Annotated in this window: 208 protein-coding genes, 1 tRNA gene and 2 pseudogenes (2 of these 211 running past the window's edge); 104 read left to right on the top strand and 107 right to left on the bottom strand. The window is 61.3% G+C overall.

Going from position 1 to position 230,686, the window contains the following annotated elements:
• Positions 1 to 170 carry the final stretch of an inorganic phosphate transporter gene (locus J3P86_RS06265; RefSeq protein WP_305496282.1) on the top strand. The gene continues 1,306 nt to the left of window position 1, outside the view, so only the last 170 of its 1,476 coding nucleotides appear in the window; the start codon falls outside the window, past its left edge; it ends in the stop codon at positions 168 to 170.
• A gap of 248 nt (positions 171 to 418) precedes the next feature.
• Here the strand turns inward: J3P86_RS06265 and ccoM are convergent, their stop codons facing one another.
• The 3 genes from ccoM to J3P86_RS06250 form a co-directional block, all read right to left on the bottom strand.
• Positions 419 to 535, bottom strand: a complete 117-nt coding sequence (gene ccoM / locus J3P86_RS06260) for a cytochrome c oxidase subunit CcoM (RefSeq protein WP_030139315.1) — start codon at positions 533 to 535, stop codon at positions 419 to 421.
• 144 nt (positions 536 to 679) lie between these two features.
• Positions 680 to 841 carry a hypothetical protein gene (locus J3P86_RS06255; RefSeq protein ID WP_434569548.1) on the bottom strand — a complete coding sequence of 54 codons (162 nt, stop codon included), beginning with the start codon at positions 839 to 841 and terminating at the stop codon, positions 680 to 682.
• Between the two features lie 88 nt (positions 842 to 929).
• Positions 930 to 1,271, bottom strand: coding sequence for an aspartate-semialdehyde dehydrogenase (locus tag J3P86_RS06250; RefSeq protein WP_434569549.1), 342 nt, complete (start codon positions 1,269 to 1,271; stop codon positions 930 to 932).
• A 248-nt stretch (positions 1,272 to 1,519) separates the two neighbouring features.
• Here J3P86_RS06250 and rapA point away from each other — a divergent pair, with 248 nt between their 5' ends.
• Entirely contained in the window at positions 1,520 to 4,366 is a 2,847-nt protein-coding gene (gene rapA, locus J3P86_RS06245; RefSeq protein WP_434625613.1) for an RNA polymerase-associated protein RapA, read from the top strand.
• A gap of 75 nt (positions 4,367 to 4,441) precedes the next feature.
• Here the strand turns inward: rapA and J3P86_RS06240 are convergent, their stop codons facing one another.
• The 4 genes from J3P86_RS06240 to J3P86_RS06225 all read right to left on the bottom strand — a co-directional run bounded on the left by J3P86_RS06240 (position 4,442) and on the right by J3P86_RS06225 (position 8,353).
• The gene (locus J3P86_RS06240; protein ID WP_434699669.1) at positions 4,442 to 5,284 is read right to left on the bottom strand and encodes a cache domain-containing protein; all 843 of its coding nucleotides are present in this window, start codon (positions 5,282 to 5,284) and stop codon (positions 4,442 to 4,444) included.
• A 132-nt stretch (positions 5,285 to 5,416) separates the two neighbouring features.
• Entirely contained in the window at positions 5,417 to 6,298 is an 882-nt protein-coding gene (locus tag J3P86_RS06235) for an ATPase (RefSeq protein WP_434603004.1), read from the bottom strand.
• Positions 6,299 to 6,405: 107 nt separating this feature from the next.
• A complete protein-coding gene (locus J3P86_RS06230; protein ID WP_434569553.1) occupies positions 6,406 to 7,398 on the bottom strand; it encodes an NAD-dependent epimerase/dehydratase family protein in 993 nt (330 codons plus the stop codon).
• Positions 7,399 to 7,453: 55 nt separating this feature from the next.
• A complete protein-coding gene (locus J3P86_RS06225) occupies positions 7,454 to 8,353 on the bottom strand; it encodes a LysR family transcriptional regulator ArgP (protein ID WP_434658289.1) in 900 nt (299 codons plus the stop codon).
• 92 nt (positions 8,354 to 8,445) lie between these two features.
• On the opposite strand from J3P86_RS06225, the gene J3P86_RS06220 reads away from it, so the two are divergent.
• From J3P86_RS06220 to J3P86_RS06205, 4 genes are all read left to right on the top strand, one after another.
• Positions 8,446 to 9,048, top strand: a complete 603-nt coding sequence (locus tag J3P86_RS06220) for a LysE/ArgO family amino acid transporter (RefSeq protein WP_434625618.1) — start codon at positions 8,446 to 8,448, stop codon at positions 9,046 to 9,048.
• A gap of 174 nt (positions 9,049 to 9,222) precedes the next feature.
• Positions 9,223 to 9,819, top strand: coding sequence for a superoxide dismutase (locus J3P86_RS06215; RefSeq protein ID WP_127929573.1), 597 nt, complete (start codon positions 9,223 to 9,225; stop codon positions 9,817 to 9,819).
• Positions 9,820 to 10,216: 397 nt separating this feature from the next.
• Entirely contained in the window at positions 10,217 to 12,268 is a 2,052-nt protein-coding gene (locus J3P86_RS06210) for a putative bifunctional diguanylate cyclase/phosphodiesterase (protein ID WP_434569555.1), read from the top strand.
• A 145-nt stretch (positions 12,269 to 12,413) separates the two neighbouring features.
• On the top strand, positions 12,414 to 13,757 hold the full coding sequence (locus J3P86_RS06205; protein WP_305496291.1) for an imelysin family protein: 1,344 nt from the start codon (positions 12,414 to 12,416) through the stop codon (positions 13,755 to 13,757).
• A 266-nt stretch (positions 13,758 to 14,023) separates the two neighbouring features.
• Here J3P86_RS06205 and J3P86_RS06200 read toward each other — a convergent pair whose 3' ends face one another.
• The 3 genes from J3P86_RS06200 to J3P86_RS06190 form a co-directional block, all read right to left on the bottom strand.
• Positions 14,024 to 15,259 (bottom strand): RNA polymerase sigma factor, encoded by a 1,236-nt coding sequence (locus J3P86_RS06200; protein WP_434699667.1) that lies wholly within the window; start codon positions 15,257 to 15,259, stop codon positions 14,024 to 14,026.
• Between the two features lie 85 nt (positions 15,260 to 15,344).
• Positions 15,345 to 15,689: a YciI family protein gene (locus tag J3P86_RS06195; protein WP_305496293.1), complete on the bottom strand. Its 345-nt coding sequence runs from the start codon at positions 15,687 to 15,689 to the stop codon at positions 15,345 to 15,347.
• Between the two features lie 56 nt (positions 15,690 to 15,745).
• Positions 15,746 to 16,171, bottom strand: a complete 426-nt coding sequence (locus J3P86_RS06190) for a YybH family protein (RefSeq protein ID WP_434569559.1) — start codon at positions 16,169 to 16,171, stop codon at positions 15,746 to 15,748.
• 140 nt (positions 16,172 to 16,311) lie between these two features.
• On the opposite strand from J3P86_RS06190, the gene J3P86_RS06185 reads away from it, so the two are divergent.
• On the top strand, positions 16,312 to 16,800 hold the full coding sequence (locus J3P86_RS06185; RefSeq protein WP_434699666.1) for a GNAT family N-acetyltransferase: 489 nt from the start codon (positions 16,312 to 16,314) through the stop codon (positions 16,798 to 16,800).
• 14 nt (positions 16,801 to 16,814) lie between these two features.
• Here the strand turns inward: J3P86_RS06185 and J3P86_RS06180 are convergent, their stop codons facing one another.
• On the bottom strand, positions 16,815 to 17,303 hold the full coding sequence (locus J3P86_RS06180; protein WP_434625627.1) for a GyrI-like domain-containing protein: 489 nt from the start codon (positions 17,301 to 17,303) through the stop codon (positions 16,815 to 16,817).
• 79 nt (positions 17,304 to 17,382) lie between these two features.
• Positions 17,383 to 18,045: a LysE family translocator gene (locus J3P86_RS06175; RefSeq protein WP_305496303.1), complete on the bottom strand. Its 663-nt coding sequence runs from the start codon at positions 18,043 to 18,045 to the stop codon at positions 17,383 to 17,385.
• A gap of 208 nt (positions 18,046 to 18,253) precedes the next feature.
• Between J3P86_RS06175 and alaC the strand changes: the two genes are divergently transcribed.
• Positions 18,254 to 19,471, top strand: a complete 1,218-nt coding sequence (gene alaC, locus J3P86_RS06170; protein ID WP_434569563.1) for an alanine transaminase — start codon at positions 18,254 to 18,256, stop codon at positions 19,469 to 19,471.
• Positions 19,472 to 19,589: 118 nt separating this feature from the next.
• Here alaC and J3P86_RS06165 read toward each other — a convergent pair whose 3' ends face one another.
• Both J3P86_RS06165 and J3P86_RS06160 read right to left on the bottom strand, forming a co-directional pair.
• On the bottom strand, positions 19,590 to 20,942 hold the full coding sequence (locus tag J3P86_RS06165) for a GntP family permease (RefSeq protein ID WP_305496305.1): 1,353 nt from the start codon (positions 20,940 to 20,942) through the stop codon (positions 19,590 to 19,592).
• Positions 20,943 to 21,034: 92 nt separating this feature from the next.
• The gene (locus tag J3P86_RS06160) at positions 21,035 to 21,568 is read right to left on the bottom strand and encodes a gluconokinase (RefSeq protein ID WP_434625629.1); all 534 of its coding nucleotides are present in this window, start codon (positions 21,566 to 21,568) and stop codon (positions 21,035 to 21,037) included.
• Between the two features lie 216 nt (positions 21,569 to 21,784).
• Between J3P86_RS06160 and J3P86_RS06155 the strand changes: the two genes are divergently transcribed.
• The 3 genes from J3P86_RS06155 (at position 21,785) to J3P86_RS06145 (ending at position 24,244) form a co-directional block, all read left to right on the top strand.
• Positions 21,785 to 22,816, top strand: a complete 1,032-nt coding sequence (locus tag J3P86_RS06155; RefSeq protein WP_434625631.1) for a LacI family DNA-binding transcriptional regulator — start codon at positions 21,785 to 21,787, stop codon at positions 22,814 to 22,816.
• 172 nt (positions 22,817 to 22,988) lie between these two features.
• Positions 22,989 to 23,522 (top strand): hypothetical protein, encoded by a 534-nt coding sequence (locus tag J3P86_RS06150; protein WP_434699664.1) that lies wholly within the window; start codon positions 22,989 to 22,991, stop codon positions 23,520 to 23,522.
• Between the two features lie 302 nt (positions 23,523 to 23,824).
• On the top strand, positions 23,825 to 24,244 hold the full coding sequence (locus J3P86_RS06145) for a GNAT family N-acetyltransferase (RefSeq protein WP_434625635.1): 420 nt from the start codon (positions 23,825 to 23,827) through the stop codon (positions 24,242 to 24,244).
• A gap of 124 nt (positions 24,245 to 24,368) precedes the next feature.
• Here J3P86_RS06145 and def read toward each other — a convergent pair whose 3' ends face one another.
• The 3 genes from def to J3P86_RS06130 form a co-directional block, all read right to left on the bottom strand.
• On the bottom strand, positions 24,369 to 24,908 hold the full coding sequence (def, locus tag J3P86_RS06140; protein WP_434699663.1) for a peptide deformylase: 540 nt from the start codon (positions 24,906 to 24,908) through the stop codon (positions 24,369 to 24,371).
• On the bottom strand, positions 24,905 to 25,855 hold the full coding sequence (locus J3P86_RS06135; protein ID WP_434699661.1) for a YihY/virulence factor BrkB family protein: 951 nt from the start codon (positions 25,853 to 25,855) through the stop codon (positions 24,905 to 24,907). Before J3P86_RS06135 ends, def begins: the two co-directional genes overlap by 4 nt.
• 171 nt (positions 25,856 to 26,026) lie before the next feature.
• Positions 26,027 to 26,218 carry a CsbD family protein gene (locus J3P86_RS06130; protein WP_434699659.1) on the bottom strand — a complete coding sequence of 64 codons (192 nt, stop codon included), beginning with the start codon at positions 26,216 to 26,218 and terminating at the stop codon, positions 26,027 to 26,029.
• A gap of 195 nt (positions 26,219 to 26,413) precedes the next feature.
• On the opposite strand from J3P86_RS06130, the gene J3P86_RS06125 reads away from it, so the two are divergent.
• Positions 26,414 to 26,791, top strand: coding sequence for a hypothetical protein (locus J3P86_RS06125; protein WP_305496313.1), 378 nt, complete (start codon positions 26,414 to 26,416; stop codon positions 26,789 to 26,791).
• A gap of 211 nt (positions 26,792 to 27,002) precedes the next feature.
• On the opposite strand, the gene fadD1 is transcribed toward J3P86_RS06125, so the two are convergent.
• The gene (gene fadD1, locus J3P86_RS06120; RefSeq protein ID WP_434602995.1) at positions 27,003 to 28,694 is read right to left on the bottom strand and encodes a long-chain-fatty-acid--CoA ligase FadD1; all 1,692 of its coding nucleotides are present in this window, start codon (positions 28,692 to 28,694) and stop codon (positions 27,003 to 27,005) included.
• 367 nt (positions 28,695 to 29,061) lie between these two features.
• Positions 29,062 to 30,750, bottom strand: a complete 1,689-nt coding sequence (fadD2, locus tag J3P86_RS06115; RefSeq protein WP_434695648.1) for a long-chain-fatty-acid--CoA ligase FadD2 — start codon at positions 30,748 to 30,750, stop codon at positions 29,062 to 29,064.
• Positions 30,751 to 30,975: 225 nt separating this feature from the next.
• On the opposite strand from fadD2, the gene J3P86_RS06110 reads away from it, so the two are divergent.
• A complete protein-coding gene (locus J3P86_RS06110) occupies positions 30,976 to 31,920 on the top strand; it encodes a lysophospholipase (RefSeq protein ID WP_434653466.1) in 945 nt (314 codons plus the stop codon).
• 40 nt (positions 31,921 to 31,960) lie between these two features.
• Positions 31,961 to 32,431 (top strand): MaoC family dehydratase, encoded by a 471-nt coding sequence (locus J3P86_RS06105; RefSeq protein WP_003227420.1) that lies wholly within the window; start codon positions 31,961 to 31,963, stop codon positions 32,429 to 32,431.
• 169 nt (positions 32,432 to 32,600) lie between these two features.
• On the opposite strand, the gene J3P86_RS06100 is transcribed toward J3P86_RS06105, so the two are convergent.
• From J3P86_RS06100 to J3P86_RS06085, 4 genes are all read right to left on the bottom strand, one after another.
• The gene (locus J3P86_RS06100; RefSeq protein WP_434602993.1) at positions 32,601 to 33,464 is read right to left on the bottom strand and encodes an efflux RND transporter periplasmic adaptor subunit; all 864 of its coding nucleotides are present in this window, start codon (positions 33,462 to 33,464) and stop codon (positions 32,601 to 32,603) included.
• Between the two features lie 10 nt (positions 33,465 to 33,474).
• Positions 33,475 to 33,681 carry a DUF1656 domain-containing protein gene (locus tag J3P86_RS06095; protein ID WP_249873604.1) on the bottom strand — a complete coding sequence of 69 codons (207 nt, stop codon included), beginning with the start codon at positions 33,679 to 33,681 and terminating at the stop codon, positions 33,475 to 33,477.
• Positions 33,668 to 35,668 (bottom strand): FUSC family protein, encoded by a 2,001-nt coding sequence (locus tag J3P86_RS06090; protein ID WP_434699658.1) that lies wholly within the window; start codon positions 35,666 to 35,668, stop codon positions 33,668 to 33,670. The genes J3P86_RS06095 and J3P86_RS06090 overlap by 14 nt, the downstream gene beginning before the upstream one ends.
• A 191-nt stretch (positions 35,669 to 35,859) precedes the next feature.
• Positions 35,860 to 36,324 carry a PA2169 family four-helix-bundle protein gene (locus tag J3P86_RS06085; RefSeq protein WP_186709209.1) on the bottom strand — a complete coding sequence of 155 codons (465 nt, stop codon included), beginning with the start codon at positions 36,322 to 36,324 and terminating at the stop codon, positions 35,860 to 35,862.
• Between the two features lie 206 nt (positions 36,325 to 36,530).
• Here J3P86_RS06085 and J3P86_RS06080 point away from each other — a divergent pair, with 206 nt between their 5' ends.
• Positions 36,531 to 36,767 (top strand): DUF3820 family protein, encoded by a 237-nt coding sequence (locus tag J3P86_RS06080; RefSeq protein ID WP_305496320.1) that lies wholly within the window; start codon positions 36,531 to 36,533, stop codon positions 36,765 to 36,767.
• A gap of 16 nt (positions 36,768 to 36,783) precedes the next feature.
• Complete coding sequence (locus J3P86_RS06075) at positions 36,784 to 37,971, top strand: aminotransferase class V-fold PLP-dependent enzyme (RefSeq protein WP_434699657.1); 1,188 nt, start codon at positions 36,784 to 36,786, stop codon at positions 37,969 to 37,971.
• A gap of 78 nt (positions 37,972 to 38,049) precedes the next feature.
• On the opposite strand, the gene J3P86_RS06070 is transcribed toward J3P86_RS06075, so the two are convergent.
• Genes J3P86_RS06070 through zwf form a run of 3 tightly spaced genes read right to left on the bottom strand, consistent with a single transcriptional unit; the run spans position 38,050 to position 40,905 of the window.
• Positions 38,050 to 38,715 (bottom strand): bifunctional 4-hydroxy-2-oxoglutarate aldolase/2-dehydro-3-deoxy-phosphogluconate aldolase, encoded by a 666-nt coding sequence (locus J3P86_RS06070; protein WP_283556083.1) that lies wholly within the window; start codon positions 38,713 to 38,715, stop codon positions 38,050 to 38,052.
• A gap of 17 nt (positions 38,716 to 38,732) precedes the next feature.
• Positions 38,733 to 39,446 carry a 6-phosphogluconolactonase gene (pgl, locus tag J3P86_RS06065; protein ID WP_434699656.1) on the bottom strand — a complete coding sequence of 238 codons (714 nt, stop codon included), beginning with the start codon at positions 39,444 to 39,446 and terminating at the stop codon, positions 38,733 to 38,735.
• A complete protein-coding gene (gene zwf / locus J3P86_RS06060; RefSeq protein ID WP_305496323.1) occupies positions 39,433 to 40,905 on the bottom strand; it encodes a glucose-6-phosphate dehydrogenase in 1,473 nt (490 codons plus the stop codon). The genes pgl and zwf overlap by 14 nt, the downstream gene beginning before the upstream one ends.
• Positions 40,906 to 41,101: 196 nt before the next feature.
• On the opposite strand from zwf, the gene J3P86_RS06055 reads away from it, so the two are divergent.
• Complete coding sequence (locus tag J3P86_RS06055) at positions 41,102 to 41,962, top strand: MurR/RpiR family transcriptional regulator (protein WP_434700606.1); 861 nt, start codon at positions 41,102 to 41,104, stop codon at positions 41,960 to 41,962.
• A gap of 140 nt (positions 41,963 to 42,102) precedes the next feature.
• Here J3P86_RS06055 and J3P86_RS06050 read toward each other — a convergent pair whose 3' ends face one another.
• The 11 genes from J3P86_RS06050 to edd all read right to left on the bottom strand — a co-directional run bounded on the left by J3P86_RS06050 (position 42,103) and on the right by edd (position 55,755).
• Entirely contained in the window at positions 42,103 to 42,957 is an 855-nt protein-coding gene (locus J3P86_RS06050) for a D-hexose-6-phosphate mutarotase (protein ID WP_434699654.1), read from the bottom strand.
• 276 nt (positions 42,958 to 43,233) lie between these two features.
• The gene (locus tag J3P86_RS06045) at positions 43,234 to 44,580 is read right to left on the bottom strand and encodes a carbohydrate porin (protein ID WP_434625649.1); all 1,347 of its coding nucleotides are present in this window, start codon (positions 44,578 to 44,580) and stop codon (positions 43,234 to 43,236) included.
• Positions 44,581 to 44,711: 131 nt separating this feature from the next.
• Positions 44,712 to 45,872, bottom strand: coding sequence for an ABC transporter ATP-binding protein (locus J3P86_RS06040; protein WP_434569579.1), 1,161 nt, complete (start codon positions 45,870 to 45,872; stop codon positions 44,712 to 44,714).
• A 2-nt stretch (positions 45,873 to 45,874) separates the two neighbouring features.
• Positions 45,875 to 46,720: a carbohydrate ABC transporter permease gene (locus J3P86_RS06035; RefSeq protein ID WP_434625651.1), complete on the bottom strand. Its 846-nt coding sequence runs from the start codon at positions 46,718 to 46,720 to the stop codon at positions 45,875 to 45,877.
• Complete coding sequence (locus J3P86_RS06030) at positions 46,713 to 47,621, bottom strand: carbohydrate ABC transporter permease (protein ID WP_030139360.1); 909 nt, start codon at positions 47,619 to 47,621, stop codon at positions 46,713 to 46,715. The genes J3P86_RS06035 and J3P86_RS06030 overlap by 8 nt, the downstream gene beginning before the upstream one ends.
• 144 nt (positions 47,622 to 47,765) lie before the next feature.
• Entirely contained in the window at positions 47,766 to 49,067 is a 1,302-nt protein-coding gene (locus tag J3P86_RS06025) for an ABC transporter substrate-binding protein (protein WP_434569580.1), read from the bottom strand.
• 116 nt (positions 49,068 to 49,183) lie between these two features.
• The gene (locus J3P86_RS06020) at positions 49,184 to 50,443 is read right to left on the bottom strand and encodes an AGE family epimerase/isomerase (RefSeq protein ID WP_434625654.1); all 1,260 of its coding nucleotides are present in this window, start codon (positions 50,441 to 50,443) and stop codon (positions 49,184 to 49,186) included.
• Between the two features lie 226 nt (positions 50,444 to 50,669).
• A complete protein-coding gene (locus J3P86_RS06015) occupies positions 50,670 to 52,139 on the bottom strand; it encodes an ATP-binding protein (RefSeq protein WP_434625656.1) in 1,470 nt (489 codons plus the stop codon).
• Positions 52,129 to 52,860 carry a response regulator gene (locus J3P86_RS06010; RefSeq protein WP_042730801.1) on the bottom strand — a complete coding sequence of 244 codons (732 nt, stop codon included), beginning with the start codon at positions 52,858 to 52,860 and terminating at the stop codon, positions 52,129 to 52,131. Before J3P86_RS06010 ends, J3P86_RS06015 begins: the two co-directional genes overlap by 11 nt.
• Before the next feature lie 112 nt (positions 52,861 to 52,972).
• Positions 52,973 to 53,932 (bottom strand): glucokinase, encoded by a 960-nt coding sequence (locus tag J3P86_RS06005; protein WP_434625658.1) that lies wholly within the window; start codon positions 53,930 to 53,932, stop codon positions 52,973 to 52,975.
• The gene (gene edd, locus J3P86_RS06000; RefSeq protein ID WP_434699653.1) at positions 53,929 to 55,755 is read right to left on the bottom strand and encodes a phosphogluconate dehydratase; all 1,827 of its coding nucleotides are present in this window, start codon (positions 55,753 to 55,755) and stop codon (positions 53,929 to 53,931) included. Before edd ends, J3P86_RS06005 begins: the two co-directional genes overlap by 4 nt.
• A 230-nt stretch (positions 55,756 to 55,985) precedes the next feature.
• Between edd and gap the strand changes: the two genes are divergently transcribed.
• From gap to J3P86_RS05970, 6 genes are all read left to right on the top strand, one after another.
• Positions 55,986 to 56,987, top strand: coding sequence for a type I glyceraldehyde-3-phosphate dehydrogenase (gap, locus tag J3P86_RS05995; protein ID WP_305496333.1), 1,002 nt, complete (start codon positions 55,986 to 55,988; stop codon positions 56,985 to 56,987).
• 178 nt (positions 56,988 to 57,165) lie between these two features.
• A complete protein-coding gene (locus tag J3P86_RS05990) occupies positions 57,166 to 58,593 on the top strand; it encodes a di-heme oxidoredictase family protein (protein ID WP_434699652.1) in 1,428 nt (475 codons plus the stop codon).
• A gap of 28 nt (positions 58,594 to 58,621) precedes the next feature.
• On the top strand, positions 58,622 to 59,686 hold the full coding sequence (locus J3P86_RS05985; protein ID WP_305496335.1) for an imelysin family protein: 1,065 nt from the start codon (positions 58,622 to 58,624) through the stop codon (positions 59,684 to 59,686).
• A 2-nt stretch (positions 59,687 to 59,688) separates the two neighbouring features.
• Entirely contained in the window at positions 59,689 to 60,786 is a 1,098-nt protein-coding gene (locus J3P86_RS05980) for a DUF1513 domain-containing protein (RefSeq protein ID WP_305496336.1), read from the top strand.
• 131 nt (positions 60,787 to 60,917) lie between these two features.
• The gene (locus J3P86_RS05975) at positions 60,918 to 62,066 is read left to right on the top strand and encodes an efflux RND transporter periplasmic adaptor subunit (RefSeq protein WP_434625663.1); all 1,149 of its coding nucleotides are present in this window, start codon (positions 60,918 to 60,920) and stop codon (positions 62,064 to 62,066) included.
• 13 nt (positions 62,067 to 62,079) lie between these two features.
• Positions 62,080 to 65,106 carry a multidrug efflux RND transporter permease subunit gene (locus J3P86_RS05970; RefSeq protein ID WP_434699651.1) on the top strand — a complete coding sequence of 1,009 codons (3,027 nt, stop codon included), beginning with the start codon at positions 62,080 to 62,082 and terminating at the stop codon, positions 65,104 to 65,106.
• Between the two features lie 40 nt (positions 65,107 to 65,146).
• Here the strand turns inward: J3P86_RS05970 and J3P86_RS05965 are convergent, their stop codons facing one another.
• From J3P86_RS05965 to colR, 5 genes are all read right to left on the bottom strand, one after another.
• The gene (locus tag J3P86_RS05965) at positions 65,147 to 65,374 is read right to left on the bottom strand and encodes a hypothetical protein (protein ID WP_305496339.1); all 228 of its coding nucleotides are present in this window, start codon (positions 65,372 to 65,374) and stop codon (positions 65,147 to 65,149) included.
• Positions 65,371 to 66,084 (bottom strand): lipopolysaccharide kinase InaA family protein, encoded by a 714-nt coding sequence (locus J3P86_RS05960; protein ID WP_434625667.1) that lies wholly within the window; start codon positions 66,082 to 66,084, stop codon positions 65,371 to 65,373. The genes J3P86_RS05965 and J3P86_RS05960 overlap by 4 nt, the downstream gene beginning before the upstream one ends.
• Before the next feature lie 5 nt (positions 66,085 to 66,089).
• On the bottom strand, positions 66,090 to 66,758 hold the full coding sequence (locus J3P86_RS05955) for a class I SAM-dependent methyltransferase (protein ID WP_434695662.1): 669 nt from the start codon (positions 66,756 to 66,758) through the stop codon (positions 66,090 to 66,092).
• 123 nt (positions 66,759 to 66,881) lie between these two features.
• Positions 66,882 to 68,159 carry a sensor histidine kinase gene (locus J3P86_RS05950; protein WP_305496342.1) on the bottom strand — a complete coding sequence of 426 codons (1,278 nt, stop codon included), beginning with the start codon at positions 68,157 to 68,159 and terminating at the stop codon, positions 66,882 to 66,884.
• On the bottom strand, positions 68,149 to 68,832 hold the full coding sequence (gene colR, locus J3P86_RS05945; RefSeq protein ID WP_030142512.1) for a two-component system response regulator ColR: 684 nt from the start codon (positions 68,830 to 68,832) through the stop codon (positions 68,149 to 68,151). Before colR ends, J3P86_RS05950 begins: the two co-directional genes overlap by 11 nt.
• 319 nt (positions 68,833 to 69,151) lie before the next feature.
• Between colR and J3P86_RS05940 the strand changes: the two genes are divergently transcribed.
• Positions 69,152 to 69,895 carry a phosphatase PAP2 family protein gene (locus tag J3P86_RS05940; protein ID WP_434625672.1) on the top strand — a complete coding sequence of 248 codons (744 nt, stop codon included), beginning with the start codon at positions 69,152 to 69,154 and terminating at the stop codon, positions 69,893 to 69,895.
• A 184-nt stretch (positions 69,896 to 70,079) separates the two neighbouring features.
• Here J3P86_RS05940 and groL read toward each other — a convergent pair whose 3' ends face one another.
• The 4 genes from groL to J3P86_RS05920 form a co-directional block, all read right to left on the bottom strand.
• Complete coding sequence (gene groL, locus J3P86_RS05935; RefSeq protein ID WP_181288598.1) at positions 70,080 to 71,723, bottom strand: chaperonin GroEL; 1,644 nt, start codon at positions 71,721 to 71,723, stop codon at positions 70,080 to 70,082.
• 53 nt (positions 71,724 to 71,776) lie between these two features.
• Entirely contained in the window at positions 71,777 to 72,070 is a 294-nt protein-coding gene (locus tag J3P86_RS05930) for a co-chaperone GroES (protein ID WP_003204913.1), read from the bottom strand.
• Positions 72,071 to 72,331: 261 nt separating this feature from the next.
• Entirely contained in the window at positions 72,332 to 72,808 is a 477-nt protein-coding gene (locus J3P86_RS05925; RefSeq protein WP_434602980.1) for an FxsA family protein, read from the bottom strand.
• Between the two features lie 66 nt (positions 72,809 to 72,874).
• On the bottom strand, positions 72,875 to 73,606 hold the full coding sequence (locus J3P86_RS05920) for a HugZ family protein (RefSeq protein ID WP_434699650.1): 732 nt from the start codon (positions 73,604 to 73,606) through the stop codon (positions 72,875 to 72,877).
• Positions 73,607 to 73,764: 158 nt separating this feature from the next.
• Between J3P86_RS05920 and J3P86_RS05915 the strand changes: the two genes are divergently transcribed.
• The gene (locus J3P86_RS05915; RefSeq protein ID WP_434695665.1) at positions 73,765 to 74,523 is read left to right on the top strand and encodes an SDR family oxidoreductase; all 759 of its coding nucleotides are present in this window, start codon (positions 73,765 to 73,767) and stop codon (positions 74,521 to 74,523) included.
• Positions 74,524 to 74,683: 160 nt separating this feature from the next.
• Here the strand turns inward: J3P86_RS05915 and apbC are convergent, their stop codons facing one another.
• A complete protein-coding gene (gene apbC / locus J3P86_RS05910; protein WP_434625678.1) occupies positions 74,684 to 75,778 on the bottom strand; it encodes an iron-sulfur cluster carrier protein ApbC in 1,095 nt (364 codons plus the stop codon).
• Between the two features lie 338 nt (positions 75,779 to 76,116).
• Here apbC and metG point away from each other — a divergent pair, with 338 nt between their 5' ends.
• From metG to J3P86_RS05870, 8 genes are all read left to right on the top strand, one after another.
• Positions 76,117 to 78,162 (top strand): methionine--tRNA ligase, encoded by a 2,046-nt coding sequence (metG, locus tag J3P86_RS05905; RefSeq protein ID WP_434569593.1) that lies wholly within the window; start codon positions 76,117 to 76,119, stop codon positions 78,160 to 78,162.
• Between the two features lie 129 nt (positions 78,163 to 78,291).
• Positions 78,292 to 78,864, top strand: a complete 573-nt coding sequence (locus tag J3P86_RS05900) for an Rnf-Nqr domain containing protein (RefSeq protein WP_434699649.1) — start codon at positions 78,292 to 78,294, stop codon at positions 78,862 to 78,864.
• Positions 78,861 to 79,865, top strand: coding sequence for an electron transport complex subunit RsxB (gene rsxB / locus J3P86_RS05895; protein WP_434699648.1), 1,005 nt, complete (start codon positions 78,861 to 78,863; stop codon positions 79,863 to 79,865). The genes J3P86_RS05900 and rsxB overlap by 4 nt, the downstream gene beginning before the upstream one ends.
• A complete protein-coding gene (locus tag J3P86_RS05890; protein ID WP_434653503.1) occupies positions 79,852 to 80,838 on the top strand; it encodes an RnfABCDGE type electron transport complex subunit D in 987 nt (328 codons plus the stop codon). The genes rsxB and J3P86_RS05890 overlap by 14 nt, the downstream gene beginning before the upstream one ends.
• The gene (locus tag J3P86_RS05885; RefSeq protein ID WP_434699647.1) at positions 80,835 to 81,446 is read left to right on the top strand and encodes an RnfABCDGE type electron transport complex subunit G; all 612 of its coding nucleotides are present in this window, start codon (positions 80,835 to 80,837) and stop codon (positions 81,444 to 81,446) included. The genes J3P86_RS05890 and J3P86_RS05885 overlap by 4 nt, the downstream gene beginning before the upstream one ends.
• On the top strand, positions 81,439 to 81,966 hold the full coding sequence (locus tag J3P86_RS05880; RefSeq protein ID WP_434699646.1) for an Rnf-Nqr domain containing protein: 528 nt from the start codon (positions 81,439 to 81,441) through the stop codon (positions 81,964 to 81,966). The genes J3P86_RS05885 and J3P86_RS05880 overlap by 8 nt, the downstream gene beginning before the upstream one ends.
• Entirely contained in the window at positions 81,963 to 82,601 is a 639-nt protein-coding gene (gene nth / locus J3P86_RS05875; protein WP_305496354.1) for an endonuclease III, read from the top strand. Before J3P86_RS05880 ends, nth begins: the two co-directional genes overlap by 4 nt.
• A 107-nt stretch (positions 82,602 to 82,708) precedes the next feature.
• Positions 82,709 to 82,891, top strand: coding sequence for a PA3496 family putative envelope integrity protein (locus J3P86_RS05870; protein ID WP_135846865.1), 183 nt, complete (start codon positions 82,709 to 82,711; stop codon positions 82,889 to 82,891).
• Between the two features lie 54 nt (positions 82,892 to 82,945).
• Here the strand turns inward: J3P86_RS05870 and J3P86_RS05865 are convergent, their stop codons facing one another.
• The 3 genes from J3P86_RS05865 to J3P86_RS05855 all read right to left on the bottom strand — a co-directional run bounded on the left by J3P86_RS05865 (position 82,946) and on the right by J3P86_RS05855 (position 86,443).
• Complete coding sequence (locus J3P86_RS05865) at positions 82,946 to 83,572, bottom strand: response regulator transcription factor (protein ID WP_305496355.1); 627 nt, start codon at positions 83,570 to 83,572, stop codon at positions 82,946 to 82,948.
• Between the two features lie 508 nt (positions 83,573 to 84,080).
• Positions 84,081 to 85,298 carry an argininosuccinate synthase gene (locus tag J3P86_RS05860; RefSeq protein ID WP_003204943.1) on the bottom strand — a complete coding sequence of 406 codons (1,218 nt, stop codon included), beginning with the start codon at positions 85,296 to 85,298 and terminating at the stop codon, positions 84,081 to 84,083.
• A 128-nt stretch (positions 85,299 to 85,426) separates the two neighbouring features.
• On the bottom strand, positions 85,427 to 86,443 hold the full coding sequence (locus J3P86_RS05855) for a flagellar protein MotY (protein WP_434699644.1): 1,017 nt from the start codon (positions 86,441 to 86,443) through the stop codon (positions 85,427 to 85,429).
• A 193-nt stretch (positions 86,444 to 86,636) separates the two neighbouring features.
• Between J3P86_RS05855 and pyrC the strand changes: the two genes are divergently transcribed.
• Entirely contained in the window at positions 86,637 to 87,683 is a 1,047-nt protein-coding gene (pyrC, locus tag J3P86_RS05850; protein ID WP_434699643.1) for a dihydroorotase, read from the top strand.
• Entirely contained in the window at positions 87,680 to 88,357 is a 678-nt protein-coding gene (rnt, locus tag J3P86_RS05845) for a ribonuclease T (RefSeq protein WP_039591753.1), read from the top strand. Before pyrC ends, rnt begins: the two co-directional genes overlap by 4 nt.
• 213 nt (positions 88,358 to 88,570) lie before the next feature.
• On the opposite strand, the gene J3P86_RS05840 is transcribed toward rnt, so the two are convergent.
• Positions 88,571 to 89,173 carry a peroxiredoxin gene (locus J3P86_RS05840; RefSeq protein ID WP_434569603.1) on the bottom strand — a complete coding sequence of 201 codons (603 nt, stop codon included), beginning with the start codon at positions 89,171 to 89,173 and terminating at the stop codon, positions 88,571 to 88,573.
• A 304-nt stretch (positions 89,174 to 89,477) separates the two neighbouring features.
• Here J3P86_RS05840 and J3P86_RS05835 point away from each other — a divergent pair, with 304 nt between their 5' ends.
• Both J3P86_RS05835 and bfr read left to right on the top strand, forming a co-directional pair.
• Positions 89,478 to 89,696 carry a bacterioferritin-associated ferredoxin gene (locus J3P86_RS05835; protein ID WP_003178704.1) on the top strand — a complete coding sequence of 73 codons (219 nt, stop codon included), beginning with the start codon at positions 89,478 to 89,480 and terminating at the stop codon, positions 89,694 to 89,696.
• A gap of 199 nt (positions 89,697 to 89,895) precedes the next feature.
• Positions 89,896 to 90,369: a bacterioferritin gene (gene bfr / locus J3P86_RS05830; protein ID WP_434699642.1), complete on the top strand. Its 474-nt coding sequence runs from the start codon at positions 89,896 to 89,898 to the stop codon at positions 90,367 to 90,369.
• 195 nt (positions 90,370 to 90,564) lie between these two features.
• Here the strand turns inward: bfr and grxD are convergent, their stop codons facing one another.
• From grxD to J3P86_RS05815, 3 genes are all read right to left on the bottom strand, one after another.
• A complete protein-coding gene (gene grxD / locus J3P86_RS05825; RefSeq protein WP_018614171.1) occupies positions 90,565 to 90,906 on the bottom strand; it encodes a Grx4 family monothiol glutaredoxin in 342 nt (113 codons plus the stop codon).
• Between the two features lie 99 nt (positions 90,907 to 91,005).
• Positions 91,006 to 93,114, bottom strand: coding sequence for a molybdopterin oxidoreductase family protein (locus J3P86_RS05820; protein ID WP_434699641.1), 2,109 nt, complete (start codon positions 93,112 to 93,114; stop codon positions 91,006 to 91,008).
• Positions 93,115 to 93,237: 123 nt separating this feature from the next.
• Positions 93,238 to 93,525 carry a hypothetical protein gene (locus J3P86_RS05815; RefSeq protein WP_305496360.1) on the bottom strand — a complete coding sequence of 96 codons (288 nt, stop codon included), beginning with the start codon at positions 93,523 to 93,525 and terminating at the stop codon, positions 93,238 to 93,240.
• 403 nt (positions 93,526 to 93,928) lie between these two features.
• Here J3P86_RS05815 and argF point away from each other — a divergent pair, with 403 nt between their 5' ends.
• Both argF and J3P86_RS05805 read left to right on the top strand, forming a co-directional pair.
• Positions 93,929 to 94,849, top strand: coding sequence for an ornithine carbamoyltransferase (gene argF / locus J3P86_RS05810; protein WP_305496361.1), 921 nt, complete (start codon positions 93,929 to 93,931; stop codon positions 94,847 to 94,849).
• Positions 94,846 to 95,955 carry an ABC transporter ATP-binding protein gene (locus J3P86_RS05805; RefSeq protein ID WP_434699640.1) on the top strand — a complete coding sequence of 370 codons (1,110 nt, stop codon included), beginning with the start codon at positions 94,846 to 94,848 and terminating at the stop codon, positions 95,953 to 95,955. Before argF ends, J3P86_RS05805 begins: the two co-directional genes overlap by 4 nt.
• A 132-nt stretch (positions 95,956 to 96,087) precedes the next feature.
• Here J3P86_RS05805 and J3P86_RS05800 read toward each other — a convergent pair whose 3' ends face one another.
• Complete coding sequence (locus J3P86_RS05800) at positions 96,088 to 96,870, bottom strand: PhzF family phenazine biosynthesis protein (protein WP_434699639.1); 783 nt, start codon at positions 96,868 to 96,870, stop codon at positions 96,088 to 96,090.
• A 184-nt stretch (positions 96,871 to 97,054) separates the two neighbouring features.
• Positions 97,055 to 97,525, bottom strand: a complete 471-nt coding sequence (gene ybaK / locus J3P86_RS05795) for a Cys-tRNA(Pro) deacylase (RefSeq protein ID WP_305496364.1) — start codon at positions 97,523 to 97,525, stop codon at positions 97,055 to 97,057.
• Positions 97,526 to 97,848: 323 nt separating this feature from the next.
• On the opposite strand from ybaK, the gene J3P86_RS05790 reads away from it, so the two are divergent.
• The 11 genes from J3P86_RS05790 (at position 97,849) to J3P86_RS05740 (ending at position 110,479) form a co-directional block, all read left to right on the top strand.
• On the top strand, positions 97,849 to 98,700 hold the full coding sequence (locus tag J3P86_RS05790) for an MIP/aquaporin family protein (RefSeq protein WP_434602968.1): 852 nt from the start codon (positions 97,849 to 97,851) through the stop codon (positions 98,698 to 98,700).
• A 76-nt stretch (positions 98,701 to 98,776) separates the two neighbouring features.
• Entirely contained in the window at positions 98,777 to 100,282 is a 1,506-nt protein-coding gene (glpK, locus tag J3P86_RS05785) for a glycerol kinase GlpK (RefSeq protein ID WP_305496365.1), read from the top strand.
• Between the two features lie 95 nt (positions 100,283 to 100,377).
• Entirely contained in the window at positions 100,378 to 101,133 is a 756-nt protein-coding gene (locus J3P86_RS05780) for a DeoR/GlpR family transcriptional regulator (RefSeq protein ID WP_434569608.1), read from the top strand.
• A 319-nt stretch (positions 101,134 to 101,452) separates the two neighbouring features.
• Positions 101,453 to 102,991 carry a glycerol-3-phosphate dehydrogenase gene (gene glpD, locus J3P86_RS05775; RefSeq protein ID WP_434699637.1) on the top strand — a complete coding sequence of 513 codons (1,539 nt, stop codon included), beginning with the start codon at positions 101,453 to 101,455 and terminating at the stop codon, positions 102,989 to 102,991.
• 440 nt (positions 102,992 to 103,431) lie between these two features.
• Positions 103,432 to 104,346: a glutamate/aspartate ABC transporter substrate-binding protein gene (locus J3P86_RS05770; RefSeq protein ID WP_434625708.1), complete on the top strand. Its 915-nt coding sequence runs from the start codon at positions 103,432 to 103,434 to the stop codon at positions 104,344 to 104,346.
• A gap of 187 nt (positions 104,347 to 104,533) precedes the next feature.
• Positions 104,534 to 105,280: an amino acid ABC transporter permease gene (locus J3P86_RS05765; RefSeq protein ID WP_434569610.1), complete on the top strand. Its 747-nt coding sequence runs from the start codon at positions 104,534 to 104,536 to the stop codon at positions 105,278 to 105,280.
• Positions 105,280 to 105,951 (top strand): amino acid ABC transporter permease, encoded by a 672-nt coding sequence (locus J3P86_RS05760; RefSeq protein ID WP_014339892.1) that lies wholly within the window; start codon positions 105,280 to 105,282, stop codon positions 105,949 to 105,951. The genes J3P86_RS05765 and J3P86_RS05760 overlap by 1 nt, the downstream gene beginning before the upstream one ends.
• Positions 105,948 to 106,682 carry an amino acid ABC transporter ATP-binding protein gene (locus tag J3P86_RS05755; RefSeq protein WP_014339893.1) on the top strand — a complete coding sequence of 245 codons (735 nt, stop codon included), beginning with the start codon at positions 105,948 to 105,950 and terminating at the stop codon, positions 106,680 to 106,682. Before J3P86_RS05760 ends, J3P86_RS05755 begins: the two co-directional genes overlap by 4 nt.
• Before the next feature lie 215 nt (positions 106,683 to 106,897).
• A complete protein-coding gene (locus J3P86_RS05750; RefSeq protein ID WP_434699636.1) occupies positions 106,898 to 108,799 on the top strand; it encodes a sensor histidine kinase in 1,902 nt (633 codons plus the stop codon).
• A gap of 44 nt (positions 108,800 to 108,843) precedes the next feature.
• The gene (locus J3P86_RS05745) at positions 108,844 to 110,124 is read left to right on the top strand and encodes a sigma-54-dependent transcriptional regulator (protein ID WP_305501337.1); all 1,281 of its coding nucleotides are present in this window, start codon (positions 108,844 to 108,846) and stop codon (positions 110,122 to 110,124) included.
• A 25-nt stretch (positions 110,125 to 110,149) separates the two neighbouring features.
• Positions 110,150 to 110,479: a GlpM family protein gene (locus J3P86_RS05740; RefSeq protein WP_434700605.1), complete on the top strand. Its 330-nt coding sequence runs from the start codon at positions 110,150 to 110,152 to the stop codon at positions 110,477 to 110,479.
• 9 nt (positions 110,480 to 110,488) lie between these two features.
• Here J3P86_RS05740 and J3P86_RS05735 read toward each other — a convergent pair whose 3' ends face one another.
• Positions 110,489 to 111,103 (bottom strand): NAD(P)-dependent oxidoreductase, encoded by a 615-nt coding sequence (locus J3P86_RS05735; protein ID WP_434699635.1) that lies wholly within the window; start codon positions 111,101 to 111,103, stop codon positions 110,489 to 110,491.
• A gap of 199 nt (positions 111,104 to 111,302) precedes the next feature.
• Positions 111,303 to 112,181, bottom strand: a complete 879-nt coding sequence (locus J3P86_RS05730) for an MBL fold metallo-hydrolase (protein WP_434699634.1) — start codon at positions 112,179 to 112,181, stop codon at positions 111,303 to 111,305.
• A gap of 112 nt (positions 112,182 to 112,293) precedes the next feature.
• On the opposite strand from J3P86_RS05730, the gene J3P86_RS05725 reads away from it, so the two are divergent.
• From J3P86_RS05725 to J3P86_RS05690, 8 genes are all read left to right on the top strand, one after another.
• Entirely contained in the window at positions 112,294 to 113,199 is a 906-nt protein-coding gene (locus J3P86_RS05725; RefSeq protein WP_434699633.1) for a LysR family transcriptional regulator, read from the top strand.
• Between the two features lie 195 nt (positions 113,200 to 113,394).
• Positions 113,395 to 114,903 carry a sigma-54-dependent transcriptional regulator gene (locus J3P86_RS05720; RefSeq protein WP_434625719.1) on the top strand — a complete coding sequence of 503 codons (1,509 nt, stop codon included), beginning with the start codon at positions 113,395 to 113,397 and terminating at the stop codon, positions 114,901 to 114,903.
• Positions 114,904 to 115,334: 431 nt separating this feature from the next.
• Positions 115,335 to 115,718, top strand: a complete 384-nt coding sequence (gene gcvH / locus J3P86_RS05715; RefSeq protein WP_434699631.1) for a glycine cleavage system protein GcvH — start codon at positions 115,335 to 115,337, stop codon at positions 115,716 to 115,718.
• A gap of 11 nt (positions 115,719 to 115,729) precedes the next feature.
• Positions 115,730 to 118,579, top strand: a complete 2,850-nt coding sequence (gene gcvP / locus J3P86_RS05710; protein WP_434625721.1) for an aminomethyl-transferring glycine dehydrogenase — start codon at positions 115,730 to 115,732, stop codon at positions 118,577 to 118,579.
• A 190-nt stretch (positions 118,580 to 118,769) separates the two neighbouring features.
• The gene (locus J3P86_RS05705; protein ID WP_434653519.1) at positions 118,770 to 120,146 is read left to right on the top strand and encodes an L-serine ammonia-lyase; all 1,377 of its coding nucleotides are present in this window, start codon (positions 118,770 to 118,772) and stop codon (positions 120,144 to 120,146) included.
• Between the two features lie 31 nt (positions 120,147 to 120,177).
• Entirely contained in the window at positions 120,178 to 121,302 is a 1,125-nt protein-coding gene (gene gcvT / locus J3P86_RS05700) for a glycine cleavage system aminomethyltransferase GcvT (RefSeq protein ID WP_434699630.1), read from the top strand.
• 393 nt (positions 121,303 to 121,695) lie between these two features.
• Entirely contained in the window at positions 121,696 to 121,908 is a 213-nt protein-coding gene (locus tag J3P86_RS05695; protein ID WP_003227496.1) for a cold-shock protein, read from the top strand.
• Positions 121,909 to 122,002: 94 nt separating this feature from the next.
• Entirely contained in the window at positions 122,003 to 122,491 is a 489-nt protein-coding gene (locus J3P86_RS05690) for an RDD family protein (RefSeq protein ID WP_434699629.1), read from the top strand.
• A 174-nt stretch (positions 122,492 to 122,665) separates the two neighbouring features.
• Here J3P86_RS05690 and nadA read toward each other — a convergent pair whose 3' ends face one another.
• A complete protein-coding gene (gene nadA, locus J3P86_RS05685) occupies positions 122,666 to 123,724 on the bottom strand; it encodes a quinolinate synthase NadA (RefSeq protein WP_305496382.1) in 1,059 nt (352 codons plus the stop codon).
• 316 nt (positions 123,725 to 124,040) lie between these two features.
• On the opposite strand from nadA, the gene J3P86_RS05680 reads away from it, so the two are divergent.
• From J3P86_RS05680 to J3P86_RS05655, 6 genes are all read left to right on the top strand, one after another.
• A complete protein-coding gene (locus tag J3P86_RS05680) occupies positions 124,041 to 125,783 on the top strand; it encodes a copper resistance system multicopper oxidase (protein ID WP_434699628.1) in 1,743 nt (580 codons plus the stop codon).
• Positions 125,784 to 125,793: 10 nt separating this feature from the next.
• Positions 125,794 to 126,696: a copper resistance protein B gene (locus J3P86_RS05675; RefSeq protein ID WP_434699627.1), complete on the top strand. Its 903-nt coding sequence runs from the start codon at positions 125,794 to 125,796 to the stop codon at positions 126,694 to 126,696.
• A gap of 53 nt (positions 126,697 to 126,749) precedes the next feature.
• Positions 126,750 to 127,136, top strand: coding sequence for a copper homeostasis periplasmic binding protein CopC (gene copC, locus J3P86_RS05670; protein ID WP_434699626.1), 387 nt, complete (start codon positions 126,750 to 126,752; stop codon positions 127,134 to 127,136).
• A gap of 55 nt (positions 127,137 to 127,191) precedes the next feature.
• A complete protein-coding gene (copD, locus tag J3P86_RS05665) occupies positions 127,192 to 128,052 on the top strand; it encodes a copper homeostasis membrane protein CopD (RefSeq protein WP_434700604.1) in 861 nt (286 codons plus the stop codon).
• 141 nt (positions 128,053 to 128,193) lie between these two features.
• A complete protein-coding gene (locus tag J3P86_RS05660) occupies positions 128,194 to 129,381 on the top strand; it encodes a cyanate transporter (protein ID WP_434699624.1) in 1,188 nt (395 codons plus the stop codon).
• A 97-nt stretch (positions 129,382 to 129,478) separates the two neighbouring features.
• Positions 129,479 to 130,930 carry a hypothetical protein gene (locus J3P86_RS05655; protein WP_434699622.1) on the top strand — a complete coding sequence of 484 codons (1,452 nt, stop codon included), beginning with the start codon at positions 129,479 to 129,481 and terminating at the stop codon, positions 130,928 to 130,930.
• 170 nt (positions 130,931 to 131,100) lie between these two features.
• On the opposite strand, the gene J3P86_RS05650 is transcribed toward J3P86_RS05655, so the two are convergent.
• The 18 genes from J3P86_RS05650 to J3P86_RS05565 all read right to left on the bottom strand — a co-directional run bounded on the left by J3P86_RS05650 (position 131,101) and on the right by J3P86_RS05565 (position 144,808).
• Positions 131,101 to 131,176, bottom strand: a tRNA-Lys gene (locus J3P86_RS05650).
• A 63-nt stretch (positions 131,177 to 131,239) separates the two neighbouring features.
• On the bottom strand, positions 131,240 to 131,932 hold the full coding sequence (queC, locus tag J3P86_RS05645) for a 7-cyano-7-deazaguanine synthase QueC (protein WP_434699620.1): 693 nt from the start codon (positions 131,930 to 131,932) through the stop codon (positions 131,240 to 131,242).
• A gap of 1 nt (position 131,933) precedes the next feature.
• Positions 131,934 to 132,581 (bottom strand): 7-carboxy-7-deazaguanine synthase QueE, encoded by a 648-nt coding sequence (gene queE, locus J3P86_RS05640; RefSeq protein ID WP_434602956.1) that lies wholly within the window; start codon positions 132,579 to 132,581, stop codon positions 131,934 to 131,936.
• Positions 132,582 to 132,747: 166 nt separating this feature from the next.
• On the bottom strand, positions 132,748 to 133,581 hold the full coding sequence (gene ybgF, locus J3P86_RS05635; protein WP_434569627.1) for a tol-pal system protein YbgF: 834 nt from the start codon (positions 133,579 to 133,581) through the stop codon (positions 132,748 to 132,750).
• Positions 133,582 to 133,587: 6 nt separating this feature from the next.
• Positions 133,588 to 134,085 carry a peptidoglycan-associated lipoprotein Pal gene (gene pal, locus J3P86_RS05630; protein ID WP_003178634.1) on the bottom strand — a complete coding sequence of 166 codons (498 nt, stop codon included), beginning with the start codon at positions 134,083 to 134,085 and terminating at the stop codon, positions 133,588 to 133,590.
• A 52-nt stretch (positions 134,086 to 134,137) separates the two neighbouring features.
• Entirely contained in the window at positions 134,138 to 135,439 is a 1,302-nt protein-coding gene (tolB, locus tag J3P86_RS05625) for a Tol-Pal system beta propeller repeat protein TolB (RefSeq protein WP_370870988.1), read from the bottom strand.
• Positions 135,436 to 136,515 carry a cell envelope integrity protein TolA gene (gene tolA, locus J3P86_RS05620; RefSeq protein ID WP_186611664.1) on the bottom strand — a complete coding sequence of 360 codons (1,080 nt, stop codon included), beginning with the start codon at positions 136,513 to 136,515 and terminating at the stop codon, positions 135,436 to 135,438. Before tolA ends, tolB begins: the two co-directional genes overlap by 4 nt.
• Complete coding sequence (gene tolR / locus J3P86_RS05615) at positions 136,515 to 136,967, bottom strand: protein TolR (protein ID WP_162254906.1); 453 nt, start codon at positions 136,965 to 136,967, stop codon at positions 136,515 to 136,517. The genes tolA and tolR overlap by 1 nt, the downstream gene beginning before the upstream one ends.
• A 23-nt stretch (positions 136,968 to 136,990) precedes the next feature.
• Positions 136,991 to 137,686 carry a protein TolQ gene (tolQ, locus tag J3P86_RS05610; protein WP_305496399.1) on the bottom strand — a complete coding sequence of 232 codons (696 nt, stop codon included), beginning with the start codon at positions 137,684 to 137,686 and terminating at the stop codon, positions 136,991 to 136,993.
• Positions 137,676 to 138,143: a tol-pal system-associated acyl-CoA thioesterase gene (gene ybgC, locus J3P86_RS05605; RefSeq protein WP_030140799.1), complete on the bottom strand. Its 468-nt coding sequence runs from the start codon at positions 138,141 to 138,143 to the stop codon at positions 137,676 to 137,678. Before ybgC ends, tolQ begins: the two co-directional genes overlap by 11 nt.
• A 128-nt stretch (positions 138,144 to 138,271) precedes the next feature.
• Positions 138,272 to 139,333 (bottom strand): Holliday junction branch migration DNA helicase RuvB, encoded by a 1,062-nt coding sequence (ruvB, locus tag J3P86_RS05600; RefSeq protein WP_003178599.1) that lies wholly within the window; start codon positions 139,331 to 139,333, stop codon positions 138,272 to 138,274.
• Positions 139,334 to 139,942 (bottom strand): Holliday junction branch migration protein RuvA, encoded by a 609-nt coding sequence (gene ruvA / locus J3P86_RS05595; RefSeq protein ID WP_434699618.1) that lies wholly within the window; start codon positions 139,940 to 139,942, stop codon positions 139,334 to 139,336. It lies immediately after the preceding gene.
• 115 nt (positions 139,943 to 140,057) lie between these two features.
• The gene (gene ruvC / locus J3P86_RS05590) at positions 140,058 to 140,582 is read right to left on the bottom strand and encodes a crossover junction endodeoxyribonuclease RuvC (protein ID WP_305496403.1); all 525 of its coding nucleotides are present in this window, start codon (positions 140,580 to 140,582) and stop codon (positions 140,058 to 140,060) included.
• A gap of 152 nt (positions 140,583 to 140,734) precedes the next feature.
• Positions 140,735 to 141,481 (bottom strand): YebC/PmpR family DNA-binding transcriptional regulator, encoded by a 747-nt coding sequence (locus J3P86_RS05585; protein ID WP_305496404.1) that lies wholly within the window; start codon positions 141,479 to 141,481, stop codon positions 140,735 to 140,737.
• 117 nt (positions 141,482 to 141,598) lie between these two features.
• Positions 141,599 to 143,374: an aspartate--tRNA ligase gene (gene aspS / locus J3P86_RS05580; protein ID WP_434699616.1), complete on the bottom strand. Its 1,776-nt coding sequence runs from the start codon at positions 143,372 to 143,374 to the stop codon at positions 141,599 to 141,601.
• 74 nt (positions 143,375 to 143,448) lie between these two features.
• Entirely contained in the window at positions 143,449 to 143,670 is a 222-nt protein-coding gene (locus tag J3P86_RS05575) for an FmdB family zinc ribbon protein (RefSeq protein WP_003178589.1), read from the bottom strand.
• Positions 143,671 to 143,788: 118 nt separating this feature from the next.
• Entirely contained in the window at positions 143,789 to 144,130 is a 342-nt protein-coding gene (locus J3P86_RS05570) for a ribbon-helix-helix domain-containing protein (RefSeq protein WP_434602954.1), read from the bottom strand.
• 204 nt (positions 144,131 to 144,334) lie between these two features.
• Positions 144,335 to 144,808 (bottom strand): Dps family protein, encoded by a 474-nt coding sequence (locus J3P86_RS05565; RefSeq protein WP_305496408.1) that lies wholly within the window; start codon positions 144,806 to 144,808, stop codon positions 144,335 to 144,337.
• Positions 144,809 to 145,205: 397 nt separating this feature from the next.
• Between J3P86_RS05565 and J3P86_RS05560 the strand changes: the two genes are divergently transcribed.
• A complete protein-coding gene (locus tag J3P86_RS05560) occupies positions 145,206 to 145,811 on the top strand; it encodes a cold-shock protein (RefSeq protein WP_186611670.1) in 606 nt (201 codons plus the stop codon).
• A gap of 70 nt (positions 145,812 to 145,881) precedes the next feature.
• Here J3P86_RS05560 and J3P86_RS05555 read toward each other — a convergent pair whose 3' ends face one another.
• Both J3P86_RS05555 and J3P86_RS05550 read right to left on the bottom strand, forming a co-directional pair.
• Complete coding sequence (locus tag J3P86_RS05555) at positions 145,882 to 146,088, bottom strand: SlyX family protein (RefSeq protein ID WP_217861372.1); 207 nt, start codon at positions 146,086 to 146,088, stop codon at positions 145,882 to 145,884.
• Between the two features lie 3 nt (positions 146,089 to 146,091).
• Positions 146,092 to 146,517 (bottom strand): HIT family protein, encoded by a 426-nt coding sequence (locus J3P86_RS05550; RefSeq protein ID WP_434569631.1) that lies wholly within the window; start codon positions 146,515 to 146,517, stop codon positions 146,092 to 146,094.
• Positions 146,518 to 147,335: 818 nt separating this feature from the next.
• Between J3P86_RS05550 and J3P86_RS05545 the strand changes: the two genes are divergently transcribed.
• Positions 147,336 to 148,664, top strand: coding sequence for an OprD family porin (locus tag J3P86_RS05545; RefSeq protein ID WP_434625745.1), 1,329 nt, complete (start codon positions 147,336 to 147,338; stop codon positions 148,662 to 148,664).
• A gap of 93 nt (positions 148,665 to 148,757) precedes the next feature.
• Here J3P86_RS05545 and J3P86_RS05540 read toward each other — a convergent pair whose 3' ends face one another.
• Together J3P86_RS05540 and J3P86_RS05535 are read right to left on the bottom strand one after the other, a co-directional pair.
• A complete protein-coding gene (locus J3P86_RS05540) occupies positions 148,758 to 149,600 on the bottom strand; it encodes a mechanosensitive ion channel family protein (protein ID WP_434569633.1) in 843 nt (280 codons plus the stop codon).
• A gap of 143 nt (positions 149,601 to 149,743) precedes the next feature.
• Positions 149,744 to 150,229 carry a YajQ family cyclic di-GMP-binding protein gene (locus J3P86_RS05535; RefSeq protein ID WP_003205057.1) on the bottom strand — a complete coding sequence of 162 codons (486 nt, stop codon included), beginning with the start codon at positions 150,227 to 150,229 and terminating at the stop codon, positions 149,744 to 149,746.
• A gap of 143 nt (positions 150,230 to 150,372) precedes the next feature.
• Here J3P86_RS05535 and J3P86_RS05530 point away from each other — a divergent pair, with 143 nt between their 5' ends.
• From J3P86_RS05530 to J3P86_RS05520, 3 genes are read left to right on the top strand one after another with little or no spacing between them, the layout of a single operon-like run.
• Positions 150,373 to 151,290 (top strand): putative 2-dehydropantoate 2-reductase, encoded by a 918-nt coding sequence (locus J3P86_RS05530; protein ID WP_434625747.1) that lies wholly within the window; start codon positions 150,373 to 150,375, stop codon positions 151,288 to 151,290.
• 46 nt (positions 151,291 to 151,336) lie between these two features.
• A complete protein-coding gene (locus J3P86_RS05525) occupies positions 151,337 to 153,373 on the top strand; it encodes a sensor histidine kinase (RefSeq protein ID WP_434625749.1) in 2,037 nt (678 codons plus the stop codon).
• A gap of 2 nt (positions 153,374 to 153,375) precedes the next feature.
• The gene (locus J3P86_RS05520) at positions 153,376 to 153,957 is read left to right on the top strand and encodes a cob(I)yrinic acid a,c-diamide adenosyltransferase (RefSeq protein WP_434625751.1); all 582 of its coding nucleotides are present in this window, start codon (positions 153,376 to 153,378) and stop codon (positions 153,955 to 153,957) included.
• A 123-nt stretch (positions 153,958 to 154,080) separates the two neighbouring features.
• Here the strand turns inward: J3P86_RS05520 and J3P86_RS05515 are convergent, their stop codons facing one another.
• From J3P86_RS05515 to secA, 4 genes are all read right to left on the bottom strand, one after another.
• Positions 154,081 to 155,025 carry a Nudix family hydrolase gene (locus J3P86_RS05515; protein WP_434625753.1) on the bottom strand — a complete coding sequence of 315 codons (945 nt, stop codon included), beginning with the start codon at positions 155,023 to 155,025 and terminating at the stop codon, positions 154,081 to 154,083.
• Entirely contained in the window at positions 155,022 to 155,654 is a 633-nt protein-coding gene (locus tag J3P86_RS05510) for a glutathione S-transferase family protein (protein ID WP_434625755.1), read from the bottom strand. The genes J3P86_RS05515 and J3P86_RS05510 overlap by 4 nt, the downstream gene beginning before the upstream one ends.
• 133 nt (positions 155,655 to 155,787) lie before the next feature.
• Positions 155,788 to 157,005, bottom strand: coding sequence for a bifunctional glutamate N-acetyltransferase/amino-acid acetyltransferase ArgJ (gene argJ, locus J3P86_RS05505; RefSeq protein ID WP_434699614.1), 1,218 nt, complete (start codon positions 157,003 to 157,005; stop codon positions 155,788 to 155,790).
• Positions 157,006 to 157,124: 119 nt separating this feature from the next.
• Positions 157,125 to 159,866 carry a preprotein translocase subunit SecA gene (gene secA / locus J3P86_RS05500; protein WP_434625759.1) on the bottom strand — a complete coding sequence of 914 codons (2,742 nt, stop codon included), beginning with the start codon at positions 159,864 to 159,866 and terminating at the stop codon, positions 157,125 to 157,127.
• Between the two features lie 307 nt (positions 159,867 to 160,173).
• Between secA and J3P86_RS05495 the strand changes: the two genes are divergently transcribed.
• Positions 160,174 to 160,629 (top strand): DUF721 domain-containing protein, encoded by a 456-nt coding sequence (locus J3P86_RS05495; protein ID WP_053124648.1) that lies wholly within the window; start codon positions 160,174 to 160,176, stop codon positions 160,627 to 160,629.
• 138 nt (positions 160,630 to 160,767) lie between these two features.
• On the opposite strand, the gene J3P86_RS05490 is transcribed toward J3P86_RS05495, so the two are convergent.
• Positions 160,768 to 162,255 (bottom strand): helicase HerA-like domain-containing protein, encoded by a 1,488-nt coding sequence (locus J3P86_RS05490; protein ID WP_434625761.1) that lies wholly within the window; start codon positions 162,253 to 162,255, stop codon positions 160,768 to 160,770.
• A gap of 283 nt (positions 162,256 to 162,538) precedes the next feature.
• On the opposite strand from J3P86_RS05490, the gene J3P86_RS05485 reads away from it, so the two are divergent.
• The 3 genes and pseudogenes from J3P86_RS05485 to J3P86_RS05475 all read left to right on the top strand — a co-directional run bounded on the left by J3P86_RS05485 (position 162,539) and on the right by J3P86_RS05475 (position 165,443).
• A complete protein-coding gene (locus J3P86_RS05485; RefSeq protein ID WP_434699613.1) occupies positions 162,539 to 163,660 on the top strand; it encodes a glycosyltransferase family 4 protein in 1,122 nt (373 codons plus the stop codon).
• Positions 163,661 to 163,670: 10 nt separating this feature from the next.
• Positions 163,671 to 164,451, top strand: a pseudogene (locus J3P86_RS05480) (DUF2334 domain-containing protein).
• The gene (locus J3P86_RS05475; RefSeq protein WP_434625767.1) at positions 164,448 to 165,443 is read left to right on the top strand and encodes a lysylphosphatidylglycerol synthase transmembrane domain-containing protein; all 996 of its coding nucleotides are present in this window, start codon (positions 164,448 to 164,450) and stop codon (positions 165,441 to 165,443) included. Before J3P86_RS05480 ends, J3P86_RS05475 begins: the two are co-directional and overlap by 4 nt.
• 4 nt (positions 165,444 to 165,447) lie before the next feature.
• On the opposite strand, the gene J3P86_RS05470 is transcribed toward J3P86_RS05475, so the two are convergent.
• Entirely contained in the window at positions 165,448 to 165,627 is a 180-nt protein-coding gene (locus J3P86_RS05470; RefSeq protein WP_434625769.1) for a hypothetical protein, read from the bottom strand.
• Between the two features lie 70 nt (positions 165,628 to 165,697).
• The gene (purU, locus tag J3P86_RS05465; RefSeq protein WP_434625771.1) at positions 165,698 to 166,546 is read right to left on the bottom strand and encodes a formyltetrahydrofolate deformylase; all 849 of its coding nucleotides are present in this window, start codon (positions 166,544 to 166,546) and stop codon (positions 165,698 to 165,700) included.
• Between the two features lie 297 nt (positions 166,547 to 166,843).
• Between purU and mvaT the strand changes: the two genes are divergently transcribed.
• Positions 166,844 to 167,221 (top strand): histone-like nucleoid-structuring protein MvaT, encoded by a 378-nt coding sequence (mvaT, locus tag J3P86_RS05460; RefSeq protein WP_305496444.1) that lies wholly within the window; start codon positions 166,844 to 166,846, stop codon positions 167,219 to 167,221.
• A 110-nt stretch (positions 167,222 to 167,331) separates the two neighbouring features.
• Here the strand turns inward: mvaT and sbcB are convergent, their stop codons facing one another.
• Positions 167,332 to 168,759, bottom strand: coding sequence for an exodeoxyribonuclease I (sbcB, locus tag J3P86_RS05455; RefSeq protein ID WP_434699611.1), 1,428 nt, complete (start codon positions 168,757 to 168,759; stop codon positions 167,332 to 167,334).
• A 232-nt stretch (positions 168,760 to 168,991) separates the two neighbouring features.
• On the opposite strand from sbcB, the gene J3P86_RS05450 reads away from it, so the two are divergent.
• The 7 genes from J3P86_RS05450 to J3P86_RS05420 all read left to right on the top strand — a co-directional run bounded on the left by J3P86_RS05450 (position 168,992) and on the right by J3P86_RS05420 (position 177,220).
• On the top strand, positions 168,992 to 169,717 hold the full coding sequence (locus tag J3P86_RS05450; protein ID WP_434569646.1) for an RDD family protein: 726 nt from the start codon (positions 168,992 to 168,994) through the stop codon (positions 169,715 to 169,717).
• The gene (locus J3P86_RS05445) at positions 169,714 to 170,688 is read left to right on the top strand and encodes a stage II sporulation protein M (protein WP_434625775.1); all 975 of its coding nucleotides are present in this window, start codon (positions 169,714 to 169,716) and stop codon (positions 170,686 to 170,688) included. The genes J3P86_RS05450 and J3P86_RS05445 overlap by 4 nt, the downstream gene beginning before the upstream one ends.
• On the top strand, positions 170,675 to 172,231 hold the full coding sequence (locus tag J3P86_RS05440) for a DUF4129 domain-containing protein (protein ID WP_434625777.1): 1,557 nt from the start codon (positions 170,675 to 170,677) through the stop codon (positions 172,229 to 172,231). The genes J3P86_RS05445 and J3P86_RS05440 overlap by 14 nt, the downstream gene beginning before the upstream one ends.
• Positions 172,228 to 173,391: a DUF4350 domain-containing protein gene (locus J3P86_RS05435; protein ID WP_434625779.1), complete on the top strand. Its 1,164-nt coding sequence runs from the start codon at positions 172,228 to 172,230 to the stop codon at positions 173,389 to 173,391. Before J3P86_RS05440 ends, J3P86_RS05435 begins: the two co-directional genes overlap by 4 nt.
• Positions 173,392 to 173,546: 155 nt before the next feature.
• Positions 173,547 to 174,734: a Fic family protein gene (locus J3P86_RS05430; RefSeq protein WP_434625781.1), complete on the top strand. Its 1,188-nt coding sequence runs from the start codon at positions 173,547 to 173,549 to the stop codon at positions 174,732 to 174,734.
• Between the two features lie 121 nt (positions 174,735 to 174,855).
• A complete protein-coding gene (locus J3P86_RS05425; RefSeq protein WP_434699609.1) occupies positions 174,856 to 175,863 on the top strand; it encodes an AAA family ATPase in 1,008 nt (335 codons plus the stop codon).
• A 25-nt stretch (positions 175,864 to 175,888) separates the two neighbouring features.
• Complete coding sequence (locus J3P86_RS05420) at positions 175,889 to 177,220, top strand: DUF58 domain-containing protein (RefSeq protein WP_434625783.1); 1,332 nt, start codon at positions 175,889 to 175,891, stop codon at positions 177,218 to 177,220.
• Positions 177,221 to 177,242: 22 nt separating this feature from the next.
• On the opposite strand, the gene J3P86_RS05415 is transcribed toward J3P86_RS05420, so the two are convergent.
• Together J3P86_RS05415 and J3P86_RS05410 are read right to left on the bottom strand one after the other, a co-directional pair.
• Positions 177,243 to 177,602, bottom strand: a complete 360-nt coding sequence (locus J3P86_RS05415; protein WP_434625785.1) for a PilZ domain-containing protein — start codon at positions 177,600 to 177,602, stop codon at positions 177,243 to 177,245.
• A 266-nt stretch (positions 177,603 to 177,868) separates the two neighbouring features.
• Positions 177,869 to 178,243: a tetratricopeptide repeat protein gene (locus tag J3P86_RS05410; RefSeq protein ID WP_305496455.1), complete on the bottom strand. Its 375-nt coding sequence runs from the start codon at positions 178,241 to 178,243 to the stop codon at positions 177,869 to 177,871.
• Between the two features lie 247 nt (positions 178,244 to 178,490).
• Between J3P86_RS05410 and pyk the strand changes: the two genes are divergently transcribed.
• Complete coding sequence (pyk, locus tag J3P86_RS05405; protein ID WP_434625788.1) at positions 178,491 to 179,942, top strand: pyruvate kinase; 1,452 nt, start codon at positions 178,491 to 178,493, stop codon at positions 179,940 to 179,942.
• Positions 179,943 to 180,108: 166 nt separating this feature from the next.
• Here pyk and J3P86_RS05400 read toward each other — a convergent pair whose 3' ends face one another.
• Positions 180,109 to 181,056 (bottom strand): iron-sulfur-binding ferredoxin reductase, encoded by a 948-nt coding sequence (locus J3P86_RS05400; protein WP_434625790.1) that lies wholly within the window; start codon positions 181,054 to 181,056, stop codon positions 180,109 to 180,111.
• Positions 181,049 to 182,155 (bottom strand): diguanylate cyclase domain-containing protein, encoded by a 1,107-nt coding sequence (locus tag J3P86_RS05395; RefSeq protein WP_434569654.1) that lies wholly within the window; start codon positions 182,153 to 182,155, stop codon positions 181,049 to 181,051. The genes J3P86_RS05400 and J3P86_RS05395 overlap by 8 nt, the downstream gene beginning before the upstream one ends.
• Positions 182,156 to 182,637: 482 nt before the next feature.
• Between J3P86_RS05395 and J3P86_RS05390 the strand changes: the two genes are divergently transcribed.
• The 8 genes from J3P86_RS05390 to J3P86_RS05355 all read left to right on the top strand — a co-directional run bounded on the left by J3P86_RS05390 (position 182,638) and on the right by J3P86_RS05355 (position 197,684).
• A complete protein-coding gene (locus J3P86_RS05390; protein ID WP_024014122.1) occupies positions 182,638 to 184,161 on the top strand; it encodes a fumarate hydratase in 1,524 nt (507 codons plus the stop codon).
• Positions 184,162 to 184,399: 238 nt separating this feature from the next.
• Positions 184,400 to 188,806 (top strand): SpvB/TcaC N-terminal domain-containing protein, encoded by a 4,407-nt coding sequence (locus J3P86_RS05385; RefSeq protein ID WP_434699607.1) that lies wholly within the window; start codon positions 184,400 to 184,402, stop codon positions 188,804 to 188,806.
• Positions 188,803 to 191,649: an RHS repeat-associated core domain-containing protein gene (locus J3P86_RS05380; RefSeq protein WP_434699605.1), complete on the top strand. Its 2,847-nt coding sequence runs from the start codon at positions 188,803 to 188,805 to the stop codon at positions 191,647 to 191,649. The genes J3P86_RS05385 and J3P86_RS05380 overlap by 4 nt, the downstream gene beginning before the upstream one ends.
• Before the next feature lie 176 nt (positions 191,650 to 191,825).
• The gene (locus J3P86_RS05375; protein ID WP_434699603.1) at positions 191,826 to 193,592 is read left to right on the top strand and encodes a sensor histidine kinase; all 1,767 of its coding nucleotides are present in this window, start codon (positions 191,826 to 191,828) and stop codon (positions 193,590 to 193,592) included.
• Positions 193,585 to 194,919, top strand: coding sequence for a sigma-54-dependent transcriptional regulator (locus tag J3P86_RS05370; protein ID WP_434699601.1), 1,335 nt, complete (start codon positions 193,585 to 193,587; stop codon positions 194,917 to 194,919). The genes J3P86_RS05375 and J3P86_RS05370 overlap by 8 nt, the downstream gene beginning before the upstream one ends.
• Before the next feature lie 289 nt (positions 194,920 to 195,208).
• Positions 195,209 to 196,528: an MFS transporter gene (locus tag J3P86_RS05365; RefSeq protein WP_305496467.1), complete on the top strand. Its 1,320-nt coding sequence runs from the start codon at positions 195,209 to 195,211 to the stop codon at positions 196,526 to 196,528.
• 136 nt (positions 196,529 to 196,664) lie between these two features.
• Positions 196,665 to 196,883: a hypothetical protein gene (locus tag J3P86_RS05360; RefSeq protein WP_434699600.1), complete on the top strand. Its 219-nt coding sequence runs from the start codon at positions 196,665 to 196,667 to the stop codon at positions 196,881 to 196,883.
• A 180-nt stretch (positions 196,884 to 197,063) separates the two neighbouring features.
• Positions 197,064 to 197,684, top strand: a complete 621-nt coding sequence (locus J3P86_RS05355) for a flavin reductase family protein (protein WP_434625799.1) — start codon at positions 197,064 to 197,066, stop codon at positions 197,682 to 197,684.
• A gap of 145 nt (positions 197,685 to 197,829) precedes the next feature.
• Here J3P86_RS05355 and J3P86_RS05350 read toward each other — a convergent pair whose 3' ends face one another.
• Both J3P86_RS05350 and J3P86_RS05345 read right to left on the bottom strand, forming a co-directional pair.
• Positions 197,830 to 198,063, bottom strand: coding sequence for a hypothetical protein (locus J3P86_RS05350; protein ID WP_434569659.1), 234 nt, complete (start codon positions 198,061 to 198,063; stop codon positions 197,830 to 197,832).
• Positions 198,064 to 198,103: 40 nt separating this feature from the next.
• Positions 198,104 to 198,457 carry a putative quinol monooxygenase gene (locus J3P86_RS05345; protein WP_434625801.1) on the bottom strand — a complete coding sequence of 118 codons (354 nt, stop codon included), beginning with the start codon at positions 198,455 to 198,457 and terminating at the stop codon, positions 198,104 to 198,106.
• A 327-nt stretch (positions 198,458 to 198,784) separates the two neighbouring features.
• On the opposite strand from J3P86_RS05345, the gene J3P86_RS05340 reads away from it, so the two are divergent.
• Positions 198,785 to 199,714, top strand: a complete 930-nt coding sequence (locus J3P86_RS05340; RefSeq protein ID WP_305496476.1) for an AraC family transcriptional regulator — start codon at positions 198,785 to 198,787, stop codon at positions 199,712 to 199,714.
• 141 nt (positions 199,715 to 199,855) lie between these two features.
• Here J3P86_RS05340 and J3P86_RS05335 read toward each other — a convergent pair whose 3' ends face one another.
• On the bottom strand, positions 199,856 to 201,487 hold the full coding sequence (locus tag J3P86_RS05335; protein WP_434700603.1) for a 5-guanidino-2-oxopentanoate decarboxylase: 1,632 nt from the start codon (positions 201,485 to 201,487) through the stop codon (positions 199,856 to 199,858).
• Positions 201,488 to 201,597: 110 nt separating this feature from the next.
• On the opposite strand from J3P86_RS05335, the gene J3P86_RS05330 reads away from it, so the two are divergent.
• Positions 201,598 to 202,479 (top strand): LysR substrate-binding domain-containing protein, encoded by an 882-nt coding sequence (locus J3P86_RS05330; RefSeq protein ID WP_434699599.1) that lies wholly within the window; start codon positions 201,598 to 201,600, stop codon positions 202,477 to 202,479.
• 169 nt (positions 202,480 to 202,648) lie between these two features.
• On the opposite strand, the gene J3P86_RS05325 is transcribed toward J3P86_RS05330, so the two are convergent.
• The gene (locus J3P86_RS05325) at positions 202,649 to 203,668 is read right to left on the bottom strand and encodes an alpha/beta fold hydrolase (RefSeq protein WP_434653554.1); all 1,020 of its coding nucleotides are present in this window, start codon (positions 203,666 to 203,668) and stop codon (positions 202,649 to 202,651) included.
• A gap of 135 nt (positions 203,669 to 203,803) precedes the next feature.
• Positions 203,804 to 204,406: pseudogene (locus J3P86_RS05320) on the bottom strand (5-methyltetrahydropteroyltriglutamate--homocysteine S-methyltransferase); the annotation flags it as partial.
• A gap of 175 nt (positions 204,407 to 204,581) precedes the next feature.
• Here J3P86_RS05320 and metR point away from each other — a divergent pair.
• Positions 204,582 to 205,499, top strand: a complete 918-nt coding sequence (metR, locus tag J3P86_RS05315; RefSeq protein WP_053124730.1) for a transcriptional regulator MetR — start codon at positions 204,582 to 204,584, stop codon at positions 205,497 to 205,499.
• 66 nt (positions 205,500 to 205,565) lie between these two features.
• On the opposite strand, the gene J3P86_RS05310 is transcribed toward metR, so the two are convergent.
• The 4 genes from J3P86_RS05310 to J3P86_RS05295 form a co-directional block, all read right to left on the bottom strand.
• Entirely contained in the window at positions 205,566 to 206,063 is a 498-nt protein-coding gene (locus J3P86_RS05310; protein ID WP_434699598.1) for a GNAT family N-acetyltransferase, read from the bottom strand.
• On the bottom strand, positions 206,060 to 206,698 hold the full coding sequence (locus tag J3P86_RS05305) for a LysE family translocator (protein WP_434602926.1): 639 nt from the start codon (positions 206,696 to 206,698) through the stop codon (positions 206,060 to 206,062). Before J3P86_RS05305 ends, J3P86_RS05310 begins: the two co-directional genes overlap by 4 nt.
• A 23-nt stretch (positions 206,699 to 206,721) precedes the next feature.
• Positions 206,722 to 207,138 carry an NUDIX hydrolase gene (locus tag J3P86_RS05300; protein ID WP_434699596.1) on the bottom strand — a complete coding sequence of 139 codons (417 nt, stop codon included), beginning with the start codon at positions 207,136 to 207,138 and terminating at the stop codon, positions 206,722 to 206,724.
• A gap of 213 nt (positions 207,139 to 207,351) precedes the next feature.
• Complete coding sequence (locus J3P86_RS05295) at positions 207,352 to 208,719, bottom strand: HD domain-containing phosphohydrolase (protein ID WP_434625810.1); 1,368 nt, start codon at positions 208,717 to 208,719, stop codon at positions 207,352 to 207,354.
• Positions 208,720 to 208,945: 226 nt separating this feature from the next.
• Here J3P86_RS05295 and J3P86_RS05290 point away from each other — a divergent pair, with 226 nt between their 5' ends.
• The 6 genes from J3P86_RS05290 (at position 208,946) to J3P86_RS05265 (ending at position 219,140) form a co-directional block, all read left to right on the top strand.
• A complete protein-coding gene (locus J3P86_RS05290; protein WP_434699594.1) occupies positions 208,946 to 211,237 on the top strand; it encodes a GGDEF/EAL domain-containing response regulator in 2,292 nt (763 codons plus the stop codon).
• Entirely contained in the window at positions 211,234 to 213,108 is a 1,875-nt protein-coding gene (locus J3P86_RS05285; protein ID WP_434695735.1) for an EAL domain-containing protein, read from the top strand. Before J3P86_RS05290 ends, J3P86_RS05285 begins: the two co-directional genes overlap by 4 nt.
• Before the next feature lie 41 nt (positions 213,109 to 213,149).
• On the top strand, positions 213,150 to 214,109 hold the full coding sequence (locus J3P86_RS05280; protein WP_434699592.1) for a cytochrome-c peroxidase: 960 nt from the start codon (positions 213,150 to 213,152) through the stop codon (positions 214,107 to 214,109).
• Positions 214,106 to 215,911, top strand: a complete 1,806-nt coding sequence (locus J3P86_RS05275; protein ID WP_434699591.1) for a DAHL domain-containing protein — start codon at positions 214,106 to 214,108, stop codon at positions 215,909 to 215,911. Before J3P86_RS05280 ends, J3P86_RS05275 begins: the two co-directional genes overlap by 4 nt.
• On the top strand, positions 215,908 to 217,314 hold the full coding sequence (locus J3P86_RS05270; RefSeq protein WP_434699589.1) for an ATP-binding protein: 1,407 nt from the start codon (positions 215,908 to 215,910) through the stop codon (positions 217,312 to 217,314). The genes J3P86_RS05275 and J3P86_RS05270 overlap by 4 nt, the downstream gene beginning before the upstream one ends.
• Positions 217,315 to 217,520: 206 nt before the next feature.
• Entirely contained in the window at positions 217,521 to 219,140 is a 1,620-nt protein-coding gene (locus J3P86_RS05265) for an FMN-binding glutamate synthase family protein (RefSeq protein ID WP_434699587.1), read from the top strand.
• A 92-nt stretch (positions 219,141 to 219,232) separates the two neighbouring features.
• On the opposite strand, the gene J3P86_RS05260 is transcribed toward J3P86_RS05265, so the two are convergent.
• The 5 genes from J3P86_RS05260 to J3P86_RS05240 form a co-directional block, all read right to left on the bottom strand.
• Positions 219,233 to 220,714 (bottom strand): glucosyltransferase domain-containing protein, encoded by a 1,482-nt coding sequence (locus J3P86_RS05260; RefSeq protein ID WP_434699586.1) that lies wholly within the window; start codon positions 220,712 to 220,714, stop codon positions 219,233 to 219,235.
• Between the two features lie 38 nt (positions 220,715 to 220,752).
• Positions 220,753 to 221,703, bottom strand: a complete 951-nt coding sequence (locus J3P86_RS05255; protein WP_434699584.1) for a glycosyltransferase family 2 protein — start codon at positions 221,701 to 221,703, stop codon at positions 220,753 to 220,755.
• Entirely contained in the window at positions 221,700 to 222,074 is a 375-nt protein-coding gene (locus J3P86_RS05250; RefSeq protein ID WP_434625828.1) for a GtrA family protein, read from the bottom strand. Before J3P86_RS05250 ends, J3P86_RS05255 begins: the two co-directional genes overlap by 4 nt.
• A gap of 193 nt (positions 222,075 to 222,267) precedes the next feature.
• Positions 222,268 to 223,689 (bottom strand): amino acid permease, encoded by a 1,422-nt coding sequence (locus J3P86_RS05245; protein ID WP_434653565.1) that lies wholly within the window; start codon positions 223,687 to 223,689, stop codon positions 222,268 to 222,270.
• A gap of 539 nt (positions 223,690 to 224,228) precedes the next feature.
• Positions 224,229 to 224,687 (bottom strand): REP-associated tyrosine transposase, encoded by a 459-nt coding sequence (locus J3P86_RS05240; RefSeq protein WP_434699583.1) that lies wholly within the window; start codon positions 224,685 to 224,687, stop codon positions 224,229 to 224,231.
• A gap of 369 nt (positions 224,688 to 225,056) precedes the next feature.
• Between J3P86_RS05240 and J3P86_RS05235 the strand changes: the two genes are divergently transcribed.
• From J3P86_RS05235 to purT, 5 genes are all read left to right on the top strand, one after another.
• Complete coding sequence (locus tag J3P86_RS05235) at positions 225,057 to 228,164, top strand: transglycosylase domain-containing protein (RefSeq protein WP_434699582.1); 3,108 nt, start codon at positions 225,057 to 225,059, stop codon at positions 228,162 to 228,164.
• Positions 228,165 to 228,314: 150 nt separating this feature from the next.
• Complete coding sequence (locus J3P86_RS05230; protein ID WP_434625836.1) at positions 228,315 to 228,884, top strand: PadR family transcriptional regulator; 570 nt, start codon at positions 228,315 to 228,317, stop codon at positions 228,882 to 228,884.
• A 4-nt stretch (positions 228,885 to 228,888) separates the two neighbouring features.
• Positions 228,889 to 229,674: a siderophore-interacting protein gene (locus J3P86_RS05225; RefSeq protein ID WP_434699580.1), complete on the top strand. Its 786-nt coding sequence runs from the start codon at positions 228,889 to 228,891 to the stop codon at positions 229,672 to 229,674.
• 229 nt (positions 229,675 to 229,903) lie between these two features.
• On the top strand, positions 229,904 to 230,371 hold the full coding sequence (locus J3P86_RS05220; RefSeq protein ID WP_434625841.1) for a preQ0 transporter: 468 nt from the start codon (positions 229,904 to 229,906) through the stop codon (positions 230,369 to 230,371).
• Between the two features lie 90 nt (positions 230,372 to 230,461).
• Positions 230,462 to 230,686, top strand: the beginning of a protein-coding gene (purT, locus tag J3P86_RS05215) for a formate-dependent phosphoribosylglycinamide formyltransferase (protein ID WP_230151134.1). Its footprint extends 957 nt past the window's final position; 225 of the gene's 1,182 nt are visible here — the first part of the coding sequence; it begins with the start codon at positions 230,462 to 230,464; its stop codon lies beyond the right edge, outside the window.

The raw sequence follows: 230,686 nt of genomic DNA, 5'->3' as shown, positions 1-230,686 counted from the left end.
CCACCCACGTGCTGTCTTCCGGCGTGGCGGGCACGATGGTGGCCAACAAGAGCGGCCTGCAGGGCGGCACGGTCCAGACCATCCTGCTGGCCTGGGTGCTGACCCTGCCAGCGACGGTGGGCCTGTCGGCGGCACTGTTCTGGCTGGCGTCGAAGGCCATCGGCAGCTGAGTTTCAGCGGCTCGTGAAAAAGGTGCGTTCCTTGCGGTTCGCACCTTTTTTTATGCCCGATACCTTTCCGCTGTGGGAGCGAGCTTGCTCGCGATAGCGGCGGATCAGCCACCGCTACAGTGCCTGACGCACCGCCATCGCGAGCAAGCTCGCTCCCACAAGGTTTTGTATGGACCTGAAAGTTCGCGCAAAAAAAGGGCGACCGAAGTCGCCCAAATGCCTTGCGTGCTCGTTGTAGCCGGAAAGACCTACGGCTTTTTGCGCTTGTGTGCGTCTTTCCAGATGAATAATCCAAACCCTGCGAAAAACACGAACATGAGGCCGACCGTCAACACACCGGCAAACACCACATTATCGATAAACATGACTGGCCTCCTGGTCTTGCCCCTGTTGCGATGGGATCAAGTTAACCGATCAGGCCTGGAGGAAAATTGACCGGGGTCAATAACGCTCGCGACGGAGCGCAAAGGAAGGGTGATAACTGATCCATATCAATGGATCGAGGGGGTTCAGCGCTTTTTCGGTTTGTTTTTCGATTTTTTCTTCGGCTTGCCCAAGGGCATGGCCTGCTCGAAGGCCTGGCGGACTTCATTGAGACGTTTTTCGTTGAGGTCGTGAACGCGCTTTGCGCGCTCTGCACCGAGATCAATCAGTTTGTCTTCTTGGCTCATGCTGTGTCGACATCGTACGGTGAGTGGCGGATGCGCCCATGATGCGGGTTACCGGTTGCGTTGACCAGCCAGCGACGTCGACGAGACCTCAGATCTGGATATCCACCCATAGGCCCTGGCGCTCTTCGCCCTCGACGAGCGGAACGACCGGCACGGTGTTGTCGGCGTTCAGTTCCGTGCCCGGAACAGCCAGATGCTCCTCGGGATCCTCGTCGGCTTCGCGGCGGCGCCGGTTGCGCTCCTGCTGGCGACGCTGCTCTTCGCGCAGCAACAGAGCGGCCTCCTCCGGGTCACCCTTTTGCAGGTCGATGGTGCTTTCGTTGGAGCTTTGTTGTACCGGGACCACGGGAGGAATATCCGGTCGCGGGCGGATCGGATCCTGCTGAGCGGTGATGGGTACGGCGCTCAAGGGGAGCATGGGTGGCAACATAAAGGTCTCCTGTCTTCAGGTTGTCGGCGGCGGCGAGGACAGCTTGAACCGCTGGTCTGAAACTTGTGAGCTGGTTGGCATTACGCGGGGCGAGGACACAAGCTTGTTTGATCGCAGAACACGCTTAAGTTCCGTTGGGCCGGTTGATGGGCAAGCCGTCACGAGCGCTGGTTACGTGCGTAAATCCTTTGGTCTGACGCGTCATTCCGTTAAGATAGCCGGCTTTTTCACGGCGGGAGTCAGGCAGCATGGCGCAGCAGTATCAACCGGGGCAACGCTGGATCAGTGACAGCGAAGCCGAGCTGGGTTTGGGCACCGTTCTGGCACAGGACGGCCGCTTGTTGACCGTGCTCTACCCGGCCACTGGCGACACTCGCCAGTACGCGCTACGGAATGCGCCCCTCACCCGCGTGCGGTTTTCGCCGGGCGACGTGATCACTCACTTCGAAGGCTGGAAAATGACCGTGCGCGAAGTCGATGACGTCGACGGGCTGTTGGTCTACCACGGCCTCAACGGGCAGAACGAAGTCGTCACGCTGCCGGAAACCCAACTGTCGAACTTCATCCAGTTCCGCCTGGCCAGCGATCGCCTGTTCGCCGGGCAGATCGATCCGCTGGCCTGGTTCTCCCTGCGCTACCACACGCTGGAACACACCAGCCGCCAACTGCAGTCACCGCTCTGGGGCCTGGGTGGCGTGCGTGCCCAACCGATCGCTCACCAGTTGCATATTGCCCGTGAAGTCGCCGACCGCATTGCGCCACGGGTATTGCTGGCGGACGAAGTGGGCCTGGGCAAGACCATCGAAGCCGGCTTGATCATCCATCGGCAACTGCTTTCCGGCCGCGCCAGTCGCATCCTGATCCTGGTCCCGGAAAACCTGCAGCACCAGTGGCTGGTGGAGATGCGTCGGCGCTTCAACCTGCAGGTCGCGCTGTTCGACGAAGAACGCTTTATCGAAAGTGATGCCAGCAACCCGTTCGAGGACACCCAACTGGCGCTGGTCGCGCTGGAATGGCTGGTAGAGGACGAAAAGGCCCAGGACGCGCTGTTCGCCGCCGGCTGGGACCTGATGGTGGTCGACGAAGCGCACCACCTGGTGTGGCACGAAGACCAGGTCAGCCCGCAATACGCGCTCGTCGAACAATTGGCCGAGACCATCCCTGGCGTGCTGCTGCTGACCGCCACCCCGGAACAACTGGGCCAGGACAGCCACTTCGCTCGCCTGCGCCTGCTGGACCCGAACCGCTTCCACGATCTGCAAGCCTTCCGTGCCGAAAGCGAGAACTATCGCCCGGTGGCCGAAGCCGTCCAGGAGCTGCTGGACAAGGGACGCTTGTCGCCCGAGGCCCACCAGACCATCCATGGTTTCCTGGGCAATGAAGGCGAAGCGCTGCTGACCGCCGTCAACGATGGCGATATCGAAGCCAGCGCCCGCCTGGTTCGCGAACTGCTGGACCGCCACGGCACCGGCCGCGTGCTGTTCCGTAACACCCGCGCTGCCGTCCAGGGTTTCCCCGAGCGCAAGCTGCACGCCTATCCGCTGCCGTGCCCTGACGAATACCTGGAACTGCCGCTGGGCGAACACGCCGAGCTGTATCCGGAAGTCAGCTTCCAGGCTCAGCCTGAAGCCGGCGAAGAAGAACGCTGGTGGAAATTCGACCCGCGCGTCGAATGGCTGATCGATCAGTTGAAGATGCTCAAGCGCACCAAGGTCCTGGTGATCTGCGCCCACGCCGAAACCGCGATGGACCTGGAAGACGCCCTGCGCGTGCGTTCCGGCATTCCGGCCACGGTGTTCCATGAAGGCATGAACATCCTTGAGCGCGACCGCGCGGCGGCCTACTTTGCCGACGAAGAGTTCGGTGCCCAGGTGCTGATCTGCTCGGAAATCGGCAGTGAGGGTCGCAACTTCCAATTCGCCCATCACCTGGTGCTGTTCGACCTGCCGGCGCACCCGGACCTGCTGGAACAGCGGATCGGCCGTCTGGACCGGATCGGCCAGAAACACACTATCGAGTTGCATGTGCCGTACCTGGAAACCAGCCCGCAGGCGCGGCTGTTCCAGTGGTATCACGAGGCGCTGAATGCTTTCCTCAACACCTGCCCGACCGGCAACGCCTTGCAACATCAGTTCGGCCCGCGCCTGCTGCCGTTGCTGGAAGAAGCCGACGACGGCGAGTGGCAAGCATTGATCGACGAGGCGCGCGCCGAACGCGAACGCCTGGAGGCCGAGCTGCACACCGGTCGCGACCGTCTGCTGGAGCTCAATTCCGGCGGTGCGGGCGAAGGCGACGCTTTGGTGGAGGCCATCCTTGAACAGGATGACCAGTTCGCCCTGCCGATCTACATGGAAACCCTGTTCGACGCCTTCGGTATCGACAGCGAGGACCACTCCGATAACGCACTGATCCTCAAGCCGAGCGAAAAAATGCTCGACGCCAGTTTCCCCCTGGGCGACGACGAAGGCGTGACCATCACCTATGACCGCAACCAGGCGCTGTCTCGTGAAGACATGCAATTCATCACCTGGGAGCACCCGATGGTGCAAGGCGGCATGGACCTGGTGCTGTCTGGCTCCATGGGCAACACCGCCGTGGCGCTGATCAAGAACAAGGCGCTCAAGCCTGGCACCGTGTTGCTGGAACTGCTCTATGTCAGCGAAGTGGTCGCCCCGCGCTCGCTGCAATTGGGCCGTTACCTGCCACCGGCCGCCCTGCGCTGCCTGCTGGATGCCAACGGCAACGACCTGGCGGGCCGGGTGTCGTTCGAAACCCTTAACGACCAGCTCGAAAGCGTTCCCCGCGCCAGCGCCAACAAGTTCATCCAGGCCCAGCGCGACCAGCTCTCGCCACGGATCAACGCCGGCGAAGAGAAGATCGCCCCGCGTCACGCCGAACGCGTGGCCGAGGCGCAACGCCGTCTGGCGGCCGACACCGAAGAGGAACTGGCCCGTTTGACCGCTTTGCAAGCGGTGAACCCTACCGTGCGCGACAGCGAACTGGAGGCTCTGCGCCAGCAGCGTGAGCAAGGGTTGGCGATGCTGGAGAAGGCTGCGTTGCGGCTGGAGGCGATTCGGGTGTTGGTGGCGGGGTGATTCCTACTGCTTTGATCGTGTGTATATCCGTTGCTGCGGTAACGGATATACATCCAAAATCCAGAAACCCATAAATCAAGGACTGTAATACCCCACAGCCACCAACAAATGCCCAGCCTTCTTCAAATAGGCATGCTTGTTCTCGACCTTCCCCGTGACCGGATTCTTCCAGCGATACTCATATTCCCCCGCATCCTGCTTGCCCATCATTGCCAGGATCGGCTCACCCACCGGTTTGCCAGCCGGATCCTTGACCTTCGCAAAATCGGTATTGATCAAACGCAGATTGGTGCCATGACCGACATAACGGCGGGTATCGAGATCAACGACAAAGACGTACAGGTCATCCTGAAGGTAACCGCCCTTGAGGGAATTGATCGCCGTCAGCGTGGCTTTCTCACTCTTCAGCAGGTCCGCCGAAGCCTTGTCCAGTAGCGCCCTGGCCTGTTCGGCAGAAGCCCTTGGCAAGTAATAGCCAACCGCGAGGATATGCTCGCCGACCCGCTGGAAATACACACGCTTGCGCTCGACCTTGCCGTCCGCCCAGTTCTGCCAGCGATACTCGGCCTGCTGGATGCCGCTGGCTTCCGGGGTCTTCAACGCATCCTTGAACGCCTTGCGCAGATCCGGCCCCAATACCTCGGACACGTCTCGCCCGATCAGCGCTGACGATGGGCCGCCGCTGGCAAGCATTACTCCCTGGGTGTCGACCACGAACACGTAGCGGTCCTTGTCGACGAATTCGCCTTGGCGGCTGAAGGCGGCGAACGCATAGTCGCCGTAATCGTGATAGTAGGCCAACGCCCTTTCCAACAGCGCCCGAGCCGCCTGGCCTTCATCCGGCGTAGCGGCCTGTGCGTGGTTCAGCCCCAGCGCCAGCATTGCGGCCAGCCAGGCCAGCCTTCGAATAAACCCCATGGGCACGCCCCTCGTTCTTGTTGGTGTTCCAAGAGCGTAGACGGGGTGGGGTGATGTTGGAGTATTCAGGAGATGGTTGCAGGCGAACTGCAATACCTGTGGGAGCGAGCAGACTCGCTCCCACAGGGCCCGTTACTGGGCCCGATTGCTCAGTTGCTGTTGCAGGTACTGGATCTGCGATTGCAGGGTATTGATGTTGCGCGTGACCTGGCCGCGGAAGGCATCGAACTCGGCGTTATTGCCGCCCGAGCGGTTCTCCTGCTGACTCTTGAGCACAATCATGTCCTGCTCCAGGCGCTCGATGGCCGAGTTCGAGTTGGCTCTTTTCAAGGCCGTGATGTCGGCACCGATGCTCTTGAGCTGGGCATCCAGCGCGCCGCCCTCGCCTTGGTTCTTCAAGGTTGCAACCTCGGCCGCCAACGCCTTGACCTGGGCCTGGAGCTGGGTATTGGCCGCTTGCAACTGGGTGTAGGCGTTCTGCTGTTCGGAATCCTGGGCGATCATCTGGGCCAATTGCTTGTCCAGGTCGGCGGACGGTCCGAACGCGCCTTGCAGCTGCTTGTACTGCTCCATCAACTTGCCGTCGAATTGCCGGCCCTGCTCCTGCAGCTTGCTGTCCAACTGCTTGATCTGCAATTTCAAGGCTTCACTGTCGCTCATCACGTTGGACTGCCCGGCAACCACTTTGCCGGAGATGTCCTGCAGGCGGCCCGCGGCATCCTCACTGATCCGTGCGAAGCTCTCCTGGGTGGCCACCAGCTGCTGCTCCATCAGGGAAATCTGCTGGAAACTCCACCACGCGAGAAACGCCAAGGCGCACAGCAAGGCACCGACCAATGCCCACAACGGCCCGGTGCTTGGTGCCTTGACCCTGGCCGCCGCAACAGGTGCCGGACGCGCTTGCACGTGGGGCTGGCGGTTGGTCAGGAAGTCATCGTCATCGGGAATGTCCGCCCGCATCCGCAGGCTCGGTACATCGTCGAAGTCGTCGTTGGCATCGTTACGCGTGGGCATGGGTTCAACCTTTGGGAAATCGGTAGTGACTCGATGCGGCGAGTATAACCCCCTCGCCCACCGCAGCCATTGACCCCGAACCGGGCACTCGGTTCATGACGGGGCGATCAGCGGGCATATTGGACGCGCCACCAGGCGCAAAATTCATCGAGCGCGGCCCACAGGCTGACTTGCGGATCGTAATCGAGATAATGCCGGGCCCGACCGATGTCCAGGGTGAAATTCCTGTTCATCACCTGCATGCCAAGGCGCGACAACGTCGGCTCCGGGCGACCCGGCCATAATGCGCAGAACCCTTCGTTCATGGCCGCAACGCTGTAAGCCAGCCCGTAGGAGCGGTAACGCCTGACCTGTGGGACTTCCATCTGCCGCATCACATAATTGACTACGTCCCACAACGGAACGGGCGCCCCGTTACTGATGTTGTAAGCCTTGCCCAGGGCCGAACCGGTGGCCAGCAGGCTGCTGAGCAGTGCTTCGTTGAGGTTCTGCATGCTGGTGAAATCGACCTTGTTCAAGCCGTTGCCGATAATCGCCAGTCGTCCCTTGCGCTGCATCTTGAGCAAGCGCGGAAAAATGCTCATGTCACCGGCACCAGTGACGAAGCGCGGCCGCAGCGCCAACACCTCCAGGCCGAACTCCTGGGCGCCGAAGACCTTCTGTTCGGCCAGGTACTTGGTGGCGGCGTAGGGATGCTTGAAACGTTTGGGCACCTGCTCTTCGGTCAGTCCCAAGTGGTCACGGCCATCAAAATAGATCGACGGTGAGGAGAGGTGCACCAATCGCCGGACCTTTTGCTTGAGGCACGCCTCGACGATGTTTTCGGTGAGCTGGACGTTGCCCTGGTGAAAGTCCTGATAGCGCCCCCACAGCCCCACCGAGCCGGCACAATGCACCACGGCATCGATATCGCGACACAGGTCGAGGGCCAGCATCGGCTCGCTGAGGTCGCCCTGGATGAACTCGGCGCCACGCCGCACCAGATGCTCGACGCTTTCGGCCCGGCGGCCATTGACCCGTACATCCAGGCCCTGCTCAAGGGCGAAACGCGCGAAGCGTCCGCCGATGAAGCCGCTTGCGCCGGTGACCAGAATCTTCATGTAGTGCTCCGATTGCTAGGGTTTTGCATACTTCGTCTTATCCTGACGCTGTCAGTCAGGCCAACGGCACCAGCCACTGCCGGGACGCCTGAATCAGTTGCTCGGTCAACAGACCGAGCAAGTGTCCGCCATTGCGCCAATGATGCCAGTACAGCGGCACATCAATCGGCTTGTCAGGCAACAACTCCACCAGCACGCCCCGCGCCAGTTGCTCGCGCACTTGCAGTTCCGGCACCAGTCCCCAGCCAAGCCCCGCTTCAGCGAGACGGATGAAACCTTCGGACGACGGGCACAAATGGTGCTCGAAACCGCCCTCGATACCGAGGGAAGCCAGGTAACGGTGTTGCAGGAAATCATCCGGGCCGAATACCAGGGCCGGCGTGCGAGCCAACTGATCGGCGCGCACCCCGCCGGGGAAGTGCCGGGCGATGAACGCAGGGCTGGCAAGCGCCCGGTAGCGCATCGCCCCCAGCAATACGCTGCGGGCACCGGCCACCGGCCGTTCGCTGGCGCAGACGCAGGCCGCCACTTCCCCGGCGCGCATGCGCTTGAGGCCGACGTTCTGGTCTTCCACCACCAGGTCCAACAAGAGCTGCCGCTCGGCACAGAACGCCCCCACCGCACCGGCCCACCAGGTAGCCAGGCTGTCGGCGTTCAGGGCAATTCGCAGGCGCTCCGGTAACCCGGCCTCATCCAGCGCCGGCACCAGGCTTTGCAGGTCGCGTTCAAGCAAACGAACCTGTTGCACATGGTTGAGCAGGCGTCGGCCGATTTCAGTGGGCACCGGCGGTGTGACACGCACCAGCACGGGCTGGCCGACACGCGCTTCCAGAAGCTTGATCCGCTGGGAGATGGCCGACTGCGACAGTCCCAACACCTGGGCGGCACGCTCGAATCCGGCCTGCTCGACAATGGCCGCCAGGGCAGACAGCAGTTTGTAATCGAACATCAGAATTCCTAATGAGCAATCAGCAAGATTGGTTTTTCTTATACCGCGCCGGACCGGAGAATGGCCAGCATTGCAAATCCAGCTGGAGAATTGATGTCATGTGGCAAAGTTATGTGAACGGGCTGCTGGTCGCCCTCGGATTGATCATGGCCATTGGCACGCAGAACGCCTTCGTGCTCGCCCAGAGCTTGCGCCGCGAGCACCATTTGCCGGTGGCTGCCCTGTGCATCATCTGCGATGCGTTGCTGGTCGCCGCCGGCGTGTTCGGCCTGGCGACGCTATTGGCGCAAAGCCCGTTGCTGCTTTCAATCGCACGCTGGGGCGGCGCCGCGTTTCTGCTCTGGTACGGTACCCAGGCGCTGCGCCGCGCCTGCTCGAAACAGAGCCTGCAGCGCGATGAAAAACAGGCCGCGCGCTCACTGGGAACAGTCCTGCTGAGCGCACTCGCGGTCACGCTGCTCAACCCCCACGTCTATCTCGACACCGTGTTGCTGATCGGCTCCCTCGGCGCCCAGCAGAGCATGCCCGGCGCCTACGTCATGGGGGCGGCCAGTGCCTCGCTGCTGTGGTTTTCGACCCTGGCCATCGGCGCCGCATGGCTGGCTCCCTGGCTGGCCCGACCCAGTACCTGGCGGATCCTGGACCTGCTGGTGGCGCTGATGATGTTCACCGTGGCGCTGCAACTGATCGTCTCGGGCTGATATTCCAAACCGCTCTGGAACCTCTATTCCACACAGTTGTTGCGTGGTTATGCCGCACCCCCGGTGCTATGATCCGACTCCTGCGCCGCAAAGAGTACAAACTCCCCGGCGCTAGTCTGGCCGCCCGTGATCGGCCTTGCGCTCACCGCAACTGACCTGATTAGGAGAATCACCATGGCTTTCGAATTGCCGCCGCTGCCCTATCCTCACGATGCACTGCAGCCGCACATCTCCAAAGAAACTCTGGAGTACCACCACGACAAGCACCACAACACCTATGTCGTGAACCTGAACAACCTGGTGCCTGGCACCGAGTTCGAAGGCAAGACCCTGGAAGAAATCGTCAAGACTTCCTCGGGCGGTATCTTCAACAACGCCGCTCAGGTCTGGAACCACACTTTCTACTGGAACTGCCTGGCGCCAAATGCTGGCGGTCAACCAACCGGCGCCCTGGCTGAAGCCATCAATGCAGCCTTCGGTTCGTTCGACAAGTTCAAGGAAGAATTCAGCAAGACTTCCATCGGCACCTTCGGTTCCGGCTGGGGCTGGCTGGTTAAAAAGGCCGACGGCTCCCTGGCCCTGGCCAGCACCATCGGCGCCGGCAACCCGCTGACCAGCGGCGACACTCCGCTGTTGACCTGCGACGTTTGGGAACACGCCTACTACATCGACTACCGCAACGTTCGTCCGAAGTACGTCGAAGCGTTCTGGAACCTGGTCAACTGGAAGTTCGTGGCTGAGCAGTTCGAAGGCAAGACCTTTACTGCGTAAGTTGTGATGCCAATGAAAACGGCGCTTTTCCGGAGACGGGAGAGCGCTTTTTTTTCGGTTTGACTTTTGTGGGAGCGAGCTTGCTCGCGATAGCGGTGGTTCAGACACTGAGATGTTGACGGTACCTTCCTCATCGCGAGCAAGCTCGCTCCCACAATAGCTTCGCAACGTGCAAATGACCTCGCGTCTGAAATCCGATAAATAATCCCGCCAGGCCTCAAGTTGCGGCCCTCCTCAACCGAAACAATGGTCGTAGAGCAAAGACTCTGCAAACACCGTATAACGGCCAGGTTTCAGGCGAAAAGCCTTGTGTTGGATTGTCCCTTTGACTGACATCACAGGATTGCCAATACTCATGGCAACTTGACGCTACCCGCACGGAACAAGGAATCCCTCTTTGAAGCTGGAACTCAAGAACAGCTTGTCTGTGAAGTTGCTCCGGGTCGTGCTCCTTTCGGCATTGATCGTTGGCGTGGTCTTGAGCTGCGCCCAGATCGTTTTCGATGCCTACAAAACCAATCGGGCCGTCGCCGACGACGCCCAGCGCATCCTCGATATGTTCCGCGACCCTTCCACCCAGGCGGTCTACAGCCTCGACCGGGAAATGGGCATGCAGGTCATCGAAGGCCTGTTCCAGGATGAGGCCGTGCGCATGGCCTCCATCGGCCACCCCCACGAAACGATGCTCGCCGAGAAGACCCGGCCCCTCCAGCATTCCGAAAGCCGCTGGCTGACCGACCTGATCCTGGGCCAGGAGCGCACCTTCACCACGCAACTGGTGGGACGCGGGCCCTACAGTGAATACTACGGCGACCTGAGCATCACCCTCGACACCGCCACCTATGGCCAGGGCTTCATTGTCAGCTCGGTGATCATTTTCATTTCCGGAATGCTCCGGGCCCTGGCCATGGGCCTGGTGCTGTACCTGGTCTATCACTGGCTGCTGACCAAACCGTTGTCGCGGATCATCCAGCACCTGACCGAAATCAACCCCGATCGCCCCAGCGCGCACAAGATTCCGCAGCTACGGGGCCACGAGCAAAACGAACTCGGCCTGTGGATCAACACCGCGAACCAGTTGCTCGAATCCATCGAGCGCAACACGCACTTGCGCCACGAAGCGGAAAACAGCCTGCTGCGCATGGCCCAGTACGACTTCCTCACCGGCCTGCCCAATCGCCAGCAGCTGCAACAACAACTGGACAAGATCCTGGTGGACGCCGGGCGCCTGCAACGTCGCGTGGCCGTGTTGTGTGTGGGACTGGACGACTTCAAGGGCATCAACGAGCAGTTCAGCTATCAGACTGGCGACCAGTTGCTGCTGGCCTTGGCCGATCGGCTGCGCGCCCACAGTGGGCGCCTCGGCGCCCTGGCGCGGCTGGGCGGCGACCAGTTCGCCCTGGTGCAAGCCGATATCGAGCAGCCTTACGAGGCCGCCGAACTGGCCCAGAGCATCCTCGACGATCTGGAAGCGCCATTCATCCTCGACGACCAGGGGATCCGCCTGCGAGCCACCATCGGTATCACGCTGTTCCCCGAAGACGGCGACAGCACCGAGAAGCTCCTGCAAAAAGCCGAGCAGACCATGACCCTGGCCAAGACGCGCTCGCGCAATCGTTACCAGTTCTATATCGCCAGCGTCGACAGTGAAATGCGCCGTCGGCGTGAACTGGAAAAAGACCTGCGCGAGGCGTTGGCTCGCGACCAGTTCACCCTGGTCTACCAGCCGCAGGTCAGCTACCGCGACCTTCGGGTGGTCGGCACCGAAGCGCTGATCCGCTGGCATCACCCCGAGCACGGCCTCGTGCCGCCTGACCTGTTCATTCCCTTGGCGGAACAGAACGGCACCATTATCGCCATCGGCGAATGGGTGCTGGACCAGGCCTGCAAACAGTTGCGCGAATGGCACGATCAGGGTTTTGTCGACCTGCGCATGGCCGTCAACCTGTCGACGGTGCAACTGCACCACGCCGAACTGCCCCGGGTGGTGAGCAATTTCCTGCAGATGTACCGCTTGCCCCCGCGCAGCCTGGAGCTGGAGGTCACTGAAACCGGCCTGATGGAAGACATCACCACGGCCGCCCAGCATCTGTTGAGCCTGCGCCGTTCCGGCGCGCTGATTGCCATCGACGACTTCGGCACCGGCTATTCGTCCTTGAGTTATCTCAAGAGCCTGCCGCTGGACAAGATCAAGATCGACAAGAGTTTCGTCCAGGACCTGCTCGATGACGAAGACGATGCGACCATCGTTCGCGCCATCATCCAGCTCGGCAAGAGCCTGGGCATGCAGGTGATCGCCGAAGGCGTCGAAACGATCGAGCAGGAAGCCTACATCATTGCCGAGGGCTGCCATGAAGGTCAGGGCTACTACTACAGCAAACCGTTGCCGGCACGGGAGCTGGGTAACTATCTGAAGCAAGCCGAGCGCATCAACGCCTCGATCATCTGACTGTTTCCCCCCTTCTCCGCGGGCTGCCTGCGCTAGAAATATTACCGCCGCAGCTCTTTACATATAATGCAAATCTTTCGCATTATGTCGCAGTTTTGCGCGCCCTCGCGCCTGTCCCATTCATCACCGAAGCAGGATGTTCGCCATGATTCGTATGCCTCTGGCTACCGCCAGTCTGTTGGCCATCGCTATTTCCCTCGCCGGTTGCGGCGAAGGCAAAGACAAGGCGGCCGCGCCGCAAGCGCCAACGCCGGCCGCCAGCACTGCGGCTCCGGCTGCCCCCGCTGCCGCTGGCAAGATCGACGAAGCCGCTGGCAAGGCCGTTGTCGCGCACTACGCCGACATCGTCTACGCCGTCTACAGCGATGCCGAATCCACCGCGAAAACCCTGCAGACCGCCGTCGACGCCTTCCTCGCCAAGCCGAACGCAGATACCCTGAAAGCCGCCAAGGCTGCCTGGGTTGCCGCGCGCGTGCCTTACCTGCAGAGCGAAGTGTTCCGCTTCGGCAACACCATCATCGACGACTGGGAAGGCCAAGTGAACGCATGGCCCCTGGACGAAGGCCTGATCGACTACGTCGACAAATCCTACGAGCACGCCCTGGGTAACCCGGGCGCTACCGCCAACATCATCGCCAACACCGAAGTGCAGGTCGGCGAAGACAAGGTCGACGTCAAAGACATCACCCCGGAAAAACTCGCCAGCCTGAACGAGCTGGGTGGTTCCGAGGCCAACGTTGCCACCGGCTACCACGCCATCGAATTCCTGCTGTGGGGCCAGGACCTCAACGGCACCGGCCCGGGTGCCGGCAATCGTCCGGCTTCGGACTACCTGGAAGGCGCCGGCGCCACTGGCGGCCACAACGACCGTCGGCGTGCCTACCTCAAGTCCGTGACCCAGCTGCTGGTGAACGACTTGCAGGAAATGGTCGGCAACTGGAAACCGAACGTCGCCGACAACTACCGCGCCACGCTGGAAGCCGAACCGGCTGAAACCGGTCTGCGCAAGATGCTGTTCGGCATGGGCAGCCTGTCCCTGGGTGAACTGGCGGGCGAGCGCATGAAGGTCTCCCTGGAAGCCAACTCGCCAGAAGACGAACAGGATTGCTTCAGCGACAACACCCACTACTCGCATTTCTACGATGCCAAGGGTGTGCGTAACGTCTACCTCGGCGAATACACCCGCGTCGACGGCACCAAGATGACCGGCGCGAGCCTGTCCTCCCTGGTGGCCAAGGCCGACCCGGCCGCCGACACCACGCTCAAGGCCGAGCTGGCCGACACCGAAGCCAAGATCCAGGTCATGGTCGATCACGCCAACAAGGGTGAGCACTATGACCAGCTGATCGCCGCCGGTAACACCGCGGGCAACCAGATCGTGCGTGACGCCATCGCCGCCCTGGTCAAGCAGACCGGCTCGATCGAACAGGCTGCGGGCAAGCTGGGTATCAGCGACCTGAACCCGGACAACGCTGATCACGAGTTCTGATCAACGCCAGACTAGCCATCGATGCACCTGTGGGAGCGAGCTTGCTCGCGATAGGGTCTACCAGCCGACAGCAATAGTGGCTGATACACCGCTATCGCGAGCAAGCTCGCTCCCACATTGGTTTGTGGTGTTTCGATAATGTGAGGTCATTCCTGTGGGAGCGAGCCTGCTCGCGAAGACGGTGGATAAAGCAACAGCGGATGTCGATTATGCTGACGCTTTCGCGAGCAGGCTCGCTCCCACAGGGGGCGTCGTCTGGTTGATTATCAGTCCAATCCCGCAAGCCTGGCTTCAATGAACCGCCGCTCCGGCAGTTGCTGCGTCAATTCAAGCGCCCGTCGATAGGCGGCCCTCGCCTCCTCCACTCGCCCCAACTGCCGGCAGAACTCAGCCCGCGCCGAATGGGCCAGGTGATAGTCAAGCAGCTCGCCCCTGCCGAGTATCCCGTCAACCAGGCGTAGCCCCTCCTGCGGCCCATCGCGCTTGGCCAGGGCGGCCGCGCGGTTGAGTTCGATCACTGGCGACGGCACGGCCCGCAACAGCACATCGTAGAGGCCGACGATCTGCGGCCAATCGGTCTCCCGGGCGGTCGGCGCTTCGGCGTGCACCGCAGCAATCGCGGCTTGCAGGCAATACGGTCCGAACCGCCGGGTGTTGAGCGCGGCCTCGACCATCGCGCAACCTTCGGCAATCATTGCCGGGTCCCATAGCGACCGGTCCTGCTCATCGAGCAAGACCAGATCGCCGGCCATCGACATTCGCGCAGGCCGCCGCGACTCGTGCAGCAGCATCAGCGCCAGCAAGCCCATCACTTCAGCTTCGGGCAGCAACTCCAGCAGCAGGCGTGCGAGGCGTATGGCTTCACGGGTCAGGTCATCGCGGGTCAACTCGGCCCCCATCGAGGCTGAATAGCCCTCGTTGAACACCAGGTAGATCACCCGCAGCACGCTGTCGAGTCGTTCAGGCAGCTCCGTGCGGGACGGCACCTGATAGGGAATCTTCGCATCGCGAATCTTCGCCTTGGCCCGCACGATGCGCTGGGCGATGGCTGCCGGCGCGGCAAGAAACGCACGAGCAATTTCCTCGGTGGTCAGGTCGCAGACTTCCCGCAGCGTCAACGGTACCTGGGCATCAGCGGCCAGAGCCGGGTGGCAACAGGTGAAAATCAGCCGCAGGCGGTCATCTTCCACGTCCTCATCACTCCACTCGGCCTGTTCAAGCGCTTCGAGTTGCGCGATCAGCATCGGCTGGGACGCCGCGAAGCGCGCCCGCCGACGCAGGCTGTCAATCGCCTTGAAACGCCCGGCCGACACCAGCCAGGCCCGGGGATTGTCCGGCACGCCGTCGCGCTGCCAGCGCTCGACCGCGACGAAGAACGCCTCGTGCAAGGCTTCCTCGGCGAGATCGAAATCACCCAGCAGGCGAATCAGCGTCGCCAGGATTCGCCGCGAATCCTGGCGATAAACCTGCTCGACCCGCGCCTTGACCGCTTCGGCCGACATCAGCCGGGAAGGCCTTGGGTGGTCGGACTGATGGACAACAAAGCAGGTTCACGGCTCATGGAAATCATCCCGTTGTGATTGTCGTTCAGGGATTCAGCTGGCGTACCGGCCGGACTTCGACGCAGCCGACCCGGGCCGCCGGGATGTGCCCGGCGACCTGGATGGCTTCGTTCAAGTCCTTGGCGTCGATCAGGTAGAAGCCCGCCAGTTGCTCCTTGGTTTCGGCGAACGGGCCGTCGGTAATCGACAGTTTGCCGCCGCGCATACGCACCGTGGTGGCGGTCTGCACCGACTCCAGGGCTTCAGCGGCGAGCATGCGGCCGCTGCCCTGGACCGATTCGGCGTAAGCCATGCATTCGGCGTCCTGCGGGCTCTCGGGCGAGTCGTGCAGGACCTGTTCATTGCTGTACACCAGGCATAGATACTTCATGGAAAGCTCCGCAATCGGACGGGTCGACAAGGAAGACAGAACGAAACCGTAGCCGATCAGGGCTGCAAGTCGAATATCGCCGTACCCGCCATCGGGTCGAATGGCGCCGACCAATGTTCATGGACGATCTTCCACGCGCCGGCCGTACGCTTGTAGCAAGCTGTCACACGCATCCAGCATGCCTGTTCCTCGCCTTTGTCGTTGGTGCCGCCGCAATAGGCCAGCCAATGGGCGAAGGCGATGTTCTCGGCCGGCGTGATCTGGACCTGATGGAAATCGAACTTGTGCGGGCCAGGGCACATTTCCATGCAGGCTTCCCAGTGCGCGCGGTAGGCGGTCTTGCCCTTGAATTGCAGGGCCTGGATGGCATCGAACGAGACGATATCGTCGTCATAGAGCGCCATGACTTTTTCCACATCCTTGGCCATGACGGCCTGGCGATAGGTGTCGATCAACGCTTGGATTTCGGTTTCGGTATTCATGGTGGTTCTCCGCAGTTTTTTGTTAGAGACAGCCTTAGTCGTCTGGAGAAACAGTGAATCGACAGCCAAACAAAAATAATCCAAAGAAAAAATTTCGCTAGAATCCAGGCCTCATTCTGCCGGCAACAATGGACGTTTTCGTGACTGCTCAGCTCGTATCCTATGAAGACCTGACCGCGCTGCAACGGCAACAGGTCGAAGCCATCGAAATCCACCCCGAACAGATCAGGTTTTCCGGCGATATCCATGGTGCGCTGCATACGCTGCTGTCCAGGCCCGCCCCTGGGGTAAAGGGTTTTGCGCTGCTGGCCGACGAAGTGCCCGTCGCGTTCCTGCTGCTCAAGCGGCCACCCGTACTGCCCGCCTGGGCCAACGAACACAGCGCCACCCTGCACGCCTTGCAGGTAGACCGCCGGGCTCAAGGCAAAGGCTACGGCAAGGCCTGCCTGCAAGCGCTACCCACCGTCGCCCGAGCGGCATGGCCAGAGATAAAGGGGCTTGAGCTTTCGGTGGATGCAGACAACGACGCGGCCATCAGCCTGTACACCCGCCTGGGCTGGGTCGACAGCGGCGAGGCCTACAAGGGCCGTATCGGTTATGAGCGGCGGATGGGGTTGGTCTTTGAATAACAGGCTCGCGACGATCAACTCGGCTTGAGGGGTATCCAGATCTCCAGGCTGCCTTCCCCCGTCCGCGGGTTGAAGTCTTCGCTGTAGCGCTCGAACTCAGGCTCATCAGCTGCCTGGTGGCCGGACTGCGGCAACCATTCCTTCCAGATGTAGTGGAAGGTGTCCGGCAGGTTCTTCAATGGCCCTTTGTGCTCGAATACGGCGTAGGGCCCGGGCTGGATTTCGATCCAGCGGTATTGTTCCGGAAGGTCGTCAAGCCGGCTGATTTCCACGCCGGCAATGTATTCAAAGCCGCCTGTGCCGTCCGGGTTGCAACACACGCCGTAAGTCACTTCGTCTTTCTGCCCCGGCACTTTGCCAAGCCAGGGCAGAAACTTTTCCCAGAGCAGCGGGATGTCCTGGGCGGTGTCCTGGGTAAAACGCGCGCCGAAACCGGCGATGAGCTGAAAGCGTCCTTGCTCGAAGCGCGGCTCGGATGCATTAACGCGTTTTTGCGATTCCATTGCTTCGACACTCCGGAAAACTTGAAGTCGGGTTTGGCAGTATAGAACCCAAACGGTGATTGCCGGGCCGTTTCGCTTGTCAGAGTCCAGGCGGGACAGCCGAGGCGGTTGTTCCGACAAACTCGTTGTAGCCAGAAACGATCACGTAGACGGCGAAATAGCAGAAAATCGCCGCCGATGCCCAATAGGAATAACGCAGCAACTTATCCCCCAACAATTTTCCGCCCTGGGTTGCCGCCAGGCACAGGCCGGCGCTCCAGAGCAGCCCGGCGCAGAGGAATCCGCTCAGAAACAGCGCCGAACTGACTACCGTGCCACCCCCTGAGCGGGCAATGAGCGTACCCCCCACCGCCGCGAACCAGAGGATGGCGCTGGGGGATGACATCGCCAGGAAAATCCCGCGAAAAAACTCCTGCCGAGACGAGTTGCCCCGGACCTCGCCGGCCTCGGCCAGCACCGCACTGTGAAAGATCGCCGAATGAACCATCTTCGCGGCGAAATACAGCAACAGCACCGAACCGCCGATCCACAGCACCCACCGCACCGTTTCGTATTGCAGCAGGACAGTCATTCCGGCCAGCGCCAGGACCGCATAGACCAGGTCGCCTACGCAGGTGCCCAGGCCCAGGGCAAAGCCCTGGAAATAGCCGCGCTGCATCGCCAGGGTGATCATCGCGATATTGGCCACGCCGATGTCCAGGCACAAGGAAAGGCTCAGCAGGAAGCCGCTGGAAAATTCCATTATTCATTCCATTACAATTGGGTAAGACAGGTTCGACAAGCCGCTACGGCCACCGCTGGTGGCGCAGCCAGGGCGACAGTGTCGTCGAAAATAGTTCGGCGCGGCTACTGGACAATCCGCCATTGGCCCGATTATCTTGCGCCGCAGGCCAACGCATTGGCCGACGTCGCTCGGACGGTTCCGGGCGCTCACGTATCTCGAGGCAACAATGGCCGAACAAGGTTCGCCGCGCCGCTTTGCGCGCATCGATCGACTCCCCCCGTACGTATTTAATATCACTGCCGAGCTGAAGATGGCTGCGCGTCGGCGCGGCGAAGACATCATCGACTTGAGCATGGGTAACCCCGACGGCGCCACGCCCCCGCATATTGTCGAGAAGCTGGTCACCGTCGCCCAGCGCGAAGATACCCACGGCTACTCCACTTCCAAAGGCATCCCACGCCTGCGCCGAGCCATTTCGCGCTGGTACAAGGACCGCTACGAAGTGGACATCGACCCGGAAAGCGAAGCCATCGTCACCATCGGCTCCAAGGAAGGCCTCGCACACCTGATGCTGGCCACCCTGGACCAGGGCGACACGGTGCTGGTGCCCAACCCCAGCTATCCGATCCACATCTACGGCGCGGTGATCGCCGGCGCCCAGGTGCGTTCGGTGCCGCTGGTGCCCGGCGTGGATTTCTTCGATGAACTGGAGCGGGCCATTCGCGGTTCGATCCCCAAGCCGAAGATGATGATCCTCGGTTTCCCGTCCAACCCGACCGCGCAATGCGTGGAGCTCGACTTCTTCGAGCGGGTCATCGCCCTCGCCAAGCAATACGACGTACTGGTCATCCACGACCTGGCCTACGCCGACATCGTCTATGACGGCTGGAAAGCCCCGTCGATCATGCAGGTGCCAGGCGCGAAAGACATCGCGGTGGAGTTCTTCACCCTGTCCAAGAGCTACAACATGGCCGGCTGGCGCATCGGTTTCATGGTGGGTAACCCGGAACTGGTCAGCGCCCTGGCGCGGATCAAGAGTTACCACGACTACGGCACCTTCACCCCGCTGCAAGTGGCCGCCATCGCCGCCCTCGAAGGCGATCAGCAATGCGTGCGCGACATCGCCGAGCAGTACCGCCAGCGCCGCAACGTACTGGTCAAGGGCCTGCATGAACTGGGCTGGATGGTGGAGAATCCCAAGGCATCGATGTATGTCTGGGCGAAGATACCCGAGGCCTATGCGCACCTGGGCTCACTGGAGTTTGCCAAGAAGCTCCTGGCCGAAGCCAAGGTCTGCGTCTCGCCGGGGGTGGGGTTCGGGGAATACGGGGACGATCATGTGCGCTTTGCGCTGATCGAGAACCAGGACCGGATTCGCCAGGCGGTACGCGGGATCCGCGGGATGTTCCGGGCGGATGGGTTGATCAAAAAACCTGAGGCCTGACCCAAAACCAATGTGGGAGCGAGCCTGCTCGCGAAGACGATGTAACAGTCAACACAGATGTTGAATGTCATATCGCTTCGCGAGCAGGCTCGCTCCCACAGTAGGTATTGCCTCAGATTCAGATCACCAGCGACAACAGCAGGATAAAGATCAGTCCCACCACCGACAGGATGGTTTCCATCGCGGTCCAGGTCTTGAAGGTTTCCGCCACGGTCATGTTGAAGTACTGCTTGACCAGCCAGAAGCCCGCATCGTTGACGTGAGACAGGATCAGCGAGCCGGCGCCAGTCGCCAGTACCAGCAGCTCACGGTTCACCCCTGGCATCATCCCCACCACCGGCACCACGATCCCGGCACCGGTAATGGTCGCCACGGTCGCCGAACCGGTCGCAATCCGGATCACCGCCGCCACCAGCCAGGCCAGCAGGATCGGCGAAATCTGTGCGCTCACGGCCATGTGGCCAATCACGTCACCCACGCCGCTGGTCACCAGCATCTGCTTGAAGCCACCGCCGGCACCGATGATCAGGATGATCGCCGCCGTCGGCGCCAGGCTCGCGTCCAGCCACTTCAGCATCTGGCTGGAACCGATGCCCTGCTTGTAGCCGAAGGTGTACAGCGAGAGCAGCAACGCCAGCAGCAAGGCCGAGATCGGGTGGCCGATCATGTCCATCCAGACACGGAACAGGTTGCCGTCCGGCAGCGCCACATCCGCGAAGGTCTTGAGCAGCATCAGGAATACCGGCGACAGCACGGTGATCAGGGTGATGCTGAAGCTTGGCAGTTCGGCGGCGTTCGTCTCGCGGGCCAGTTGGTCCACCAGCTCCTGATTCGGATGACCGGGAATGTGCTTGGCGATGAACGTACCGAAGATCGGTCCGGCAATGATGGCGGTCGGCAGCGCTACGATCAGGCCGTAGAGAATGGTCTTGCCGATGTCAGCGCCAAAGATGCCGATCGCCAGCAGCGGACCCGGGTGCGGTGGCACCAGGCCGTGGACGGCGGAAAGACCGGCGAGCAGCGGGATACCGATCTTGATGATCGACACGCCGGTGCGGCGCGCGACGATGAACACCAGCGGGATCAGCAGCACGAAGCCGATTTCGAAGAACAGCGGGATGCCCACCAGGAACGCGGCGAACATCATGGCCCACTGCACCTTCTCCTTGCCGAAGGCACGGATCAGGGTCTGGGCGATCTGATCGGCACCGCCCGACTCGGCCATCATTTTGCCGAGCATCGTGCCCAGCGCCAGGATGATGCCGACAAAACCGAGCACGCCACCAAAGCCGTCCTGGAACGCCTTGATGATGGTGCCGGTCGGCATGCCCGACGTCAGGCCGAGAAACGCGGCGGCGATGGTCAGTGCAATGAACGGGTGGAATTTGAACTTGGTGATGAGGACGATGAGTCCGATCACCGTAACCACTGCATCTAGCAGCAGGAACGTCTCGTGGGACATGCCGAACATGGGAGGTGTCTCCTGATTTGTTGTTGTTATTGAAGCAGTTATTTTCAAGCCGTCGGGACAGCGCTATCTTTCTGACGCAAATTGTTCACGCTTCAGCTCGCGAGCTTCAGGCCGTGGGCCAGCCACCAGACGTAAGCCTGGCGGGCCAGTTCATCAACGCTGTGGCTGGACGCATCCAGAGCCAGGGTCAGGGGCTCGCCGACAGGAGATTCAAGGGTGGCAAACTGGCTGTCGATCAGGGTCGACGGCATGAAATGGCCCGGGCGATGGGACACGCGATCAGCGGCCACTTCCGGGGTCAGTTCAAGAAATACGAAGCCCAGGCCCGGCAAGGCGCTGCGCAGGCGCTCGCGATAACTGTGCTTGAGGGCCGAGCAGGTCAGCACCGGGCGCGCACCCACGGCGTCGACACGGCGCAACTCGTCGCACAGGCTGTCGAGCCAGCCGGCACGGTCGTCGTCGTTCAGGGGGATACCGGCGCTCATCTTCTGGATGTTGGCCGCGGGGTGGAAAGTGTCGCCTTCAATGGCGGTGGCGCCGCTCAGTTGGCACAGGGCCTGGCTGACGCAGGTTTTGCCGCAACCGGCAACGCCCATGATGACCAGGGCGGTGATTGGATTATTCATGTAACACCTCAGCGCGCAGACAGCGCTACCTTTGCCAGTTATGACACCGCAGCAAAAGCAGAAGTTGCCGACGCCTTCTTGTCATTTTTGTGGTTGCAGCATGTACGTCCACGACGCCAGCGGACAGGGGATCAGGCAAACCCTGCTCACGCATTTGCAGCCGCGCCGAGACAGCGCTACCTTAGTGCCTTGATTTTTGTTTGGCAAGCCGCCCTGATGACCGCCCCTAAAAACGATAAGAATACTCGCACCACCGGTCGCCCCACGCTCAACGAAGTCGCACGCCTGGCCGGGGTCAGCCCGATCACCGCCTCCCGTGCGCTACGCGGCGTCAGCACCGTGGCCGTCGAACTGGTGGACAAGGTCCGCCAGGCCGCCCTGGAACTCAACTACGTCGTCAACCCCGCCGCCCGCGCCCTGGCTTCGGCCCAGAGCCATTCGGTGGTGGTGCTGGTGCCATCGTTGTCGAACCTGTTGTTCATCGACACTCTCGAAGCCATTCATCGCGTGCTGCGGCCCAAGGGCTTCGAAGTGGTGATCGGCAATTACCATTATTCCCGGGATGAAGAAGAGGACCTGCTGCGCAACTACATGGCCTATCAGCCGCGAGGACTGTTGCTCACCGGGTTCGACCGCACCGAAAGCGCTCGACGGATGATCGAGGCCAGCAACATTCCCTGCGTGTACATGATGGAACTGGACCCGGGCGCCGGCCTCAACTGTGTGGGCTTCTCCCAGCTCAAGGCCGGCGAAACCGCTGCCGAACACCTGGTTTCCCGAGGCCGCAAGCGCCTGGCCTACATCGGCGCGCAACTGGACCAGCGCACGCTGTTGCGCGGCGAAGGTTTCCGGCGCGCATTGCAGGAGGCCGGGCTCTACGACCCGGACCTGGAAATACTCACGCCGCGTCCGTCATCGGTGGGCCTGGGCGGCGAGTTGTTCCTGCAGTTGCTCGCCAGCCATCCGGACGTCGATGCGATCTTCTTCGGTAACGACGACCTGGCCCACGGCGCCCTGCTCGAAGCGTTGCGCAGCGGTATCAGGATCCCCGAGCAGGTTTCGATCCTCGGTTTCAACGACCTGCCCGCCTCGGCCCACATGGTGCCGCGCTTGAGCAGCATCAGCACCCCACGGGAAGCCATCGGCCGCCGTGCCGCTGAACAGATGCTCACCTTGATGGCTGGCAACCGCATCGCCCAGCCGGCGGTGGACCTGGGGTTCGAACTCAAGGTCCGCGAAAGCACCTGAGCGGCCCGGCAGGATGCGGCCGAGCCATGCCGACGAACCATGCCGACGAACGGCAAGGATTGGCCGCACTACCCCATATCTCTCGCCTGCAGCCTCTTGATTCCAGGGATCTGGCACGACGGCATGGGAATTGCTCCCTCCCTCGCTCAGCCACTTTCTACAGGTACGTATCATGTTGGTCAGTGCAAATCAGCAAGCAATGATCCTGCCGCTCAAGCGCCCCGGCGAAGACCCGACAGCCGAAGCCGCCAGCGGCCTGCAAAGCGCCGCGCTGCAGGCGTTGCGAGATAACGTCCAGACCCAGGCCGGCCAGGCCAGCGCCCAAGTCCAGGACTCCGCCACTCGACACGCCACGCAACAGGTGAGCGCCGCCACCGCCGTCAGCGACAAGGTCGACGAAGCCTTCGCCAAGACCCGTGTGCAATTGCAGACGGTTGGCTCGCCAGCCTTCGCAGAGACCAGCTCTGCCATGGCGCAGTTCAAGGACTACATGAGCAAGACGCCTGAACAACGCTTGCGGGACAGCATCCTCAAGGAAATGGGCATCACCGAAGAAGAGTACGCCGCAATGCCGCCGGAGAAACAATTGGCGGTCGGCGAGGAAATTGCCCAGCGCATGCAGGACAAGTCGGCCATGGCGCAAATGGAAAAAGATCAGCAGAGCGAGAAAAACCCTGCCAAGAGCACTGTCATCGCCACCCTCTGAGTCTGGCAGCGCCTCGGTATCACCTCAGCGGGTTTGGGCGGAGCGTTGCAACCTCCGCCTCAAACCTGCGACCAGCCGGGCCGACAGCGCTTCAATGACCGAACAGATTGACCTTCTTGGCTTTTTTGTCAGCGCGTTTTTCATCGGCGCTCTTCGCTGGTTTTTTCTTTGCCGCTTTTTTTGAATCCATGCCTTTGGCCATGATACGCACTCCACTCATACGGGATGTACCTCAGGTATACACCTATCCCTGCAGCCGCGTTCTTTTATAATCGCCTCCCCCTCTTCGCCATGACCCAGCCATGTCCGAAATCCGTTATGCAGCGCTCGAAGAATCGTTCTGGCCGTTGATGAACAAATTTTATCGTGCCCACCAATCCTCGATGAAAGCCGTGCGCGACGCGCAACTCTGGGTGGCGCGGCGCGATGGAATCGTCGCGGCCCTGTGCCTGCGACCGGTGTCCGGTGGGCATTGGTTGACGGGGTTGTTCGTCGACCCGGCGTTCCGCGCGCAAGGCATCGCGGCGCGGTTGATAGAAGAGGCAGTGAAAGGCGTGGAGGCGCCGGTGTGGCTGTTCTGCCACCCTGACCTGCGCAGCTTCTATGAGCGACGCGGGTTCGCCTTCGATCCGGAACTGCCTTATGCAATGGCTGAACGGCTGAGCCGGTACGCACGGAGCAAGCCGATGATTGCGATGGGGTTGGTGCCTGCAAGACCCTGAAGACCCATCAGTCCAGTGTGGGAGCGAGCTTGCTCGCGATGGCGTCAGGTCAGCTGCATCAATTTGGATGACACACCGCAATCGCGAGCAAGCTCGCTCCCACAGGATTTTGGGTAGGACTCAGCTAATCGTCGGCGGTGGGATCCAGCTCCGGAAACATCACCTCGGTGAACCCGAACTTGCTGAAGTCGGTGATGCGCGATGGGTACAAGCGGCCGATCAGGTGATCACATTCATGCTGGACTACCCGCGCGTGGAAGCCTGAGGCGGTGCGCACGATCGGCTCGCCCTTCGGGTCGAAACCTTCATAGCGGACGTGCTGGTAGCGATCCACCGCACCGCGCAGGCCCGGCACCGACAGGCAGCCCTCGAAGCCCTCTTCCATCAGCGGGCTCAGCGGCGTGATCAACGGGTTGATCAGGATGGTCTGCGGCACCGCCTCGGCATCCGGGTAACGCTCGCTGTGCTCGAAGCCGAAGATCACCAGTTGCAGGTCGACGCCGATCTGCGGCGCCGCCAGGCCGACACCGCCGACACTTTCCATGGTCTGGAACATGTCATCGATCAGTTGCCACAACTCGGGACTGTCGAACATTTCTGGCGGCACCGGCGGTGCGATGCGCAGCAGGCGTTCGTCGCCCATCTTCAGGATTTCGCGGATCATGGTCGGGCTTCGTCAGTGTGATCGTGAGGAATGGAATGGTCGCGCCCAAGGCCCGACACATGCTGTTTTTCATGCTCGCCGGGGCTCTTTTCGCCATGGTCCTTGCCTTCGGCGGACATGTGCTCGATCACCGCGTTCATCTCAGCGCCGAGCAACAGTACCGCCGCCGAGATATAGAAGTACAGCAACAGCACGATGATCGCGCCGATACTGCCATACATGGCGTTGTAGTCGGCGAAGGTCTTGACGTAGAACGCGAAGCCCAGGGACGCGATGATCCAGACCACCACCGCCAATACCGAGCCCGGCGTGATGAAGCGAAACTCCTGTTTGACGTCGGGCATCACGTAATAGATCAGCGCCACCGCGACCATCAGCAAAAACACGATGACCGGCCAGCGCGCGAGCGTCCAGACGGTGACAATGAATTCCTCCAGCCCGATCTGGGCGGCAATCCAGCCCATCACCTGCGGCCCCAGCACCATCAGCGCCGCGGCCGCCAGGAGCATGCCGGCAATGCCGACGGTGTACAGGATCGACAGCGGAAAACGCTTCCAGGCCGGACGCCCTTCGACCACGTCATAAGCGGCATTCATGGCGCTCATCATCAGCCGAACGCCGGCCGACGCGGTCCACAACGCAATCACGATACCGACCGACAGCAGCCCCCCTTTGGACTGCTGGAGCTGGTCGATCACCGGGTTGACCTGCTCCAGCGCCTGTGGCGGCAGCACCAGTTCCGATTGCAGGCGCAGCCAGGAGAAAAAATCCGGCAGGTGCAGAAAACCGATCAGGGCTATCAGGAAAAGAATGAAGGGGAACAGCGAAAACAACATCTGGTAAGCCAGTGCGGAGGCGTACGTCGACATCTCGTCGTCGAGAAATTCGGTCACCGTGCGCATCATCACGCGGTGCAGGGGCAAGCCTTTCAAGGCCGGGAACATCATGTGCGTCTCCTTTCGCCGCAAAAAAGGAAGGTCGCCTGGCGACTCATCGGGTTATGCCAAGACAAAGTAACCTGTTGGCGACTTTGGAACAATTTCCCCCGGTGCAAGTTCGAGTCGACATGAAAACGGCCACCCGCAGATGACCGTTCCGATCACGTTTCAACTGATCGGTTACGCCTGGTCGACGCCTTTCTTGACGGCATCCTTGGCCTTGCCCACGTTTTGCTGGGCTTCACCCTTTTTCTCCTGGACCACGCCCTCGGCGCGCATGCGGTCGTTATCGGTGGCCTTGCCGACGCCTTGCTTGATGTTGCCGACGGCTTCGTTGGCAACGCCCTTCACTTTATCGCTCGTGCTACTCATGGTGTCTCTCCTGTGAATAACTGTAAGAAAAGTCATTACACAAGGGTTGACTGGGGCCGTTTGCGGGGAGTTTCATTTTTTCTGCGGCTGATTTCGTCGGCGACTGCAGGTTGCGCTTTATGTTTGCCGATCAACCCCCGAGAATGCCCCACGTATCCAGGCTGCGACCTGAAGCTCCAATCCCGTAGGAACGTTATGAAACTCGATAAAAAGCAGGCCATCGCCCGCAGGAACCAGCAACTGGGCGGCGCCGTCCTGGGCGTTAACAATTGCCATTTCAGCGAACTGAACCGCAATCGCAACATCTTCTGGTTCGACATTCCGGTGGCCCGGCTGGCCATTGGTCAATACGAATGGATTCACCTGCTGCTGCACACCCCCGCCACCGATGAACTGCTGCACCTGAAAGTACCGACGGTGTTCCTGCGGGAAAAACTGGAAGGCCTGGAAGTACGCAACCAGGGCAAACGCAAGGCGGCCCTGAGCCTGGAACTGAGTGCCGACAAGGATTCCTACCTGCAAGACATGCGGCCGGGTGGCACCAACCTGGATTTTGCGCAGTTTCGGTTGTAGCCCGATCGCCAGGATCACCGGTTCCCCTGTGGCGAGGGAGCTTGCTCCCGCTGGACGCGAAGCGGCCCCTGCGGTGTATCAGTCGGACCGGATGGGGCTGCTGCGCAGCCCAGCGGGAGCAAGCTCCCTCGCCACAACGGCCGCCCCGCGCGAGGCCATAGCCTTGTAACAAAAAGCCCCGCATCAGCGGGGCTTTTCATTGGCGGCGGGTTTACTTCTTCAGCCCCAGCTTCTTCAGTTCTTCATCGCGCAACTCGCGCCGCAGGATCTTGCCCACGTTGGTGGTCGGCAATGCATCGCGGAACTCCACGGCCTTGGGCACTTTGTAGCCAGTGACGTTGGCGCGCATGTGCTCCATCACCTGTTCCTTGGTGAGCGTGGCCCCTGGACGTACGACGATGAAAATCTTGATCGCCTCGCCGGACTTTTCATCCGGTACGCCAATCGCCGCGCACTGCAGCACACCCGGCAGGGTGGCCAGTACGTCTTCCAGTTCGTTGGGGTAAACGTTGAAGCCGGAGATCAGGATCATGTCCTTCTTGCGATCGACGATGCGCATGTAGCCGTCCGGCTGGATCAGCGCGATATCACCGGTCTTGAGCCAGCCTTCACCGTCGAGGATCTCGTCGGTGGCCTCCTGGCGCTGCCAGTAGCCCTTCATCACTTGCGGACCTTTCACACATAATTCACCGATTTCACCGAGTGGCAATTCGACGCCCGCGTCATTGATGACCTTGCACAGCGTCGATGGCACCGGAATGCCGATGGTGCCGACCTGGATGTGCTGGATCGGGTTGACGGTAGCCACCGGGCTGGTCTCGGTCATGCCGTAGCCTTCGCAGATCGGGCAGCCGGTGACCGCCTTCCAGCGCTCGGCCGCTGCCAGTTGCAGCGCCATGCCACCGGACAAGGTCACCTTCAGTGCGGAGAAGTCCAGCTTGCGGAAGGCTTCGTTATTGCACAGGGCCACGAATAACGTGTTGAGGCCGACAAAACCGCTGAACTTCCACTTCGACAGTTCCTTGACCATCGCCGACAAGTCGCGCGGGTTGCTGATCAGGATGTTGTGGTTGCCGATCAGCATCATCGCCATGCAATGAAAGGTGAACGCATAGATGTGGTACAGCGGCAGCGGCGTGATCAACACTTCGCAGCCTTCATTGAGGTTGGAGCCCATCAATGCCTTGCACTGCAACATGTTCGCCACCAGGTTGCGGTGGGTCAGCATCGCGCCCTTGGCCACGCCGGTGGTGCCACCGGTGTATTGCAGAACGGCCACATCATCGCTGGTGGGGTTGGCTTCGTTCACCGGCTGGCCGTGGCCCTTGCTCAACACGTCGTTGAACTTGATGGCCTTGGGCAAATGGTAAGCCGGGACCATCTTCTTGACGTACTTGATCACACTGTTGATCAGCAGGCGCTTGAGCGGCGGCAGCAGGTCGGCCACTTCGGTGACAATGACGTGCTTGACGCTGGTCCTGGGCACCACGTTCTCGGCCAGGTGCGCCATGTTGGCCAGGCACACCAGCGCCTTGGCGCCGGAGTCGTTGAACTGGTGTTCCATCTCCCGCGCGGTGTACAGCGGGTTGGTGTTGACCACGATGAGCCCGGCGCGGATCGCGCCGAAAACGGCCACCGGATACTGGAGAACGTTGGGCAGCTGCACGGCGATTCGATCGCCCGGCTGCAAATCGGTATGCTGTTGCAGGTACGCGGCAAAGGCACCGGACAATTCGTAGAGTTCACCGTAGGTGATCGTCTTGCCGAGGTTGCTGAATGCCGGCTTGTCGGCGAAGCGTTGGCAGGACTGCTTCAACACCGCCTGAATATTCGGATACTCGTCTGGATTGATGTCGGCAGCAATCCCAGCTGGGTACTTATCCTTCCAAAAGTCTTCAATCATGGAAGCCCACTCCTCAGCAACGCGAATTCTTCACCGCATTTGATGCGATTATTATTGGTGTGTGTTTTGTTGGTGAATCTGGCTTGAATCAAGGCCGAGAAGTCACAAAAGCGCGCCGAGAGTAGCAGCTTTGCCGAGGGTCGACTAGAGCCAAAAATGGGCTCTGCAGTCACAAATTTTACTCAAGAAAATCCAATGGTCACTTTTAGAGTAAAGATTCTAAGGCCGCGTAATTTCACCCCATGCATAAAAAACTGTGGGAGCGAGCCTGCTCGCGATAGCGGCGTATCAGCCGACATCTCTGTCACTGATCGACTGCTATCGCGAGCAGGCTCGCTCCCACAGGTTTTCCATTGAGGCAAGCGCCTCAGGCGATATCGCGCAGCTCCCGCCGCAGGATCTTGCCCACCGGCGTCATCGGCAGCGAGTCACGCAATACGATGTGCTTGGGGATCTTGTAGCCGGTGAAGTTCTCCTTGCAGTAGGCCTTGAGTTCTTCAAGGCTGACGCCCGCCTCACGGGCCACCACGAACAGTTTCACCGCCTCCCCCGAACGCTCGTCCGGCACGCCGATGACCGCGCAACTGGCGACTTTCGGGTGAGCCATGACCACGTCCTCGATCTCGTTGGGATACACATTGAAACCCGAGACAATGATCATGTCTTTCTTGCGGTCGACGATGCGCACAAACCCGTCGGGATCGATCACCGCGATATCGCCGGACTTGAACCAGCCTTCGCTGTCCAGCACTTCGGCGGTCGCCTCGGGCTTGTTCCAGTAGCCCTTCATGATCTGCGGGCCCTTGATGCACAGCTCGCCGCGCTCGCCCAGGGGCAGCTCGACGCCGTCGTCGTTGATGACCTTCATCAGCGTACCCGGCACTGGCAGCCCCACCGTACCCAGGCGCGACTTGCCGCCGTAAGGGTTGGCACTGGCCACCGGCGAGGTTTCCGTCAGGCCGTAGCCCTCGGTGATGCCACAGCCGGTGAGCTGCTTCCAGCGTTCGGCCGTGGCCTTGACCAGCGCGGTGCCGCCTGAGTTGGTGACCTTGAGGTTGGAAAAATCCAGCGTCTTGAAATCAGGATGGTCCATCAGCGCCACGAACAGCGTGTTGAGCCCCAGCAACAGCGAGAACCGCCAGTTCTTCAGTTCCTTGATGAAGCCACCGATGTCCCGGGGATTGGTGATCAACACGTTGTGGTTGCCCGTGACCATCATGCACATGCAGTTCGCCGTGAACGCGTAGATATGGTACAGCGGCAACGGCGCGATCATGACTTCCTGGCCCTCGCGCAACAGCGGCTGGCCGTCATCGCCGATCTGCCCCAGGCACGCCCGGGCCTGCTGCATGTTGGCGACCAGGTTGCCGTGGGTCAGCATCGCGCCTTTTGCCAGCCCCGTGGTGCCGCCGGTGTATTGCAGCACGGCGATGTCATCGAGGCTGACGTTGAGGGGCTTGATGCCCTGGCCGCGCCCAAGGCGCAAGGCGCTCTTGAAGGAAATGGCCTGGGGCAGCGAATAGGCCGGCACCATTTTCTTGACCTTGCTGACCAGCGTATTCACCAGCCAGCCTTTGGCGGTAGGCATCAAGTCGCCCATCTTCGCTTCGATCAGGTATTGCAGGTCGGTGTCGGGCAGCACTTCCTGGACCTTCAGCCCGAACAGGTTCATGTACACCAGCGCCCGGGCACCGGAGTCCTTGAACTGATGACGCATTTCCCGCGGGGTGTACAGCGGGTTGGTATTGACCACGACCAGGCCGGCGCGCAGGGCACCGAAGACGGCGATCGGGTATTGCAGGACGTTGGGCATCTGCACGGCGATGCGATCGCCCGGCGCCAGGTCGGTATTGGCTTGCAGGTAACCGGCAAAGGCCGCGCTGTAGCGCTCCAGCTCGGCGTAGGTGAGGGTCACCCCCATGTTGCTGTAGGCCGGACGGTCGGCAAATTTCTTGCAGGAACGCTCGAACACCTCGACAACCGACTTGTAGGCACCCAGGTCGATGTCCGAGGGCACGCCGGTCGGGCGTTTGTCATTCCAGAAATCAGGCTGCATTGTTTTTGTCCTCTTTACCTGAACGTATCCGGGACCGCTTGCGTGTCGCTTGCACAGGCGGAGCTCCTCGGACACTAGCAGCTATGGCCAATCAGGCAAATATGGCAACTTGCGTCATAGATCGTGTGAATCTTCCTCCCTTGCCGTGACCTGATCAGGCGAGACGCGACGGATGCGCTATACAATGCAGCGACGCTGCGTCTGACTTTGTGCAAAGGAACCGCCATGATCCACCAAACGTTCTGGCTGACCGCGACCGATCACAGGCGCATCCTCGTCAACCAATGGTTGCCCGAAACCGCCCCGCAGGCCGTGCTCATGCTGGCCCACGGCATGGCCGAACACAGCGCTCGTTATGGGCGCCTGGCCCAGGCCTTGTGCGATGAAGGTTATGGCGTCTACGCACCGGACCTGCGCGGCCATGGCAAGACCGGCGAGGAAACAGTCCTGGGGCATTTTGCCGACGAGGACGGCTGGGCCAAGGTGGTCGGCGATCTCGCGAGCCTCAATCAGCACATCGGCCAGCAACATCCAGAAATACCAATTCTCCTGCTGGGCCATAGCATGGGCAGCTATATCGCCCAGGGTTACCTGCTGCACCACAGCGCCAGCCTGCACGGGGCGATTCTCAGCGGCTCGAATTTCCAGCCCGTGGCGCTGTACCGCGCGGCACGCCTGATCGCCCGCCTCGAACGTCGACGCCAGGGAGCCACGGGGCGTAGCGCGCTCATCGAGTGGCTGTCATTCGGCAGTTTCAACAAAAAATTCAAACCGGTGCGCACGCCCTTCGACTGGCTCAGTCGCGACCCGACCGAAGTGGACAAATACGTCCAGGACCCGCTGTGCGGCTTTCGTTGTACCAATCAGCTGTGGATCGACCTCCTCGGCGGCTTGCAGCAGATCAGCAAAGCGTCCAATCTCGCGCAGATCGATCCGGGCCTGCCGTTGCTGGTGATTGGCGGCGAATGTGATCCGGTGAGCGAAGGCAAGCGTCTGAAAGATCTGGCCGATGCCCTGCGCGACGCCGGCAATCAACATCTGCAATTGACGATCTACCCGCAGGCCCGGCACGAACTGTTCAATGAAATCAACCGCGATGAAGTGACGGCCGACGTGCTGGCCTGGATTGCCCAGGCGCTGAGCCACCAGCGGCCGCCACGTAGCGAGTAGGTTTGCAGCGTTTTTCCTTTACCTGTTACAGGATCCAGACATGACCCAGGTTACCAACATCCCTTACGAAGCCCTCGAAGTCGGCCAGACCGCCAGCTACAGCAAGACCGTCGAAGAGCGCGATATCCAGCTGTTCGCCGCCATGTCCGGCGACCACAACCCGGTGCACCTGGACGCCGAATTCGCCGCCGCCAGCATGTTCAAGGAACGCATCGCCCATGGCATGTTCAGCGGTGCGCTGATCAGCGCGGCGGTGGCGTGCGAGCTGCCTGGGCCGGGCACCATCTATATCGGCCAGCAGATGAGCTTTCAGAAACCGGTGAAGATTGGCGACACCCTGACCGTGCGCCTGGAAATCCTCGAGAAACTGCCGAAGTTCCGCGTGCGCATCGCCACGCGCGTGTTCAATCAGCGCGATGAACTGGTGGTGGACGGCGAGGCCGAGATCCTGGCTCCGCGCAAGCAGCAGACTGTTACGTTGCCGACGTTGCCGGCGATCAGCATCGGCTGACTACCGCGATCTATGGGAGTGAAATGTGGCGAGGGGATTTATCCCCGCTGGGGCGCGAAGCGCCCCCGATACCTCAAGACCACTGTGGTGTGTCAGCCTGGGCACAGGGGGCTGCTGCGCAGCCCAGCGGGGATAAATCCCCTCGCCACAAATCACTGCAGTGTTGCGGTTATTGCAGCCGCTCTTGCACCTGCACACTCGCCGTCATCCCCGCGCTCAGGCTCACCCCTTCCGGCACCTTGTCGAGCTTGATCCGCACCGGGATCCGCTGGGCCAGGCGCACCCAGTTGAAGGTCGGTTCGACCTCTGCCAGCAATTGCGCATCGGGGTTGGTGTTGCGGTCGGTGATACCGCGGCTGATGCTTTCCACATGGCCGTCCAGCGCATGGTCGGCGCTCATCAACCAGACCTTGACCGGATCGCCCACGCGGATCCTCGGCAGTTTGGTTTCCTCGAAATAGGCCTGCACGTAGAAAGTCGAATCATCGATCAGCGCCATCACCGGTTGCCCGGCGTTGACGTAGTTGCCTTCGGCCAGGCGCAGATTGGTGATATGACCACTGCGTGGGGCCAGGACCTGGCTGCGGGCCAGGTTCAGCTCGGCGACCTTGGCCTGCGCCTGGGCCTCGCGCAGTTCGCCACGGGCAATGCCGGCGTTGATCTGGGCATTTTCCCGCAGCTCGGCGCTGATCGCCTGAGGCCCCAGGGCGGCGCGGCGGCTGGCTTCGTGTTCACGCAGGCTCAGCTGCTGCTGACGGGTCTGGACCACCGCGCGAGCCTTTTCCAGCGCGGCCTCGAAGCGTTCGCGGTCGATGCTCAACAACAGGTCGCCAGCCTTGACCTGCTGGTTGTCCACGGCCTTGAGTTCGCGCACCCAACCGGATACGTCAGGGGCGACCACCACCACGTCGGCACGGATTCGCGCATCCCGGGTCCAGGGCGTGAGCATGTAGTACTGCCACAGATGAAACCCGGCGAAGATCGCCACGGCCACCACGCCCAGCGTGACGGCGACACGTACGGGTGTACGCATGTTCAGCTCCTTATAACGGTCCGAGGACCAGGGTAATGACAGTCAGGACACAGACGTACAGGGCGCAGTCGAACAAGGCTTCATGCCAGATCCAGCGCCCGACCGGCAACAGGCCGAGCAACAGGCGCAGCGCCCCGGTTGCCAGCAAGGCCAGGACCACATAAATCAGGAACGGGCTGAGCAGCACGCCGCCAATCGACCATTCACGCAAGCCCATGGCTATGTTTCCCTTCTTCAAATTCGTGCTGGCGGCACCAGGCGCGCCAGCTGTTCTGCAATTGCACCACCGCGCCTTGGGCGAGCTTCAGCGCATCGCTGGACGGTTGCTGCGACAGCACCCGCAGATATTCGTCGCTTGCCTGGGCCAAAGCCTCGGCCTGATCGCCGCCGGGGCCGTGTTCCAGCGCCTGCTCCAGGGTTTCGAAATATTCGCGCTGGGCCGGGCTGTCGGGTATCTGGGCAACGGCCAGACTCAGGCGCAGATGCAGCAACTCGTCACCGACGTCCAGGCCCAGCAAGCCGTCGTCCCAACGGCTGCGCGCCGGCACCGGCAGCTCGGGATAATGCCGCGCCAGTTGCAGCAGCCGGTCAGCCATGCGGCCACCGAACCAGCTTTCAGCACCACGCAGATTGCGATGGGTCAGCCTGACCAGATCGTCCAGCGTCGCGGCCAGCAGCCGACGGCTATGCCAGGCCGGGTTGCGCAGGATCAGCAGCTTGAACGCCAGCACCGCCGCGCCGACGCCGATCATCATTGCCTGGGCGTTGTTGAAGAATGCCGAAACGTCGTACTTCATCGCATTGAGCGGCGAGACCAGCACCACAAAGTGCAGGCAGAACGAGGTGGCCGTGGCGTAGAGCGGCGGCTTGGCCATGCACAGCGCCCCCAGGAACAACGGCACGCCCATGGCCATGCACAGCATGGCGAAACTGCTCCATTGCGGCAGGAAAATCTCGCCAATGACAAACGCCGTCGGCACTGCGAGGAAAATACCCCGCAGGAAACTCATGCCGATCTGCGCACCGTTTTCGCGGCTGGCAAACAGGCTGCACACCACGCAGGTGAGCAACAGCGCACCGGATGCGGCGGGCCAGGCGGTCGCCAGCCAGAAACAGGCTACCGCCAGGAATGCCAGGGCGCTGCGGGCGCCGAATACCATGGCCAGGGACAGATCACGATGCGGCGCCAGCGTGCGCGGCGGATCGGCGGCGGCCCTGCCCTCCTGCACGGCCGCGAGCGCGGCACAGGCAGCCAGGGCGGTATCGAGCAACAAGGCGAAACGAGCCAGGCAGTAACTTTGCGCCGAGCTGATCCGCAGGTCATGAGAAGCATCCAGAACCCGAGGCCGCAGGGCCTGCAGCGTCGCGCTGTCTGCAGCGAGCGCCTGCTGCACCTCGTCCATCCACGGCTGGAGCGCTTCGGCTTCCTGAGGTTCGAGTTGTTTCCACTGCCGACGCACCGAACGGGAAATACGCAACAACATCAGCAGTTTCTGGCTCAAGCCGCTGATGGCCCGGGCGCGCTGGCGGCCCAGGCTGCCTTCGAACCAGGCGTGTTCGCGCTGGGCATCCACCGCAACGATCTTGCCGAGGATTTCGAGCAAGCCTTTGCGCGCCTGGGCATCGCCGGCCAACGTTGCACGCGCCGCCTGCATGCCGCTCTGCCAGGCGGCACGGGCCTGATCCGCCAGTTGTCGTTCGACCCGCAACGGCCAGAGCAAGGCACTGGCCGCCGTGGCGCAGGTAATGCCCAGGCTGATCTCGGTGCACCGCGCCACGGCCTGATCGAAGACCCCAAGTGGATGGGAAAGGGCCGGCAAGGCAATGATCGCCACCGTGTAGCCAGCCAGCACGAAAGAATACGACCAGGCGCTGCGCAACAGCGTCGAACAGCCCGTGCACACACCCAGCCACAGCGCCAGCGCCAGCAAGAACAACCACGGTGCCTGGGCGAACAATCCCATGAACACCACCGACATGATCGTCCCCACCAAAGTACCGACCAAACGCGCCAGGCCCTTCTGTACCACCATGCCGGACAGCGGCTGGGCGACGATGAACGCCGTCATCAATGCCCACGACGGCTGCTCCAGGCCCCAGCGCAACGCCAGCCACAACGCCAGGCCGCCGCCGAGCACGGTTTTGATGGCGAACTGCACGGCGAGGCGGTCAGGGGCGAACAAGGCCTGGAAGGTAATGGGCACGCGGAAAACTCTTCTGGGACCGAAGTAACGAACGTAGTAACGATAGATCGCGCAATAGGCAGCGCAATTATTAGCTAGCTACCTATTCGAGTCCAGAGCAGATTATTGACGGATCTGACAAACACTCTTGCGGTTTCGAGCCCATAAAAAAACGCCAGCAGGCTGGCGTTTTTTTGCGTCACAGGCATGTGTCAGCTGGCACGCGCCTGGTTACGCAGCGCCTTGACCTGGTCGTGGTTGCGTTGCACGCCGTGGTACTGACGCTCAACCAGGTCACGAATACCTACCAGGTTGTGCTTGTTGATCTTCTCGATGGCTTCCTTGTACGCCTTGAGTGCATGGTCTTCGCCGCGTTCGGCTTCGTTGAGGACCGCTTCTTCATCCTTGCCGGTAAACATCGATTTTACGTCTACCCAACGACGGTGCAGGTCGCCAGCGACGCTGGTGGAGGTTTCCGGATCGCCGCCCAACGAACGCACAGCGGCTTGCAGCTCGGCCGCGGCAGTTGCGCAATCGGCCGCGCGTTTAACGAACAGGGCCTTGAGTTCTGGATGCTTGATGTCTTCAGCGCAGGTCTTGAATCCTTCCTGGCCATCCTTGCTGGTCTCGATCAGGTCGTTCAAGACAGAGATGGATTCTTTATTGATGTCAGTCATTTTTCAGTTCCTTTGCTTGGTGAATAAAAACCTGCAAGGAATATTGCATTGGCCGTGCCAGCCAAAAAAAACAATAAAAATACTTTAAATTCAAGAAGTTACAAAATACACAAAAATCTGTATCCGCGTTATTTGCATGATCTGTCATTTGGCCTGCATGCAGAATGCCTGTATTTTGCCGATGGTTCCTATCAAGACAAATCGCCATGAATCCGCAAAAGCTTGAACTGCTGGTGACGCGCCAGATGCCCTTCGGCAAATACAAGGGCCGAATCCTTGCCGACCTGCCGGGCCAGTACCTGAACTGGTTTGCCCGGGAGGGTTTTCCCCACGGAGAACTGGGCGCTTTGCTGGCGCTGATGCAGGAGATCGACCACAACGGTCTGTCGGACCTGCTGGATCCGCTGCGCGCCAAACACGGCCTGCCCAAACCACGCCATTGACCGACTGAATCCGCCCATGCCCGAAAACACCCTGCGCGCCCATGATGAAGCTTTCTGGCAGACCTTCGGCGACCGCTACGACGTCGAGCCCGAGGGCCCGCTCAACCTGGAAAACGGCTACTTCGGGCGGATGTCGCGTACCGTGGTCGAGGAGTACCAGCGCAACATCGAATTCGTCAATCGCGGCAACTCGGTGTACGTACGTCAGCATTTCGACCGGGAACATGGCGAAGCGATTCGCCGCCAAGTGGCGCAACTGATTCACGTCCCCTCCTCTGCCGTGGCGCTGGCCACCAGCGCGGTGGACGCCCTGCAGACGCTGATTCGCAATTACAACGGCCTCAAGCCTGGCGATCAGGTGCTGATAAGCGACGTCGAGTACGAGTCAGTCAAAAGCGCGATGCGCTGGCTGGCTCGCCAGCGAGGGGCGAAGATCATCGAACTGGTCCACCCGCATCCCGCCAGTTTCGAAAGCCTAGTGGGCACCTATCGGGAAACCTTCATTCGTTACCCGCGCCTGAAGCTGATGGCGCTGACTTACGTCAACCACCTGACCGGCCTCGTCATGCCGGTGAAGGCGATTGCCGAGGCGGCGCGGGAGTTCGATGTCGACATCATTCTCGACGGCGCGCACGCCCTGGGTCAGATCGAGTTCAACCTGAAGAAGCTGGGTATCCAGTTCGCCGGTTTCAACTTGCAGAAGTGGATTGGCGGCCCGCTGGCCCTGGGCTTTCTCTATATCGCTCCAGAGCGGCTGGTCGACATCGATCCGGACATGGACGAAGCCAATTACCCCGCCACCGATGTGCGCTCACGCACACCCCACAGCACGCCCAACATCCCTGCCCTGCTGACGCTGCCATTGGTCTTTGAAGAACACCGCACCCTGGGCGGCGCGTCGGCCAAAGGTGCCCGACTCTGCTACTTGCGGGACCTTTGGGTGAACGCGGTACGTGATGTGCCCGGCATTGAAGTCATGACTCCGGACGATCGGCGGCTCTATTGCGGCATCACCTCGATGCGCTTCACCGCCCAGCCCGATCAGCAAGTCATGGCCGATCGGCTGCTCAAGGAATATGAAATCTTTACCGTGGTGCGCAAGACCAGCGTCGGCCCGTGCATCCGCATCACGCCTGGGTTGATTACCTTGGCGCGGGATATCGAGCGGTTGACCCAGGCGCTTATCCACCTGAGCAACACATAACAACAGGCAAAAAAAAACGGTGCGCCGACCAAGCGCACCGTAAAGCCGTAGAACACCCAACGAAGTTCGGTAAGACAATCAGTCCAGCAGCGCCAGGGCCTCGGCGGTGCATTCCTGGATGCGGGCCCAGTCGCCGTTCTTGATCCACTCCGGATCCAGCATCCAGCTGCCGCCCACGCACATCACGTTCTTCAACGCCATGTAGCTCTTGATATTGGCCGGACTGACGCCGCCAGTCGGGCAGAATTTCACTTCGCCGAAGGGACCGCCCAGGGCCTTGATGGCAGCCACGCCACCGCTGACTTCCGCCGGGAACAACTTGAAGCGGCGATAACCCAGCCCGTAGCCTTCCATGATGCCCGAGGCATTGCTGATTCCCGGCAACAACGGAATCGGGCTCTGGACGCTAGCCTCCAGCAAGTCGCGGGTAATACCCGGGGTCACGATGAATTGCGAACCGGCGGCCTCGGCGGCGGCCAGCATATGGCGATCGAGCACCGTGCCGGCGCCGGTCACCAGTTCCGGACGCTGCTCGCGCAGCACCTGGATGGCCTTGAGGCCGTACTGCGAGCGCAAGGTCACTTCCAGCGCCGTCAGGCCACCGGCGGCCAGGGCATCGGCCAGCGGCAGGATGTCCTGCTCACGGGCAATAGTGATCACCGGCAAGATCCGCGCCTTGGCGCAGAGGCTGTCGATCAGCGTTACTTTATCCGCCATGGAAACGGTCGGGGATGGGTTTGTCATAGCGGCTGATCCTTGGTTCATGGGCACCAGTAAATCTCTAACGTAGGTTGCAAAAACGCGCGGATCGGCATTTCGGCGACGTTGTCATCGGCCGCCGCGGCGTTCAGGGTGGTCAACTTCGATTGACCGGAAATCGACAGCACCTTGTGCCTCGCCGAGGCCAGCAATGCGCGGCTCATGGTCAGGCGCTGGTGCGGGACGGTTGGCGCGAGCATCGGCCAGCAACGGCGAGCGCCCTTTTCATCCAGGGCCTCGGCCAGGTTCGGGCTGTCGGGAAACAGCGAGGCGGTATGCCCATCGTCCCCCATGCCCAGTACCAGCACATCAATCGGCGGCAGCTCGGCCAACAGACGATCCGCCTGTTCAGCCGCGGCCTCCAGGTTGGCGCTGGCGCTGTACAGGCTCAGGAACTGCGCCTTGGCCGCCGCGCCCTGAAGCAGGTAACGCTTGAGCAGACCGGCATTGCTGTCGGCATGTTCAACCGGCACCCAGCGCTCATCGGCCAGGCTCACCACCACCTTCGACCAGTCCAGCGTCTGCTTGGACAGGTTCTGGAAAAATGCCACCGGGCTGCGACCGCCAGACACCACCAGAGTCGCCGCACCGCGAGCATCGATCGCCGCGCGCAACTGCTGCGCCACGTTCAGCGCGAGGTTTTCCGCCAGCAGCACCGGGCTCTTGAACTCAAGGGCCGTGACGCCCTCGGGCAGTTTCAATTCAGATATCGCCATACCATGACCTCCCGTCCCGCGTGATCAGTGCGATGGAGCTCATCGGCCCCCATGACCCGGCGGCATACGGCTTGGGCGCATCGCCGGACTTCTTCCAGCCGGCAATCAGCTGGTCGCACCACGTCCACGCGGCTTCGATTTCATCTTTACGGACAAACAGGTTCTGATTGCCATTCATGACTTCCAGCAACAACCGCTCGTAGGCATCGGGAATCCGCGCGCTGCGATAGGTGTCGGAGAAGTTCAGTTGCAGCGGACCGCTGCGCAATTGCATGCCCTTGTCCAGGCCTTGCTCCTTGGTCATCACCCGCAAGGAAATGCCTTCGTCCGGTTGCAGCCGGATGATCAGTTTGTTGCTGATCTGCAAACGCTGCTCGGGGGCGAAGATGTAGTGGGACGGTTCCTTGAAGTGAATCACGATCTGCGACAGCTTCTGCGGCATGCGCTTGCCGGTACGCAGGTAGAACGGAACACCGGCCCAGCGCCAGTTGCGAATGTCGGCACGCAGGGCGACGAACGTCTCGGTGTCGCTCTGGGTATTGGAATTGGGTTCTTCCAGGTAGCCGGGAACGGCCTTGCCTTCACTGTGGCCGGCGATGTACTGGCCGCGCACCACTTGTGTGGTCAAGCCTTCCGGGCTGATCGGTGCGAGGGCCTTGAGCACCTTGACCTTCTCGTCACGGATGCTGTCGGCCGACAGGTCGGCCGGCGGGTCCATGGCGATCAGGCACAGCAACTGGAGCAAGTGGTTCTGGATCATGTCGCGCAGTTGGCCGGCCTTGTCGAAATAGCCCCAGCGGCCTTCGATGCCGACCTTCTCGGCCACGGTGATTTCCACGTGGGAGATGTAATTCTGGTTCCACTGGGTTTCGAACAGGCTGTTGGCGAAACGCAACGCGATCAGGTTCTGGACTGTTTCCTTGCCCAGGTAATGGTCGATGCGGTAGGTGCGGTTCTCCGGGAAGAACTGCGCCACGGCGTCATTGACCTTGCGCGACGATTCCAGGTCCGAGCCGATGGGTTTTTCCAATACGACGCGGGTGTTCTCGCTCAAGCCGACTTTCGCCAGGTTCTCGCAGATCGCGCCGTAGACCGCCGCCGGCGTGGCGAAATAGGCGATGACTTGCTGCTGGGCCTGGCCGACCTGCTCGGCAAGCGCGACGTAATCGTCAGCCTTGAGAAAATCCACATGCAGATACGTCAGCCGCGCCAGGAAGCGCTCGATCACGGTTTCGTCGAGGTCTTTTTCGCCCACATAGCGACGCAGCTCGGTCGCGATGAACGTCAGGTGCTGCTGTTCGCTACCAGGTTCGCGGGCCAGCGCGAAAATTCGCGTGTCCTCATGCAACAGGCCGGCACCATCGAGCTGATAAAGGGCAGGAAACAGCTTGCGCAACGCCAGGTCGCCCAACGCGCCGAACAAGGCAAAGGTGCACGGTTCAACCGTAATCGAATGCATGATGTTTGTTCTTTTATCAAGTTAAACTACAAATACCTTTTTTCAAGGTATCACTCAAGGAAAAATGTAGTAATAACTACAACATTTTTCGAAAATACCGATTCCGAGTGGTGGTCCGTCGGAGCCATCAGTAGGATAGGCCACCGCCAAGGGTCGTATCAAAGACCCGTTTCTCTAGGAATCTTGTATGGACCGCGTGCGAAATCTACTGGAGCAGATCCAGAGTCGCCTGGAAGACCTGAACAAGGCCGAGCGCAAGGTGGCCGAGGTGATCCTGCTCAACCCGCAGCAGGCGACCCGCTTCAGCATCGCCGCCCTCGCCCAGGCCGCTTCGGTCAGCGAACCGACCGTCAACCGCTTCTGCCGCTCGTTCGGCGTCAGCGGCTATCCGGAACTCAAGCTGCAACTGGCCCAAAGCCTGGCCAGCGGCGCGGCCTATGTCAGCCGTGCGGTCGAGGCCGATGACAATCCGGAAGCCTATACCCGCAAAATCTTTGGCAGTGCCATCGCTTCATTGGACAGCGCCTGCCAGGCCCTTGATCCAAATTTGATCAGTCGCGCCGTGGATCTGCTGATCCAGGCCCGCCAGATCCACTTCTTCGGCCTAGGCGCCTCGGCCCCCGTGGCGCTGGATGCCCAGCACAAGTTTTTCCGCTTCAATCTGGCGGTGACCGCCCATGCCGATGTGCTGATGCAGCGCATGATCGCGTCGGTGGCCCATACCGGCGAGCTGTTCGTGATCATCTCCTACACCGGGCGTACCCGCGAACTGGTGGAAGTGGCGCGCATCGCCCGGGAAAACGGCGCATCGGTGCTCGGCCTGACCACCGAAGGCTCGCCGCTGGCCAAGGCGAGCACCTTGAGCCTGAACATCCCTTTGCCGGAAGACACCGACATCTACATGCCGATGACATCGCGGATCATCCAGCTCACCGTGCTCGATGTGCTCGCCACCGGCATGACCCTGCGCCGGGGCGTGGATTTCCAACCGCATTTGCGCAAGATCAAGGAAAGCCTGAATGCCAGCCGGTATCCGGTTGGGGATGAGTTCAACTGATTCGGTCCAGAGCCTTCGGTGTCTGATAGTCAGCCATCGCGAGCAAGCTCGCTCCCACAGGTTTTTTGTGAACACCAAAGGTCTAGTGTGGGAGCGAGCTTGCTCGCGATGGGGCCAGCCACCACACCCGAGATCCACCGCTAAACCCCCACCCGCGCCTGCAAACTCAAATGCGCCCGCTCACCCGGCGCCAGGCACAGGCTCCCGGTACCGCCGCTGGCCGCTTCGACGCAGACGAATTCATTCACTTCATCCCAGCTCACACCCAACAGTGGCCGTGCGCCGGGATGCCACACCACCGTATCGGCGCTGTCGCCGGTGTCGATGCGCAGCTCGCGTTGCCAGGCGTGATCCTTGAGCTGCAATTCGCCCTCATGCTGGAACACTCGCTGGCAGCCACCCTCCACTCGCAACTCGCCCTCCTGCTGGCAAACCGCCCGGTTCAACTGGTCGTAACCCTGGGCGCCGTCGAGGCCAGACAGCGCTACCTCGCCAACGTCACCAATACGCCAATAGGCGTGCAAGGCCTGGCTCAACTGGCAGGGCAGGCTGTCCTGATGTTCGGTGCTCAAGCGCAGTTCCATGCGCTCACCCAGGTCGGCATGCAGGTCCACCTGCCAGTCACACAATTGCAACTGCCAATGCAGGTGGACGCCCTCTTCGTCGCTGCTGCTCTCGAGCAATTTCCAGTCGATCAATCGCGCCCAACCATGGGAGGGCCAGGCGTTTTCACTTGGATGACGGCCATACCATGGCCAACACACCGGCACCCCGCCGCGAATCGCCCCGACTTGCGGCCACCTGGCTGCGCACCACAACCACGGCTTCTGCCCGCGCGGCTGGAAGTGCAGCAACTGCGCGCCCTGGCGACTGAACACCGCCTGGCACAACGGGTGGTCGATCACCAACACATCGCGCTGCTGATAGCGCTCCCACGCAAACACCGGACGCTCGCGCAAGGATCTGAAAAAGCGTTGTAGTGGATGCTCATGCATGGGTCGCGGTCCTGGAAATCATTGAGTTACCGATCTGTCTGCGACACTGATTGTGGCGAGGGGATTTATCCCCGCTGGACTGCGAAGCAGTCCCAAATCAATGACTGAAACACTGAGGCGCCTGTTTTAGGGCCGCTGCGCGGCCCAGCGGGGCGGTGTGACGTTTCGCTAAATCCCCTCGCCACAAGTTCAATGCCAGCCACCTCGCAAAAAAAAGCGGACAGCCTTGGCCGTCCGCAAATATGCGCACATAGAGAGGAGCTTATCGCAACAGCGTTAGAACACCGACTGAATTTTCAGGCCGGCCACCAGCGCGTTGTCGACTTCATCGACACCACCCGGGTGAGTGACGTATTGCAGGTTTGGACGCACGGTCAGCCAGTTGGTGACATGGAAGCCGTAGTTGATTTCGTAGTTGTACTCGGTGCTACGCAAAGGCGCGAACAGTGGATCGTCGTAGTCGCTGACGCCATTGGCGGCGTTGGTCAACTCGGCGTTTTTCTTGACGTCCTCGTTGACATGGATACGGGCGAAACCGATACCAACGTCGTCCTTCGGACGCGCATCGAACGGCCCCTTGTACACGAACATCAGCGACTGGTAGTTGTCGACGACGTTGGTGTCCTTGTCGTGGACGGTAGCGTTGGCCGCGATGTTCAGGCCGCGGGTAGCATCGCCATTGTGAGTGGTGAGCTGCTGCTGCACGACGAGCCAGTAGCCATGTTTGCTGCTGTGGCTACGATAGGCGTTGCCAGTAGTCGCGGCGTCATCGCCGTTGATGTCTTCACGAACATCGTCAGCCTTGGCCGTGCTCTTGTAGTAACCGACGCGGTATTCGCCCGGCAGGTTGTTGAGCTTCGGCGACCAGACCAACTCGATCGGAATCAGAGTGCCCTTGGTGCCACTGCCGCTGAGCTTGTAGCGGTTGTTGTTTTCCAGTTGCGAAGGGTTCTGGTTGTAGGCACCGATTTGCGCATAGAGCTCAGGCGTGAGGTTGTATTTAACCCGGATCGCCGCCTGCATGATCGGCCAGTTGTACCAGATGCCGGTCGCCCAGTTACCCGCTTGCGAACCGCAGAACGCCAGGTTCTGGAACTCGCACGGGAAGGTGTTGAAGTCTTCGCCTTCACCGAAGTAACCGGCTTTGACATCCAGCTTGCTGTCGAAGTACTTCTGCTTGATCCACAACTGGGTCAGACGGGTAGTCTGGCCACGGCCCCAGACTTCCTGGGAGGAACTGAGGGTGCCGGCACGTGGATCACCGATACGGTCGTTGGAGATGTTGCGACCGTCCCGGCGAGTGAATTGAATCTTGGCTTCGGTATCGTTCCAGCCTGCCAGTTTCTCCAGGTCAAGAGCTACGCCAAGGCCAAACTGCTGGGACCAGCGCGCGGTCTTGTCATCGTTGTAGCCGCCGTCGAGGTTGGCACCCATCTCACCGACGAAATCCGCCTTGATATCGATACCTTGCTCGATCAGCTTGGTCCGTTCACCGCCCCAGTCGCCCGTCATCCACTTCGAGTCGGCGCTGAACGCGTCGGCTGCGTGTGCGCTACCGGCCAGCATCATCGCCGCAACGGCTGACAACTGGCAGATAAGCTGGGCATTGTTCTTCTTCTTCATCCCTACATCCTCGTCTTTATTGTTATTAACTGTTTTTATCTAACGCGGTTTACAACGATTGCGATGAATGTCCCCACTCATCGCATACTCCTTTTGTGTGGAAGCAGGCTTGCTGCCCCCACCTTTGTTCATCAGCGGCCTTTGAACTGCGCCACGTTGTCGGCTCGGGCTTCCATCGAGGGTTGCGCGGCCACGCCCAGGCGCTCGCCGGACTTGGCATCGAACAGCAGCACTTTCGATGGATCGAATTGCAGCGTCAGGGTCTCTCCCGGCGACGGCGCCACGTCCGGTGCCAGTCGGCAGCAGACCTTGGTGTCGTTGAGATTGACGAACACCAGGGTGTCCGGACCGGTAGGCTCGGTGACCTGGACTTCGGCGCGGATGGTCGGCAGGCCGTTCGGCTCGTTGCCCGCCAGCACGATCTGTTCCGGACGCAGACCAAGGATCACTTCGCGATCCTCCAGGCCGGCGTCCTGCATGCCCAGCGGCAACTCGCAACGGGCCTGGCCGCTGTCGAGCAGGGCCAACAGGCGACCGTCCTTGCGTTGCAGGCGCAGCGGGATGAAGTTCATCGGCGGCGAACCGATGAAGCTCGCCACGAACAGGTTGGCCGGGTTGTTGTAGATGTCCTTCGGCGTACCGAACTGCTGGATGATCCCATCCTTCATCACGGCGACTTTATCGCCCAGGGTCATGGCCTCGATCTGGTCGTGGGTCACGTAGACCGTGGTGGTCTTCAGGCGCTGGTGCATCAGTTTCATTTCGGTGCGCATCTCGACGCGCAGCTTGGCGTCGAGGTTGGACAGCGGCTCGTCGAACAGGTAGATCTTCGGCCGCCGCGCCAGGGCCCGGCCCATCGCGACGCGCTGTTGCTGCCCGCCGGAGAGCTGGCCGGGCTTGCGGTTGAGCAAGTGCTCGATCTGCAATAGCTTGGCCACCCGCGCCACTTCTTCGTTGATGTCCGCCTGTTTCATTTTGCGGATCTTCAGGCCGAACTCGATGTTCTCGCGCACGCTCATGGTCGGGTACAGCGCATAGGACTGGAACACCATGGCGATGTCGCGATCCTTGGGACTCATGCCGCTGACGTCCTGGTCGCCGATCATGATCGCGCCACCGGTGATGGTCTCGAGGCCGGCGATGCAGTTCATCAGGGTCGATTTGCCGCAGCCCGAAGGACCGACCAGGATCAGGAATTCACCTTCCTTGATCGACAGCTGGATGTCCTTCAAGGTGTCGGGCAGGCCCGCGCCGTAGGTCTTGTTTACATTGCGAAGTTCAAGCGTAGCCATGATTACCCCTTGACCGCGCCAGCCGTGAGGCCGCGCACGAAATACTTGCCTGCGATCACATAGACCAGCAGGGTCGGCAGCCCGGCGATCATCGCCGCCGCCATGTCCACGTTATATTCCTTGGCCCCGGTGCTGGTGTTGACCAGGTTGTTCAGCGCCACCGTGATGGGCTGGGAGTCGCCGCTGGAGAACACCACGCCAAAGAGGAAGTCGTTCCAGATCTGGGTGAACTGCCAGATCAGGCAGACCATGATGATCGGCGTCGACATCGGCAGGATGATCCGCCGGAAGATCGTGAAGAACCCGGCACCGTCGAGGCGCGCGGCCTTCACCAGCGCGTCGGGGATGCTCACGTAGTAATTGCGGAAGAACAGCGTGGTGAACGCCAGGCCGTAGACGACATGGACAAACACCAGGCCGGTGGTGGTGCTGGCCAGGCCCATCTTGCCGAGGGTGAACGAGGCCGGCAGCAGCACGGTCTGGAACGGCAGGAAGCAGCCGAACAGCAACAGGCCGAAGAACAACTGCGAGCCACGGAAGCGCCACATCGACAGCACATAGCCGTTCAACGCGCCGATGGCGGTGGAGATCAGCACGGCCGGCACGGTGATCTTGATCGAGTTCCAGAAGTACCCGTTGACCGTGGCCCAGGCCTTGACCCAGCCGATGCCGCTGACCACGGTCGGCCAGCTCAACAGGTTACCGGTACTGATGTCTTCCGGCGTCTTGAAGCTGGTCAACAGCATGACCACCAACGGCACCAGGTAAAGCAACACGGCAAGGATCAGCACCGCATAGATCGCGATACGGCTCAGGCTGATGGCAGGTTTCGCAGCGAGACTAGTCATGACGCTTGGCCCTCAGCTCGGAATACAGGTAAGGCACGATGATCGCGAGGATCGCACCGAGCATCAGGATTGCACTGGCCGAGCCCATGCCCATCTGGCCGCGACTGAACGTAAAGGAGTACATGAACATGGCAGGCAGGTCGGAGGAATACCCCGGACCACCAGCTGTCATCGCCGCCACCAGGTCGAAACTCTTGATCGCGATATGCGCCAGGATCATCACGGCACTGAAGAACACTGGACGCAGGCTTGGCAGCACCACTTTCCAGTAGATGCGCGGCATGCTCGCGCCATCGATCTGCGCGGCACGGATGATCGATTGATCAACGCCCCGCAGGCCGGCCAGGAACATCGCCATGATGAAACCCGAGGCCTGCCAGACCGCAGCGATCACCAGGCAGTACACTACGCGATCGGGGTCGATCAGCCAGTCCAGGCGGAAGCCTTCCCAGCCCCAGTCACGCAACAATTTATCCAGGCCCATGCCCGGGTTGAGCAGCCATTTCCAGGCGGTACCGGTGACGATCATCGAGAGCGCCATCGGGTACAGGTAAATGGTGCGGATGAAACCTTCGCGGCGAATACGCTGGTCGAGGAACACCGCCAGCAGCACGCCGATCACCAGGGTGATACCAATGAACATGCCACCAAAGACTGCCAGGTTCTTGCTCGCCACCCACCAGCGGTCGTTGTCCCAAAGCCGTGCGTATTGCGCCAGGCCGGCCCACTTATAGGTAGGCAGGAAGGTCGATGTGGTGAACGACAGGACGAACGTCCACAAGATATAGCCATAGAAGCCCACCAGGACGATGAACATGCTCGGCGCCAGCACCAGTTTTGGTAGCCAGCGCTGCAATGCATCGAACGGCGAGGCCTTGCTGAACACAGCAACAGAACTCATGGGGAAATCCAAAAACTAGGTTACAAGGGCCTCCCTTTGTGGGAGCGAGCTTGCTCGCGATGGCAGTGTGTCAGTTCACTTATTTGCTGCCTGACACTCCGCTATCGCGAGCAAGCTCGCTCCCACAAGGGACCGCGGCGCTAATTACTTCGCAGACTGAACCGCTGCGCCAAGCTTCTTGGCAGCATCGGCCGGGTCGGCTTTCGGGTCGTTGATGTAGTTGGTCACGACATCGAAGAACGCGCCCTGTACCGCCAGCGTGGTCGCCATGTTGTGCGCCATGCTTGGTTGCAGGCCGCCGCTCTTGGCGTCTGCCAGGAAGTCCTTGGCGGCGGTCTGGGCGCACGAGTCGAAACCGTACTTGGCCATGTCGCCCAGCATGTCGTTACGCACCGGGATCGAGCCTTTGTTGATGCTGAAGACTTTCTGGAAGTTCTCGCCCAGCACGACCTTGGCGATATCCTGCTGACCCGCCGCCGTGCCCTTGTCTTTCTGCTTGAACACCGCCAAAGAATCGATGTTGTAGGTGAAGGCCTTGTCGGTGCCTGGGAAGGCTACGCACTCGTAGTCCTTGCCGGCGACCTTCTTGGCCGCGGTCCACTCGCTCTTGGCCCAGTCACCCATGATCTGCATGCCGGCCTTGCCGTTGATGACCTTGGCCGCTTCCAGGTTCCAGTCCTGGCCCTTGCCGTCGGCGTCCATGTAGGTCGCGACTTTCTTCAGCTCGGTCAATGCCTTGACCATTTCCGGACCGGTTAGCGCCTTGTTATCCAGGTCGACCAGGGCTTTCTTGTAGCCATCAGCGCCCATGACCGAGAGCACCACCGCTTCGAACACGGTGCTGTCCTGCCATGGCTGGCCGCCGTGGGCCAGGGGAATGAAGCCCGCGGCCTTGAGCTTGTCACCGGCGGCGTAGAATTCTTCGAGGGTGGTCGGGTTCTTGGTGATGCCGGCTTTCTTGAAGACTTCCGGGTTGATCCACAGCCAGTTGACGCGGTGAATGTTCACCGGCACGGCGACGTAGTCACCTTCGTACTTCACGGTGTCGGAGACTTTCTTGTCGAGCAGGCTGTCCCATTTCTCCGCTTTGGCAACGTCTTCCAGGATGTCGGTATCGAGCAGGCCGGTGGACGCCCATTCCTGGATGTCCGGACCTTTGATCTGGGCTACGCCCGGTGGGTTACCGGCCACGGCGCGGCTCTTGAGCACGGTCATGGCGGTGGAACCGCCGCCGCCGGCGACAGCGCCGTCCTTCCAGGTAAAGCCGTCTTTTTCTACCTGGGCCTTGAGCACATCGACCGCGGCTTTTTCACCACCCGACGTCCACCAGTGGACGACTTCCACGGAACCTTTCGATTCGGCGGCCAGGGCGCTGACGGGGAATGCTGCGACGGGAAGCAAGGAAGCAAGAGAAATGACAGTAGCGAGGCGAGAAATCGCATTCATCTAGAAGTACCTTTCTTGTTGTTATGCATGCAAGTCTGGTGCTTGCGCTGCATGGATTCTAATCAGGGGCAATCCCTTCGCAGGTAACGAAGGGACGCGTGTATGTCACGACATGGTTACACAGGTGCAGGATCGGATAATCGCGCCAAGGCCGACGCCATGCTCGGCGCCAATGGCAAGCGTGGTATCAGCACCGCTTGCCAGGCGTGATAAAGATCCGGTTTGCCCGGCCAGATGTCGGCGCTGGGGCGGTTCTGCGGATCCAGCTCGTGATGCCAGCTGCCGTTGCAGCGGTCGATGAAATGTTTGTCACAAAATTCCCAGAAACGCCGGTACCAGACTTCGTATTGGGCCTCGTCGGTACGTTTGAGCAAGGCACTGGCCGCCGCTGCCGCTTCGGCGTGCACCCAGTGCAGGCGATGGCGAACCACGGCGCGATTACCCCAGTCCAGCGTGTAGACGATTCCCGGCGCGCCATCGATGTCCCAGCCATGGCGGCAATTCTGATCGAAAAGTTTCTGCGCATCCTGGGCCAGCCAGCCCGGTGTCAGCATGCCGATCTGCACGCGCGCGGCTTCCAGATGCAGCAGCAGCCGCGCCCATTCGAAACCATGACCGGGCGTGGTGCCGTAGGGACGGAAGCCATCGGCGGGATTGTCCTGGTTGTACTCGCGCAGCGGTTGCCAGTCGCGGTCGAAATGCTCCACCACCATGTAGTCGTTGGCGGCCGCATGACCATGGATGACCCGCTCGACGATACGCAGCGCGCGGGCCAACCAGCGCGGGTCGTCCGTGGCGTCGGCCAGGGCCAGGAAGGCTTCGGTGGCGTGCATGTTGCTGTTGGCGCCGCGATAGGCTTCCTCCTCGCTCCAGTCGCGGTTGAAGGACTCGCGCAGGGCGCCCTCTTCTTCACACCAGAAATGCTCGTCGATAACCCGCACCGCTTCCTTGAGCAATGCCTCGGCGCCGGGGCGTTGGGCAACTACCGCGGAGCTGGCGGCCAAGGCCACGAAAGCATGCAGGTAAGCGGCCTTGCCGGTGTCGCTGGCATCGGGATCGGCCATGGCGAACCAGCCGCCATGTTCGGCATCGCGCAGCGGGCCGCCGAGGGCCTGGACGCCATGATCCACCAGCTCGGCGAACCCCGGCAGGCCCTGGATGTGGGCCATGGCGAAGCTGTGGGTCATGCGTGCGGTGTTCATGGTCTCGGCCCGCGCACCGGCCGGCAGGCGACCCAGCTCGTCCAGGTTGCCGAAACCGTCCGGCAGCTTCGAAGCCTTGGCGAACGCCAGCAGCCGCAAACCTTCGGCAGCGAGCCATTGCCGATGGGCAGGCGCATTCAGCCAACTGCTGAACGCCGGTTGGAAGGTGTCCATCGAGGTACCTTTTTTGTTGTTTTGACGCAGGGAGTCTAAACAAGGCGGGATGGGTGGCAGGTAACGAAAGGGGCGAGTTATGTCACCGGCTTGTGACATTCAGCTGAGAGAAGTATCGAGACGACTGACGCCATCGCGAGCAAGCTCGCTCCCACAGGGGATTTGTGAACGCCGAAGATCCAGTGTGGGAGCGAGCCTGCTCGCGATGAACGATAACGCGGTCTAATCAATCCACACTGCGAGGCAACTGCAGCGTCACCCGCAACCCGCCCTCGCGCAGGTTCTGCAGGCTCACCTCGCCGCCATGGCTGTGGGCAATGTTGCGCGCGATGCCCAGCCCCAGGCCATATCCCTGCTGCTGCCCGGCCAGGCGAAAGTGCGGTTCGAAGACCTGTTCGAGGCGTTGTTCCGGTACGCCCGGGCCTTCATCGTCAACGTGCAGGATGAAAGCGTTTTCATCATCGTCGATGTGCAAGTGGGCCCTCTGCCCGTATTTCAAGGCGTTGTCGATCAGGTTGCCGATGCAGCGCTTGAGGGCCAGCGGTTTGCCCGGGTACGGTGCCAACGCCCGGCCATCCTGGGTCACCCGGCCGTTGCCGTGGGGCGCCAGGTAAGGCTCCACCAGGCAATCGAGCACATGATTGAGGTCCACCGGCTCGATGTTCTCGTGGATATCGGTGTCCTTGACGCATTGCAGCGCGCCTTTGACCAGCAGCTCCAGCTCGTCGAGGTCGCGGCCGAACTTGGCCTGCAGATTTTCATCCTCCAGCAACTCGACCCGCAGCCGCAGGCGGGTGATCGGCGTGCGCAGGTCGTGGGAAATCGCGCTGAACAACTGGCTGCGCTCGGTCAGGTAGCGGCTGATACGCTCACGCATGGCATTGAACGCACGCCCCACCTCCACCACTTCGCTGCCGCCGCCCTCGGCCACGGGCTGCACTTCTGCGCCCAGGGACATGTCCCGCGCCGCGCGGGCCAAACGCTTGAGCGGACGACTCTGCCAATGCACCAGCAAGCCGATGAACAACAGCAACAGGCTACTGGTGAGCACGATGAAGCCCACCTGCTGCTTGGGCAGGTCCTGCTCTTCAAGACTGGTATAGGGTTCGGGCAGCAGCGAGGCGATGTACAGCCATTCGCCCGGCGCCATCTGGATCTGCGTGACCAGTACCGGCGGGTTCACTGGCTCGAGCGTCAGGGCGTAGTGGGCCCACGAACGGGGCAGCTCATCAAGCTTGAGCCCGCCGTTGAAGATCCGCAGATCCTCCGGGCTGACAAACTTGACGGAGATGTCGGCGTTATTGCCCAGGGAGCGGCGCAGCACATCGTCCACGGCCTTGAGCACCGCCAGTTTGCGCGGCGTGACCGGCAGCACATCCATGCCCAGCGGCTTGTCATTGAGCGTAACGACAAACCGCGTGCCGCCCATGCTGCGCAACTGGTCCAGCACCAACGGCCGGTAGGCCACCGGCAGCGAACGCAGGTAGGTCACGGTGGCGGTCATCGAGTGAGCCAAACTGCGGGCGCTGGTGACCAGGCCTTCGAGCTGCGTGGCGCGCAGTTGCGAAACCCAGATCAGGCTGGACAGCGTCTGGGCGAACAGCACCACCAGCAGCGTCAGCAGCAGCATCCGTCCGAGCAACGAGCGCGGCACGGGCACCCGTCGGGCAATCTTGCGGATTCCCTCAATGACCATTGCTGGCAACCACACTGGCCGCCAGTTGATAACCGCTGCCGCGCACCGTGCGGATCAATCGCGGCGGCTTGTCGGTATCGCGCAGGCGCTGGCGCAAGCGACTCACCGCCATGTCGACGATCCGGTCCAGCGGCATCAATTCACGCCCCCGGGTGGCGTTGCCGATGGTGTCGCGGTCGAGGATTTCCTGTGGATGATCGAGGAACAGCTTGAGCAAGGCAAAATCGGCACCCGACAGGATCACCTCTTCGCCATCGGCATGGAACAGGCGGTGGCTGACCATGTCCAGCCGCCACTCATCGAAGGCCAGCACTTCGCCGCCGGATCGCTCCTGGCCGAACTGCGCCCGTCGCAGCAAGGCCTTGATGCGCGCCTGCAATTCGCGAGGACTGAACGGCTTGCCCAGGTAATCATCCGCCCCCAGCTCCAGGCCGATGACCCGATCGGCCTCGTCGGAACTGGCGGTGAGCATGATGATCGGCACATGGGCCTGGCGCGGATGCTGGCGAACCCAGCGGCAAAGGCTGAAGCCGTCCTCGTCGGGCAACATCACGTCGAGGATCACCAGGTCGCTCGGCGCCTCGTTGAGGGCCTGGCGAAACCCGGCGCCATCGGGGGTGGTACGCACCTGGAAACCCGCGCGACTGAGGTAAGTGTCCAGCAGTTCGCGAATCTCCTGGTCGTCGTCGACCAGCAAAATCGATTTGTTCACTGAACTCACGGGGCCTCGTCCTTGTTGTTTGAATTGGGGGCGATTATGCCTGATGGACGGGATCTGCAAACACCATGGCCCCTTGTGGGAGCGAGCAGGCTCGCTCCCACAAGGGCACATCTCAAATTGCGGAGGACTGCTCTAACGCCACGCCCGCACCCATCAGGCCGGAATACGGCGCCGTCACCAGCCAGACCGGAATGCCTTTGAAATAATCGCTCATGCAGCCCTTGTCGGCGAAGCATCTGGCGAAGCCGCTCTCGACAAAAAAATCGGCAAAGCGCGGGACCACGCCACCGACGATGTACACGCCGCCACGCCCGCCCACGGTGAGCACATTGTTGCCCGCCACGCGCCCCAGCCAACGGCAGAATTGTTCGAGTACCTCCAGGGCGACCGGGTCGCCGGCCAGGCCGGCGGCGGTGATCGACTCGGGGGTATCAAGCACCGGCTCATGGCCGTCCACCGCGCAGATCGCCCGGTACACACGAGGCAGACCGCTGCCGCTCAGCGCCGTTTCGGCGCTGACGTGGCCGATCTCGTTGTAGATGTGCTGCCAGAGCTGGGTCTCGCGCGGACTGCTCATCGGCAGGTCGACATGCCCGCCCTCCCCCGGCAACGCCGCGAAACGGCCCTCGCCCAGGTCCAGCAGCGTACCGACGCCCAGCCCCGTGCCCGGGCCGATCACCACCGCCGGGCGCATCGGCTCCGGCGTGCCCGCGCAGACGACCCGGTATTCATCGGGACGCAAGCAGGTCATGCCCAGCGCCATGGCGGAGAAATCGTTGACCAGCAGCAGCTTCTCCACCTGCAAAGTCTTGCAGAACGCCAGGTTGCTCAAGCGCCAGTGATTGTTGGTGAAGCGAAACTCATCGCCACTCACCGGACCGGCCACCGACAGGCACACCGAGCCGATGGAACCCGGCGTCATGCCCATGCCGCTCAGGTAAACCTTGATGGCATCTTCCGGGCAGGCGTAATCCGCCGTCGCCAGCACCTGGATGTTTTCCAGGTTGTGGTTCTTCCACAACGCGAAACGTGCGTTGGTCCCACCGATATCACCGACCAAAGCCAGTTTCAATTAAGCGTCTCCAGGGCAGAAGTGAAGGCGCTGGCGCCCTGCTCTGCCGAGCTGAAGGCCATGCGCATGAAACCGAACAGCTCGCGACCGGTGCCGATGTTGTTGCCCAACAGGCCCTTGGCCGGTTCACGCGCGGCGAATTCCTCGGCGTCCACCTTCAATTCCAAGGTGCCTTTGACGCCATCGACACGGATGATATCGCCCTCGCGCACCCGAGCCAACGCGCCGCCGACATAGGCTTCGGGACTGACATGGATGGCCGCCGGGATTTTCCCCGATGCGCCGGACATGCGCCCGTCGGTGACCAGCGCTACCTTGAACCCGCGATCCTGCAGCACGCCGAGAAAGGGCGTCATCTTGTGCAGCTCCGGCATGCCGTTGGAGCGCGGGCCCTGGAAGCGCATCACCGCGACAAAATCCTTCTCCAGCAGACCAGCCTTGAACGCATCGGCCAGGTCCTGCTGGTCCTGGAACACCATGGCCGGGGCTTCGACGAACTGGTTTTCCAGGGCCACGGCCGAGACCTTCATCACGCCCCGGCCCAGGTTGCCTTCCATCACCCGCAACCCGCCTTCCGGCGAGAAAGCCCGGGCTACCGGACGCAGGATGCTTTCGTCGAGACTTTCGGTCGGGCCATCGCGCCAGACCAGTTCGCCGTCCTCCAGGAACGGTTCCTGGGTGTAACGGCTCAGGCCGTGGCCCATCACGGTGTTGACGTTTTCGTGGAGCAGGCCGGCTTCCAGCAGTTCGCGAATCAGGAACGACATGCCGCCCGCCGCCTGGAAGTGGTTGATATCGGCCTTGCCGTTCGGGTAGACGTGGCTCAGGGTCGGCACCACTTCGGAGAGGTCGGCCATGTCCTGCCAGGTCAGCTGGATGCCCGCCGCCATGGCGATGGCCGGCATGTGCAGGGTGTGGTTGGTGGAGCCACCGGTGGCGTGCAGCGCAACGATGGAGTTGACCAGCGAACGCTCGTCGACGATTTCGCCGATGGGCATGAAGTTGCCGCTCTGCATGGTCAGGCGCGTCACCTGGAACGCCGCTTCGCGGGTCAGGGCATCGCGCAGCGGCGTGTTCGGGTTGACGAACGAGGCGCCCGGCAAGTGCAGGCCCATCACTTCCATCAGCAACTGGTTGGTGTTGGCGGTACCGTAGAACGTGCAGGTACCTGGGCTGTGGTAGGACTTCATCTCCGATTCCAGCAGCTCTTCGCGGGTCGCCTTGCCTTCGGCATAGCGCTGACGCACATCGGCCTTTTCCTTGTTGGAAATGCCCGAGACCATCGGCCCGCCAGGCACGAAGATCGTCGGCAGATGACCGAAGCGCAGCGCGCCCATCATCAGGCCCGGGACGATCTTGTCGCAGATGCCCAGCATCAAGGCACCGTCGAACATGTTGTGGGACAACGCCACCGCCGTGGACAACGCGATCACTTCGCGGCTCGGCAGGCTCAGCTCCATCCCCGCCTCGCCCTGGGTCACACCATCGCACATGGCTGGCGTACCGCCGGCGAACTGGCCGACCGAGCCGATCTCGCGCAGGGCTTTCTTGATTTGTTCCGGGAAGGTTTCGTACGGCTGGTGGGCCGAGAGCATGTCGTTATAGGACGACACGATGGCGATGTTGGCGGCGTTCATCATCCGCAGGTGATGCTTGTCTTCAGTGCCGCAACCGGCGACGCCATGGGCGAAGTTGGCGCATTGCAGCTTGCCGCGCATCGGACCGTCGCTGGCTGCACCGCGGATCAATGCAAGGTAAGCCTCGCGTGTAGCGCGACTGCGGGCGATAAGCCGTTCGGTGACCTCAAGTACGCGGGGATGCATGTGTAGAACTCCAGGCTAACGGATGTGGCGACCTGATTGTCTATGCTGGTCAGAAGCCCGTTGCACACCGCGGCAAAGACAGGGCGACAGACGGTTTCTGACCAATCGGACCAGTTGATTCAGGTCACTCGTTGTAGATAAAACAAAATATTGCCACTAAAAAGGCTTGTTTTCTATTTTTATGCGAATAATCTTGTAATTCCAACAACAAATCGACGGCGGCGCAGTTAATGACTCTTCGAATCGCAATCAATGGTTTTGGCCGCATCGGCCGCAACGTCCTCCGTGCACTGTATACCCAAGGCTATCGTCGCGACTTGCAGATCGTCGCTATCAACGACCTGGGTGACAGCGCGATCAATGCTCACCTGCTCAAGTTCGACACCGTCCACGGCACCTTTGATGCCGACGTGCAGCACGATCACGAGAGCCTGACGGTCAATGGCGACCGCATCGCGGTCAGTGCCATCCGCAACCCGGCCGAACTGCCCTGGGCCGCCGAAAAGATCGACGTCGTGTTCGAATGCACCGGCCTGTTCACCGACCGTGCCAAGGCCGCCGCGCACATCAGCGCCGGCGCCCGCAAGGTGATCATCTCGGCCCCGGCCAAGGGCGCCGACGCGACCGTGGTGTATGGCGTGAACCATGACATCCTGCGCCAGTCCCACCAGATCATTTCCAACGCTTCGTGCACCACCAACTGCCTGGCCCCGGTGGCCCAGGTGCTGCACCGCGAGCTGGGTATCGAAAGCGGCCTGATGACCACCATCCATGCCTACACCAACGACCAGAACCTGACCGACGTCTATCACAGCGACCCGTACCGCGCCCGTTCGGCCACCCAGAACATGATCCCGAGCAAGACCGGCGCCGCCGAAGCGGTAGGCCTGGTGCTGCCGGAGCTGGCGGGCAAGCTGACCGGCATGGCCGTGCGCGTGCCGGTGATCAACGTGTCGCTGGTGGACCTGACCGTGCAGCTCAAGCGCGAAGCTTCGGCCGATGAGGTCAACGCGCTGCTCAAGCAGGCCAGCCAGCATTCGAAGATCCTTGGCTACAACACCCTGCCGCTGGTCTCCAGCGACTTCAACCACAACCCGCTGTCGTCGATCTTCGATGCCAACCACACCAAGGCCAGCGGCAAGCTGCTCAAGGTACTGGCCTGGTATGACAACGAATGGGGTTTCTCCAACCGCATGCTGGATAACTGCCTGGCGCTGTGCAACGCCGAATAATCCCCGATAGCTGCGTGTGCCTCGACTATTGTTCCCTTGGGGGCGATAGTCGAAAAAGGCCGTCGACCGCCACGCGGTTGAAGCATCTGCCTCGAACCAAACGATAATTCCTCTTATTCAAACTCCCCCACCCTGTTAGACTTTGCGCCCGCGTTTCACTCGTCCCGCAGGATTTCCAATGCTGTCGTTGCCTCTTCGCTTGTGCGCTCTGTTCATGGCCCTGGGCCTGACGGCCTGCGATGACGCCCCGCGTTTTACCCAGGCCGAGCCCGGCGAAGCCAGATCCGGCGGCAGCGCGACAGTACGCAAGGCCGACCAGAACGCCTTCTCGCTGCCCTCGGCCAATCTGCCGCCGTCGCGGCGCGTGGACTTCAGCGTCGGCAACAGTTTTTTCCGCAGTCCCTGGGTAATCGCGCCCTCGACTACCACCGCCCGGGACGGCCTCGGCCCCCTGTTCAACACCAACGCCTGCCAGAACTGCCACATCAAGGACGGTCGCGGCCATCCGCCGGCGCCGGATGCCAGCAGCGCGGTGTCGATGCTGGTACGCCTGTCGATCCCCGATGCGCCGCCCTACGCCAAGCTCATCGAACAACTCGGCGTCGTACCGGAGCCGGTCTATGGCGGGCAATTGCAGGACATGTCGGTGCCGGGCGTCGCGCCGGAAGGCAAGGTCAGGGTCGATTACTCTCCCGTCCCGGTGCGCTTCAAGGACGGCACCGTCGTCGAACTGCGCAAGCCGAGCCTGCAGATCACCCAGCTGGGCTATGGCCCGATGCACCCCGACACACGATTTTCGGCCCGTGTCGCACCGCCGATGATCGGCCTGGGTCTGCTCGAGGCCATCCCCGATGCAGCCATCCTGGCCAATGCCGAGTCACAGGCGCGGGAAAACAACGGCATCGCCGGTCGCCCGAACATGGTCTGGGACGACGTCCAGCAAAAAACCGTGCCGGGGCGCTTCGGCTGGAAGGCCGGACAACCGAACCTCAATCAACAGAACGTCCATGCGTTCTCCGGCGACATGGGCCTGACGACCAGCCTGCGGCCCTTCGACGACTGCACCCAGGCCCAGCTCGATTGCCAGCGCGCGCCCAACGGCAACGGCCCTGAGGGCGAACCGGAAGTCAGCGACAATATTCTGCGGCTGGTGCTGTTCTACAGCCGCAACCTTGCCGTGCCGGCCCGCCGCGACGTGGATTCGCCCCAGGTACTGGCGGGCAAGAACCTGTTTTTCCAGGCCGGTTGCCAGTCCTGCCACACTCCCAAGTACACGACGTCTGCCAACGCCGCCGAACCCGAGCTGGCGAACCAGGTCATCCGTCCCTATACCGACCTGCTGTTGCACGACATGGGCGAAGGCCTGGCGGACAACCGCAGCGAATTCAAGGCCAGCGGCCGCGACTGGCGGACCCCGCCGCTGTGGGGCATCGGCCTGACCGAAACCGTCAACGGCCACACCCAGTTTCTCCACGACGGTCGCGCCCGCAACCTGCTCGAAGCCGTGCTCTGGCATGGCGGCGAAGCCCAGGCGGCGCAGCGACAGGTTCTAGCATTCAACGCCGAGCAGCGCGCTGCGCTGTTGGCTTTCCTGAACTCTCTTTAAACGCACTTTCCGAAAACGGGAGCCCGACATGTTCCGTCCCAAGCTGTTGTTCACCAGCCTCGCCGCCATCGCCCTGGGTGCCTGCTCGCCCCAGGACCCGCAAGCGGTCACCTCGGCCGCCATCGCCAAGCAGGTGATCCTGCCGACCTACAGTCGCTGGGTCGAGGCCGACCGCCAACTGGCGACCAGCGCCCTGGCGTTCTGCCAGGGCAAGGAAAACCTGGAAACCGCCCGCGCCGATTTCCTCAAGGCACAAAAAGCCTGGGCTGAACTCCAGCCGCTGCTGATCGGGCCGCTGGCGGAGGGCAACCGCGCCTGGCAGGTACAGTTCTGGCCGGACAAGAAAAACCTTGTGGGCCGCCAGGTCGAGCAACTGGTCAACAGCCAGCCGCAGATCGACGCCGCCGGCCTGGCCAAGTCCAGCGTCGTCGTGCAGGGGCTCTCGGCCTACGAATACCTGCTGTTCGACGCAAAGATCGACATGGCCGACAGCGCCCAGAAAGCCAAGTACTGCCCGCTGCTGATCGCCATCGGCGAACGCCAGAAGCAACTGGCCGAAGAGATCCTGTCGCGGTGGAACACCAACGACGGCATGCTCGCCCAGATGAGCAAGTTCCCGAACCAGCGCTATGCCGATTCCCATGAAGCGATCGCCGACCTGCTGCGGGTCCAGGTGACCGCCCTGGACACCTTGAAGAAAAAACTCGGCACGCCGATGGGCCGCCAGAGCAAGGGCGTGCCGCAACCGTTCCAGGCCGATGCGTGGCGCAGCCAGTCGTCGCTGCAAGGGCTTGAGGCCAGCCTGAGCGCCGCCCGGACCGTGTGGGTTGGCGTCGACAACAAAGGCTTGCGAGGTTTGTTGCCAAGCGAGCAGAAGCCGCTGGCCGACAAGATCGACGCTGCCTACGACGCCTCGTTGAAACTGTTCGCCAGCAGCCAGCGCTCACTGACCGAAATGCTCGGTGACGACGCCGGGCGCCAGCAACTCAACGATTTGTACGACAGCCTCAACGTCGTCCATCGCCTGCATGAAGGCGAACTGGCCAAGGCGCTGGGCATTCAACTGGGCTTCAACGCCAACGACGGTGACTGATCATGTTTCGACGTCAGGCTCTGACGCTGGGCAGCTTGCTGCTCGGCGCCATCACCCTGGGCGGCTGGACGCTGTTCAAGCAAAAGGACAAGAGTCCATTACTGCTGTCGGCACGGGACGATGCCGACGGCAAGCACTACGCGGTCGGCTATCGACTGGACGGCACACGGGTGTTCGCCACCCAGGTTGGCCAGCGCTGCCATGACATCATCAATCACCCTGCGCTGCCGATCGCCCTGTTCGTCGCCCGCCGCCCGGGCACCGAAAGCTATCTGGTCGACCTGCGCGACGGCACGCTGCTGCAGACCATCACCTCGCTGCCGAACCGGCATTTCTACGGTCATGCGGTGATCCACAAGAGCGGCGAATGGCTGTACGCCACAGAAAACGATACCAGCGATCCGGGACGCGGCCTGCTCGGCGTGTACCGTTTCGAAGGCGAACGGCTGGTGCACAGTGGCGAACTGTCTACCCACGGCATCGGCCCTCACCAGGTGTCGTGGCTGCCCGACGGTGAGACGCTGGTGGTGGCCAACGGCGGCATCCGCACCGAGGCCGAGAGCCGGGTCGAAATGAACCTCGACGCCATGGAGCCGAGCCTGGTGCTGATGCACCGCGATGGCACGCTGTTGAGCAAGGAAACCCTCGCCCAGCAGATGAACAGCGTGCGCCATATGGGCATCGCCAGCGATGGCACCATCGTCACCGGCCAGCAGTTCATGGGAGCGGCCCACGAATCGTCCGAATTGCTCGCGATCAAGCGTCCGGGCCAACCGTTCAAGGCGTTCCCGGTACCTGAATACCAGCTGCAAGCCATGGGGCATTACACCGCCAGCGTCGCCGTGCACAGCGACCTGCGCCTGGTAGCCCTGACGGCGCCACGGGGCAACCGTTTTTTCATCTGGGACCTGGACAGCGGCGAGGTTCGCCTCGACGCGCCCCTGCCGGACTGCGCCGGGGTCGGCGCGGTAGCCGACGGGTTTGTCGTGACGTCGGGCCAGGGACGATGCCGCTACTACGATTGTCGGCAGCCACAATTGGTTGCAAAGCCGCTGGATCTGCCGGCGGGGCTCTGGGACAACCATCTGCATCTGGTCTGAGCTGCAAGCGCGGAGGGCGCAGGGAAAACCTTACACATTGCCGACAAACACCGATTGGAATCCTCCGGGCACTCAAGGTAATGTGCCCGCCTGTCTGTATTTCTCTCGGCTATTTTCCAAGGAAGTGGAACATGCTGCGACGCCGCATGCTGATCATGTTGGGTGTTGTCCTGCTGGTGGTACTGGCGCTGGCGGGCTACAAGGCCTATTCCATCTATCAGCAGATCCAGATGTTCTCTGCGCCCAAACCTGCGGTCAGCGTCGCCGTGGCCAAGGCCGTCGAACAGCCGTGGCAAGCCCGCCTGCCCACTGTTGGCAGCCTCAAGGCGTTGCAAGGCGTCGACCTGAGCCTGGAAATCGCCGGCACCGTGCAAAAGGTCCAGTTCGAATCCGGCCAGAAGGTCAAGGCCGGGCAACCGATCCTGCAACTGGACAGCGAAGTCGAAAGCGCCCTGCTGGAAACTGCGCAGGCCGACCTTGGCCTGTCGCAACTGGATTTCGGCCGTGGCCGACAACTGGTGGGCAGCCAGGCGATTTCCAAGGGCGAGTTCGACCGGCTTTCGGCCCAGTTGAAGAAGAACCAGGCCACGGTCAACCAGCTCAAGGCTTCGCTGGCGAAAAAACACATCGTCGCGCCGTTCAGCGGCACCATCGGCATCCGCCAGGTGGATGTCGGCGACTACCTTGCCAGCGGCACGGTGATCGCGACACTGCAGGACCTCAGCAGCCTGTACGTCGACTTCTACGTTCCTGAACAGACGGTGCCTCGGCTGGCGGTTGCCCAGCCAGTCAACGTCAGCGTCTCGGCCTATCCCGGCCAGACCTTCGTTGGCACCATCAGCGCAATCAACCCCAAGGTCGAGGACAGCACCCGTAACGTGCTCGTGCGCGCCACGCTCGCCAACCCCGACGGCAAGCTGTTGCCCGGCATGTTCGCCAACCTGAACGTCATCCTGCCGGACCTCGCCGTCGGGATCGTCGTGCCGGAGAGCGCCGTGACCTACACCCTCTATGGCAACTCCATGTACGTGGTCACTCCGAAGAAAACCGCCGATGGCAGTGTCGAGAAGGATGACAAGGGCCAGCCGATCCTGATTGCCGAACGGCGCTTTGTCGAAACCGGTGAGCGCCGTGACGGGCAGGTCCTGGTGACCAAGGGCGTGCAGCGCGGCGAAGAAGTAGTGATTGCCGGCCAGATCAAGCTCGACAACGGTACGCCCATCGCCATCAGCGACGACAAGACCCTGACCGAACAGAACAGCCCACCGCGCGCGGACTGATCAAGGAACCCCCATGGCCTTTACCGATCCGTTCATCCGCCGCCCGGTGCTCGCCACCGTGGTCAGCCTGTTGATCGTGCTACTGGGCTTCCAGGCCTGGAGCAAGCTGCCCCTGCGCCAGTATCCACAGATGGAAAATGCCCTGATCACGGTGACCACCGCCTACCCCGGGGCCAACGCCGAGACCATCCAGGGTTACATCACCCAGCCGATGCAGCAGAGCCTGGCCAGTGCCGAGGGCATCGACTACATGACTTCGGTCAGCCGCCAGAATTTCTCGGTCATATCGGTCTACGCGCGCATCGGTTCCAACAGCGACCGGCTCTTTACCGAACTGCTGGCCAAGGCCAACGAGGTGAAGAACCAACTGCCCCAGGACGCCGAGGACCCGGTCCTCAGCCGCGAGGCAGCCGATGCCTCGGCGCTGATGTACATCAGTTTCTTCAGCAAGGAGCTGAACAACCCACAGATCACCGATTATCTGTCGCGCGTCATCCAGCCAAAACTGGCGACGCTGCCGGGCATGGCTGAAGCGGAGATCCTCGGTAACCAGGTATTCGCCATGCGCCTGTGGCTGGACCCGGTCAAGCTCGCAGGCTTCGGCCTGACCGCCGCCGACGTGACCAACGCCGTGCGCCAGCACAACTTTCTCTCCGCTGCTGGTGAAGTGAAAGGCGAGTACGTGGTCACCAGCATCAACGCCAACACCGAACTCAAATCCGCCGAGGCATTCGCCGGTATCCCGCTCAAGACTGACGGTGACAGCCGCGTGTTGCTGCGGGACGTTGCGCGGGTGGAGATGGGCGCCGAAAACTACGACACCATCAGCTCTTTCGGTGGCACCCCTTCGGTGTACATCGGGATCAAGGCAACCCCTGGCGCCAACCCCCTCGATGTCATCAAGGAAGTGCGCAAGATCATGCCGGAGATGGAGGCCCAGCTGCCGTCCAACCTCAAGGCCGAGATCGCCTACGATGCCACGCTGTTCATCCAGGCCTCCATCGACGAAGTGGTGAAGACCCTGTTCGAGGCGGTGCTGATCGTCATCGTCGTGGTGTTCCTGTTCCTCGGCGCCCTGCGCTCGGTGCTCATTCCGGTAGTGACCATTCCGCTGTCGATGATCGGCGTGATGTTCTTCATGCAGTTGATGGGCTACTCCATGAACCTGCTGACACTGCTGGCCATGGTGTTAGCCATCGGCCTGGTGGTGGACGACGCCATCGTGGTGGTGGAAAACATCCACCGGCACATCGAGGAGGGCAAGACACCGTTCGACGCCGCGATTGAAGGCGCGCGGGAAATCGCCATGCCGGTGGTCTCGATGACCATCACGCTGGCGGCGGTCTATGCACCGATCGGCCTGCTCGAAGGCCTGACGGGGGCGCTGTTCAAGGAGTTCGCCCTGACCCTCGCCGGCGCGGTGGTGATCTCTGGAGTCGTCGCCCTGACCCTCTCGCCAATGATGTGCGCGATGCTGCTGCGTCATGACCAGAACCCCTCGGGGCTGGCCCATCGGCTGGACGTGATCTTCGAGCGCCTGAAGGCCCGTTACCAGCGCATGCTTCACGGCACGCTCAATACCCGGCCGGTGGTGCTGGTGTTTGCCCTGCTCGTGCTGTTGCTGATCCCGGTGCTGATCATGTTCACCAAGTCCGAACTGGCGCCTGACGAGGACCAGGGCATCATCTTCATGATGGCCAACGCCCCGAAGACCACCAACCTGGACTACCTGAACGCCTATACCGATCACTTCATCACGATCTTCAAGGAATTCCCCGAGTACTATTCTTCGTTCCAGATCAACGGCTACAACGGCGTACAGTCGGGCATCGGCGGCTTCCTGCTCAAGCCCTGGAACGAACGCAGCCGCACCCAGATGGAAATCCTCCCGGAAGTCCAGGCCAGGCTCGAAAGCGTGCCCGGCCTGCAGATCTTCGGCTTCAACCTGCCCTCGCTGCCCGGCACGGGCGAAGGCTTGCCCTTCGAATTCGTCATCAACTCGCCGAAGGACTACACGACGCTCCTGCAGATTGCCGAACGGGTCAAGAAGCGTGCGCTGGAGTCCGGCAAGTTCGCCTTCATGGACATCGACCTTGCGTTCGACAAGCCTGAAGTCGTGGTGGACATCGATCGCGCCAAAGCCGCCCAGATGGGCGTCTCGATGCAAGACCTCGGCGGCACGCTGGCGACCCTGCTGGGCGAGGCGGAGATCAACCGCTTCACGCTGGAGGGGCGTAGCTACAAGGTCATCGCCCAGGTCGAGCGGCCATTCCGGGACAATCCGGACTGGCTGAACAACTATTACGTAAAGAACGCCCAGGGCGAGTCGCTTCCGTTGTCGACGCTGATCAAGGTCAGCGACCAGGCACGACCGCGGCAACTGAACCAGTTCCAGCAGCTCAATGCCGTCACGATCTCGGGCTTTCCCACGGTAAGCATGGGCGAGGCCATCGAGACGGTTCGCCAGATAGCCCTTGAGGAAGCGCCGACAGGATTCGCCTTCGATTACGCCGGAGCTTCGCGTCAGTTCGTCCAGGAAGGCAGCGCGTTATGGGTCACCTTTGGCCTGGCCCTGGCAATCATTTTCCTGGTGCTGGCGGCGCAGTTCGAGAGCTTCCGCGACCCGCTGGTGATCCTGGTGACGGTGCCGTTGTCCATTTGCGGCGCACTGATTCCGCTGTTCCTCGGCTGGTCGAGCATGAACATCTATACCCAGGTGGGGCTGGTGACCCTGATCGGCCTGATCAGCAAGCACGGCATCCTGATCGTCGAATTCGCCAACCAGCTGCGCAAGGAGCAAGGCTTGAGTCCGCGTGACGCAGTGGAACAGGCCGCATCGATTCGCCTGCGTCCGGTGCTGATGACCACTGCCGCCATGGTGTTTGGCATGGTGCCGTTGATCCTGGCCACCGGTGCCGGCGCAGTGAGCCGCTTCGACATCGGCACGGTCATCGCCACGGGCATGTCGATCGGCACCTTGTTCACGTTGTTCGTGCTGCCGTGTGTCTACACCTTGCTGGCCAAGCCGGACAAAGCCTGAGGCATGCAGATATCGGGGCCGTGTTTGGGCTTCCTGACGCTCAACTCTGCGGTCGCATGCCCTGGGACAGACTGAACATGAACAGCAACAGGTCGTCGTCCGGCTGGATCGCCTCGCTGGCCTTGGCCACCCGAGGCACCGGGCAATGTGCGCCGACAGTGGAGGCACTGAGGATCTGCGAGCGCGGCTGCTCCCACACCACCAGCGCCAGGGATGCAACTGCCAGGGCTCCGACTAAAAACAAACCTCTAGCAATTTCTAGTTTCATCGGGATAAACCTTTGATAGCGCTGCCAAACGCCGCCTCGTAAAAATAGACGAGTTTTCCCCAGTCGCAATCCTGGAACGACGAGTGGCGCCGCAGCTGGCTCATGTCATGGAACGCCGCGCCGCGTGCGGTCAGCCGTTGGCGACATTTCTCAAGATCGAGCAACGCCACTTCGGCCTTGGTCGACTCGCCCTCTCCGGTTACTCGCACGAATACATGCTTGATGTAGAGGCAACTGTGCTGCCAGCGCCCCTTGTGCATGCGGGCGAGATTCTCGGCCAGGGCCTGAAGGAGACGATCATGGACCGCCTCGCCATGACGCTCGCGGCCGCCTGCGGCATACCAACGCCCGATTTCCTCGAAGCCGTCCAGAGCGCGGGTGACCAGCAGCGCCCGCCACTTGTGCACCGGGTCTCTCTGCGCGCCGCAAAAGACCACTTGGGGTACCGTGACGCCGAGTTCCGCCAGGGCCAGCAGCGCTCGCTCTTCACGCAACACGGTCGGACGGCCGAACGGGTGCAGTAGGCTACGGTAAATGTGTCCGGTCTGGCGCTTGGAATAAAACAGCTCGCCATCATGGCTGATCCGCTGCACACCGCTTTCGCCGCCACGCCGGGTATTGGGGGCTTCCACCCACTCGCCACGCTGATTCCAGATCTGGTCAAAGCAACTACGAGAAGCCGCCTGGGCTCCTGCTACCTGTACAACCATGCCTGCTACCCCTTGCGTAATACATAAACTCGCCACATGGCATAGAGCGGCAGGAAATCCAACTGTTCCTCAATGCGAAACCCGGCCTGCCGAAACTCTTCTTCAACTGTAGCGACCGGTAACACAAATCGGTTCTGGTAGTCTTTCTGCCCACGGGTGCGCTCCAGGCGCTTGCGTTTCCAGGCCTTGAAATTGCCGTCGACCCACAATGAAACGATCACGCTGTCACGGGTGACACGCTCGAATTCCCGCAATATCGCCAGTCGGTGCGCGGGTTCGCCGATGTGGTGCAAGAGGCGCATGCAAAAAATGCTGTCGACGGCGTTATCAGGCAAGGCGATGTCGAACGCAGATGTGTGCAAAGGTTGTACCCGTTTTACGACATCGGCCGGTTGTGCCTTCAATGCCGTCTGGAGCATGGCGGTGGAATTGTCCGCGCCGACGATCACCCGGCCGGGTTTCTCCGCCAGCAGCGGCCAGAAACGCCCGGCTCCGCACGGCAGGTCCAGGACCAGGCCCGGGTCGCCCGCGAGCATCAAGGCGCGCCGGGCCAGTTGTTCGTCCCGACGGTGGGAAAGACGGCGGCTCAGCCCCGTCTTGTGTTTGCGCAGGTACTGCTGGGCATGTCGCTCGTCGTACTTGGCGGAAAAAGCTAGCTTGATGGGATTGGACATCGATGGCGCCTCCAGAGTTGATGGCGCCACCTTAGGGATCGGCTTGTAGCGGACAGGTCATCCCTTTGTGAAAACTTCGTCATGTAAACGGCTGAATGTTTTCAAGATTTTTCGCCGCCGATCTCAGGACTTCGGGTTCAACTCCACCTCGAAACGGCATCCGTTGGGTTCCATCGTGCTGAGGCTCACGGTCCAGCCCTGGTCCTCGCAGATCCGCTGCACCAGTGACAGCCCCAGCCCCAGTCCCTCGCCACGCTTTTCGTTACCGCGCACGAAGGGCTCGAACATCGCCTCGCGCTTCTCCTCGGGAATGCCTACGCCGCTGTCCTCGACGACAAATCCCGTGGCGGTCAGCGAGACGCGGATAAAACCCTGGTCGGTGTAATGCAAGGCGTTACGCAGCAGATTTCCCATGACGGCAGTCAGGAACGTGGCGTTGTACTGCGTATCGGTGGTTTGCCCTGGTTCGAAGATCAAGGTCAGGCCCTTGGATTCGATCGGCGCACGCCAGACCCCAAGGAGGTTTTCCGCGACCTGCCCCAGCGTCGAGCGAGGCGACATGCCGTTATCCTCGCGTTGGGCCCGGGCAAGCATCAGGAAGGTCTGCACCAGTTCGCGCATTTCTTCGCTGGCGCGGTTGATGCGCTCGACCTGGGTGCGACCACGCTGGTCCAGCGCCGGATTCTCCAGCAGCAATTCGCAGGAGGTGGCGAGGATCATCAACGGCGTGCGCAGTTCGTGACTCACGTCGCTGGTGAACAACCGTTCCCGGGTCAGGGCCTGGCGCAACCGGCCCAGCGTGGCATCGAACGCCACGGCCAGCTCGCCCACCTCATCAGCGGCATAATCCGGCGCCAATGGCGGAGCGAGCCCGAGCAACTGGTCGCGATGCCGTACCTGCCGGGCCAGACGTACCACCGGCGCCATCACCCGGCGTGCCAGGACCCAGCCCAGGAACACCGCGAGCGCCAGACTGAGCACGAAGCCCACCAGCACCACGGCAAACAGCACCCGCTCGCGCTCCTCGAAATCGCTCTGGTCCTGCAACAGCACGTAATGCCGACCGTCAACGATCTCTACCATCGCGTGATAGGACAGCTGTTCGCGAAAGACTTCGTGAAAGCCACGTTGCAGGTGACGCAGGTCCCTGGGCAACTCGAAGTCTCCCGGGCCGCCGCTGAAATAGAACAGCTGGTCGGGTTCCGGGCGATGACTCCAGTCGGAAACGCTGTCCATCAACAGCAGGCGTTGCAGGTCGCCTCCGAGCCCGGCGGAAATCAGCTTTTCCTCCACCAGATGGACCGTTGCCACGATGCCCAGTGCAAACGCTCCCGCCACCAATGCGCTCATCAGCGCAAAAGCGATGATGATCCGTTGCGCAAGGCTTTGCTTAAACTCCATCTCGGCCCTCGGCCAACCGATAGCCGACGCCGTGCACAGTGTGCAGCAACGGTTTTTCAAACGGTTTGTCGATCACCTGGCGCAATTGGTGGACATGGCTGCGCAGGCTGTCGCTATCCGGGCAATCATCGCCCCACAGGGCTTCCTCAAGGATCTCGCGCCGCAGCACGTGGGGGCTTTTCTGCATCAGTACCGCCAGCAACTTGAGGCCCACGGGGTTGAGCTTGAGCAGTTTGCCTTCCCGGGTCACTTCCAACGTATCGAGGTCGTAGCTCAGGTCGCCAACTTGCAACGCGCGTCGGCCACCGCCCTGGGCACGCCGCATGACCGCTTCGATCCGCGCCGCCAGCTCCGACAAGGCAAAAGGCTTGACCAGGTAATCATCCGCCCCGGATTTGAAACCCTGCAAACGATCATCCAACTGGTCCCGCGCGGTGAGCATGATCACCGGTGTATCGCGCCGGGCGTCTTCGCGCAGGCGCTTGCACAGCGTATAGCCGTCGATGCCCGGCAGCATGATATCCAGCACAATCAAGTCGTAGTGTTCGGTCGCGGCCAGGTGCAGCCCTGACAAACCGTCCTGTGCGCAATCGACCGTGTAGCCCTTGAGGCCCAGGTAGTCGGCCAGGTTGGCCAGGATGTCACGGTTGTCTTCAACCAACAGAATTCGCATGGGCATCTCCTCTGCGCACGGGGCAATCGTCGTGGCCCGCGCAGCTTAAGGCCAAGCGTGGCTTACGGCTAGGGTTGTATACGCAGTGCGAGTCACTGTGGGAGCGAGCCTGCTCGCGAAGGCGGTGGAACAGCCGCCATCCGGGTTGAATGTCCCGCCCCTTCGCGAGCAGGCTCGCTCCACAAAGGTCAAGAGCCCTCAGCAGCGGGGCTGCGCGGGTGTTGACGAGTTTTTCACCCAACCTTCACACCACCCGAACGCAACGCAGACCAGACTGTGCAACGCGCTGATCACGAAAACTCCCATCAAAGGTACTGCCATGGTTTCCACTGCCATCCGCCCCGCTTCCAGGCCCCTGAATCTATGGGTCGCCCTGGGCCTGCCCGCCGTGGTCGCAGCCATTCTGGTGTTGCTGGAACTGACCAGCCTGGACATGAACGTGGCCAAGCTGTTTTACGATCCGACGGCGGGTGGGTTTATCGGTCGACACAGTTTTTTCCTGGAAGACATCCTGCATGACCGGGCCAAACAGCTGGTCATCGGGTTTTCCGTGCTGGCGGTCGTGGGGTTTGTCGCCTCGTTTTTTATCGCTCGGCTCAAGCCGTACAAACGTGAGCTGGGTTGCCTGGTCCTGTCGCTGGCATTGGCGACTGCGTTTGTCACGCCTTTGAAGGCAGTGACGGCAGTGCAATGCCCATGGAGTCTCAAGGAGTTCGGTGGCAAGGAAACCTACAGTGAGCTACTGAGCCCACGCCCGGCTACCGACAAGCCCGGCCGATGCTGGCCCGGCGGGCATGCCGCCACCGGCTTCACGCTGTTCGCGTTGTTTTTCGTACTGCGTGACCGTCGCCCACGCCTCGCACGCCAGGCGCTGGTGTTCGCCTTTGCCCTGGGCACGGTGTTTTCCGTGGGACGCATGATGCAAGGGGCGCACTTTTTCTCCCACAACGTCTGGACGGCGGTGTTCTGCTGGCTGATTTGCCTCGGGTGTTATTACTGCGTTCTGTACCGACCAGTTTCCACACCTGAACGTATGATCGTCACCCGCTCCGTCAATGCCTGAACATAATTTCAATGTGGGAGCGAGCCTGCTCGCGATAGCGTCGGATCAGCAACATCAATGTTGATTGTTATGCCGCTTTCGCGAGCAGGCTCGCTCCCACAGAGTTTGGTGCCGTTATTCAGGGCAATAAAAAACCCCGCCTGCTTTCACAGACGGGGTTTTTCGCTACAGGGGTAAGGCTGGCTTACATCATGCCGCCCATGCCACCCATGCCGCCCATGTCTGGCATGCCGCCGCCAGCTGGAGCGTCGTCCTTGATTTCAGCGATCATCGCCTCGGTGGTGATCATCAGGCTGGCAATCGACGAAGCCGCTTGCAGAGCCGAACGAGTCACTTTGGCCGGGTCCAGGATACCCATTTCGATCATGTCGCCGTATTCGCCGGTGGCAGCGTTGTAACCGTAGTTACCCGAACCCTGCTTGACCTTGTCGACCACTACGCTTGGCTCGTCGCCGGAGTTGGCAACGATCTGGCGCAGAGGTGCTTCAACAGCGCGACGCAGCAACTGGATGCCAACGTTCTGGTCATCGTTGTCGCCTTTCAGCTCGCTGATGGCTTGCAGGGCACGAACCAGTGCCACGCCGCCGCCAGGTACCACGCCTTCTTCGACGGCTGCGCGGGTTGCGTGCAGGGCGTCTTCAACGCGGGCTTTCTTCTCTTTCATTTCAACTTCGGAACCGGCGCCAACCTTGATCACCGCAACACCGCCGGACAGCTTGGCCAGGCGCTCTTGCAGTTTTTCGCGGTCGTAGTCGGACGAAGTCTCGGCCACTTGTGCGCGGATCTGGGTGACACGAGCCTGGATATCGGCATCGTTGCCAGCACCGTCGATCACGGTGGTGTTTTCCTTGGACAGGATCACGCGCTTGGCGTTACCCAGGTGCTCCAGGGTGGTGCTTTCCAGGCTCAGGCCGATCTCTTCGGAGATAACGGTACCGCCGGTCAGTACGGCGATGTCCTGCAGCATGGCCTTGCGACGGTCGCCGAAGCCTGGAGCCTTGACGGCTGCAACCTTGACGATGCCACGCATGTTGTTCACGACCAGGGTCGCCAGGGCTTCGCCTTCGACATCTTCAGCCACGATCAGCAGAGGGCGGCCGGCTTTGGCAACGGCTTCCAGCACTGGCAACATTTCGCGGATGTTGGAGATCTTCTTGTCGACCAGCAGGATCAGCGGGCTGTCCAGCTCGGCAACCATGGTGTCCGGCTTGTTGACGAAGTATGGCGACAGGTAGCCACGGTCGAACTGCATGCCTTCTACAACCGACAGTTCGTTTTCCAGGCCCGAGCCTTCTTCAACGGTGATCACGCCTTCTTTGCCGACTTTTTCCATGGCTTCGGCAATGATGTCGCCGATGGAGTTGTCGGAGTTGGCGGAGATGGTACCTACCTGGGCGATTGCCTTGGAGTCAGCGCAAGGCTTGGCCAGACCTTTCAGTTCCTTGACGATGGCGATGGTCGCCTTGTCGATGCCGCGCTTGAGGTCCATCGGGTTCATGCCGGCAGCGACGGCTTTCAGGCCTTCGTTGACGATCGACTGAGCCAATACGGTCGCGGTGGTGGTACCGTCGCCGGCGTCATCGTTGGCACGGGACGCAACGTCCTTGACCAGCTGCGCACCCATGTTTTCGAAGCGATCTTTCAGCTCGATTTCCTTGGCTACGGAAACGCCGTCCTTGGTGATGGTCGGAGCGCCGAAGCTCTTCTCGATGATCACGTTACGGCCTTTCGGGCCGAGGGTCGCTTTTACTGCGTCAGCCAGGACGTTGACACCGGCGAGCATTTTCTTGCGGGCGGAATCGCCGAATTTAACTTCTTTAGCAGCCATGATCGATATTCCTTAAATACTTTGTAGTAGTAGCGGGAAAATGAGCGGGAAAATCAGCCTTCGAGAACGGCGAGGATTTCGTTCTCGCTCATTACCAACAGGTCTTCGCCGTCGACTTTCACAGTGTTGCTGCCGGAGTAAGGGCCGAACACAACCTTGTCACCCACTTTCACGGCCAGCGCACGTACTTCACCGTTTTCCAGAGCCTTGCCCGGACCTACAGCGAGAACTTCACCGTGGTTGGCTTTTTCAGCAGCCGAACCTGGCAGGACGATACCGCCAGCGGTTTTCTTCTCTTCTTCGCTGCGACGGATGACGACGCGGTCATGCAGAGGACGAAGCTTCATTGTCGATCTCTCCTAATTTTGGTTTTCATCGGCCGGTGTAGTCCCGGCGGGTTTAACAAAAGCCGGCGGAGCCGGGGTGCGGTTCGTCAAGCGAACCGCGGAAGTCTGTCCGGTGTCGCCACCGGAAACCTTGCGGTGACCCATACATAAGGGCGTGCAAGTCGATTACAAGGGTCGGGGGTGAAATTTTTTACTGAACGAGCGCTAAAACGAACACGGCACCCGAAGGTGCCGTGTCGCTGGCTAACGTGTCACTGAAAGCTACTTGGGATCGCGGTGTTCGAATTCGCCTTCGATCACGTTGGGCTCGCGGCCTACCGGTTCGCGCGGCGTCGGACCGCCACGGGGCTGGAGGTCATCGGCGAAAGCCCGCTGGCGCATCGCCTGTTCTTCGGCGCGCTGGCGCATCTTGTTGGCCAGCAACCGGCGCGTGAAGGGCAGCAGCAAGACCAGGCCCAGCACGTCGCTGATGAAGCCAGGCAGGATCAACAGACCACCACCCAGCGCGAGCATCAGGCCTTCGAGCATGGTCTGGGCGGGCAGTTCGCCACGGGTCAGGCTTTCACGGGCACGCAGTGCCGTGGCCAGGCCGGCGATGCGCAGCACGAACACGCCGAGCATCGAGCCGAGAATGACCAGCAGCAACGCCGGGAAGAACCCGATCGCACCGCTGACCTTGACGAATACGAACAGCTCCAACACCGGGAACAGCAGAAAGAGCAATAAAAAAGGGCGCATCAAATGGTTCCTCAACGCAAGAATGCCTTGCTATGAAAACCTAAATGACGTCGCCCTTTCGTGAATTCAAGCATCAACCTCGGCATTTTTTGGCCATTGCTCGGCGTGAGCCAGGTAAACCAAGGCTTCGCGCACTTGTGTCGGCGTGTTGCAAGGCGCCGCAAACGGCAACCAGTGCAGGCCTTGCCCAATGCGCAAGTGCATGCCTTCGCTGTCGATACCGACCAATTGCGCGGGTTGGTTTTTTGGCAGGCCACTCAATTCGACGTAGTGGGCGATGGCTTTGGCATGATCGGCATTCATGTGTTCGATCATGCCCGCCTCGGCTTTGCCGGCAAAGGGATTGGCCAGGGTGATCTGGTCGATCCAGTGAATCGCGCCGAAGCCGCCGATATAACGATGGCGCACCGGGTGGAGAACCCAGAAATCGAAGTCGTGGGCCTTATGGTAGTTCTGCGACTCGGGGAAATAGCGGTAGTAACGCTCGGCGGCGGCCTCGATGGCGGCGCTGTCCTCCAGCTTCTGCGCCTCGGCCAGATAGGTCAGGCGCCCGACGGCCTGAACATCCTCGGCGCCCCGCTCTCCCACCAGCATTGAGCATTTAGGGTCTTTTTGCAGATTGTGGGTGTGCTGGGCGATGCGGCTGATGAGTATCAGCGGCAGGCCTTGCGCGTCCAGGCAATACGGCACAACGGAGCCGAACGGAAAACCGGGCATCGATTTGGAATGGGTGGAGAGCATGCCCCGATATTCCTTGAGCAGCAATTCGCGGGCATGCTTGGCAGCTTCAACGCTCAATTTATGACTCCTTTAATAAAATTCGTCTAGAAAACGGTCGGTTGAGTGGAGTAATGTTCTGACGCACCTTCGGGCCGGTTTGCTCGTGCAGCCGCGCTACGCCGCTGCAAATCGAGACGCGCCCAACCCCTCCACCGCTGCGCCACCTGGACATGAGAATGCAACTCACTGACAAAGTAATCATTATCACCGGCGGTTGCCAGGGCCTGGGTCGCTCCATGGCCGAGTATTTCGCCGGCAAGGGTGCAAAGCTCGCGCTGGTGGACCTCAATCAGGAAAAGCTCGACCAGGCGGTCGCCGCCTGCGCCGCCAAGGGCGTCGAGGCGCGTGCGTACCTGTGCAACGTGGCCAACGAAGATCAGGTGATCGACATGGTTGCCCGGGTGGCCGCTGACTTCGGCGCGATCCACGGGTTGATCAACAACGCCGGGATCCTGCGCGACGGCCTGCTGCTCAAGGTCAAGGACGGTGAAATGACCAGGATGAGCCTGGCCCAGTGGCAGGCGGTGATCGACGTCAACCTCACCGGCGTATTCCTCTGCACCCGCGAAGTGGCGGCGAAAATGGTCGAGCTGAAGAACAACGGCGCGATCATCAATATTTCCTCGATCTCCCGGGCCGGCAACGTCGGCCAGACCAACTATTCGGCGGCCAAGGCCGGCGTCGCGGCCGCTACCGTGACCTGGGCCAAGGAACTGGCGCGCTACGGCATCCGCGTGGCGGGGATTGCTCCGGGTTTCATCGAAACCGAAATGACCCTCGGCATGAAACCCGAAGCCCTTGAGAAAATGACCTCCGGGATTCCGCTCAAGCGCATGGGCAAGCCCGAGGAGATTGCGCACTCGGCGGCGTATATCTTCGAGAACGATTACTACACCGGGCGGATCCTGGAAATGGATGGCGGGCTGCGGATCTAAACCCCATCGCATAACAAAATGGACTGACCCAAAAATGTGGGAGCGAGCTTGCTCGCGATGGCGTCGGGTCAGTTTGCATCAATGTTGAATGTAAGACCGCTATCGTCGGATCGCCGCCCGGAGCAAGCTCGCTCCCACAATGGGATGTGTTACCGCTTATTCAATCATCGCTGATAGTAATGTTCGGCATCGCCGGCGACGCAGCCTCCTGCAACACGATCCGCGCGCCCACGTGGCGGGCCAACTCCTGGTAGACCATGGCGATCTGGCTGTCCGGCTCGGCGATGACGGTCGGCTTGCCGCCGTCGGCCTGCTCGCGGATCACCATCGACAGCGGCAACGAAGCCAGCAGCTCGACACCGTACTGGGTCGCCAGTTTTTCACCGCCGCCTTCACCGAACAGATGCTCGGCATGCCCACAGTTCGAGCAGATGTGCACGGCCATGTTTTCCACCACGCCCAGTACCGGGATGTTCACCTTGCGGAACATCTCCACACCCTTGCGCGCATCCAGCAGGGCCAAGTCCTGGGGCGTGGTAACGATCACCGCGCCGGCCACCGGGACTTTCTGCGCGAGGGTCAGCTGGATGTCGCCAGTTCCCGGCGGCATGTCGATCACCAGATAATCCAGGTCGCCCCACGCGGTTTGCGTGACCAGTTGCAGCAAGGCACCGGAGACCATCGGCCCGCGCCAGACCATCGGTGTGTTGTCATCGGTGAGGAAGGCCATGGACATGACCTCCACGCCATGGGATTGCAGCGGTACGAACCACTTCTGGTCCTTGACCTGCGGCCGGGTGCCTTCGGCGATGCCGAACATGATGCCTTGGCTCGGACCGTAGATATCCGCGTCGAGGATGCCGACCTTCGCCCCTTCGCGAGCCAGGGCCAGCGCCAGGTTGGCGGCGGTGGTGGACTTGCCTACGCCGCCCTTGCCCGAGGCCACGGCGATGACGTTCTTGACGTTCGCCAACCCCGGCACCTGGGCTTGGGCCTTGTGGGCGGAAATCACGCTGGTAACCTGGACTTTGGCGCTCGCCACGCCGTCCAGGCCTTCGATCGCCATCTGCAGCATCTGCGCCCAACCGTTCTTGAACAGATCGGCGGCATAACCGATCTCCAGTTCGACGCTGACGCGATCGCCCTGGATATCGATGGCTCGCACGCATCCGGCGCTGACCGGATCCTGGCTCAGGTAGGGGTCGGTGTACTGGCGAAGGACGGCTTCCACCGCTGCGCGATTGACGGCGCTCATGGGCAACTCCGATAACGAGACTTGAAAACAGGCCGCTATCCTACGCCGCACGCTCTCGCGTGGCGACCCGATTACCGCACGAGTGAACAGCTTTGTGGTGAGGGGATTTATCCCCGCTGGACTGCGAAGCAGTCCCAAAACATCCGAACCTGACCAGTCTGATTCACCGAGGCGTCAGGTTTTGGGGGCGCTTCGCACCCCAGCGGGGATAAATCCCCTCGCCACAGTTGTGTCTGGCCGTTACATGGTGGAGCACTCGGAAACAGCCCCGAAAGGTGAAAAAAAGCCGCCGGCGCTTTATAGTGGCCGACCTCCGTTTCATCAAGTAGCCGAGCCCCATGTCCGAGCCACGCAAGATTCTCGTCACCAGCGCCCTGCCCTATGCCAATGGTTCGATTCACCTTGGCCATATGCTGGAATACATCCAGACCGATATGTGGACGCGCTTTCAGAAACATCGCGGCAACCAGTGCATCTACGTCTGCGCCGACGACGCCCACGGTTCGGCCATCATGTTGCGCGCGGAAAAGGAAGGTATCACCCCGGAACAACTGATCGCCAATGTCCAGGCTGAACACAGCGCCGACTTTGCCGAGTTCCTGGTGGACTTCGACAACTTCCACTCCACTCACGCCGAAGAAAACCGTGAGCTGTCGAGCCAGATCTACCTGAAGCTGCGTGACGCCGGGCATATCGCCACCCGTTCGGTCACCCAATATTTCGACCCGGAAAAGAAAATGTTCCTGGCCGACCGCTTCATCAAGGGCACCTGCCCGAAATGCGGCACCGAAGACCAATACGGCGACAACTGCGAAAAATGCGGCGCCACCTACGCACCGACCGACCTGAAAGACCCGAAATCGGCGATTTCCGGCGCGACGCCGGTACTCAGGGATTCCCAGCACTTCTTCTTCAAGCTGCCGGACTTCCAGGAAATGCTGCAGACCTGGACCCGCAGCGGCACGCTGCACGACGCGGTGGCCAACAAGCTCGCCGAATGGCTCGACTCCGGTTTGCAGGAATGGGACATCTCCCGCGATGCGCCGTATTTCGGCTTCGAAATTCCTGGCGAGCCCGGCAAATACTTCTATGTATGGCTGGACGCGCCCATCGGCTACATGGCGAGCTTCAAGAACCTTTGCGATCGTACCCCGGAGCTGGATTTCGACGCGTTCTGGGCCAAGGATTCTACGGCCGAGGTGTATCACTTCATCGGCAAGGACATCGTCAACTTCCACGCGCTGTTCTGGCCCGCCATGCTCGAAGGCGCCGGTTTCCGCAAGCCGACCGGCATCAACGTCCACGGCTACCTGACCGTCAACGGCCAGAAGATGTCCAAGTCCCGCGGCACCTTCATCAAGGCGCGGACGTACCTGGATCACCTGTCGCCTGAATACCTGCGCTACTACTACGCGGCCAAGCTCGGCCGTGGCGTCGACGACCTCGACCTGAACCTCGAGGACTTCGTGCAGAAGGTCAACTCCGACCTGGTGGGCAAGGTCGTCAACATCGCCAGTCGTTGCGCCGGGTTCATCCACAAGGGCAACGCCGGCGTGCTGGTGGCGGGTAACGCCGCGCCGGAACTCACCGACGCGTTCCTGGCTGCCGCACCAAGCATCGCCGAGGCCTACGAGAGCCGCGACTTTGCCCGCGCCATGCGTGAGATCATGGCCCTGGCCGACCGCGCCAACGCCTGGATCGCCGACAAGGCCCCATGGTCGCTGGCCAAGCAGGACGGCAAGCAGGACGAAGTCCAGGCCATCTGCGCCCTAGGCATCAACCTGTTCCGCCAACTGGTGATTTTCCTCAAGCCGGTGCTGCCGTTGCTGGCCGCCGATGCCGAGGCGTTCCTGAACGTTGCGCCGCTGACCTGGAACGACCACCAGACCCTGCTGAGCAACCATCAACTGAACGCGTTCAAACCGTTGATGACCCGCATCGACCCGGCCAAGGTCCAGGCCATGATCGACGCGTCCAAGGAAGACCTCGCCGCCAGCCAGACCGACACCGGTGCCCCTGCTGGCAACGGCGAGCTGACCAAGGACCCGCTGTCGCCGGAAATCGATTTCGATGCCTTCGCCGCCATCGACCTGCGCGTGGCGCTGATCGTCAAGGCTGAAGCCGTGGAAGGCGCCGACAAACTGTTGCGCCTGACCCTGGACATCGGCGATGAACAGCGCAACGTGTTCTCCGGGATCAAGAGCGCCTACCCGGATCCGGCCAAGCTCGAGGGCCGGCTGACGATGATGATCGCCAACCTCAAGCCACGCAAAATGCGCTTCGGCATATCCGAAGGCATGGTCATGGCGGCCGGTCCTGGCGGCGAGGAAATCTACCTGCTGAGCCCCGACAGCGGCGCCAAGCCGGGTCAGCGGATCAAATAACGCGACTGCGCGCTGCACCGATCCCACAGTCGCTGTCGAGCGGCTGTGGGATTTTCATATCTGGCCCGCCCTCGCGGCGTGCCGGATAATGCCTGATCTTTCAACCGGCTCCCCTGTTGCCCCATGCCCATGACTGACATTCTTCTCTCGCTGTTCAGCGCTGCCCTGATCAACAACCTCGTGTTGCATTGGCCGCTGGGCGTCGATCCGCTGCTGGCAGTCAGGGAGCGGAGCCGGGTACATGCACTGGGCCTGGCGACAGCCTGCCTGATGCTGGTTGTCGGGACCCTCGGTTATCTGGCCGACCGCTGGCTGCTGGTTCCGGCGCAGCTGACATCGCTACGGTTGTTCGTATGGCTGCCCCTGAGCGTGCTGCTGATCAGCCCGTTGCTGCGCCTGCTGACGCATTGGCTGCCGTCGCAGCCGTTCGATGGCTTGTGGCCGCTGCTGCTCGGCAATGCCGGCGTACTGGGCGTCACGCTGCTCAACAGCCGGAACGACCAGGGCCTGGGCCAGGCCATGGCCTTCAGCCTGGGCGCCGGGCTGGGTTTCTGGCTGGTCTTAAGCCTGTTCGAGGACTTGCGCCAGCGAGTCCAGGATAACGATATTCCCTTGCCTTTTCGGGGCCTGCCAATCCAGTTGATCAGCGTCGGATTGATGGCGGTGGCATTTCTCGGATTGCGCGGGTTGGTCAAGACATGAACCTGATTCAACGTATCGATGCCCTGCTGCCGCAAACCCAATGCGGCAAGTGCGGCCATCCCGGCTGCAAGCCTTACGCCGAAGGCATCGCCCAGGGTGAACCGATCAACAAATGCCCACCCGGCGGACGCGAAACCATCGCGGCCCTGGCCGAGCTGATGACCGTGCCGGTACTCGAACTGGACGCCAGCCGTGGCTCGGCCCCGGCGCAGATCGCATACATTCGCGAAGCCGAATGCATCGGTTGCACCAAGTGCATCCAGGCGTGCCCGGTGGACGCGATTGTTGGCGCGGCCAAGCTGATGCACACCGTCCTCATCGATGAGTGCACCGGCTGCGACCTCTGCGTGGCGCCTTGTCCGGTGGATTGCATCGAGATGCGCCCACTGCCGATGGCAACCGTAACGCCGGTTGTCGGTGGCCTGGCCTCCAGCATCGAAGAACAGCAGGCGCGGACCGCCAAGCGCAATCACGCCCGCCGCCGCTTCGAGCTGCGCAATGCGCGCCTGCGCCGCGAAGAAGAGCAGCGCCTGGCCGAGCGCCTGGCCCGAACCCAGCGCAACGCTCAACCAGCCCAGGCCCAGCCACTTGATCCGGTGCAGGCTGCGCTGGAACGAGTGCGCGCGCAAAAAGCCGCCAGCGCCGACGCCGCCCTGAAAAAAGCCAAGGTCGACCTGGCCATGAGCCGGGCACAGCTGAATAAATCCTTGAAAGCGTTTGGCCATCCACCGACCTTCGAACAACAATCACAATTGATCGTGCTGCAACGCCAATTCGAAGCGGCAGAGCGGGCCCTGGCCAGACTGGAAGGCAGCGCGGCGCTCGCCGCCCCGGCACCGTCGCAAAGTGCTGAATTGAAGCGGGCCAAGATCCAGCTGGCGATGCGTCGCGCCGACCTCGGCAAGGCCCGTGCTGCCGCGGCTTCCGCAGAACAGCTACAAGCACTGGAACAAGCGGTGGAAGACGCCCAACGGCAGGTGGACGCCCATGCTACGCCCTGATCCGGTGGACGAGCGGCTGCGGCAAGCGATGCGACGGGTGTTGCTGGCGATGCTGCCCGGCGTGCTGGCGATGGTCTGGTTTTATGGCTGGGGCGTGGCGCTGAACCTGCTGCTGTCGGCCCTCGCCGCTCTGGCTGTCGAGGCGCTGGCGTTGCGTCTGCGACGACGCCCTCTCAAGCCCGGCCTGAGCGACGGCAGCGCACTGGTCAGCGCCGCGCTGCTGGCCATGGCCTTGCCGGCGTATTGCCCATGGTGGCTGACCGTCACGGCCGCTGCCTGCGCCTTGCTGTTCGGCAAGCACTTATGGGGCGGGCTCGGCAGCAATCCCTTCAATCCGGCGATGCTCGGGTATGCCCTGGTGCTGGTGGCGTTTCCCCAGCACCTGAGCCAATGGCCCGTGCCCCATGACATGGACTTTCTCGAAGGTCTGCGACAAGTCGCCGGCATTGCCCAGGCGCCCGACGGCTGGGCCGGCGCCACGGCCCTGGACAGTCTGCGAATCAATACAAGCCTGACCGTCGACGAACTGTTCGCCAGCAATCCTGCGTTCGGTCGTTGGGGTGGGCGCGGTGTCGAGTGGGTCAACCTGGCCTTCCTCGCCGGCGGCCTGTTCCTGCTGCAACAGCGCGTGTTCAGTTGGCACGCGCCGGTGGGCATGCTTGCCAGCCTGTTCACCTTGAGCCTGCTGTGCTGGAACGGCTCGGGCTCGGACTCCCATGGCTCGCCGCTGTTTCATCTGTTGACCGGGGCAACCATGCTGGGCGCATTTTTCATCGTCACCGAACCGGTGTCAGGCGCCAAGGCCCCGCTCGCCCGACTGTTGTTCGGGGCCGGCGTGGGCGCGCTGGTCTACCTGATTCGTACCTGGGGCGGCTACCCGGACGGCGTGGCGTTTGCCGTGTTGCTGATGAACCTCGGTGTGCCTGCGCTGGATCGTCTCGCCGAGGCACGACAAAGGCGAGCGCTGACATGAAAAGACCCGGCGGCGTGCTGATCCTGATCGTCCTGGCCGGCCTCGGCATCGGCGCCACGTACCTCATGCAGATCAATCTGGCCGGACGCATCGAAGCCCAACGGCAAGCCTTGACCGGCAGGACCTTGCTCGAGGTATTGCCCTCCGAGCGTTATGACAACCAGCCGCTGGCGCAACCGGTCATGACGAACCCGGTTGAGTTGAGCCACAGCCGGTTGCTGGGCGGTTACCTGGCGACCCGCAACGGCCAGCCCAGCGCGGTGCTGTTGCGCAGCCAGGCGTTGGGCTATGAGGGCAGCATCGAATTGATGATCGCCATTGATCCCAGCGGCCGCCTGCTTGGCGTTAAAACCCTGCGCCAGTCGGAAACACCCGGCCTGGGCGCGGTAATCGCCGACTGGCCGAATACCTGGCTGCAGACATTCACCGGAAAGTCGCGCCAGGCGCCGACCGATGACGGCTGGGCCTTGAAAAAGGACCAGGGCCAGTTCGATCAATTGGCCGGCGCGACGGTGACCTCGCGCGCGGTGCTCCAGGCGATCCACGATGCGCTGCGTTATTTCGATGAGCACCAGGCCCACCTGACCGGAGCGAGTGTCAATGAATAAGCCGGTATTGAGCCGTGGCCTGCTGCTCGTGCCCTTGGTGGGTGCAAGCAGCTCGCTGACGAATGCACTGGGGGTGTGGCTGGCCTGGGTTTTGATCAGCTTCGGCCATGGCTGGGCCATGACGCTGGCCGGGCCACGCTGCACGACTTATCAGCGGCTGGTTGCAGGTATCCTGCTGGCCGCAGCCTTGAGTGCTTGCGCAAGCCTGGTCGCGCAGGCCTGGCTGCCCGAGTGGTATGCATCGTCAGGCCTTTACCTCGGCTGGATCGCCTTGAGCTGCGTAGCGCTGGATCAAGCGCCAGTGGACGAATCCCGGGTAGCTGACCGCCTCAGGCTGGCGGGCCAGTCTGGCCTCCTGATGGCCATTCTGAGCGCCCTGCGCGAATTGGTCGGCAATGGCGTCCCACTGGCCCTGCTCGCTCCCGGCGGGTTCATCCTGCTCGGCCTGCTGCTGGCGGCCCACCAGGCCTGGACGGCCAGCAAACCCCATCCACCCCTAGAGGAAACGCCGCGCCCATGAACGCCGCAAAACGCCTGGAAATATTCCGTCGCTTTCATGAAGACAACCCGGAGCCAAAAACCGAACTGGCCTATTCCTCACCCTTCGAGCTGCTGATCGCGGTAATTCTGTCGGCCCAATCCACCGACGTCGGCGTCAACAAGGCCACCGCCAAGCTGTTTCCCGTGGCCAATACGCCGCAAGCGATCCACGCCTTGGGGGTCGAAGGGCTGTCGGAATACATCAAGACCATCGGGCTGTTCAACAGCAAGGCCAAGAACGTCATCGAGACCTGCCGCCTGCTGATGGAGCGTCATGGCGGCGAGATCCCGCAGACCCGCGAAGAGCTGGAAGCCCTTCCAGGCGTCGGCCGCAAGACCGCCAACGTGGTGCTCAACACCGCGTTTCGTCAGCTGACGATGGCAGTCGACACGCACATTTTCCGCGTCAGCAACCGTACCGGCATTGCTCCGGGCAAAAATGTCGTGGAAGTGGAAAAGAAACTGATGAAATTTGTCCCCAAGGAATACCTCCTGGATTCCCACCACTGGCTCATCCTCCATGGGCGTTACGTCTGCCTGGCGAGAAAGCCCCGTTGCGGCAGTTGCCGAATCGAAGACCTGTGCGAATACAAGCACAAGACATCTGACGATTGACGCGCTATTGCTTTCGTTGATCGAGCGATTGAAAAAATCTTTTTTACCCGCCGCAGGTTTATCGCTATAAGGAGCGCCAATGGCAGTCTTAGCCTGGAGTCGAACCCATGAGCGCTGGCAAAGAACAACTGGATGTAGAAGACGATTTCATCGCCGTCGAGGCTGACGATGCGGAACCTGTGGTCGTGGAAGTGGCGAAAACCAACCTGAGCAAACGTCGCACCATCGATAACCTGCTGGAAGAGCGTCGCTTGCAGAAACAATTGGCCGACTATGATTTTGACCTCTGACTCGTAAAAGCCTCCCTGTCGGAGGCCTTTTACCGAGCACCTGGGGCTGTGGACTCACACCAATCCGTTACGCTGTGCCAGCTCGATCAGGTCGACCAGTGAGCGGGCATTGAGCTTCAACAACAGTCGGGTCTTGTAGGTACTCACTGTCTTGTTGCTCAGGAACATCCCGTCGGCAATCTCCTTGTTGGTCCTCCCACGGGCCAGCTGCTGCAGGACCATCATCTCTCGTCCGGACAAACGATCGACCATATCCGACTCGCTGGCGTTGCCCAGGCTCGAACGCACGGTATGCAACGCCTGGTTGGGAAAATAACTGTAGCCCGAGAGCACCGCTTTTATTGCACTCAACAACTCGGTCAGGTCCTGTTGCTTGCACACATAACCGGCCGCTCCCATCTGCATGCATCGCATCGAGAAATGCCCTGGCGACTGAGAGGTGAGCACCAGCACTTTGAGCGGCGAAGGATTGGTGGTCAGGCGCGCGATAACCTCCAGTCCGTCCAACTTCGGGATCCCGATATCGAGAACAACGATGTCGGGCATTTTATCGCGCGCCAGCTGTAACGCATCGACGCCATTGTCTGTTTCCGCGATGACTTCATATCCATGGCGCTCCATTAACAAACGTACAGCAAGACGAATGACGGGGTGATCATCCACGATCAGCACTTTATTCATGGGCAAATCCAACTTAGCTGTTCGAATTTTTAGAGCACGCACAATAGCGTAGTCATTTCACCCGTGGGATGCCGCTGTAGCAAGCCGTTCGCACCGAAAGACATAACTTACAAGCAATGCAGAAAAATCCTACAAATAATCCGTGAAATAACGCGCCATGATTTTTTCCGTCGCAGCGATGGAGTGATTCTGACGCGCCACAGCTCCCCGAGAACAGCTCGATTTCGGCAAAAAACACACCTGACCTGTTATTAGACGTGGGACTTTTCTCACACAAAGTAATTGATTTATTCATGCACAAACGCTTGCCTCCTCCAGAAAAAACTTCCATGGAAGAGAACGCAGTTCAATAACGTTATTTCCGAAGTATATTTGCGCTTACTCAATTCAACTGTTGTTATAAACCAGCAAAAGCGATCAATGATATTCCCCGGCAATACATTATTCAGGACGAGACATGCGCAAAAAAAAGGCCTGCGCAGGGCAGGCCTTTTTTTGAGCAGCCGGGTCAGAACAGCTTGCGACCCTTGTTCGCCGCGATGCGCATGCGCAGGGCGTTGAGCTTGATGAAGCCGGCCGCGTCGGCCTGGTTGTAGGCGCCACCGTCTTCTTCGAAGGTCGCGATGTTTGCATCGAATAGCGACTCGTCGGACTTGCGCCCGGTCACGATCACGTTGCCCTTGTACAGCTTCAGGCGCACGACGCCGTTCACGTGGGCCTGGGAAGCATCGATCATCTGTTGCAGCATCAGACGCTCCGGGCTCCACCAGTAGCCGGTGTAGATCAGGCTGGCGTACTTGGGCATCAACTCGTCTTTCAGGTGAGCCACTTCGCGGTCCAGGGTGATCGACTCGATCGCCCGGTGAGCACGCAGCATGATGGTGCCGCCGGGGGTTTCGTAGCAGCCACGGGATTTCATGCCGACATAGCGGTTTTCAACGATGTCCAGGCGACCGATGCCGTGTTCGCCGCCGATACGGTTCAGCGTCGCGAGGACGGTGGCCGGGCTCATTTCCACGCCGTCGAGGGCAACGATATCGCCGTTGCGATAGGTCAGCTCAAGGTATTGCGGGGTATCGGGAGCCTTCTCCGGGGAGACGGTCCAACGCCACATGTCTTCTTCGTGCTCGGTCCAGGTGTCTTCCAGCACGCCGCCTTCGTAGGAGATGTGCAGCAGGTTGGCATCCATCGAATACGGGGATTTTTTCTTGCCGTGACGCTCGATCGGGATCGCATGCTTCTCGGCGTAGTCCATCAGTTTTTCACGGGACAGCAGGTCCCACTCGCGCCACGGGGCGATGACTTTGACGCCCGGCTTGAGGGCATAGGCGCCCAGCTCGAAACGTACCTGGTCGTTGCCCTTGCCGGTAGCACCGTGGGAAATGGCGTCGGCGCCGGTTTCGTTGGCGATTTCGATCAGGCGCTTGGCGATCAGCGGACGGGCGATTGAGGTACCCAGCAGGTATTCGCCTTCGTAAACAGTGTTGGCGCGGAACATCGGAAACACGAAGTCGCGGACGAATTCTTCGCGCAGGTCATCGATGTAGATCTCCTTGACGCCCATGGCCTGAGCCTTGGCGCGGGCAGGCTCAACTTCTTCGCCCTGCCCCAGGTCAGCGGTGAACGTCACCACTTCACAGTTATAAGTGTCCTGCAGCCACTTGAGGATCACCGAAGTGTCCAGGCCGCCGGAATACGCCAGAACGACCTTGTTTACGTCCGCCATGCCATCACTCCACGGGTTGTACGGAAAGCCGGGAAGTCTAACGTCCAGCGCGGATAATTTACAGAGGCGCGACAGCTTATGACGACGAAGCGACAGATTATGTCGATGGCGCGACGATCAGAATGGCTTCAGGAAGTTCGAGCAGTTGCCGCTGCGGGGGCCACGACCTTGGTGGGGGCGACCGGCGCCGGAGCCTTGCCGGGTGCTGCAGCGGGCGTCGCCGCAGGTACAGCTGGCGTTGCTGGCGTTGCTGGCGGGGTTGGCGTGGTGGGCTGGGCCGCTGGCGCCTGAGTGGCCGCCACTCGATCCAGTTGCACCACCACACGCCGGTTCTTGGCGCGATGGGCGGCGTTGTTATTAGGCACGAGCGGATAACGCTCACCGTGGAAACGCACAGTGAACTGCGACTCCTGGAAGCCATTGGCCTTGAAGAAATCCATGACCGCCAGCGCACGGCGGCGCGACAGCTCACGATTGGTCAAGCGGTTGCCGCTGTTGTCGGAATGCCCATCGAGTTCGACATGGTTGACGCTCGGGTCAGCCTTGATGAAGTCGAGCATGACCTGCAATTGAGCCTTGGCCTGGGCGTCGAGCTCAACCCCCTCGCCGGGAAAGCCGATCTGGGTCTGCTTGATCTGCTCGAAATTCTTCGGCAACAGTTTCGCCACACAGCCCTGGTAGTCGCTGAAGGCCTTGTTGAAGCGCACAGGCAACAGGCGAACTTCCGACACCCGGCCATCCTCGGCATTACGCCGGACCACGGGGCTGCGCCCTTCCATCAACCCACTGATCAGGCGTCCCGCCTGGACTTGGGAGCTGTTGAACAACACGTCGCCGCTGCCGATCCTGACCGACCCCAGGTTGATGTCGCCCCGCCCCGGTTGCCACGGCGCAGCGGCCGCCAGCAGCGTCGCGGAACCGCCACCCAGCACCGGGTTGTAGGCCTTGAGTCGGAACGTGGCCTGCTCGCCCGCCCGGCGGACGAACTCGCCGCTACCAAAATCGGCGATCGGCTGGCTCAGCCGGCACTCGAACTTGTCGCCTTCGACCGTCCACTCGATGCTCTCCAGACGAGTCTGGAAAGTGAGCGCCATCGCAGGAAGGCTGGCAAACACACTGAGCAAGGCTAGATAACGCTGGCGCACGGGAGGCTCCACTGGCTTTTTACTTACGGAAATCGAAAAACACCGGGCATGACGCCTGTACGAGACACCGCACGGATTCGTGGCACACCTGAAGGGGCTATCGGTAACTTGTGGCAAAACTTGATAGCGGGTGCCCGCATCGGTCTTTTCCGGTAGCATTCCCCCAGAGTTTGACCCGCCTGGAAGCCCCTCAATGTCCGACCGCCTGACCCTGCTGCGTCCCGACGACTGGCATATTCATCTTCGCGATGGTGCTGTGTTGACCCATACCGTCGCCGATGTCGCGCGCACCTTCGGGCGCGCAATCATCATGCCTAACCTGGTTCCGCCTGTCCGCAACGCCGTCGAGGCCGATGGCTATCGCCAGCGCATCCTGGCCGCACGCCCGGCCGGCAGCCGCTTCGAACCGCTGATGGTGCTTTACCTCACCGACCGCACCCAGCCCGAGGAAATTCGCGAGGCCAAGGCCAGTGGCTTCGTCCACGCGGCCAAGTTGTACCCGGCCGGCGCCACCACCAATTCGGACTCCGGCGTCACCAGCATCGACAAGATCTTCCCGGCGCTTGAAGCGATGGCCGAAGTCGGGATGCCGTTGCTGATCCATGGCGAAGTCACCCGGGGCGATGTCGACGTGTTCGACCGCGAGAAAATCTTCATCGACGAGCACATGCGCCGCGTCGTGGAGCGTTTCCCGACGCTCAAGGTGGTGTTCGAACACATCACCACCGGCGATGCCGTGCAGTTCGTCAACGAGGCCTCGGCCAACGTCGGCGCGACCATTACCGCGCATCACCTGCTTTACAACCGCAACCACATGCTGGTGGGCGGGATCCGGCCGCACTTCTATTGCCTGCCGATCCTCAAGCGCAACACCCACCAGGAAGCCTTGCTCGACGCCGCGACCAGCGGCAGCGCGAAGTTTTTCCTCGGCACGGACTCGGCGCCCCATGCCCGCCATGCCAAGGAAGCCGCCTGCGGTTGCGCCGGTTGCTACACCGCCTATGCCGCCATCGAGATGTACGCCGAAGCGTTCGAGCAGCGCAACGCGCTGGACAAGCTCGAAGGTTTTGCCAGCCTGCACGGTCCGCGTTTCTATGGCCTGCCGGTGAACACCGATAGCATTACCCTGGTCCGCGACGAGTGGACTGCCCCCGCCAGCCTGCCGTTTGGCGAACAGACTGTCATCCCGCTGCGCGCCGGTGAAAAACTGCGCTGGCGCCTGCTGGAGGAAAACGCGTGAGTGAAGATCATTTCGACGACGAACTGGACGGCAACGGTGGTTCCGGCGGCGCTCGCCACCCCATGGCAGCCCGTTTCCGGGGTTACCTGCCGGTCGTGGTCGACGTAGAAACCGGCGGTTTCAACTCGGCCACCGATGCGTTGCTGGAAATCGCCGCGACGACCATCGGCATGGACGAAAAAGGCTTTGTGTTCCCGGACCACACTTATTTCTTCCGCGTTGAACCGTTCGAAGGCGCCAACATCGAAGCAGCCGCGCTGGAATTCACCGGGATCAAGCTCGACCACCCGCTGCGCATGGCGGTCAGCGAGGAAACGGCACTGACCGACATCTTCCGTGGCGTGCGCAAGGCCCTGAAGGCCAACGGTTGCAAGCGCGCGATCCTGGTCGGTCACAACAGCAGCTTCGACCTGGGCTTCCTTAACGCCGCCGTTGCGCGACTGGACATGAAGCGCAACCCATTCCACCCGTTTTCCAGCTTCGATACGGCGACCCTGGCCGGCCTGGCGTACGGCCAGACCGTATTGGCCAAGGCCTGCCAGGCCGCCGACATCGATTTCGACGGCCGCGAAGCCCACTCGGCCCGCTATGACACCGAGAAGACTGCCGAGCTGTTCTGCGGCATCGTCAATCGCTGGAAGGAAATGGGCGGCTGGCAGGATTTCGACGACTGATATCGGCACTGACTCCAGTGCTCTTGTGGCGAGGGGATTTATCCCCGCTGGGTCGCGAAGCGGCCCCAAACCTGCCAACTGGGTGTGGCGGACTCACCTTTTCGGGACTGCTGCGCAGTCCAGCGGGGATAAATCCCCTCGCCACAGTATGTAGTCAGCCACCCATAAAAAAACCGGCCCATCAAGGGCCGGTTTTTTTATGCCTGAGTGCGCTTACAGCTTGTCGCTGTGTTCGCCCAGGTAAGCCGCTACACCTTCAGGCGATGCGGTCATGCCCTTGTCGCCTTTTTTCCAGTTGGCCGGGCAGACTTCGCCGTGCTCTTCGTGGAATTGCAGAGCGTCGACCAGACGGATCAGCTCTTCCATGTTACGGCCCAGCGGCAGGTCGTTGATGATCTGCGAACGGACCACGCCTTTGTCGTCGATCAGGAACGCGCCACGGAAGGCCACGCCGCCTTCGGACTCAACGTCGTAGGCCTTGGCGATTTCGTGCTTCATGTCAGCGGCCATGGTGTACTTCACCGGGCCGATCCCGCCGTTGTTGATCGGGGTGTTGCGCCAGGCGTTGTGGGTGAAGTGCGAGTCGATCGAAACCGCGACCACTTCAACGTTGCGCGCCTTGAAGTCGTCCATGCGGTGATCCAGTGCGATCAGCTCGGACGGGCAGACGAAAGTGAAGTCCAGCGGGTAGAAGAACACCAGGCCGTATTTGCCTTTGATGGCCGAGGACAGGGTGAAGCTGTCGACGATTTCACCGTTGCCGAGTACGGCTGGAACGGTGAAGTCAGGGGCTTGTTTGCCTACGAGTACGCTCATTGGATATCTCCTGGTGTAGTAACGTGAAAACCGGGTCCGCGCCAGCCTGCCACCCTCAGGCGACAGCCCTGTGACACGAACCCGCTTTGCAAGGACCGACCATCATACACCGCGCGTTTGGACTGTCCTCAACGGTTTTTCGGGGATCACGGAAATCCGCGACGTCTCATGGCCCACCGGGAAAAAACCGTTCGTCAGACCAAGGCATCTCAAGCCAGGGACTATCAGAAACCACTTTGACAATCATTCTCGTTAACATTAAGATCCGTCTCAATTGAGTCACAACCAGCGACGGTTCTCACTTATGTATGTATGCCTCTGCACTGGCGTCACCGACGGACAGATCCGCGAAGCGATCTATGAAGGTTGCTGCAGTTATCGGGAAGTCCGCCAGGCCACCGGCGTAGCCAGCCAATGCGGTAAATGTGCCTGCCTTGCCAAGGAAGTGGTGCGTGAAACCCTCGCCAAAGTGCAGACTGCCCAGGCCTCGATCCCTTATCCGGTAGAATTTACTGCCGCATAAATCCAGCTTTTTGAAGAACCGGACTCAATGTCCGGTTTTTTTATGCCGGTAAATCAAGTGCTTAGCCTCCAGACGCGGAACACAAACATTCTTATTCCGATTAATTTTCATTTATTATTCAATAACTTAGGTTTGACACTGGTAATTGCGCGGCTCAAACTCTCCCGTATACACAGCTATTACAGGGCAGGCCCTCACCATGAAAGGCGACATTACAGTCATCCAGCATCTCAACAAGATCCTCGCCAATGAGCTGGTCGCGATCAATCAATACTTCCTGCATGCGCGCATGTATGAGGATTGGGGCCTGAACAAGCTGGGCAAGCACGAGTACCACGAATCCATCGACGAGATGAAACACGCGGACAAGCTGATCAAGCGCATCCTGTTCCTCGAAGGCCTGCCGAACGTCCAGGACCTGGGCAAGCTGCACATTGGCGAACACACCCGGGAAATGCTCGAATGCGATCTGCGCATCGAACGCACCGGCCACGCCGACCTGAAAGCCGCCATCGCCCATTGCGAAACCGTCGGTGACTTCGGCAGTCGCGAGTTGCTCAAGGATATCCTCGAGTCCGAAGAAGAGCACATCGACTGGCTGGAAACCCAGTTGGGCCTGATCGACAAGATCGGTCTGGAGAACTACCTGCAGTCGCAGATGGGCGAAGAATAAGCTTCCCCGACAGCGAGCCACAAAAAAGCCCCGCCCTCTTTCGAGAGGCGGGGCTTTTTATTGCCTGGATTCCAGGCTCACCTAGATTCCTTGTGGGAGCGAGCCTGCTCGCGATAGCGGTGTGTCAGTCACCATCAAATTGACTGACACGCCCTCATCGCGAGCAGGCTCGCTCCCACATTGGTTTGGGGTGAATCAGGCTTCGGTCTTGTTCGCCGCCGCTGCTTCCACAGCTGCCTTGATGGTGGCCTGCAGAGAGCCATCAGCGGCCATCTCGGTCATGATGTCGCTGCCGCCGATCAGTTCACCGCCAACCCACAACTGTGGAAAGGTTGGCCAGTTGGCGTACTTGGGAAGATTGGCGCGGATTTCCGGGTTCTGCAGGATGTCCACGTAAGCGAACTTCTCGCCACACGCCATTACCGCCTGAGCAGCCTTGGCCGAGAAGCCGCACTGAGGGGCATTCGGCGAGCCTTTCATGTAAAGCAGGATAGTGTTGTTGGCAATCTGGTCTTTGATCGTTTCGATGATATCCACGGAGCACCTCGGCTTGAACTTTGCGACTACAGATGTCGACACGGTGGCGCATTGTAACGGAAAGCCGAGCACCCTGCTCGGTCCGGCCCAAGGACAATTCTACGCAGCCGCCACTTTCACCGGAACCCCATTAAGCGCCGCATTGCCGGACAACTCATCGAGCTGACATTCATCGGTCAGGTCGTTGGCGCTGGAACCAGGCTGGCTGCTGGCGATGGTCATCTGCACGCCTGGTCGGGCGTGGCCCCAGCCATGGGGAAGGCTGACCACGCCTTTCATCATGTCCAGGCTGCCTTGCACCTCCACTTCGATCACGCCTACCCGTGAACTGACCTGCACGCGCTGGCCATCGACTAAACCGCGACTGGCGAGGTCTTCAGGATGCATCAGCAACTGGTGGCGCGGCTTGCCCTTCACCAGCCGATGAAAGTTATGCATCCAGGAATTGTTGCTGCGCACATGCCGACGGCCAATCATCAGCAGCTCGTCCGATGCCGGCGCTCGCAGCGCGGCAAAGCGCGCCAGATCCGCGAGGATCACCGCCGGCGCGGCCTGCACGCGGCCATTTTCGGTTTTCAAGCGCGTCGTCAGATTGGGCTTGAGCGCACCGAGGTCGATGCCGTGGGGATGATCGAACAGCGTCGCCAGCGACAATTTGTGTGGCGAGGCATCCCCATACCTTCCCGCGCGCAGGCCAAAATCAATCATTTGCGCGGGCGGCATGGTCGGCTTGAGTTCCTTGCCAGTCCGCGCGGCGAAGGCCTTGGCCAGGCCGACAAAAATCTCCCAATCGTGCAGCGCCCCTTCGAGCTTGGGCAGGATCGCCCGATTGAAACGGCTGACGTTACGCACCGCGAACAGGTTGAACGTGGTGTCGTAGTGATCGTTTTCCAAAGCCGAGGTCGATGGCAGGATCAGATCGGCATAACGAGTGGTCTCGTTGATGTACAAATCGATGCTGACCATGAACTCCAGCCCATCCAGCGCCTGTTCGAGCTGCCGCCCGTTGGGCGTGGACAGCACCGGGTTGCCGGCCACGGTGACCAGCGCACGAATCTGCCCGTCGCCCTCGGTCAGCATTTCTTCGGCCAAGGTCGACACGGGCAGCTCGCCGGCGTATTCGGGACGCCCGGACACCCGGCTCTGCCAACGGTTGAAATGGCCACCCGAAGTGGTCGCCACCAGGTCCACCGCCGGCTCGGTGCACAATGCACCGCCCACCCGATCGAGGTTGCCGGTGACCAGATTGATCACTTGGATCAGCCAGTGGCATAACGTGCCGAACGCCTGGGTGGACACGCCCATTCTGCCGTAGCAGACCGCTGAGGGCGCAGCGGCAAAGTCGCGGGCCAACTGCCGGATCTGCGGCGCTGGCACCGCACAGAGGGGGCTCATCACCTCGGCGGTAAACCCTGCCACGGCCTGGCGCACCTCTTCGAGGCCGTCCACGGGCAAATGGCTGTCGCGGCTCAGGCCTTCGCTGAACAGCGTATTGAGCAGGCCAAACAGCAGCGCGGCATCGCCACCGGGACGCACGAAAACATGCTGGTCGGCAATCGCCGCCGTTTCGCTGCGCCGTGGATCGACGACCACGACTTTGCCGCCACGGGCCTGGATCGCCTTGAGGCGCTTCTCGACGTCCGGCACGGTCATGATGCTGCCGTTGGAAGCCAGGGGATTACCGCCCAGGATCAGCATGAAATCGGTATGGTCGATGTCCGGTATCGGCAGCAGCAGGCCGTGACCGTACATCAGGTGACTGGTCAGGTGATGGGGCAGTTGGTCCACCGACGTCGCCGAGAAGCGACTGCGTGTCTTCAGCAGGCCGAGGAAATAGTTGCTGTGGGTCATCAACCCATAGTTATGCACGCTGGGGTTGCCCTGGTAGACACCCACCGCGTTCTGGCCGTGGCGCTCCTGGATTGCCGCCAGGCGTTCGGCGACCAGGGCGAAAGCGTCATCCCAGGCAATCGGCTGCCACTCGCCGCCGACTCGCTGCATGGGTTGGCGCAGCCGGTCCGGGTCATTCTGGATATCTTGCAGGGCGACGGCCTTGGGACAGATGTGCCCACGGCTGAAACTGTCCAGCGGATCGCCCTTGATCGAGGTGATCGCCAGGCCTTGGCCTTCAGTTTCGGTGGTTTCGAGCGTCAGGCCACAGATGGCCTCACATAGATGGCACGCACGGTGATGAAGAGTCTTGGTCATGGCCAGTCTCTGTTTTATTCGTAGCGGGCACTTTCGGCCGCGGGAACAAAACTATGGCGCGGGATCCTCCACCGCGCCAGCGACGTTCGTCCTGTGAATCGCCGGGCATCAGGCCAACCAATTTCAGGGGTGCTCGGGAGGCGGCGCCAGCAGCTGGATTTCCTCGACGGTTTCCACTTGTTCCTGAGCGATGGGCACTCCGGTCAACTCGCCGATCAATCGCCAATGTTCGTCGAGGCCGCTGCTGATGGTAGCCATGCGGTCGATCATACGGCGGCCGGCAGCCTTGGTCACTTCGTCTTCGCTGCGCAACAATTCGAATGACATGGAGGTCACCGAAGCGGTCAGGTGCGTCAGGGAGCGTGCCGTCAGCCCCAGCAGTTCCATCAGTTGTTGCTCTTTCGAATCCATTTCGGGGCTCCTGCGTCTAAGGGTTCATTTATAACCCAGGCCCTTGCATTAAGAAATCTCACATCCGATGACAGACACACGAAATCAATTGCACGCTGGCCAATAAAACGCCGTTTGTCCTCCGGCGCCCGTCCGGCTTGTTTGCCAAGCGCCGCAGCGCCAGTGTACAAATGGGGTCGCTGCTGTCAGGAAACCGGCTTCAAACATGTCATCGCAGTCCTGCCATGACCTCGTTGAAATCCCCTAAAACCGTAGCCCTATTGGTAAGACGCGACATTTAATGTCAATATCGCGCCTTCCCCTAATTTCGTCGCCCCGTGCGGCTTTTGCCGCAGGTCTCGCCCGTTTTTCCATTAAACAAGGCTTTGAGCATCTGCGGTCAGTTACAAAAAGGTAGTCAATCATGAGCGCAAGGCACTTTCTCTCCCTGATGGATTTCACGCCCGAAGAGTTGCTCGGCGTGATCCGTCGAGGCGTGGAGCTCAAGGACCTGCGTAAGCGCGGCGTACTGTTCGAGCCCTTGAAAAACCGTGTGCTGGGGATGATCTTCGAGAAATCTTCCACGCGCACGCGCATTTCTTTCGAAGCCGGCATGATCCAGCTCGGCGGCCAGGCGATTTTCCTGTCGCCCCGTGACACCCAGCTGGGCCGTGGCGAACCCATTGGCGATTGCGCCATCGTCATGTCGAGCATGCTCGATGCGGTGATGATCCGGACCTTTGCCCATAGCACGCTGACCCAGTTCGCGGCGCATTCGCGCGTGCCGGTGATCAATGGCCTGTCCGACGATCTGCACCCGTGCCAGTTGCTCGCCGACATGCAGACCTTCCTCGAACATCGCGGCCCGATCCAGGGCAAGACCGTGGCCTGGATCGGCGATGGCAACAACATGTGCAACAGCTATATAGAAGCGGCGATCCAGTTCGACTTCCAGTTGCGCATCGCCTGCCCTGAAGGCTACGAACCCAACCCGCAATTCGTCGCCAGGGCCGGCGACCGGGTGACAATCCTGCGCGATCCGAAACAGGCCGTCGCCGGCGCGCACCTGGTGAGCACCGACGTCTGGACGTCCATGGGCCAGGAAGAAGAAACCGCCAAGCGCCTGGAGTTGTTTGCGCCCTTCCAGGTCAATCGGGCACTGCTCGACCTGGCGGATGCCGAGGTGCTGTTCATGCATTGCCTGCCAGCCCACCGTGGCGAAGAAATCAGCCTCGACCTGCTCGACGATCCCCGCTCGGTGGCGTGGGACCAGGCAGAAAACCGTCTCCATGCACAGAAGGCCCTGCTTGAATTCCTCGTCGAGCCGGCGTACCACCACGCATGAGTGCTCCATTGTTATTGAATCTGCACAATCTGGCCTGCGGTTATCAGGACCAGCGGGTCGTCCAGAACCTCAACCTGCACCTCAATGCTGGTGACATCGGTTGCCTGCTCGGCTCGTCCGGGTGTGGCAAGACCACCACCCTACGGGCCATCGCCGGTTTCGAACCGGTGCATGAAGGCGAGATCCAGTTGGCTGGGGAAACCATTTCCCGCGCGGGGTTTACCCTCGCCCCGGAAAAACGCCGCATCGGCATGGTGTTCCAGGACTACGCGCTGTTCCCGCATTTGAGCGTCGCCGAAAATATCGCGTTCGGCATCCGCAAACATCCGGACAAGGATCGCGTGGTCGAAGAACTGTTGGAGCTGGTCAACCTGAAAAGCCTGGGCAAGCGTTTTCCCCACGAGCTGTCGGGAGGCCAGCAACAGCGCGTGGCGCTGGCCCGCGCACTGGCACCGGAACCCCAACTGCTGTTACTCGACGAGCCGTTCTCCAACCTCGACGGCGAGCTGCGACGCAAGCTCAGCCATGAGGTGCGGGACATTCTCAAGGCCCGCGGCACCAGCGCAATCCTGGTCACCCATGACCAGGAAGAAGCCTTTGCGGTGAGTGACCATGTTGGCGTGTTCAGAGAGGGTCGCCTGGAACAGTGGGATACGCCCTACAACCTGTATCACGAACCTCTGACGCCCTATGTCGCCAGTTTCATCGGCCAGGGTTACTTCATCCGCGGTCAGCTCGACAGCCCGGAATCGGTGCAGACCGAACTGGGCATGCTACGCGGCAACCGGGCGTACACCTGGCCCATCGGCAGTGCCGTAGACGTCCTGCTGCGCCCGGACGACATCGTCCACGCGCCGGACAGTCCGCTCACGGCGACTATCGTTGGCAAGACGTTCCTCGGTGCTTCAACCTTGTATCGCCTGCAACTGCCGACCGGCGCACAACTGGAGTCGATTTTTCCAAGCCATGCCGACCATCAGGTCGGGGCTACGGTCGGTATCCGCGTGGCGGCTGAACACCTGGTGCTGTTCCAGGCGTCGGGAAGCACGGCGGCGCATCTGCCGATCGGGGAAAGTGGTGTGCGGCGGTATGGCACGTCTGATTGATGCTGCAAGGGCCTTCGTGGCGAGGGAGCTTGCTCCCGCTCGGCTGCGAAGCAGTCGCATGGGCCCTGGAAGCTGACGCGCCTGGATGGGGCCGCTTCGCGGCCCAGCGGGAGCAAGCTCCCTCGCCACGGGTTAGCCGAGCACTAGCGTACCGCTAGCCACCAACGTCGCATCCCCGCCAATCTTCACCCGCTCACCTTCCAATCGGCAAAACAATGCCCCGCCCCTCGCCGAGCATTGATAGGCCGTCAGGCCATGTTTGTTCAGGCGTTTGGACCAATATGGAATCAAGCTGCAATGAGTCGATCCGGTTACCGGATCCTCGTTGATGCCGATCGCCGGGGCAAAATAGCGCGAGACAAAATCGTGCTTGCTTCCCGGTGCGGTAACGATCGCGCCCGGCCACGGCAGCTTCGCCAGGGCCGCCATGTCCGGCTTGCAATCGAGCACTGCCTGCTCCGACTCCAGCACCACGAACAATTCGTTGCAACTGAGCACATCCACCGCCTCGACACCCAAGGCGCTCTGGACCGCCAGGGAGGCGCCCAACTCAGTCGGCACGATGGCCGGGAAATCCAACCACAACCGATCGCCTTCACGAGAGACACTCAACGCTCCGGACCTGCAGATGAAGTCGAGTCGCTCGGCCGGTTCGCGGTAAACCTCGAACAGCACATGAGCGCTGGCTAACGTCGCGTGCCCACACAGCGGCACTTCGGTGGTGGGCGTGAACCAGCGAATGTGCCAACGCTGGTTCTCACGTACCAGAAAAGCGGTCTCGGCCAGGTTGTGTTCGGCGGCAATTTTCTGCATCAGTTCATCGGCAAGCCAGGCATCGAGCCGATAGACCATCGCCGGGTTACCGCCAAACGGCCGGTCACTGAACGCATCGACTTGATGAAACGCGAGCTGCATGGCACTTCTCCTTTTTTATGGATGCGCGAGCATGAGCTGCCCGGACATCGTTTAGCCAGTGACAGATCAGCAGAATTTTCACCCTACAGCGCACATGAAATCTGACGCCCAATCGATCTTGAAGATTCAAATCATTGTGGCGAGGGAGCCTGCTCCCGCTTGGGCGCAGCGGCCACCAACTGGCTCAGGCACGCCCGATATCAGCAAAGATCGCTCCGGTATGCTCCGCCAGTACCGCAGGCGCCAGTTCCACTTCCAGCCCGCGCCTCCCCGCGCTGACGAACATGCTGGCCAACGGCTGCGCAGAGTTGTCGATAAACGTGCGAAGACGCTTTTTCTGACCCAGCGGGCTGATCCCGCCGAGCAAATAGCCGGTCGAACGCTGCGCGGCGGCCGGATCGGCCATCTCGACTTTTTTCACTCCGGCCGCATGAGCCAGGCCTTTCAGATCCAGGCTCCCGGCCACCGGCACCACGGCCACCAGCAATTCGCCTTTTTCGCTGGCCGCCAACAGGGTCTTGAACACCTGCGCCGGATCCAGACCGAGCTTCTCAGCCGCCTCCAGCCCATAGGAGGCAGCCTTCGGGTCATGTTCGTAACTGTGGATGCGATGTTCGGCGCGCACTTTTTTAAGCAGGTCCAATGCGGGGGTCATGACGGCTCCTGACAAGGAAAAAGCAAAAGAGTGGCGCGGATTCTAAGCCATCGGCAATGAAAAGGCGTCGTGAGCCTACTGGGATGATCTCCCTGAAGGGTGCACAGCGAGACATTCACGTGACGAATAATCCAAATGTGACCGATGGTTCACTTTCGACCTTTGACACCAGCGTTTCTTGTCTATATTTTTTCGAAACTGAAAGCCGATTTACCTGTCTCAAGCAGCACCCGAGACCTGGATGGGGATCCTGGTCTCGGCGAAGAACTTGTCTTCAAGGTTTATCGAAGGCACCAGACAAGAACAAAAACACCGAGGTTTGCATGACTACCGCTTTACAACAGCCCACCCTTTCCAGCCAATGCCTGGCCGAATTCCTCGGTACCGCCCTGCTGATTTTTTTCGGTACCGGTTGCGTCGCGGCGCTCAAGGTCGCGGGCGCGAGTTTCGGGTTGTGGGAAATCAGCATCATCTGGGGTGTCGGCGTCAGCATGGCCATCTACCTCAGCGCGGGTATTTCCGGCGCCCACCTCAACCCCGCCGTCAGCATCGCCCTGTGTATTTTTACCGATTTCGAAAAACGCAAACTGCCGTTCTATATTGTCTGCCAGGTGGCGGGGGCATTCTGTGGCGCGCTCTTGGTCTACACGCTGTACAGCAATCTTTTCTTCGATTTCGAACAGTCCCGACAGATGATTCGTGGCACCCAAGCCAGCCTCGAACTGGCTTCGGTATTCTCCACCTACCCGCACCCGGCGCTCTCCACCGGCCAAGCCTTTCTGGTGGAGGTGATCATCACTGCAATCCTGATGGGCGTGATCATGTCCCTGACCGACGACAACAATGGCCTGCCTCGTGGTGCGCTCGCGCCGCTGCTGATCGGTCTTCTGATCGCCGTGATCGGCAGCTCGATGGGACCGCTGACAGGCTTCGCGATGAACCCGGCGCGGGACTTCGGTCCAAAATTGATGACTTTCTTCGCTGGCTGGGGTGAAATTTCCCTCACGGGCGGGCGTGACATCCCTTACTTCCTGGTTCCGATTTTCGCGCCGATAGTGGGTGCGTGCCTGGGCGCTGCCGCGTATCGCGGATTGATTGCCCGACACCTGCCGGGTGCCAAGGCTGCTACAAAGGATGCAGAACCGGCCATTGACGGCAAGCCAAGAACTTCCTGAAACAATGGGCGCATGCCACTGCCCTTCAAGCATGCGCCATGGCTTCATCCCAAACACACGTCCCAAGGCAATCGACATGACTGACTCAGAGAACAAAAACTACATCATTGCCCTCGACCAGGGTACGACCAGCTCACGCGCCATTATTTTCGACCGTGACGCCAACGTGGTCTGCACCGCCCAACGGGAATTCGTCCAGCACTATCCGCAACCGGGCTGGGTCGAGCATGACCCCATGGAAATCTTTGCCACGCAAAGCGCGGTGATGGTGGAAGCCTTGGCTCAAGCGGGTTTGCATCACGACCAGGTCGCCGCAATCGGCATCACCAACCAGCGCGAAACCACCGTGGTCTGGGACAAGTCCACCGGCCGCCCCATTTACAACGCGGTAGTCTGGCAATGTCGACGCAGCACCGAAATCTGCCAGCAACTCAAGCGCGATGGCCACGAGCAGTACATCAGTGAAGCCACTGGCCTGGTGACCGACCCCTACTTTTCCGGTACCAAGCTCAAGTGGATCCTCGACAACGTCGAAGGCAGCCGCGAGCGCGCGCGCAACGGTGAATTGCTGTTCGGCACCGTGGACAGCTGGTTGATCTGGAAATTTACCGGCGGCAAGGTCCACGTCACCGACTACACCAACGCCTCTCGCACCATGCTCTTCAACATCCACACGCTGGAGTGGGACGCGAAGATGCTCGACATCCTCAACATCCCTCGCGAGATGCTGCCGGAAGTCAAATCATCCTCGGAAATCTACGGCCGGACCAAAAGCGGCATCGCTATTGGCGGCATCGCCGGCGACCAGCAGGCCGCCCTCTTCGGCCAGATGTGCGTGGAACCGGGCCAGGCGAAAAATACCTATGGCACCGGCTGCTTCCTGCTGATGAACACCGGTAACAAAGCCGTCAAATCCAACCACGGCATGCTGACCACCATCGCCTGCGGTCCTCGCGGCGAAGTGGCCTACGCCCTGGAAGGCGCCGTGTTCAACGGTGGCTCTACCGTCCAGTGGCTGCGCGATGAACTGAAAATCATCAACGACGCCCTCGACACCGAATACTTCGCCAACAAGGTCAAGGACAGCAACGGCGTTTACCTGGTGCCAGCCTTCACCGGCCTCGGCGCACCGTACTGGGACCCCTACGCCCGTGGCGCGCTGTTCGGCCTGACCCGTGGCGTGCGGGTCGATCACATCATCCGGGCCGCGCTGGAATCCATCGCCTACCAGACCCGCGACGTACTCGACGCCATGCAACAGGATGCCGGCGAACGCCTCAAGTCCTTGCGCGTGGACGGTGGCGCCGTGGCCAACAATTTCCTCATGCAATTTCAGGCCGACATTCTTGGCACGCAGGTCGAACGCCCGAAAATGCGCGAAACCACCGCCCTCGGCGCGGCATACCTGGCTGGCCTGGCATGCGGCTTCTGGGGCAGCCTGGAAGAGTTGCGTGGCAAAGCGGTCATCGAGCGCGAGTTCGAACCGCAGCTGGATGAGCAAGCCAAGGAAAAACTCTACGCAGGATGGAAAAAAGCCGTCAGCCGCACGCGCGATTGGGAACCCCACGAAGACGCTGAATGACAGCTGAGCCGAGGATGATGAGGATCTGAAACTGGTCGGGAAAGGATTCCTGCGGCATCATGGGCAAATTTTGTACGGCAGCCAAAGGAAGCCCCATGAATCTGCCTCCCCGCCAGCAGCAAATCCTTGAACTGGTCCGCGAACGCGGCTATGTCAGCATCGAGGAAATGGCGCAGCTATTTGTCGTCACCCCGCAGACCATCCGCCGCGACATCAATCAACTGGCGGAAGTGAACCTGCTGCGCCGCTACCATGGCGGCGCCGCTTACGATTCCAGCGTGGAAAACACCGCCTACGCCATGCGCGCCGATCAGATGCGCGATGAGAAGCAACGCATCGCCGAAGCGATCGCTGCGCAGATTCCCGACCACGCCTCGCTGTTCATCAATATCGGTACCACCACCGAATCCATCGCCCGGGCGCTGCTCAATCACAACCATTTGAAAGTCATCACCAACAACCTGCACGTGGCATCGATCCTCAGTGCCAAGGATGATTTCGAAGTCCTGATCGCCGGCGGCAACGTGCGCCGTGACGGCGGCGTGGTCGGTCAGGCCAGCGTCGATTTCATCAGTCAGTTCAAAGTCGACTTCGCCCTGGTGGGCATCAGCGGGATCGACGAGGACGGCAGCCTGCTGGATTTTGACTACCAGGAGGTCCGGGTCTCCCAAGCCATCATCGCCAACGCCCGGCAGGTATTGCTGGCGGCGGATTCCAGCAAGTTCGGCCGCAACGCCATGGTCCGCCTGGGCCCGATCAGCCTGATCGATTGCCTGGTGACCGACCAACAACCGGTGCCGGCCCTGGCGCAGTTGTTGAGCCAGCACAAGATTCGCCTGGAAGTGGTCTGACTTCACCCCCGATCCCCTGTGGCGAGGGAGCTTGCTCCCGCTCGGCGGCGTAGCCGTCGTAAATCGGCCTAATGGGGCTAGCCTGAAGAAAAACGCCGGCCTGCTTGGGACGGCTTCGCCATCCAGCGGGAGCAAGCTCCCTCGCCACAGAAGCCCTTCTCAACTCCTTTTTGTTCGAAAATTTTCCTTTCAGCGTACTTCGATCAGTATTTTCAATCGGATTCGACTGGCTGTTGCTGTGCTTATGGGCTAGTATTTTCGCAAATGAACATTTATGTTCGAATTCAAATATTTCGAAAAAAGAACCCGAGGCCAGCCGATGCCCAATTCCACCTTGCCTATGCCCCCTCTCGCTGAAATCTATGACGTCGCCGTCATCGGTGGCGGTATCAATGGTGTAGGGATCGCCGCGGATGCTGCTGGTCGCGGTCTTTCGGTGTTCCTTTGCGAAAAGGACGATTTGGCCAGCCACACCTCTTCGGCCAGCAGCAAGCTGATCCATGGCGGCCTGCGTTATCTCGAACATTACGAATTTCGCCTGGTGCGTGAAGCACTCGCCGAACGCGAAGTGCTGCTGACCAAGGCTCCGCATATCGTCAAGCAGATGCGCTTCGTGTTGCCCCATCGCCCGCACCTGCGTCCGGCCTGGATGATCCGCGCCGGCCTGTTCCTTTATGATCACCTGGGCAAGCGCGAGCAACTCGCCGGCTCCCGGAGCCTGAAATTCGGCGCCGACAGCGCATTAAAAAGCGAGATCACCAAAGGCTTCGAATACTCGGATTGCTGGGTCGATGACGCCCGGCTGGTGGTGCTCAATGCCATGGCGGCGCGAGAAAAAGGCGCGCATATCCACACCCGCACCCGTTGCGTCAGCGCTCGGCGCAGTAAAGGCCTGTGGCAATTGAACCTGGAACGTTCCGACGGCAGCCTGTTTTCAATCCTGGCCAAATCGCTGGTAAACGCCGCCGGCCCATGGGTCGCCAAGTTCATTCGTGATGACCTGAAAATGGAATCGCCCTACGGCATCCGTCTGATCCAGGGCAGCCATCTGATCGTGCCAAAACTCTACGAAGGCGAGCATGCGCACATTCTTCAAAACGAAGACCAGCGCATCGTCTTCACCATCCCGTATCTGAATCAATTCACCCTGATAGGCACGACCGACCGCGAATACACCGGTGATCCGGCCAAAGTGGCAATTACCGAGGGTGAAACGGACTACCTGCTGAAGGTCGTCAATGCGCACTTCAAGAAGCAGATCAGCCGCGAAGACATCCTGCACAGCTACTCCGGGGTTCGGCCTTTGTGCAACGACGAATCCGACAACCCTTCCGCCGTGACCCGGGACTACACCCTGGCGCTGTCGGGCGGTGGCCAGGAGGCTCCGTTGTTGTCGGTGTTCGGCGGCAAACTGACCACGTACCGCAAGCTTGCCGAGTCGGCGATGGCCCAGCTGGCTCCGTATTTCACCCAGATGCGCCCGAGCTGGACGGCCCTGGAGACCTTGCCCGGCGGCGAGAACATGACCACGCCACAGGCTTTGTGCTCGGCAATCCGCGACAAGTTCGACTGGCTGCCCACCGATATCGCCCGCCGCTGGGCCACTACCTATGGCAGCCGCACCTGGCGCATGCTCGAAGGCGTGCACAGCCTTGCCGACCTGGGCGAGCACATCGGCGCGGGCCTTTATACCCGGGAGGTCGACTATCTGTGCAGCGACGAGTGGGCCATCGACGCCGAGGATATTCTCTGGCGTCGCAGCAAGCTGGGCTTGTTCACAACCGCCGCTGAACAGGAGAAGCTTCGCACGTACCTGGACAAGGTCGAGCACAACCGGCGCAAGATCGAAGCGGCCTGAGCAGTATCTCGCTAGCCAAACGAAAAGCCCCTGAATTCAGGGGCTTTTTGTTATCCGGATCCGCCACGGATCCCTGTGGGAGCGAGCCTGCTCGCGAAGAGGCCATCCACTTCCCAACTGATGGAACTGAGAGGCCGCCTTCGCGAGCAGGCTCGCTCCCACAGGAGTCGATGGGCTCTCAGGTCATTCGGTTTTCCGAACACGACCCAACAGTCAGTTCGGCAAACCGGATAAACAACCGGCCAAAAACCTGAAACAAAACATTAATTTCTTTTAAAAACATAGTGTTAACCAATCGCCACTGGCCTGGCACGAGTCATGCTCTACACTCGTGGAGACGAACGCCTGTACGCCAACACAACAGGAGCTGCCAGGCATTCGAAGCACTCAGGGCCGGTGAACCGGCCGAATACAAAAAAAACAATGTCGAGGAAACATCGATGCGCATCGTTCCCCATCTCCTGGGCGCAGCCGTTGCTGCCGCTCTCATCAGCACTCCGGTCTTCGCCGCCGAACTGACCGGCACACTGAAAAAGATCAAAGAGTCCGGCGTCGTTACGCTCGGCCACCGCGACGCCTCCATTCCGTTTTCCTACATCGCGGACGCTTCCGGCAAACCGGTCGGCTACTCCCACGACATCCAGCTGAAAGTCGTCGAAGCTCTGAAAAAAGAGCTGGATGTGCCGAACCTGCAGGTCAAGTACAACCTGGTCACCTCGCAAACCCGTATCCCGCTGGTACAGAACGGCACTGTGGACCTGGAGTGCGGCTCCACCACCAACAACGTCGAGCGCCAGCAACAAGTCGCCTTCTCCGTTGGCATCTTCGAGATCGGCACCAAGCTGCTGTCCAAGAAAGACTCCAAGTACAAGGATTTCGACGACCTCAAGGGCAAGAACGTCGTGACCACAGCCGGCACCACGTCCGAGCGCCTGCTCAAGGCCATGAACGCCGACAAGCAGATGGGCATGAACGTCATCTCCGCCAAGGACCACGGCGAATCCTTCCAGATGCTGGAATCGGGTCGTGCCGTCGCGTTCATGATGGACGACGCGCTGCTGGCCGGCGAAGCCGCCAAGGCCAAGAAGGCCGATGACTGGGCCGTCACCGGTACTCCGCAATCCTACGAAATCTACGGCTGCATGGTGCGCAAGGGCGACGAGCCGTTCAAAAAGGTTGTCGATGACGCCATCAAGGCCACCTACGCGTCGGGCGAGATCAACAAGATCTACGAAAAATGGTTCATGCAACCGATCCCGCCAAAAGGCCTGAACCTCAATTTCCCGATGAGCGACGAACTCAAGGCACTGATCGCCACGCCGACCGATAAAGCGGCTGACGACAAGAAATCCTGATTTCTGACTAACCTTACCTCCTGGAAGGGCCTGCCCTTCCAGGAGTGTGTCATTCCCTGCTGGCATCCAAGGAACCACTCGAACGGTGCGGTCGAGCCGTCGGTGTGTGCCCGATTCTCAAGATTGGGCGGGAAAGGACTTCCCCCTGCAGATATTTGTACATCGATCGATCTGAGGGGAGACCCTGATGAATTACAACTGGGACTGGGGCGTGTTCTTCAAGTCCACCGGCGTGGGCAGCGAGATCTATCTCGACTGGTACGTGGCCGGCCTGGGCTGGACCATAGCCATCGCCGTCGTCGCCTGGATCATCGCCCTGCTGCTGGGCTCGATCCTGGGTGTGATGCGCACCGTGCCGAACCGGCTGGTGTCGGGCATCGCGACTTGCTACGTGGAACTCTTTCGTAATGTGCCGCTGCTGGTGCAGCTGTTCATCTGGTACTTCCTGGTGCCGGACCTGCTGCCCGCCGACATGCAGGAATGGTACAAGCAGGACCTCAACCCGACCACCTCGGCCTACCTGAGCGTCGTCGTCTGCCTGGGCCTGTTCACTGCCGCACGGGTTTGCGAGCAGGTGCGCACCGGCATCCAGGCGCTGCCACGCGGCCAGGAAGCCGCCGCCCGCGCCATGGGCTTCAAGCTGCCGCAGATCTACTGGAACGTGCTGTTGCCCCAGGCCTACCGGATCATCATTCCGCCGCTTACCTCGGAATTTCTCAACGTCTTCAAGAACTCCTCCGTGGCCTCGCTGATCGGCCTGATGGAGCTGCTCGCGCAGACCAAGCAGACCGCCGAATTCTCGGCCAACCTGTTCGAAGCCTTTACCCTGGCGACGCTGATCTACTTTACCCTGAACATGAGCCTGATGCTGCTCATGCGCATGGTCGAGAAGAAAGTCGCGGTGCCCGGCCTGATCTCCGTGGGGGGTAAATAATGGAATTCGACTTCACAGGCATCATCCCGGCCATTCCCGGTTTGTGGAACGGCATGGTGATGACCCTCAAGCTGATGGCCCTGGGTGTCGTTGGCGGGATCATCCTGGGGACGATCCTGGCGCTGATGCGCCTGTCCCACAACAAGCTGGTCTCCAACATCGCTGGCGCCTACGTCAACTATTTCCGCTCGATCCCGTTGCTGCTGGTCATCACCTGGTTCTACCTGGCGGTGCCGTTCGTGCTGCGCTGGATCACCGGTGAAGACACGCCGATCGGCGCGTTCGGCTCTTGCGTCGTGGCGTTCATGATGTTCGAGGCGGCTTACTTCTGCGAAATCGTCCGGGCCGGCGTGCAGTCGATCCCCAAGGGCCAGATGGGCGCGGCACAGGCACTGGGCATGAACTATGGCCAGGTCATGCGCCTGATCATCCTGCCCCAGGCGTTTCGCAAGATGACCCCGCTGTTGCTGCAACAGAGCATCATCCTGTTTCAGGACACCTCGCTGGTCTACACCGTCGGCCTGGTGGACTTCCTCAATGCTTCGCGGGCCAATGGCGACATCATCGGCCGCTCCAATGAGTTCCTGATCATCGCAGGTCTCGTGTACTTCACAATCAGCTTTGCCGCCTCGCTGCTGGTCAAGCGTCTGCAAAAAAGGTTCGCCGTATGATCTCTATCAAGAACATCAACAAGTGGTATGGGGACTTCCAGGTACTGACCAATTGCAGCACCGAGGTCAGCAAGGGTGAGGTTGTGGTGGTGTGCGGGCCGTCGGGTTCGGGCAAGTCCACGCTGATCAAGTGCGTCAACGCGCTGGAGCCGTTCCAGAAAGGCGACATCGTGGTCGATGGCACCTCCATCGCCGACCCGAAGACCAACCTGCCGAAACTGCGTTCGCGGGTGGGCATGGTGTTCCAGCACTTCGAATTGTTCCCGCACCTGACCATCACCGAAAACCTGACCATCGCGCAGATCAAGGTGCTGGGCCGCAGCAAGGAAGAAGCCACCAAAAAAGGCCTGCAACTGCTTGAGCGCGTCGGCCTGTCCGCCCACGCCCACAAGCACCCGGGCCAGCTTTCCGGCGGCCAGCAACAGCGCGTGGCGATTGCCCGTGCGCTGGCGATGGACCCGGTGGTGATGCTGTTCGACGAACCGACCTCGGCCCTCGACCCGGAAATGGTCAACGAAGTGCTGGACGTGATGGTGCAACTGGCCCACGAAGGCATGACCATGATGTGCGTGACCCACGAAATGGGCTTCGCCCGCAAAGTGGCGAACCGGGTGATCTTCATGGACCAGGGCCAGATCATCGAGGATTGCGAGAAGGAAGAGTTCTTCGGCGACATCAGCGCCCGCTCCGAACGCGCGCAGCATTTCCTTGAGAAAATCCTGCAGCATTAAGCGTCGCCTTCTTTAGACGCGCTTGCCCTTGTGGCGAGGGAGCTTGCTCCCGCTGGGTCGCGTAGCGGCCCCAAATCCGGCAAATGCGATGTATCAGGCATACCGCATTAGCCGTTTTGCGACTGCTTCGCAGCCGAGCGGGAGCAAGCTCCCTCGCCACGGGACCGCGTTTGAAGGGCAATCGCCGCCTCACTGGTTGACCCAAGGCTTCTGTGATGAAATGCGACCCCACCCTCTATCGCGCCGCGCCGCCATCACTTGCCGTGAAACCCCGCCTGATCCGCCACCTGTTCCTGCCGCCGCTGGTCATTGCGCTGATGATCGGCCTGGGTTACCTCGGCTTCTGGATCAGCGAGCACTACGGCATTCGCGGCCTGGCCGAGAATGGCGAACGCCAGCTGGAACTGCATGCCCGTGCGGTGGAAAGCGAGATCAGCAAATACACCTATCTGCCCAGCCTGCTGGAACTTGAATCCAGCGTCTCGAAACTGCTCGACGACCCGACACCCGAGCACCGCAAGACCGTCAATGAATACCTCGAAGGCCTGAATCGGCGCAGCCGTAGCCGGGCCATCTATGTCATGGACACCACCGGCCGGGTGATGGCCACCAGCAACTGGCGCGACGTCGACAGTTACCTGGGCGAAGACCTGTCATTTCGCGCCTACTTCCAGAACGCCGTTCGCGGCCAGCCGGGACGCTTCTACGGCATCGGCAGCACCAACGGCGAGCCGGGCTACTACCTGGCCCATGGGCTGGAAGAAAGGGGCAAGATCATCGGCGTGGCCGTGGTCAAGGTGCGTCTCGAAGCCATGGAGGAACGCTGGCAGCGAGCACGCCTGGAAGCCTTCGTCAGCGACGAGAACGGCATCATCATCCTCTCCAGCGATCCGGCGCGACGGCTCAAGTCCGTACGGCCGCTGAGCGACGAAACCAAGGAACGCCTGGCCCGCAGCCTGCAATATTACTGGTTCCCGCTGAACGAACTGATCCCCTTGGCCCGCGAGCAACTGGCCGAAGGCATGGAGAAGCTGACCTTCCCCGCCAATACCGAAATCGCCGCCGACCAGCAGGCCACCAGCTACCTCTCGCAAACCCGGCCGTTGAGCGACACGCCGTGGAATTTCACCTTGCTCACCCCGCTTGAAGACCTGCGCCGCCAAGCGATCAACCAGGGCATCCTGGTGGCCGTGGCGTTTGCCCTGGTGGCCTTCCTGCTGATCGCCTGGAACGAGCGGCGCAAGGTGATTGCCACCCGCCTCGCCGCCCGCGAAGCGTTGCAGGAAGCCAACAACCAGCTCGAACGTCGGATTACCGAACGCACCACCGACCTGCGGGCCAGCAACGAGCGGCTCAAAGGCCAGATCCGCGAACGCCGGCAAGCGGAAGAGACCCTGCGCCGCGCCCAGGACGAACTGGTACAGGCCGGCAAGTTGGCGGCCATCGGCCAGATGTCCACCAGCATCGCTCATGAACTCAACCAGCCGCTGGCTGCGTTGCGCACGTTGTCCGGCAACACGGTGCGCTTCCTGGAGCGCGGCCAACTGGACATTGCCAGCGCCAACCTCAGGACCATCAACGACCTGATCGATCGCATGGGCCGGATCACCGCCAGCCTGCGTGCCTTTGCCCGGCGCGGTGACGACAAAGGCCGGGCCAGCCTGGGCAAGGCCGTCGAGGCCGCGCTGCAATTGCTCGGGGCGCGTCTGGAAAAACTTGGCGTCCAGACACAGACAGCTTTCGAAGACGTCCAGCTGCAAATCGACCAGACACGCTTGGAGCAGATTCTGGTGAATCTGATTGGCAACGCCCTGGACGCGATGCAAGTCCAACCCGAGCCAAGACTGTGGCTCGCCGGTGAGATGAGCGATGGCAAATACCGCCTGCGGGTGCGCGATAACGGCCACGGCATCGATCCGCAGGCACGCAAGCATCTGTTCGAACCTTTCTTCACCACCAAGCCCGGCGAACAAGGCCTGGGCCTCGGCCTGACGCTTTCGGCGAGCCTGTGCGCCGCCGCGGGCGGGCACCTGGGCGTCGAGCACCCGGACGATGGTGGCACCACGTTTGTCCTCAGTTTACCGTTGGTAAGCCTTCCACCTGCCGAGCCGCTATGAACAACGACCTGAGCGTTCTGATCGTCGAAGACGACCCCCATGTCCTGTTGGGCTGCCAACAGGCCCTGACCCTGGAAGACATTCCCTGCGTGGGCGTGGGCAGCGCCGAAGAGGCCCTGGAACGGGTTGGCGATGATTTTGCAGGTATCGTCATCAGTGACATCCGGCTGCCGGGCATCGATGGGCTGGAACTGCTGACCCGGCTCAAGGCCCGCGACCGCAGCCTGCCAGTGGTGTTGATCACCGGCCACGGCGACATCTCCATGGCCGTCGGCGCCATGCAGAAAGGCGCCTACGATTTCATGGAAAAACCCTTCTCTCCCGAACGCCTGGTGGACGTCGCCCGCCGCGCCCTGGAGCAACGCAGCCTGGCCCGGGAAGTTTCAACGCTGCGCAGGAAACTGGCCGAACGCGATTCGCTGGAAGGCCGGATCATTGGCCGTTCGCCGGCCATGCAGCATTTGCGAGCACTGATCGCCAATGTCGCCGATACCTCGGCCAACGTACTGATCGAGGGCGAAACCGGCACCGGCAAGGAGCTGGTCGCCCGCTGCCTGCATGATTTCAGCCGACGCCACGACAAACAGTTCGTCGCGCTGAACTGCGGGGGGCTGCCGGAAAACCTGTTCGAAAGCGAGATTTTCGGTCACGAGGCCAACGCCTTCACCGGTGCGGGCAAACGTCGGATCGGCAAGATCGAGCACGCCGATGGCGGCACGCTGTTTCTCGATGAAGTGGAAAGCATGCCCCTGCCCTTGCAGATCAAGCTGCTGCGGGTATTGCAGGAACGCACCCTGGAGCGCCTGGGTTCGAACCAGAGCGTGGCCGTGGATTGTCGCGTGATCGCCGCCACCAAGTCCGACCTCGACGAAATGGGCCGGGCCGGGCAGTTCCGCAGCGACCTGTATTACCGCCTCAACGTGGTCACCCTGGAACTGCCGCCCCTGCGCGAACGGCGCGAGGACATCCTGCAACTGTTCGAGCATTTCCTCCAGCAATCGTCCCTGCGCTTCGACCGCACGGTGCCGGAGCTGGACAACCAGACCCTGTCGAACCTGATGAGCCATGACTGGCCGGGCAACGTACGTGAACTGCGCAACGTCGCCGAGCGTTATGCCCTTGGCCTGCCCGCTTTCAAGAAGTCCGGCGCCAGCGCGGGCAGCCAGGGCCTGGCTTTCGCCGAAGCGGTGGAAGCCTTCGAGCGCAACCTGTTGGTGGACGCATTGCAACGCAGCGGCGGCAACCTGACCCAGGCCAGCCAGGAACTGGGCATGGCCAAGACCACGCTGTTCGACAAAGTCAAAAAATATGGCTTGAGCCACTGACCGGGGACGCGAACCTGTGGATCTGATTTTCAAGGCGGCGCTCGGCGCGGCCGTAGTGGTCATCCTGGCGATGCTCGCCAAGACCAGGAATTATTACATCGCCGGGCTGGTGCCGCTGTTTCCGACGTTCGCCCTGATCGCCCACTACATCGTCGGCAAGGGCCGCTCGGTGGACGACCTGAAGACCACCATCGTGTTCGGCATGTGGTCGATCATTCCGTACTTCGTCTATCTTGCGACGCTGTACTTGATGGTCGACCGCATGCGCCTCGAAGCTTCATTGGCCGTAGCAGCCGTCGCCTGGCTGATGGCGGCGACGGTGCTGGTCAGCGTCTGGGTGCGGCTTCACGGCTGATCCCCGCGATCAATAGCCGACGGTAAACCGCGTCCGTGAAAACTGCGGCGTTTCGATTTCATCGATCATCGCAATGGCGTAGTCGGCAAAGCTGATCCAACTGCGTCCGGCCTGGTCGAACAACAAGTGATCCTTGCCGACACGGAACTGCCCGGTGCGCTCGGTTTCGACGAACTCCGCCGAGGGCGAGAGGAAGGTCCAATCCAGGTCCTGTTCCTTGCGCAACACGTCGAGGAACATTGCACCGGCGCTGGCTTCGGCCAGGTATTCCTCCGGGAAGCCCTCGCTGTCGATCACACGGCTGTCATCCGGCAGCAACAACGAACCGGCACCGCCCACCACCAGCAGGCGCTTGACCCCGGCGGCTTTCACCGGTGCGATGACCTTATCGGCCGGCACAGTGGCAAAGTGCGCGGCGCTGATTACCACGTCATGGCCGGCGACTGCTGCGGCCAACGCCTCGCTGTCCAGTACGTCCAGTTGCTTGCTGACCACGCCGACCCGCTCGCCGATCTTGGTCGTATTGCGGGCAATGGCCGTCACGCTGTGGCCGCGTCGCAGGGCCTCTTCCAACAGCTGGCTGCCGGCCCGGCCGGTGGCGCCGATGATTGCGATTTTGCTCATGGTGTTCTCCAGTGGTTAGCAACGTTGAAATACATGCTCTTGTGGCGAGGGGATTTATCCCCGCTGGGCTGCGAAGCAGTCCCCATGCCCCCACCCCGCATAAACCTGATGCATCCCGGTCTGTCTTTTTGGGGCCGCTTCGCAGCCCAGCGGGGATAAATCCCCTCGCCACAACGGCGCCCCGATCAAAGATTGTTTGTCACCACTTCATCTCGCCCTTCGCGACCTTGGCGCTGAGCTCCAGGGAGCTGTCCTCCCCCAGGTTGGGATAGCGTAGTTTCATCGCGGCGATCAGCGCAGCGGAATCCTTGGCCTTGGCGGTCTCCTCGTCGAAGGCCTTGATGTAGTCGGCGGTGAAGCGCACCGGCTTCAGGGAGCGGGCACTTTCACCCAGGTAATGGCCGGGGATCACCGTGGCCGGTTGCAGTTTTTCAATGCCCGCCAGCGTCGCCAGCCAGTCCTTGTGGGATTGCGGCGTCTGGGTATCAGCCATCCAGACGTGAATGTTTTCCGCCACCACCACGCCGCCAACCACTGCCTTGATCGATGGAATCCAGACAAAGCTGCGGTCCGGTTGCGGGCCGTCGAGGCCGATGATCTGCAAGCGCTTGCCCTCCAGCGTCAGGCTGTCGCCCTTGAGTACCTGGGGCACGAGCGTCTTGGCCGGTGCATCGGCCTTCAGGATCGGCCCCCAGTATTTCAACTTGCCGTCGGCGGTGTGCTGGATGTGCTCGACGGTCGCTGCCGACGCGAGCACCTTGGCTTCAGGGAACGCTGAGGTCAGGGTCTCGAGGCCGAAATAGTAGTCCGGATCGCCGTGGCTGATGTAAATCGTGGTCAGCCGTTTGCCGCTGGCGCGGATTTTCTCCACGACCTGCTCGGCCTGGGCCTTGCCGAACTGGGCGTCCACCAGGATTGCCTCCTTGTCGCCGCTGACCAGAACCGAAGTCACCGGAAAAATCGCCGCGGCGCCGGGGTTATAGACATCGAGCGTCAAGTCGGCCGCCCAGGCCTGGGCGGTGAAGGCCAAGGCGGCGGTCGCCAGCAGCAGGCGTTTGATTGGGGTGAATCCGGTCATGTTGTGCTCCGTCGTCCAAGGGTCCGCAAGGGAATGGACAGAGCTTAGTTGCCTGACTCGATACAAAAAATGCGATGCTGGAACATAGTTTGTTTCTAAAAGCGGGCAGATCATGGATCGTCTACAAGCAATGCGGGTGTTCGTAACCGTGGTGGACCTGGGCAGCCAATCGGCGGCGGCCGAACATCTTGACCTGTCGCGACCGGTGGTGTCGCGGTACCTGGCGGAGCTGGAAGACTGGGTCGGTGCTCGGCTCATGCACCGCACCACGCGCAAACTGAGCCTGACGGCCGCCGGCTCGGAGATCCTACCGCGCTGCCGACAGATGCTCGAACTGTCCGGCGACATCCAAGCCGCCGTCAGCACGCCGGAAGACGCGCCCCGGGGCATGCTGCGCATCACCGCCAGCCCGTCGTTCGGCCAGTCCCAGCTGGCGTCAGCCATGGCCGAGTTCGTCAAGCGCTACCCGGGGGTAAGCGTCGACCTGCAGATGCTCGATCGCACGGTGAACCTGGTGGATGAGCGCATAGACCTGGCGATCCGCATGAGCAACGATCTCGATCCCAACCTGATCGCCCGGCGCCTCACGGTGTGCCGCTCGGTGATCTGCGCCTCGCCCCGTTACCTGCGCGAGCAGCCGACACCGCAACGGGTGGAGGATTTGAGCCGGCACAACTGCCTGACCCATTCCTACGTCGGCAAGAGCTTGTGGCATTTCGAGCAGGACGGCGAACAGATCGCGGTGCCGGTGCAGGGCAACATCAGCGCCAACGAAGCCAGCACGCTGCTCCAGGCAACGATCGCCGGGGCTGGCGTGGCGATGCTGCCCAGCTACCAGGCCGGCCCTTATCTGCGCAGTGGTGAACTGGTGCGCCTGCTGGCCCACGCCGAACCGCGGCTGATGAACATGTATGCGGTGTATGCATCGCGCAAGCACATGCCCTCGGCGCTGCGTTGCCTGGTGGATTTTCTGGTGCTGAAGTTTCCCGAGACGCCTGAGTGGGATGACGGGCTATAAGCCCTGTGGGGAGCCTGTGGGAGCGAGCCTGCTCGCGAAAGCGGTGTCTCAGCCAACATCAATGCTGGCTGACATACTGCTTTCGCGAGCGGGCTCGCTCCCACAATGGAAATCGACACATGACCGGGATTTCACCAAAACCCCGGCCCAAGGCATACTTGCCACCCTTCGTAATCCAGAACCCGAAACCGCCCCATGCGCATCCACGTCAGTTTCATCGACCGCGTCGGCATCACCCAGGAAGTCCTGGCCTTGCTCGGTGGGCGCAATTTGAACCTGGATGCGGTGGAGATGGTGCCGCCCAACGTCTACATCGATGCCCCGACCCTCAGCCCGCAGGTGCTCGACGAACTGCGCGAGGCACTGTTCAGCGTGCGCGGCGTGCAGGCGGTCACCGTGGTGGACATTCTGCCGGGGCAACGCCGACACTTGCAGCTCGATGCCTTGCTCGCCGCCATGACCGACCCGGTGCTGGCCCTCGACAGCGCCGGCAAGGTGCTGCTCGCCAACCCCGCGCTGATCGCCTTGTACGGTCGGGAACCGGCCGGGGAAAGCGTGGCCGAGCTGTTCGGCGACACGGCGCTGCTGGACGCGCTGCTGGAAAACGGCTTTCGCCTGCCGCTGCGGGAAATCACCCTCAACGGCCAGACCTTGTTGCTGGACGCCACGCCCATCACCGATGCCGGGGCGCTGCTGACGCTTTATCAGCCAAACCGCATCGGCGAACGCCTGTCGGCGCTGCATCACGACCACGCCGAGGGTTTCGATGCGCTGCTGGGCGAATCCCCGGCGATCCGCACGCTCAAGGCCCGGGCCCAGCGCGTCGCGGCCCTGGATGCGCCGCTGCTGATCCAGGGTGAGACCGGTACCGGCAAGGAACTGGTGGCCCGCGCTTGCCACGCCATCAGCGCCCGCCACGGCGCGCCATTCCTGGCCCTGAACTGCGCCGCGTTGCCGGAGAACCTCGCCGAAAGCGAACTGTTCGGCTATGCCCCCGGCGCCTTCACCGGCGCCCAGCGCGGCGGCAAGCCGGGGCTGATGGAACTGGCGAACCAGGGCACGGTGTTTCTCGATGAAATCGGCGAGATGTCGCCGTACCTGCAAGCCAAGCTGCTGCGTTTCCTCAATGACGGCAGCTTTCGCCGTGTGGGTGGCGATCGGGAGATCAAGGTCAATGTGCGGATCCTCAGCGCCACCCACCGCAACCTGGAGAAAATGGTCAGCGAAGGCTCGTTTCGCGAAGACTTGTTCTACCGCCTGAACGTGCTCAACGTCGAAGTCCCGCCGCTGCGTGAGCGCGGCCAGGACATCCTGCTGCTGGCGCGTTATTTCATGCAGCAGGCCTGCGCGCAGATCCAGCGCCCGGTCTGTCGGTTGGCCCCCGGCACCTATCCGGCATTGCTGGGCAATCGCTGGCCGGGCAATGTGCGGCAACTGCAGAACGTGATCTTCCGCGCCGCCGCCATCTGCGAAAGCAGCCTGGTGGACATCGGCGACCTCGACATCGCCGGCACCTCCGTGGCGCGCCAGGGCGATGTGGAAGTCGAAAGCCTGGAGCAAGCCGTCGAAGCGTTCGAGAAGCAATTGCTCGAATCGCTGTATGCCAACTACCCCTCTACTCGCCAACTGGCCAGTCGCTTGCAGACCTCCCATACCGCGATTGCCCATCGGTTGCGCAAGTACGGTATTTCCAACAAACCATAAGCCCAGCGCACCACATCCCCTTGTGGGAGCGAGCCTGCTCGCGAATACGGTGCATCAACCGGCATTGATGTTGACTGACACACCGCTTTCGCGAGCAGGCTCGCTCCCACAGAGGTTCTGTGGTCGAGAATCGCATCAAAAACGACCTCTACCTGTACTGAAAGCGCTACAGCGGAACGATATCGATACACCTCGCGCTAACCTGCACTGTGCAACGCTTTGATCCCACAACAATTTTTTCCAGGCGCCACGCTGTAGCGATTTCGCTACAGCACAACCTGCCGAGCATGTTGTAAAACCCGCCAGTCCATTGATAAACAAAGACTTTTAAACATTGGCCGCATTCTTGCTATGGGTATAACCATTCGGCCGGGCCAAGCCCCGCGCCTTTCTTCGCGTCCACCAGACGAAATCTGGCCCCAGGAGTTTCCATGAGCGAGTTGCGTTTTACTGAAGATCACGAATGGCTGCGCACCGAAGCAGACGGCAGCGTCACCGTAGGCATTACCGCCTTCGCGCAGAACGCATTGGGCGACGTGGTTTTTGTGCAACTGCCTGAATTGCACTCCTACGCCAAGGGCGACGAAGCCTCCACGGTTGAATCGGTAAAAGCCGCCAGCGGTGTGTACATGCCGCTGGACGGTGAAGTGCTTGAAGTGAACGACAAGCTCGACGGCAGCCCGGAACTGGTCAATGAAGATCCGCTGGGCGAAGGCTGGTTCTTCCGCTTTAAACCGACCGACGCCGACGCAGTGGCTAAGCTGTTGGATCAAGACGCCTACGATCGCCTGATCAAAGCCAACGCCGAAGCCTGAGGAGCCACGACATGACCGTAAATCTCGGCACCGCCAACGAATTCATCGCCCGTCATATCGGCCCTCGGGCCAGCGACGAGCAAGCCATGCTCGAGCGCCTGGGTTTCGACTCCCTGGAAGCCCTGAGCGCCAGCGTCATCCCGGAAAGCATCAAGGGCACCAGCGTGCTGGACATGGGCGACGGCCAGAGCGAAGCCGATGCACTGGCCTCGATCAAGGCCATCGCCGGCAAGAACCAACTGTTCAAGACCTACATCGGCCAGGGTTACTACAACTGCCACACCCCAGCGCCGATCCTGCGCAACCTCCTGGAAAACCCGGCCTGGTACACCGCCTACACGCCGTACCAGCCGGAAATTTCCCAGGGCCGTCTTGAAGCGCTGCTGAATTTCCAGACCTTGATCAGCGACCTCACCGGCCTGCCGATCGCCAACGCCTCGCTGCTCGACGAAGCCACCGCCGCTGCCGAAGCCATGACCTTCTGCAAACGCCTGAGCAAGAACAAGGGCAGCAATGCTTTCTTCGCCTCCCGCCATTGCCACCCGCAGACCCTCGACGTGCTGCGCACCCGTGCCGAGCCCCTGGGTATCGACGTGGTGGTCGGTGATGAACGCGAACTGAGCGACGTCAGCGGCTTTTTTGGCGCACTGTTGCAATACCCGGCCAGCAACGGTGACCTGTTCGACTACAGCGAGCTGACCGAACGCTTCCACGCCGCCAATGCCCTGGTGGCCGTCGCGGCTGACCTGCTGGCCCTGACACTGCTGACCGCCCCCGGCGAATTCGGTGCAGACGTGGCCATCGGCAGCGCCCAGCGCTTCGGCGTGCCACTGGGTTTCGGCGGCCCGCACGCGGCGTATTTCTCCACCAAGGATGCGTTCAAGCGCGACATGCCGGGCCGTCTGGTCGGCGTGTCCGTAGACCGTTTCGGGAAGCCGGCCCTGCGCCTGGCGATGCAGACCCGCGAGCAACACATCCGCCGCGAGAAAGCCACCAGCAACATCTGCACCGCCCAGGTGCTGCTTGCCAACATCGCCAGCATGTACGCGGTGTATCACGGCCCCAAAGGCCTGGTGCAGATTGCCAACCGCATCCACCACCTGACCGCGATCCTCGCCAAGGGCCTGGGCGCGCTGGGCCTGAGCGTCGAGCAAGAGAGCTTCTTCGACACCCTGACCCTGCACACCGGCGCACAGACTGCCGCCCTGCACGACAAGGCCCACGCTCAACGCATCAACCTGCGCGTGGTGGATGCAGAACGCCTGGGCCTGTCCCTGGACGAGACCACCAGCCAGGCTGATATCGAGGCATTGTGGAGCCTGTTGGCCGACGGCAAGGCCCTGCCGGACTTCGCCTCCCTCGCCGCCAGCGTGCAAAGCCGCATCCCGGCCGAACTGGTGCGCCAATCGGCGATCCTCAGCCACCCGGTGTTCAACCGCTACCATTCCGAAACCGAGCTGATGCGTTATCTGCGCAAGCTCGCCGACAAGGACCTGGCCCTGGATCGCACCATGATCCCGCTGGGTTCCTGCACCATGAAACTCAACGCCGCCAGCGAAATGATCCCGGTGACCTGGGCCGAATTCGGCGCCCTGCACCCGTTCGCCCCGGCCGAGCAGAGCGCCGGCTACCAGCAATTGACCGACGAGCTGGAAGCGATGCTCTGCGCCGCCACCGGCTATGACGCGGTGTCGCTGCAACCCAACGCCGGTTCCCAAGGTGAGTACGCTGGCCTGCTGGCAATCCGCGCCTACCACCAGAGCCGTGGCGAAGACCGTCGCGACATCTGCCTGATCCCGTCCTCCGCCCACGGCACCAACCCGGCCACCGCCAACATGGCCGGCATGCGCGTGGTCGTGACCGCGTGCGATGCCCGTGGCAACGTCGACATCGAAGACCTGCGCGCCAAGGCCATCGAACACCGCGAACACCTCGCCGCGCTGATGATCACCTACCCGTCCACCCACGGCGTGTTCGAAGAAGGCATCCGCGAAATCTGCGGCATCATTCATGACAACGGCGGCCAGGTGTACATCGACGGCGCCAACATGAACGCCATGGTCGGCCTTTGCGCCCCAGGCAAGTTCGGCGGCGACGTGTCGCACCTGAACCTGCACAAGACCTTCTGCATCCCTCACGGCGGTGGCGGCCCGGGCGTCGGCCCGATCGGCGTCAAGTCGCACCTGGCACCGTTCCTGCCCGGCCATGCGAACATGGAGCGCAAGGAAGGCGCGGTGTGCGCGGCGCCGTTCGGCAGTGCGAGCATTTTGCCGATCACCTGGATGTACATCCGCATGATGGGCGGCGCCGGCCTCAAGCGCGCCTCGCAACTGGCGATCCTCAACGCCAACTACATCGCCCGTCGCCTGGAAGAGCACTACCCGGTGCTCTACTCCGGCAGCAACGGCCTGGTGGCCCACGAATGCATCCTCGATTTGCGTCCGCTCAAGGACAGCAGCGGCATCAGCGTCGATGACGTCGCCAAGCGCCTGATCGACTTCGGCTTCCACGCGCCGACCATGTCGTTCCCGGTGGCCGGCACATTGATGATCGAGCCGACCGAAAGCGAATCCAAGGAAGAACTGGACCGCTTCTGCGACGCCATGATCTGCATCCGTGAAGAAATCCGCGCGGTGGAGAACGGCAGCCTCGACAAAGACGACAACCCACTGAAAAACGCCCCGCACACCGCGGCGGAACTCGTCGGCGAGTGGACTCACCCCTACAGCCGCGAACAGGCCGTGTACCCGGTGGCGTCGTTGATCGAAGGCAAGTACTGGCCGCCCGTGGGCCGGGTCGACAACGTGTTCGGCGACCGCAACCTGGTCTGCGCCTGCCCGTCGATCGAAAGCTACGCTTGATCTGTGAAGGGGGACGGTCCATCCGTCCTCCGAACTTCCCTTGTGGGAGCGAGCCTGCTCGCGAAGGCGATGTGTCAGCCAAATGGATGTCGACTGACAAGCCGCCTTCGCGAGCAGGCTCGCTCCCACAGGGAATCAGTTTTGAAACCTTGTAACCGTCGATCCCATAAAAAGAAACCGGAGAAACACCATGTCGTTAAGCGTGTTCGACCTGTTCAAGATCGGCATCGGCCCTTCCAGCTCCCACACGGTTGGCCCGATGCGTGCCGCGGCCCGGTTCGTCGAAGGGCTGCGCCGTGATGACCTGCTCAAGACCACTGCCAGCGTCAAAGTCGAGCTGTATGGCTCCCTCGGTGCCACCGGCAAGGGCCATGGCAGTGACAAGGCCGTGCTGCTGGGCCTGGAAGGCGAGCACCCGGACACCGTGGACACCGAAACGGTATCCGCCCGGCTCCAGGAGATTCGCAGCAGCGGTCGCCTGAACCTGCTCGGCGAACACCCCATCGAATTCAACGAAAAACTGCACCTGGCGATGATCCGCAAACCGTTGGCCTTCCACCCCAACGGCATGATCTTCCGCGCCTTCGACGCCGCCGGGCTGCAAGTGCGCAGCCGCGAGTACTACTCGGTGGGTGGCGGTTTTGTGGTCGACGAAGGCGCCGCCGGTGCCGACCGTATCGTCGAGGATGCAACGCCCCTGACCTTCCCGTTCAAAAGCGCCAAGGACCTGCTCGCCCATTGCACCACTTACGGCCTGTCCATCAGCCAGGTGATGCTGACCAACGAAAGTGCCTGGCGCCCCGAAGCCGAAACCCGCGCCGGCCTGCTGAAGATCTGGCAGGTCATGCAGGATTGCGTGGCGGCCGGCTGTCGCAATGAAGGGATCCTGCCGGGCGGGCTGAAGGTCAAGCGACGGGCCGCCGCGCTGCATCGCCAGCTGTGCAAGAACCCCGAAGCGGCATTGCGTGATCCGTTGTCCGTGCTCGACTGGGTCAACCTGTATGCCTTGGCCGTCAACGAAGAAAACGCCTACGGCGGACGCGTTGTCACCGCGCCGACCAATGGCGCGGCAGGCATCGTTCCGGCCGTGCTGCATTACTACATGCGCTTCATTCCCGGGGCCAACGAGGATGGCGTGGTGCGGTTCCTGCTGACGGCCGCCGCCATTGGCATCCTCTACAAGGAAAACGCTTCCATTTCCGGCGCCGAGGTCGGCTGCCAGGGCGAAGTCGGCGTGGCCTGTTCCATGGCGGCCGGCGCTCTGTGCGAAGTCTTGGGCGGCACCGTGCAACAAGTGGAAAACGCCGCCGAAATCGGCATGGAACACAACCTCGGCCTGACCTGCGACCCCATTGGCGGCCTCGTCCAGGTGCCCTGCATCGAGCGCAACGCCATGGGCTCGGTGAAAGCCATCAACGCGGTGCGCATGGCCATGCGCGGCGACGGGCATCACTTCGTCTCCCTCGACAAAGTCATCCGCACCATGCGCCAGACCGGCGCCGACATGAAAAGCAAATACAAGGAGACCGCCCGCGGCGGTCTGGCGGTCAACATCATCGAATGCTGATACGCGCCACTTTCATTTTCCAGGAGCTGATATGTCCACCGAACAATTGATGAAAACCCCGCTGCACGCGCTGCACCTTGAGCTGGGCGCGCGCATGGTGCCATTTGCCGGCTACGACATGCCCGTGCAATACCCGCTGGGCGTCATGAAAGAACACCAGCACACCCGTGATCAGGCCGGGCTGTTCGATGTGTCCCACATGGGCCAGATCCGCCTGACCGGCGCCGATGCCGCCAAAGCCCTGGAGACACTGGTGCCGGTGGACATCATCGACCTGCCGGTGGGCATGCAGCGCTACGCCATGTTCACCAACGATAACGGCGGCATCCTTGACGACCTGATGGTCGCCAACCTGGGCAATGACGAACTGATCCTGGTGGTCAACGCCGCCTGCAAGCATCAGGACCTGGCCCACCTGCAAGCGAAAATCGGCGACCGGTGCAGCATCGAACCGCTGTTCGAAGCCCGCGCCCTGCTCGCCCTGCAAGGCCCGGCCGCCGTCAGCGTACTCTCGCGCCTGGCGCCGGACGTGGCGAAAATGACCTTCATGCAGTTCCAGCGCGTCACGCTGCTGGGCGTGGATTGTTTTGTCAGCCGTTCGGGCTACACCGGCGAAGACGGTTTCGAGATTTCCGTGCCAGCCGCCGACGCGGAAAAACTCGCCCGCGCCCTGCTGGCCGAACCGGAAGTCGCGGCCATTGGCCTCGGTGCCCGCGACTCCCTGCGCCTGGAAGCCGGCCTGTGCCTTTATGGCCACGACATGAACACCGAAACCACGCCGATCGAAGCCAGCCTGCTCTGGGCCATTTCCAAAGTGCGCCGTGCCGACGGTGCCCGCGCCGGTGGGTTCCCCGGGGCTGAGACCATCTTCGCCCAACAACAGAGCGGCGTCAGCCGCAAACGCGTCGGCCTGCTGCCCCAGGAACGCACACCGGTGCGCGAGGGCGCGGAGATCGTCAACGAAGCTGGCGAGAACATCGGCACCGTATGCAGCGGCGGTTTTGGCCCGACGCTGGGCGGTCCGTTGGCCATGGGCTATCTGGACAGCGCCTACGTGGCAATGGATACACCGGTCTGGGCCATTGTGCGTGGGAAAAAGGTGCCCATGCTTGTAAGCAAAATGCCATTTGTCGCACAGCGCTACTACCGTGGTTGATTGGCTGTTTCTATAAGTAACGCGGTTGCGTTAAACGTGCACTAATGTGTAACGCAACCGCCATAAAAAGGTGCATGTTTGATATTCAACCGGGCTTATAACGTCGCGGAACTATTGGACTAGCCTTTCGAATAAGCCTTCCCCAGCGAAACATCTAAATCGCCAGCAAGCTGAGCAAATCCGGGCCCTTGAGGGGGGTTGTTTTTTCATTGGAAGTTGGCGTAGAGTTTCGTCACTGTGTTTGCATGGGTCGCTTGGATCGTGACCTGGGCAGTAGCCTACGAAGTTAGCTACATCCCGTTCGACGTCATCTTACTTTCCTGCAACCCAGCCCCAGTACTCTTTCGCGTTGAAAGAGGCTGTCATTAATTTAGCGTCAAGGAAATTAAGAAAATGTCTACTCGTCAGAGCGGTACCGTCAAGTGGTTCAACGACGAAAAAGGTTTTGGTTTCATCACCCCTGAAAGCGGTCCGGACCTGTTCGTGCACTTCCGCGCCATCCAGGGCAACGGCTTCAAGAGCCTGAAAGAAGGCCAGAAAGTCACTTTCGTCGCTGTGCAGGGCCAGAAAGGCATGCAGGCTGACGAGGTTCAAGCCGAGGCCTGAGGCTTTCGCAAACTAAAAAGCCCCTGATTGATATCAGGGGCTTTTTTATGGGCGCAAATCCGTAAAATGGCTTCTTTTTTCAGCCGAGGCCGTCATGCCGAAACACCTGCTCACTCCCCAGGGCGATTTCCCCCCCGTCGGCCTGGGCCGTCGCCTGGCAGCGATGTTTTATGACTTCCTGCTGTGCACGGCACTGCTGATCGTGACCGGCGGCGTCTACAAGATGATCCAGATGGCGATCATCGGCGAAGAAAAGATGCGCGCCCTCACTGACGCCGGAGCATTGGACGGTGACCCGCTGCTGTCCACCGTATTGCTCTTCGTGCTGTTCGGTTTCTTCGCCAAGTTCTGGTCCCACAACGGCCAGACCCTGGGCATGCAAGTCTGGTGTATTCGCGTGCAGAACGCCGATGGCACGGCCATCAGCCTGTGGCAGGCGCTGTTGCGGTTCGTGGTGTCGATTGCGTCGTTGCTGCTGCTGGGGCTGGGTTTCATCTGGGCGCTGTTCGACAAGCGCAAGCGCGGCTGGCATGACATCTACTCGGATACGCAACTGGTGCGGATTCCCAAGAAAACCAAATAGACTACTAATGAATGGTTGGAATAAAGTGTGGTGAGGGGATTTATCCCCGCTGGGTCGCGAAGCGGCCCCCATCCGTTCATTCTGGCACTCCGTGGTGTCAGGTTTTAGGGCCGCTTCGCAGCCCAGCGGGGATAAATCCCCTCACCACAGAAAGCCTCACAAGCTTCTTCAGCTTCAAGCATTCCCCGCCAACTTCATCCGCGCTGCCTGGGTGAAGTCCAGCATGCGCTTGAGCGGGCGGATCGCCTGGGGGATCAAGGCCGGGTCGACGAAGATCTCGTTGCTGCCGTCCTTCAGCGCCTGGAGTGTGCGCTCCAGGGTGTTCATCGCCATCCACGGGCAATGCGCGCAACTGCGGCACGCCGCGCCGTTGCCGGCCGTGGGAGCTTCGATGAAAACTTTGTCGGGGCACAGCTGCTGCATCTTGTAGAAGATGCCGCGGTCGGTGGCGACGATCAGCGTCTTGTTCGGCAAGCTTTGCGCCGCAGCGATCAACTGACTGGTGGAGCCCACGGCATCCGCCAGCTCGATCACCGAGGTCGGCGACTCCGGGTGCACCAGGATCGCGGCGTCCGGGTACAGCGCCTTCATGTCTTCCAATTGCTTGGACTTGAACTCCTCGTGGACGATGCAGGCACCGTCCCAGAGCAGCATGTCGGCGCCGGTCTTGCGCTGGATGTAGGTCCCCAGGTGCTTGTCCGGGCCCCAGATGATCGTCTCGCCGTTGTCCATCAGGCTCTCGACGATCTCCAGTGCGCAGCTGGACGTCACGACCCAGTCGGCCCGGGCCTTTACCGCCGCCGAAGTGTTGGCGTAGACCACCACGGTGCGCTCCGGATGCTGGTCGCAGAACGCCGAGAACTCATCCACCGGGCAGCCCAGGTCCAGGGAGCAGGTGGCTTCCAGGGTCGGCATCAGCACGCGTTTTTCAGGGTTGAGGATCTTCGCGGTCTCGCCCATGAACTTGACCCCGGCCACCACCACGGTCTTGGCCGGATGGGCGTTGCCGAAGCGGGCCATTTCCAGGGAGTCGGAAACACAGCCCCCGGTCTCCTCGGCCAGGGCCTGGATGATCGGGTCACAGTAGAAATGCGCAACCAGCACCGCGTCCTGAGCCTTGAGCTCGGCGGCGATGGCGGCGCGGTACCAGGCTTCTTGCTCGGCCGTCAGCGGCTTGGGCTGCTTGGCATCGAGGTGGGCCTGGACCAGAAGGCGTTCGGAAATCTGCGTCATGTTCGCAAGACCTATGGGCGCGTTTTGCGCGAAAGTCGAGTATACACCCGGCTCCGGACCACTCGGGTACCGCCGGGAAAGTGGGTATCAATCAGGCACGGGACAGCATGCAGCCGGCAAGGCTACAGAATATCCCGCCGTTGCAAAAGATCATTCTGACCTGTGCCCGGCCACTGCAACGCACCCGTTCCCTCGTGGTGCCAAGCTGACTGAAATGTAATCACCCGCCGCGTCCGGCTGTGTCATCTTCTTTTCAACCCGCACAGGGGCCAGCTCCTGTGCCTGCTTTGAATCGAGCGATGGATTTTCAAACGTCATGCAATCGAAAACTTCCCGGCGAACCTTCGTCAAGGGCCTGACTGCCGGCGGCATCCTTGGTGGCCTGGGCTTGTGGCGCTCGCCCGTCTGGGCGATTGCCAGCCCGGGCCAGCCCAACGTATTGAGCGGCACCGAGTTCGACCTGTCCATCGGCGAAAGCCCGGTCAATTTCACCGGCAACCCGCGCACCGCCCAGACCATCAACGGCGGCATTCCCGGGCCGTTGCTGCGCTGGCGTGAGGGCGACACCGTGACCTTGCGCGTACGCAATCGCCTGCAAGACAGCACTTCGATCCATTGGCACGGCATCCTCCTGCCGGCCAACATGGACGGCGTCCCCGGGCTGAGCTTCAAAGGCATCGAGCCCGGCGGCCTGTATGTCTACCAGTTCAAGGTCCGGCAGAACGGCACCTACTGGTACCACAGCCATTCCGGCTTCCAGGAGCAATCCGGGGTCTATGGCCCGCTGGTCATAGACGCCAGGGAACCCGAGCCTTTCCAGTATGAGCGGGACTACGTGGTCATGCTCACCGACTGGAGCGATGAGGACCCCACCCAAATCATTCGCAAGCTGAAGAAACAATCGGACTACTACAACTACAACAAACGCACGGTCGGCGACTTCATCGACGATGTCGGCAAGAACGGCTGGGCCGCCACCGTGGCCGATCGCAAGATGTGGGCCGAGATGAAGATGAATCCCACCGACCTTGCCGACGTCAGTGGCGCCACCTATACCTATCTCATGAACGGCCAGGCACCGGACACGAACTGGACCGGCCTGTTCAAGCCGGGTGAACGCATCCGCTTGCGTTTCATCAATGGCTCGTCGATGACCTATTTCGATGTGCGTATCCCCGGCCTGAAAATGACCGTCGTGGCCTCTGATGGCCAGTACGTCAAACCGGTGAGTGTCGATGAGTTCCGAATCGCCGTGGCGGAAACCTACGACGTCATCATCGAGCCGACGCAGCAAGCCTACACCCTGTTCGCCCAGGCCATGGACCGCACCGGCTACGCCCGCGGCACCCTCGCGACCCGGGCCGGATTGGCGGCGCCGGTACCGCCCCTGGACCCACGGCCGCTGGTGACCATGGACGACATGGGCATGGCCGGCATGGATCACGGATCAATGCGGGACATGGACCATAGCCAGATGCAGGGCATGGATGACATGACCGGCATGGACCACGGCACCATGCCAGGTATGGGCGGGATGCAAACCCATCCCGAAACGGAGAACGACAATCCGTTGGTGGACATGCAGGCCATGAGCGTCAAACCCAAGCTCGACGACCCAGGCATGGGCCTGCGCAACAATGGCCGCAAAGTGCTGACCTACGCGGACCTGCGCAGCACCTTTGCCGACCCCGACGGCCGCGAGCCGGGCCGCACGATCGAGCTGCACCTGACCGGGCACATGGAAAAATTCGTCTGGTCGTTCAACGGCGTGAAGTTCAGCGACGCCGCGCCGCTGCTGCTCAAGTACGGCGAGCGCCTGCGCATCGTGTTGATCAACGACACCATGATGACCCACCCCATCCACCTGCACGGCATGTGGAGCGACCTGGAAGACGAAAACGGCCAGTTCATGGTGCGCAAGCACACCATCGACGTACCGCCCGGTTCCAGGCGCAGCTATCGAGTGACCGCCGACGCGCTTGGCCGCTGGGCCTATCACTGCCACCTGCTGTTTCATATGGAAATGGGCATGTTCCGCGAAGTCCGGGTGCAGGAATGAGGAGCCGACCATGATCAGCCTGTTTAAATCCCCCACCCTGCCCGTGGCTGTGCTTGCCCTCGGCACCAGCCTGTCAGCCTGGGCAGCAAGCGACACGATGCACGGCATGGATCACAGCCAGATGCCGGCAATGGACCACAGCCAGATGCAAGGCATGGACTCGATGCAGGGCATGGATTCCATGCAAGCCGCGCCCACCAGCAGCCGCACACCGATCCCCGAACTGACCGCCGCTGACCGCGCCGCCGTCTATGAAGACCATGGTGGCCACGCGGTGCATGACAGCGCCATCAACTCATTCTTCCTGATCGACCAGCTGGAGTGGCAAGACGCCGATGACGGCAGCGCCCTTAGCTGGGATGCCTCCGGCTGGATCGGCGGCGACATCGACCGTTTGTGGCTGCGCTCCGAAGGCGAGCGCACCCATGGCAAGACCGAAAAAGCCGAACTCCAGGCCCTCTGGGGCCATGCCATCAGCCCTTGGTGGGATGTGGTGGCCGGCGTGCGCCAGGACTTCAAACCAGGCGACTCACAGACCTGGGCAGCATTCGGCGTACAAGGCATGGCGCTGTACAACTTCGAAGCCGAGGCCACCGCCTTCATCGGTGAAGATGGCCAGAGCGCGGCGCGCCTGGAGGGCGACTACGACATTCTGCTGACCAATCGGCTGTTTCTGCAGCCCACCGCCGAAGCCAACTTCTACGGCAAGAATGACCCTGATCGGGGCGTCGGCTCGGGGTTGTCCGACACCGAAGTGGGGCTGCGGCTGCGCTACGAAATCCGCCGTGAGTTCGCCCCGTACGTTGGCGTGACCTGGAACCGCGTCTACGGCAACACCGCCGACTACGCCCGGGACGAAGGTGAAGACCGCAGCGAGGCACGCCTGGTAGTGGGTGTGCGCCTGTGGTTCTGAGGCATTGGCCCTGCTCCATCAATCACTGAAAAACAAGCTGTAGGAGTCCTTGCATGTCATTCATCAAAACCGCTGTCATGGCCGCCGCGCTGTCCACCGGCCTGTTGGCCAGTGGCCTGGCCCAGGCCCATCCGAAACTGCTGTCCTCCAGCCCCGCCGAAGGCGCTGACGGGGCATCGCCAGCGAAGATCGAGCTGCACTTTTCCGAAAATCTCGTGACCCAATTTTCCGGCGCCAAGCTGATGATGACCGGGATGCCCGGCATGTCGGCGCACGCACCAATGCCCGTGCCAGCCAAGGTTTCCGGCAGCGATGATCCGAAAACCATGGTCATTACTCCCCATGCGCCTCTCACCGCCGGCACCTACCAGGTGCAGTGGCGCGCGGTATCGTCAGACACGCACCCGATCACCGGCAATATCACGTTCAAGGTGAAGTGAGTTGACGAGCGACTCGATCAACATCGCGCTGCGCTTTGCCCTCTACCTGGATCTGATGTTGCTGTTCGGCCTGGCTGCGTTTGGCCTTTACAGCCTGCGAGGTCGGGAGCGGGCGTCAGGCGCGGTGTTGCCTTTCGCGTCGTTGCTGGCGACCACGGCCGTGCTTGGGATGTTGCTCTCCCTGGGCGCCATGGCGTGCATGACCTGGGCCATGAGCGGAGCTTCGGAGTGGGCGGAGCTGTGGCCGCACTTCGAAATGATGGTGCTGGAAACCGATGTCGGTCTGAGCTGGACGCTGCGCATGGCGGCGTTGTTGCTGGCCGGTTTCGCCGTGACGCTTGATAGCCGCTCGCCAACCGTCAGCCTGGTCCTGGCCATGCTGGGCGGAGCCGTGGCTCTGGCGACGCTGGCCTGGGCAGGGCACGGCGCCATGGACGAAGGCGCACGCCGGAGTTGGCATTTCATCAGCGACTTCCTGCATCTGTGGGCAGCGGGTGGCTGGGTCGGAGCCTTGGCCGCGTTTGCCCTGCTGCTTCGGCAGGCCGAACCTCAGATGGCGGTACTGGCCCGGACCTTGAGCGGATTTGCCACGGCCGGTGCGGTAATTGTGGCAGTCATCGCTGTGACAGGAGTCGCCAATTATCTGTTCATCGTCGGCACGAACTTCGCGGGGTTACTCGACAGCACCTATGGTCAGCTGCTGATGCTGAAACTCGGCCTGTTCCTGGCCATGCTGGGGTTCGCCGCGCTGAACCGTTTTCACCTGGGCCCGCTGCTGGAACAGGCCCGACAGACCGGCGAGCACCGAGCCGCGGTGAGGGCCCTGCGGCGCAGCATGCTGCTGGAGCTTGGTGTGGCGGTGATCATCCTGGGACTGGTGGCCTGGTTGGGGACGTTAAGCCCGGGGATGGAATAAGCTGGATACTCGCCACAAATGCGCCGCACCTTCATCGATTTGATATCGCATTTAATTTTCCAATAGCCCCTGCCATTTTTCAGTTTGCCCATCGCAAGGCGCCCTGGCCTAAATGGAGCCTTATCCAGCCAAGGCCCTGTCATGGAAAACATCCAAACCTCTGGCACCCGCGCCGTCTGGCTGATGGTCAGTATCGTGCTGGTAGCGCTGAACCTGCGGCCCTCGATGGCCGCGGTCGGGCCGCTGCTGTCAGCCATTCGCGACGAGGTGCCCCTGAGGTTCAGCAGCGCTTCACTGCTGACCATGCTGCCAGTCATGGCGATGGGCGTGGCCATGTTCCTGGGCATGCGCATCGCCCTGCGCATCGGTGAACACCGTACCGTCGTCCTGTCGCTGCTGATCATTGGTATCGCCACGGCATCGCGCTTGTATCTGGACAGCGCCGCCGGGTTGGTCACCAGCGCGGTGGTGGCCGGGCTCGGAATCGCCTTGATCCAGGCCGTGATGCCAGCACTGATCAAGGCGCGCTTCGCCGACAGCGTCTCGCTGCTGATGGGCTTGTATGTCACCTCAATCATGGGCGGCGCGGCGCTTGCCGCCTCGTTTTCACCCTTTGTCCTGGCGCAGACCGGCAGTTGGCGCATCGGCCTGGCGATCTGGGCCTTGCTGGCGCTGGTCGCCTTGGGCTGCTGGTGGGTCCAACGCTGGAGCGTCACGCCCCTGCCCCAAGCCGCATCCCAGCGCCACCAAGCGTTTTTCGGCAACGCCCGGGCCTGGCTGCTGGCGATTTTTTTTGGCTTGGGCACCGCCTCCTATACCTGCGTACTGGCCTGGCTGGCACCGTATTACGTGGAAAAAGGCTGGAGCGAACAGCACGCCGGCCTGCTGCTGGGATTTCTCACGACGATGGAGGTGTTGTCCGGCCTCATCACTCCGGCGATCGCCAACCGCAGGCAGGACAAACGTAAAATCCTGGTCGTTCTACTGGTCATGATCATGGCCGGCTTCTGCGGCCTGATTCTCAATCCGGAGCGCCTCAGCCTGTTATGGCCGAGCCTGTTGGGGCTGGGTATCGGCGGGCTGTTCCCCATGAGCCTGATCGTGTCCCTCGATCACCTGGACAACCCACGCCGCGCCGGGGGGCTCACTGCATTCGTGCAGGGCATCGGCTACCTCATCGCCGGGCTGTCGCCGCTGATTGCCGGGATGATCCGCGACCGGCTGGGGAGTTTCGAATGGGCTTGGTGGTCGCTCGTGGCGGTCATCGCGCTGATGATGGTTATGGTATTGCGCCTGGACCCGAAACATTACGCAAAGCACATCCGCTAACGATTTCAGGTAGGAGATTTACAGGTTGAAGCTTTAGCTCTCGCTTCCTGGCGCTACTATACCTGCCAGGAATTTTACCTTGTAAGGGAGCTACGCCTTGTCCGTCAGACCTGACAGAACCTTCGCAGAAGTACTCAAGCACACCGTCAGACGCATTCTTTCCTATTGGACCCAGATCACAGTCACCTTGGGCCTGCTCGCAACAGGGCTAGGGTTCATCACACTGTATCTCTATACCCGCACGATTGGACGAATCGATCTGTTCATGCCGTCCATCGATGTGAAGTCCGCACTGTTGGTCTGGGTCGTACTGGTTTTACTGCTGATGCTTTCGTACCTGTTCATCCTCGGAGCAACAACCTGGATGTTCGGCTGCTCGGTTTCGCTGTTTTCAAACCTGAAGGATAACCAGCCGAAGATCGTTTTTTATCTGGCGTTCCCCACTGTCGTTGGATTTAGCGCATTCATCCTGACCACTTTCTTCCTGCCCGCATTAAACGCATGGGCGACATTCGCGGCGTTACTGGTGGTCGTCTTCGTTGCGTGCTTTCTCATGTACGCCTTCACGCCGTTCAAAAAAGTCATCAGGAAAAGCATCCTTGTCCAAGCCAGGCTGGATCGAGCCCGCCTGAAACGCCTGGCGCAGTATCAGCAGATAAAGCAAAAAAAACAAAAGCCGCAGAAGGCAGCCCGCGCCCCGAAGGTCCGGCTGCCAAAACGGCTTACTGATTCGTGGCAGGCACTCAAAAACAGGACGACGCCAACGTGGCTACGGATGACAGGAGAATGCCAGCGGCTATGGTCATGGGTATGGGCTCGCAAAGGATTCTGGCTCGTCTCCCTGCTCTCGCTCTCCATATTTGTCACTGTGATCTTCGCCGCTTTTCCAATCCTGTTGACGATACGTTCGTATATGGAGAGGGAAACGCCGGACACCGTCCCCTACGTGGCGGGTCTGTCTTGGTTGACACTCATCTTCACCCTGCTGCCAGTCATCATCTTTTATTGTTTCAAGGGGGACATCTACAGGCGTACCTTCAGTGGCCTGATGGCAATGATCCTCGCCTTCTGCGCCTTCACAATGCTTTCACCAGGCAGTTTGAGCCACATTACCTATATCGCGGCAGAAGGCTTGTCAGTCCGGCAAAAAACGGCAGAACGATATGCGTTGCCAGAAGACATGGAGCTGCAGGACCTGAGCGCCACCCTGTGGAAAACACGTCAGGTGGCCGCGAAAAAAATAGAAGTCGAGGCGTTCCAGTTGTATTCCTTTGGGGACGTACTGCTGCTGTGCCCAAAAGACATGCTGTCGCTTGAACTCAAGGAGCTGAAAAACTACTCGAAGTTCTGTGTCAGCACGCTCAATAGCAAAGTCGTACGAAAACCTCTGTTGCCGGCATTCGCCAGGAAGGCGCCAAATGAATGGTCCTGCCGGGTACCATCATGGCAAATCCACGCAGGACGTTGGCTAGGTTGGGAAGTGCTGGTTCCAGGTATCCATCGCTCCGCTTGGGGCGAGAAGAAAGCGCCAGACCAGGTCAGGTCATAGCGTATAGCTCGCGCTACTCGTCGCAGAGCTGGCATGCGTCCGCTCTGCGACCGTCCAGCCGCAGCACCTGGCTCCTCGCTTCTGCGCGGGGAGATACTTTATTCCAGGCAAAAAAAAATCCGGAAATCCTCACTTACGTGGGCCTTCCAGACTTTTAAAACTACAGAAAATGGTGGGTCGTGTGGGATTCGAACCTACGACCAATTGGTTAAAAGCCAACTGCTCTACCAACTGAGCTAACGACCCTCTGTGTGGTGGCGCGTATAATACTGATTTCTAAGGACTATTCAACACTTAATTTGAAATAAATCAAAAATAGGGGGTTGGATCGCTCACGCCGGCTGCCGCGAAGCCTTCAGCACGCAGACGGCAGCTGTCGCACTTGCCACAAGCACGCCCTTGATCATCGGCCTGATAGCACGAGACGGTAAGGCCGTAGTCCACGCCCAGCTTCACCCCCGCCTTGACGATGTCAGCCTTGCTGAGATTTTGCAGCGGCGCCTGGATACGAAAGCCTTGCCCTTCTACACCAGCCTTGGTCGCCAGGTTGGCCATACGCTCGAAGGCTTCGACGAACTCCGGGCGGCAATCCGGATAACCGGAATAATCCACGGCATTGACACCAATGAAAATCTCACGCGCCCCCAGTACTTCGGCCCAGCCCAACGCCAGGGACAGGAACACGGTATTGCGCGCCGGCACGTAGGTCACCGGAATCCCCTCGCTCGGTGCTTCGGGCACGTCGATGGAACTGTCGGTCAACGCCGAACCGCCGATGCCGTTGAGGTTCAGGCCGATCACCTTGTGTTCGATCACACCCAGGTCTCGTGCCACTCGCTCGGCAGCATGCAGTTCGGCACGGTGGCGCTGGCCATAATCGAAGCTCATGGTGTAGCAGCGATAACCTTCGGCACGGGCCATCGCCACGACAGTCGCCGAGTCCAGGCCACCGGACAGCAGGATGACGGCACGCTTTTCAGAAGTGGTTGATTGTTCAGTCATGTCAGCGCCCCGGCTCGTCGTTCCAAAGATATTTATGCAGCTGCAATTGCAGGCGCACCGGCAAGTTGTCCGCTACCACCCAGTCGGCCAGATCCCGGGCGTTCAGGTCGTGGTGACTCGGCGAGAACAATACCTCGCCGGCGCGCTGATCGAGTCCGTACTGGATCAGCTTGGATACCGCCCAGTCGTAATCTTCCCGCGAACAGATAACAAATTTGACCTGGTCGTTGGACGTCAACAGCTCCATGTTCTCGTAGCGGTTACGATGCGCCTCCTTCGAACCCGGGGTCTTCAGGTCCACGACACGACTGACGCGCGGATCGACAGCCGAGATATCCAAGGCGCCGCTGGTCTCCAGCGAGACCTCATAGCCGGCATCGCACAGTCGCTTGAGTAAAGGGATGGCATTGGGTTGTGCCAATGGCTCACCGCCAGTGACGCAAACATAGCGCGGACGAAAACCTGCGACTTGTTCAACGAGGTCATCGAGGGTGCGCAAGGTACCGCCGCTGAAGGCGTAGGCGCTGTCACAGTATTGGCAACGCAGCGGGCAACCGGTGAGGCGCACAAAAACAGTGGGCAACCCGGCCGTCCGCGTTTCACCCTGCAACGAGTAAAAAACTTCGGTAATTCTCAATGTGTCTTGCATAGTCGCCACGGGCGTAACAGCTAAACAGGCTGTCCGCCTCCGTCAGGCACTTCAAGCAACCCCGCCAACGCGTAGATCCCAGGAAGCGTGTTTCAGAAAAAGGGCGTGAATTCTAACGAAAAAACCCGCGACAGGCGCGGGTTTCTTCAAAACGGGTCAAACGGCCTTACATGCGTTGCAGATCGCGCTGGGCCAACTGAGCGGCGGAGGTACCCGGATATTGGGCCACCACCTGCTGCAGAATGCCTTTTACCTTGTCGGTATGACCGAGGCGGCGCTCGACATCGGCGAGCTTGTACAGCGAATCCGGCACCTTGGCATGCTTGGGATACAGCTGCGAGACCTTGGCGAACGCCTGGCCGGCGCCTTGCAGGTCGCCCTTGGCCAGGTTCACTTCGCCCAGCCAGTATTGGGCATTACCCGAATACTGACTGTTGGGGTATTTACGCAGAAAAGCGCCGAAGGCCTGGCTGGCCTTGTCGAAATCCTTGGCTTTGATCAGGTCGAAGGCCGCATCGTAATAGAGCTTTTCCTTCGCCGGGTCAGCCGGCTCGCCACCGGCGGCAGGTGCTGCCGGAGCACTCGCCCCGGCGCCTGCGGCTGCACCGGGGGCGTTCAAGTCGCCACCGGCTGGAGAATTCTCAGGAGTCGCGGCAGGTGCAACGCCGGTTCCTATGCGCCGATCAAGATCCTGGTATCGCTCCAGGTTTTCCTGCTTCATGCGCGATACTTCGTTTTGCAGAACTTCAATCGCGCCTTGCTGGCGTGACAGTTGATCCTGCATTTGCTGCAGTTGGTTGAACAGCTCGCCCTGTGCCGAGACAGGGGCCGAAACCCCTCCCCCGGCATAGGCGCCGTTCGTACCGTAACCTGCAGGCGGATAACTGCTCCCGCTATTGTTATAGCCGGCATCGTTATCGACCACAGGAACCGCAGCCCACGCCGCAAGCGGCGCGAGGCTGAGAGCCAGAACAGTTACAGCACGACGGCACGTTCGCATGACGAATTACTTACGCAGTTCGACGCGACGGTTTTGAGCCCAGGACTGCTCGTCGTTGCCGGTAGCAACTGGACGCTCTTCGCCGTAGGAAACCAGTTCCAGCTGAGCTGGGGAAACACCTTGCAGTACCAGGTAGCGCTGAACGGCTTTCGCACGACGCTCGCCCAGTGCCATGTTGTACTCACGAGTACCACGTTCGTCGGTGTTGCCTTCCAGAACAACGCGAGCGCCGTTTGCTTTCAGGTCTTTGGCGTGAACGTCCAGAGCGCGCATGGCTTCTGGCTTCAGGTCCGAGCTGTCGTATTCGAAGTAGAAGGTGGTGATTGCGCGCAGAGCAGCTTCTTCGCTCAGGGAGCCATCAACTGCACCAGTGTTAGCGCCGTAACCAGCGTTTGGATCAACAGCGCCTTCACCGGCGTTGTCGCCGCCTTTGGACGAGCAACCTACAGCTACAGCCATGGCCAGAGCCAGCGCAGCAAATTTACCAAACTTCAGCATTTCCATCGTGAAACTCCTAATGAACCCCAGTGTGTTAAGTAAAACGTATTGCGCCGCGTCAGTTCAGGTAAGGGGACCAGGACGGTTCTCTGACTTCGCCTTGAGCGGTAGGAAGCGGGAGCCTCACGCGTCCATTAATGGACACGAGCATCAAGACTCCCCGGCCCTGCTGGCGGGTGGCGTAGATTACCATGGTGCCGTTGGGCGCAACAGTAGGTGACTCGTCCAGAGTGCTATCAGTGAGGATTTTTACGCTACCGCGCTGCAAATCCTGGGCCGCCACCTTGAAATTGGTGAAACCGTCCTGGCGATGAATCATCACCAGAGTCTTTTCGTCCGCCGAAAGTTTAGGGTTGGCGTTGTAGTTACCGACGAACGTCACGCGCTCGGCACCACCGCCACCGGCGCTGGTCTTGTAGATCTGCGGCTTGCCGCCACGGTCCGAGGTGAAGTAGATAGTCGAGCCATCCTTGCCCCAGAACGGTTCGGTGTTGATGCCCGGGCCGTTGGTCACGCGGGAGATCGAGCGTGAAGCCAGGTTCATCACGTAGATGTCCGGATTGCCATCCTTGGACAGCACGAACGCCAGCCGCGTACCGTCGGGCGACCAGGCAGGCGCGCCGTTCAGGCCTTCGAAGTTGGTGATCTGCTCGCGGCGACCGGTGTCGATGTGTTGGACGAAAATGCGCGGGCGCTTCTGTTCGAACGACACATAGGCGATGCGCTTGCCATCTGGGGCGAAACGCGGCGACAGGATCGGCTCGCGCGATTGCAGCAGGGTCACCGCGCGGGCGCCGTCATAGTCGGAGCGCTGCAGGGTGTAGCGGGTATTTTTCTCGGAGAAGCGTTCGGCGGTCACGTAGAGCATGCGGGTCGAGAACGCGCCCTTGATGCCGGTAAGTTTCTCGAACGACTGATCGGCGATGTAGTGGGACATGTCACGCAACTGGTCAACGCTGCCCGACACGCTGCCGGTCAGCACTTGCTGCTCGGTGGCGACGTTGAACAGGGCGTACTGCACCTGCAGGCGGCCACCGGCCGGAACGATGCTGCCGACCATGATGTACTGGGCGCCAAGAGCCTTCCAGTCGCGGTAGATGACTTCGCTGGCCTGGGTCGGCAGGCTGATCATGTTCTGCTTGGGAATCGGCGCGTAGTAGCCAGAGTTGCGCAGGTCGTTGCCGATGATTTCCGCCATGTCGTCCGGCAGGACGCTGCCGCCCTGCCAACCGAACGGAACGACGGCGATCGGGGTCGCACGGTCGCTGCCGCTGGTGACCAGGATGTTCTTTTCCTCTGCTACCGCTATCCCTGCCAGGCAGCAGATAACGACAAGCATTGATCGAAGAAGGTTTCTCACAAGGCTAGATCCTCAGGTGTGAATGTCATCTTGAACGAACGATAGGGAGCAAAATCGCTCGGCTTCATTCCTTGCATTTCCGTCAATCGCCCAATGTTCTTGACCGCCGCGACCGCCGAAGCGTCGAACGGACCATCGCCACTGGACTTGGCCACGCTGACCGAGGTAACCGTACCGTCGGGCAACATGCCGATTTGTAATACTACCGTCATGCCTTTGCGCGCCGAAGGAGGACGAGCCCAGCCTTCCGCCGCTCGGGCGCGAATCAGATCGTCGAAGCTGCCGGCGACTTCATCGCCCTGCTCGTCGGCCAAGGCCTGCTGACGCTCCGGCGTGTCGGAAAGCAAATCTGCCAGGGCCTGGGCCTTTTTCTCTTCGGCGGATTTACGCGCTGCGTCCTGGGCCTTCTTCTTGGCGGCGTCGGCGGCGGCTTTCTTCTTCGCGTCTTCGGCGACTTTCTTTTTCGCCTCTTCAGCTTCAGCTTTCTTCTTGGCGTCTTCGGCCGCTTTTTTCTTCGCGTCCTCGACAATCTTTTTCTTCGCTTCTTCAGCGGCCGCTTTCTTGGCCTCTTCTTCAGCGGCTTTCTTGGCTTCTTCTTCGGCTTTCTTCTTGGCTATATCAGCCAATTGTTTCTCTTCTGCCTTTTTCGCTTCGGCGGTTTTCTTCGCCTCGTCGGCTTTCTTGGCTTCGTCGGCCTTTTTGGCCTCGTCCGCTTTTTTCGCCTCATCGGCCTTCTTGGCTTCTTCGGCCTTTTGAGCAGCTTCCTCTTTCTTTTGTTCCGCTGCTCTCACCGCTTCCTGCTCGACCTTCTTCTGCTCCATCTGCTCGACTTCGGTCTGGCGCGCGGCGGACTTCTTCGCCTCGCCGGCAAGCTTCTGGTTGGTCTGCGTGGTGGCCTGGCTTTTCGATTTGAGCTGGTACAGGGTCGCCTGCACGATCGGCTTGGCCGGCGGCAGCTCCGGTGTCATGGCAAAACTGACGAACAGCATGCCGAATACCAGCACATGCAGGCCGATTGCCAGGACACTAGGCCAGAAGTAGCTTTCCGAGGCGGACGGCTCTCGCTGTTGCTGCATCAGGGCGCCTCGGTGATCAAGCCAACATTACCGACCCCGGCTTTCTGCAGGCCGCCCATGGCGCCCATCACGGCACCGTAGTCGACGGTCTTGTCGCCGCGAATGAAGACCTGGGTGCGCTTGCCGTTGCTGTTGCCGGCATTGATGATCTTGGTCACCGCATCGGTCATCTGCGGCAGGGTCATGGCCCGGTCCTGCTGCTTCTCGGTGTCGACTTCGCTGCCAAGGTTCCAGTAATAGGTCTTGTCGGCCTTGATCGAAATGGTCAGGACCTGGGTGTTGTTGTCCTGCGGCAAGGCTTCGCTGGAAACCTTGGGCAGATCGACCTTCACGCCCTGATTGAGCATCGGCGCGGTCACCATGAAGATGACCAGCAGCACCAACATCACGTCGATGTAGGGCACCACGTTCATCTCGGCAACCGGCTTGCGCTTGTTTCGGGCTCGAGCGATTAAAGCCATCGGGAAATACCTGCTTATTCTTCGCTGGTGTGCACTTTGCGGTGCAGGATCGCCTGGAATTCATCGGCGAAGGTGTAGTAACGGCTGGTCAGCGTTTCGCTGCGAGCCGCGAAGCGGTTGTAGGCGATCACGGCCGGAATCGCCGCGAACAGGCCGATGGCGGTGGCGATCAGCGCCTCGGCGATACCCGGGGCTACGGTGGCCAGCGTCGCCTGCTGGGCGGAAGCCAAGCCACGGAACGAGTTCATGATCCCCCACACGGTACCGAACAGGCCGATGTACGGGCTGACCGAACCGACGGTAGCCAGGTACGGCAGGCCCTGTTCGAGTTTTTCTTCCTCGCGGGATATGGCGACGCGCATGGCGCGGGCCACACCTTCCATCACCGCTTCAGGGTCTACGCCCGGCTGCTGGCGCAGACGGGAGAATTCCTTGAAGCCGGCACGGAAGATCTGCTCGACGCCGGAATCCGGGTCCGGATTGCTGCCGGCCTGGCGATAGAGTTTGGACAGGTCGATGCCGGACCAGAAGCGCTCTTCGAAGCTCTCCAGGGCACGGCGACCGGCACGCAGCATGTTGCTGCGCTGAAAAATCATGATCCATGAGGTCACCGATGCGGCTACCAGGATCAGCATTACCAGTTGCACCACGACGCTGGCATTGCTGACCAGGCTCCACATGGAGGAATGGTCGACGACGTTAGCTTCCACGCTTTATCTCCTGCTCTGAGTGTGTACCCGCGCCGCTCACGCCGGCAAAGGCCGCGCGTAAAGCTTCGGGAATGGCCCGGGGTTTCAAACTATGGGTGCGCACACAGGCCACCAAAAACTGCCCTTCGCAGAGCAGCACATTATCCGCAGCCCGCCTGACCTGCTGTTTGAAGCGCAGGCTGACGCGGTTCAATTCGATGACATCGGCAGTCACCACCAGCTCGTCGTCCAGTCGCGCCGGCGCGTGGTAGCGCGCTTCGCTGGAATGCACGACGAATAACAGGTCCTCCCCTGCCAGCGCGGATTGGGCAAAACCCAGTTCCCGCAGCCGTTCGGTTCGAGCCCGTTCCATAAACTTGAGGTAATTGACGTAGTAAACGATGCCGCCGGCATCGGTGTCCTCGTAATAAACGCGACAGCGATGTGCGAACGACTCAAGCCCGTTTTGCGCGCGCATACTCTAGTGCTTACTCCTCGGGTTGCCAATCCGGCCAGGCAACTGTTTTTTCATTCTTGAACGCATTGACGCTCCAGGCGTGGTCTGGGACAGCACGAAGCGGAAAAAAGTCGGGATACAGAGTGGGCTCAATCGTCCACCGCATCGAGAAATTCGTCTACCACCGGCATCTCACCCATTCGTGTCGGGATGTTTAAGCCGAAGTGCAGATAAGCATGACGGGTCACCACGCGTCCGCGGGGCGTGCGCATGATATAGCCCTGCTGGATCAGGTACGGTTCCAGCACGTCCTCGATGGTGTGGCGCTCTTCGCTGATGGCGGCCGCCAGGCTGTCCACGCCCACCGGGCCACCGTCGAATTTCTCGATCATGGTCAGCAGCAGGCGCCGGTCCTGGTGGTCGAAGCCGCGCTCGTCGATGTCCAGCAGGTTCAAGGCCAGGTCGGCGATCGGCTTGGTAATGTGCCCCTTGGCCCGCACTTCGGCAAAGTCGCGGACCCGACGCAGGAGGCGGTTGGCGATCCGCGGCGTCCCCCGCGCCCGACGAGCGATCTCATAGGCGCCGTCAGGGTCCAGGGGCAGCCCGAGGATGCCCGCCGAGCGGCTGACAATCGTCGCCAGGTCGGCGTTGTTGTAGAACTCCAGGCGCTGGACGATACCGAACCGGTCGCGCAGCGGGTTGGTCAACATCCCGGCGCGGGTGGTGGCGCCCACCAGGGTAAAGGGTGGCAGGTCCAGCTTGATGGAGCGCGCCGCCGGCCCTTCGCCGATCATGATGTCGAGCTGGAAATCCTCCATGGCCGGGTACAACACTTCCTCGACGATCGGCGACAGCCGATGGATTTCGTCGATGAACAGCACATCATGCGGCTCAAGATTGGTCAGCAGCGCCGCCAGGTCGCCCGGCCGTTCGAGAACCGGGCCGGACGTGCTCTTGATCGACACGCCCATTTCCTGGGCAATGATGTTGGCCAGGGTGGTCTTGCCCAGGCCCGGCGGCCCGAAGATAAGTGTATGGTCCAGCGACTCGCTGCGCCCGCGGGCCGCCTGGATGAACAGCTCCATCTGCTCGCGCACGGTCGGCTGGCCAATGTAATCGGCGAGGCTGACGGGACGAATCGCACGGTCCTGGATTTCCTCGCGGTCACGGGGCGCGCCCGTGGCGGCGATCAGACGATCGGCTTCAATCACTTAAATCATTCCCTTCAGGGCGCGGCGAATCATGTCTTCGGTACTCAAGCCTTTTTCCTTGATCGCGGAGATCGCCTTGCTGGCTTCCTGCGGCTTGTAGCCCAGGGAAATCAGCGCGGTGACCGCATCGTTTTCAGCGCTGACCGCCGGCATCGGCGCATCCGGCTGGTTCGGCACCAGGGCGAACATTGCCGGCACCGTTTCCCAGGCCTTGAAGCGATCCTTGAGCTCGACCAACAGGCGCTCGGCGGTTTTCTTGCCGACTCCCGGCACCTTGGTCAGCGCCGAGGTGTCCTGGGACTGCACGCAACGAATCAGTTCATCGACTTCCAGGCTGGACATCAAGGCCAGCGCCAGCTTCGGGCCGACGCCATTGAGCCGGATCAGCTCGCGAAAGAAATCCCGCTCGCGCTTGGTGAAGAAACCATAGAGTAACTGGGCATCTTCACGCACGACCAGATGAGTGTGCAGCGTCAGCGGCTCACCGACCGACGGCAAGCGATACAGGGTGGTCATGGGCACTTCCAGCTCATAACCGAGGCCGTTTACATCCAGAATCAGGTGCGGCGGCTGTTTTTCAGCCAGGGTGCCGCGCAAGCGTCCAATCACGTTTCAGATCCTTGGGCGTTGGCCAGCCCGCTGGCTGGCGAATAACAGCCCAGGCAGGAAGGCCGACGACACAGGCGCAACTTGCATGGGCTGATGAATGAATGCGCTGATGCTATCAGAGACGCAGGCGCCCGCCACGACTGCGTGCGCTTCCCAGACCATGAGGCAGCAGGCTGGAACGGGTATGCGCATGGCAAATGGCGATGGCCAGGGCGTCGGAGGCGTCGATCTGCGGCTTGCTGACCAGTTTCAACAGGTGCATCACCATCATCTGCACCTGTTCCTTGTTTGCCGCGCCGGTGCCTACCACGGCCTGCTTGACCTGGGTCGCGGTGTATTCGGCGATCTCCAGGTTTTCCTCGGCGCCGGCCACAATGGCCGCGCCGCGGGCCTGCCCCAGCTTCAGGGCGGAATCGGCGTTGCGGGCCATGAAGACCTTTTCGATGCCCATGGTCACCGGGCCGTAGGTCTGGATGACTTCGCGCACGCCGCGATAAACGATCTGCAAGCGCTCGTGCAACTCGCCCGCACCGGTGCGGATACAGCCGGAAGCAACGTACACGCAGCCACGCCCGGTATCGCGAACCACGCCGTAGCCGGTGATGCGCGAACCGGGGTCGATACCAAGGATTAAAGTCATAACGCCTGCGGCTTGAAGGAGGTTACCTGGAACGGTGGGAGCGAGCCTGCTCGCGAAGAGGCCGTCATATCCGACATCAAGGTCGGCCGACACAGCGCATTCGCGAGCGGGCTCGCTCCCACCCTGGCACTCATGCTATTGGATAAAAACCATCAGCCCAGTTGCTCAGCCACCGACTCCGGAATATCGGCGTTGGAATAAACGTTCTGCACATCGTCCAGGTCTTCAAGCATGTCGATCAGCTTGAGCACCTTCTCGGCGCCTTCCAGGTCGAGTTCGGCACTGGTGGTCGGCTGCATGACGATTTCCGCGTCGACCGGTTTGAAACCGGCAGCTTCAAGGGCATTACGCACGGCATAGAAGCTGGCGAACGAGGTGAACACGTCGAACGAACCGTCTTCGTGGCTGACCACGTCATCGGCATCGGCTTCCAGCGCCGCTTCGGTCAGCGCATCTTCATCGATGCCTGGCGCGAAGCTGATCTGCCCCTTGCGCTCGAACAGATAAGCCACCGAACCGTCGGTCCCCAGGTTGCCACCGCATTTGCTGAACGCATGGCGCACGGCCGCAGCGGTGCGGTTGCGGTTGTCGGTCATGCACTCGACCATGACCGCCACGCCGCCCGGGCCGTAGCCTTCATAGGTCAGCTCCTCGACGTTGTCGGCCTCGGTGGCGCCCGCGCCACGGGCAATGGCCCGGTCGATGATGTCGCGGCTCATGTTTGCGCCCAGCGCCTTGTCCAGCGCGAGGCGCAAGCGCGGATTGGAACCCGGATCGCCGCCACCCTGGCGGGCCGCGACCGTCAGCTCACGGATCCACTTGGTAAAGATCTTGCCCCTCTTGGCATCCTGACGTTCTTTGCGGTGCTTGATGTTCGCCCACTTGGAATGACCTGCCATAACTCGCTCCGGTTTTTCTTTGAAACATTGCCCGCCCCGCTTGCGCGGCAGCCAGCAATCGGAAATATCGACCCCAATGAAAAGGCGCATCCGAAGATGCGCCCTCAGGTGCCGGCCTTACTCAGCCTTTGGCTGTTCGCGCAAACGGATATGCAACTCGCGCAGCGCCTTGGCATCCACCACGCCCGGAGCCTGGGTCATGACATCGGCCGCGCTCTGGGTTTTCGGGAATGCGATCACTTCGCGGATCGACTGGGCGCCGGTCATCAGCATCACCAGGCGATCCAGGCCGAAGGCCAGGCCACCGTGGGGCGGCGCACCGTACTTCAAAGCGTCCAGCAGGAAGCCGAACTTCTCTTCCTGCTCGGCTTCGCTGATACCCAGCAGACGGAACACTGCCTGTTGCATTTCCTTGCGATGGATACGGATCGAACCGCCGCCCAGCTCGGTGCCGTTGAGGACCATGTCGTAGGCACGGGACAATGCGCCGGCCGGGTTGGCCTCCAACTCTTCAGGCGAGCACTTCGGCGCGGTGAACGGGTGGTGCAAGGCAGAGAAGCTGCCGTCGTCGTTTTCCTCGAACATCGGGAAGTCGACGACCCACATCGGCGCCCACTCGCAACTCAGCAGTTTCAGGTCGTGACCCAGCTTGATGCGCAGCGCGCCCAGGGCTTCGCTGACGATCTTGGCTTTGTCGGCGCCAAAGAACACGATGTCGCCATCGACCGCGCCCACGCGATCGAGGATCACGTTGAGGTTGGCTTCCGGGATGTTCTTGACGATCGGCGACTGCAGGCCGTCGATACCGGCGGCGCGCTCGTTGACCTTGATGTACGCCAGGCCCTTGGCACCGTAGATGCCGACGAACTTGGTGTAATCGTCGATCTGCTTGCGCGGCATGCTGGCGCCGCCTGGAACACGCAGGGCGGCGATACGGCATTTCGGATCGTTGGCCGGACCACTGAAGACCTTGAATTCGACTTCCTTGAGCTGGTCCGCGACGTCCACCAATTCCAGCGGGTTGCGCAGGTCAGGCTTGTCGGAACCGTAGCGACGCATGGCCTCTTCGAAGGTCATGTGCGGGAATTCGCCGAACTCAAGACCCAGCACTTCCCGGAACAGGTTGCGGATCATGCCCTCGGTCAGGCCCATGATGTCTTTTTCGTCGAGGAAGCTGGTCTCGATGTCGATCTGGGTGAATTCAGGCTGCCGGTCGGCACGCAGGTCTTCATCGCGGAAGCACTTGGCAATCTGGTAGTAGCGGTCGAACCCGGCCACCATCAGCAACTGCTTGAACAATTGTGGCGATTGCGGCAAGGCGAAGAAACTGCCGGGGTGGGTACGGCTCGGCACCAGGTAGTCGCGGGCGCCTTCCGGCGTGGCACGGGTCAGGATCGGCGTCTCGACGTCGAGGAAGCCGTTCTCGTCCAGGTAGTGACGGATGCTGGTGGTCATGCGCGAACGCAGGCGCAGCTTCTCGGCCATTTCCGGGCGACGCAGGTCGATGAAACGATAGCGCAGGCGGGTTTCCTCGCCTACGTCGGAATATTCGTTGAGTGGGAACGGCGGGGTTTCCGCTTCGTTCAGCACTTCCAGCTCGTAGCCCAGCACTTCGATCATGCCGGACGCCATGTTGGCGTTGCCGGCGCCGGCCGGACGCAGGCGCACCTTGCCGGTGATCTTGACCACGTATTCGCTGCGTACGCGGTCGGCGGTGGCGAAGGTTTCCGCGCGGTCGGGGTCGAACACTACCTGGGCCAGGCCTTCACGATCACGGATATCGAGGAAAATCACCCCGCCATGGTCACGGCGACGATGAACCCATCCGCAAAGAGTAACTTCCTGACCTTCCAGGCTTTCGTTCAGTTGGCCGCAATAATGGCTGCGCATCATGGTAGTGGTTTCACTTCTCGTAATTCGAAATTCGGTTGGAGGCCCTGCCGTGCAAGAACCCGCGCGTGTTCAACTCAGTCAGCCTTGTCGCCACCGGCCAGGTTCTTCTTGGCACCGGTCTTGAAGTCGGTTTCATACCAGCCGGTGCCGCCGAGGCGGAAACCTGGCATGGACAGCATCTTTTTCAGCTCCGGCGCCTGGCAGGCAGGGCAATCGACCAGCGGTGCCGCGCTGATTTTTTGAATGGCTTCCATCTGATGACCACAGGAAGCACATTGATAGTCGTACATCGGCATGGGGGTTGTCTCGGCAATCAGGTTATTCACGCAAAACCCGGGCTTTGCGGCAAAGAGCGGGATTATATCCATTAAATGCGGCCTGTGCAGCCGTAAGACCGCACAGGCGGTGAGAGGGCTAGGCCTCGCGATGATCGGTGCCCATATCCTTCAGGCTGTGCACCACGCAGACAACACGCACCAGCCCGCTGAAATTGCGCACGCCGCCGTGACGCAACTGCACCTCCCGATCCACATGGGAGAGCAAGGTACTGACGGAGCAACTGTTGAGCTGGGCCATATCGCCGAGAATATCCCAATAGACTTGCTCAAGGCGTAAACAGGTGGCGAACCCGTTAAGCCGGATGGAGCGGGCCAGGGGCCGGGCCAGTTGCATATCGAACCCACTGACGAACGGGTCGATGCTGACGGACTTGAGGCGCCCGCCTGCACCGCCCCTGGGTGCTTTTCCTTGAATCATACCGTTGACACTCCTTTGCCATACGAGCCTCAGTCAGGCCAAGCGGCCTGTGGCTCTATGGAAGCTCAACTCGAGCGCAAGCTCCAGATGACTTTTTGCCCATCAGCGTAGGAGATGACAACAGTAGCCCGAGGACGAATGACTCCGTCCTACCCCGGACCGCAGGCGATGATGCCAATGGCGGCACCATCACCCAATTGCGGATTACCGCTCGTCCAGCAGCGAACGCAGCATCCAGGCGGTTTTTTCATGAACCTGCATGCGCTGGGTCAGCAGGTCGGCGGTCGGCTCGTCGCTGACCTTGTCCAATAAAGGAAAGATGCCTCGGGCCGTACGTGTCACCGCCTCCTGGCCTTCGACCAGTTGCCGGATCATGTCCTCGGCGCCAGGCACGCCTTCCTCCTCCTTGATGGAAGACAGGCGCGCATACACCGAGTAGGCACCCGGCGCCGGAAAGCCCAGGGCACGGATCCGCTCGGCGATCAGGTCCACCGCCAGCGCCAGCTCGTTGTACTGCTCCTCGAACATCAAGTGCAGGGTCCGGAACATCGGCCCGGTGACGTTCCAATGGAAATTATGGGTCTTGAGGTAAAGCACGTAGGTGTCCGACAACAGGCGCGAAAGCCCGTCGACGATGGACTTGCGATCTTCTTCGCTGATACCGATATCAATTGCCATGTGTTTGATCTCCTGACGGTGATGAATTCGACAGCGGCCATTGCACCCTAGCGGGTGTCGCCATCTGTAGCCTGCGACTAATCGCCAGCCCTCCTGAACCGACAAGCCGGGATGGCGGAGGGTTCCGGCGCAGCGGAAAATTCAAGCTCCTTTGCCGACCATCTTCAAGCGCCCCGCCGGCGCTTTTCGGCCGACGAACAGCGTGTCACGGGCCCGTAACGAGTTTGAGAAGGCCGGGGCTTTGCTGTTAAATAGGCAGTGTGTCGCTACGCCTATTTTTCCGGGCGTCGCGCATAGGCTGATTCGGGTACGTGTTCCTACGCCTCTCATTGTTCTGAAGCGAACCGCCCCCGACCAGCTCTTCCTTGTGATCTGTCTTAACCGTGAGCCAATCAAAATGTTGAAAATCGTCCACTTGCTAATGGGCGCAGCTGCTCTGCTGCTGTCCTTCATCCCTAGCCTGGGTTCCGAAGCCACACCTTACCTGCAACATCCCGACGCGCTGTACCTGGCCTTTTTCGGCCTGCTCAACCTGACCCTGGCACCCGTCATCCCTTACTGGAACAAAGGTCCACGTCATCAACTGCAAAACCTTGTCAGCGCCCTGCTGGTGCTGGCCGTCGCCCTGCAAACACTGACCCTGCTGGCGCCCATGCCGGAAATCGGCGGCCAACCCGCCATTCTTTCCAGCCTGGCCGCCGCGTTGCTCGCTGTGTTGCTGCACCTGGCCGTCAGCTTCTACAAGAAGTCGTCGCCGGCCGCCGCGCCGCAGAACTACGACATGTCCAACCGTGATACCGGTACCGTGAAGTGGTTCAACACCTCCAAGGGGTTCGGCTTCATCTCCCGCGACTCCGGCGATGACATTTTTGTGCATTTCCGGGCCATTCGTGGCGAAGGCCATCGCGTCCTGGTCGAAGGCCAGCGCGTGGAGTTTTCCGTCATGCACCGTGACAAAGGCTTGCAGGCCGAAGATGTGATCGCCGCGCTGCCGCGCCGCTGATCCAGGCGTAAAAAAACCGCGATGCAGCCAGGCTGCTCGCGGTTTTTTATTGCCTGCCGTTCGGCCCCGGTCAGTAATGCGGTGGCGGCGCTTCTTCTTCAAAGGATTCGAACTGGCCGGCCATTTCCTCCTGACGCTTGAGCAACGCCGCCATCTGCAGCTGCAGACGTTCGACAACTCGCTGCTGCTCCACCAGCACGTCGTTTAATGCCTGGATGGTATCGTCCTGAAACGCCAGGCGGCTTTCAAGGTCGGTTACACGCTCTTCAAGGTTCATGGTTCAGCCCTCCAGGAACTTGAAATCATCGGTCAGGACCGCTCGCAAGCGTTCACGAATGACGCTGACCTGCTCGGCATCATAAGGCTGTGCCGGATGCTTGCCCCACACCGGCGCAGGCCATGCGGCATCCTCTCGCTTGCGCACGATCACATGCATGTGCAATTGACTGACAACGTTACCCAAGGTTGCAACATTCAATTTGTCGGCATCGAACGAGTCCTTGAGGGTTTCAGCCAGTGCCGTGGTTTCTTTCCACAACTGTTGTTGATCGGCGTCATCCAATTGAAACAATTCACTGATATTTTCCCGGCGCGGCACGAGAATGAACCACGGGTAATTGGAATCATTGGACAACAGCAAACGGCACAGCGGGAAATCGCCGATAGGCAATGTGTCTTGTTGCAGTCGTGGATCTAGGGCAAACACCGCGCGTACTCCTCGCTCATTGATCGATTGCGATCGAGCTGGCAGCCCGCAGGCCCGCCCGAGCACAGGAGGCCAGCATACCTGTGAATGCCGGAACGTTCACTGCGCACCGTCTTTGCGCACCAATACCGCGCACCGGTACTTTAACGGCGCACCTTGAGCTGAGCAGACACAAGCCCTGTGCGGTTTTCGTACAGCTGGAAGATTTTTTGCACCAAAACAGCACAATGCGTCTACGCTCTGTGCACGAAGCATCCGCGTTTTACCCACCGAAGGGGTGAACCGGTAACGTTTTTGGTTGTCCGGCGCGGTTTACCCGCTTCAAACATGGCAGCTGCCCAGCAGTCAACCCCATTTAAAACAAGGCCTTTGGAGCCCGGTTTCATGAGGTTTCACCGCAACCGCAGCTAAAATGTGAAAAAAATGTAAAAGAAAACCGGATTTGTGCATGCTTGTTGCATTCATCCCAACATCGTCTACAGGGTATCGCCGGAAGCGAAACCTGCAGGCTCGAAAATTAAAGTGGCAAGGCTGCCCTCAGGAGCATCAAGCGTAGCAACCAGGGACTCTTTACACCGATGGCGAACCCAATAGAACAACTCTGAAGTTGTCAGTTCGGACGCCTCGGTTCAGCTGAAATGCGACATGGATCGAGCCATTGGCGACATGGTCGTAAAGAAGCTGAAAGGTTGAATGGGCAAGTGTCGCCAAAGAATGTCGGCGTGATATAAGTTTGCGCCGACACAAAAAGAAAGAGCCGCCCAGATAAAAAAACAGGTGGGACGGCAGTACTCTTAAAACCAAAGGAGCAAATCACGATGCGCGTGATGAAGTGGAGCATGATCGCACTGGCCGTTGCTGCAGCAGCCAGTACTCAAATGGCTACGGCCGCACCTTTCGTAAGTGACCAGTCTGAAGCCAAAGGCTTTGTTGAAGACGCCAAGTTCGATTTGCTGCTGCGCAACTATTACTTCAACCGTGATAGGAAAGATGGCGCTACCGATCAGAAAGACTGGACCCAAGGCATCTGGGGCAACCTCAGCTCCGGCTACACCCAAGGCACAGTAGGCGTCGGCGTAGATGCATTCGGCTACCTGGCTTTGAAACTGGACGGCGGTGACGGCACTGGCGGCACCGGCAACATGAGCCGCGACGCCGATGGCGAAGTCAACGACAGCCAGGGCAAAGCCGGCGCAGCCATCAAGTTCCGCGTCTCCAAGACCGAGCTGAAAATCGGCGACATGCAGCCAAGCACCGCTCCAGTGTTTGCGGTTGGCGGCTCCCGTGTCCTGCCTCAGACTGCCAGCGGTTTCCAACTGCAGAGCAGCGAAGTCAAAGACCTTGACCTCGAAGCCGGTCACTTCTACTCGGGTACCAGCCAGGACCGTAACGCACGTGATGGCGGCCTGTGGGCTACCTACGCTGGCGTGGAAGCCAGCTCGATCGACTACGCAGGCGGCAAATATGCCATCAGCGAAAACCTGAGCGCATCGGTCTACGGCGCCCAGCTGGAAGATATCTGGAACCAGTACTACGGCAACCTGAACTACACCATCCCAATGGGTGGCGATCAGTCGCTGAATCTGGACGGTAACATCTACCGTACCTCCGACACTGGCAGCGCCAAGGCCGGTGACATCAGCAACACCACCTTCTCCCTGGCTGCGGCGTTCTCGTTCCTGAAAGCGCACACCGTTACTGTTGCCTTCCAGAAGGTCAACGGCGACACCCCGTTCGACTACATCGGTGTAGGTACCAACAACCGTGGTGGCGACTCGATCTTCCTCGCCAACTCCATCCAATACTCCGACTTCAACGCGCCTAACGAGAAATCTGCCCAGATCCGTTACGACATCAAGATGGCTGAGTACGGTGTTCCTGGTCTGAGCTTCATGACCCGTTACGTCAAAGGTTGGGACATCGACGGTACCAACACTCCTGCAGGCAGCCCTTACGCTGGTCTGTACGGTGAAGACGGCAAGCACAACGAAACCAACTTCGAAGCCAAGTACGTTGTTCAGTCTGGCCCGGCAAAAGATCTTTCCTTCCGTGTTCGTCAAGCCTGGCACTACGCTAACGCTGACGAAGGTGAAGGCGACATCAAAGAGTTCCGCCTGATCGTCGACTACCCGATTTCGGTTCTGTAATTGCCGAAAGTCAGTTTGCGGTAATCAAAAAAAGGCCCATCTTCGGATGGGCCTTTTTTATTGCGCTGAAGCTTGACCGGAAAATCAAATCGGTCAGACCGATGCAGATTCCTGAACCACTCGGATCACACGCTGTGGAAACGGAATATCGATACCGGCATCTTTCAAGCGGTCACGCGCCTGTTCATTGAGCATGAACATCACGTTCCAGTAGTCCGCCGTCTTCACCCAGATGCGCAGCGAAACAGTGATCGAGCTGTCGCCCAAGGTGGAGATCACCGCCTCAGGTGCAGGATCGGTCAACACCCGTTCATCCTTGGCCAACTCCAGTAACACTTCCCGGGCCTTTTGCAGGTCAGCCTGGTAATCCACGCCCACGTCGAACACCACTTTGCGGGTCGGCTGGCGATTGGTGTTGGTAATGATGCCGTTCGACAGATTGCCGTTGGGCACGATGACCGTCTTGTTGTCACCGGTACGCAGGACCGTGTGGAAGATCTGGATGCTGTCGACCGTTCCGGCTACGCCTTGGGCCTCGATCCAGTCACCGATGCGAAACGGACGAAAGAGCAGGATCAGCACGCCGCCGGCGAAGTTCGCCAGGCTGCCTTGCAAGGCCAGGCCAATCGCCAGGCCTGCCGCACCGATGGCCGCGACGAAGGACGTGGTTTCCACACCAATCATCGAGGCGACGCTGACGATCAGCAGGATCTTCAGAATGATGTTTGCCAGGGTACTGATAAAGCCTTGCAGCGCGAGGTCGGCGTTACGCAGGGCCAGCAGCGCCCCGAGCTTCTGGGTGACCTTGTTGATCAGCCACCAGCCGATGGCCAGGGTGACAATTGCCAGCAACACGCGGCTGCCGTACTCCATGATCATCGGTATCCAGGCCTGGGAGGCCTTGACCAGGTGGTCTACTTCAGCGTTCAAGTCCATCTAATTCTCCTTTGTTCCTGTTGCACGCGGTTGTGGCTAGGGGGCTTGCTCCCGCTTGGGGGCGCAGCACCCACCAAAGGGGCCGCTACGCAGCCCAGCGGGAGCAAGCTCCCTCGCCACAGTGGTTCCCTATAACCGAGGGGTCAATCGCGGAAGTTGTTGAACTGCAGCGGCATGCCGAATTCCTTGCCCCGCAGCGCGGCGATGGCTTCTTGCAGGTCGTCACGTTTCTTGCCAGTGACACGCACCTGCTCGCCCTGGATGGCGGCCTGGACCTTGAGCTTGGCGTCCTTGATATGAGCGACGATTTTCTTGGCCAGTTCCTTGTCGATGCCTTCCTTGAGCACGGCTTCCTGCTTCATCAGCTTGCCGGAGGCGTAGGCATCCTTGACCTCAAGGCATTGCACGTCGATCTTGCGCTTGACCAGCGCCAGCTTGAGGATCTCGATCATCGCCTCGAGCTGGAAATCGGCCTCGGCGGTCAGGTTGACGGTCAGGTCCTTTTCCTTGAACTCGAAACTGCCCTTGCCCTTGAGGTCATACCGACGGTCGAGTTCCTTGACGGCGTTTTCAACGGCGTTGGTGACTTCGTGCTTGTCCAGTTCGGATACCACGTCGAATGACGGCATGTAGTGTTCTCCAAATAAAAAGGCGCGCTCATGACAAAGGCGCGCACTTGGCTTGTGGTTGAAATCGGGCTCATTATAACGGGTCTTTTCCCGTCGTTACCGCGAGCGCCTCAGATGCCTGCGCCAAACCGAGTAAAAAACTGATGTCCACCACCTGGCACGTCCTGGGCGCCGGCAGCCTCGGCACCTTGTGGGCGACGCGCCTGGCCCGGGCCGGCCTGCCGGTGCGGCTGGTGTTGCGCAATGAACAGCGGCTGCAGGCTTACCGGGAGGCCGGAGGGTTGACGCTGGTGGAACAAGGCCAGGCGCAGTGTTACCCGGTGCCAGGCGAAACCGCGCAGGGCCTCGAACCGATAAAACGCTTGCTGCTGGCCTGCAAGGCTTATGACGCGGAGGCGGCTGTGGCTTCGGTCGCCCATCGCCTGGATGGCGAGAGCGAACTGATCCTGCTGCAGAACGGCCTCGGCAGCCAGGACGCCGTGGCGAACCGCGTCCCCCAGGCCCGCTGTATCAGCGCCTCCAGCACCGAAGGCGCGTTTCGCGACGGTGACTGGCGCGTGGTGTTCGCCGGCCACGGCTACACCTGGCTGGGCGACCCCGCCCAGCCGGTGGCGCCGGTCTGGCTGGATGACCTGGGCATGGCCGGCATTCCCCACCAGTGGAGCGCCGACATCCTCACCCGCCTGTGGCGCAAACTGGCGCTCAACTGCGCAATCAACCCACTGACGGTACTGCATCAATGCAAGAACGGTGGCTTGCAGGAACACCGCTGCGAAGTGGCAACCCTTTGTGCGGAGCTCGCCGATCTGCTCGAACGCTGCGGCCAGCCGGCGGCGGCCGAGGATTTACAGTCGGAGGTGGAACGGGTGATCCAGGCCACAGCCGCCAACTATTCCTCCATGTACCAGGACGTTGCCAACCGGCGACGTACCGAAATCGGCTATCTGCTCGGCCATGCCTGCGCCGTCGCGCGGCGCCATGACGTGGCGGTGCCGCATCTTGAACAGATGCGCCAGCGCCTGATTGCCCACTTGGACAACCTCGGATTGCCCAGCGACTGAGCAGCGGCTACGCTGGCCCTCGTGTTCCCTTTCAGCGACGAGTCAGATGCCATTGCGCCAGCGCCTTGAAAATCTCCCGGTCGGCCAGAAACTGCTGGCGGCCCTGTTGGTATTGTTGACCACGGTTCTGCTGGTGGCCAACCTGACCTTCATCAGCGCGGCCTATTACATTTCCCAGGAAAGCATGGCGCCTCAGGCCTTGCAGACCATCGGCCGACTGGTAGCCAACCCGAGCCTGATCTCCGACGCGTTGCAATCGCCGCAAAGCGCCAAGCGTCTGCTCGATGAACTCAACAGCTATGCGCCGCTGCGGGCAGCGGCACTGTATGACGGTGACGGCGTACGCCTGGCCCAGTTGCAACAGGGCGAGAAACTCAAGTTGCCGGACCATTTCCGTCATGTGCAGGCGTGGCAGGCCGGGGAGTTTCGCAGCAACCAGGTCATTACCCTGCCCCGCCCCGGCACGGCGCCCGGCCATCTCCTGCTGGTGGCTAGCAGCGAACTGCCCACCGCGTTCTACACCGGCACCCTGACGGCCAGCCTGGGCATCCTGATTTTCAGCGTGCTGTTGTGGCTGGTCATTGCCCAGCAGATCAAGCGGCTGATCACCCAGCCGATCCATCAGCTCGAAGAGTTGTCGCGCCAGGTCACCCGCGAAGAAAACTATTCCCTGCGCGCCGCCCGGGGCAACCACGACGAAATCGGCAGCCTGGCCGAGGCGTTCAACACCATGCTCTCGCGGATCGAAGCCCGGGAACAGCAGCTCAAGCGCGCGCGGGACGATTCCCAGGCCGCCTACGACCAGGCCCAGGGCCTGGCGGAAGAAACCCGTCACACCAACCGCAAGCTGGAGCTGGAAGTCCAGGTCCGCAGCAAGATCGAGAAAAAACTCACCGGCTTCCAGAACTACCTCAACAGCATCATCGACTCCATGCCGTCGGCGCTGATTGCCCTCGACGAACAGCTCTATGTCACGCAATGGAACCAGGAGGCCAGCGCCCTTTCCGGCACCCGGCTGGATGAGGCGCTGAACCAGCCGATTTTCCTCGCCTTCGAGCCGCTCAAGCCGTACCTGCCGCAGCTCAAGCAGACGGTGGAACAGCACACAGTGGCCAAGATCGAGCGCGTCACCTGGACCAAGGACGATGAAGCCCGGCATTACGCCCTGACTTTCTATCCTTTGATGGGCGGTGCCGGGCGCGGCGTGGTGATCCGCATCGATGACATCACCCAGCGCCTGTCGCTGGAGGAAATGATGGTGCAATCGGAAAAAATGCTCTCGGTAGGCGGCCTCGCGGCGGGCATGGCCCATGAGATCAATAATCCGCTGGGGGCGATCCTGCACAACGTGCAGAATATTCGCCGACGCCTGTCTGCGGAATTGCCGAAGAACCTTGAGCAGGCCGAGCAGTTGGGGATCGATTTACCGGTGGTCAACCGCTACCTGGAAAGCCGGGAGATCCCGCAATTGCTCGATGGCATCCAGCAGGCCGGCGCCCGGGCAGCGAAAATCGTCACCCACATGCTCAGCTTCAGCCGCCGCAGCACAAGGCAGATGGCGCCTTGCGACCTGCCGGCACTCATCGACCAGGCCGTGGAAATTGCCGGTAACGACTTCGACCTGGCGATCGGTTTCGACTTCAAGGGCCAGGCGATCATCCGCCAGTTTGACCCGAACCTCGGCCCGGTGCCCGGCACCGCCAACGAACTGGAGCAGGTATTGCTCAACCTGCTGAAAAACGCCGCCCAGGCCATCCATCAACGCCAGGACGACAGCGAGCCCGGCCGTATCATCCTGCGTACACGGCTGAATCCGCCGTGGGCGGAAATCCAGGTCGAGGACAACGGCATCGGCATGAGCGAGAACGTGCGCAAGCGTACCTTCGAGCCGTTCTTCACCACCAAGGAGATCGGCCAGGGCACCGGGCTCGGATTGTCGGTGTCGTATTTCATCATCACCAACAACCACAAGGGCCAGATGGAAGTGCAATCAGCGCCGGGCCAAGGCACTTGCTTCACCCTGCGCCTGCCACTGGCGGGCACTTCGATGGTGGCGCAAGAACACAAGCAAGTGGAGCGCTGAACATGGGTTTTCGTCTGTCGAAGATTTACACCCGTACCGGGGACAAAGGTGAAACCGGACTGGGGGATGGTCGCCGGGTGGCGAAGGATCATCCGCGGATCGAGGCCATCGGCGAAGTGGATACGCTGAACAGCCAACTGGGCTTGTTGCTGGCCGGGCTTGCCGCCGAAACGGAACGGTGCCCGGCGTTAAAGGAAGTAACCGAGATACTGACGCCTTGTCAGCATCGGCTGTTCGACCTGGGCGGCGAGCTGGCGATGCCGGCCTATCAGGCCCTGAACGATGCAGAAGTGGCGCGCCTGGAAGCGGCCATCGATGTATGGAATGAAGAGTTGGGGCCGCTGGAGAATTTCATCCTGCCCGGCGGCTCGACCCTGATCGCCCAGGCCCATGTGTGCCGCAGTCTGGCCCGTAGCGCCGAGCGCCGTTGCCAACAGTTGAACGCAGTGGAACCACTGGCCGGGCCGGGGCTGGCGTATATCAATCGGTTGTCGGACCTGCTGTTCGTGGCGGCGCGGGTCATCGCCCGGCGCCAGGGTGTGGCGGAAGTGCTTTGGGAGGCGGCGGCAAAGCCTGGGAGTTGAAGCATAGGCGCCTGTCAGGGCCTCTTCGCGAGCAGGCTCGCTCCCACAGAGGTTTTGTGAACGCCGAAATCCAGTGTGGGAGCGAGCCTGCTCGCGAAGCGGCCACCAGACACACCCACAGAATCAAGCGTCAGGCCAGAACGCCCGAATCCCTGCCACCCCTTGCGCCCCGGCTTCCCAGGCTTTCTGCCGCTGATCGGGGCCTACCCCGCCCAACAGATACACCGGCCTGTCGAACCCCTCGATCAGTCGCGCAGCCTCTTCCCACCCCAATGGCTGCGCATCGGGATGGGTCTGGGTCGGTTGCACGGGGGACAACGTCACGAAATCCACGCCCATCTGCTGAGCCAGGGAGAGTTCCTCGGCGTTGTGGCACGAGGCCGCCAGCCAGCGGTCGGTGCCGAACGGTCGCCCCGCCGCCGCATGCTTGCGCAGTTGCGCGGCGGTGATATGCCAGCCGGCAGACGGAAAGTCACCCAGCCATTCGAACGGGCCCTTGAGCATCAATTGCGCCTTGCCGGCACACAGCCCCACCGCGTCCACCGCCAGGTCACGGTATTGCGGGTCGTAACCGTTGGGCGCGCGCAGTTGCAGCAGCTTGATCCCGCCAGCAACAGCCTTTTGAATGCCACGCAGCAAGGCGGGCGTTTCAAGGCCTTCAGGGGTGATCAGGTACTCGCCCGGCAAACGGGCCGCCGCGACGATCGGCTGATTGGCCGCTGGAAACTCGTAGTTGGTCAATTCACGGGCCGTCACCCAGGCAAGCGGCTGGCCTTCGGCGCCATGGGGCTCGCCGCTGAACGCCGAGACTTCCCAGACATCCAGCAACACCTGCTTGTCCGGATAATCGTGGCGCACCTTGATCAGTGGCCGGGCAGCGCTGACGACAATGCCCAACTCTTCGAGAAGCTCCCGGGCCAGGGCCGTTTCGACCGACTCATCAGCCTCGACCTTGCCCCCCGGAAACTCCCACAGGCCGCCCTGGTGCTGGGAATCGGCCCGGCGGGCAATCAGGATTCTGCCGGCGGCGTCGCGAATGACTGCCGCCGCTACATGTACGCGTTTCACCGGGCGATTTCCTCCAGGCCAGCTTGCTGCCATGCTTTGAAGGCCGGCCATTGATAAAGGGTTTCAACGTAGGCCGCGTCGACTTCCGGCAGTTTCACCTGGTAGGTGCGCAAGCGCACGGCAATCGGCGCAAAAAATACGTCAGCCAGGCTCAGGGTACCAAACAGGTAGGGACCGGCTTCGGTAGCCGCCGCGCGGCACTCTGCCCACAACGCCAGCATCCGCTGGATTTCCGCCTGCACATCCGCCGGAATCGGTGACAACGGCGCATCGCGGCCCAGGTCGAACGGCATGTGGGTGCGGATGGCAAAAAAACCACTGTGCATCTGTGCACAGGCCGAACGAGCCTGGGCCCGTGCCGCTACATCCTTGGGCCAGAGACCGGCCTCGGGAAACTGCTCGGCCAAGTACTCGGCAATGGCCAGGGAGTCGGCGATCACGCCGAACTCGGTCTTGAGCAGCGGGACCTTGGCCGTGGCCGAATACTTCAGCAGTTTTTCGCGGGTGTCGGGCTGGCCGAGCCTGACCAGTTCTTCGGTGTACTTCGCGCCGGTCAACGACAGGGCCAGCGCGCCCCGCAGGGACCAGGATGAAGCTCGTTTATCGCCGATGATCAGGTGCAGGCTCATTTGGATTCCTTTCTTGTGGTTCTGGGGGTGTTTGTACTGCCGCCTTCGCGAGCAGGCTCGCTCCCACACTGAATCTGCGGCGTCACAGAATCCCTGTGGGAGCGAGCCTGCTCCCGAATGGAACGACTCGGTTTTAAGTCCGATACTCAGCGTTGATCTTGACGTACTCGTGGGACAGATCGGTGGTCCAGATCGTTTCGCTGCAATCGCCACGCCCCAGCTCGATGCGGATGGTGATTTCCTCCTGCTGCATCACCGCCGCGCCCTGCGCCTCGGTGTAGGTCGTCGCCCGGGCGCCCTGGCTGGCGATGCAGACATCACCGAGGAAGACGTCGATCTTGCTCACGTCCAGCTCAGGCACCCCGGCGCGGCCGACAGCGGCGAGAATACGACCCCAATTCGGGTCGGAAGCAAACAGTGCGGTCTTGATCAGCGGCGAATGCGCCACGGTATAACCGACGTCCAGGCATTCCTGGTGATTACCACCACCGTTGACCTGTACGGTGACGAACTTGGTCGCGCCTTCGCCGTCACGGACGATGGCCTGGGCCACTTCCATGCACACCTCGAACACCGCCTGTTTCAGCGCCGCGAACAGCGGACCGCTGGCTTCGGTGATCTCCGGCAGGTTGGCCTTGCCGGTGGCGATCAGCATGCAGCAGTCGTTGGTCGAAGTGTCGCCGTCGATGGTGATGCGGTTGAAGGACTTGTTGGCGCCGTCGAGCATCAGGTCCTGCAACACCTGGCGGGAGACCTTGGCGTCGGTGGCGATGTAACCGAGCATGGTCGCCATGTTCGGGCGGATCATGCCGGCGCCTTTGCTGATGCCGGTCACGGTCACGGTTACACCGTCGTGCTGGAACTGGCGGCTCGCGCCCTTGGGCAGGGTGTCGGTGGTCATGATGCCGGTGGCGGCCGCGGCCCAGTTGTTTTCCGAGAGGCCATCAAGGGCGGCTTGCAGCGCGCCTTCGATTTTTTCGACCGGCAGCGGTTCGCCGATCACACCCGTGGAGTACGGCAGCACCTGGCTGGCGTCGACACCGGTCAGTTCAGCCAGCCTGGCGCAGGTGCGCTCGGCGGCGGCCAGGCCTGGCGCGCCGGTGCCGGCGTTGGCGTTACCGGTGTTGGTCAGCAGGTAACGCACCGGCCCTTGCACGCGTTGCTTGGCCAGGATCACCGGCGCGGCACAAAACGCATTGAGCGTGAACACGCCGGCGACCGTCGAGCCCTCGGCGCAACGCATGACCACCACATCCTTGCGCCCGGGACGCTTGATGCCCGCCGAGGCGATACCAAGTTCAAAACCGGCAACCGGGTGCAACGTTGGCAACGGACCAAGACCAACAGCCATGAATGCGCTCCTTATAAAATTATTTCAGCACCGCCTTCATCAAGACGGCGAATCAAATGGCAAAACGCCGCGACAAGAGACTCTTGTCGCGGCGCGGGTCGCTCAGCGTTGAAACGGGTTTATTGGATCTGCCCGTGGCAATGCTTGTATTTCTTGCCCGAGCCGCAATAGCACAGCTCGTTTCGGCCCAGTTTCTGCTCGTTGCGTACCGGTGCGGTGGCCAGTGCCACGTCCACATCGACGCCCTCTTCCATCGCCTGGACCACTTCCAGGCCCGGAGCTTCGGCGTGCTCGAACTGCATGCGCGCGGCCAGGGCTTCGGCCTCCTGGCGCAGGCGGGCTTCTTCTTCGACCGGATCTTCGCGGCGAACCTGAACGTGGGACAGGACCCGGATCGAGTCGCGCTTGATCGAATCCAGCAGCTCGGAGAACAGCGTGTAGGACTCGCGCTTGTATTCCTGCTTCGGATTCTTCTGCGCGTAGCCACGCAAGTGGATACCGTGGCGCAGGTGATCCATGGTCGACAGATGGTCTTTCCACAGGTCGTCCAGCACCCGCAGCACGATTTGCTTCTCGAACGAGCGCAGCGCTTCGGCGCCGGCCTGGTCTTCTTTCTCGTTGTACGCGGCGATCAGTTCGGTCAGAAGTTTCTCGCGCAGCGTTTCTTCGTAGAGGTGATCGTCCTCGTCGAGCCACTGCTGGATCGGCAACGACACGCCGAAATCACTGCGCAGGGAGGCTTCCAGACCAGCAACGTCCCACTGCTCCGGAAGCGACTGCGGCGGAATGTGTGCGCTGACAGTGGCGTCGAGCACTTCGCGGCGGAAATCGGCGATGGTTTCGCCAATGTCGTCTGCGGCCAACAGGCTGTTGCGCATGTGATAGATCACTTTGCGCTGCTCGTTGTTGACGTCGTCGAATTCAAGCAACTGCTTGCGGATGTCGAAGTTGCGGCCCTCGACCTTGCGCTGCGCCTTCTCGATGGCGTTGGTCACCATGCGGTGCTCGATCGCCTCGCCCGGCTGCATGCCCAGGGCCTTCATGAAATTCTTCACCCGATCAGAGGCGAAGATGCGCATCAGGCTGTCTTCCAGGGACAGGTAGAAGCGGCTGGAGCCGGCGTCGCCCTGGCGACCGGCACGGCCACGCAGCTGGTTGTCGATACGGCGCGATTCGTGACGCTCGGACGCGATCACCTGCAAGCCACCGGATTCGAGCACCTGCTGGTGACGCTTCTGCCAGTCGGCCTTGATCTGCGCGATCTGCTCGGGGGTCGGGTTTTCCAGCGAAGCCACTTCGACTTCCCAGTTGCCGCCCAGCAGGATGTCGGTACCACGGCCGGCCATGTTGGTGGCGATGGTCAACGCACCCGGGCGACCGGCCTGGGCGATGATCTCGGCTTCCTTCTCGTGGAACTTGGCGTTGAGGACCTTGTGCTCGATACCTTCCTTGGCGAGCAAGGCGGACATGTGCTCGGAGGTCTCGATGGTCGCGGTACCCACCAGGATCGGACGGCCCTGGGCCATGCCTTCCTTGATGTCGTTGATGATCGCCGCGTATTTCTCTTCGGCGGTCAGGAACACCAGATCGTTGTAGTCCTTGCGCGCCAGCGGCTTGTTCGGCGGAATCACCACCACTTGCAGGCCGTAGATCTGGTGGAATTCGAACGCTTCGGTGTCGGCGGTACCGGTCATGCCGGACAGTTTGTTGTACAGGCGGAAGTAGTTCTGGAACGTGGTCGAGGCCAGGGTCTGGCTCTCGGCCTGGATGTTCAGGCCTTCCTTCGCTTCGATGGCCTGGTGCAGGCCTTCGGACAGGCGACGGCCCGGCATGGTGCGGCCGGTGTGTTCGTCAACCAGTACGACCTGGCCGTCCTGGACGATGTATTCGACGTTGCGATGGAACAGCTTGTGGGCACGCAGGCCGGCGTAGACGTGGGTCAGCAGGCCCAGGTTATGGGCCGAGTAGAGGCTTTCGCCTTCAGCCAGCAGGCCGACGCGGGTCAGCATCTCTTCGATGAACTGGTGGCCGGATTCGTTGAGCTCGACCTGGCGGGTCTTCTCGTCGACGGTGTAGTGGCCGGGCTGGGTCACTTCGCCTTCGACTTCTTCGACGTGCAGCTGGAGCTGCGGGATCAGCTTGTTGATCTCGATGTACAGCTTGGAGCTGTCTTCGGCCTGGCCGGAAATGATCAGCGGCGTACGGGCTTCGTCGATGAGGATGGAGTCGACTTCGTCGATCACGGCAAAGTTGAGTTCGCGCTGGAATTTTTCTTCCATGCTGAACGCCATGTTGTCGCGCAGGTAGTCGAAACCGAATTCGTTGTTGGTGCCGTAGGTGATGTCCGAGGCGTAGGCCGCGCGCTTCTCTTCCGGCGGCTGGAACGGCGTGACCACGCCGACCGTCAGGCCGAGGAATTCATAGAGCGGGCGCATCCAGTTGGCGTCGCGGCGGGCCAGGTAGTCGTTGACCGTCACCACGTGCACGCCGTTGCCGGACAGTGCGTTGAGATATACCGCCAGGGTCGCCACCAGGGTCTTGCCCTCACCGGTGCGCATTTCGGCGATCTTGCCTTCGTGCAAGGTCATGCCGCCGATCAACTGGACGTCGAAGTGGCGCATGCCCATGACCCGCTTGCCGGCTTCACGGCAGACCGCGAAAGCTTCGGGCAGGATCTGGTCAAGGGTCTCGCCCTTGGCGATGCGGTCCTTGAATTCGGCGGTCTTGGCGCGTAACTGATCGTCCGAAAGGGCCACCATTTGCTCTTCGAAGGCATTGACGATCTGTACCGTCTTGAGCATGCGTTTGACTTCACGCTCGTTCTTGCTTCCAAAAAGTTTCTTTAACAAAGGCGCAAACATATCGGCAGGATCTTCCACACTAAAGGGATGGAGGGCGGCCCCATGAGTCGCCCGTGCAGCCCTCATGGCCGCATGCGAACGAGCATTCTACCCGGAAACGATGGAGAGGAAAGTGGCGTTATTCCACGATGCTGGCACAGCGCTGTGACGGGGCCTCCCTAAAATAAGGGCTTTTGCGCGAACTTCAACCCACAAAACGCAGAAGTTACTCATTGATTATGCGAGTAAAAGCCACCGGGCGGCAGGGCTCGGGCGTATCTGGCGCTTTCTGCTACCATGGCGCCTTTGTCACTTGCGGTAATCAACCATGGCCTTTCGCCCTCTTCCAGCCAAGGCGCCCGCCGTTCTGCTGCGCGAAGCCAAGCCGCTGAAAGCCATCTTCGGCCACGCCAGACGCCTGGGGCACCTGCAGCGCCTGCTCGACAGCCAGCTACAGCCCGCTGCGCGCGAGCATTGTCACGTAGCGTCCTGGCGGGAAGGCAGTTTGTTGCTGATCGTCACCGACGGTCACTGGGCCACGCGCCTGCGCTACCAGCAAAAGCGCCTGCTGCGCCAATTGCAGGCATTCGAGGAGTTCGCCAACCTGACGCGAATCCTGTTCAAGGTCCAGCCGCCCACGGTGCAAGTCGGCGCCAAGGGTCATACGCTGGATCTGTCCACCGACGCTGCTGCCACCATCCAGGCCACGGCCGATGGCATCAGCGACCCCAACCTGCGGGCAGCCCTGGAGCGATTGGCGGCCCATGCGCGGCCCAAGGATTGAGATTTTTTTCGGCTGTTGAATAGCCTTCGCGGGCAAGCCCGCTCCCACAATGGATCTGCATGAGGCACAAGATTTGCGCGCGCAGGAGATCTCCTGTGGGAGCGAGCCTGCTCGCGAAGGGAGCGATTCGGTTTCTGCCTACCGCCGCTTGCTGCCCCCCAGCAACGACCCCATCAACCCACGCACCAACTGCCGGCCCAACTGATTGGCCGCCTGGCGCATCGCCGATTTCAGCGCCTGGCCGGCCGCGGTGCCGAGGAATTCCCCGGCCTTTTCGGTGAAGCTCGGTTCCTCGGTCGCCGGTTTGCCTGGCGCGGCTTCGGCCTGCGGCTCCAGCCCCTTGCGCCCCATCAGCACTTCATAGGCCGACTCGCGGTCGATGGGTTTGTCATAACGGCCCTGCAACGGTGAGCTGGCGATCAGCCCGGCACGCTCGGCCGCGGTCAACGGCCCGATGCGCGACTGCGGCGGCGCCACCAGCACACGCTGGACCATTTCCGGCGTGCCTTTTTCCTGCAAGGTGCCGACCAACGCTTCACCGATGCCCAGCTCGGTCAGCACCGCCAGGGCATCGAATTGCGGATTTGGTCGAAAACCGTCAGCCACCGCCCGCAGGGATTTCTGTTCCTTGGCGGTGAACGCCCGCAGACCATGCTGGATGCGCAACCCCAGCTGCGCGAGCACGTCGTCCGGCAGATCGCCCGGCGACTGGGTGACAAAATACACCCCGACGCCCTTGGAGCGGATCAGCCGCACCACTTGTTCCAGGCGCTCTTGCAATGCCTTGGGCGTGCCGGCGAACAACAAATGTGCCTCATCGAAAAACAACGCCAGCAAGGGTTTGTCCGCATCGCCGCGCTCGGGCAGTTGCTCGAACAGCTCGGCCAGCAGCCACAGCAGGAATGTCGCGTAGACTTTCGGCGCTTCATGGACCAGGCGACTGGCGTCCAGCAGATGAATGCGGCCACGGCCGTCACTGGCCGGTTGCAGGATGTCTTCAAGCTGCAACGCCGGTTCGCCGAACAAGGCGTCCGCGCCCTGCTGTTCCAGGGTGGACAGTCGGCGCATCAAGGCCTGGCTGGAACCGGTGGTCATCAGGGCCGCGTCGTCCCCGAGCAATTCAGGGTTGTCCTTGAGGTGATTGAGCAGCGCCTTCAGGTCCTTGAGGTCGAGCAGCAACAGGCCCTCGCGGTCGGCGACCTTGAACGCCGCATACAACGCCGCTTGCTGGCTGTCCGTCAGTTCCAGCAGGCTGCCGAGCAACAACGGGCCCATTTCACTCAACGTCGTGCGCAGCGGATGACCGGACTGGCCGTGGATATCCCACAAGGTCACCGGATAGGCCTGGGGCTCATGGCCGAGCCAGGGCATGCCGGCGATGCGCTCGGCGATCTTGCCTTGGGGATTGCCGGCGGCGCCGAGGCCGCACAGGTCACCCTTGATGTCCGCCGCGAACACCGCCACGCCGGCATCGCTGAACATCTCGGCCAGGCGCTGCAAGGTGACGGTCTTGCCGGTGCCGGTGGCGCCCGCCACCAGCCCATGACGATTGGCCAGGCGCATGGCCTGGGCGACAGGTTGGCCGGCCAGGTCGGCCCCGATAACGAGTTGCGATGAATCAGGCATTTGGTCACCTGTGGGTTTGCGGTATGACGCCATTTTGCGCGCTTATATAAAAGCATGCCCAGTGCAATAAGGCCCGAGCGGCAGAATAATAGCCTGCAACCAGCACTGGCCCCTTCGCGAGCAGGCTCGCTCCCACAATTTGGGCCTATGTTGAACACAGAACCCTGTGGGAGCGAGCCTGCTCGCGAAGAGTCCCCGACAACGCATTCCTTTACTGCACCCAACCCCAACCGAACATCTATTCTTACCCAAGGTCAACAAGGGGAGAACACAGACCGGAGGGATGTTCATCGTGCATATAGCGGACATAACCATGTTCTACGCCCCCGCCAGCGGAGGTGTACGCACTTATCTGGATGCCAAGCACCGGCGCCTGGGCAATCGGCCGGGTATTCGCCACAGCCTTCTGATCCCCGGCGCGCATTTGAGCGAGCAGGATGGGATCTACAAGGTCCCGGCCCCTCCGCTGCCCTTTGGCAAGGGCTACCGCTTCCCGCTGCGCCTGGCCCCTTGGCGTAACGTCCTGCGCGACTTGCAGCCCGACCTGATCGAGGTCGGCGACCCTTACCTGACCGCCTGGGCGGCACTGGATGCCCGGCGACAGCTGGACGTGCCCGTGATCGGCTTTTATCACTCCGACCTGCCGTTGTTGGTAAGCAACCGCATGGGCAACTGGTTCACGCCCAATATCGAAGCCTATGTCAGCAAACTGTACGGCAACTTCGACCGGGTGCTCGCGCCGAGCCAGGTCATGGCCGACAAACTCACCGGGCTTGGGGTCAAAAATGTTTACGTGCAGCCGTTGGGGGTAGACCTGCAGACCTTCAATCCCGCCGCTCGCGACCCGGAACTGCGGGCCGAACTCGGCATCGCCGAAGACGCGCGCCTGCTGATTTTCGCCGGTCGCGGCTCCAAGGAAAAAAACCTGCCGGTGCTGCTCAAATGCATGCAACGCCTGGGCGAACGCTATCACCTGCTGCTGGTGGGCTCTTCGATGCCAGCCGTGGTGCCGGACAACGTCACGGTGATCGACGAATTCTGCCCGGCTGCGCAAGTCGCCCGGCTGATGGCCAGCGCCGACGCCCTGCTGCACGCAGGCGACCAGGAAACCTTCGGCCTGGTAATCCTCGAAGCGATGGCCAGCGGCATCCCGGTGGTAGCGGTCGCGGCAGGCGCCTTCAATGAAATCGTCCACGAGGACTGTGGCCTGCTGTGCGCGCCCGACAATCCACAGGCGATGGCCAATGCCGTTCGGCAACTGTTCGCCGAAGGCTGCCAGCAGCGCGGCGCAAAAGCACGCCGACATGTAGAACGGCATTACGCCTGGGATTCGGTGGTCAATAGTCTGTTGGGCCACTATTACAGCGTGCTCGGCGCAGAAATGCCCCTGCTGGCCAATGGTTGAGTCGAGGCCCATGTCGATGACCGCTCAATCCAGCCTGCTGCTGGTGCTGCACGATGTCGCACCGCAAACCTGGCCCGACTACCAGCCCTTCGTCGAAGCCGTCGACGCCCTCGGCCAGGTGCCGATGACCTGGCTGGTGGTGCCGGACTTCCCACGTCCACCACGCCAACGCGCTCGACGGACATCCCGGCTTCCGGCGCATGCTCGACAGCCGGGTCGAACGCGGCGATGAACTGGTGCTGCACGGTTATTACCACTGTGATGACGGTCCGCCGGCGCTTCATCCCAAGGACTGGTTCATGCGCCGGGTCTATACCCATGAAGGGGAGTTCTACGGTCTGTCCGAGGAAGCGGCCCTCGCCCGCCTTCGCGCCGGCATCGAAATCTTTCAGCGCTACCAGTGGCCGCTGGAAGGCTTCGTCGCGCCGGCCTGGCTGATGAGCGAGGGCACGCGCCAGGCCTTGCGCCAGTTGCCGTTGAGTTATACCAGCGACACCCAGCACCTCTACCGCTTGCCGGAGTTCACCCCGATCGATGCCCCGGGGCTGGTTTGGAGCGCCCGCAGCGCCTGGCGTCGAGGCCTGTCAAAAGTCATCAGCGACCGGCGTGAACAGCGCTGGCGCCAGGCACCGGTCATTCGCCTGGGCCTGCACCCGGTAGACATGCGCCACGGATTTTCCCGCAACTACTGGCTGCGAACCCTGGAGCGCCTGCTTGAGGACGGGCGCGTGCCGATGACCAAGATCGACTGGCTGGCGTCACTGCGCCAGCCAGTCAGCAGTGCCGCATGAAACGGCTGGTCTGGTTAGGCGCCGCCCTGTTGATTGCGGTATTGGTCCCGATGCTCGTGGGCGGCGGGGAAATGTGGTCGCGGCTGCAGCGCTTTCCGCTGTCCTTGCTGCTGGTCATGCTTGGCATGATCGTACTCTGCTGGGGCCTCAACTCGGTGCGCCTGCGCTTGCTGCTGGGTGAACACCGTGGGCGCATAGGCGGGTTGAAAAGCATTGGCGTGGTGATGTCCACCGAGTTCGCGATGTGCGCGACACCCGGCGGCAGTGGCGGGCCGCTGACGCTGATGGCGCTGCTCGCGCGCAACGGCGTGCGCCCCGCCCATGGCAGCGCGGTGTTCGCCATGGATCAGTTGAGCGACCTGCTGTTTTTTCTCTGCGCCTTGTTGGGCATCCTGTTTTATGCACTTTTCCAGAATCTCAGCCAGCGCATGGAATGGATGCTGGGGCTGAGCGCGGTTTCATTGTTCGGCGGGCTCTTTTGCTGCGCGCTGGTGGCCCGCTACCATCGCAGGCTGATTCTCCTGGGTGCACGGCTGTTGCGGCATTTGCGAGTGAAGCCGGTGACCCGTCGACGCTGGGGACGCAAGATCCTGAATTTCCTCGCGGCATTTACCGACACTCTGAAATTGCCACGCCAGACGCTGTTCCAGGTGTTCGTCTTGACCTGCCTGCACTGGGTCCTGCGCTACAGCGTGCTGTACCTGGCATTAAAAGGACTCGGGGCGGATCTGCAATGGGCCTGGAGTTTCCTGATCCAGATGCTATCCCTCAGCGCTGGGCAGTTCAGCCTGTTGCCGGGCGGCGCCGGAGCGGCGGAGTTGACCTCGGCGGCGTTGCTGGCACCGATGGTGGGCAAATCCACCGCGGCGGCAGCGATCCTGATCTGGCGGGCGGTGACGTATTACTTCTATCTGCTGGCAGGAGGACCGGTGTTCTTCATGATGGTCGGGCGACCTTTGATCAAGAAGCTGATGAAGCTGCGGCAAGCCTGAGAGGTCAGTCCTTGGACTCGGGATCGTCCTGGGGCTGCTCGTGCAGCTCTTCCCACAGCTGGGCGGCGTCGGGAAATTCGGTGCCGTCTTCCGGGCCCAGCGCTTCGGGATCGTAGCGACTCAGGCAACCCTCGCCCACGGTTGCCGGCGCTCTGGCGGTGGCTTTGTCCAAGGGATCGGTCATGGGATTCACGCCTCGAGGTTCGTGGCAAGGGAGAGAGCTCCCTTGCCACATAGAGTCAGAAGACTACAGATCAGAAGACCACGGTCTTGTTCCCGTGCACCAGTACGCGGTCTTCCAAGTGATAGCGCAAGCCGCGCGCCAGGACCATTTTTTCCACGTCGCGGCCGAAGCGCACCATGTCTTCAATGCTGTCGCTGTGGCTGACACGGACGACGTCCTGCTCGATGATCGGGCCGGCGTCCAGCTCTTCGGTCACGTAGTGGCACGTGGCGCCGATCAGCTTCACACCGCGCATCGAGGCCTGGTGGTAAGGCTTGGCACCGACGAACGACGGCAGGAAACTGTGATGGATGTTGATGACTTTATGCGCGTATTCGCTGCACAGCGACGGCGGCAGGATCTGCATGTAGCGGGCCAGTACCACCACCTCGGCGTCGTGCTGCTTGACCAGCCGCGAGACCTCGGCGAACGCCGGGTGCTTGTCCTGCGGGTTGACCGGTACGTGGTAGTACGGGATGCCGTGCCATTCCACCATGCTGCGTAAGTCGTCATGGTTGGAAATGACACAGGCGATGTCGCAATCGAGCTCATCGCTGTGCCAGCGGTGCAACAGATCAGCCAGGCAGTGGGACTCACGACTGGCCATCAGCACTACGCGCTTTTTCTGCGCGGTATCGGTGATACGCCAGTCCATCGAAAACTCTTCGGCAATCGGGGCGAATGCCGCGCGGAAGGCTTCGATGCCGAAGGGCAGCGAGTCGGCGCGTATCTCGTGACGCATGAAAAACCAACCACTCTGATTGTCCGAATGGTGGCTTGCTTCAGTGATCCAGCCGTTATGGGACGCCAGAAAGTTACTGACTTTAGCAACGATACCGACGCGGTCCGGGCAAGCGATCACCAGCCGAAAAGTGCGCATTAGGGGAACTCCAGAACTTCGCAAAGGCGGCCATTCTAGCCATTGCGCGGCAAAACTGCAGTATCGATCACACATCGCGCCCAGCAGTGGCTGACCGGGACTGCCAATGCCCGCGTGGCAAGCTTTATCGTGAACAGATGTGAAGACTGCATCACATTATTTATTTCACGGCGCTCACTCTGTGCTAGCGCACTATTAATTAAATAAACGCTGCTTAAATGTTTACTTGATGAAACTGTCTGATTACTATTACCCCACTGTCTCCTTGTCACCAGCGTCCTACATAAGGTAGTCCCCATGTCCCTGATCACCGAATACAACGCTACAAAACAAGCCATTGAAGAACTGCAACAACGTCTGGCCGACCTGTCCAAAGACGACAAACTGCAAAAAGAACTGGAATTCGAAGGCAAACTGCGCACGCTGATGGGTGAATACTCCAAGTCCCTGCGCGATATCATTGCCCTGTTGGATCCAGAGTCCAAGTCGAGCAAAGCCCCGCGTGGCGCTGTGAAAACTACCGGCACCAAGCGCGCTCGCAAAGTTAAGCAATACAAGAACCCGCACAACGGTGAAGTCATCGAAACCAAAGGTGGCAACCACAAGACTCTGAAAGAGTGGAAAGCCAAGTGGGGCGGCGACGTGGTTGAAGGCTGGGCGACCCTGCTGGGCTAAGCTCCGGCGGTTCGAAGCGTTCTCGACGCAGAAAAAAACGCCAGCGATTGCTGGCGTTTTTTGTTGCCTGTCCACTTCCGATTTATTTCCTTACATGGCAGCGCGGCGACTCAAAGGCTTAAACGTTTGCGCAATTGCTGGCTATAGCCCTGCCATTGAGTCAGCACCTCTTGCTGCATTGGGCTGGAAAGCGCCAGCCACTGCGTCATCGCCTCATCAAAACTTGCCAGGGTATTAGGCGCCCCCCACTCCGGTGATTTCAGTCGCTGCTGGCAAAATAGTTTCCAGCGTGCCTGCTCTTCGCTGCTCAAGGTGTCGGGGAAGTTACGGGCCCGGTATCGGAATAATAATTCCGGCAGGCGCTCATCATCGAAATGCCAACGTTCCCCCGCCAACTGGTCGGGATCTGCCTGGCGCACTTGTTCGCACAAACGCCGATCACGATCACCCATGAATCCAGCGTACAACTGTTGTTCGGGGTCCTCGCTCGCAGTGAAATCCTCGCGACCATAAATCGCTTGGAGTTTATCGTGCCAGACTTGCTGTGCGTCACTTAGCCGCAGCGCCCGCTGGCGATAACCCTCCATGTCCAGTTGCAGGCGTTGCTGGTCCTCGTCGCGCAGGACTGACAGCGGCGCGACCACCGGGCACTTGTTGATATGAATAAGCTTGAGGGGTACGGGCAATTCTCCTTCCAACAACTCTTCACGGCGGGTATACAAGCGTTGGCGCAGGATTTCGGCGTCATGGTCCAGCAGCCCTTGAGGATCCAGATGCAGATCGCAGACGATCAGGGCGTTGCGGTTCTTCGGATGCCAGGCCAGCGGCAGGACCACGCCGATGTAGTTTCGCGCCGCCGAGAAGCGCCCGGAGATGTGCACCATGGGCTGTAGCAGGCGGACCTGGTCCATCACTTTCTGTTTAGTGCGCAACTGGAACAGCCAGTCGTAAAGCCGGGGTTGTTTCTGACGGATCAACCGGGCCAGGGCAATCGTTGCACGTACATCCGACAGCGCATCATGGGCCTGGCCATGGTCGATGCCGTTGGCGGCGGTCAGGCGTTCGAGCTTGAGGGTGACGCGCCCCTCCTCCTGCGGCCAGACAATCCCATCGGGGCGCAACGCATAGGCGGCCCGCACCAGGTCAATCAGGTCCCAGCGACTGTTGCCCCCCTGCCATTCCCGAGCGTACGGGTCGAAGAAATTCCGATAAAGGCTGTAGCGGGTCATCTCGTCATCGAAGCGCAGCGTGTTGTAGCCGGCGCCACAGGTCCCGGGCGCGGCCAGTTGCGCATGGACGCGGGTCATGAAATCGGCCTCGCTCAAGCCTTTTTCCGCCAGGCAGGCCGGTGTGATCCCGGTGATCGCGCATGCGGCCGGATGGGGCAGGATGTCATCGCTGGGCCGGCAGTACAGGTTCACCGGTTCATCGATTTCATTGAGTTCGAAATCGGTACGTATCCCGGCCACCTGCAAGGGGCGGTCGCAACGCGGATTGATGCCGGTGGTTTCGTAGTCGTACCAGAAAATGGAGGTCACGGGTGGTTCCTGTGCTGAGGACTGGCGAAGTCTAGGCGCTGCAACCGGCCGGCGGCCAGCGCTGCTGTAACTTTTGAATACCCGGGAGGCGCAAGCCTGCGCCCTCCCGCAAGATCCCTGTTGTTTACATGAAGCGTGAAATGACCCACAGAGTTGTATCGTGCGCCTGCACGAAGACTGCTAGCATCTGGGCCGAGATCGAACGTTCGAACCGCCCCCTCACAGGTTGCCCATGCTCGAGACACCAGCATTGCAAAGGAACGCGCCGCTGCCCGCGCCACTGGACACGCGTTACCAGGTCGAGACGCCCGAGGGCATCGACCTGCCGCTGCGCCCGGCGGGGTTGATGCCTCGCGCCCTGGCCTTTGCCATCGACCTCGGCATACGGGGGCTGGCCTTGGGCCTGCTGTTCCTGATCCTGGCGTTTTTTGGCGAACTGGGCGTCGGCCTGGGCTCGATCCTGCTGTTTGTCATCAGCTGGTGGTACATGGTGCTGTTCGAGGTGCTGAACCAAGGGCGTTCCCCCGGCAAGCAGATCATGGGTTTACGCGTCGTGCAGGATGACGGCCGGCCTGTCGACTGGTCGGCCTCGCTGATCCGCAACCTGCTGCGCTTCGTCGACATGCTGCCCTTCGGCTATGCGTTCGGGGCGATTACCTGCCTGCAGCATCCAGCGTTCAAGCGCCTGGGCGACCTGGCGGCCGGGACCCTGGTGGTTTATCGCGAACAAGCGATCAAACGCCCCATCCTGCCATCGGCCCGACCGATACGGCCACCTTTTGTCCTCGACCTCAACGAGCAGCGTGCCGTGCTGGGCTTCGCCGAGCGCCAGGCAGAACTGTCCGGTGCCAGGGTCACCGAACTGGCGACGATCCTCGCCGCGCCGCTGAAGGTTCACCCTTCCGGCGCCGTGGCCGAACTCAATGGCATCGCCCGCGGCCTGCTGGGGCCGACATGAAACAAAGCCTTTTCGAAAAACGTCATCAAGAGGAATGGGACCGTCTGTCCCAACAGCTCGACCAATTGGAGCGCAGCCGCAACGTCGCGCAGAGCAGCGATTTCCCCAATGCCTATCGACGCCTCTGCCACCACCTGACGCTGGCCCAGGCCAGGGGCTACAGCAGCCTCTTAATAGACGCGTTGCAGCAATTGGCCCTGCGTGGTCACCAGCAACTCTACCGGGACCGCGGCCGGTTCTCGGCCAGCCTGTCAACCTTCATTCTGGCCGGTTTCCCCCGACTGGTTCGTGAGCAATGGCGTTTCGTGCTGGCGGCGGCCTTGATGTTCCTTGGTAGCCTGGTCGGCATCGGGCTGCTGGTCTACCTGTTCCCCGAACTGGTCTACAGCGTGTTGAGCGTCGAAGAAGCCAGCCAGATACGCGGCATGTACGACCCTGCCGCCGGCCACCTGGGGCGCTCGATCGAGCGGGCCGCCAGCGAAGACTGGGTCATGTTCGGCTATTACATCATGCACAACATCGGTATTGCCTTTCAGACGTTCGCCAGCGGCTTGCTGTTTGGCCTGGGCAGCGCATTCTTCCTGTTCTTCAACGGCCTGACCATTGGCGCGGTGGCCGGGCACCTGACCCAGATCGGTTCGGGATCGACGTTCTGGTCATTCGTGATCGGTCACGGCGCCTTCGAACTCACTGCCATCGTCCTGGCCGGCGCGGCGGGCCTGTTGCTCGGTTGGGCACTGATCGCGCCGGGGCGTCTCACCCGAGGCGAAGCGTTACGGCTCGCCGCCGGCAAAAGCGTGCTGATCATCGGCGGCGTGGTGCTGTTGCTGCTCATCGCCGCGTTCGTCGAGGCCTACTGGTCCTCCAGCGCGGTGACACCCACCACCAAATACATCGTCGGCGCCTTGTTGTGGCTGCTGGTGCTCGGGTATCTGCTGTTTGCCGGACGAGGCCACCATGCGCCTGAGTGACGCCAGCGTTGTCATCCGCCCCCGCACCACCTGGGAAGCCATGGACCTCGGCGTGCTGATGAGCCAGCAGCACCGACGGCTGCTGATGACCAGTTGGGCCATCGTCACGCTACCGGTGTATGCGCTGCTGACCCTGTTGCTGTGGGACTCGCCGTCGCTGGTAGTCATTGTGTTCTGGTGGCTGAAACCGGCCTTCGACCGCCTGCCCCTGTTCATTTTGTCCAAGGCCCTGTTTGGCGAGCCGCCTACGCTGAAGCAGGCGTTGCGCCAATGGCTCGCGCTGCTCAAGCCGCAATTGCTGGCCAGCCTGACCTGGCGACGGCTGAGCCTGAACCGCAGCTTCCTGATGCCGGTGGTGCAACTCGAAGGCCTGACCGGCGAGGCGCGCGAGCAACGTTTGCGCGTCCTGCTGCAGCGCAACGGCGGCGCGGCGCAGTGGCTGACCATCATCGGCGTGCACCTGGAAACCGCGCTGTGGTTCGGCCTGATGGCGCTGTTCTATCTGTTCATACCGCAACAGGTCGAGCTGGAATGGGACTGGCAGACCCTGATCGCCGTGGCTGAGCACGACTGGCTGTGGCTCGAACACCTGGTCAACTTCCTGTATCCACTGTTGCTGATCTTCTGGGAACCGGTTTACGTCGCCTGTGGCTTCAGCCTCTACCTGAACCGCCGCACGATTCTCGAGGCCTGGGACATCGAACTGGTATTCCGGCGCCTGCGCCAGCGCCTGGCCGGCACGGCCCCGGCGCTGTTGCTGCTGGCAATGACGCTGCTGCCGTTGGCGCCACCTGCCTGGGCCGCGCAGGACGACAACGGTCCCGACAGCCCGCGCTTGCTCCACCAGCCGCTGACCAGCGAGGCCTCTCGGGAAAGCATTGAAGCGATTCTCGAAGCGCCGCCATTCAAGAATCCGGAAACGATCACCCGCTATCGTTTCGGCGAAGAAGCCGAAAAACCAGCCGAATCAGCCGAACCAGCTGAAACCGATGGAGCGCCGGGCTGGCTCAAATCGCTGTTCGAATGGCTGTCGAAAAAACGCTTCGAGGGTATTGCCGCGCTGATCCAGGTGCTGCTCTGGGCGGCCCTGTTGACGGCCATCGCCTGGCTGGCCTGGCATTACCGCCATAGTCTCAAGACCCTGGCGAACCGTAGGCCAGCACAGCGCATGCATTCGAAACCCGCTGCGCCGGTGCAGATGTTCGGCCTGGATATTCGCGAAGAGAGCCTGCCGGAAGATGTGGCGAGCCGCGCCGAGCAGTTATGGTCCACCGCGCCTCGCGAGGCGTTGGGTTTGCTCTATCGAGCCTTGCTCAGCCGATTGCACCATGAATTCGCCATCCCCCTGAAACCCGCGGACACGGAAGGCCAGGTGTTGCAGCGCGTCGAACGACTCCAGCAGCCGGACCTGCTGGTCTTCAGCAAAAACCTGACCCAGCACTGGCAAAACATCGCCTACGGGCACCGTCCACCAGCGCCGCATCTGCAACGAGAGCTGTGCGATGGCTGGCGCGGCCTGTTCGGTCCGGGAGTTTCCCGATGAGCCGCCGCGCCGGATGGCTGGTCGCGGCGCTGGTTGCGGCGTTGGTCTGTGCAGTAGGCGTCTACTTGTCCACGAAAGCCGTGCCCTACCAGGAAACCATTGATCACGGCCCATCCCCCGAAGCCCAGGCCAATCCCTACCTGGCGGCGGAACATTTCCTGCGTCGGCATGGGGTAGAAGTCGATCACGCCAACAGCCTGGACGTCCTGCCCGGCCTCGAACCCCACCAGCGTAGCCTGCTGTTGCTGGGCGAGCGGAGCGACATGACGCCACGAGAGGCCGACCAGTTGATGAACTGGACCCGGGCCGGCGGACGGCTGCTGTTCGTCGCCGAGGCCTTGTGGGATGACAGCACCAGCAGCAGCGGCGACTTGTTGCTGGACCGCGTGGGTCTGCGCCAACTCCTCAGCAAGGACCTCGAGGAATCCGACGCCGAACTCATCAAGGATCGCTACCCGGAACTGACCAAGCTTTATCTGGAAGATGAAGAAGCGCCGGCCTATGTCGGCTTCGACACCGACTTCCATCTCGAAGACCCGCAGAACCTCGCCCAGGCCTGGGCCAACAGCGCACAGGCAACTCACATGATGCAACTGAACCACGGCCTGGGCACCATCACTGTGCTCACTGACGCCGAGCTTTGGAAGAACGACCAGATCGACCAATACGACAACGCCTGGCTGCTCTGGTACCTGAGTGCCGACACGAATGTGACGCTGCTGTTCGACATCGAGCACGACAACCTGCTGACCCTGCTACTGCGCTATTTCCCCCAGGCCCTGGTGGCGCTGCTGGTCCTGATCGGGCTGTGGTTCTGGCGCTCGGCGGTGCGGCATGGCCCGTTGCAACAACCCGCCCCCAAGGCGCGACGGCAGTTACTGGAACACCTGCAGGCCAGCGCCGCGTTCCAGCTGCGCCACCACGGCCGGCAACACCTGTTGCAAGGTTTGCAGCATGACGTGTTGCGCCGGGCGCGCCAGCTTCATCCAGGTTACGAACGGCTGGTCGTCGCCGAACAATGGCAAGTGCTTGCACGCCTGACCCGCCAACCCACGCGAACCATCAGCCAGGCCCTCAGCCCCCGGCCGGCGCAGCGCATGTCCAGCACTGAGTTCTGCCGCCAGGTTGCCCTTTTGCAAACTCTCAGGAATGCCTTATAGATTCCGAAAAAAATCCGCAAAAAAACTCTATATAACCTATCGTACCCTGTCACTAACCATAGCAACTGCGGGCATTATCGCCATTTTACTTTCCGCAGGAATTTCCGCAAAGTTGCCATAACAAACAGCCGTTTCCGTTCGCTGGAAGCAAAACGATGATTACCTCGAAAACGTACCTGGATCCAGTACTGCCGGAAAATCTTCCCGCCTCGATCATTCAGGCCGCGGATCAGTTGCCGCGCAAAGCAGAGTTTCTTGCCGGGCGGCTCGCCGATGAGACATCGAAGCAACTGGCGAGCCTGTTGCGCATCACCAATACCTACTATTCGAATCTGATCGAGGGGCATCGAACCGAGATCGCTGATCTCCAGGTCGCTCGCACCACGCCGAAACGCCAGCGAAAGGAGCTCAAAGAGCTTGCCGTGCAACACATGACACAGCAGGAGGTGATGGAGCGACTGCTTCGCATGCGCTCGACGGACAGTTTCTCTGCCTTGTTCGACCCCCAGTTGATCGCGACCATTCACCGTCGACTGTTCAAAGACGCTTCAACGCAGGAGCTGATCCTGAGCGACGGTCGGATGATGGAACCAGGAAAGCTGCGGGCCGAAGCGAATGAACAGGTCCAGGTCGGCGCACATGTCGCCCCAGCTGCTACTGCGGTATTGCCCATGCTTGAGCATCTGCAACTGCACTACGGACGTATAAACGACCCCCGACGCCAATTGATCGCCGCCCTGGCGAGTCATCACCGTGTGGCGCTTGTCCACCCCTTCCTTGATGGCAACGGTCGAGTGATCCGGATGCTCACCCACCTGCAGCTTGTCCACCTCGGGCTAAAACCGTTTCTCTGGTCACTGTCGCGTGGCTTGGCCCGAAGGCAGGATGAATACTATCGTTTCCTGGCTTTGGCTGATCGAACTCGAGAAGGCGACTGTGACGGACGAGGTCAACTCTCACAGCGCCATTACTTCAACTTCATCGAGTTCATGCTCGATGTCTGTCGCGACCAGATTGAATACATGACAACCTCACTCAACCCAGCCAGGCTACGCGAGCAGATCTTTCATGTGTTTTCGACGGATGCTGGCCTTCGCCGTGCGGGGATCAGACCCGCCAGTGCCGGTGCTGTGTTGGCGCTTCTCACCCAAGGCGCGATGCCGCGTGCGGAATTCAAGGTATTTACAGGATTGAAGGATCGACTCGCAACGGAAGAACTGAGCCACTTGATCGAAGCGGGAATAGTGGTCAGTAGTACGCCCAGGTCTCGAACGGTGGCAGCGGGCTTGCCCGCACGCTTCGCCGGACTGATCTTTCCGAACCTGCATATCCAGATGGGCTGAGTCATGCCGACGACTCGGCTGTCAGGTGGGAGGGGGGTTGCCGTGGTATGCAAGCGTGACTGTTTTCACCTGCGCAAGTTATCCAGCGCTAATAAACTCAACAGTTAAGAGAACGCCAGAATTGACGACTGAACAGAACGAACCTGTCGACGGCCAGGCCCATGCCGCCCAACAGCGCCAGCGCGCCAGCCAGTTGGCCCAGGCGATCCGTACCGAACTGCACAAGGCGGTGGTCGGCCAGGCTGCGGTGGTCGACGATGTGCTCACGGCGTTGATCGCTGGCGGGCATGTGCTGCTCGAAGGCGTTCCAGGGTTGGGCAAGACGCTGCTGGTGCGCGCGCTCGCGCGCTGTTTCAGTGGCGAGTTCGCGCGCATCCAGTTCACGCCCGACCTGATGCCCAGTGACGTCACCGGCCATGCGGTGTACGACTTGCAGACCGAGCAGTTCAAGTTGCGCAAGGGTCCGGTTTTCACCAACCTTCTGCTGGCCGACGAGATCAACCGCGCGCCGGCAAAAACCCAGGCGGCGCTGCTCGAGGCCATGCAGGAACGCCAGGTCACCCTGGAAGGCCGCGCCCTGCCGATCGCCCAACCATTCATGGTGCTGGCGACCCAGAACCCCATCGAACAGGAAGGCACTTACCCGCTGCCGGAAGCCGAGCTCGACCGCTTCATGCTCAAGGTCCGCATGGACTATCCCGATGCCGACCAGGAACTGGACATGGTCCGCCAGGTCAGCCGCTCGACCCGGGGCGACATGCTTGACGTGCAACCGTTGCGCACGGTGCTGCAAGCCAAGGATGTGCAGGCCTTGCAGCGCATCGCCAGTGACCTGCCGATGGACGATCAGGTCCTCGACTACGCCGTCCGCCTGGCCCGCGCCACTCGCAGCTGGCCGGGGCTGACGCTGGGCGCCGGGCCGCGCGCCTCGATCGCGTTGGTACGCTGCGCAAGGGCCCGGGCGCTGCTGCGCGGTGGCGAATTCGTGGTCCCGGACGACATCAAGGGCTGCGCCCTGGCCGTGCTGCGCCATCGCGTAAGGCTGGCGCCGGAGCTGGACATCGAGGGGCTCTCGGTGGATCAGGTGCTGGGGCAGTTGCTCGATCAAGTCTCGGCGCCGCGGCTGTGAAAAATCGCGCGGCAAGGATGCGCCCATGAAACCCTCGCGTCTGTTGCTCATCTGGCTCGCGATCCTGCTGGCCGTCGGCATCGTGCTGGGCACGTTGCGAGCGCTGGGCATCGCGGTGCCGTCGACACTCCTGTCGATCAACTGGGGGATGCTGCTGGCCTTGCTGGCCTTGGCGCTGCTCGATGCCGTGCGGCTGCGGCGCCTGCCCTCGCCCCGCGTACAACGACACATGCCGGGCAGCCTGGCACTGGGCCGATGGGGCGAAGTGCGCCTGCAGATCAGCCATGATTTTGCCCAGCCAATGCCGATCCAGGTGTTCGATCACGTACCCGATGGCCTCGACTTCGACGACCTGCCCTTGTCGGTCGAACTTCAACCCGGCCAACGCAGCCAGCTCGGCTACCGCTTGCGCCCGCTCAAGCGCGGTCATTTCATTTTCAGCTACTGCGAGATCAGCCTGCCCAGCCCGCTGGGATTGTGGTCCGGCAAACGCCTGCTGGAGGCGCTCGACAACACTCGCGTCTACCCGGATTTCGCCAGGCTCTATGACGGCCAGCTATTGGCCGTCGACAACTGGCTGAGCCAGCTCGGCATACGCCAGCGGCAGCGCCGTGGCCAGGGCCAGGAATTCCATCAGTTGCGCGAGTTTCGCGAGGGCGACAGCCTGCGCCAGATCGACTGGAAGGCCACCGCCCGCCACCGTACGCCGATCGCCCGTGAGTACGAAGACGAACGCGACCAACAGATTATCTTCATGCTCGACTGCGGCCGGCGCATGCGCAGCCAGGACGACGAGCTGGCGCACTTCGATCACGCTCTCAATGCCTGCCTGTTGCTCAGCTATACCGCGTTGCGCCAGGGCGACGCCGTCGGCCTGTACACCTTCGCCAGTGAGCGACCGCGCTACCTCGCGCCAGTCAAAGGCAGCGGCCAGCTCAACGTCTTGCTCAACGCCGTCTATGACCTGGACAGCAGCCAGCATCCCGCCGATTACCAGGTCGCGGTCAATCAACTGCTGGCCCGGCAAAAACGCCGGGCCCTGGTGGTGTTGGTGACCAACCTGCGGGATGAGGACGACGAGGAACTGCTGGCTGCCGTCAAGCGCCTGGGGCAGCAGCATCGGGTGCTGGTGGCCAGCCTGCGCGAAGAGGCACTCGACCGGTTGCGCCAGGCGCCGGTACAAACCCAGCCCGAAGCCTTGGCCTATTGCGGGACGGTGGACTACATGAACACCCGCGCCGGACTCCATCTGCAGTTGGCGGCCCATGGCATCCCGACCCTGGATTCGCGCCCCGGCGAGCTAGGGGCGGATCTGGTGAGCCAATACCTGGCATGGAAAAAGGCCGGAACCGCTTAGGCCCTGCGCAGGAGTCGGTTACTCAAGCCGAGGCGGGCAACGGATAAAAACAGAAATACTGCTGCAACGCGCTGACCAGCGCCCCGTACTCCGGCGGCGCCCATTGCAGGCTGAAACCGGCATCGAAATGCTGCGGCGTCACGTCTTCATGACACCACAGGCACTTGGCCTTCAACCGGATCTCTTGCTGTGATCCGTCGTCGGTGGGGATTTTCAGATAAAGATCAAAGCTTGCGCCAATCATCAACGGCAACTGACTGATCAACATCAGGCCACTTTCAGAGACGTTGCCCAGAAAACCGATCGGTTTCTCGTTGAGGCCGTTGAACACCTCAAGAAAACAAGCCAACTGATGTCGTTCAATGCGGCGCTCTTTGTACATGTCCTGTATCGCTTTTTTAATGGCCGCTCACCGGCCAACCGAACACTTCGGAACGAACCCTGGCGAGCCCGCTCTCCCTGATCCCCGTGCCAGACGCCAGCAAGCGTCCTGGATCATCGGCTACAGGCGTCACATGGCTATTAGAGCTCAAGCTCTAATAGCCATGTGTACAACTATAGCGCAGGTTCCGGTGACGGCCAGTCCGGATGCGATCCCCATCATAATGCCGCGACGGCGCCTGGCCGAGGGCCTGGATCCGGCGTCGTTCAGAACGCCGTCGGGCGGATGGCCGAGGTGCTACGGGTCGGGTAATGCCCAAGGCTCTGCAAGGTTTCGAGCCGGGCGCGGGCACGATAGGCGTACTCGCTGTTGGGGTATTGCGTAAGAATGAACTGGTACGTCTGCGCCGCATCGACGAACAGCTTTTGCCGCTCCAGGCATTGACCACGCATCATCGAGACTTCCGGCTGCATATAACGACGGGCACGGCTGGCGCGGTCGACCTTGGACAGTTCAAGCATTACTTGCTCGCAATTGCCGCGCTCGTAGGCCTTGTAGGCCAGGTTCATGTGGTGGTTCATCGACCAACGGGTGCAGCCCGTGATGCTCAGGGCCAAGGCAATAAAAAGCACGAATCGCATGGGGAGGTTCTCCTGTCTTGAGCTCTTTATCGACCTGGATGGGAAAATCTTCAACCCTGAAAAAGGGTCCACAAAAACCATCACGACATGTCATCACTGTTAAAAGCGCTATCACCTTCGTCACAGGCGCAGAAATTTTCAGGAATGTTCATTTCGAAAAAGAAACGAATAAGTAGTGCACATGAACAATGACTACACCCAAAGACCATAGTAGCCTTCGCTGGCGCTTGAACTTGAGGAGTCCTGCATGTCCGTCCGTCGCACCAAAATCGTCGCTACCCTTGGCCCGGCCAGTAACTCGCCGGAAGTTCTCGAACAGCTGATTCTGGCTGGCCTGGACGTTGCCCGCCTGAACTTCTCCCACGGCACCCCCGACGAGCACAAGGCTCGTGCCAAGCTGGTGCGCGACCTGGCCGCCAAGCATGGCCGCTTCGTCGCCCTGCTGGGTGACCTGCAAGGCCCGAAGATCCGCATTGCCAAATTCGCCAACAAGCGCATCGAGCTGAAGATCGGTGACAAGTTCACCTTTTCCACCAGCCATCCATTGACCGAGGGTAACCAGCAAGTCGTCGGTATCGACTACCCGGATCTGGTCAAGGATTGCGGCGTGGGCGACGAGCTGCTGCTCGACGACGGCCGCGTGGTGATGCGCGTCGAGACCGCCACCGCCACCGAACTGAACTGCGTCGTGACCATTGGCGGCCCGCTGTCGGACCACAAGGGTATCAACCGTCGCGGCGGCGGCCTGACTGCTCCGGCCCTGACCGACAAAGACAAAGCCGATATCAAGCTGGCCGCGGAAATGGAAGTCGACTACCTGGCGGTGTCCTTCCCGCGCGACGCGGCGGACATGGAATATGCCCGTCAATTGCGCGACGAGGCCGGCGGTACCGCCTGGCTGGTGGCCAAGATCGAACGCGCCGAAGCCGTGGCCGACGATGAAACCCTCGATGGCCTGATCAAGGCGTCCGACGCCGTGATGGTGGCCCGTGGCGACCTCGGCGTGGAAATCGGCGACGCCGAGCTGGTGGGCATCCAGAAGAAGATCATCCTGCACGCACGCCGCCACAACAAAGCGGTGATCGTTGCGACCCAGATGATGGAGTCGATGATCCAGAACCCGATGCCGACCCGCGCCGAAGTGTCCGACGTAGCCAACGCCGTGCTCGACTACACCGACGCCGTGATGCTCTCGGCCGAAAGCGCCGCCGGCCTCTACCCGCTCGAAGCGGTGCAGGCCATGGCACGTATCTGCATCGGCGCTGAAAAGCACCCGACCGGCAAGACGTCCAGCCACCGCATCGGCAAGACCTTCGAGCGCTGCGACGAGAGCATTGCCTTGGCGAGCATGTATACCGCTAACCACTTCCCGGGCGTAAAGGCGATCATCGCCCTGACCGAAAGTGGCTACACGCCGTTGATCATGTCGCGCATCCGCTCCTCCGTGCCGATCTATGCGTTCTCCCCGCACCGCGAAACCCAGGCCCGTGCCGCCATGTTCCGTGGCGTCTACACCGTGCCGTTCGACCCGGCCGCCCTGCAACCGGGCGAAGTCAGCCAGGCGGCGGTGGATGAACTGGTCAAGCGTGGCGTGGTGCAGACCGGCGACTGGGTCATCCTGACCAAGGGCGACAGCTACCACACCATCGGCGGCACCAACGGGATGAAGATCCTGCACGTCGGCGACCCGATGGTTTGATGACCGGTTGCTGAAAACAAAAGCCCCGCCATGTGAATGGCGGGGCTTTTTGGTTTATGGCTTTGGGGATGTGATGCCTGGGCTGAGGCCTTCGCGAGCAGGCTCGCTCCCACACTGGATTTGCGCCGCCCTCTGTGGGAGCGAGCCTGCTCGCGAAGGCGGTCTGTCAGCCGTCACTGTCCTCGCGGGTCAGAAACACATCCGCCAGCAACTGATTACGCGGCAGCCCCGCCAGGTACAAACGCTTGGCAAACGCCTCGACCCGGTCCGGATGACCGCACACCAGGGCCTGGGTCTGGCGCGAAGCCAGGCGCAGTTGCGCGAGCGCCGCTGGCGCCTCGGCTGCGGTCAGTAGCTCGACGTTCAGGTTGGGGTGTTTGGCCGCCAGTGCCTTCAGAGGTTTATCCAGGTAATGCCCGGCCTCATCATGGGCCAGGTGAATCAGCCGAATCGTGCCTTGGTGCTGCTGGCGCAGCGCTTCACGGAGGATGCCGAACAGCGGTGCCAGGCCGGTGCCAGCGGCCAGCAGCCAGAGCGGCCGATCGTGCCAGTCGGCGTCGTAATGCAGCGCGCCGCCGCGCAGTTCGCCGAGGCGGATCGGGTCTCCGGTGCTCAGTTGTCGCGCCGCATCGACGAATTGACCGGGCTCGCGACAATCGAGGTGAAACTCCAGGAATCGGTCTTCTTCGGGCAGGCTCGCCAGGGAGTACGGCCGGGCCACGTCACCGGCCCATAACACCAGATGTTGCCCGGCTCGATAACGCAGTGGTCGCTGCGGGCTGATGCGCAGGCGTAGCACGTCAGCCCCCAGCCAATCCACCGCGTCCACAGCGGCGGCCTGGCCGTCGCGCTGCGGATCAAAGGTGTGGATCTGCACGTCTTCGACCACCTGGCACTGGCATGCCAGGCGCCAACCGTTATCTCGCTGCGCCGGGCTCAGGGCGTCGGGACGGCTGTCACGCACATCCCCCTTCACACATTGCACCAGGCAGGCATGGCAACTGCCGGCACGGCAGCTATAGGGCACCGGCACGCCGCCGTGGTTAAGCGCGTCCAGCAGATTGCCGCCAGCCGCCACCGTCCATTGCCGGTCGGCGACTTTCAGTTCAGGCATCGACGTTCTCCCAGGCGGCGGCGCAACGGTTGCGACCGTCCCGCTTGGCACGGTACAAGGCCTGGTCGGCGCGCTGCAAGGCGCTGTCCAGGTCATCGCCGATTTCCAGCATCGTCATCCCCACCGACAAACTGAGGTTGCCCACCGGCAGATCGACCAATCGAACCTCGGTGAACGCCAGCCGCAATCGCTCGCAACAGGCCGTCAGGCGCGCGGGATCGCAAGCGGGGAGCAGCATGACAAACTCCTCGCCACCGTAACGGGCCAGCACATCGCCCTCGCGCAGGCACGCCGTGGCGACAGCGGCGAATGCCTGCAATACCTGGTCGCCCGCGGCATGGCCATGCAGGTCGTTGATGCGTTTGAAATGGTCGAGGTCGATCAAGGCCAGGCCATGGGCGACGCCGGGCCTGAGGGTATTGAGCTCGCGGCCGGCCAGGCGCAGGAAGTGCCGGCGGTTGAACAGGCCGGTCAGTTCATCGGTGGCCACCAGGTCTTCGAGCTGGCGCATCATGCCGCGCAATGTGTCCTGGTGCGCCTGCAAGGCAAATCGACGCTGGCGCATGCGTTGACGCGAGGTCTGGACGTAGCGGGCGTACAACACCAGCCACACCAACACGATGAACAGTACGCAGACCTGCAGACCGGCCAGCGTCGGATCGGGCAGGCGAAAGAAATAACCGTCCCAGAGCGTGATCCCGGTGAAGCTGATGAACACCAGCGTCGCGCAACGCACGAAGGCCCGGCGGGACAGGTGAAACAGCCCGAACAGCAGGATCAGCACATAGAACACCAGGAACACGCCCCGGGCCTGGTCCAGGTGCGCCATCATCCAGGTCTGCCAGCCCAGGCCGATCCAGACCTGTATTTCCGTGAGGCTGGGGTCGGCGAATCGCAGGTTGCGGTCGGTGATGAACAGCGTGAACAGACCAGCCTGGCACAGCACGACCAACAGGCTGCCAACAATGACGCCACGCAATGTGTCGAGGTAATGACCACTGAAAAACGCCAGCCACAACAATACCAGTGCCAGCGCATAAGTCGTGGCTGCGAGGGCAAAGCGTTTAAGCAAAAGACGTTGGATGGCGTTATGGGTCAATCGGTGACTCACCATGGGAAAGGAGACTGACAGAGGCGTCCTACGCTACAGGCCAGACGCCACTTTAGTGGCGTGTTCGGCAAATGACCATTCAATTCTGGCGCAGAAAAATGGCGTCAAAGCAATGGCCCAGATTGACGCATCTGCTGGCTCCGACGCGGTCCCCGTGGCGAGGGAGCTTGCTCCCGCTCGGCCGGGCTGGTGCTCCAGTGCGCAGCGACCGCAAAATCCTGGGGCCGCTGCGCAGCCCAGCGGGAGCAAGCTCCCTCGCCAAGGGTTTGGTGACGCTGCCTTCAGGCCGCAGGTCGCCATCGCGAGCAAGCTCGCTCCCACAGGCTGCGTGCCTGCGATATACTGCCGCGCCTTTTTAGCGTCGCGCCAGCATGCCCGGCGTGCCTTATAGAGGTGCCGCCCGTCGACCGATGCACCCAAGCGGCCGGCACCTTATTGAATGTTCCCGTCTTTAGAGAGGAGCGCGACTCATGACCGTGATCAAGCAAGATGACCTGATACAGAGCGTCGCCGACGCCTTGCAGTTCATTTCCTATTACCACCCCGTGGATTTCATCCAGGCGATGCACGAGGCCTACCTGCGCGAAGAATCGCCGGCGGCCCGTGATTCCATGGCGCAGATCCTGATCAACTCGCGCATGTGCGCCACCGGCCATCGGCCGATCTGCCAGGACACCGGTATCGTGACCGTGTTCGTGCGCGTGGGCATGGACGTGCGTTGGGATGGCGCGACCATGGGCCTGGACGACATGATCAACGAGGGCGTGCGTCGCGCCTACAACCTGCCGGAAAACGTCCTGCGCGCATCGATCCTCGCCGACCCGGCAGGCGCGCGCAAGAACACCAAGGACAACACGCCGGCGGTCATCCACTACTCCATCGTCCCGGGCAACACCGTGGAAGTGGACGTGGCGGCCAAAGGCGGCGGCTCCGAGAACAAGTCGAAGATGGCCATGCTCAACCCGTCCGACTCCATCGTCGACTGGGTACTCAAGACCGTTCCGACCATGGGCGCCGGCTGGTGCCCACCGGGCATGCTCGGTATCGGCATCGGCGGCACCGCCGAGAAAGCCGCGGTGATGGCCAAGGAAGTGTTGATGGAATCCATCGACATCCACGAGCTCAAGGCCCGCGGCCCGCAGAACCGTATCGAAGAGATGCGCCTGGAGCTGTTCGAGAAGGTCAACCAACTGGGCATCGGCGCCCAGGGCCTGGGCGGCCTGACCACCGTGCTCGACGTGAAGATCATGGACTACCCGACCCACGCCGCCTCCCTGCCGGTGTGCATGATCCCCAACTGTGCCGCCACCCGTCATGCCCACTTCGTGCTCGACGGCAGCGGCCCGGCCTCGCTGGAAGCGCCACCGCTGGACGCCTACCCGGAAATCGTCTGGGAAGCCGGTCCGTCGGCGCGTCGCGTGAACCTCGACACCCTGACCCCGGAAGAAGTGCAGAGCTGGAAGCCGGGCGAAACGGTATTGCTCAACGGCAAGATGCTCACCGGTCGCGACGCGGCGCACAAGCGCATGGTCGAGATGCTGAACAAAGGTGAAACCCTGCCGGTGGACCTCAAGGGCCGCTTCATCTACTACGTTGGCCCGGTCGACCCGGTCGGCGACGAAGTGGTTGGCCCGGCCGGCCCGACCACCGCCACGCGGATGGACAAGTTCACCCGCCAGATCCTCGAGCAGACCGGCCTGTTGGGCATGATCGGCAAATCCGAGCGCGGCCCGACCGCCATCGAAGCGATCAAGGACAACAAGGCGGTCTACCTGATGGCCGTCGGCGGTGCCGCTTACCTGGTGGCCCAGGCGATCAAGAAATCCAAGGTCCTGGCGTTCGCCGAACTGGGGATGGAAGCGATCTACGAGTTCGAGGTCAAGGACATGCCGGTGACCGTTGCGGTCGACAGCAAGGGCGAGTCGGTGCACATCACCGGTCCGGCGATCTGGCAGCAGAAGATCAGCGAAAGCCTGGCGGTAGAGGTGCAGTAACAAGCGTTCCAGCCGCTGTGAGGAAGGCCGGTGAGCGACAAGCCCACCGGCTTTTTTTTACGTTAGGTGCTGGCCAGGGAGCTTGCTCCCGCTGAGTTGCGAAGCGGCCCTGAGATGCAGCCGTTGATCGCAATTTCTGCCCTACCTGTAAGATCTGACAGGTTACACCTTCGCCCTCTCTTGGCATTCTCACCCTGGTCGGGATTCAACCCTGGCGCGGTCAAAGGGATGAACGTCAATGGCAGAGCAAGCGCCCCTCCAAATCATCACACCCACCATCGCCGGTAGCGCGTCAATCGCCGCCATTGGCAACGGCCTCGGCCCCGTTGGCACACGAGGGGCCGCATCCATTGAGTTGCCGCTGCCCGTGTCCAGCGCCCGGCACCTGACGCCCACCATGGCGCTGCACTACAACAGCCAGAGCGGCAACGGCACGTTCGGCATCGGCATGCAGTTGTCTATCCCCAGCATTACGCGCAAAACTCTCAAGGGCGTACCGCATTACAAGGATGACGATGTCATGGTCGGCCCCGACGGGGTAGATCGTTGGCCTGACCTTGAGGGGCGGACCAGCCGCAGGGTGGGCGACCGTACGTTCGAGGTGGTGCGCTATTACCCCAGGATCGAGAGCACCTTCGACATTTATGAACTCTGGACCTCCGATAGCCTACCGTTCTGGCGCGTACAGGGCAGCAACGGCAAGTTGTATTGCTACGGTAAAAGACCAGAGTCGCGCATTGCCGACCCGCAAGCCCCTTTGCGCATCGCCGAGTGGCTATTGCTGGAGGAAGTCAGCCCGTTGGGCGAGCACATCTACTATGAGTATGCGAGCGATCCCGCTGAGTCCGATGACCCGCATGACTACGGCGCCCAACGCTACCTGGTCCGGGTCTGCTACGGCAACGCGACGGCCAGCGACACCTTCTACTGCTTCGAAGAAGCAGACCCGGCAACGCTGGACTGGCACTTTCATTTGGTACTGGACTACGGACAACGCTCCCTCGATCTTGAGGAAAAGCCTGCCTGGGCGCCTCCTCCCGAGGATGACTGGCTACTGCGCAGCGATCCGGTCCATGCCTACCGGTACGGTTTCGAAGTCGGCACTCGGCGCCTTTGCCACCAGGCGTTGATGTTCCACCGTTTCCCCGCCGACGCCGAACCTGCACTGGTGCGGCGACTGTTGCTGGAATATACCTCCACCGACCTGGACTACAGCCTGCTGACTGCCGCCCATTATCAAGCATGGGACGCAGAAAGCAGGGTGCAGAACGCTCCGCCCGTTGAATTGGACTACAGCGTTTTCGACCTGAACCACGACCCCAAACCGTTCTTCGCTCTCCAGACCATGCCCGCCCTGGAAGACGGCTTGCACTACCAATGTGTCGACCTGTACGGCGAAGGCATTCCTGGCTTCTTGTGCCGCTACAGCAACGGTTGGTATTACCGCGAACCTGAGCGCCCAACTGGCGATAGAAGCGATGAGATCGGCTATGGCCCATGGTCGCTCTTGCCCAGCATCCCGGTCGCCGCCGACAACTCGGCGGTAATGCAAGTGCTCACCGACCTGACCGGTAGCGGTCGCCTCAATTGGGTCATCGCCCGGCCGGGCATGAGCGGCTTTTATACCCTCAACCCGGACCGCAGTTGGTCAGCCTTCACGAACTTCAAGCGTTTCCCCACGGAGTTCTTGCACCCCGCCGCGCAGTTGGGCGACCTGGTCGGCGACGGACTGCGTTCGCTGGCCATGATCGGCCCCAAAAGCGTGCGGCTGTACGCCAATCTTCGTGAACAGGGGTTCGCCCCGGGTGTGGACATTGCACATGAGCCGGACAGCGTCCTACCCTTGTTCAGCAATGCGCGCAGCGAGCTGGTGCTGTTCGGCAATATGCTGGGCAGCGACAGCTCCGACCTGTGCCGTATTCGCTGCGATGAAATCAAGTGTTGGCCGAACCTGGGCCATGGGCGTTTCGGCAAGGGCTTTGTGATGAGTGCCCTGCCTTTTACCTACCTCGAGTTCGATGCCGAGCGGGTTCGGATCGCCGATCTGGATGGCTCCGGGGCGCCGGCACTGATCTACCTGCGCAGCGATTGTTTTGAGATCTACTTCAACCACGGCGGCAATGGCCTGGAGCAAATACCGACGCAGGTAGCCTGGCCCGACGGTGTGCGCTATGACAACCTCTGCCAGGTTACCTTGGCCGATCTGCAAGGCTTGGGCTGCGCCAGCCTGGTCCTGAGCGTGCCCCATCACACCCCGGGCTTGAAACCCCGGCATTGGCGCTATGACTTTGTTGCGACGCGGCCCTATCTGCTCAGCCTCACCAATAACAACATGGGCTGCAAAAGCACCTTGGCCTATCGCAGCAGTGCGCAGTTCTGGCTGGACGAAAAAGCCCAAAGGGTGGCTTCGAACGAACCACTGGATTGCTACCTTCCCATGGCCCTGCCGCTGGTGGCGCGCCAACAACAGCTGGACGAAATCACCGGAAATTGCCTGACTCAGCGCTTCACCTATCTCGAGGGCGATTACGACAGCTATCACCGTGAGTTCCGAGGTTTTGGCCGGTTGTATCAGTTCGACAGCGAGCAACCCGAGGGCCCCGCGACGGCCGACTTCACCGCGCCGGTGCTGGCCAAGACGTGGTTCCACACCGGTCGCACCGTCGACCAGCCCCTCAAGGATTGTTTCAAAGCTGACCTCGACGCACCGCCTCTTGGCCTGACGTTGCTGACTCGGCTTCATGAGTCGGACGGAGCCGACGAGATCATCGCTGCCGACCCGGACACCGCAAGGGAAATGGCCTACGCCCTGGGCGGCCAAGTACTGCGTACCGAGACCCATCATGCCGAATCAATCGACATGCTCGAACCCTACACCGTGACGCAACAACGTTACCTGTTGCGCCAACCCCACAGCGGGCACAAGAGCCTGCTGGTGCTGGCGGTGGAATCGGTCAGCCATCAATACGACGGGTTTATCAACGACCCGCAAGCCCGGCACAGCATCAATCTGGCCTGGGACATCTACGGCCATACGACCCATGGTTTCACCGTTCATTACGCCCGCCGCCTGGGGCCGGAGAACGAACCCCCCTTCGCGGATGAATACGAAAAGACCTGGTGGCGCGATGCCCATGATGAGCAACAGCAGGTATTCCACATCGTCGAGAGTCGGGCTGAATATCATCACCTCACCGCTGACCAGGCTCGTCAGCGTCTAGGCCTGCCGTGGCGCGCCCGAACCAACGGGCTGCAACTTCCTAAAGGTGAGCTGCCCACAGGGTTGGCCCCGCGTCAGGTCAGCTACGAACAGTTCCTGGAGCACCAGGATTCAGAGCAATGGAACACTGCCAGAGTGCTGATGGCCCTTGAGAAGCAAACCTACGAGCAGGATGAATCGGGCGCTTCCCTGTTCCAGGCCTTGCGCGGCCCGCTGGAAGTCGCCGAGTTCGACGAGCAGGCGCTGGAAGCCTACGTTGCCGTGCCCCCACCCTTCGACATTCGCACAGAGCTGCGCACGATTGGTTTCGAGCCCATGGCGCTGTTCATGCCGGAATATCCCGACGAAGACGCGAACGAGAACCTCTGGTCGAAGAAGGTCGGCTTCGCCACCTACAGCGACCTCGCCGGTTTTTTCCAGGTCACCGCCCTGCAAGAGACGCAAAGCCATGGCCTCACGACCGTCACCTACGATGCCTATCATTTGCTGACAACGAGCGTCACCCTGCCGGACGGCTGCACGACCCTCGTCAACTACGACTACCACTCGCTGTTGCCGCGGAAAATCACCGATGCCAACGGCAATATTCAGCAAGCGCTCTACGGCCCGGACGGGGTTCCTCTGGGCGTCACCTTCCATGGCACCGAAGGTGGTGTCGCAGCGGGCTTCGACGCCATTGAAAATTATCAGCCGCCCGAAGACCTCACGCTGGGTCACGCCGTAGAAGACCCGGCGGGCACCTTGGGAAGAATCGCCAGCGCCGTGCGTATCGAGGATAGGAGCTGGATGGGTGCGCTGGAGCTGTCGGAGATACGCGACGAGTGGATCAGCGCCTGCTACCTGCTGCCCAGTGGTCACATCCGCGCCTCGGCACGCGCTCGCCTGGCCCAACTCGAAACGCGTACCCCTGACGAAGAATCGCTCTGGGCACTGATCCAGGCAGCGGCCCGAGAACCGGCCCACAGCGTCGTGCTGAGCGCCGACCGCTATCCGGATGATCCATTGCGACAGATCCGCATCGCCCTCAGCGCAGTCGACGGTTTCGGCCGCCCCTTGCAAAGCAAGCAATTGGTCGAGCCTGGACAAGCCTATGCCGTGGCCAAGGACGGCTTGCTGCGTTTGGACGACGAAGAGCGACCGATCCAGCATGAGGCCAACCCTCGGTGGCGTGTCAGCGAACGGGTCGAGTACAACAACAAAGGTTTGGTAACGCGGGTCTACCGACCTTATTTTGCCGATGCCTGGCGCTACATCAATGGTGCCTCTTTGCGCGAACACGGCCATCACGACCAGCAGTTCTATGACCCGCCGGGGCGGTTGGTCAAGATCGTCAATGCCAAGGGGCATGAAGCCTGGCATGTCTACCATCCGTGGTACCAGTGCGATCACGATTACAACGATACAGAGCCGACGGCTGCCAAGTGAACACGGAAGCTCATCGCAAGACTCCGGCCGTGGCGGTGTTCGACGGGCGGGCAGGACCGGTTCGGCGGGTGGATTACCTGCGCGGTACGGCCCGCGACGAAACCCAAACGTTAGTCACCGCCCAGGCGTATGACGTCGCCGGGCGCATCGTCGACCAATGGGACCCTCGCTTTCACGGCACGGAAACCGTCAGCCTGCACAGCATTTACAGCCTGTCGGGCACACCGCTGCGCACTGAAAACATCGATGCGGGACTTCGTTGCGAGTTGCCTGGCCTGGCCGGCCAGCGCCTGCACAGCTGGGATCCCCGTGGCAGTGAGCAACAGACCGAATACGACTCGCAGTTACGGCCCACGCGGATCCGCGAACGCGACCACGACGAGGCCTGGGCCACGGTTGGCCTCCTGCGCTACGCCAGTCGTTCGACCGAAGACGCCCTGCACAATCGATGCGGCCAACTGGTGGAGCACTACGACACGGCCGGGCTTGTCACCGTTGACGACTTTTCGCTGGCAGGCTTGCCGCTGGATCAAGGACAACGCTTCCTGGACACGCTGATGCTACCCGACTGGGCGGACGATGAAGCTGGACGCGAGGATTTGCTGGAGCCTGCCCGCTACGACACACGCTGGCGCTACGACGCCGTGGGGGATGCCTTGGGCCAGACGGATGCCAAGGGGCACAACCAACACATCGAACTCGATGTGGCAGGACAACCCAAGAGCGTACATTTGCAATGGAGCGACAGCCCGACGGCCGAGCTGATCGCCCATGAGTTCCAATACTCCGCCGCAGGCCAGCGCCAGGCATACACCGCCGGTAACGGCATCATTACGACCTTTTTCTATGACCCGGCCGACGGACGCCTGACTGAGCTCAAGGCCACGAAAGGCAGCGATATCCACCAACACTTGAGTTACCTCTACGACCTCGTCGGCAATGTCACGTCCATTACCGACCACACCCATGTCGTGCGGTACCACGCCAACCAGCGCAGCGAAGGCGCTCGGACCTTTTTGTATGACACCCTCTATCGCCTGGAAAGCGCCACGGGACTGGAAATGTCCGGGGCAGGCACGCATCCGGGATTGCCGGGGCTCGTCCCGCCCTCCGATCTGACCCTGAGAACCCCGTACACCCAACGCTACGAGTATGACCACGGTGGCAATCTGCAGAAATTGATCCACAGCAGCGCGGCCCCTGGCCAGGCGCACACACTGCGCCTGACCATGGACCCGTCAAGCAACCGCTGCCGACAATGGCAAAAGGGCGAAGCCTCTCACGGCGACAATCTGGACTTCGATGCCGGCGGCAATCAACTGAGTCTGCCCTTCTCCGGGCATCACTTGACTTGGAACCGGCGCAGTCAATTGCAGAAAGTGACCCAGGTTCAACGCGAAAATGCCGAAGACGACGCCGAGCACTACACCTACGACGCCCAGGGCAGTCGCATGCGCAAACGGCAAAACACTCAGGCCGCATCCGTCGTCCATGTGCGAGACGTGCGTTATTTGCCGGGTTTGCAAATCCGTACCCTGGACGACAGTGAAGAACTGCACGTCTGCACGATGCAAGGCCCGGCGTCCAACGTACGCGGATTGTATTGGGTCAAACGCCGCCCGGCTGAAATCGATCAAGGCCAGCTGCGCTACAGCCTTGAAGATCATCTGGGTTCGTTGGTCAAGGAACTGGACCAGAACGCCCTGCTCATCAGTCACGAAGGTTATTACCCCTTTGGCGGCACAGCGTGGTGGGCGGCAGATTTACAAGTGCAGGCCAGTTACAAGACGGTTCGTTACTCCGGCAAGGAGCGTGATGCCAGTGGGCTTTATTACTACGGGTTTCGTTATTACGCACCCTGGATGATGCGCTGGATCAACCCGGACCCGGCGGGGCCGGTGGATGGGTTGAATTTGTATGCGATGGTGGGGAATAACCCCATTCGCTATAGCGACAACCTGGGGCTGATTAAAATAAAAGGAGAGCAGCTCATGAACAAGATGAGCCCCCGCACTCAGCACATAATAGGAGGAGGAGATGCCCCGTTTAATGAGAGCCAGATCAAGGGTTCAAACGCCAAAAAACTCAAGGCACGGGAGGAGCATTACGAAAAACATCCAGAGGCGCAGTTATTCAGTAAATCCGGTAGAGACGTACTGAGTGCGCATGCAGGTTTTGAGATCCCTAGTAGCGACCCTGAGGAGCCCCATTATTTGACGGACCTCTACAACATTCCGCTACCCGGCTCACTGGAACTTATGTCCGAGGGCGTTCAGGTGTCCCGTGGTCCAGTTCAGAATTCCCAGGAAGATTTCCTGACTTCGGGGGGCATATTCCAGTTTGGAGATGTCACCCGTTATGAAGCTTTTGTGGAGAACAAGCTCATTGAGACGTTCAATGACGCTAAACGCCCTATGAAACTCTACAAGGGATCAAACTCAGCGCCGACAAACTTGACGGGGATTGAACACGAGGCGCCGGTGTTGCATCCCCTGGTCAAACAGCGGCTCGAAAATCACATCAGTGCGGGCAACAACTACCTTCCCAAGGCTGCGGGACTTCCCGGACTGCATGCTGAAAGCATCGGCGCGAACGTCGCGCTGAATATCCAGCAGAGCATGACCGGGGTGGCGGACCCGTCGCAAATACTTGTCATCACTCAAAAGATTGCCGGCAGCAAGAACGGACTGGGTCGAGGCTTTCCCGCCTGCTTCAACTGCACCAATATCCTTAGAGGACCCTCGGACGCTGCAGACGATCTACCGAAATTTGACATCGTGACCGAATGGGTGCCGACAACTCATTCACAGTGGAATGACCTGGCCAGACCGTACATCAACTAGGCCCTGCCATTGCATCTAATGTCAGTTGCCGTAACAAGGCCTTACGTTTGTCCTGGTGACGATAAAGGCCGTTGGCTTGTGGCCAGCCCCGCCGGGAGCCGTCGCGCCAGGCCTGTTTGGTGCTCGCAAGCAACATGCTATGGTTCGCCCCCCGACTTCTACCGGTTTGCGCCTGCATGCTGCCGACTCCTCGTACCTTGCGCCTGCTCCTGTCCATCGCTTTGATTCTAATCGGCGCAGCGTTGGCCGCCACCCTGGCCGTACGCCACGCCGAACGCGAGGCTCTGAAGGAAGACGCCAGCCGTGCCAGCCAACAATTGGCGTTGTACGCCAATTCCTTGCACACCCTGATCGAACGCTACCGCGCCCTGCCCTCCGTGCTGGCGCTGGACCCACAACTGCGCGATGCCCTGAAGGGCCCGGTCAGTGCGGCGCAACAGGATGAACTGAATCGCAAGCTGGAAAAGATCAACGGCGCCGCGCAGTCCTCCACCCTGGAATTGCTGGACCATACCGGCCTGGCCGTAGCGGCCAGCAACTGGCGGCTGCCGAGCAGCTATGTCGGCCACAACTATGGTTTTCGTCCCTACTTCCTCCAGACCCGCACCCAAGGCACCGGGCGGTTTTATGCCGTGGGCGTGACCAGTGGTATCCCTGGCTATTTCCTGTCCAGCGCGGTGACCGGCGACAACGGCGAGTTCCTCGGCGCCATGGTGGTGAAGCTGGAGTTTCCGGAGCTCGAACGCGAGTGGCGCCAGGGCAGCGACACGCTGTTGGTCAGCGATGCGCGCGGCATCATTTTCATCGCCAACCGGCCGGGCTGGCGTTATCGCCACCTGCGCCCACTGGCCGACAGCGACCGCGCCGAACTCAAGGCTACCCGTCAATACGACAAGCAACCGTTGCAGCCCCTGGCCTTCGATCCGCTGCGACGCTTCGACGACAACAGCCATCTGGCCCGGGTCGAAGCGCCCGATGGCACGGCGGACTATCTCTGGGAATCCCTGCCGTTGACCGGCGAAGGCTGGACCTTGCATTTGTTGCGCAGGCCGCAGATCGCCTTTGAAGACCTGCGCAACGCCGGGCTCGCCGCCGCCGGGTTGTGGCTGGCGCTGGTGTTCCTGTTGCTGTTTCTCAACCAGCGCTGGCGCCTGGCAAGACTGCGTCAACGCAGCCGCGAGGAACTCGAACGGCTGGTGGAGGAACGCACGCGTGAACTGCGCACTGCCCAGGACGGCCTGGTGCAATCGGCCAAGCTCGCGGCCCTGGGGCAGATGTCGGCGGCACTGGCCCACGAGATCAACCAGCCGCTGACCGCCCAGCGCATGCAGCTGGCGACCCTGCGCCTGTTGCTTGACCATGGCCGGATCGATGACGCCTACAAGGCGCTCAAACCGGTGGATGACATGCTCACACGCATGGCCGCCCTCACCGGCCACCTCAAAACCTTTGCCCGCAAAAGCCCGAGCGGCCTGCGAGAGCGCCTGGACCTGGCAGCGGTGGTCGACCAGGCCCTGCAATTGCTGGAGACACGCCTGCGCGATGAACACGTCAGCACGGTGTTGCACCTGGCCCGCCCGGCCTGGGTTCGCGGCGACGCGATCCGCCTCGAACAGGTGCTGATCAACCTGCTGCGCAACGCTCTCGACGCGATGGTCGACCAACCGATCAAGCGCCTGGAAGTGCGCCTGCAGGCCGATGAGCAGTTGTGGTGCCTGACGGTGAAAGACAGCGGCGGCGGAATTGCCGAAGAGCACCTGGCCCAGGTGTTCGACCCCTTTTTCACCACCAAGGCCGTCGGCGATGGCCTGGGCCTGGGCCTGGCGGTGTCGTTTGCGATCATTCATGAATCCGGCGGGCGGCTGACAGCGGGCAATCACGAAAACGGCGCGGTATTCTGCGTCACCTTGCCCATCGATCCGGAGGCGCCGCTGCATGCTTGATTCGGTCATAGTCGTCGATGACGAGAGCAGTATCCGCAGTGCCGTGGAGCAGTGGCTGAGCCTGTCCGGATTCCGCGTGCAATTGTTCAGCCGCGCCGAAGACTGCCTGGTGCAGTTGCCGGAGAATTTTGCCGGGGTGATCCTGAGTGACGTGCGCATGCCTGGGCTCAGCGGCCTGGAACTGTTGGCCGAAGTACGCAAGCGCGACCCCGACCTGCCGGTGATCCTGTTGACCGGTCACGGCGATGTACCGATGGCGGTGGAAGCCATGCGCGACGGGGCCTACGACTTCCTGGAAAAACCCTTCAGCCCTGAAGCCCTGCTGGGCAGCCTGCATCGCGCCCTCGATAAACGTTTCCTGGTGCTGGAGAACCGCCGGCTGCACGAGCAGGCCGACGCCAGGGCCCGGCTGGACACCACGCTGCTGGGCGTCTCCCGGCCTTTGCAGAACCTGCGCCGCCAGGTGCTGGACCTGGCGACCCTGCCGGTCAACGTGTTGATTCGCGGCGAAACCGGCAGTGGCAAGGAACTGGTCGCCCGCTGCCTGCATGATTTCGGCCCAAGGGCGAGCAAGCCTTTCGTGGCGCTGAACTGCGCGGCCATTCCCGAGCCGCTGTTCGAGGCCGAACTGTTCGGCCATGAAAGCGGCGCGTTCACCGGCGCCCAGGGCAAGCGCATCGGCAAGCTCGAATATGCCGATGGCGGCACACTGTTTCTTGATGAAATCGAAAGCATGCCCCTGGCGCAACAGGCCAAGTTGCTGCGGGTTCTGCAGGAAAAGAAACTCGAGCGCCTGGGCTCCAACCAGAGCATCCCGGTGGACCTGCGCATCATTGCCGCGACCAAACCGGACCTGTTGGACGAAGCCCGTGCCGGGCGCTTTCGCGAAGACCTGGCCTATCGCTTGAACATTGCCGAACTGCGCCTGCCGCCGCTGCGTGAACGGCGCGAGGACATTCCGCTGCTGTTCGAACATTTCGCCCACAGCGCCGCCGAACGCCTGGGCCGCCCGGCAACGCCGCTGAGCGGCCCGCAACTGAGCCATTTGCTCAGCCATGACTGGCCAGGCAATGTCCGCGAACTGGCCAACGTCGCCGAACGCCAGGTGCTGGGCCTGGATCAACTGCCCGTCGAGGACGCGGCGCCCGGCCAATCCCTGGCGGCCCGGCAGGAAGCCTTCGAAGCGCAATGCCTGCGCGCCGCCCTCACGCGGCACAAGGGCGACGTGAAAGCCGTGCTCGAAGAACTGCAACTGCCGCGCCGTACCTTCAATGAAAAGATGCAGCGGCATGGGTTGAATCGGGAGATGTTTTTGCAGGAGCGCTGATTTTTGCGCTGCCTGCTCTGCCCTCTTCGCGAGCAGGCTCGCTCCCACAGGGACCTGCGAATACTGAACCCATGTGGGAGCGAGCCTGCTCGCGAAGAGGCCGCCCGACACATCACTTGATAAGCGGATTTCCGCCCAACCCCTTAGCCACAATAAGCGGATTTCCGCTTATATGCTGCCATCAACCCGTCTAAACCGGCCCTCCGCCACCTGGCACAGCTCCTGCTATAGCCCTGGCAGGCTGCGTTCACACGCGCTCCACAAAAACAATTAAACGAAGGATCCTTCAATGGATAACTCCAACGCCCTGCCCATTGGGTCGGCTGCCGTGCCCGCCCGTGAAAGAACCACCGCCAGCCGGATCAAATCGATCTTCAGCGGCTCGGTCGGCAACATGGTCGAGTGGTACGACTGGTACGTCTACGCTGCTTTCTCGTTGTACTTCGCCAAAGCCTTCTTCCCCAAGGGTGACACCACCGCCCAACTGCTCAACACCGCCGCGATCTTCGCCGTCGGCTTCCTGATGCGCCCGATCGGCGGCTGGCTGATGGGCCTGTACGCCGACCGCGCCGGCCGTAAACGCGCGTTGATGGCCTCGGTGTACCTGATGTGCTTCGGCTCGCTGATCATCGCCCTGAGCCCGAGCTACGAAACCATCGGCGTCGGCGCGCCGATCCTGCTGGTCTTCGCCCGCTTGCTCCAAGGCTTGTCGGTGGGTGGCGAATACGGCACGTCGGCCACCTACCTGAGCGAGATGGCGACCAAGGAACGACGTGGTTTCTTCTCCAGCTTCCAGTACGTGACCCTGATCTCCGGCCAGCTCATCGCCCTCGGCGTGCTGATCGTGCTGCAGCAGGTCCTCACCACCGAGCAACTCTACGCCTGGGGCTGGCGCATCCCGTTCGCCATCGGCGCGCTGTGCGCAGTCGTGGCGCTGTACCTGCGTCGCGGCATGGAAGAAACCGAGTCGTTCACCAAGAAGGAAAAAGCCAAGGAAAGCGCGATGCGCACCTTGATGCGTCATCCCAAGGAACTGCTGACCGTGGTCGGCCTGACCATGGGCGGTACGCTGGCGTTCTACACCTACACCACCTACATGCAGAAGTACCTGGTTAATACCGTCGGCATGAGCATCTCCGACTCCACCACCATTTCCGCCGCCACGCTGTTCCTGTTCATGTGCCTGCAACCGATCATCGGTGGGCTGTCGGACAAGATCGGTCGCCGGCCGATCCTGATTGCCTTCGGCATCCTGGGGACGTTGTTCACGGTGCCGATCCTCACCACCCTGCACACCATCCAGACCTGGTGGGGCGCGTTCTTCCTGATCATGGCCGCGCTGATCATCGTCAGCGGCTACACCTCGATCAACGCGGTGGTGAAAGCCGAGCTGTTCCCTACCGAGATCCGCGCCCTCGGCGTCGGCCTGCCGTATGCCCTGACCGTATCGATCTTCGGCGGCACCGCCGAATACATCGCGCTGTGGTTCAAGAGCATCGGCATGGAAACTGGCTACTACTGGTACGTGACAGGCTGCATCGCGGTATCGCTGCTGGTCTACATCACCATGAAAGACACCCGCAAGCACTCGCGGATCGTGACGGACTGATAGTCAAGGCGTAGCAACAGAAGGGGCTGACCTCGCCGGGTTGGCCCCTTTTTCGTTCCAGGTTTTCGAGATTAATTCTCACTTAATGACCGCACTTCATTCTCATCTCCATCAAAACATTGATTGGAGCATGACCATGAAAACCCAACTCATTTTCGCCCTGACCCTCTCCGTATTGGCCACCAGCGCTTTTGCCGACGACGGCTTCGACCGCACCGGCACCGCCGCTTTTATCGCCGGCACCCATGACCGTAGCGGCTCGGCCGCTGTTGCCAGACAAGATGAAAATCACGCCACCGAGCCGACCGTCGCAACACAGGGCGCCGACCGCGCCGATGCGGCGTCCACCAACTGATTCCAGCCATCACCCGACACTGTGGGAGCGAGCCTGCTCGCGAAGACAATGGCACAGTCGGCATCCCACGCTTTCGCGAGCAGGCTCGCTCCCACACGGGTTCTGGGTTGCTGACAAAACCGGTCGGCGCCTGCACTATCCTCGGATACCGTTCAAACCGATCCCAGGACCTACGCCTTCATGCCCGATGACATCCATTACTACGAACCCGCCAACGGTCACGGCCTGCCACACGATCCGTTCAACGCGATCATCGGTCCACGGCCCATTGGCTGGATTTCTTCCCAGGACGGCGAAGGACGCCTGAACCTGGCGCCTTACAGTTTCTTCAACGCCTTTAACTACGTTCCGCCGATCATCGGTTTCTCAAGTGTCGGGCGCAAAGACAGCCTGAACAATATCGAGCAGACCGGGGAGTTCGCCTGGAACCTCGCCACCCGCCCGCTGGCCGAGCAGATGAACCAGAGCTGCGCAATGGTCGCGCCAGAGGTCGATGAGTTCGAACTGGCAGGTTTGACAACCGCCCCGTCGCGGGTGATCCAGGTGCCGCGCGTGGCAGAGAGCCCGGTATCCTTCGAATGCAAAGTCACGCAGATCATCCAACTGCAACGTGCCGACAAGGCACTTGTACCGAGCTGGCTGATCCTCGGCGAAGTCGTCGCCGTGCACATCGCCAAGTGGCTGTTGAAGGATGGGGTATACGACACCGCCGCCGCCGAGCCGATTTTGCGTGGTGGCGGGCCGGCGGATTATTTCCAGCTGGGGCCGGAGGCGTTGTTCAGGATGCATCGCCCGAAGTAAATGTGGCGAGGGGATTTATCCCCGCTGGGCTGCGTAGCAGCCCCCAAAGCGGAACATCTGATACGCCAAGGCGGCTGGTCTCAGGGCCGCTACGCGCCCCAGCGGGGATAAATCCCCTCGCCACGAAAACAACCTAGAAATGCGATTACCAGATCAGGCCGCCTTCGCCATCGACACCCTGCAGGTGAGTCAACTGCTGGGCAGCCGCTTCATCGGCTTTGAAAGCAGTCTCGAACGTCTGCTCTTCGAGCACTTTGTTGAAGCGAGGCTTGTCGGGACTGCCGATGGCCTTGGTGGCGATGGCTGCGTAATAGCCGCCACCCTCCTTGGGAACAACAGCGGAAACAGCTTCAAAAGTTTCAAAGGCTTTGCGTGCCATAATGCGCATCCTGGCGGTTGGAATGACCGTCATTAAACCTTCAACCGGCCAGTTTGTGTACCTTCGCCATGCACCCTTCGGTCGCCTTGGCGGCAGACACTTCGCGAAAGGTATGGAAATCCAGGCTGCTCACCACCAGGTCCTGCACCAGCTCGGCGAAGATCGCCATCGCCGGGGAATTGAAGTAGGCCTCCATCGCCTGCTGGTGGGTCCACAGCCCGGACACCAGCCACAAGTCGGCGTCGCATTGCGATTGCTGCAAGGCGAAGTGCAGGCAACCGGGAGCTTGCCGCGACGGGGTGATCAAGGTACTCAGGCGCGCACCCAATTGCTGGCTGCGGCCGGCTCGTGCCCGCACGAAAGCCATGTGACTGACGGGGATCTGTGTAGTCATGTTCAACCCTCCCAGGTGATCCGTTGTGCAGCCGGGGACGGGCTGCGACAGGATCAAAGGTTAAGCGCCCCGACACCAGCTTCGTTAGTCGATTCCTGCCGACACATTGCACGATCCTGCCCGCAGATGCCGCCGACCTGGCTTGGAACCGACACAAACAGCGCAACTTGAAACAAAAGGTTTCAAGCAAGTTTCGAGCAGGTTGCACCGTCCCGATCCGACAGGCCGTGCAGGATCAGGCAAGCTTTCAACAGGATGTTGCTACCGCTGCGCCTTGCACAAATTTAAGCTGCGTCCATCGCATCCCTATCATCCGAGGATTTCGGCATGTCGCCACTCGATCACGCCCACGTCCCGCTGGACACTTACCTGGAACAACAGCGCGCCGAGCTGGCATCGATCATCGAACGCAATACCAGCGAGGACGGCAGCTACGCCACCGCCATCGGCTCGCTGCACCTGTCGCGCCACAGCCAGCCGCATAAATTTGCCCCGGTGCTGGCCCAACCGGCGCTGTGCATCATGGCCCAGGGCAGCAAGCAGGTGCGCCTGGCAGACGAACTGTTCAACTACGACCCGTTGCACTACCTGGTGGTCTCGGTCTCGATGCCATTGAGCGGGTGCATCGCCGACGTCTCGCCCGAACAGCCGATCCTGGCGCTGCGCCTGGACATCGACCCGGCGGAAATCACCGCGCTGATCGCCGACGCCGGTCCCTTGGGCGTACCGACCCGCCCCGCTGGCCGCGGCCTGTATGTCGAACGCCTGGACACGCCGATGCTCGATGCCGTGCTGCGCCTGGCACGGTTGCTGGACAGCCCGAAAGACATCGCCATGCTCGCGCCACTGGTGCGCCGGGAAATCCTCTATCGCCTGCTGCGCAGCCCGCAAGGCTACCGGCTGTATGAAATCGCCATTGCCAACAGCCAGAGCCATCGCATCAGCCAGGCGATCAAATGGCTCAACGGCCATTTCGAACAGCCGCTGCGCATCGACGACCTGGCCCGGGAAGTCAACCTCAGCGTCTCGACTCTGCACCATCGTTTCAAGGCAATGACCGCCATGAGCCCGTTGCAGTACCAGAAGCAATTGCGCCTGCAGGAAGCCCGTCGCCTGATGCTGGCCGAAGGGCTGGAAGCCTCGGCGGCAGGGTATCGCGTGGGTTATGAAAGCCCGTCGCAGTTCAGCCGCGAATACAGCCGGCTGTTCGGCGCGCCGCCGCTGAGGGATCTGGCGCGGTTGCGGATGACCGTTTGATCTGTACTTTGTGCTGACTGGGCCGGCCTCATCGCGAGCAAGCTCGCTCCCACAGGGATCGGCGGTGAACGCAACATTTATAGCCAACAGAGATTCCCATGTGGGAGCGAGCTTGCTCGCGATGGGGCCAGTAAAGGCACCTCAATACTTCGCCGCCCAAAGGTCCTGATCAATCTCGATCAACGTCGGCCCCCGCCGCTCACGTGCAGCAAGCAACGCCACCCGCAATGACGGCACATCCTCAACCGCCTCGGCATCACAGCCCAACGCCTTGGCGACGCCGATGAAATCCGGCGTGTAGATGTCCACGCCCACCGGTTCGATGGCACGGTTGACCATGTACTTCCTGATCTCTTCGTAGCCTTGGTTATTCCACAGCAATACGATCACCGGTACCCGCGCTTCCACGGCGCTGGCCAGTTCCGGCAGGCTGAATTGCAGGCCGCCATCGCCGATCAGGCACACCACCGGCGGGCGTCCATGGGCGTTATCGACACCGCCAAGCCAGGCGCCGATCGCCGCCGGCAATGCGTAGCCGAGGGTGCCGTAGCCGGTCGAGGAGTTGAACCAGCGGCGCGGCTGTTCGAGATTGAAAGTGAGGTTGCCGGTGTACACCGGCTGGGTGGAGTCGCCGACAAAGACCGCCTCGGGCAGCGTCTGTAAAACGCTGTCGAGAAACACGGTCTGGGCGCGAGTCGGTGCGTCCCATTGCCGGTCGAGTTCAGCCCACAGCCGCGCCACACGCGCCACTCCCCAGTCGTCCTGGCGTGCGGCGGGCGCTTGCAGGCTCGGCGCGTCGAGCAAGGCGCGAGCAGCACTTCGCGCATCGGCCACCAGCGCCAGTTTCGGTGGGTAATTGCGCACGGTCTGGTCGGGGTCGATGTCGACGCGCAGCAGCGCACCGGGAATCTCGAAGCCGCCGGCGAAGGTCACGTCATAGTCGGTCTCGGCCAGTTCGGTGCCGATGGCCAGCACCACATCGGCCTCGGCCACCAACGCACGGGTCGCGACCAGGCTCTGGGTAGAGCCGATCAGCAACGGGTGCCAGGACGCCAGCAAGCCCTTGGCATTGATGGTCAACGCCACCGGTGCACCGAGGCGTTCGGCCAGTTCGGTCAATTCGGCTGCTGCATCGATGGCGCCCCCGCCGGCAAGAATCAGTGGCCGTCTGGCCGTCGCCAGCAATGCCGCCATCTGCTCCACGGCGTCTGGCGCAGCCCCGGCGCGGCTGACGTGCACCGGTGCGCTGCACAACAGCGCATCGGCGTCCTCGACCAGCACGTCCAGCGGGATTTCGATGTGCACCGGCCGTGGGCGCCCGGCCTGGAACACGGCAAAGGCGCGGGCCAACACGCCGGGCAACTCGGCAGCCGACATCAACGTATGGGAAAACGCCGCCACGCCGCCCACCAGCGCACTCTGGTTCGGCAGCTCATGCAGCTTGCCGCGCCCGCCGCCCAACTGGCTGCGCGACTGCACGCTGGAGATCACCAGCATCGGGATCGAGTCGGCATAAGCCTGGCCCATGGCGGTGGCGATGTTGGTCATGCCCGGCCCGGTGATGATGAAACACACCCCCGGCTTACCGCTGACCCGCGCATAACCGTCGGCCATGAACCCGGCGCCTTGCTCGTGACGCGGCGTCACATGACGGATGCTCGAACTGGCCAGCCCGCGATACAACTCGACGGTGTGCACGCCAGGAATGCCAAACACCTGCTCCACACCATAAGCTTCGAGTAACTTGACCAATACTTCGCCGCACGTCGCCATTGCCATCGCCTTTTTCTTCGGGAATGGCGTTATTGGAACGGTCGGGCCATAGCGACAACAATCGATAAAAAGTCATACTAGCCATGTCTTCAAGTCATGGCTTGGCCTCAATGAAACGACTTCCTCCGCTGCCGGCGCTGCACACCTTCCTGATCACCGCCCAATGTTGCAATTTCACCCGCGCGGCGGAACTGCTGCATATCACTCAAGGTGCGGTGAGCCGACAAATTGCCGGACTGGAAGCGCACCTGGGTTACGCGCTGTTTCACCGCCAGGCGCGTGGCCTGAGCCTGACCGCCGAAGGCCAGGCGTGGCTGCCGCGGGTGCAGCAGGTGTTCGGCCTGATCGGCGAGGCGCTGGAGCAGATCGGCGAGAAACGCCAGGCCCTGCAACTCAAGGCGCCGACCTGCGTGATGCGCTGGTTGCTGCCGCGCCTGTTGCAATGGCAAAAGGAGCGGCCAGACGTGCCGGTGGAGCTGACCACCACGGTCCGGCACGGCGTGAATTTCCAACAGGAAACCTTCGACGCGGCGGTCGTCTACGGCCCGCCGCCCGATGCCTCGTTGGCCCGCCTGCACCTGTTCGATGAACAACTGACGCCGGTCTGCTCCCCGCCGCTGGTGGAAGGCCCCGCACCGTTGCGCTCGCCCGCCGACCTGCAACAGCACTTGCTGCTGCACCCCACCACCGACGAGCGCGACTGGAACGCCTGGCTCGCCGAGGCCGGCGTCCACCTGAACAACGTCAGCAAGGGCCAGCATTTCGAAACCCTGGACCTGGCGATGTCCATGGCGTCTCAAGGCACAGGCGTGGCAATTGGCGACTGGTCGCTGATCGGCGACGACCTCAGCGCCGGCAGGCTGGTGGCGCCGTTCGAATTGAAGGTCAGGACCGGGCTGGGTTATCACCTGGTTCATCCGCGCAAAGCCCAGGTGTCTGGCCAGTTGCAGGAACTGATGGAATGGCTGGTGGAGGAAGCTCACCGACGCTAGCCGCCCTGAAGCCCCCCCTTGTGGCGAGGGGATTCATCCCCGCTGGACTGCGCAGCAGGCCCTAGCATTGCGATGGGGTCTGCCTGACACACCTGGGCGCCAAGCTTTAGGGTCGCTGCGCAACCCAGCGGGGATAAATCCCCTCGCCACAAAAGCGCCTCGGCATGAGTTAAAGCAGATTAGGTGCCTGCGCCGGCTCGATCTGCGCCCAGTGCGAGGTGTCTTCGCGGTGCTGCTGCAAGTAGGGCAACACCGCGCCCAGCAAGGGTTCCTTGAAGGCCTCTTGAAAGCGATGGGCCAGGCCTGGGATCAGTTTCAACTGGCTGCCGCGAATATGCGCCGCCAGATGCACACCATGCATCACCGGCAGCAACGGATCGGCGGTGCCATGGACCACCAGGGTCGGCACCTGCAATTGATTGAGCAGCGCCACCCGACTCGGCTCGGCCAGGATTGCCATGATCTGACGCTTCACACCTTCGGGGTTGAAGGCCCGGTCGTAAGCCACGGCGGCTTGATGCAGCAAGGCCTGCCGGTCATCGACCACCATCGGGCTGCCCAGCGCGGCGAGCAGGTCGGCCTGTTGCTCAAGCGCCACTTCACGATTCGGCGCGCTGCGTCGTGACAGCAACTGCACCAGCGTTTCACTGGGCGCCGGCAAGCCTGCGGCGCCGGAACTGGTCATGATCAGGGTCAGGCTCTCGACCCGTTGCGGCGCCATCGCCGCCATGTGCTGGGCGATCATCCCGCCCATGCTTACGCCCAGTACATGGAAGCTTTGCACCTGCAAGGCATCCATCAAGCCCAGGCCATCGGCGGCCATGTCGGTCAAGGTATAAGGCGCGGCCACCGGCAAGCCAAGCTTGTAGCGCAAGGCTTCGAAGGTCAGGTTGGCAGTGCCTGGGGCCTGGCGCCAGGCGGACAGGCCCACATCCCGGTTGTCGTAGCGAATCACCCGGAAACCCTGTTCGCACAGCGCCACCACCACTTCGTCCGGCCAATGGATCAACTGACCGCCCAGCCCCATCACCAGCAGCAGCGCGGGATCCGAAGCACGGCCGATGCTCTGGTACGCCAGGCTTACCTGGTCCAGGTCGACCCGTTGGGTCGCGACATTGACATCACAACGAGAAGCCGCCAACGACGGCAGGCCGCACAACAATGCGGCCAGAAAAATGAATACACGCATGAACAAACACCAGAACGCAGAACCCCAATAGAGCGCAAGTCTGATGAAGTTTGTTCAAGCGCGCTGCCACAGTTGCGTGACAGTTTGATGAAGATTGCCGAGTGGTTATCTGAAGCCCTGAGCACACGTGGCGAGGGTACTGACCCAAAGGTTCTCGCCGAAGCGTTCCCGGGCCGGTCGCAATTGTGCCAGCGCCTGTTCCAGTTCACAGCGCCAGGCGTTGCGGCCATTGACCAGGCCCACCGACAGGATCTTGTAGGTCGGCAGGCGATCGAGCACCTGGCCGAGTTGTTCCGGCGCACGCACGGCGTCGACGTGCAGCCCATCCACCGGGAGGCCCGCCGCCAGGCCGAGGTTGTCTTGCAGGCCACTGAAACAGGTCGCCAGCAATTTTTTCAGCGGTGAATACTGGAGGATGTGGTAGGCCCGCTCGAAGGCGCTTCGCCAGGCCAGCGGCAGGTCGAGGGTGAGGATCGGTTCATCGATCTGCACCCACTCCACGCCCTGGGCCTTGAGGCGATTGAAGATTTCGCCGTAAACCGGCAACAGGCTTTCCAGCAGGTCGAGTTTGTCGAAGTCACCGCCCTTGGCCTTGCCCAGCCACAAGTACGTCAGCGGGCCGATGATCGCCGGCTTGACTCGATGCCCCAGCGCATGGGCTTCGTCGACCTCGTCGAACAGGTGCTCCCAGCTCAGCGCGAAGGTCTGCCCGGCGGTAAACTCCGGAACCCGGTTGTGGGCTTGCCGCACGGGGCGGCGATCGGCGCCGATGCGAAGAAAACCGAGGGTATGGGCCAGGGCCATGGTGAATGTCCTTCTGTAAAAGATGGCGTCATTGTCGACAGCCGGACCCACATGAGACAAACTCAATCTTTTCGTGTTGATCACAAGTTTTACTCATGGAGCCACACCGGTGCTTGAACTCCGTCACCTGAAGACCCTGCACGCCCTGCGCGAAGCCGACAGCCTGGTGGAGGCCGCCGAACGCCTGCATCTGACCCAGTCCGCGCTGTCCCACCAGTTCAAGGAACTGGAGGAGCGCCTGGGCATGCAGCTGTTCGTGCGCAAGACCAAACCGGTCCGGTTCACCAGCGCCGGCTTACGCCTGTTGCAACTGGCGGATGCCGCCCTGCCATTGCTGCGCAGCGCCGAGCGGGACATCGCGCGGCTGGCCGGCGGCACCGCCGGGCGTCTGCACATGGCCATCGAGTGCCACAGCTGCTTCCAATGGCTGATGCCGACCATCGACCAGTTCCGCGATGCCTGGCCGGAAGTCGAGCTGGACCTGGCCTCGGGCTTCGCCTTCGCCCCGCTGCCGGCCCTGGCCCGGGGCGACCTCGACCTGGTGGTCACTTCCGATCCGCTGGAGCTGGCGGGCATCACCTATGTGCCGCTGTTCACCTACGAGGCGATGCTCGCGGTGGCGAACCAGCATCGACTGGCGGGCAAACCGTACATCGTGCCCGAAGACCTGGTCAGCGAAACCCTGATCACCTACCCGGTGGAGCGTGATCGGCTGGACATCTTCACCCGTTTCCTGGAGCCGGCCGACATCGAACCGGCCCAGGTTCGCACCTCCGAGCTGACGGTAATGATGATGCAACTGGTTGCCAGCGGCCGGGGCGTCTGCGGCATGCCTCACTGGGCACTGCATGAATACAGCTCACGGGGCTACGTGAAGGCCAAGCGGCTGGGGGAGAAGGGTCTGTTCGCCACGCTCTACGCGGCGGTGCGCACCGACATGCTCGACGCGCCGTACATGCGCGATTTTTTGCTGACGGCCAAGGACACATCATTCTCGACACTCGACGGCGTCAGTGCCGTGCGCTGACAAGGGCCTTTGTGGCGAGGGGATTTATCCCCTCGCCACAAAGCGCAACGGTCATGGTCGCTCGGTTCAGAGTTCAAGCCACATGTGGATCTTGTCGAAATACTCATCGCCCACGCGAATCGCCATCGGTTCGAGCCCGTACAAAACGAAGCCGCTGCGCTGGTAGAGTTTGACGGCCGGGTCGTTGCCGGCGGTGACGGTCAGTTGCACCAGCCGCAGAAAGGCGTGACGACGGGCTTCGTCGAGGGCCGCCTGGACCAGTTGCTGGCCAAGCCCCCCTTGGCGATGGGCGGCGGCGACGTACATGCCGAACAGGGTCGCCTTGTGCCTGGCCTTCAACCGATGCTCCAGGGACAGGCCGACGATACCAACCGGTTCGTCCACCACGAACGCCCCGAGGATCACATCGAGCCGGCTGGTCAGGCGTGACTCCCACCAGTTGATGGGCAGCGTCGCCCGTTCACTGGCACTGGAGGTGAAAGCCTCTGGATGCAACTCATAGGCCTGGAGCATCAACTCCCGATAGCCCTGGGCATCAGCCACCTTCAGCCGTCGGATGTTCATGCCGAACGCCGTTGCTCAAGCATCAGTCGCAGCGCCAGTGCGCCGAGTACAAACCCCATGAAATAGCGCTGCGCCGCCAGCCAGGTCGGGTTGTGGACAAACCACGAGGCGATGCCGGCGGCGAACAGCGCGATCAGCAGGTTGACGCTGAAGCTCACGCTGATCTGAGTCAGCCCGAGGATGATGCTCTGGGTGAACAGCGAGCCGTGCTCCGGGCTGATGAACTGCGGAAACACCGAGAGGTAGAACACCGCGATCTTCGGGTTCAGGGCGCTGGTGAGAAAACCCATGGTGATCAGCTTGCGGGTCGAGTCCGCCGGCAACTGCTGGGCCTGAAAAGGCGAGCGAGCCCCCGGTTTCACCGCTTGCCAGGCCAGCCAGAGCAGATACAGCGCGCCGGCCCACTTGAGGATTTCATAAGCCATCGGCACTGCCAGGAACACCGCCGTCAGCCCCGCCGCCGCGGCGAACATGTGCACGAAGAAGCCCGCCACCACGCCAAGCAAGGAGGTGACGCCGGCCTTGCGGCCCTGGCAGATCGAACGGGAAATCAGGTAGATCATGTTCGGGCCGGGCGTGAGCACCATCAACAACGCGGCGGCGGCGAAAATCAGCAGGTCCGGCAATGGAATCATGGCGTCAGTCCTTGAGTATTGAATCAGCAAGTCGCGAGACAAGTGGCTCGATAAAACGGCAGGATCACCTCGCCTGTCAACGGCGCCAGCAACAAATCGCCGGTACCGGCCGGATCGATCCAACACACTTCCTCGATCTCGGCGGCGGGAGAAACCCGAGCATCGATGTCCAGCAAAAACACTTCGGCCTGCACGGTAAAACCCGGCTCGTTGGCGGCCGGCGCGCTGAACTGTCCAAGGTGACGAGCATGCGCCGGGTCGATCCTCAGGCCGAGTTCCTCCTCCAGCTCCCGAGCCAGGGCCTGGACCGGTTGTTCATCGGCTTCGATCTTGCCACCCGGTTGCATGAAGGCCTGGGTGCCGCGCTTGCGTACCAGCAGGGTCCGGCCGTCAGGGCCGATGAGCAGGGCGGCGGCGATACGGATAAGAGCAATGGTCATGGTCAAAAAGGCCTCGGGCAGAAAATGCCGGGGCAGATTACAGGGGCCGGCGGTGGGAGCAAAGCCTGGCCCAGATCCCCAACCCGACAAAGCCCCATTGTGGGAGCGAGCTTGCTCGCGATGGCAGTGGATCAGTTGAAAATATTTGACTGACACTCCGCTATCGCGAGCAAGCTCGCTCCCACAGGGAACCCATCGTCCGGCAGATTTTCATCACCCCAAAATCGGCTTCGGCACCGAAGGATCCGCTTCCTCCTCGGGGATCTTGACGAACACGCTGTACCGCGCCCCTTCCATCGCCTCGAAGGCGATGAGTTTTTCAATCAGCGGAGCACTCATGACCTTGCCGGCATTGAGCAACAGCATGCCGTTGTCGGCATTGAGATTGCGCGCCAGGACCATGCCGGCCGCCAGCTCGCGGGTAGTCACGACCTTCACCGTCGGGTCGGACAGGGTCACGTCTTCCAGGTATTCGCCGCAGGCCTTGATGAAGTCCTCGACCATGTTCGGGTCGTACAGCTTGCCGGCGTATTTGCGGATGTAGACCAGCGCTTCATCGCTGTTCATCTGCCGCTCCAGGATCAACCCACGCTGCAATTCGATGAAATCCACCGCCAGTTTCAACAGCCGCGAACCGAACGGAATCGCCTCGCCCTTGAGGTGATCGGGGAAACCGCTGCCGTCCCAGCGCTCCTGGTGATGGAGGATGATGCGCGCCGCGTCCTTCATCGGGTCGAGGGTCATCAGCAGCGATTCACTCTGCTTCGGATAGGCCCGGTACAGTTCCAGTTCGCTGTGGTGCAGCATGTCGGCGGGCGTGACCATCATGTTATCGGTCCAGCTCAGCTTGCCGATGTTGTAGAGGGCGGCGGCCATGGTCAGGTCGCGGTCGGTGGACTCGTCGAGAAAGTTGAGCCGGCTGTAGACCCGGATCAACTCGATGATCTGCCGGTTGGTCTGCTTGGCCTTGGGCAGGCGCAGGTTGGCGATCAGCGAGAACACTTCGGTGCCAGTCACGTAGCTGCGCTTGAGCTCTTCGTAGGCCAGGTCGAGCATATCGGCGGTCTGCTGCAGCTCGGCGGTGCGCGACGCCACGCGTTTTTCCAGCGTGGCGTTGAGGGTCTTGAGTTGCTGGTTCTGCTCGCGGTTCAACGCTTCGAGGCGCTGACGCTCGCTTTCCGAATGCTGGTGGGCCAAGGCCTGGCGCAGGGCCTGCACCAGTTCCTCGTCATTCCAGGGTTTGCTGAGGTAGCGATAGAGCTGCCCCTCGTTGATGGCCTTGGTCATCATGTCCACGTCGGCGTAGCCGGTGAGCAGGATGCGCAAGGTCGATGGATACAGCTTGCGGATTTCCGCCAGCAGCGTGGCGCCGTCCATGTTCGGCATCCGGGCGTCGGTCATCACCAGGTCGACCGGCCGCTCCTTGAGGATTTCCAAGGCCTTCGCACCGCTGTCGGCCAGCAGGATTTCATACGGCTGGCTGCGCAACAGCCGACGCAGGCTGTTGAGAATCGACTCTTCGTCATCCACCAGCAACACCGTCGGCTTCGCAGCAGGAACGTTCGACGACTGATCTTCCATTGGCACCCCCTCCTATTGACGATCACCGTTCTACCTTACCCCTGACAGACAGGCTAGTAGATAGCGGACATTTAGACACAATTCGCCACCATGCACCGCGCGGTTTCCTTGAGCCGACTATGCTGTACCTCATGAAGGGCCAAGTACAGGCCGAATACTCATGCCAGCGAAAGGGATATCAGATGTTCCCACGGTTCCATAGTCAGCATCTCGACGGTGCACGGCCATGAGCCTGCCGATGGATAGATCCAACCGGCGGATCCTGATCGTCGACGACACGCCAACGATTCATGAGGATTTTCGAAAGATCCTCGCCCCCCACGTGATCCCCGAAGACAGCCTGAGCAGCGCCGAAGAAGCCTTGTTCGGCGCACCGGTGGTGATCGCCGCCCAGAGTTTCGAGCTGGAGTCGGCATTCCAGGGCATGGAGGCCTTGAGCAAGGTAGAAACGGCCCTGGCCCGGGGTAAACCCTTCGCCATGGCGTTTATCGACATGCGCATGCCGCCAGGCTGGGACGGTCTTGAAACCATCGAGCGGCTGTGGCGCGTCGATCCCAAGCTGCAAGTGGCGCTGTGCACCGCTTATTCGGATTACTCCTGGGAGGACATCGCCGATCGCCTGGAATTGGGTGATCGCCTGCTGATCCTGAAGAAACCCTTCGACGCCATCGAGATCCGCCAGATGGCAAGCACCCTCACCGTCAAATGGCAGATGACCGAAGACGCGGCGCTGAAAATGGACATGCTCGAACGGGCGGTGGAGGAACGCACCCGGGAACTGGCCGACGCCAACATCATCGTGCAGAACAGCCCGACCATCCTTTACCGCCTGCGTGGCGAGCCGCCGTTCCCGTTGATGTACATCTCGCACAACATCACCAAGTTCGGCCATGTCGCGGCGCAACTGATCAGTTCGCCGGACTGGGCGCAAACCCTTATCCACCCCGATGATCAGGGCAAGGTCCAGGAGGCCATGGTCCGCGTCCTGGACCGCGACACGGTCGGGGCGTCCATCGAGTTTCGCATGCGCACCGGAGACGACACCTTTCGCTGGGTGGAGAACCGCTACATTCCTGTGCGCAACGAGCAAGGCCTGTTGCTGGAAGTCGAGGGCATCATCCTCGACATCACCGAGCGCAAAGTGGCCGAGGAAAAGATCGCCCTGCTCGCCCGCACCGATGGCCTGACCGGGCTCGCCAACCGCGCCACCATGATCGAACGCCTGCACCAGGCCTTCGCCGCCGCGCGCCGGGGAGCTGCGCCGTTTGCGATGTTCTACCTGGACCTGGACCACTTCAAGCGCATCAACGACACCCTCGGGCACCCCATCGGCGACCTGCTGTTGCAGGAAGTTGCGGCGCGCCTCAAGGGCTGTACCCGGGAAAACGACGTGGTGGCGCGCCTGGGCGGCGATGAATTCGCCATCCTGCAACTAGATGTCCACGAAGCGACGCACTGCGCCGCGCTGGCCGGCAAAATCCGTGACGCGCTGGTGGCGCCCTATTTCCTGGACGGCAACGATGTGCGCATCTCGGTGAGCATCGGCATCAGCCTGTACACGCCACAAAGCCTGAGCGCCGACAGCCTGATGGCGCAGTCCGACATGGCCCTGTACCGCTCGAAAGAGAAGGGCCGCAACCAATATCACTTCCACAACGAAGAGATCAATCAGGAAGTCACCGACCGGGTCGCCCTGGCCAATGACCTGCGCCAGGCCATCGAGAACAACGAACTGCATTTGCACTACCTGCCGGAAGTCGACCTCGGCACCGGCAAGATCCTCGGCATGGGCGTGCAGGTGCGCTGGAACCACCCCGAACGCGGCTGGCTGGAGCCGGCGGCGTTCATGCCTGCCGCCGAGAAAACCGGGATCATCATCGGCCTCGGTCACTGGGTCCTGGACCAGGCCTGCCAGCAGATGCGCCAATGGCGCGACCAGGGCATGGCGCCGCCGGTGATCGCCATCGACTTGTCCCTGACCCAGCTCAAGACCGGCCCGGAACTGATCTACGACGTGCTGCGCACCACCGCGCGCTGGGAGCTGGCGCCCTGGGACCTGCGCTTCGATGTCACCGAAGCGACCCTGGCCCAGACCAAATGGACCCACAACGACGTGCTGCCCCGCCTGTGCGAACTCGGCGTGCAGGTGGCCATCGATGATTTCGGCACCGAGTATTCCTCGTTCGATTATCTGAAGACCTACCGCGTCAACCATCTCAAGCTCGCCCAGCGATTCCTCGACAGCGCCAACGCCGATCCAGAAAACGCCACGACCCTGCGGGCGATCATCAACTTTGCCCGGGACGTCGGCATCGGCATCATTGCCGAAGGCGTCGAGACCCAGGAACAACGCACCACCCTGATGTCCAGCGGCGGCTCGATGCAGGCCCAGGGGCATTACTTCAGTACCGTGGTCGACAGCGACCAGGCGGCCGCACTGCTCAAGGCCGGTACCATCGTGCCGGTGGCGGACCACTGGACCCGGCCGGCCAGCCAGCTATCGGAGAGCAACCCATGAACCCCATGTCGGTACCTGCCAACCGGCGAATCCTGGTGGTGGACGACACGCCCGCCATCCACCAGGATTTTCGCAAGATCCTCAGCCCCAGCGCCGGCAATGACGATTCGCTGGACGACACCGAGAGCCTGCTGTTCGGAACACCGCAGGTCAATCGATTGCAATTCCAGATCGACTCGGCCTATCAGGGCGAGGAAGCGCTGGAGCTGGTCAAGCGCGCCCAGGCCGAGGGCCAGCCGTATGCGCTGGTATTCGCCGACATGCGCATGCCGCCGGGCTGGGACGGCCTGCAAACCATCGAACAGCTGTGGAAAGCCGACCCGCGACTGCAAATTGCCCTGTGCACGGCGTATTCGGACTATTCCTGGGAAACCATGTCCGAGCGCATCGAATTCGACGACCAGTTGCTGATTCTCAAGAAACCGTTCGACACCCTGGAAATCCGCCAGATGGCCAGCGCCATGACCTGGAAATGGCAACTGGCGCAAGACGCAGCGCGGAAGATGCGCAGCCTGGAGCGCACGATCGAAGAGCGGGTCCAGGAACTGCTCAAGGTCTCTCACCTGCTGCAATACGACGTCCTCACCGAACTGCCCAACAGCATGCTGCTAGGCGACCGCCTGACCCAGGCCCTGGCCCAGTGCCGTCGGCATGACCGGCAGCTGGCGGTGATGTTCATCGGCCTGGACCGTTTCAAGCGCATCAACAATGCGCTGGGCCATCCGGTGGGCGATGAGATGCTCAAGCGGGTGGCACGCACCCTGGCCACCGTGGTGCGTGAATCCGACTCGGTGTTTCGCTACGGCTCCGATGAGTTCGTGGTGATCCTCGGCGACGTCGCCGATCCGCAATTGATCAAGGGCGTGGCGGAAAAACTGCTCGCGGCGATCAACTCTCCACACCCCATCGACGGCCATGACCTGACGGTGACGGCAAGCCTGGGCATCAGCGTGTACCCGACTGACGGTTTCGACGCCGTGGCGCTGATCAAGAAAGCCGAGACGGCAATGCGCAACGTCAAGGAAACCGGCCCCAACGACTACCGTTTTTTCACCGAGGACATGAACCGCCGGGCACGGCAGCAGCAGACCATCGAATCAGGTTTGCGCCTGGCGCTGCAACGCAAGGAATTCGTGCTGCATTACCAACCCAAGCTCGATCTGACGAGCGGCGCGGTGGTCGGTGTCGAGGCGCTGGTGCGCTGGAACCGGCCCGACCAGGGGCTCGTCTTTCCGTCGGATTTCATTCCGGTGGCCGAAGACAGCGGGCTGATCGTACCGCTGAGCCAGTGGGTGCTCCAGGAAGCCTGCCAACAGGCCTGTCGCTGGCAAGCCGAGGGCATGCGACCGCTATACCTGTCGGTGAATGTCTCGGCGATCGATTTTCGCCAGCGCGGTTTCGTCGAAGGCATTGCGCGCACCCTCAAGGAAACCGGCCTGGACCCGACACAGTTGGAACTGGAGATTACCGAAAGCGTGCTCATGCAGAACATCGATACCACCGTCGCCACCCTCAAGGCCATCAAGCAGTTGGGGGTACGACTGGCCATCGATGACTTCGGCACCGGCTATTCGAGCCTGAGTTACCTGCAGAAATTTCCGGTGGACGTGTTGAAGATCGACCAGTCGTTCGTCGGCGACCTGAGCATCGACAGCAACGACGCGAAACTGGTGAGCACCATCATCAGCCTGGGCAAGAGCTTGAACCTGCACATCATTGCCGAGGGTGTGGAAACCCGCGAGCAACTGGCGTTCCTCAAGGCGCACCAGTGCGAGGAAGCCCAGGGCTATTACTTCAGCAAGGCCGTGGAGCCGCAGGCCTTTGCCCAGTGGATGGCGGCATGGGAAAAAAAACCGAATCCGTTTTCATGAGCAATTGAGTCCATAAACCGAAGTTTCAAGGAAAGCATCCCATGGCGTCACACGGACTGATTCTGGCTCTCTGCCTGCTTCTGGGATACAGCGTGACCACTCACGCAGAACCATTGGACGAACCGCTCAAACCCCTGCCCGCCGCGCCGGCCCTGGACCCCAAGCGGGTCCAGTTGGGCCAGCGGCTGTTCAACGACCCACGGCTGTCGGTCAACAACACGCTGTCCTGCGCCAGCTGCCATCGCCTGGACAAGGGCGGCGCCGATGACAAGCAGTTTTCCCTGGGCTTCGACGGCAAGCCGGTGGAGGTCAATACCCCTACCGTGTTCAACGCCAGCCTGAACTTCCATCAGTTCTGGGACGGTCGCGTCGATACCCTGGAAGAACAGGTGCACATCGTCGTGACCAGCCCCGGGGAAATGGGCAGCGACTGGAAAACGGTGGTCAAGCGCATCGCCGACGATCCGGGCTACGCCAGGGATTTTTCCGACGCCTACCCCGGCGGCGTGACCCAGCCCAACATCCAGGGCGCTCTCGCCGATTACGAGCGCACCCTGCTGACGCCGAATTCGCGCTTTGACCAATACCTGCTGGGCAACACTGACATTCTCACCCCCCGGGAAAAATTCGGTTACCAGCGCTTCAAGGAATACGGCTGCATCGCCTGCCATCAGGGCGTGAACATCGGCGGCAACATGTTTCAGAAGTTCGGCGTGATGGGCGACTACATCCAGGACCGGGGCAACCCCACCCGGGCCGACAACGGCCGCTTCAACATCACCGGCGACGAAGCCGACCGCCAGGTGTTCAAGGTGCCGAGCCTGCGCAACGTGGCCGTCACCGCGCCGTATTTCCATGGCGGCTCCGCGCCGACCCTGGAGCGCGCGGTGGAAGTCATGTTCAAGTACCAGCTGGGCCGTGAGCCGCTGAAAAACGATACCGAACTGATCGTCGAGTTCCTCAAGACCCTCACTGGCGAATGGGAGGGCAAGCCGCTATGAACAGTCTCTCCCGCCGCCTCGGCCTGGCTTTCATCGGCGTCTTGCTGGCCTCAGTCCTGTTGTTCATGTATATCGAATCAGGCGCCCAGCAAGCCGCCTCGCACATCGAATCGCGCGACTTGATCCGCCTGCTCAAGCAGCAGGACGGGATCTGGGACAACGAAGTGCTCAAGTCGCGAATCGCCCTGAGCCACAACTACGACCCGCTGGTATCGCCGCTCAATGAAATGACGCGCCTGTGGCAGCGCCTCGATGCCATCGAGGCGGAGCCGGGCCGCCATGCGCCCGAGCTCTGGTCGACCCAGCGCGACGAGTACCTCAAGGCACTCAAGGAAAAAACCCGCCTGGTGGAACAGTTCAAGTCCCATAACGCGGTGCTGCGCAACTCCCTGGCTTTCCTGCCCACCGCCGAAGACGATATCCAGCGCCAGTTCTCCCTGCTGTCCGATAACGACAAGCTTCGGCTGCAGAGCGCCACCATCGACACCTACGACCTGCTGCTCGCCACGCTGGAGTTCGCGCAGATCACCACCCAGGACCAGGCTGCCGAAATCCTGATGGGCCTCAACCAGCTGGATATCAACAAGGAGCGCTTGCCGGACGGGCTCGTCAGCTCCGTGGAAATCCTGCGCAGGCACATTGCGCTGATCCTGCGTGAGCAACCCTTGGTCAACCAGCTACTGCGCGATTTCGAGGCCGTCCCCCTGGCCGCCCGCCTGGACACCATCACCAGTCTGCTGGAAAAGGATCAGGAAAAAGCCGCCGCCAAGCATCAGCGCAACCACATTATGTTGCTGGTGTTCGCTACCCTCCTGGTGCTGATCCTGATCTGGCTGGCGGTTCGGCTGGTACGCAGTTTCGGCGAGATCAAGCGGGTCAACAGTGCGCTGCAAACCGCCAACGACGAACTCGAACAACGGGTCGAAGAGCGCACCCGCCAGCTCAAGGACACCCAGAGCGAACTGATGGACACCGCCCGCCAGGCCGGCATGGCGGAGATCGCCACCAACGTATTGCACAACGTCGGCAACGTGCTCAACAGCGTGAACATCTCCGCCGACCTGGTCAGCCGCAAGCTGCGCAGCAGCAAGGCCCTGGGGCTGGGCAAGGCGATGAACCTGATCAACGAACACAACCACGACCTGGGGCATTTCCTCACCGAGGACGAAAAAGGCAAGCTGCTGCCCGGCTACCTCAACCAGTTGGTGGAAGCCATCGCGGTGGAACAACAAGGCCTGACCGATGAACTGGCGCAACTGAGCAAGAGCGTGGACCACATCAAGGACATCGTTTCCACGCAGCAGTCCTACGCCGGCGCCAACAGCCTGATGGAACCCCTGGTGGTCAGCGAACTGCTCGAAGACGCCCTGCGCATGAACTCCGGAGCCCTGACCCGCCACCATGTAACGGTCATCAAGGACTACGGCGAAGTGCCGCGGATCATGGGCGACAAACACCGCTTGTTGCTGATCCTGATCAACCTGATCAGCAATGCCAAATACGCCATGGCCGGGGTTTCCAACCATGCGCGAAACATGACGCTCAAGGCCACCGTCGTAGATGATGAGACCCTGCAGATCAGCGTGAAGGACGAAGGCGAAGGCATCCCGGAGGAGAACATGACACGCATCTTCGCCCATGGTTTTACCACCCGTAAGGACGGCCACGGGTTCGGCCTGCACAGTTGCGCACTGGCAGCGATTGAAATGAACGGCCACCTCACCGCACACAGCGAGGGGCCTGGTACCGGGGCGACGTTTGTATTGCAGCTGCCCCTGAAACTCGCAGAAGGTGAGCCATGAACAGCCTGAGCAACCGGCGCATCCTCTTGATTGATGACACGCCCGCCATCCACGAAGATTTCCGCAAGATCCTGACCCCGGAGGACGAAAGCGACAGCGACTTGCAGGACATGGAAAGCGCGCTGTTCGGCGAGGCCCCGAAACCCGCCGCCACCGTGTTCGAACTCGACTCGGCCTACGGTGGCCAGGAAGGCTTGGCCAAATTGCAAGGGGCATTGGCCAAGGAGCTTCCCTATGCCCTGGCCTTCGTCGACATGCGCATGCCCGAAGGCTGGGACGGCGCCAAGACCATCGAAGAGCTGTGGAAAGTCGACCCGCAATTGCAGGTGGTGGTCTGCACCGCGTATTCGGATTATTCCTGGGACGAATTGCTCGACCGCCTGAACGGCCACGACCGTCTGCTCATATTGAAAAAGCCCTTCGACAACATCGAAGTCCAGCAGATGGCCAATACCCTGACCACCAAATGGGAAATGACTTCCCGTGCCCGTTTGAAAATGAACAAGCTCGAAGACCTGGTGGAGCAACGCACCCTGGCGTTCAAGCAGGCCAGCGAATTGCTGCAGATGGAAATCGACGAACGCAAGATGCTTGAAAGCCAGCTCGTGCAGTCGGAAAAGCTCGCTTCGCTCGGTCAGCTGGCGGCTGGTGTGGCCCACGAAATCAACAACCCGATCGGCTTCATTTCTTCCAACCTCGGCGCCTTGGGCGGTTACTTCAGCAAACTCGAGGAAATGCTCCAGGCCTACGGCAGCGCCGAACAGGCCATCGCCTCGCCAGAGCTGGCGATGAATTTGAAAAGCCTGCGCGAACAGGTGGAACTGGATTTCCTGGTGGAGGACATTCCAATACTGATCAAGGAATCCAAGGACGGCATCGCTCGCGTCGGGCAGATCGTCAAGGACCTCAAGGACTTCTCCCGCGTCGACTCCAGCCAGGAATGGCAGATGGCAAATCTGCAGCAGGGCATGGATTCGACATTGAACATCGTCGCCAACGAAATCAAATACAAGGCCGACGTGGTCAAGCAATACAGCCCTCTGCCGGAAGTCGAATGCCTGCCGTCGCAGATCAACCAGGTGATCATGAACCTGATCGTCAACGCCGCCCAGGCCATCGGCCCCGAGCGCGGCACCATCACCCTGCGCAACGGGGTCGAGGGCGACAACGTCTGGATCGAAGTCGCCGACAACGGCTCGGGCATCCCACCGGAAACCCTGCAGAAAATCTTCGACCCGTTCTTCACCACCAAACCCATCGGCCAGGGCACGGGGCTCGGGCTGTCGCTGTCCTACGGCATCGTGAAGAAACACCACGGCGAGATTACCGTGCGCAGCGAAGTCGGCGTCGGGACCACCTTTCGCGTGGAGCTGCCGGTACGGCAGATGAAGTTGGCGGGGTGACCTGTGGCGAGGGGATTTATCCCCGCTGGGCTGCGCAGCAGCCCCCTGAAAGCAATTCAATTTACCTGGCCCACCGGGTCGTCGGTTTGGGGCTGCTTCGCAGCCCAGCGGGGATAAATCCCCTCGCCACAGGGTTTCTGTTGCCTGCCGTTTCACCGCAAGCGCAAAATCTCTGCGCCCCCATCGCCCCTCCCCAAGGAACCCGCATGAGCCTATCGTTGCTGAGCCGCTACGCCTTCTTCGCCGGCTGTGTGATCTTTACCCTCGCCAGCCTGCCGTTCCTGCGACACGACTGGCTCTGGCCGATCGTGCTGTTGACCGGGCTGCTGAGCCTGCTGGGGGTGTTCGACCTGCTGCAAAGCCGTCACGCGGTACGCCGTAACTATCCGATCCTGGGCAACATCCGCTACCTGGTCGAAGGCATCCGCCCGGAGATCCGCCAGTACCTGCTCGAATCCGACAGCGATGCCCTGCCCTTTTCCCGCGCCCAGCGCTCGCTGGTGTACTCGCGGGCCAAGAACGAAAGCGCCGACAAACCGTTCGGCACCTTGATCGACGTCTACCAGACCGGCTTCGAATTCATCGGCCACTCCATGCGCCCGGCCCCGTTGAGCGACCCCAGCGGCTTTCGCGTCACGGTCGGCGGCCCGCAATGCACCCAGCCGTACTCGGCGTCGGTGTTCAACATCTCGGCGATGAGCTTCGGCTCCCTGAGTGCCAACGCCATCCGGGCGTTGAACCAGGGCGCGAAGCTCGGCAATTTCGCCCATGACACCGGCGAAGGCAGCATCAGCCCTTACCACCGCGAACACGGCGGCGACCTGACCTGGGAATTGGGCAGCGGTTACTTCGGTTGCCGCACCTCCGACGGGCGCTTCGACCCGGAGCGCTTCGCAATCCAGGCGCAGAACCCACAGGTGCGGATGATCGAAATCAAGATGAGTCAAGGCGCCAAGCCGGGTCACGGCGGGATCCTGCCCAAGCACAAGGTCACTCGGGAAATTGCCGAGACCCGGGGCATACTCATGGGCGAGGATTGTATTTCGCCGTCTTGCCACAGCGCGTTTTCCACGCCTATCGAACTGATGCAGTTCGTCCAGCAACTGCGCGAACTGTCCGGCGGCAAACCGGTGGGCTTCAAGTTCTGCCTGGGGCATCCGTGGGAATTCATGGGCATCGCCAAGGCCATGCTGGAAACCGGAATCCTGCCCGACTTCATCGTGGTCGACGGCAAGGAAGGCGGCACCGGCGCCGCGCCGGTGGAGTTCACCGACCACATCGGCGTGCCGCTTCGCGAAGGCCTGCTGTTTGTGCACAACACCTTGGTGGGCCTGAACCTGCGGGACAAGATCAAGCTCGGCGCCAGCGGCAAGATTGTCAGCGCCTTCGACATCGCCAGTGTCCTGGCCATCGGCGCCGACTGGGCCAACGCCGCACGCGGCTTCATGTTCGCCATCGGCTGCATCCAGTCACAAAGCTGCCACACCAACAAGTGCCCCACCGGCGTCGCCACCCAGGACACCCTGCGCCAGCGCGCCCTGGTCGTCCCGGACAAAGCCCAGCGGGTCTACAACTTCCACCGCAACACCCTCAAGGCCCTGGCCGAAATGCTCGCCGCCGCCGGCCTCGACCATCCTTCGCAACTGCAACCCAAGCATCTGGTGCGGCGCATGTCGGCTACGGAGATCAAGCTGTTCTCCCAACTGCATGTTTTCCTCAAACCAGGGGAGCTGCTGACTGGTGAGGTCAATGGCGAGTTCTATTCGCGGATGTGGCAGTTGGCACGGGCGGACAGTTTTGAGCCTCAGGAAATAGCGGCTGCTTAGAAGCGGAATTGCAGATGCGCACAAACACCTGTGGCGAGGGGATTCATCCCCGCTGGGCTGCGCAGCAGCCCCAAGGCAGCCGCCGCGGACGTTCAGCGACACCGCTCGATATCAACCATCAAACACAACTTGGGCGCCATATCAGGATCACCCTGCGGTTTTTTCATGAAGATATAGCCGCTGTCATTGATGACAAACAGGTCATAAAACCCTGTAGACACCACCGGCAGGAAATCCCCGCGCCGGATCGATTCAACCACTTCTGCATCCTTGGCGAGATACACGTTGGTGATGCCCGCTCGCGGCAAGCTTTCCGGCAGTAATACGTAACCCACGCCCAGCACATACCGTTGAGCCGGCATCGCCGCGAACAATCCACTGGCCGCCGGGAGCCAGTTGGCTTTCAGTTCGGGGACCATGTAGAGACGGCTTTTATCGCGCAGCGGCGAATGGTTGATGTCATAAGCCAGCGAAGCCAGCACCACGGCTTCCTGTTCCTTTTGCAGCGACAGGGCACGGCCGTGTCCGAAGGAGAATGACAACATCGCCAACAACGGAATCAACAAGACCAGTCCCAGTCCTGCATGGACACGGGTGAGTATTTGCAGGCTCAGAAAGAACGTCAGCAATAACAACGCCGAAAAAGCCACCAGCGTCCTGGCACCGTAGTTGAACTCGGCAAATAACAGCGTGATGCCAGGGATGCAGAACAGGAGCACTGGAAGGGCCAGTAGATAAACGAGCAACAGCAGTGCTTTTCGCCAAAGCAGGTCTGGACGACGGAACAACCCGATGCCTGCCCATGCGAACCCGACCAGCATGAGCAACGCGCCGCTCCAGATCCAAGGTCGGGCCCCTTCAACCAGCAGATGCGCAAGAAAAAAAAGCCGGTCGCCCATTTCCATCAGACTGCTGGCTTGCAGCGGCAACAACGCCTGACGCGCTCCGGTCATCAGTTGATAAGCCGTGACGTAATAGACCAATACGCCGCCGACAATGACCAGAAGCTTGCGCGTAATGAACCGCAGTAGTTGCTCCGACGGCTCGCCCTCCCACACCCGTCTGATCACATCGACACAACACATGGCGATAAAAAAACCGATGAGCACTTGATAGATCGCGAGGGCCACGGCCAGTAACAATGCCGGTATCCATACGTCTCGCCAGGCCCTGCCGTTGGACCAGATTGCGGCGTAAACAAGCGCCACCAGTCCCAATGCCATCGCCGGCCCGTCGTAGTGGTAGGACAGGTTCTGCAAGAAGAACGGGTTGTACCAGATCGGCAGGACGACCAGGCAATGAACAAACGTCGGCCGTTTGAAATAAAAAAACGTCAGCGACCTCAGCGCAAACGAGATGCCCGCGGTGGCGACGAACAATGGCAAAGGAAACAGATCTGGCGCTTTCGAACCAAACGAAAGGGCGTTGTAGAACAGCTCGATGACAACCCGCCCTTCCTCGCGCCAGCCCTCGCCCGCCACCAGCGCCCGCCAGTTATCGTCGTTATAGAAATAATCAGCCTGAACCAGGGGAAAGATATGAAGAAAACTGGCCGCCAGGAAAAACAGCAGCACTTCCCGTGGCGTCATTACCCTGGCCCACAGGGACTGGCTCACGGTTCATCTCGCATTTTGGGTCGTCCGCCCTGGATCATTTCCTTGATGACATACCGAGGCCGATGTTTCGTCTCCAGGTAAATGCGCCCGATGTATTCACCCAACACGCCAATCCCGATCAGTTGCACGCCGCCCAGGAACAGGATCGCGGTCATCAGCGATGGATAACCGGGCAGATCGTTCCCGAAGATCCACTTGTCCAGAATCAGGTAGGCGGCATACAGCAACGAAACCAACGAAATGCAACTGCCGACGTAAGTCCACAACCGTAAAGGCACGGTGCTGAACGAAGTGATGCCTTCGAGTGCCAGGTTCCACAACTTCCAGCCGTTGAACTTGCTGTTGCCAGCGGCGCGGCCGGCGCGGTCGTATTCGATGATGACGGTGTTGAAACCGGCCCACGACAGAACGCCTTTCATGAACAACTGATATTCGGGAAGGGTCTTGATGACCTCCACGACCTTGCGGTCCATCAGGCGAAAGTCGCCCACGTTCTGTTCAATGTGCGGGTAGGCAATCCGATTGAGCAGGCGGTAGAACAACGCCGCCCCGCGCCGCTTCAGGTAACTGTCGGATGAACGATTGCGACGCTTGGCCAGCACCACTTCGGCGCCTTTGTGCCATTGCTCGATCATCCGGGGGATGACGTCGATGGGATCTTGCAGGTCCACGTCCATCGGGATCACCACATCACCGCTGGCATGTTCGATCCCGGCAAACAAGGCCGGCTCCTTGCCAAAATTACGCGAGAAGTCGATCAACACAACCTGGCTGTCCGCCAACGCTATCTCACGCGCCAGTGCGGCAGTCTGGTCGCTGCTGCCATCGTTGATGAAAACAATCTCGACGCTATGTTCCTGGAGCTGCGGATGCTCGCGGACACTTTGGTAGAACAGGCCGATCGCCTGCTCTTCGTTGTACACCGGAACGATCAGCGAAATTTTCATGGACAAGGTCCGCGAAACACGACAAACCGGGAAAACAGAAAACCGAGAACCAGGCTTAACAGCGAGAACGCCGCGACGGTCAGCAGGCCATGCAACTGCCAGCGATCCCCGAGATGCCCGACGATGAAACTAAGGGCGCCCATGACACACAGGAACAGCATATAACCCGGCACCGAGAGCTTGGCCTCGAAGGTATAAAGCGCATTGGCATAAAAGGAAAATGTCGCGGCGAGGCAAAAAGCGATGAAGTTACTCGTCGACTGATCGAAGTCGAACGCCACGCGCAGCACAAAGAACACCTGCCAGTGGATCAGCGTGTTGGCCAATCCGACGAGCGAATAGCTGAAAAAACCATTCCATATCGCTTTCATGCTCCCTCCAACGGTCAGTGCCGCCGGACATGACGTCCAGCGCCTTAAACACGCGGTCTTGCGTTAGAAATAACAGGAGCGAGACAGTTCAGGAAAACGCTTCGGCAATTGCCGCGAGGCGGGGGTCAGGTTTCTTCGAGCCCATGAAAAAGCCCCGGTCATTCGGCCGGGGCTTTCTTCGACAGTGCCGGGCTTACGATGCGGAACGCATCGAACCCTGCACCTGTTCCTTCGGCTGCAACTTGAACGTGTAGAACAACACTGTCAGCAGCACCAGGAACGCCGGGCCGATATACAGCGCCACACGCGTGTCGGGGAAGTACGCCATCAGGCCCACCACCAGCACCAGGAATGCCAGCGCCAGGTACGAGCTGACCGGGTACAACCACATGCGGTACTTCAACGCCGCACGCTCGGACGCGCTCAGGCCTCTGCGGAATTTCAGCTGGGCCAGCAGGATCATCACCCAGGTCCAGATCGCGCCGAAGGTGGCGATGGAAGTGACCCAGACGAAGACTTTCTCCGGTACCAGGTAATTGAGCAGCACGCCCAGCAGCAGCGCGGCGATCGATAACAGCAACGCCCGGCGCGGCACGCCGTTGCTCGAGGTCTTGGCGAAACCGGCCGGGGCCTGGCCGTTCTGCGCCAGGCTGTAGAGCATGCGACCGGTGCTGAAGATCCCGCCGTTGCAGGACGACAAGGCGGCGGTGATGACCACGAAGTTGATGATGCCAGCGGCGGTCTTGATGCCCAGGCGCTCGAAGGTCATCACGAACGGGCTGCCCTGAGTGCCGATTTCGTTCCACGGGTAGATCGACAGGATCACGAACAACGCACCAACGTAGAACAGCAGGATCCGCCAGAACACCGAACCGATGGCGTTGGGGATGGTTTTCTGCGGGTTGCGCGCTTCACCGGCGGTCAGGCCGATCATCTCGACGCCCAGGTAGGCGAACATCACCATTTGCAGAGACATCAACACGCCGGACACGCCGTTGGGCATGAAGCCGCCGTGGGTCCACAGGTTGGAAATGCCCAGGGCCACGCCATCGTTGCCGAACCCGAAGGCGATGATGCCGACGCCGCCGATGACCATGGCGATGATCGTCACGATCTTGATCAGGGCGAACCAGAACTCGAACTCACCGAAGGCCTTGACCGCGATCAGGTTGATCGAGCCCATGCTGACCAGTGCGGCCAACGCCCAGATCCAGCGGGGCACATCGGGGAACCAGATGCCCATGTACACCGCCACCGCGGTGATCTCCGCCACACAGGTCACCAGCCAGAGGAACCAGTAGTTCCAACCGGTCAGGAAGCCTGCCAGCGGGCCGAGGTAATCCTGGGCATAACGGCTGAACGAACCGGCCACCGGGTTATGCACGGCCATCTCGCCGAGGGCGCGCATGATCACCAGGATCGCCAGGCCACCAATGATGTAGGACAGCATGATCGCCGGGCCGGCCATTTCGATGGCCTTGGCCGAACCGAGGAACAGCCCGACACCGATGCAGGCGCCGAGCGCCATCAAGCGGATATGCCGCTCGCCGAGCTCACGTTTGAGCGGACCACCCTGAGCGGTCTCGCCATGGGGCAGAGGATTGCCGACTGGCATAGGGATACAACCTCGTCTTGTTATTGGATTAACCACCGAGTCTCCAAGGCCACAGGCGGATAAGCCTGCAACCTTGCCGAAACCGGGCCTGCCTCGTGGGCAGACCGTCCTGTAGGACAAGGCCTCAAGATCAGCGGGTCGTGCAGTATAAAAAGCAGAGAACAGAGAGTTTCACTATAAAACCCGGAAAATTCAGGGATATGCCGCAGTAAAAACCGTCTTTAAGGAGAGGCATTATCTGCAGTTACAGCGGTTCAGGGAACGCCGCAAGTATTGCACAGTGATGGTGCAGGGTCATGCGCTGGTAGAGGTCGATGGCTCTAATACAAGACTTTCAGGCTGTGCTCCCTTGAGAAGGAATACTTGTGGCGAGGGGATTTATCCCCGCTGGACTGCGTAGTAGTCCCCCTAACCGCAACTCGGTATAACTGTAAAAAGAGTCGTAGGCATTGGGGCTGCTTCGCAGCCCAACGGGGATAAATCCCCTCGCCACAGATAAATCCCCTCGCCACAGATAATCTACTCGCCATAGGTTCTTCTCAAAGCCATGCAGCGTCCCACAGCGGGTGATCGCCAATTCGACTCACCAGCCCAGCACGAAGCGGATTCGCAATGATGTAGCGAGCTAACGGCAACAACTCCACGTCATCTCGAATCGCACGATCATGAAAGCCGCTTTGCCACAGCGGTCCAGTGGCTCCGATCGTGTTATTGACACTGTGGGTGCATCGAGCCTTGGTAGCGCCGATGATACGACTTAGCTGACTATCCATGACTTGCAGCAGCCAATGGAAATGGTCCGGCATCACCACCCAGGCCAAAGAGTTCACCTGGCCGGAATCATGAGCATGCTTGAATTCGGCAACCAACAGGCGTCCAAGCCTCCAATCGGAAAAAACCGGCTGGCGTTTGTGAACCACAGCAGTCACCAGATAAGCACGCCCAAGCTCTGAATAACGACCTCTGCGCAAGCGATGTGAGTTGGGGTGCGGATGCATTCCTTGCTTCCTTTTGAAGGGTTTGAATCCAGCGTAGCCACGCCGCTGCTTTGTCGCCCCGGCAAAGTTCGAGCGAATATTCCGATACTTGCGTAGGACTTGTGGCGAGGGGATTTATCCCCGCTGGACTGCGAAGCAGTCCCCCCAACTGCAACTCGGTACGCCTGTACAACAGCGTTGTTGGCATTGGGGCTGCTTCGCAGCCCAACGGGGATAAATCCCCTCGCCACGGACATGACCGTTGCAATAATTACAAACCTCATAGGGGAGGCTTCACCTACGGATGCCCACAATTTCCCTCCCCCCACGCCAACCACCGTCTAAGCTTCAAGCAAGTCCGATCAATCTGCGTGAATGGATCAGTCGACTATGGGCGCTTTGTGGCAAACCGATTCGAATAAACCTGTGGTCCCGACTGAACGTATGGAAGAAGCGCCTTTACCCCCGAAAAAACGCCGCGCACGGCATGGCTGGCGGGCGTTCTGGTTGTTGTTGCTGATTATCGTCGTGGTGGTCGGCTTTGCCGTGGCCAAGGAGATGCGCACGTCCCGGTTCCAGGCCCGGGAGATCAGCAAGTACGCCGCGTCCTTGACCTATTCGGTGCAACCGGGGCCCAGCGACGCCATCGTCTACCCTGGCGCGGGTCCGTTCGACCGGCGATTGGGCTACAGCTCGCTGGGGGAGTTCCTGCCACGACTGATCAAGCGCGACTATGTGATCCAGGCCCAGGCCCGTTTCTCCCCAGAGCTGACGGACTATGTCGATAAAGGCCTGTTCGTGCCCTACGCGGAAAAGATCCAGGCCGGACTGACCATCACCGATTGCCGCGCCGCGCCGGTGTATCAGTTCAAATACCCGCAACAGCTGTACGCCAGTTTCGACGCCATCCCGCCGCTCGTGGTGCAGAGCCTGCTGTTCATCGAGAACCGCTTCCTGCTCGATCCCAAGCAGCCGCTGGCTAACCCGGCGGTGGACTGGCCGCGTTTCGGCATGGCGGCCTGGTCGCAAGTGGCCAAGTTGCTGAGCTTGCCCGGCCAGTCGGCGGGCGGCAGCACATTGGCGACGCAGTTGGAGAAATACCGGCACTCCCCCGAGGGCCTGACCGTGTCGGGGGCGGAGAAGATCCGCCAGATGATTTCCGCCAGCGTGCGCGCCTACCAGGCCGGCCCGCAAACCCTCGAGGCCCGCCAGCGGGTCATCCGCGACTACCTCAACAGCGTGCCGCTTTCCGCGGTTCCAGGTCATGGCGAAGTCCATGGCATGGCGGAAGGACTGAGGGTCTGGTACGGCGCCGATTTCAACAAGGCCAACGAGCGCCTGTTCAGCACCGCCACCGACCCCGAGAGCCTGGCGCAAAAAGGCCTGGCCCTGCGGGAAATGCTCTCGCTGATGATCGCCCAGCGGCGGCCTTCCCATTACCTATCGAAGGGTCACGATGAACTCGCTCGCCTGACTGACAGCCACATCCGGCTGCTGGCGCAGAACGGCGTGATCGATGCGGCCCTGGCCGAGGCCGCCCTGGCGAGCAAAGTCAGTTATCGCGACTGGGTGCAGCAGCCGACGATCCAGCCCAACGAAACCAACAAGGGCATCAGCGCCGCCCGCAGTCGTCTCGCCACGCTGCTCAATCGTCCGCTGTACGACCTTGATCGCCTCGACCTGTCGGCCACCAGCACCTTGCAAAGCGAATTGCAGGCCCAGGCCACCGAGTACCTCAAGCGATTGGCCGACCCGGCGTTCGCCGCCGAGATCGGCCTGATGGGAGAGCGCCTGCTGACCCCCACCAGCACCACGCAGGTGCGCTACAGCTTTACCCTGCTGGAACTGACGCCGGACGGTTCGCGTGTGCGGGTACAGACCGACAGCACCGACCAGCCCTTCGACATCAACGAGGGCAGCAAGCTGGAACTGGGCTCCACCGCCAAATTGCGGGTGCTGACCACCTACCTGCAGATCATCGCCGAATTGCACGAGCGCTACGCCCAACAGACCCCGGCACAACTGAAGAAAACCGAGATCGCCGACCAGGACCGCCTCTCGCGCTGGGCGGTGGACTACCTGATTGAAAACACCGACCGCAGCCTGCCGAAAATGCTCGAAGCGGCACTCGACCGCACCTACTCCGCCAGCCCGGGCGAGGCATTTTTCACCGGTGGCGGACTGCACACCTTTCACAACTTTCGCAGGGAAGACGACGGTCGCCTGCCGACCCTGCGCGACGCCCTGCGCGAATCGATCAACTTGCCGTTCATTCGCCTGATGCGCGACCTGGTGCGCTACGCCACCTATGCCGGTCCCAACAACAGCTCCGAACTGCTCAAGGATGACAAGGACCCGCGCCGCCAGGAATACCTGGCCCAGTTCGCCGATCGCGAAGGCACCTCGTTCCTGCTCAGGTTCTGGAAGAAATACCAGAAAAAGGACACCGCCCAGCGCCTCGAAACCTTCCTCGACGGCATGCGTCCCACCGCGATCCGCCTCGCCGCCGTGCACCGCTATTTCTTTCCCAACGACAGCCAGGAGAGTTTCAACCGCTTCGTACGCGCCCATCTGAAAAACGCCAAGAGCGCCGAAAAGCTCACCGACGAGCGTCTGCAGCGGCTCTACCAAAGCTACGGCCCCGGCGCCTATGACCTGCCGGACCAAGGCTTCATCGCCAAGGTCCATCCACTGGACCTGTGGTTGGTGGGCTACCTGCTCAACAACCCCGACGCCAAGTTCAGCCAGATCGTCAAGGCCAGCCAGTTCGAGCGCCAGGAGGTCTACAGCTGGCTGTTCAAGAGCCGGCACAAGAGCGCCCGCGACAGCCGCATCCGCACCATGCTGGAGGTCGAAGCCTTCCTGGATATCCATCAGCGCTGGCAGCAAGTCGGCTATCCGTTCGACCACCTGGTGCCGTCGCTCGCCACTGCGATCGGCAGCTCCGGCGACCGCCCCGCCGCCCTCGCGGAACTGGTAGGGACCATTCTCAACGACGGCATCCGCCAACCGGCGCTGCGTGTCGACAGCCTGCAGTTTGCCGTCGACACGCCCTACGAAACGCGGCTGGTCAGCGATCCGGACAACGGCAAGCGGGTGATGCCGGTGGAAGTGGCCCGGGCCTTGCGCGGCGCCCTGTCGCAAGTGGTGGACGCCGGCACCGCGAAACGTGTCGCGGGCAGTTTCAAACTGGCCGACGGCACGCCGCTGGCCATGGGCGGCAAGACCGGCACTGGCGACAACCGCATCGAAGCCGTCGGCTCAGGCGGACGGGTGATCAGTTCCAAATCGATAAACCGCACCGCCACGTTCGTGTTCTACATCGGCGACAGCCATTTCGGCACCCTGACCGCCTTCGTCCCGGGCGCCTCGGCACAGAACTTCAAGTTCACCTCGGCCTTGCCGGTACAGGTGCTCAAGGGCATGGCGCCGTTTCTCTCGGCCTATTTGCAACCGGGCAGCCACACCCAATGTCAGCCATTGGTGACGAGCCGCTGAGCAACCGCCATTTCAGCTTCTGATAACCCATCGCGCTCAACGCTGCGCCGTCGGGCGAATCCGGCTGCTCGTCGGATTTATAAAAAACATGCGTGCATCGCCTAAAGATATATCTTAAGTTCTATCTTAAGAATTTCTGAGGACAGACCGATGAGAGACCCGCATTCCCACCCTCACCGCGAACATGTCGCTCACGACGGCTTCGACAAACGTGCGGCAAGCCGTGAGCGCGGCGGTCGCGGGCCGCGTGTTTTCGCCGCGGGCGACCTGAAACTGCTGTTGTTGGCACTGATTGCAGAACAACCCTGCCACGGCTATGACCTGATCCGCCGGATCGAAAGCATGTTCGATGGCGCCTACAGCCCCAGTCCCGGCGTGATCTATCCGACCCTGACCTTCCTCGAAGAAAGCGAAATGATCAGCGGCGATGCCGATGGCGGAAAAAAACGCTACAGCGTGACCGATGCCGGACGTCTATCCCTTGAAGACCAGGCCGTGGCGCTGGACGGCGTACGGATGCGCATCGAAGTCAGCAAGCGTTCGCTGCGCGGCCAGGATCGGCCGCCGGAAATCCACGAGGCGGTCCACAACCTGCGCCATGCCTTGCAGATGCACCATGGTCGCTGGAGCCCGGAAGAGATCCTGCGGGTACGCGACCTGCTCAACGACACCGCCAAAGCCATTGTCGACGGCCCTCGCCGTCCAACCGTTTCGGAGTAAAAGCATGACTGAAGTCGATCCAGACACCATCCACCGCGTCAGCCACGAAATCAAACGCCGTCGCCTGCAAGTGCTGCGGGTGCAAGACCTGACACCACGCATGCGCCGCATCACCGTCGGCGGACCGGAACTGGCCGGGTTCGTCAGCCTCGGCACGGACGATCACGTGAAGTTGCTGTTCCCGCAGAACGCCGAAGAACACGCCGCCCTGGAAAACTTCAACCCCGGCGCCGGCAAGGCCCAGGGCCCGATGCCCGAGATGCGCGACTACACCCCGCGCCGCTACGACCTGGATGCCCTGGAGCTGGAGATCGATTTCGTCCTCCACGGCGACGGCCCTGCTTCAACCTGGGCGGCCCAGGCGGCGCCCGGGCAGTACCTGAACATCGCCGGGCCACGGGGCTCGATGATCGTGCCGGATATTTTCGACAGCTACTTGCTGATCGGCGACGAAACCGCCCTGCCCGCCATCGCCCGACGCCTCGAAGGCCTGGCACCCAACCGGCGGGCACTGGTGGTGGTGGAAGTGGAAAACGGCGCCGAACAGCAGATCCTTCACAGCCCGGCCCAGGTGCAAGTGATCTGGGTACTGCGCGAAGGCCACCGCGACAGCCTGCTTCGCACCGTCCAGCAGTTGGAAATGCCCGGTGGCAAGCTGTACGCCTGGGTCGCGACCGAGAGCAAAGTGTCGCGGCAGATTCGCAAAGTGTTGCTGGAGGAGAAAGGGCTGGACCAGGATTTCATCAAGGCGGCGGGGTATTGGAAGCTTGATGACAATGAGGAAGATTGAGGGTCTGGTGGTGCTGAAGTAACCTCCCTGCACCGACTGGACACAACCTCTGTGGCGAGGGGATTTATCCCCGCTGGGGTGCGAAGCGGCCCTGGAACCTAACAACCCGCTTGATCAGATAGATTGAATGATTGATTCGGGGGGCTGCTTCGCAGCCCAACGGGGATAAATCCCCTCGCCACGATTAAAACTTCTCGCCGCCCTTTCTCGACAATAACCGGATACCCCCATGCTTTTCCTGATCGCCTACATCGGCAGCGTCGTGCTGATCAACTTCGCGTTCTCCGCCGCGCCGCACCTGGACATCATCTGGTCGGCCTGGGGTGGCCTGGTGTTCGTCCTGCGCGACATGGTGCAGACCCGCTTCGGCCATGGTGCCATTGCGGCGATGCTGGTGGCGCTGGTGCTGTCCTACGTCACCTCCGATCCGACCATTGCCCTGGCCAGCGCCACGGCATTCGCAGTGTCCGAATGCATCGACTGGCTGGTGTTCACCATCACCCGGCGCCCATTGCACGACCGATTGTGGATCAGCTCGGCCCTGAGTATTCCGCTGGATACCTTCATCTTTTTCGGCCTGATCGACGCCCTCACGCCAGGCGTGGTCGTCACCGCCCTGCTGTCGAAATTCGCCGGGGTCACGGCCGTCTGGCTGATCATGGCCTGGCGTCTGCGCAAACAGGCCGTCGCCGGCTGACGCGGTTCATGTAAAATGCCGCGCTTTCTCCCCATGGGAAGCTCGCCCGGCGCGCGCCCCGATGATCCGCTCCTGTTTGAGGACCTTCAGATGACCCGTATCGGAACCCCATTGTCGCCCACCGCGACCCGCGTTTTGTTGTGTGGCAGCGGTGAGCTGGGCAAGGAAGTGGTAATCGAACTGCAGCGCCTGGGCGTTGAAGTGATTGCCGTGGATCGCTACGCCAACGCGCCGGCCATGCAAGTGGCCCACCGCAGCCACGTGATCAACATGCTCGACGGCGCGGCCCTGCGCGCAGTGATCGAGGCCGAGAAG

The organism is Pseudomonas sp. D1-1 (assembly GCF_051132225.1).
GTDB lineage: Bacteria > Pseudomonadota > Gammaproteobacteria > Pseudomonadales > Pseudomonadaceae > Aquipseudomonas.
Note: the sequence above shows the minus strand (reverse complement) of the source record. Positions and strands in the feature narration are given on the sequence as shown.

Bases quoted from the DNA above. Each gene is read 5' to 3' on its own strand.
- J3P86_RS06160 (WP_434625629.1), bottom strand. From the start codon at position 21,568: ATGAATAATCCAATCACCGCCCTGGTCATCATGGGCGTTGCCGGTTGC.
- J3P86_RS05990 (WP_434699652.1), top strand. From the start codon at position 57,166: ATGCTGTCGTTGCCTCTTCGCTTGTGCGCTCTGTTCATGGCCCTGGGC.
- J3P86_RS05245 (WP_434653565.1), bottom strand. From the start codon at position 223,689: ATGCCAGTCGGCAATCCTCTGCCCCATGGCGAGACCGCTCAGGGTGGT.
- J3P86_RS05960 (WP_434625667.1), bottom strand. From the start codon at position 66,084: ATGGTTGTACAGGTAGCAGGAGCCCAGGCGGCTTCTCGTAGTTGCTTT.
- J3P86_RS06155 (WP_434625631.1), top strand. From the start codon at position 21,785: ATGACCGCCCCTAAAAACGATAAGAATACTCGCACCACCGGTCGCCCC.
- J3P86_RS06130 (WP_434699659.1), bottom strand. From the start codon at position 26,218: ATGAGTAGCACGAGCGATAAAGTGAAGGGCGTTGCCAACGAAGCCGTC.
- J3P86_RS05290 (WP_434699594.1), top strand. From the start codon at position 208,946: ATGAGCCTGCCGATGGATAGATCCAACCGGCGGATCCTGATCGTCGAC.
- J3P86_RS05780 (WP_434569608.1), top strand. From the start codon at position 100,378: ATGAATCTGCCTCCCCGCCAGCAGCAAATCCTTGAACTGGTCCGCGAA.
- J3P86_RS05365 (WP_305496467.1), top strand. From the start codon at position 195,209: ATGGATAACTCCAACGCCCTGCCCATTGGGTCGGCTGCCGTGCCCGCC.
- J3P86_RS05285 (WP_434695735.1), top strand. From the start codon at position 211,234: ATGAACCCCATGTCGGTACCTGCCAACCGGCGAATCCTGGTGGTGGAC.
- argJ (WP_434699614.1), bottom strand. From the start codon at position 157,005: ATGGCTGTTGGTCTTGGTCCGTTGCCAACGTTGCACCCGGTTGCCGGT.
- J3P86_RS05375 (WP_434699603.1), top strand. From the start codon at position 191,826: ATGCTGCCGACTCCTCGTACCTTGCGCCTGCTCCTGTCCATCGCTTTG.
- J3P86_RS05300 (WP_434699596.1), bottom strand. From the start codon at position 207,138: ATGACCATTGCTCTTATCCGTATCGCCGCCGCCCTGCTCATCGGCCCT.
- ccoM (WP_030139315.1), bottom strand. From the start codon at position 535: ATGTTTATCGATAATGTGGTGTTTGCCGGTGTGTTGACGGTCGGCCTC.
- J3P86_RS05760 (WP_014339892.1), top strand. From the start codon at position 105,280: ATGGAATTCGACTTCACAGGCATCATCCCGGCCATTCCCGGTTTGTGG.
- J3P86_RS05955 (WP_434695662.1), bottom strand. From the start codon at position 66,758: ATGTCCAATCCCATCAAGCTAGCTTTTTCCGCCAAGTACGACGAGCGA.
- gcvH (WP_434699631.1), top strand. From the start codon at position 115,335: ATGAGCGAGTTGCGTTTTACTGAAGATCACGAATGGCTGCGCACCGAA.
- def (WP_434699663.1), bottom strand. From the start codon at position 24,908: ATGATCCGCGAAATCCTGAAGATGGGCGACGAACGCCTGCTGCGCATC.
- J3P86_RS05735 (WP_434699635.1), bottom strand. From the start codon at position 111,103: ATGAGCAAAATCGCAATCATCGGCGCCACCGGCCGGGCCGGCAGCCAG.
- J3P86_RS05815 (WP_305496360.1), bottom strand. From the start codon at position 93,525: ATGGATTCGAAAGAGCAACAACTGATGGAACTGCTGGGGCTGACGGCA.
- J3P86_RS05835 (WP_003178704.1), top strand. From the start codon at position 89,478: ATGTATGTATGCCTCTGCACTGGCGTCACCGACGGACAGATCCGCGAA.
- J3P86_RS06080 (WP_305496320.1), top strand. From the start codon at position 36,531: ATGAATCCGCAAAAGCTTGAACTGCTGGTGACGCGCCAGATGCCCTTC.
- queC (WP_434699620.1), bottom strand. From the start codon at position 131,932: ATGACTGAACAATCAACCACTTCTGAAAAGCGTGCCGTCATCCTGCTG.
- J3P86_RS05335 (WP_434700603.1), bottom strand. From the start codon at position 201,487: ATGGCGACGTGCGGCGAAGTATTGGTCAAGTTACTCGAAGCTTATGGT.
- J3P86_RS05470 (WP_434625769.1), bottom strand. From the start codon at position 165,627: ATGACCGATCCCTTGGACAAAGCCACCGCCAGAGCGCCGGCAACCGTG.
- J3P86_RS06205 (WP_305496291.1), top strand. From the start codon at position 12,414: ATGATTCGTATGCCTCTGGCTACCGCCAGTCTGTTGGCCATCGCTATT.
- J3P86_RS06220 (WP_434625618.1), top strand. From the start codon at position 8,446: ATGTGGCAAAGTTATGTGAACGGGCTGCTGGTCGCCCTCGGATTGATC.
- J3P86_RS06015 (WP_434625656.1), bottom strand. From the start codon at position 52,139: ATGGTCATTGAGGGAATCCGCAAGATTGCCCGACGGGTGCCCGTGCCG.
- J3P86_RS05985 (WP_305496335.1), top strand. From the start codon at position 58,622: ATGTTCCGTCCCAAGCTGTTGTTCACCAGCCTCGCCGCCATCGCCCTG.
- J3P86_RS05540 (WP_434569633.1), bottom strand. From the start codon at position 149,600: ATGGACTTGAACGCTGAAGTAGACCACCTGGTCAAGGCCTCCCAGGCC.
- J3P86_RS06075 (WP_434699657.1), top strand. From the start codon at position 36,784: ATGCCCGAAAACACCCTGCGCGCCCATGATGAAGCTTTCTGGCAGACC.
- J3P86_RS05680 (WP_434699628.1), top strand. From the start codon at position 124,041: ATGCAATCGAAAACTTCCCGGCGAACCTTCGTCAAGGGCCTGACTGCC.
- J3P86_RS05555 (WP_217861372.1), bottom strand. From the start codon at position 146,088: ATGAACCTTGAAGAGCGTGTAACCGACCTTGAAAGCCGCCTGGCGTTT.
- ybgF (WP_434569627.1), bottom strand. From the start codon at position 133,581: ATGCGAACGTGCCGTCGTGCTGTAACTGTTCTGGCTCTCAGCCTCGCG.
- pyrC (WP_434699643.1), top strand. From the start codon at position 86,637: ATGTCCGACCGCCTGACCCTGCTGCGTCCCGACGACTGGCATATTCAT.
- J3P86_RS05255 (WP_434699584.1), bottom strand. From the start codon at position 221,703: ATGAAAATTTCGCTGATCGTTCCGGTGTACAACGAAGAGCAGGCGATC.
- J3P86_RS05660 (WP_434699624.1), top strand. From the start codon at position 128,194: ATGGAAAACATCCAAACCTCTGGCACCCGCGCCGTCTGGCTGATGGTC.
- J3P86_RS05435 (WP_434625779.1), top strand. From the start codon at position 172,228: ATGAGCCGCCGCGCCGGATGGCTGGTCGCGGCGCTGGTTGCGGCGTTG.
- J3P86_RS06070 (WP_283556083.1), bottom strand. From the start codon at position 38,715: ATGACAAACCCATCCCCGACCGTTTCCATGGCGGATAAAGTAACGCTG.
- ruvC (WP_305496403.1), bottom strand. From the start codon at position 140,582: ATGACTTTAATCCTTGGTATCGACCCCGGTTCGCGCATCACCGGCTAC.
- J3P86_RS06105 (WP_003227420.1), top strand. From the start codon at position 31,961: ATGACCCAGGTTACCAACATCCCTTACGAAGCCCTCGAAGTCGGCCAG.
- J3P86_RS05340 (WP_305496476.1), top strand. From the start codon at position 198,785: ATGTCGCCACTCGATCACGCCCACGTCCCGCTGGACACTTACCTGGAA.
- J3P86_RS05430 (WP_434625781.1), top strand. From the start codon at position 173,547: ATGATTACCTCGAAAACGTACCTGGATCCAGTACTGCCGGAAAATCTT.
- gap (WP_305496333.1), top strand. From the start codon at position 55,986: ATGACTCTTCGAATCGCAATCAATGGTTTTGGCCGCATCGGCCGCAAC.
- J3P86_RS06035 (WP_434625651.1), bottom strand. From the start codon at position 46,720: ATGACTAGTCTCGCTGCGAAACCTGCCATCAGCCTGAGCCGTATCGCG.
- J3P86_RS05730 (WP_434699634.1), bottom strand. From the start codon at position 112,181: ATGACCGGATTCACCCCAATCAAACGCCTGCTGCTGGCGACCGCCGCC.
- rsxB (WP_434699648.1), top strand. From the start codon at position 78,861: ATGAACCTGATTCAACGTATCGATGCCCTGCTGCCGCAAACCCAATGC.
- J3P86_RS05950 (WP_305496342.1), bottom strand. From the start codon at position 68,159: ATGGAGTTTAAGCAAAGCCTTGCGCAACGGATCATCATCGCTTTTGCG.
- J3P86_RS05400 (WP_434625790.1), bottom strand. From the start codon at position 181,056: ATGCCTGAACTGAAAGTCGCCGACCGGCAATGGACGGTGGCGGCTGGC.
- ybaK (WP_305496364.1), bottom strand. From the start codon at position 97,525: ATGACCCCCGCATTGGACCTGCTTAAAAAAGTGCGCGCCGAACATCGC.
- nth (WP_305496354.1), top strand. From the start codon at position 81,963: ATGAACGCCGCAAAACGCCTGGAAATATTCCGTCGCTTTCATGAAGAC.
- J3P86_RS05530 (WP_434625747.1), top strand. From the start codon at position 150,373: ATGTCCACCACCTGGCACGTCCTGGGCGCCGGCAGCCTCGGCACCTTG.
- J3P86_RS05420 (WP_434625783.1), top strand. From the start codon at position 175,889: ATGAAACCCTCGCGTCTGTTGCTCATCTGGCTCGCGATCCTGCTGGCC.
- tolA (WP_186611664.1), bottom strand. From the start codon at position 136,515: ATGCAGCAACAGCGAGAGCCGTCCGCCTCGGAAAGCTACTTCTGGCCT.
- J3P86_RS05900 (WP_434699649.1), top strand. From the start codon at position 78,292: ATGACTGACATTCTTCTCTCGCTGTTCAGCGCTGCCCTGATCAACAAC.
- J3P86_RS05490 (WP_434625761.1), bottom strand. From the start codon at position 162,255: ATGCCTGATTCATCGCAACTCGTTATCGGGGCCGACCTGGCCGGCCAA.
- glpK (WP_305496365.1), top strand. From the start codon at position 98,777: ATGACTGACTCAGAGAACAAAAACTACATCATTGCCCTCGACCAGGGT.
- gcvP (WP_434625721.1), top strand. From the start codon at position 115,730: ATGACCGTAAATCTCGGCACCGCCAACGAATTCATCGCCCGTCATATC.
- J3P86_RS06190 (WP_434569559.1), bottom strand. From the start codon at position 16,171: ATGAATACCGAAACCGAAATCCAAGCGTTGATCGACACCTATCGCCAG.
- zwf (WP_305496323.1), bottom strand. From the start codon at position 40,905: ATGCATTCGATTACGGTTGAACCGTGCACCTTTGCCTTGTTCGGCGCG.
- J3P86_RS05295 (WP_434625810.1), bottom strand. From the start codon at position 208,719: ATGGAAGATCAGTCGTCGAACGTTCCTGCTGCGAAGCCGACGGTGTTG.
- J3P86_RS05940 (WP_434625672.1), top strand. From the start codon at position 69,152: ATGGTTTCCACTGCCATCCGCCCCGCTTCCAGGCCCCTGAATCTATGG.
- purU (WP_434625771.1), bottom strand. From the start codon at position 166,546: ATGCGCACTTTTCGGCTGGTGATCGCTTGCCCGGACCGCGTCGGTATC.
- metG (WP_434569593.1), top strand. From the start codon at position 76,117: ATGTCCGAGCCACGCAAGATTCTCGTCACCAGCGCCCTGCCCTATGCC.
- J3P86_RS05545 (WP_434625745.1), top strand. From the start codon at position 147,336: ATGCGCGTGATGAAGTGGAGCATGATCGCACTGGCCGTTGCTGCAGCA.
- J3P86_RS05385 (WP_434699607.1), top strand. From the start codon at position 184,400: ATGGCAGAGCAAGCGCCCCTCCAAATCATCACACCCACCATCGCCGGT.
- J3P86_RS05885 (WP_434699647.1), top strand. From the start codon at position 80,835: ATGAAAAGACCCGGCGGCGTGCTGATCCTGATCGTCCTGGCCGGCCTC.
- J3P86_RS05355 (WP_434625799.1), top strand. From the start codon at position 197,064: ATGCCCGATGACATCCATTACTACGAACCCGCCAACGGTCACGGCCTG.
- J3P86_RS06215 (WP_127929573.1), top strand. From the start codon at position 9,223: ATGGCTTTCGAATTGCCGCCGCTGCCCTATCCTCACGATGCACTGCAG.
- J3P86_RS05250 (WP_434625828.1), bottom strand. From the start codon at position 222,074: ATGAAAGCGATATGGAATGGTTTTTTCAGCTATTCGCTCGTCGGATTG.
- mvaT (WP_305496444.1), top strand. From the start codon at position 166,844: ATGTCCCTGATCACCGAATACAACGCTACAAAACAAGCCATTGAAGAA.
- J3P86_RS05305 (WP_434602926.1), bottom strand. From the start codon at position 206,698: ATGATTCCATTGCCGGACCTGCTGATTTTCGCCGCCGCCGCGTTGTTG.
- J3P86_RS06045 (WP_434625649.1), bottom strand. From the start codon at position 44,580: ATGAAGAAGAAGAACAATGCCCAGCTTATCTGCCAGTTGTCAGCCGTT.
- J3P86_RS05705 (WP_434653519.1), top strand. From the start codon at position 118,770: ATGTCGTTAAGCGTGTTCGACCTGTTCAAGATCGGCATCGGCCCTTCC.
- J3P86_RS05265 (WP_434699587.1), top strand. From the start codon at position 217,521: ATGAGCCTATCGTTGCTGAGCCGCTACGCCTTCTTCGCCGGCTGTGTG.
- J3P86_RS05525 (WP_434625749.1), top strand. From the start codon at position 151,337: ATGCCATTGCGCCAGCGCCTTGAAAATCTCCCGGTCGGCCAGAAACTG.
- J3P86_RS05275 (WP_434699591.1), top strand. From the start codon at position 214,106: ATGAACAGTCTCTCCCGCCGCCTCGGCCTGGCTTTCATCGGCGTCTTG.
- J3P86_RS05445 (WP_434625775.1), top strand. From the start codon at position 169,714: ATGAAACAAAGCCTTTTCGAAAAACGTCATCAAGAGGAATGGGACCGT.
- fadD2 (WP_434695648.1), bottom strand. From the start codon at position 30,750: ATGCAGCCTGATTTCTGGAATGACAAACGCCCGACCGGCGTGCCCTCG.
- J3P86_RS05970 (WP_434699651.1), top strand. From the start codon at position 62,080: ATGGCCTTTACCGATCCGTTCATCCGCCGCCCGGTGCTCGCCACCGTG.
- J3P86_RS05220 (WP_434625841.1), top strand. From the start codon at position 229,904: ATGCTTTTCCTGATCGCCTACATCGGCAGCGTCGTGCTGATCAACTTC.
- J3P86_RS05230 (WP_434625836.1), top strand. From the start codon at position 228,315: ATGAGAGACCCGCATTCCCACCCTCACCGCGAACATGTCGCTCACGAC.
- J3P86_RS06235 (WP_434603004.1), bottom strand. From the start codon at position 6,298: ATGCCCACGCGTAACGATGCCAACGACGACTTCGACGATGTACCGAGC.
- J3P86_RS05770 (WP_434625708.1), top strand. From the start codon at position 103,432: ATGCGCATCGTTCCCCATCTCCTGGGCGCAGCCGTTGCTGCCGCTCTC.
- edd (WP_434699653.1), bottom strand. From the start codon at position 55,755: ATGCATCCCCGCGTACTTGAGGTCACCGAACGGCTTATCGCCCGCAGT.
- J3P86_RS06255 (WP_434569548.1), bottom strand. From the start codon at position 841: ATGAGCCAAGAAGACAAACTGATTGATCTCGGTGCAGAGCGCGCAAAG.
- J3P86_RS06145 (WP_434625635.1), top strand. From the start codon at position 23,825: ATGTCCGAAATCCGTTATGCAGCGCTCGAAGAATCGTTCTGGCCGTTG.
- aspS (WP_434699616.1), bottom strand. From the start codon at position 143,374: ATGATGCGCAGCCATTATTGCGGCCAACTGAACGAAAGCCTGGAAGGT.
- J3P86_RS05750 (WP_434699636.1), top strand. From the start codon at position 106,898: ATGAAATGCGACCCCACCCTCTATCGCGCCGCGCCGCCATCACTTGCC.
- copD (WP_434700604.1), top strand. From the start codon at position 127,192: ATGTTGCTGTTCGGCCTGGCTGCGTTTGGCCTTTACAGCCTGCGAGGT.
- J3P86_RS05235 (WP_434699582.1), top strand. From the start codon at position 225,057: ATGGGCGCTTTGTGGCAAACCGATTCGAATAAACCTGTGGTCCCGACT.
- J3P86_RS06050 (WP_434699654.1), bottom strand. From the start codon at position 42,957: ATGCATGAGCATCCACTACAACGCTTTTTCAGATCCTTGCGCGAGCGT.
- J3P86_RS05475 (WP_434625767.1), top strand. From the start codon at position 164,448: ATGAAACGGCTGGTCTGGTTAGGCGCCGCCCTGTTGATTGCGGTATTG.
- J3P86_RS06040 (WP_434569579.1), bottom strand. From the start codon at position 45,872: ATGGCTACGCTTGAACTTCGCAATGTAAACAAGACCTACGGCGCGGGC.
- J3P86_RS05370 (WP_434699601.1), top strand. From the start codon at position 193,585: ATGCTTGATTCGGTCATAGTCGTCGATGACGAGAGCAGTATCCGCAGT.
- J3P86_RS05880 (WP_434699646.1), top strand. From the start codon at position 81,439: ATGAATAAGCCGGTATTGAGCCGTGGCCTGCTGCTCGTGCCCTTGGTG.
- J3P86_RS05560 (WP_186611670.1), top strand. From the start codon at position 145,206: ATGTTGAAAATCGTCCACTTGCTAATGGGCGCAGCTGCTCTGCTGCTG.
- J3P86_RS05575 (WP_003178589.1), bottom strand. From the start codon at position 143,670: ATGCCGATGTACGACTATCAATGTGCTTCCTGTGGTCATCAGATGGAA.
- J3P86_RS05520 (WP_434625751.1), top strand. From the start codon at position 153,376: ATGGGTTTTCGTCTGTCGAAGATTTACACCCGTACCGGGGACAAAGGT.
- J3P86_RS05980 (WP_305496336.1), top strand. From the start codon at position 59,689: ATGTTTCGACGTCAGGCTCTGACGCTGGGCAGCTTGCTGCTCGGCGCC.
- J3P86_RS05510 (WP_434625755.1), bottom strand. From the start codon at position 155,654: ATGAGCCTGCACCTGATCATCGGCGATAAACGAGCTTCATCCTGGTCC.
- queE (WP_434602956.1), bottom strand. From the start codon at position 132,581: ATGCAAGACACATTGAGAATTACCGAAGTTTTTTACTCGTTGCAGGGT.
- gcvT (WP_434699630.1), top strand. From the start codon at position 120,178: ATGTCCACCGAACAATTGATGAAAACCCCGCTGCACGCGCTGCACCTT.
- J3P86_RS06100 (WP_434602993.1), bottom strand. From the start codon at position 33,464: ATGCGTACACCCGTACGTGTCGCCGTCACGCTGGGCGTGGTGGCCGTG.
- J3P86_RS05450 (WP_434569646.1), top strand. From the start codon at position 168,992: ATGCTCGAGACACCAGCATTGCAAAGGAACGCGCCGCTGCCCGCGCCA.
- J3P86_RS05570 (WP_434602954.1), bottom strand. From the start codon at position 144,130: ATGATTCAAGGAAAAGCACCCAGGGGCGGTGCAGGCGGGCGCCTCAAG.
- J3P86_RS05225 (WP_434699580.1), top strand. From the start codon at position 228,889: ATGACTGAAGTCGATCCAGACACCATCCACCGCGTCAGCCACGAAATC.
- J3P86_RS05800 (WP_434699639.1), bottom strand. From the start codon at position 96,870: ATGCAGCTCGCGTTTCATCAAGTCGATGCGTTCAGTGACCGGCCGTTT.
- apbC (WP_434625678.1), bottom strand. From the start codon at position 75,778: ATGAGCGCCGTCAATCGCGCAGCGGTGGAAGCCGTCCTTCGCCAGTAC.
- pal (WP_003178634.1), bottom strand. From the start codon at position 134,085: ATGGAAATGCTGAAGTTTGGTAAATTTGCTGCGCTGGCTCTGGCCATG.
- J3P86_RS05325 (WP_434653554.1), bottom strand. From the start codon at position 203,668: ATGCGTGTATTCATTTTTCTGGCCGCATTGTTGTGCGGCCTGCCGTCG.
- J3P86_RS05675 (WP_434699627.1), top strand. From the start codon at position 125,794: ATGATCAGCCTGTTTAAATCCCCCACCCTGCCCGTGGCTGTGCTTGCC.
- J3P86_RS05805 (WP_434699640.1), top strand. From the start codon at position 94,846: ATGAGTGCTCCATTGTTATTGAATCTGCACAATCTGGCCTGCGGTTAT.
- J3P86_RS06125 (WP_305496313.1), top strand. From the start codon at position 26,414: ATGAAACTCGATAAAAAGCAGGCCATCGCCCGCAGGAACCAGCAACTG.
- J3P86_RS06025 (WP_434569580.1), bottom strand. From the start codon at position 49,067: ATGAATGCGATTTCTCGCCTCGCTACTGTCATTTCTCTTGCTTCCTTG.
- J3P86_RS06230 (WP_434569553.1), bottom strand. From the start codon at position 7,398: ATGAAGATTCTGGTCACCGGCGCAAGCGGCTTCATCGGCGGACGCTTC.
- J3P86_RS05695 (WP_003227496.1), top strand. From the start codon at position 121,696: ATGTCTACTCGTCAGAGCGGTACCGTCAAGTGGTTCAACGACGAAAAA.
- J3P86_RS06250 (WP_434569549.1), bottom strand. From the start codon at position 1,271: ATGTTGCCACCCATGCTCCCCTTGAGCGCCGTACCCATCACCGCTCAG.
- J3P86_RS06175 (WP_305496303.1), bottom strand. From the start codon at position 18,045: ATGGAATTTTCCAGCGGCTTCCTGCTGAGCCTTTCCTTGTGCCTGGAC.
- J3P86_RS06095 (WP_249873604.1), bottom strand. From the start codon at position 33,681: ATGGGCTTGCGTGAATGGTCGATTGGCGGCGTGCTGCTCAGCCCGTTC.
- J3P86_RS05330 (WP_434699599.1), top strand. From the start codon at position 201,598: ATGAAACGACTTCCTCCGCTGCCGGCGCTGCACACCTTCCTGATCACC.
- J3P86_RS06020 (WP_434625654.1), bottom strand. From the start codon at position 50,443: ATGGACACCTTCCAACCGGCGTTCAGCAGTTGGCTGAATGCGCCTGCC.
- J3P86_RS05690 (WP_434699629.1), top strand. From the start codon at position 122,003: ATGCCGAAACACCTGCTCACTCCCCAGGGCGATTTCCCCCCCGTCGGC.
- pyk (WP_434625788.1), top strand. From the start codon at position 178,491: ATGTCCGTCCGTCGCACCAAAATCGTCGCTACCCTTGGCCCGGCCAGT.
- J3P86_RS05310 (WP_434699598.1), bottom strand. From the start codon at position 206,063: ATGAACATCCGACGGCTGAAGGTGGCTGATGCCCAGGGCTATCGGGAG.
- alaC (WP_434569563.1), top strand. From the start codon at position 18,254: ATGGCCGAACAAGGTTCGCCGCGCCGCTTTGCGCGCATCGATCGACTC.
- J3P86_RS06150 (WP_434699664.1), top strand. From the start codon at position 22,989: ATGTTGGTCAGTGCAAATCAGCAAGCAATGATCCTGCCGCTCAAGCGC.
- J3P86_RS05820 (WP_434699641.1), bottom strand. From the start codon at position 93,114: ATGACCAAGACTCTTCATCACCGTGCGTGCCATCTATGTGAGGCCATC.
- J3P86_RS06195 (WP_305496293.1), bottom strand. From the start codon at position 15,689: ATGAAGTATCTATGCCTGGTGTACAGCAATGAACAGGTCCTGCACGAC.
- J3P86_RS05585 (WP_305496404.1), bottom strand. From the start codon at position 141,481: ATGGCAGGTCATTCCAAGTGGGCGAACATCAAGCACCGCAAAGAACGT.
- argF (WP_305496361.1), top strand. From the start codon at position 93,929: ATGAGCGCAAGGCACTTTCTCTCCCTGATGGATTTCACGCCCGAAGAG.
- J3P86_RS06180 (WP_434625627.1), bottom strand. From the start codon at position 17,303: ATGGAATCGCAAAAACGCGTTAATGCATCCGAGCCGCGCTTCGAGCAA.
- J3P86_RS06165 (WP_305496305.1), bottom strand. From the start codon at position 20,942: ATGTTCGGCATGTCCCACGAGACGTTCCTGCTGCTAGATGCAGTGGTT.
- J3P86_RS05415 (WP_434625785.1), bottom strand. From the start codon at position 177,602: ATGTACAAAGAGCGCCGCATTGAACGACATCAGTTGGCTTGTTTTCTT.
- J3P86_RS05280 (WP_434699592.1), top strand. From the start codon at position 213,150: ATGGCGTCACACGGACTGATTCTGGCTCTCTGCCTGCTTCTGGGATAC.
- J3P86_RS05725 (WP_434699633.1), top strand. From the start codon at position 112,294: ATGGATCGTCTACAAGCAATGCGGGTGTTCGTAACCGTGGTGGACCTG.
- ybgC (WP_030140799.1), bottom strand. From the start codon at position 138,143: ATGCGCGCGCAAAACGGGCTTGAGTCGTTCGCACATCGCTGTCGCGTT.
- J3P86_RS05865 (WP_305496355.1), bottom strand. From the start codon at position 83,572: ATGAATAAAGTGCTGATCGTGGATGATCACCCCGTCATTCGTCTTGCT.
- copC (WP_434699626.1), top strand. From the start codon at position 126,750: ATGTCATTCATCAAAACCGCTGTCATGGCCGCCGCGCTGTCCACCGGC.
- J3P86_RS05915 (WP_434695665.1), top strand. From the start codon at position 73,765: ATGCAACTCACTGACAAAGTAATCATTATCACCGGCGGTTGCCAGGGC.
- colR (WP_030142512.1), bottom strand. From the start codon at position 68,832: ATGCGAATTCTGTTGGTTGAAGACAACCGTGACATCCTGGCCAACCTG.
- J3P86_RS05535 (WP_003205057.1), bottom strand. From the start codon at position 150,229: ATGCCGTCATTCGACGTGGTATCCGAACTGGACAAGCACGAAGTCACC.
- J3P86_RS06030 (WP_030139360.1), bottom strand. From the start codon at position 47,621: ATGAGTTCTGTTGCTGTGTTCAGCAAGGCCTCGCCGTTCGATGCATTG.
- J3P86_RS05240 (WP_434699583.1), bottom strand. From the start codon at position 224,687: ATGCATCCGCACCCCAACTCACATCGCTTGCGCAGAGGTCGTTATTCA.
- J3P86_RS06085 (WP_186709209.1), bottom strand. From the start codon at position 36,324: ATGACTGACATCAATAAAGAATCCATCTCTGTCTTGAACGACCTGATC.
- J3P86_RS05975 (WP_434625663.1), top strand. From the start codon at position 60,918: ATGCTGCGACGCCGCATGCTGATCATGTTGGGTGTTGTCCTGCTGGTG.
- J3P86_RS05860 (WP_003204943.1), bottom strand. From the start codon at position 85,298: ATGGCGGACGTAAACAAGGTCGTTCTGGCGTATTCCGGCGGCCTGGAC.
- J3P86_RS05410 (WP_305496455.1), bottom strand. From the start codon at position 178,243: ATGCGATTCGTGCTTTTTATTGCCTTGGCCCTGAGCATCACGGGCTGC.
- J3P86_RS05890 (WP_434653503.1), top strand. From the start codon at position 79,852: ATGCTACGCCCTGATCCGGTGGACGAGCGGCTGCGGCAAGCGATGCGA.
- J3P86_RS05925 (WP_434602980.1), bottom strand. From the start codon at position 72,808: ATGCGCCCTTTTTTATTGCTCTTTCTGCTGTTCCCGGTGTTGGAGCTG.
- J3P86_RS05755 (WP_014339893.1), top strand. From the start codon at position 105,948: ATGATCTCTATCAAGAACATCAACAAGTGGTATGGGGACTTCCAGGTA.
- groL (WP_181288598.1), bottom strand. From the start codon at position 71,723: ATGGCTGCTAAAGAAGTTAAATTCGGCGATTCCGCCCGCAAGAAAATG.
- J3P86_RS05390 (WP_024014122.1), top strand. From the start codon at position 182,638: ATGACCGTGATCAAGCAAGATGACCTGATACAGAGCGTCGCCGACGCC.
- J3P86_RS05485 (WP_434699613.1), top strand. From the start codon at position 162,539: ATGTTCATCGTGCATATAGCGGACATAACCATGTTCTACGCCCCCGCC.
- J3P86_RS06135 (WP_434699661.1), bottom strand. From the start codon at position 25,855: ATGATGTTCCCGGCCTTGAAAGGCTTGCCCCTGCACCGCGTGATGATG.
- pgl (WP_434699656.1), bottom strand. From the start codon at position 39,446: ATGGCGATATCTGAATTGAAACTGCCCGAGGGCGTCACGGCCCTTGAG.
- J3P86_RS05765 (WP_434569610.1), top strand. From the start codon at position 104,534: ATGAATTACAACTGGGACTGGGGCGTGTTCTTCAAGTCCACCGGCGTG.
- J3P86_RS05790 (WP_434602968.1), top strand. From the start codon at position 97,849: ATGACTACCGCTTTACAACAGCCCACCCTTTCCAGCCAATGCCTGGCC.
- J3P86_RS05350 (WP_434569659.1), bottom strand. From the start codon at position 198,063: ATGGCACGCAAAGCCTTTGAAACTTTTGAAGCTGTTTCCGCTGTTGTT.
- nadA (WP_305496382.1), bottom strand. From the start codon at position 123,724: ATGACGCAGATTTCCGAACGCCTTCTGGTCCAGGCCCACCTCGATGCC.
- rapA (WP_434625613.1), top strand. From the start codon at position 1,520: ATGGCGCAGCAGTATCAACCGGGGCAACGCTGGATCAGTGACAGCGAA.
- J3P86_RS05345 (WP_434625801.1), bottom strand. From the start codon at position 198,457: ATGACTACACAGATCCCCGTCAGTCACATGGCTTTCGTGCGGGCACGA.
- J3P86_RS06200 (WP_434699667.1), bottom strand. From the start codon at position 15,259: ATGTCGGCCGAAGCGGTCAAGGCGCGGGTCGAGCAGGTTTATCGCCAG.
- J3P86_RS06240 (WP_434699669.1), bottom strand. From the start codon at position 5,284: ATGGGGTTTATTCGAAGGCTGGCCTGGCTGGCCGCAATGCTGGCGCTG.
- J3P86_RS06110 (WP_434653466.1), top strand. From the start codon at position 30,976: ATGATCCACCAAACGTTCTGGCTGACCGCGACCGATCACAGGCGCATC.
- glpD (WP_434699637.1), top strand. From the start codon at position 101,453: ATGCCCAATTCCACCTTGCCTATGCCCCCTCTCGCTGAAATCTATGAC.
- J3P86_RS05840 (WP_434569603.1), bottom strand. From the start codon at position 89,173: ATGAGCGTACTCGTAGGCAAACAAGCCCCTGACTTCACCGTTCCAGCC.
- secA (WP_434625759.1), bottom strand. From the start codon at position 159,866: ATGTTTGCGCCTTTGTTAAAGAAACTTTTTGGAAGCAAGAACGAGCGT.
- J3P86_RS05720 (WP_434625719.1), top strand. From the start codon at position 113,395: ATGCGCATCCACGTCAGTTTCATCGACCGCGTCGGCATCACCCAGGAA.
- bfr (WP_434699642.1), top strand. From the start codon at position 89,896: ATGAAAGGCGACATTACAGTCATCCAGCATCTCAACAAGATCCTCGCC.
- J3P86_RS05440 (WP_434625777.1), top strand. From the start codon at position 170,675: ATGCGCCTGAGTGACGCCAGCGTTGTCATCCGCCCCCGCACCACCTGG.
- J3P86_RS05870 (WP_135846865.1), top strand. From the start codon at position 82,709: ATGAGCGCTGGCAAAGAACAACTGGATGTAGAAGACGATTTCATCGCC.
- J3P86_RS05360 (WP_434699600.1), top strand. From the start codon at position 196,665: ATGAAAACCCAACTCATTTTCGCCCTGACCCTCTCCGTATTGGCCACC.
- J3P86_RS05565 (WP_305496408.1), bottom strand. From the start codon at position 144,808: ATGGCAATTGATATCGGTATCAGCGAAGAAGATCGCAAGTCCATCGTC.
- J3P86_RS05965 (WP_305496339.1), bottom strand. From the start codon at position 65,374: ATGAAACTAGAAATTGCTAGAGGTTTGTTTTTAGTCGGAGCCCTGGCA.
- J3P86_RS05495 (WP_053124648.1), top strand. From the start codon at position 160,174: ATGGCCTTTCGCCCTCTTCCAGCCAAGGCGCCCGCCGTTCTGCTGCGC.
- fadD1 (WP_434602995.1), bottom strand. From the start codon at position 28,694: ATGATTGAAGACTTTTGGAAGGATAAGTACCCAGCTGGGATTGCTGCC.
- J3P86_RS05270 (WP_434699589.1), top strand. From the start codon at position 215,908: ATGAACAGCCTGAGCAACCGGCGCATCCTCTTGATTGATGACACGCCC.
- J3P86_RS05930 (WP_003204913.1), bottom strand. From the start codon at position 72,070: ATGAAGCTTCGTCCTCTGCATGACCGCGTCGTCATCCGTCGCAGCGAA.